Source organism: Treponema sp. OMZ 838, from assembly GCF_000775995.1.
Classification (GTDB): Bacteria; Spirochaetota; Spirochaetia; order Treponematales; family Treponemataceae; genus Treponema.
In genome coordinates this window covers 1,614,279-1,844,964 of sequence record NZ_CP009227.1, presented here as the reverse complement: position 1 = coordinate 1,844,964, position 230,686 = coordinate 1,614,279, and the positions used below count along the sequence as shown (strand labels likewise).

General features: G+C 45.0%; 224 protein-coding genes, 6 tRNA genes and 4 pseudogenes (2 of these 234 only partly in view). 133 read left to right on the top strand and 101 right to left on the bottom strand.

Annotated features, from left to right (window positions below; all coding sequences use genetic code 11):
- The 4 genes from QI63_RS08410 to QI63_RS08395 all read right to left on the bottom strand — a co-directional run.
- A protein-coding gene (locus QI63_RS08410) for a hypothetical protein (protein ID WP_044015497.1) crosses the window boundary here: on the bottom strand, positions 1-1,425 show its 5' portion. It extends 369 nt beyond the left edge of the window; the window shows 1,425 of its 1,794 coding nt (coding positions 1-1,425); it begins with the start codon at positions 1,423-1,425; its stop codon lies off the left edge, out of view.
- Complete coding sequence (locus QI63_RS08405) at positions 1,422-2,306, bottom strand: RsmE family RNA methyltransferase (RefSeq protein WP_052185529.1); 885 nt, start codon at positions 2,304-2,306, stop codon at positions 1,422-1,424. The genes QI63_RS08410 and QI63_RS08405 overlap by 4 nt, the downstream gene beginning before the upstream one ends.
- A gap of 16 nt (positions 2,307-2,322) precedes the next feature.
- Positions 2,323-3,345, bottom strand: a complete 1,023-nt coding sequence (locus QI63_RS08400) for a calcium/sodium antiporter (RefSeq protein ID WP_044015495.1) — start codon at positions 3,343-3,345, stop codon at positions 2,323-2,325.
- Positions 3,346-3,457: 112 nt separating this feature from the next.
- A complete protein-coding gene (locus tag QI63_RS08395) occupies positions 3,458-4,834 on the bottom strand; it encodes an aldehyde dehydrogenase (RefSeq protein ID WP_044015492.1) in 1,377 nt (458 codons plus the stop codon).
- A gap of 217 nt (positions 4,835-5,051) precedes the next feature.
- Here QI63_RS08395 and QI63_RS08390 point away from each other — a divergent pair, with 217 nt between their 5' ends.
- The 3 genes from QI63_RS08390 to acrA are packed head-to-tail and all read left to right on the top strand — an operon-like array spanning position 5,052 to position 8,164.
- Positions 5,052-6,224 carry an acyl-CoA dehydrogenase gene (locus tag QI63_RS08390; RefSeq protein WP_044015490.1) on the top strand — a complete coding sequence of 391 codons (1,173 nt, stop codon included), beginning with the start codon at positions 5,052-5,054 and terminating at the stop codon, positions 6,222-6,224.
- Positions 6,225-6,239: 15 nt separating this feature from the next.
- Positions 6,240-7,040, top strand: a complete 801-nt coding sequence (acrB, locus tag QI63_RS08385) for an acryloyl-CoA reductase electron transfer subunit gamma (protein ID WP_044015488.1) — start codon at positions 6,240-6,242, stop codon at positions 7,038-7,040.
- A 20-nt stretch (positions 7,041-7,060) separates the two neighbouring features.
- On the top strand, positions 7,061-8,164 hold the full coding sequence (gene acrA, locus QI63_RS08380; RefSeq protein ID WP_044015485.1) for an acryloyl-CoA reductase electron transfer subunit beta: 1,104 nt from the start codon (positions 7,061-7,063) through the stop codon (positions 8,162-8,164).
- Positions 8,165-8,291: 127 nt separating this feature from the next.
- Here acrA and QI63_RS08375 read toward each other — a convergent pair whose 3' ends face one another.
- Complete coding sequence (locus QI63_RS08375) at positions 8,292-8,810, bottom strand: hypothetical protein (protein WP_044015483.1); 519 nt, start codon at positions 8,808-8,810, stop codon at positions 8,292-8,294.
- Between the two features lie 252 nt (positions 8,811-9,062).
- Between QI63_RS08375 and QI63_RS08370 the strand changes: the two genes are divergently transcribed.
- Positions 9,063-11,822, top strand: coding sequence for a PD-(D/E)XK nuclease family protein (locus QI63_RS08370; protein ID WP_044015481.1), 2,760 nt, complete (start codon positions 9,063-9,065; stop codon positions 11,820-11,822).
- Between the two features lie 105 nt (positions 11,823-11,927).
- Here the strand turns inward: QI63_RS08370 and QI63_RS08365 are convergent, their stop codons facing one another.
- Complete coding sequence (locus QI63_RS08365; protein ID WP_044015479.1) at positions 11,928-12,422, bottom strand: flavodoxin domain-containing protein; 495 nt, start codon at positions 12,420-12,422, stop codon at positions 11,928-11,930.
- A gap of 103 nt (positions 12,423-12,525) precedes the next feature.
- Positions 12,526-13,350 (bottom strand): SDR family NAD(P)-dependent oxidoreductase, encoded by an 825-nt coding sequence (locus QI63_RS08360; RefSeq protein WP_044015477.1) that lies wholly within the window; start codon positions 13,348-13,350, stop codon positions 12,526-12,528.
- Between the two features lie 353 nt (positions 13,351-13,703).
- On the opposite strand from QI63_RS08360, the gene QI63_RS08355 reads away from it, so the two are divergent.
- Both QI63_RS08355 and QI63_RS08350 read left to right on the top strand, forming a co-directional pair.
- Positions 13,704-14,207 (top strand): OmpA family protein, encoded by a 504-nt coding sequence (locus QI63_RS08355; protein WP_044015476.1) that lies wholly within the window; start codon positions 13,704-13,706, stop codon positions 14,205-14,207.
- Positions 14,208-14,251: 44 nt separating this feature from the next.
- Positions 14,252-15,292 carry an OmpL47-type beta-barrel domain-containing protein gene (locus tag QI63_RS08350; protein WP_044015474.1) on the top strand — a complete coding sequence of 347 codons (1,041 nt, stop codon included), beginning with the start codon at positions 14,252-14,254 and terminating at the stop codon, positions 15,290-15,292.
- A gap of 182 nt (positions 15,293-15,474) precedes the next feature.
- Here the strand turns inward: QI63_RS08350 and rlmN are convergent, their stop codons facing one another.
- The 4 genes from rlmN to QI63_RS08330 form a co-directional block, all read right to left on the bottom strand.
- On the bottom strand, positions 15,475-16,479 hold the full coding sequence (gene rlmN / locus QI63_RS08345) for a dual-specificity RNA methyltransferase RlmN (protein ID WP_144389707.1): 1,005 nt from the start codon (positions 16,477-16,479) through the stop codon (positions 15,475-15,477).
- Positions 16,480-16,537: 58 nt separating this feature from the next.
- Positions 16,538-17,704: a tetratricopeptide repeat protein gene (locus tag QI63_RS08340; RefSeq protein WP_044015470.1), complete on the bottom strand. Its 1,167-nt coding sequence runs from the start codon at positions 17,702-17,704 to the stop codon at positions 16,538-16,540.
- Positions 17,697-18,029 carry a hypothetical protein gene (locus QI63_RS08335; RefSeq protein ID WP_044015468.1) on the bottom strand — a complete coding sequence of 111 codons (333 nt, stop codon included), beginning with the start codon at positions 18,027-18,029 and terminating at the stop codon, positions 17,697-17,699. The genes QI63_RS08340 and QI63_RS08335 overlap by 8 nt, the downstream gene beginning before the upstream one ends.
- Positions 18,030-18,240: 211 nt before the next feature.
- A complete protein-coding gene (locus QI63_RS08330) occupies positions 18,241-20,283 on the bottom strand; it encodes a methyl-accepting chemotaxis protein (RefSeq protein ID WP_235619666.1) in 2,043 nt (680 codons plus the stop codon).
- A 785-nt stretch (positions 20,284-21,068) separates the two neighbouring features.
- On the opposite strand from QI63_RS08330, the gene lepB (QI63_RS08325) reads away from it, so the two are divergent.
- From lepB (QI63_RS08325) to QI63_RS08305, 5 genes are all read left to right on the top strand, one after another.
- Positions 21,069-22,580, top strand: a complete 1,512-nt coding sequence (lepB, locus tag QI63_RS08325; RefSeq protein WP_235619665.1) for a signal peptidase I — start codon at positions 21,069-21,071, stop codon at positions 22,578-22,580.
- The gene (locus QI63_RS08320) at positions 22,581-23,753 is read left to right on the top strand and encodes a thymidine kinase (protein WP_044015461.1); all 1,173 of its coding nucleotides are present in this window, start codon (positions 22,581-22,583) and stop codon (positions 23,751-23,753) included.
- Between the two features lie 94 nt (positions 23,754-23,847).
- On the top strand, positions 23,848-24,126 hold the full coding sequence (locus QI63_RS08315) for a DUF7724 family protein (RefSeq protein ID WP_044015459.1): 279 nt from the start codon (positions 23,848-23,850) through the stop codon (positions 24,124-24,126).
- Positions 24,119-24,340, top strand: coding sequence for a DUF7723 family protein (locus QI63_RS08310; protein ID WP_044015457.1), 222 nt, complete (start codon positions 24,119-24,121; stop codon positions 24,338-24,340). Before QI63_RS08315 ends, QI63_RS08310 begins: the two co-directional genes overlap by 8 nt.
- Before the next feature lies 1 nt (position 24,341).
- Entirely contained in the window at positions 24,342-24,623 is a 282-nt protein-coding gene (locus tag QI63_RS08305) for a DUF4160 domain-containing protein (protein WP_044015455.1), read from the top strand.
- A gap of 225 nt (positions 24,624-24,848) precedes the next feature.
- Here the strand turns inward: QI63_RS08305 and QI63_RS08300 are convergent, their stop codons facing one another.
- The 6 genes and pseudogenes from QI63_RS08300 to QI63_RS08280 all read right to left on the bottom strand — a co-directional run bounded on the left by QI63_RS08300 (position 24,849) and on the right by QI63_RS08280 (position 31,959).
- A complete protein-coding gene (locus QI63_RS08300) occupies positions 24,849-25,457 on the bottom strand; it encodes an ATP-dependent Clp protease proteolytic subunit (RefSeq protein WP_044015453.1) in 609 nt (202 codons plus the stop codon).
- Positions 25,458-25,642: 185 nt separating this feature from the next.
- Complete coding sequence (locus QI63_RS08295) at positions 25,643-28,372, bottom strand: polynucleotide kinase-phosphatase (RefSeq protein WP_044015451.1); 2,730 nt, start codon at positions 28,370-28,372, stop codon at positions 25,643-25,645.
- On the bottom strand, positions 28,362-29,810 hold the full coding sequence (locus QI63_RS08290; protein ID WP_044015449.1) for a 3' terminal RNA ribose 2'-O-methyltransferase Hen1: 1,449 nt from the start codon (positions 29,808-29,810) through the stop codon (positions 28,362-28,364). Before QI63_RS08290 ends, QI63_RS08295 begins: the two co-directional genes overlap by 11 nt.
- A gap of 60 nt (positions 29,811-29,870) precedes the next feature.
- Positions 29,871-29,978 (bottom strand): annotated as a pseudogene (locus QI63_RS12685) (AAA family ATPase); the annotation flags it as partial.
- A gap of 65 nt (positions 29,979-30,043) precedes the next feature.
- Positions 30,044-31,231 carry an exodeoxyribonuclease VII large subunit gene (gene xseA, locus QI63_RS08285; protein WP_044015447.1) on the bottom strand — a complete coding sequence of 396 codons (1,188 nt, stop codon included), beginning with the start codon at positions 31,229-31,231 and terminating at the stop codon, positions 30,044-30,046.
- Positions 31,232-31,278: 47 nt separating this feature from the next.
- Positions 31,279-31,959: a DUF3298 and DUF4163 domain-containing protein gene (locus QI63_RS08280; RefSeq protein ID WP_044015445.1), complete on the bottom strand. Its 681-nt coding sequence runs from the start codon at positions 31,957-31,959 to the stop codon at positions 31,279-31,281.
- Between the two features lie 1,058 nt (positions 31,960-33,017).
- On the opposite strand from QI63_RS08280, the gene QI63_RS12455 reads away from it, so the two are divergent.
- The 4 genes and pseudogenes from QI63_RS12455 to aroC all read left to right on the top strand — a co-directional run bounded on the left by QI63_RS12455 (position 33,018) and on the right by aroC (position 37,814).
- Positions 33,018-35,102 (top strand): leucine-rich repeat protein, encoded by a 2,085-nt coding sequence (locus QI63_RS12455; RefSeq protein ID WP_052185528.1) that lies wholly within the window; start codon positions 33,018-33,020, stop codon positions 35,100-35,102.
- Between the two features lie 174 nt (positions 35,103-35,276).
- Positions 35,277-35,666 (top strand): hypothetical protein, encoded by a 390-nt coding sequence (locus tag QI63_RS08270; RefSeq protein WP_044015443.1) that lies wholly within the window; start codon positions 35,277-35,279, stop codon positions 35,664-35,666.
- A 257-nt stretch (positions 35,667-35,923) separates the two neighbouring features.
- Positions 35,924-36,436 (top strand): annotated as a pseudogene (locus QI63_RS08265) (hypothetical protein); the annotation flags it as partial.
- Positions 36,437-36,698: 262 nt separating this feature from the next.
- Positions 36,699-37,814: a chorismate synthase gene (aroC, locus tag QI63_RS08260; protein ID WP_044015442.1), complete on the top strand. Its 1,116-nt coding sequence runs from the start codon at positions 36,699-36,701 to the stop codon at positions 37,812-37,814.
- Between the two features lie 67 nt (positions 37,815-37,881).
- Here the strand turns inward: aroC and QI63_RS08255 are convergent.
- A tRNA-Val gene (locus tag QI63_RS08255) sits at positions 37,882-37,953 on the bottom strand.
- 186 nt (positions 37,954-38,139) lie between these two features.
- Between QI63_RS08255 and sufC the strand changes: the two genes are divergently transcribed.
- From sufC to QI63_RS08230, 5 genes are read left to right on the top strand one after another with little or no spacing between them, the layout of a single operon-like run.
- Positions 38,140-38,871 (top strand): Fe-S cluster assembly ATPase SufC, encoded by a 732-nt coding sequence (gene sufC, locus QI63_RS08250; protein ID WP_044015440.1) that lies wholly within the window; start codon positions 38,140-38,142, stop codon positions 38,869-38,871.
- Positions 38,872-38,879: 8 nt separating this feature from the next.
- A complete protein-coding gene (gene sufB / locus QI63_RS08245; protein WP_044015438.1) occupies positions 38,880-40,328 on the top strand; it encodes a Fe-S cluster assembly protein SufB in 1,449 nt (482 codons plus the stop codon).
- Positions 40,328-41,566 (top strand): Fe-S cluster assembly protein SufD, encoded by a 1,239-nt coding sequence (sufD, locus tag QI63_RS08240; protein WP_044015436.1) that lies wholly within the window; start codon positions 40,328-40,330, stop codon positions 41,564-41,566. Before sufB ends, sufD begins: the two co-directional genes overlap by 1 nt.
- A complete protein-coding gene (locus tag QI63_RS08235) occupies positions 41,559-42,755 on the top strand; it encodes a SufS family cysteine desulfurase (RefSeq protein WP_044015434.1) in 1,197 nt (398 codons plus the stop codon). The genes sufD and QI63_RS08235 overlap by 8 nt, the downstream gene beginning before the upstream one ends.
- A gap of 8 nt (positions 42,756-42,763) precedes the next feature.
- Positions 42,764-43,549 (top strand): TIGR00282 family metallophosphoesterase, encoded by a 786-nt coding sequence (locus QI63_RS08230; RefSeq protein ID WP_044015432.1) that lies wholly within the window; start codon positions 42,764-42,766, stop codon positions 43,547-43,549.
- A gap of 124 nt (positions 43,550-43,673) precedes the next feature.
- Here the strand turns inward: QI63_RS08230 and trxA are convergent, their stop codons facing one another.
- The 3 genes from trxA to QI63_RS08215 form a co-directional block, all read right to left on the bottom strand.
- Positions 43,674-43,979: a thioredoxin gene (gene trxA / locus QI63_RS08225; RefSeq protein WP_044015431.1), complete on the bottom strand. Its 306-nt coding sequence runs from the start codon at positions 43,977-43,979 to the stop codon at positions 43,674-43,676.
- A gap of 120 nt (positions 43,980-44,099) precedes the next feature.
- A complete protein-coding gene (locus QI63_RS08220; protein WP_235619664.1) occupies positions 44,100-45,926 on the bottom strand; it encodes a hypothetical protein in 1,827 nt (608 codons plus the stop codon).
- A gap of 186 nt (positions 45,927-46,112) precedes the next feature.
- Complete coding sequence (locus QI63_RS08215; protein WP_044015425.1) at positions 46,113-46,922, bottom strand: class I SAM-dependent methyltransferase; 810 nt, start codon at positions 46,920-46,922, stop codon at positions 46,113-46,115.
- A 208-nt stretch (positions 46,923-47,130) separates the two neighbouring features.
- Between QI63_RS08215 and glpK the strand changes: the two genes are divergently transcribed.
- The 13 genes from glpK (at position 47,131) to QI63_RS08150 (ending at position 60,004) form a co-directional block, all read left to right on the top strand.
- Entirely contained in the window at positions 47,131-48,624 is a 1,494-nt protein-coding gene (gene glpK, locus QI63_RS08210) for a glycerol kinase GlpK (protein WP_044015424.1), read from the top strand.
- Positions 48,625-48,627: 3 nt separating this feature from the next.
- Positions 48,628-50,175 (top strand): NAD(P)/FAD-dependent oxidoreductase, encoded by a 1,548-nt coding sequence (locus QI63_RS08205; RefSeq protein WP_044015421.1) that lies wholly within the window; start codon positions 48,628-48,630, stop codon positions 50,173-50,175.
- A 13-nt stretch (positions 50,176-50,188) separates the two neighbouring features.
- Positions 50,189-51,436, top strand: a complete 1,248-nt coding sequence (locus tag QI63_RS08200) for an NAD(P)/FAD-dependent oxidoreductase (protein WP_044017225.1) — start codon at positions 50,189-50,191, stop codon at positions 51,434-51,436.
- Positions 51,437-51,553: 117 nt separating this feature from the next.
- The gene (locus tag QI63_RS08195; protein WP_044015419.1) at positions 51,554-52,144 is read left to right on the top strand and encodes an SAP domain-containing protein; all 591 of its coding nucleotides are present in this window, start codon (positions 51,554-51,556) and stop codon (positions 52,142-52,144) included.
- Between the two features lie 359 nt (positions 52,145-52,503).
- The gene (locus QI63_RS08190; RefSeq protein WP_044015417.1) at positions 52,504-53,379 is read left to right on the top strand and encodes a hypothetical protein; all 876 of its coding nucleotides are present in this window, start codon (positions 52,504-52,506) and stop codon (positions 53,377-53,379) included.
- A 197-nt stretch (positions 53,380-53,576) separates the two neighbouring features.
- Positions 53,577-54,620, top strand: a complete 1,044-nt coding sequence (locus tag QI63_RS08185) for a hypothetical protein (protein WP_044015416.1) — start codon at positions 53,577-53,579, stop codon at positions 54,618-54,620.
- A gap of 228 nt (positions 54,621-54,848) precedes the next feature.
- On the top strand, positions 54,849-55,796 hold the full coding sequence (locus QI63_RS08180; protein WP_235619663.1) for a DNA adenine methylase: 948 nt from the start codon (positions 54,849-54,851) through the stop codon (positions 55,794-55,796).
- 26 nt (positions 55,797-55,822) lie between these two features.
- Positions 55,823-56,008, top strand: a complete 186-nt coding sequence (locus QI63_RS12450; protein WP_052185525.1) for a hypothetical protein — start codon at positions 55,823-55,825, stop codon at positions 56,006-56,008.
- Positions 55,986-56,858, top strand: a complete 873-nt coding sequence (locus QI63_RS08170; protein WP_235619662.1) for a type II restriction endonuclease — start codon at positions 55,986-55,988, stop codon at positions 56,856-56,858. Before QI63_RS12450 ends, QI63_RS08170 begins: the two co-directional genes overlap by 23 nt.
- The gene (locus QI63_RS08165) at positions 56,859-57,740 is read left to right on the top strand and encodes a DNA-methyltransferase (protein ID WP_044015413.1); all 882 of its coding nucleotides are present in this window, start codon (positions 56,859-56,861) and stop codon (positions 57,738-57,740) included.
- Positions 57,741-57,985: 245 nt separating this feature from the next.
- Positions 57,986-58,156 carry a hypothetical protein gene (locus QI63_RS13140; RefSeq protein WP_215904693.1) on the top strand — a complete coding sequence of 57 codons (171 nt, stop codon included), beginning with the start codon at positions 57,986-57,988 and terminating at the stop codon, positions 58,154-58,156.
- 165 nt (positions 58,157-58,321) lie between these two features.
- The gene (locus tag QI63_RS08155; protein ID WP_144389678.1) at positions 58,322-59,332 is read left to right on the top strand and encodes an SH3 domain-containing protein; all 1,011 of its coding nucleotides are present in this window, start codon (positions 58,322-58,324) and stop codon (positions 59,330-59,332) included.
- 81 nt (positions 59,333-59,413) lie between these two features.
- Positions 59,414-60,004, top strand: a complete 591-nt coding sequence (locus tag QI63_RS08150; RefSeq protein WP_215904692.1) for a hypothetical protein — start codon at positions 59,414-59,416, stop codon at positions 60,002-60,004.
- Positions 60,005-60,173: 169 nt separating this feature from the next.
- On the opposite strand, the gene QI63_RS08145 is transcribed toward QI63_RS08150, so the two are convergent.
- A complete protein-coding gene (locus QI63_RS08145; protein WP_044015404.1) occupies positions 60,174-60,515 on the bottom strand; it encodes a winged helix-turn-helix transcriptional regulator in 342 nt (113 codons plus the stop codon).
- Between the two features lie 131 nt (positions 60,516-60,646).
- Between QI63_RS08145 and QI63_RS08140 the strand changes: the two genes are divergently transcribed.
- The gene (locus tag QI63_RS08140) at positions 60,647-61,036 is read left to right on the top strand and encodes a nuclear transport factor 2 family protein (RefSeq protein WP_044015401.1); all 390 of its coding nucleotides are present in this window, start codon (positions 60,647-60,649) and stop codon (positions 61,034-61,036) included.
- Positions 61,037-61,106: 70 nt separating this feature from the next.
- On the opposite strand, the gene QI63_RS08135 is transcribed toward QI63_RS08140, so the two are convergent.
- The 3 genes from QI63_RS08135 to QI63_RS08125 all read right to left on the bottom strand — a co-directional run bounded on the left by QI63_RS08135 (position 61,107) and on the right by QI63_RS08125 (position 64,109).
- Complete coding sequence (locus tag QI63_RS08135) at positions 61,107-62,018, bottom strand: DNA repair protein RecO (protein WP_044015400.1); 912 nt, start codon at positions 62,016-62,018, stop codon at positions 61,107-61,109.
- A gap of 123 nt (positions 62,019-62,141) precedes the next feature.
- Positions 62,142-63,563 (bottom strand): asparagine--tRNA ligase, encoded by a 1,422-nt coding sequence (asnS, locus tag QI63_RS08130; RefSeq protein WP_044015397.1) that lies wholly within the window; start codon positions 63,561-63,563, stop codon positions 62,142-62,144.
- A gap of 15 nt (positions 63,564-63,578) precedes the next feature.
- A complete protein-coding gene (locus QI63_RS08125; protein WP_044015395.1) occupies positions 63,579-64,109 on the bottom strand; it encodes an adenine phosphoribosyltransferase in 531 nt (176 codons plus the stop codon).
- A 166-nt stretch (positions 64,110-64,275) separates the two neighbouring features.
- Between QI63_RS08125 and murD the strand changes: the two genes are divergently transcribed.
- Positions 64,276-65,706: a UDP-N-acetylmuramoyl-L-alanine--D-glutamate ligase gene (gene murD / locus QI63_RS08120; protein WP_044015393.1), complete on the top strand. Its 1,431-nt coding sequence runs from the start codon at positions 64,276-64,278 to the stop codon at positions 65,704-65,706.
- Between the two features lie 79 nt (positions 65,707-65,785).
- Complete coding sequence (locus QI63_RS08115; RefSeq protein ID WP_044015390.1) at positions 65,786-66,424, top strand: hypothetical protein; 639 nt, start codon at positions 65,786-65,788, stop codon at positions 66,422-66,424.
- A gap of 137 nt (positions 66,425-66,561) precedes the next feature.
- Here the strand turns inward: QI63_RS08115 and QI63_RS08110 are convergent, their stop codons facing one another.
- The 7 genes from QI63_RS08110 to argS form a co-directional block, all read right to left on the bottom strand.
- Positions 66,562-67,983 carry a YfcC family protein gene (locus tag QI63_RS08110; RefSeq protein ID WP_044015388.1) on the bottom strand — a complete coding sequence of 474 codons (1,422 nt, stop codon included), beginning with the start codon at positions 67,981-67,983 and terminating at the stop codon, positions 66,562-66,564.
- Between the two features lie 155 nt (positions 67,984-68,138).
- Entirely contained in the window at positions 68,139-69,083 is a 945-nt protein-coding gene (arcC, locus tag QI63_RS08105; RefSeq protein ID WP_044015386.1) for a carbamate kinase, read from the bottom strand.
- A gap of 19 nt (positions 69,084-69,102) precedes the next feature.
- Positions 69,103-70,095, bottom strand: a complete 993-nt coding sequence (gene argF, locus QI63_RS08100) for an ornithine carbamoyltransferase (RefSeq protein ID WP_044015384.1) — start codon at positions 70,093-70,095, stop codon at positions 69,103-69,105.
- A 332-nt stretch (positions 70,096-70,427) separates the two neighbouring features.
- Complete coding sequence (gene arcA / locus QI63_RS08095; RefSeq protein ID WP_044015381.1) at positions 70,428-71,654, bottom strand: arginine deiminase; 1,227 nt, start codon at positions 71,652-71,654, stop codon at positions 70,428-70,430.
- A gap of 189 nt (positions 71,655-71,843) precedes the next feature.
- Positions 71,844-72,872, bottom strand: coding sequence for a hypothetical protein (locus tag QI63_RS08090; RefSeq protein WP_044015379.1), 1,029 nt, complete (start codon positions 72,870-72,872; stop codon positions 71,844-71,846).
- Positions 72,869-73,795: a DUF58 domain-containing protein gene (locus QI63_RS08085; protein ID WP_044015377.1), complete on the bottom strand. Its 927-nt coding sequence runs from the start codon at positions 73,793-73,795 to the stop codon at positions 72,869-72,871. The genes QI63_RS08090 and QI63_RS08085 overlap by 4 nt, the downstream gene beginning before the upstream one ends.
- 93 nt (positions 73,796-73,888) lie before the next feature.
- Positions 73,889-75,652, bottom strand: a complete 1,764-nt coding sequence (gene argS, locus QI63_RS08080) for an arginine--tRNA ligase (RefSeq protein WP_044015376.1) — start codon at positions 75,650-75,652, stop codon at positions 73,889-73,891.
- A 218-nt stretch (positions 75,653-75,870) separates the two neighbouring features.
- Between argS and lepA the strand changes: the two genes are divergently transcribed.
- Positions 75,871-77,676, top strand: coding sequence for a translation elongation factor 4 (gene lepA, locus QI63_RS08075; RefSeq protein WP_044015374.1), 1,806 nt, complete (start codon positions 75,871-75,873; stop codon positions 77,674-77,676).
- A 10-nt stretch (positions 77,677-77,686) separates the two neighbouring features.
- Here lepA and QI63_RS08070 read toward each other — a convergent pair whose 3' ends face one another.
- Positions 77,687-78,361: a B3/B4 domain-containing protein gene (locus tag QI63_RS08070; protein WP_044015372.1), complete on the bottom strand. Its 675-nt coding sequence runs from the start codon at positions 78,359-78,361 to the stop codon at positions 77,687-77,689.
- Positions 78,362-78,455: 94 nt separating this feature from the next.
- Between QI63_RS08070 and QI63_RS08065 the strand changes: the two genes are divergently transcribed.
- The 5 genes from QI63_RS08065 (at position 78,456) to QI63_RS08045 (ending at position 83,936) form a co-directional block, all read left to right on the top strand.
- A complete protein-coding gene (locus QI63_RS08065; protein ID WP_044015370.1) occupies positions 78,456-80,399 on the top strand; it encodes a beta-N-acetylhexosaminidase in 1,944 nt (647 codons plus the stop codon).
- Positions 80,400-80,574: 175 nt separating this feature from the next.
- Positions 80,575-81,504, top strand: a complete 930-nt coding sequence (locus QI63_RS08060) for an alpha/beta hydrolase (RefSeq protein WP_044015368.1) — start codon at positions 80,575-80,577, stop codon at positions 81,502-81,504.
- Between the two features lie 65 nt (positions 81,505-81,569).
- Complete coding sequence (locus QI63_RS08055) at positions 81,570-82,196, top strand: CPBP family intramembrane glutamic endopeptidase (RefSeq protein WP_044015367.1); 627 nt, start codon at positions 81,570-81,572, stop codon at positions 82,194-82,196.
- 160 nt (positions 82,197-82,356) lie between these two features.
- On the top strand, positions 82,357-83,076 hold the full coding sequence (locus tag QI63_RS08050; protein ID WP_044015365.1) for a class I SAM-dependent methyltransferase: 720 nt from the start codon (positions 82,357-82,359) through the stop codon (positions 83,074-83,076).
- A 38-nt stretch (positions 83,077-83,114) separates the two neighbouring features.
- Positions 83,115-83,936, top strand: a complete 822-nt coding sequence (locus QI63_RS08045; protein WP_044015364.1) for a glycoside hydrolase family 191 protein — start codon at positions 83,115-83,117, stop codon at positions 83,934-83,936.
- Positions 83,937-84,097: 161 nt separating this feature from the next.
- On the opposite strand, the gene QI63_RS08040 is transcribed toward QI63_RS08045, so the two are convergent.
- Positions 84,098-85,696: a UDP-N-acetylmuramoyl-L-alanyl-D-glutamate--2,6-diaminopimelate ligase gene (locus tag QI63_RS08040; protein WP_052185524.1), complete on the bottom strand. Its 1,599-nt coding sequence runs from the start codon at positions 85,694-85,696 to the stop codon at positions 84,098-84,100.
- Positions 85,697-85,951: 255 nt separating this feature from the next.
- Between QI63_RS08040 and QI63_RS08035 the strand changes: the two genes are divergently transcribed.
- Positions 85,952-86,371, top strand: coding sequence for a hypothetical protein (locus QI63_RS08035; RefSeq protein WP_044015360.1), 420 nt, complete (start codon positions 85,952-85,954; stop codon positions 86,369-86,371).
- 158 nt (positions 86,372-86,529) lie between these two features.
- Here QI63_RS08035 and clpX read toward each other — a convergent pair whose 3' ends face one another.
- The 6 genes from clpX to QI63_RS08005 form a co-directional block, all read right to left on the bottom strand.
- Positions 86,530-87,774 (bottom strand): ATP-dependent Clp protease ATP-binding subunit ClpX, encoded by a 1,245-nt coding sequence (gene clpX / locus QI63_RS08030; RefSeq protein ID WP_044015358.1) that lies wholly within the window; start codon positions 87,772-87,774, stop codon positions 86,530-86,532.
- Positions 87,767-88,372: an ATP-dependent Clp endopeptidase proteolytic subunit ClpP gene (clpP, locus tag QI63_RS08025; protein ID WP_044015357.1), complete on the bottom strand. Its 606-nt coding sequence runs from the start codon at positions 88,370-88,372 to the stop codon at positions 87,767-87,769. Before clpP ends, clpX begins: the two co-directional genes overlap by 8 nt.
- On the bottom strand, positions 88,353-89,744 hold the full coding sequence (tig, locus tag QI63_RS08020; RefSeq protein ID WP_044015354.1) for a trigger factor: 1,392 nt from the start codon (positions 89,742-89,744) through the stop codon (positions 88,353-88,355). Before tig ends, clpP begins: the two co-directional genes overlap by 20 nt.
- Before the next feature lie 214 nt (positions 89,745-89,958).
- Positions 89,959-90,030 (bottom strand) — tRNA-Gly (locus QI63_RS08015).
- A 36-nt stretch (positions 90,031-90,066) separates the two neighbouring features.
- Positions 90,067-90,146 (bottom strand) — tRNA-Leu (locus QI63_RS08010).
- A gap of 84 nt (positions 90,147-90,230) precedes the next feature.
- A tRNA-Lys gene (locus QI63_RS08005) sits at positions 90,231-90,303 on the bottom strand.
- Positions 90,304-90,752: 449 nt separating this feature from the next.
- Between QI63_RS08005 and QI63_RS08000 the strand changes: the two genes are divergently transcribed.
- The 55 genes from QI63_RS08000 to QI63_RS07740 all read left to right on the top strand — a co-directional run bounded on the left by QI63_RS08000 (position 90,753) and on the right by QI63_RS07740 (position 126,001).
- Positions 90,753-90,935 (top strand): hypothetical protein, encoded by a 183-nt coding sequence (locus QI63_RS08000; protein WP_044015352.1) that lies wholly within the window; start codon positions 90,753-90,755, stop codon positions 90,933-90,935.
- Entirely contained in the window at positions 90,922-91,284 is a 363-nt protein-coding gene (locus tag QI63_RS07995; protein WP_235619661.1) for a VRR-NUC domain-containing protein, read from the top strand. The genes QI63_RS08000 and QI63_RS07995 overlap by 14 nt, the downstream gene beginning before the upstream one ends.
- Before the next feature lie 99 nt (positions 91,285-91,383).
- On the top strand, positions 91,384-91,566 hold the full coding sequence (locus QI63_RS07990; protein ID WP_044015348.1) for a hypothetical protein: 183 nt from the start codon (positions 91,384-91,386) through the stop codon (positions 91,564-91,566).
- Between the two features lie 4 nt (positions 91,567-91,570).
- Positions 91,571-92,176, top strand: a complete 606-nt coding sequence (locus QI63_RS07985; protein ID WP_044015346.1) for a siphovirus Gp157 family protein — start codon at positions 91,571-91,573, stop codon at positions 92,174-92,176.
- Between the two features lie 12 nt (positions 92,177-92,188).
- Positions 92,189-92,590 (top strand): single-stranded DNA-binding protein, encoded by a 402-nt coding sequence (locus QI63_RS07980; protein WP_044015344.1) that lies wholly within the window; start codon positions 92,189-92,191, stop codon positions 92,588-92,590.
- A 9-nt stretch (positions 92,591-92,599) separates the two neighbouring features.
- A complete protein-coding gene (locus QI63_RS12445; protein WP_052185523.1) occupies positions 92,600-93,346 on the top strand; it encodes a hypothetical protein in 747 nt (248 codons plus the stop codon).
- 12 nt (positions 93,347-93,358) lie between these two features.
- A complete protein-coding gene (locus QI63_RS07970) occupies positions 93,359-93,790 on the top strand; it encodes a hypothetical protein (protein WP_044015342.1) in 432 nt (143 codons plus the stop codon).
- 3 nt (positions 93,791-93,793) lie between these two features.
- Positions 93,794-94,096 (top strand): hypothetical protein, encoded by a 303-nt coding sequence (locus QI63_RS07965; RefSeq protein WP_044015340.1) that lies wholly within the window; start codon positions 93,794-93,796, stop codon positions 94,094-94,096.
- Between the two features lie 64 nt (positions 94,097-94,160).
- The gene (locus QI63_RS07960) at positions 94,161-94,469 is read left to right on the top strand and encodes a hypothetical protein (RefSeq protein WP_215904691.1); all 309 of its coding nucleotides are present in this window, start codon (positions 94,161-94,163) and stop codon (positions 94,467-94,469) included.
- Positions 94,470-94,502: 33 nt separating this feature from the next.
- Positions 94,503-94,682: a hypothetical protein gene (locus QI63_RS07955; RefSeq protein WP_044015336.1), complete on the top strand. Its 180-nt coding sequence runs from the start codon at positions 94,503-94,505 to the stop codon at positions 94,680-94,682.
- Positions 94,683-94,746: 64 nt separating this feature from the next.
- A complete protein-coding gene (locus tag QI63_RS07950; RefSeq protein ID WP_016519243.1) occupies positions 94,747-95,079 on the top strand; it encodes a hypothetical protein in 333 nt (110 codons plus the stop codon).
- Positions 95,080-95,083: 4 nt separating this feature from the next.
- Positions 95,084-95,824, top strand: a complete 741-nt coding sequence (locus QI63_RS07945) for a hypothetical protein (protein ID WP_044015334.1) — start codon at positions 95,084-95,086, stop codon at positions 95,822-95,824.
- Between the two features lie 68 nt (positions 95,825-95,892).
- Positions 95,893-96,720: a DNA-methyltransferase gene (locus tag QI63_RS07940; RefSeq protein WP_081984430.1), complete on the top strand. Its 828-nt coding sequence runs from the start codon at positions 95,893-95,895 to the stop codon at positions 96,718-96,720.
- Positions 96,721-96,744: 24 nt separating this feature from the next.
- Positions 96,745-97,599 (top strand): DUF6291 domain-containing protein, encoded by an 855-nt coding sequence (locus QI63_RS07935; RefSeq protein ID WP_044015332.1) that lies wholly within the window; start codon positions 96,745-96,747, stop codon positions 97,597-97,599.
- Between the two features lie 15 nt (positions 97,600-97,614).
- On the top strand, positions 97,615-98,373 hold the full coding sequence (locus QI63_RS07930) for a P-loop NTPase family protein (protein WP_044015329.1): 759 nt from the start codon (positions 97,615-97,617) through the stop codon (positions 98,371-98,373).
- A 20-nt stretch (positions 98,374-98,393) separates the two neighbouring features.
- Entirely contained in the window at positions 98,394-98,720 is a 327-nt protein-coding gene (locus tag QI63_RS07925; RefSeq protein ID WP_044015327.1) for a hypothetical protein, read from the top strand.
- A gap of 207 nt (positions 98,721-98,927) precedes the next feature.
- A complete protein-coding gene (locus tag QI63_RS07920; protein ID WP_044015325.1) occupies positions 98,928-99,212 on the top strand; it encodes a hypothetical protein in 285 nt (94 codons plus the stop codon).
- Between the two features lie 3 nt (positions 99,213-99,215).
- Positions 99,216-99,416 (top strand): hypothetical protein, encoded by a 201-nt coding sequence (locus tag QI63_RS12860; RefSeq protein WP_144389677.1) that lies wholly within the window; start codon positions 99,216-99,218, stop codon positions 99,414-99,416.
- Positions 99,417-99,431: 15 nt separating this feature from the next.
- The gene (locus QI63_RS07915) at positions 99,432-99,737 is read left to right on the top strand and encodes a hypothetical protein (RefSeq protein ID WP_144389676.1); all 306 of its coding nucleotides are present in this window, start codon (positions 99,432-99,434) and stop codon (positions 99,735-99,737) included.
- 3 nt (positions 99,738-99,740) lie between these two features.
- Positions 99,741-100,211: a hypothetical protein gene (locus tag QI63_RS07910; RefSeq protein WP_044015321.1), complete on the top strand. Its 471-nt coding sequence runs from the start codon at positions 99,741-99,743 to the stop codon at positions 100,209-100,211.
- A gap of 3 nt (positions 100,212-100,214) precedes the next feature.
- Positions 100,215-100,484 carry a hypothetical protein gene (locus QI63_RS07905; RefSeq protein ID WP_044015320.1) on the top strand — a complete coding sequence of 90 codons (270 nt, stop codon included), beginning with the start codon at positions 100,215-100,217 and terminating at the stop codon, positions 100,482-100,484.
- 53 nt (positions 100,485-100,537) lie between these two features.
- Entirely contained in the window at positions 100,538-101,950 is a 1,413-nt protein-coding gene (locus tag QI63_RS07900) for a ParB N-terminal domain-containing protein (RefSeq protein ID WP_052185522.1), read from the top strand.
- Positions 101,951-101,974: 24 nt separating this feature from the next.
- The gene (locus QI63_RS07895; RefSeq protein WP_044015318.1) at positions 101,975-102,331 is read left to right on the top strand and encodes a hypothetical protein; all 357 of its coding nucleotides are present in this window, start codon (positions 101,975-101,977) and stop codon (positions 102,329-102,331) included.
- A complete protein-coding gene (locus QI63_RS07890; RefSeq protein WP_044015316.1) occupies positions 102,315-103,619 on the top strand; it encodes a PBSX family phage terminase large subunit in 1,305 nt (434 codons plus the stop codon). Before QI63_RS07895 ends, QI63_RS07890 begins: the two co-directional genes overlap by 17 nt.
- 54 nt (positions 103,620-103,673) lie before the next feature.
- The gene (locus QI63_RS07885; protein WP_235619660.1) at positions 103,674-105,032 is read left to right on the top strand and encodes a phage portal protein; all 1,359 of its coding nucleotides are present in this window, start codon (positions 103,674-103,676) and stop codon (positions 105,030-105,032) included.
- Between the two features lie 16 nt (positions 105,033-105,048).
- Entirely contained in the window at positions 105,049-105,528 is a 480-nt protein-coding gene (locus QI63_RS07880) for a hypothetical protein (protein WP_044015314.1), read from the top strand.
- A 3-nt stretch (positions 105,529-105,531) separates the two neighbouring features.
- Positions 105,532-107,508 (top strand): phage minor capsid protein, encoded by a 1,977-nt coding sequence (locus QI63_RS07875; RefSeq protein ID WP_044015312.1) that lies wholly within the window; start codon positions 105,532-105,534, stop codon positions 107,506-107,508.
- Positions 107,505-107,714, top strand: a complete 210-nt coding sequence (locus QI63_RS07870) for a hypothetical protein (protein ID WP_044015310.1) — start codon at positions 107,505-107,507, stop codon at positions 107,712-107,714. The genes QI63_RS07875 and QI63_RS07870 overlap by 4 nt, the downstream gene beginning before the upstream one ends.
- Positions 107,715-107,822: 108 nt before the next feature.
- On the top strand, positions 107,823-107,984 hold the full coding sequence (locus QI63_RS12965; RefSeq protein WP_158506662.1) for a hypothetical protein: 162 nt from the start codon (positions 107,823-107,825) through the stop codon (positions 107,982-107,984).
- Entirely contained in the window at positions 107,985-108,341 is a 357-nt protein-coding gene (locus QI63_RS07865) for a hypothetical protein (protein WP_044015309.1), read from the top strand. It abuts the gene before it with no gap.
- 28 nt (positions 108,342-108,369) lie between these two features.
- Positions 108,370-109,215 (top strand): hypothetical protein, encoded by an 846-nt coding sequence (locus QI63_RS07860; RefSeq protein ID WP_052185520.1) that lies wholly within the window; start codon positions 108,370-108,372, stop codon positions 109,213-109,215.
- 14 nt (positions 109,216-109,229) lie between these two features.
- Entirely contained in the window at positions 109,230-109,766 is a 537-nt protein-coding gene (locus QI63_RS07855) for a hypothetical protein (protein WP_044015307.1), read from the top strand.
- Positions 109,767-109,769: 3 nt separating this feature from the next.
- Positions 109,770-110,462: a hypothetical protein gene (locus QI63_RS07850; RefSeq protein ID WP_044015305.1), complete on the top strand. Its 693-nt coding sequence runs from the start codon at positions 109,770-109,772 to the stop codon at positions 110,460-110,462.
- Positions 110,463-110,464: 2 nt separating this feature from the next.
- Complete coding sequence (locus QI63_RS07845; protein ID WP_052185519.1) at positions 110,465-110,914, top strand: M15 family metallopeptidase; 450 nt, start codon at positions 110,465-110,467, stop codon at positions 110,912-110,914.
- Between the two features lie 6 nt (positions 110,915-110,920).
- Entirely contained in the window at positions 110,921-111,442 is a 522-nt protein-coding gene (locus QI63_RS07840; RefSeq protein WP_235619659.1) for a DUF5662 family protein, read from the top strand.
- Entirely contained in the window at positions 111,439-111,927 is a 489-nt protein-coding gene (locus QI63_RS07835) for a DinB/UmuC family translesion DNA polymerase (protein WP_044015304.1), read from the top strand. The genes QI63_RS07840 and QI63_RS07835 overlap by 4 nt, the downstream gene beginning before the upstream one ends.
- 137 nt (positions 111,928-112,064) lie before the next feature.
- Positions 112,065-112,619, top strand: a complete 555-nt coding sequence (locus tag QI63_RS07830; protein WP_044015302.1) for a phage scaffolding protein — start codon at positions 112,065-112,067, stop codon at positions 112,617-112,619.
- A gap of 20 nt (positions 112,620-112,639) precedes the next feature.
- A complete protein-coding gene (locus QI63_RS07825) occupies positions 112,640-113,509 on the top strand; it encodes a hypothetical protein (RefSeq protein ID WP_044015300.1) in 870 nt (289 codons plus the stop codon).
- A gap of 65 nt (positions 113,510-113,574) precedes the next feature.
- Positions 113,575-113,862 (top strand): hypothetical protein, encoded by a 288-nt coding sequence (locus QI63_RS07820; protein WP_044015298.1) that lies wholly within the window; start codon positions 113,575-113,577, stop codon positions 113,860-113,862.
- 7 nt (positions 113,863-113,869) lie between these two features.
- Positions 113,870-114,208, top strand: coding sequence for a hypothetical protein (locus tag QI63_RS07815; RefSeq protein WP_044015296.1), 339 nt, complete (start codon positions 113,870-113,872; stop codon positions 114,206-114,208).
- 11 nt (positions 114,209-114,219) lie between these two features.
- Entirely contained in the window at positions 114,220-114,555 is a 336-nt protein-coding gene (locus QI63_RS07810; protein ID WP_044015295.1) for a putative minor capsid protein, read from the top strand.
- Complete coding sequence (locus QI63_RS13060) at positions 114,552-115,043, top strand: hypothetical protein (RefSeq protein ID WP_200877736.1); 492 nt, start codon at positions 114,552-114,554, stop codon at positions 115,041-115,043. Before QI63_RS07810 ends, QI63_RS13060 begins: the two co-directional genes overlap by 4 nt.
- A gap of 183 nt (positions 115,044-115,226) precedes the next feature.
- Positions 115,227-115,565, top strand: coding sequence for a hypothetical protein (locus tag QI63_RS07795; RefSeq protein ID WP_044015294.1), 339 nt, complete (start codon positions 115,227-115,229; stop codon positions 115,563-115,565).
- 11 nt (positions 115,566-115,576) lie between these two features.
- Positions 115,577-115,912: a putative minor capsid protein gene (locus QI63_RS07790; RefSeq protein ID WP_044015292.1), complete on the top strand. Its 336-nt coding sequence runs from the start codon at positions 115,577-115,579 to the stop codon at positions 115,910-115,912.
- Positions 115,909-116,268 carry a minor capsid protein gene (locus tag QI63_RS07785; RefSeq protein WP_052185517.1) on the top strand — a complete coding sequence of 120 codons (360 nt, stop codon included), beginning with the start codon at positions 115,909-115,911 and terminating at the stop codon, positions 116,266-116,268. The genes QI63_RS07790 and QI63_RS07785 overlap by 4 nt, the downstream gene beginning before the upstream one ends.
- On the top strand, positions 116,246-116,419 hold the full coding sequence (locus QI63_RS13325) for a hypothetical protein (protein WP_235619658.1): 174 nt from the start codon (positions 116,246-116,248) through the stop codon (positions 116,417-116,419). The genes QI63_RS07785 and QI63_RS13325 overlap by 23 nt, the downstream gene beginning before the upstream one ends.
- Before the next feature lie 20 nt (positions 116,420-116,439).
- Positions 116,440-116,634 carry a hypothetical protein gene (locus QI63_RS13450; RefSeq protein ID WP_369792413.1) on the top strand — a complete coding sequence of 65 codons (195 nt, stop codon included), beginning with the start codon at positions 116,440-116,442 and terminating at the stop codon, positions 116,632-116,634.
- A gap of 26 nt (positions 116,635-116,660) precedes the next feature.
- Positions 116,661-117,182 carry a hypothetical protein gene (locus tag QI63_RS07775; protein WP_044015290.1) on the top strand — a complete coding sequence of 174 codons (522 nt, stop codon included), beginning with the start codon at positions 116,661-116,663 and terminating at the stop codon, positions 117,180-117,182.
- 9 nt (positions 117,183-117,191) lie between these two features.
- Positions 117,192-117,776, top strand: a complete 585-nt coding sequence (locus tag QI63_RS07770; RefSeq protein WP_044015288.1) for a Gp15 family bacteriophage protein — start codon at positions 117,192-117,194, stop codon at positions 117,774-117,776.
- A gap of 146 nt (positions 117,777-117,922) precedes the next feature.
- Positions 117,923-120,580, top strand: coding sequence for a hypothetical protein (locus QI63_RS07765; RefSeq protein WP_052185516.1), 2,658 nt, complete (start codon positions 117,923-117,925; stop codon positions 120,578-120,580).
- On the top strand, positions 120,577-120,912 hold the full coding sequence (locus QI63_RS07760) for a hypothetical protein (RefSeq protein ID WP_044015283.1): 336 nt from the start codon (positions 120,577-120,579) through the stop codon (positions 120,910-120,912). Before QI63_RS07765 ends, QI63_RS07760 begins: the two co-directional genes overlap by 4 nt.
- Entirely contained in the window at positions 120,909-121,370 is a 462-nt protein-coding gene (locus tag QI63_RS07755) for a hypothetical protein (protein WP_044015280.1), read from the top strand. The genes QI63_RS07760 and QI63_RS07755 overlap by 4 nt, the downstream gene beginning before the upstream one ends.
- Before the next feature lie 18 nt (positions 121,371-121,388).
- Entirely contained in the window at positions 121,389-121,763 is a 375-nt protein-coding gene (locus tag QI63_RS07750) for an NlpC/P60 family protein (protein WP_044015278.1), read from the top strand.
- Entirely contained in the window at positions 121,741-125,457 is a 3,717-nt protein-coding gene (locus QI63_RS07745) for a phage tail protein (protein ID WP_044015276.1), read from the top strand. Before QI63_RS07750 ends, QI63_RS07745 begins: the two co-directional genes overlap by 23 nt.
- 10 nt (positions 125,458-125,467) lie before the next feature.
- Positions 125,468-126,001 carry an NlpC/P60 family protein gene (locus QI63_RS07740; protein WP_052185515.1) on the top strand — a complete coding sequence of 178 codons (534 nt, stop codon included), beginning with the start codon at positions 125,468-125,470 and terminating at the stop codon, positions 125,999-126,001.
- 30 nt (positions 126,002-126,031) lie between these two features.
- Here the strand turns inward: QI63_RS07740 and QI63_RS07735 are convergent, their stop codons facing one another.
- From QI63_RS07735 to QI63_RS07725, 3 genes are read right to left on the bottom strand one after another with little or no spacing between them, the layout of a single operon-like run.
- Complete coding sequence (locus QI63_RS07735; RefSeq protein ID WP_044015274.1) at positions 126,032-126,655, bottom strand: hypothetical protein; 624 nt, start codon at positions 126,653-126,655, stop codon at positions 126,032-126,034.
- 20 nt (positions 126,656-126,675) lie between these two features.
- On the bottom strand, positions 126,676-127,269 hold the full coding sequence (locus QI63_RS07730; protein ID WP_044015271.1) for a hypothetical protein: 594 nt from the start codon (positions 127,267-127,269) through the stop codon (positions 126,676-126,678).
- Positions 127,266-127,754: a hypothetical protein gene (locus QI63_RS07725; protein WP_044015270.1), complete on the bottom strand. Its 489-nt coding sequence runs from the start codon at positions 127,752-127,754 to the stop codon at positions 127,266-127,268. Before QI63_RS07725 ends, QI63_RS07730 begins: the two co-directional genes overlap by 4 nt.
- Positions 127,755-127,894: 140 nt before the next feature.
- Here QI63_RS07725 and QI63_RS07720 point away from each other — a divergent pair, with 140 nt between their 5' ends.
- Positions 127,895-128,272: a YjcQ family protein gene (locus QI63_RS07720; protein ID WP_052185514.1), complete on the top strand. Its 378-nt coding sequence runs from the start codon at positions 127,895-127,897 to the stop codon at positions 128,270-128,272.
- A gap of 66 nt (positions 128,273-128,338) precedes the next feature.
- A complete protein-coding gene (locus tag QI63_RS07715) occupies positions 128,339-129,733 on the top strand; it encodes a tyrosine-type recombinase/integrase (RefSeq protein ID WP_044015267.1) in 1,395 nt (464 codons plus the stop codon).
- Positions 129,734-130,496: 763 nt separating this feature from the next.
- On the opposite strand, the gene QI63_RS07710 is transcribed toward QI63_RS07715, so the two are convergent.
- The 4 genes from QI63_RS07710 to QI63_RS07695 form a co-directional block, all read right to left on the bottom strand.
- Positions 130,497-132,203 carry an AAA family ATPase gene (locus QI63_RS07710; RefSeq protein ID WP_044015265.1) on the bottom strand — a complete coding sequence of 569 codons (1,707 nt, stop codon included), beginning with the start codon at positions 132,201-132,203 and terminating at the stop codon, positions 130,497-130,499.
- A gap of 543 nt (positions 132,204-132,746) precedes the next feature.
- The gene (locus tag QI63_RS07705) at positions 132,747-133,835 is read right to left on the bottom strand and encodes a formylglycine-generating enzyme family protein (protein ID WP_044015263.1); all 1,089 of its coding nucleotides are present in this window, start codon (positions 133,833-133,835) and stop codon (positions 132,747-132,749) included.
- A gap of 549 nt (positions 133,836-134,384) precedes the next feature.
- Positions 134,385-134,792 (bottom strand): hemerythrin domain-containing protein, encoded by a 408-nt coding sequence (locus tag QI63_RS07700; protein ID WP_044015260.1) that lies wholly within the window; start codon positions 134,790-134,792, stop codon positions 134,385-134,387.
- 135 nt (positions 134,793-134,927) lie between these two features.
- Entirely contained in the window at positions 134,928-135,506 is a 579-nt protein-coding gene (locus QI63_RS07695) for a hypothetical protein (protein WP_044015258.1), read from the bottom strand.
- A gap of 24 nt (positions 135,507-135,530) precedes the next feature.
- Here QI63_RS07695 and QI63_RS07690 point away from each other — a divergent pair, with 24 nt between their 5' ends.
- Positions 135,531-136,301: a metallophosphoesterase family protein gene (locus QI63_RS07690; RefSeq protein WP_044015257.1), complete on the top strand. Its 771-nt coding sequence runs from the start codon at positions 135,531-135,533 to the stop codon at positions 136,299-136,301.
- Positions 136,302-136,354: 53 nt separating this feature from the next.
- On the opposite strand, the gene nth is transcribed toward QI63_RS07690, so the two are convergent.
- A complete protein-coding gene (nth, locus tag QI63_RS07685) occupies positions 136,355-136,996 on the bottom strand; it encodes an endonuclease III (protein WP_044017192.1) in 642 nt (213 codons plus the stop codon).
- 165 nt (positions 136,997-137,161) lie between these two features.
- Between nth and QI63_RS07680 the strand changes: the two genes are divergently transcribed.
- Complete coding sequence (locus tag QI63_RS07680) at positions 137,162-137,929, top strand: DUF1295 domain-containing protein (protein ID WP_044015255.1); 768 nt, start codon at positions 137,162-137,164, stop codon at positions 137,927-137,929.
- 44 nt (positions 137,930-137,973) lie between these two features.
- Here QI63_RS07680 and QI63_RS07675 read toward each other — a convergent pair whose 3' ends face one another.
- Positions 137,974-139,533: an NAD-dependent epimerase/dehydratase family protein gene (locus tag QI63_RS07675; RefSeq protein ID WP_044015253.1), complete on the bottom strand. Its 1,560-nt coding sequence runs from the start codon at positions 139,531-139,533 to the stop codon at positions 137,974-137,976.
- A gap of 113 nt (positions 139,534-139,646) precedes the next feature.
- A tRNA-Arg gene (locus tag QI63_RS07670) sits at positions 139,647-139,720 on the bottom strand.
- Between the two features lie 98 nt (positions 139,721-139,818).
- Here QI63_RS07670 and murC point away from each other — a divergent pair.
- The 4 genes from murC (at position 139,819) to QI63_RS07650 (ending at position 143,652) form a co-directional block, all read left to right on the top strand.
- Complete coding sequence (murC, locus tag QI63_RS07665) at positions 139,819-141,270, top strand: UDP-N-acetylmuramate--L-alanine ligase (protein WP_044015251.1); 1,452 nt, start codon at positions 139,819-139,821, stop codon at positions 141,268-141,270.
- On the top strand, positions 141,267-142,133 hold the full coding sequence (locus QI63_RS07660) for a YicC/YloC family endoribonuclease (RefSeq protein ID WP_044015249.1): 867 nt from the start codon (positions 141,267-141,269) through the stop codon (positions 142,131-142,133). Before murC ends, QI63_RS07660 begins: the two co-directional genes overlap by 4 nt.
- Positions 142,134-142,144: 11 nt before the next feature.
- A complete protein-coding gene (gene cmk, locus QI63_RS07655; RefSeq protein WP_044015247.1) occupies positions 142,145-142,720 on the top strand; it encodes a (d)CMP kinase in 576 nt (191 codons plus the stop codon).
- 98 nt (positions 142,721-142,818) lie between these two features.
- Positions 142,819-143,652, top strand: a complete 834-nt coding sequence (locus QI63_RS07650; protein ID WP_044015245.1) for an HhH-GPD family protein — start codon at positions 142,819-142,821, stop codon at positions 143,650-143,652.
- Between the two features lie 64 nt (positions 143,653-143,716).
- On the opposite strand, the gene QI63_RS07645 is transcribed toward QI63_RS07650, so the two are convergent.
- From QI63_RS07645 to QI63_RS07635, 3 genes are all read right to left on the bottom strand, one after another.
- The gene (locus QI63_RS07645; protein ID WP_044015243.1) at positions 143,717-145,084 is read right to left on the bottom strand and encodes a CCA tRNA nucleotidyltransferase; all 1,368 of its coding nucleotides are present in this window, start codon (positions 145,082-145,084) and stop codon (positions 143,717-143,719) included.
- Between the two features lie 27 nt (positions 145,085-145,111).
- Positions 145,112-146,347, bottom strand: a complete 1,236-nt coding sequence (locus QI63_RS07640; protein WP_044015241.1) for a dicarboxylate/amino acid:cation symporter — start codon at positions 146,345-146,347, stop codon at positions 145,112-145,114.
- A gap of 256 nt (positions 146,348-146,603) precedes the next feature.
- Positions 146,604-147,188, bottom strand: coding sequence for a flavin reductase family protein (locus QI63_RS07635; RefSeq protein WP_044015239.1), 585 nt, complete (start codon positions 147,186-147,188; stop codon positions 146,604-146,606).
- A 61-nt stretch (positions 147,189-147,249) separates the two neighbouring features.
- Here QI63_RS07635 and QI63_RS13545 point away from each other — a divergent pair.
- A pseudogene (locus QI63_RS13545) lies at positions 147,250-147,327 on the top strand (flavodoxin family protein); the annotation flags it as partial.
- Positions 147,328-147,364: 37 nt separating this feature from the next.
- Here the strand turns inward: QI63_RS13545 and QI63_RS07630 are convergent.
- The 9 genes from QI63_RS07630 to grpE all read right to left on the bottom strand — a co-directional run bounded on the left by QI63_RS07630 (position 147,365) and on the right by grpE (position 162,041).
- Positions 147,365-150,202, bottom strand: coding sequence for an AAA domain-containing protein (locus QI63_RS07630; protein ID WP_235619657.1), 2,838 nt, complete (start codon positions 150,200-150,202; stop codon positions 147,365-147,367).
- A 389-nt stretch (positions 150,203-150,591) separates the two neighbouring features.
- Positions 150,592-152,832, bottom strand: coding sequence for a DEAD/DEAH box helicase (locus QI63_RS07625; RefSeq protein ID WP_044015235.1), 2,241 nt, complete (start codon positions 152,830-152,832; stop codon positions 150,592-150,594).
- Between the two features lie 20 nt (positions 152,833-152,852).
- Positions 152,853-154,184, bottom strand: a complete 1,332-nt coding sequence (locus tag QI63_RS07620) for an ATP-binding protein (RefSeq protein ID WP_044015233.1) — start codon at positions 154,182-154,184, stop codon at positions 152,853-152,855.
- Entirely contained in the window at positions 154,181-155,863 is a 1,683-nt protein-coding gene (locus QI63_RS07615; RefSeq protein ID WP_052185513.1) for a TerB N-terminal domain-containing protein, read from the bottom strand. Before QI63_RS07615 ends, QI63_RS07620 begins: the two co-directional genes overlap by 4 nt.
- A gap of 24 nt (positions 155,864-155,887) precedes the next feature.
- Complete coding sequence (locus QI63_RS07610) at positions 155,888-156,382, bottom strand: methylated-DNA--[protein]-cysteine S-methyltransferase (protein ID WP_044015231.1); 495 nt, start codon at positions 156,380-156,382, stop codon at positions 155,888-155,890.
- A 37-nt stretch (positions 156,383-156,419) separates the two neighbouring features.
- Complete coding sequence (locus QI63_RS07605) at positions 156,420-157,718, bottom strand: hypothetical protein (RefSeq protein ID WP_044017188.1); 1,299 nt, start codon at positions 157,716-157,718, stop codon at positions 156,420-156,422.
- A gap of 73 nt (positions 157,719-157,791) precedes the next feature.
- On the bottom strand, positions 157,792-158,940 hold the full coding sequence (dnaJ, locus tag QI63_RS07600) for a molecular chaperone DnaJ (protein ID WP_044015229.1): 1,149 nt from the start codon (positions 158,938-158,940) through the stop codon (positions 157,792-157,794).
- Positions 158,941-159,294: 354 nt separating this feature from the next.
- A complete protein-coding gene (dnaK, locus tag QI63_RS07595) occupies positions 159,295-161,211 on the bottom strand; it encodes a molecular chaperone DnaK (RefSeq protein WP_044015227.1) in 1,917 nt (638 codons plus the stop codon).
- A 95-nt stretch (positions 161,212-161,306) separates the two neighbouring features.
- Positions 161,307-162,041, bottom strand: a complete 735-nt coding sequence (gene grpE, locus QI63_RS07590) for a nucleotide exchange factor GrpE (RefSeq protein ID WP_044015225.1) — start codon at positions 162,039-162,041, stop codon at positions 161,307-161,309.
- 304 nt (positions 162,042-162,345) lie between these two features.
- Between grpE and QI63_RS07585 the strand changes: the two genes are divergently transcribed.
- The 3 genes from QI63_RS07585 to QI63_RS07575 all read left to right on the top strand — a co-directional run bounded on the left by QI63_RS07585 (position 162,346) and on the right by QI63_RS07575 (position 169,248).
- Complete coding sequence (locus QI63_RS07585; RefSeq protein WP_044015223.1) at positions 162,346-166,230, top strand: right-handed parallel beta-helix repeat-containing protein; 3,885 nt, start codon at positions 162,346-162,348, stop codon at positions 166,228-166,230.
- 106 nt (positions 166,231-166,336) lie between these two features.
- A complete protein-coding gene (gene trkA / locus QI63_RS07580) occupies positions 166,337-167,809 on the top strand; it encodes a Trk system potassium transporter TrkA (RefSeq protein WP_369792412.1) in 1,473 nt (490 codons plus the stop codon).
- Entirely contained in the window at positions 167,806-169,248 is a 1,443-nt protein-coding gene (locus tag QI63_RS07575) for a TrkH family potassium uptake protein (protein WP_044015219.1), read from the top strand. Before trkA ends, QI63_RS07575 begins: the two co-directional genes overlap by 4 nt.
- Positions 169,249-169,299: 51 nt before the next feature.
- On the opposite strand, the gene QI63_RS07570 is transcribed toward QI63_RS07575, so the two are convergent.
- From QI63_RS07570 to QI63_RS07550, 5 genes are all read right to left on the bottom strand, one after another.
- A tRNA-Asn gene (locus QI63_RS07570) sits at positions 169,300-169,372 on the bottom strand.
- A 96-nt stretch (positions 169,373-169,468) separates the two neighbouring features.
- Complete coding sequence (locus QI63_RS07565) at positions 169,469-171,196, bottom strand: AMP-binding protein (RefSeq protein WP_044015217.1); 1,728 nt, start codon at positions 171,194-171,196, stop codon at positions 169,469-169,471.
- A gap of 63 nt (positions 171,197-171,259) precedes the next feature.
- Complete coding sequence (locus QI63_RS07560; RefSeq protein ID WP_044015215.1) at positions 171,260-173,188, bottom strand: DNA topoisomerase IV subunit A; 1,929 nt, start codon at positions 173,186-173,188, stop codon at positions 171,260-171,262.
- Positions 173,189-173,254: 66 nt separating this feature from the next.
- On the bottom strand, positions 173,255-174,463 hold the full coding sequence (gene pepT, locus QI63_RS07555) for a peptidase T (RefSeq protein ID WP_044015213.1): 1,209 nt from the start codon (positions 174,461-174,463) through the stop codon (positions 173,255-173,257).
- A gap of 27 nt (positions 174,464-174,490) precedes the next feature.
- Positions 174,491-176,278 carry a DEAD/DEAH box helicase gene (locus QI63_RS07550; RefSeq protein ID WP_044017186.1) on the bottom strand — a complete coding sequence of 596 codons (1,788 nt, stop codon included), beginning with the start codon at positions 176,276-176,278 and terminating at the stop codon, positions 174,491-174,493.
- Positions 176,279-176,501: 223 nt separating this feature from the next.
- Between QI63_RS07550 and nifJ the strand changes: the two genes are divergently transcribed.
- Positions 176,502-180,056, top strand: a complete 3,555-nt coding sequence (gene nifJ / locus QI63_RS07545; protein ID WP_044015211.1) for a pyruvate:ferredoxin (flavodoxin) oxidoreductase — start codon at positions 176,502-176,504, stop codon at positions 180,054-180,056.
- Between the two features lie 214 nt (positions 180,057-180,270).
- Here the strand turns inward: nifJ and QI63_RS07540 are convergent, their stop codons facing one another.
- Positions 180,271-181,062, bottom strand: a complete 792-nt coding sequence (locus QI63_RS07540; protein WP_081984427.1) for a TPM domain-containing protein — start codon at positions 181,060-181,062, stop codon at positions 180,271-180,273.
- 207 nt (positions 181,063-181,269) lie between these two features.
- Between QI63_RS07540 and QI63_RS12960 the strand changes: the two genes are divergently transcribed.
- Positions 181,270-181,419 carry a hypothetical protein gene (locus QI63_RS12960; protein ID WP_158506661.1) on the top strand — a complete coding sequence of 50 codons (150 nt, stop codon included), beginning with the start codon at positions 181,270-181,272 and terminating at the stop codon, positions 181,417-181,419.
- Positions 181,420-181,722: 303 nt separating this feature from the next.
- Here the strand turns inward: QI63_RS12960 and QI63_RS07535 are convergent, their stop codons facing one another.
- From QI63_RS07535 to QI63_RS13540, 4 genes are all read right to left on the bottom strand, one after another.
- Positions 181,723-182,631 carry a radical SAM mobile pair protein B gene (locus tag QI63_RS07535; protein ID WP_044015209.1) on the bottom strand — a complete coding sequence of 303 codons (909 nt, stop codon included), beginning with the start codon at positions 182,629-182,631 and terminating at the stop codon, positions 181,723-181,725.
- Positions 182,619-183,308: a radical SAM mobile pair protein A gene (locus tag QI63_RS07530; RefSeq protein WP_044015207.1), complete on the bottom strand. Its 690-nt coding sequence runs from the start codon at positions 183,306-183,308 to the stop codon at positions 182,619-182,621. Before QI63_RS07530 ends, QI63_RS07535 begins: the two co-directional genes overlap by 13 nt.
- Positions 183,305-183,742 carry a radical SAM mobile pair system MarR family transcriptional regulator gene (locus QI63_RS07525; protein ID WP_016518098.1) on the bottom strand — a complete coding sequence of 146 codons (438 nt, stop codon included), beginning with the start codon at positions 183,740-183,742 and terminating at the stop codon, positions 183,305-183,307. The genes QI63_RS07530 and QI63_RS07525 overlap by 4 nt, the downstream gene beginning before the upstream one ends.
- 159 nt (positions 183,743-183,901) lie before the next feature.
- Positions 183,902-184,204: a recombinase zinc ribbon domain-containing protein gene (locus QI63_RS13540; RefSeq protein ID WP_200877784.1), complete on the bottom strand. Its 303-nt coding sequence runs from the start codon at positions 184,202-184,204 to the stop codon at positions 183,902-183,904.
- 140 nt (positions 184,205-184,344) lie between these two features.
- Here QI63_RS13540 and QI63_RS07515 point away from each other — a divergent pair, with 140 nt between their 5' ends.
- Genes QI63_RS07515 through QI63_RS07500 form a run of 4 tightly spaced genes read left to right on the top strand, consistent with a single transcriptional unit; the run spans position 184,345 to position 189,316 of the window.
- Complete coding sequence (locus QI63_RS07515) at positions 184,345-185,460, top strand: hypothetical protein (RefSeq protein ID WP_044015202.1); 1,116 nt, start codon at positions 184,345-184,347, stop codon at positions 185,458-185,460.
- A 24-nt stretch (positions 185,461-185,484) separates the two neighbouring features.
- The gene (locus QI63_RS07510) at positions 185,485-187,314 is read left to right on the top strand and encodes an ABC transporter permease (protein WP_052185511.1); all 1,830 of its coding nucleotides are present in this window, start codon (positions 185,485-185,487) and stop codon (positions 187,312-187,314) included.
- A gap of 1 nt (position 187,315) precedes the next feature.
- The gene (locus tag QI63_RS07505; protein WP_044015199.1) at positions 187,316-188,425 is read left to right on the top strand and encodes an ABC transporter ATP-binding protein; all 1,110 of its coding nucleotides are present in this window, start codon (positions 187,316-187,318) and stop codon (positions 188,423-188,425) included.
- Positions 188,426-188,464: 39 nt separating this feature from the next.
- The gene (locus tag QI63_RS07500) at positions 188,465-189,316 is read left to right on the top strand and encodes an inositol monophosphatase family protein (RefSeq protein WP_044015197.1); all 852 of its coding nucleotides are present in this window, start codon (positions 188,465-188,467) and stop codon (positions 189,314-189,316) included.
- On the opposite strand, the gene QI63_RS07495 is transcribed toward QI63_RS07500, so the two are convergent.
- Positions 189,234-190,109 (bottom strand): ketopantoate reductase family protein, encoded by an 876-nt coding sequence (locus tag QI63_RS07495; RefSeq protein ID WP_044015195.1) that lies wholly within the window; start codon positions 190,107-190,109, stop codon positions 189,234-189,236. The genes QI63_RS07500 and QI63_RS07495 overlap by 83 nt on opposite strands.
- Before the next feature lie 108 nt (positions 190,110-190,217).
- Between QI63_RS07495 and QI63_RS07490 the strand changes: the two genes are divergently transcribed.
- Positions 190,218-190,772 (top strand): NAD(P)H-dependent oxidoreductase, encoded by a 555-nt coding sequence (locus QI63_RS07490; protein ID WP_044015193.1) that lies wholly within the window; start codon positions 190,218-190,220, stop codon positions 190,770-190,772.
- A 169-nt stretch (positions 190,773-190,941) separates the two neighbouring features.
- Here QI63_RS07490 and QI63_RS07485 read toward each other — a convergent pair whose 3' ends face one another.
- From QI63_RS07485 to QI63_RS07470, 4 genes are all read right to left on the bottom strand, one after another.
- Positions 190,942-191,541: a hypothetical protein gene (locus tag QI63_RS07485; protein ID WP_044015191.1), complete on the bottom strand. Its 600-nt coding sequence runs from the start codon at positions 191,539-191,541 to the stop codon at positions 190,942-190,944.
- 330 nt (positions 191,542-191,871) lie between these two features.
- Complete coding sequence (locus QI63_RS07480; RefSeq protein ID WP_044015189.1) at positions 191,872-192,387, bottom strand: hypothetical protein; 516 nt, start codon at positions 192,385-192,387, stop codon at positions 191,872-191,874.
- Positions 192,388-192,399: 12 nt separating this feature from the next.
- Entirely contained in the window at positions 192,400-193,278 is an 879-nt protein-coding gene (locus QI63_RS07475) for a DUF4261 domain-containing protein (protein WP_044015187.1), read from the bottom strand.
- An 18-nt stretch (positions 193,279-193,296) separates the two neighbouring features.
- Positions 193,297-194,040 (bottom strand): hypothetical protein, encoded by a 744-nt coding sequence (locus QI63_RS07470; RefSeq protein WP_044015184.1) that lies wholly within the window; start codon positions 194,038-194,040, stop codon positions 193,297-193,299.
- A gap of 378 nt (positions 194,041-194,418) precedes the next feature.
- Between QI63_RS07470 and QI63_RS07465 the strand changes: the two genes are divergently transcribed.
- Positions 194,419-194,760 (top strand): hypothetical protein, encoded by a 342-nt coding sequence (locus QI63_RS07465; RefSeq protein WP_044015182.1) that lies wholly within the window; start codon positions 194,419-194,421, stop codon positions 194,758-194,760.
- Between the two features lie 13 nt (positions 194,761-194,773).
- Positions 194,774-195,403: a hypothetical protein gene (locus QI63_RS07460; protein WP_044015180.1), complete on the top strand. Its 630-nt coding sequence runs from the start codon at positions 194,774-194,776 to the stop codon at positions 195,401-195,403.
- 33 nt (positions 195,404-195,436) lie between these two features.
- Here QI63_RS07460 and QI63_RS07455 read toward each other — a convergent pair whose 3' ends face one another.
- The 14 genes from QI63_RS07455 to QI63_RS07390 form a co-directional block, all read right to left on the bottom strand.
- On the bottom strand, positions 195,437-196,402 hold the full coding sequence (locus QI63_RS07455) for an alpha/beta hydrolase (protein WP_081984425.1): 966 nt from the start codon (positions 196,400-196,402) through the stop codon (positions 195,437-195,439).
- A gap of 178 nt (positions 196,403-196,580) precedes the next feature.
- On the bottom strand, positions 196,581-197,456 hold the full coding sequence (locus QI63_RS07450) for a CPBP family intramembrane glutamic endopeptidase (protein WP_044015179.1): 876 nt from the start codon (positions 197,454-197,456) through the stop codon (positions 196,581-196,583).
- Positions 197,457-197,472: 16 nt separating this feature from the next.
- Positions 197,473-198,096 carry a PadR family transcriptional regulator gene (locus tag QI63_RS07445; protein WP_044017182.1) on the bottom strand — a complete coding sequence of 208 codons (624 nt, stop codon included), beginning with the start codon at positions 198,094-198,096 and terminating at the stop codon, positions 197,473-197,475.
- Positions 198,097-198,335: 239 nt separating this feature from the next.
- Positions 198,336-198,548 (bottom strand): zinc-binding dehydrogenase, encoded by a 213-nt coding sequence (locus tag QI63_RS07440; RefSeq protein WP_044015176.1) that lies wholly within the window; start codon positions 198,546-198,548, stop codon positions 198,336-198,338.
- 24 nt (positions 198,549-198,572) lie between these two features.
- Positions 198,573-198,974, bottom strand: a complete 402-nt coding sequence (locus tag QI63_RS07435) for a type II toxin-antitoxin system tRNA(fMet)-specific endonuclease VapC (protein ID WP_044015174.1) — start codon at positions 198,972-198,974, stop codon at positions 198,573-198,575.
- Positions 198,974-199,195: a hypothetical protein gene (locus tag QI63_RS07430; protein ID WP_044017181.1), complete on the bottom strand. Its 222-nt coding sequence runs from the start codon at positions 199,193-199,195 to the stop codon at positions 198,974-198,976. The genes QI63_RS07435 and QI63_RS07430 overlap by 1 nt, the downstream gene beginning before the upstream one ends.
- A gap of 163 nt (positions 199,196-199,358) precedes the next feature.
- Positions 199,359-199,583, bottom strand: a complete 225-nt coding sequence (locus tag QI63_RS12440) for a hypothetical protein (RefSeq protein ID WP_200877734.1) — start codon at positions 199,581-199,583, stop codon at positions 199,359-199,361.
- 45 nt (positions 199,584-199,628) lie between these two features.
- Positions 199,629-199,853: a DUF4405 domain-containing protein gene (locus tag QI63_RS12435; RefSeq protein ID WP_052185508.1), complete on the bottom strand. Its 225-nt coding sequence runs from the start codon at positions 199,851-199,853 to the stop codon at positions 199,629-199,631.
- Positions 199,854-199,877: 24 nt separating this feature from the next.
- Entirely contained in the window at positions 199,878-200,591 is a 714-nt protein-coding gene (locus QI63_RS07420) for a zinc-binding dehydrogenase (protein WP_235619654.1), read from the bottom strand.
- Between the two features lie 946 nt (positions 200,592-201,537).
- On the bottom strand, positions 201,538-202,473 hold the full coding sequence (locus QI63_RS07415) for an acyl-CoA thioester hydrolase/BAAT C-terminal domain-containing protein (protein WP_006188636.1): 936 nt from the start codon (positions 202,471-202,473) through the stop codon (positions 201,538-201,540).
- 114 nt (positions 202,474-202,587) lie between these two features.
- The gene (locus QI63_RS07410) at positions 202,588-202,962 is read right to left on the bottom strand and encodes a hypothetical protein (protein WP_044015169.1); all 375 of its coding nucleotides are present in this window, start codon (positions 202,960-202,962) and stop codon (positions 202,588-202,590) included.
- Between the two features lie 182 nt (positions 202,963-203,144).
- Positions 203,145-203,753, bottom strand: coding sequence for a Type 1 glutamine amidotransferase-like domain-containing protein (locus QI63_RS07400; RefSeq protein WP_044015165.1), 609 nt, complete (start codon positions 203,751-203,753; stop codon positions 203,145-203,147).
- Positions 203,754-203,824: 71 nt separating this feature from the next.
- Positions 203,825-204,388, bottom strand: coding sequence for a YbhB/YbcL family Raf kinase inhibitor-like protein (locus QI63_RS07395; RefSeq protein WP_052185507.1), 564 nt, complete (start codon positions 204,386-204,388; stop codon positions 203,825-203,827).
- A 173-nt stretch (positions 204,389-204,561) separates the two neighbouring features.
- A complete protein-coding gene (locus QI63_RS07390; RefSeq protein ID WP_044015163.1) occupies positions 204,562-204,945 on the bottom strand; it encodes a VOC family protein in 384 nt (127 codons plus the stop codon).
- A gap of 605 nt (positions 204,946-205,550) precedes the next feature.
- Between QI63_RS07390 and dxs the strand changes: the two genes are divergently transcribed.
- A complete protein-coding gene (gene dxs / locus QI63_RS07385) occupies positions 205,551-207,422 on the top strand; it encodes a 1-deoxy-D-xylulose-5-phosphate synthase (protein WP_044015161.1) in 1,872 nt (623 codons plus the stop codon).
- 137 nt (positions 207,423-207,559) lie between these two features.
- Here the strand turns inward: dxs and QI63_RS13135 are convergent, their stop codons facing one another.
- The gene (locus tag QI63_RS13135; RefSeq protein WP_044015160.1) at positions 207,560-207,757 is read right to left on the bottom strand and encodes a hypothetical protein; all 198 of its coding nucleotides are present in this window, start codon (positions 207,755-207,757) and stop codon (positions 207,560-207,562) included.
- Positions 207,758-208,095: 338 nt separating this feature from the next.
- On the opposite strand from QI63_RS13135, the gene QI63_RS07375 reads away from it, so the two are divergent.
- The 11 genes from QI63_RS07375 (at position 208,096) to QI63_RS07320 (ending at position 220,083) form a co-directional block, all read left to right on the top strand.
- Positions 208,096-209,151, top strand: a complete 1,056-nt coding sequence (locus QI63_RS07375; RefSeq protein ID WP_044015157.1) for an aldose epimerase family protein — start codon at positions 208,096-208,098, stop codon at positions 209,149-209,151.
- A gap of 170 nt (positions 209,152-209,321) precedes the next feature.
- The gene (locus tag QI63_RS07370) at positions 209,322-209,936 is read left to right on the top strand and encodes an ATP synthase subunit E (RefSeq protein ID WP_044015156.1); all 615 of its coding nucleotides are present in this window, start codon (positions 209,322-209,324) and stop codon (positions 209,934-209,936) included.
- 3 nt (positions 209,937-209,939) lie between these two features.
- Positions 209,940-210,485, top strand: a complete 546-nt coding sequence (locus QI63_RS07365) for a hypothetical protein (protein WP_006187904.1) — start codon at positions 209,940-209,942, stop codon at positions 210,483-210,485.
- Complete coding sequence (locus tag QI63_RS07360; RefSeq protein ID WP_044015152.1) at positions 210,482-212,275, top strand: V-type ATP synthase subunit A; 1,794 nt, start codon at positions 210,482-210,484, stop codon at positions 212,273-212,275. The genes QI63_RS07365 and QI63_RS07360 overlap by 4 nt, the downstream gene beginning before the upstream one ends.
- Positions 212,256-213,575: a V-type ATP synthase subunit B gene (locus tag QI63_RS07355; protein ID WP_016522223.1), complete on the top strand. Its 1,320-nt coding sequence runs from the start codon at positions 212,256-212,258 to the stop codon at positions 213,573-213,575. The genes QI63_RS07360 and QI63_RS07355 overlap by 20 nt, the downstream gene beginning before the upstream one ends.
- 31 nt (positions 213,576-213,606) lie before the next feature.
- Positions 213,607-214,224, top strand: coding sequence for a V-type ATP synthase subunit D (locus QI63_RS07350; protein WP_044015150.1), 618 nt, complete (start codon positions 213,607-213,609; stop codon positions 214,222-214,224).
- Entirely contained in the window at positions 214,221-216,161 is a 1,941-nt protein-coding gene (locus tag QI63_RS07345) for a V-type ATP synthase subunit I (RefSeq protein ID WP_044015148.1), read from the top strand. Before QI63_RS07350 ends, QI63_RS07345 begins: the two co-directional genes overlap by 4 nt.
- A 54-nt stretch (positions 216,162-216,215) precedes the next feature.
- Complete coding sequence (locus tag QI63_RS07340; protein ID WP_044015146.1) at positions 216,216-216,638, top strand: ATP synthase subunit K; 423 nt, start codon at positions 216,216-216,218, stop codon at positions 216,636-216,638.
- Between the two features lie 86 nt (positions 216,639-216,724).
- Positions 216,725-217,279, top strand: coding sequence for a DUF2715 domain-containing protein (locus QI63_RS07335; protein WP_044015144.1), 555 nt, complete (start codon positions 216,725-216,727; stop codon positions 217,277-217,279).
- Between the two features lie 248 nt (positions 217,280-217,527).
- Positions 217,528-219,327 (top strand): hypothetical protein, encoded by a 1,800-nt coding sequence (locus QI63_RS07325; RefSeq protein WP_235619653.1) that lies wholly within the window; start codon positions 217,528-217,530, stop codon positions 219,325-219,327.
- 123 nt (positions 219,328-219,450) lie between these two features.
- The gene (locus QI63_RS07320; protein WP_044015140.1) at positions 219,451-220,083 is read left to right on the top strand and encodes a DUF421 domain-containing protein; all 633 of its coding nucleotides are present in this window, start codon (positions 219,451-219,453) and stop codon (positions 220,081-220,083) included.
- A gap of 77 nt (positions 220,084-220,160) precedes the next feature.
- Here the strand turns inward: QI63_RS07320 and QI63_RS07315 are convergent, their stop codons facing one another.
- The 9 genes and pseudogenes from QI63_RS07315 to smpB form a co-directional block, all read right to left on the bottom strand.
- Positions 220,161-220,793 carry a shikimate kinase gene (locus tag QI63_RS07315; protein WP_044015138.1) on the bottom strand — a complete coding sequence of 211 codons (633 nt, stop codon included), beginning with the start codon at positions 220,791-220,793 and terminating at the stop codon, positions 220,161-220,163.
- A gap of 22 nt (positions 220,794-220,815) precedes the next feature.
- Positions 220,816-221,538: a YkgJ family cysteine cluster protein gene (locus QI63_RS07310; protein WP_044015136.1), complete on the bottom strand. Its 723-nt coding sequence runs from the start codon at positions 221,536-221,538 to the stop codon at positions 220,816-220,818.
- Positions 221,535-223,676, bottom strand: coding sequence for a methyl-accepting chemotaxis protein (locus QI63_RS07305; RefSeq protein WP_052185506.1), 2,142 nt, complete (start codon positions 223,674-223,676; stop codon positions 221,535-221,537). Before QI63_RS07305 ends, QI63_RS07310 begins: the two co-directional genes overlap by 4 nt.
- 44 nt (positions 223,677-223,720) lie before the next feature.
- Positions 223,721-224,374 (bottom strand): hypothetical protein, encoded by a 654-nt coding sequence (locus QI63_RS07300; RefSeq protein WP_044015132.1) that lies wholly within the window; start codon positions 224,372-224,374, stop codon positions 223,721-223,723.
- 65 nt (positions 224,375-224,439) lie between these two features.
- Positions 224,440-225,087 (bottom strand): annotated as a pseudogene (locus tag QI63_RS07295) (DUF2259 domain-containing protein).
- A gap of 161 nt (positions 225,088-225,248) precedes the next feature.
- Complete coding sequence (locus QI63_RS07290; protein WP_044015129.1) at positions 225,249-226,001, bottom strand: lysophospholipid acyltransferase family protein; 753 nt, start codon at positions 225,999-226,001, stop codon at positions 225,249-225,251.
- Positions 226,002-226,011: 10 nt separating this feature from the next.
- Complete coding sequence (locus QI63_RS07285) at positions 226,012-228,141, bottom strand: ATP-dependent DNA helicase (protein WP_044015127.1); 2,130 nt, start codon at positions 228,139-228,141, stop codon at positions 226,012-226,014.
- A 6-nt stretch (positions 228,142-228,147) separates the two neighbouring features.
- A complete protein-coding gene (locus QI63_RS07280; RefSeq protein WP_044015126.1) occupies positions 228,148-228,999 on the bottom strand; it encodes a TP0183 family DNA metabolism protein in 852 nt (283 codons plus the stop codon).
- 8 nt (positions 229,000-229,007) lie between these two features.
- The gene (gene smpB, locus QI63_RS07275; RefSeq protein ID WP_016519060.1) at positions 229,008-229,472 is read right to left on the bottom strand and encodes an SsrA-binding protein SmpB; all 465 of its coding nucleotides are present in this window, start codon (positions 229,470-229,472) and stop codon (positions 229,008-229,010) included.
- Positions 229,473-229,594: 122 nt separating this feature from the next.
- On the opposite strand from smpB, the gene lepB (QI63_RS07270) reads away from it, so the two are divergent.
- Together lepB (QI63_RS07270) and QI63_RS07265 are read left to right on the top strand one after the other, a co-directional pair.
- Complete coding sequence (gene lepB, locus QI63_RS07270; RefSeq protein WP_044015123.1) at positions 229,595-230,308, top strand: signal peptidase I; 714 nt, start codon at positions 229,595-229,597, stop codon at positions 230,306-230,308.
- Between the two features lie 15 nt (positions 230,309-230,323).
- On the top strand, positions 230,324-230,686 hold the 5' portion of the coding sequence (locus tag QI63_RS07265) for a coproporphyrinogen-III oxidase family protein (protein WP_044015121.1). 834 nt of this gene lie beyond the right edge of the window; the window shows 363 of its 1,197 coding nt (coding positions 1-363); its start codon is at positions 230,324-230,326; the stop codon falls past the right edge of the window.

The window sequence follows — 230,686 nt, the reverse complement described above, 5'->3', positions numbered from 1 at the left end:
AAGTGCAGTGGGAGTATTTGCCGTATTGTCTGCGCCGGTATTTCCAGCAGTACCGGCAGCATTGTTTCCATTGGTTTCCGCACCGGTATTTCCGGTTGATGCAGTTGCTTTCTGTACAGCCTGACCGGTTTGTGTATTCTCTTTTTGAGCGGTTTGCGCTTGCAGTTTTTCCAGTTCGCTTAAAATCTTTGTTAAAACGGCGCCGCCCGTATCGGTTTGCAAACCGCTTACATTGCCCAAACCTGTATTGCCGCCTAATCCCGCATCAGTGCCGAGCAAATTATTGAGCAGCGTCAGGTTGCCGCTGTTCTGGCTTAATGCCGCCAGCGTTTTAGCGTTGAGTCCGTTTAGCGCCGTTGATTTTTTTATATCGCTTTTACCGGAATTACCGGAAGCGGCAGCGGCGTTACCTGTCTGTTTGCCTTTCGCCCCTGCTGCGGACGATGGGGTGCGTTTTTGTTGCAAAAACGCCGGAGGCTGAATAACGGGAGGTGCAGGCGGCCGAGTAATACCTCCGCCGATAGTAACTTCAGGAATATCCGGTATCGCAGGTATTTGCATTTGCCCGGCTCCGGTATTATCCGCAGCGAGGGGAGAAAGCAGCCGCAGCAAAAAGAAAAAACAAAAGATAAACGGCGTTACGGGCATCTTTGCAAGCGTGTCTTCCAACTCGCTGAGCCGCGCTTGCAAGCTGACAATCGTGCGCTCAATTCGGCGCTTTTCATTTTCCAACTTACGCCGCGGGTCTTCATCCTGCGGTTTATTTTTTACACTGTCGCGCACAAACGCAGGACTGTGCTTTTGTAAAAAAAGGTCCTCTGCTGCGGCGCGTTTATCGGGGTTTGCAATATTCGCAACCACCTTCATCGCTTCATAGCCGAGTTCCGGCTTTACATCGAACGCATGTATTTTCTCAATCGTCGCAGCGGAAGCGCGCGGCAGGCACAGCACACGGTCGATATAATCTTCGTAGCGGACACCGGCTTGCTTACAGAGTGCCCGCGCCTTGCTCAAAAGCCTGCCGAGTTCCTTCATCAGCTTGCCGTCCTCCGCCATGATGGTCGTCCTGATTGTATCCGTCAGTTCAAGCAGTTCAGGCGATTCTTCCATAGCGATTTTATATAGCCCCTTTTCCTCCGCCTTTTGCAGCAGCCGGTGAAAATAGCTCCAAAACCGCTGCGTATGTACACGGCCGGAACGGGTACCGTCCAGCTCGCAGAGCCGATGATGCGTATATTCGTGAATAGCGGTGTACAGCAGTTCGTTATCGACGGAAAAGTTTTTATTGTGCAGCAGAATCTCATGTGTATCGCTTTTATACAGCCCGTTGACTTTCTTGCTCGCCTTGCCGGTAAATGTTACCGAAAATTCAAGCCCCGACTCTTCAATCTGCAATAATATCTCTTTTACCTGATCCTGATTCATTGCACTCCTCTCGTATCCCATGCGCCCGAGTTTGCAAGACACACTGAAACAGCGGAAGTAACGGCGGTTTCCGTGCGCAAAATTCTCCGTCCCATAGTATAGGCAGTGAACTGCTTTTTTGCAAACAGCAGCCGTTCGTTCAGACTCCAGCCCCGCTCATTCCCGACGGCAAGCCAAAGCGTTTGTTTTCCGTCCCACTGCAGCTGAGGCAGCGGATACATCGTAGGGACGCAGAGTGTGTCGCCTTGTTCACTATGGGCTTGTTCAATACGGTCTTGCCCAATATGACCTTGGTTAATGCGATTTTGTTCAATAGAATATTGGTCAATTTGAAAAGGAACATCGAGCACTGCCCGCAGATGATCCGGACGGATATCATCCTCATACCGGTCGAAAAAATGCCGTACACTATAAGCTCGATACACTTTCGGAATATGAGTATCTCCGGCCTGACTGCATCCGTCAATCAGCAGCCGCTCTATCTCCGTTTCCGCAGCGATATCCGCCTTTAGATAGGATTTTTCCCCCAGCTCGGTACCGGTCAGATACAGAGCCTCAATCCCAAGCCCTGCAACATCACGCAAAATACGGCGCAGCTGAATGGGACGCGGAAACCCGAGTATTAGTCTGATGGGCGGCAACGCGGAAACATCGTCTCCTCCATCCGCCTGCTCCGATACGGTAAACCGTGCAGTCAACAACTCATCGGAAAAGGAAGTAATTTCCGCCGTTCCTTTTTTGCCGTCGATGATCCCCGCCTTGAATACTGAACCCACACCCAGCTTCAGCACTTTTTTGATATGTAAAAAGCGGTCATCAGTTTTGGCAAAAGAAAAATTCCTGTCTGAAAGTTCTTCCTGTCGTAATAAAATGATATTCATGGCAGCCTTGCCGCCCTTAACCCGTGATATGTCTTAATGTAAAATTGAGAACAATGTATGCGGCATAAAAAATAAATAAAAACGCACCTTGCATTCGAGTTATGACGCTGCGCTGGCGCGTTGAACAAAAGCGGAAAATGCCGAGCACCAGCAGCATGGTCGGGAATTGCAGATAGTAAAAATCTACCGGCACACGGATACCGGCGGGGGTTACCGCAGCCGCTACACCCAATACAAAGAGAACGTTCAAGATATCCGCTCCGATGATGTTGCCCGCCGCGAGTTCCCCGTGTCCTTTCCGAACGGCGGTAATTGCAGTTACCAATTCGGGCACACTCGTACCGAACGCAACCAAGGTCGCCGCGATAATACTCTGCGGAATACCGATTTTTATGGCGGAAACTTCTACCGCAGGAATCAGTATTTTAGACGAGAGCACAACCACCGCGATTCCGACAGCCAGCCACACAAGCAGCAGCCACAACGGCTTTTGATTTTCTTCCGCCGTATCCTGTTCGCTCTCTTCCATAGATTCTTTTGCCCAGCGGAACGATATGTACATATAACACGCGAGCAGCACGACAAATATCCAACCCATCCACTGATAGATTTTCCCCTCCCTGCCTGGAGAAAAGAAGGGGAGCGAAACAAGCGTCAACAGCAGCGCTGCCGAAAACTGCACGGTACCCTGCCGATGAATGAGCCGTTTATCTACCGGCACCGTACCAAGCATGGCGGCAAGTCCGATAATGAGGGCAGTATCCGCAATAATCGAGCCGATAGCATTTCCAAGCGCAAGCTCCGCATTGCCTTTAATTGCCGCCAATGTAGACACCGACGCTTCGGGCAGGGTCGTGCCGAGACTGACAATCGTTGCGCCGATCACCATTTTGGGCATTCCCCATTTAAGCGAAAGGGCAACTGCACTGTCTACCAGCCAATCCGCACCCTTACTCAGCGTAGACAAACTTGCGACAAGCACAATCAACGATATCACAACCGATGAATTCATTAAGAAATCATGTAAGAGTGCATCCATAAATAAACCTCGTAAAATATCAGTAACCGGAATATCTGGAAATATACCGGTTTAGGCAAAATCACGCAAGACAGCTTGCGGGGCACAGCCGGATACACTGTCCGGTATGCACCTACATAAACTTTTTAACGAGGTTGAAATTTTTCTCGCTGTAGGGATGATAGCGCATCGGTAAGTCTACCAGCAAGGATTTTTTCATTACGCTCTTTTCGTGGCTGAATGTGTAAAAGCTTTGTTTTCCGTGGTAATTTCCCATACCGCTTGTCCCGACCCCGCCGAAGGGCATGTACGGCGTTGCAAGATGCACGATTGTGTCGTTGATGCACCCGCCGCCGAACGATACTTCCGACAAAATCTTCCGCTCTACGGCGGCATCTTTAGTAAAGAGATAGAGGGCAAGCGGCTTCGGGCGGGCACGGATTTGATCGACAGCCCACTGCAAATCGGTAAACGGGATGAGCGGCAAGATGGGGCCGAAAATTTCTTCCTGCATAACCGGCGATTCAAAACTGATATTATCCAATACCGTCAGCGGTATAAAACGCCCGTGCACATCCTTTTCCCCGCCGATAACAGCCGTTTCTCCTTCCATTAAATGGGAAAGGCGCTCAAAATGTTTGTCGTTGACAATCCTCGTCATATTGCATGAGGCATACGCATCCGTCGGTAAAAATTCATGAAGGACAGCCTTGCACTGTTCGATAAACGCTTCTTTTACCGCTGCGTCAATCAGCACATAGTCGGGAGCGACGCAGGTTTGTCCGCCGTTCAGTATCTTACCGAAAAGGATACGCCGCGCCGCTGCTTTTATATCGGCGGTTTTATCGATGATACAGGGAGACTTGCCGCCGAGTTCGAGCGTTACCGGCGTCAGGTTCCGTGCGGCGGCCTCCATAACAAGCTTACCGACTACCGTACCGCCGGTAAAGAAAATGTAATCGAACTTTTGATCCAAAAGCCCGGCGTTCTCTTCTCGTCCGCCGGTTACAACCGTAACAAAGCCCGGATCAAAGGTTTCCGCAATCAAATCGGCGATTACTTTTGAGGTTTCGGGAGTGTAATTCGACGGCTTTATCACCGCGCAGTTTCCTGCGGCAATCGCACCGGCAAGCGGCGTCAGCGTTAAATTGACCGGATAATTCCACGGCGACATAATCAATACAGTACCGTACGGTTCGTAATAAATCGTACTCGATGCTAAAAAATGACTGAGCGGCGTGCGTACCCGTTTCGGCTTCATCAATTTTTTCAAGTGTTTCGATAGAAAGCGGACTTCTTCCTGCACCATACCGATTTCCGTAAGGTAAGTTTCCATCGGCGCCTTGTGTAAATCCTTATAGAGTGCATCGCTTATCCGCTGCTCATACGCGCGAACAGCGGCTCCCAGCTTACGAAGCTGTTCGGCACGGAATTGGTATGATTTTGTCGCATTTGATGCAAAAAAGGCCGAAGTATTCCGCACCAGCGCGGCTATGGCTATTCTTGTCATATAATCATTCTCCCCCGACGCAAAGGCTCAAGAGAAAAAAAGTATGATAAAACACGATTCTTCCTCTATCCATTTTGCCGGTTTGCTGATATAATCTATCTATAAAAATACTACTATTATGTGCTTGGATACAACAACGAAGATTATTATACTATAGAAAAGCCTCTATATAAAGTAGAGATTTTTAATAAAATTCAATAAACGAAGGAGATTCAACATGGATTTTACGTTGAGCAGAGAACAGCTCATGGCGCAGCAATTGTTTCGTGACTTTGCGCAAAACGAAGTAAAACCGATCGCTGCCGAAGTCGACGAAGAGGAAAAATTTCCTGAAGAGAATGTCAAAAAGATGGCAAAGCTGGGATTCTTCGGTATTCCCGTTCCGAAACAGTACGGCGGACAAGGAGCTGACGTTTTAACCTATGCCATGTGTGTAGAAGAAATGAGCAAGGTATGCGGAACGACCGGTGTTATCATTTCCGCACATACGTCACTTTGTATCGATCCGATTTTACACTTCGGAACGGAAGCACAGAAGATGAAGTATGTTCCGGATCTTGCCTCCGGTAAAAAGATCGGTGCATTCGGTTTAACGGAGCCGGGAGCCGGTACCGATGCTCAAGGACAGCAGACCACTGCAGTACTCGACGGTGACCACTGGGTACTCAACGGCAGTAAAATCTTTATCACCAACGCGGGCTATGCCGACGTCTTTATCGTTATCGCGGTAACCGGCACGGTAAAAGATAAAAAAGGCCGCTCCGTAAAAGAAATCAGCGCATTTATCGTAGAGCGCGGTTTCCCCGGATTCTCCATCGGTAAGCATGAAAAGAAAATGGGTATCCGCGGTTCTTCAACCTGCGAATTGGTCTTTGAAGACTGCATCGTACCGAAAGAAAACCTCCTCGGCGTACAGGGGCGCGGCTTCATTATCGCGATGACAACCCTTGACGGCGGACGTATCGGTATTGCAGCACAGGCGCTCGGTATTGCGGAAGGTGCTATCGAAGAAACCATCAAATATACAAAAGAGCGTGTCCAGTTCGGAAAGCGCATCAGCCAGCAGCAGAACACCCAGTTCCAGATTGCCGATATGGCTGCCCGTACGCAGGGTGCACAGTATCTTGTCTATGCAGCAGCTTGCAAAAAACAAGCGGCCAATGAGAATCCCAATATCCGTTATTCTGTAGAAGCGGCAATGGCAAAGCTCGTCGCTGCGGAAGTTGCAAGCGATGTAACCCGCCGCTGTTTACAGCTCTTCGGCGGATACGGCTATACCCGCGACTACCCGATCGAGCGGATGATGCGCGACGCAAAGATTACGGAAATTTACGAAGGCACGAGCGAAGTTCAGCGCATGGTTATTGCCGCAAACCTCGGCGTCAATTAAGGAGGACAAGAACAGATGAAAGCTATTGTTTGTGTAAAACAAGTTCCCGATACATCCGGAAAAGTTGCCGTCAAAGAAAACGGGCAGCTTGACCGCGCTTCGATGATGACCATCACCAACCCCGATGACTTAAATGCAATCGAAGCGGCGCTGCAGCTGAAAGATCAAACCGGCTGTGAAGTTGTCGCTATTTCGATGGGGCCGCCCCCTGCAGAGAGCATGCTCCGTGAGCTGTTGGCGCGTGGCGTTGACAAGGCGGTACTGGTTTCCAGCCGTGAGTTCGGCGGAAGTGACACGTATGCTACCAGTCAGATCTTGGCAGCAGCTGTACGCCGCGTCGGTGTCGGGCCGGAAGATGTTGTATTCTGCGGACGGCAGGCAATCGATGGGGACACCGCACAGGTAGGCCCGCAGATCGCTGAAAAACTCGAGCTGCCGCAGATCACCTACGCAGCTGATATTAAAAAAGAAGGCAACGCGCTGATAGTAAAGCGTATGCTCGAAGACGGCTACATGATGCTCAAGGTAAAGACACCCTGTCTTATCACCTGTATCAAAGAGCTGAACGAACCGCGCTATATGAGCGTCAGCGGTATTATGGAATGCTACTCAAAGCCGTATGAGGTATACAATTATGAAACCTTAAAGGACGACCCGCTCATCGATAAAGATACGATCGGTTTGGAAGGTTCTCCGACAAACGTATACAAGTCCTTTACCCCGCCGCAAAAAGGCGCCGGTACGATGATGGAAGGCGCCGACAAAGCCGCTTGTGAAAAGCTCGTCGGTATGCTGGCAGAAAAACATATCATTTAATGAAGGAGGAGAATGTACAAATGGCTTACGATAGCAAAGACACTGAAGCCTTCAAAGGCGTGTGGGTATTTTGTGAACAGCGCAACGGAGAAATCCTCAACACCTCGTTTGAATTATTGAGCGAAGGCCGGAAGCTCGCCGATGAATTAAAGGGCGAACTCTGCGGCGTTGTACTTGGAAAAGGTATTAAAGAAGATGCGTTAAAGAATCTCGGCGGTTACGGCGCCGACAAGGTGTACTACTGCGAGCACGATCTTCTTGCCGATTATACAACCGATGCGTATACAAAAGTGATTACCGCATTGGTACGGGATAAAAAACCGGAAGTTTTCTTAATCGGTGCAACAACCATCGGACGCGACTTAGGTCCCCGCTGTGCCGCACGGCTCCATACCGGATTGACCGCCGACACCACGCACCTCGATGTCGATACTGAAAAATACAAGGAATTCCTCCGCACCAGCTCGACGATGGATGTCGAAAAGACACCCTTTAAGGTAAACACAAACTTGAAGATGACCCGTCCGGCGTTCGGCGGTCACTTGATGGCAACGATTGTATGCCCCCGCTTCCGCCCGCAGATTGCAACCGTGCGTCCCGGCGTTATGAAGAAGCAGGACTTTGATTCGGCAAAAGCAGCAAAGACCATAGTTGAAAAACCGAAAGTTGAGCTTTCCAAAGCCGATATCAGCGTTGATATCCTTGAAATTAAGAAAACCGCAAAAAACATTGTAGACTTGATCGGAGCAAATGTGGTTGTTTCCGTCGGCCGCGGTATCGGTAAAGATCCCAAAGCGGGTATCAAACTTGCTGAGGATTTGGCTCAGGCGCTCGGCGGCGTTGTCGGGGCTTCCCGTGCCGTTGTTGACTCCGGCTGGATGGATGCAAACCATCAGGTTGGACAGACCGGTAAAACCGTACATCCGCACATCTATGTGGCAGTCGGTATTTCCGGAGCAATTCAGCACCTTGCCGGTATGCAGGATTCCGAGTACATCATCGCAGTCAACAAGAACGCTGATGCACCGATCTTCGGTGTAGCCGACTACGGTATTGCAGGAGACCTGTTCAAGGTACTTCCGATGCTGACCGAAGCGGTTAAAGCGGCAAAAGGCAGCCTGTAATTTTTAAGCTGTGATGCAAAAAGCCTGTTTTTCCTTTGTGGAAGAACAGGCTTTTTTAGTATTCATGTAGAGAGGTTAAGCCAAGCGTATCCGCTCATAGGCTACTGTGATGACCAGCGGCTGTTGTTTACCGAAAATGCAGCATCACCATTTCTCCCTGCTGCAAGACGAACTGTTTGCCGGTACACATAAACCTTAGTTCATTACTATCCTTATTTTCAACAACGACCGTTAGTTTCTTATGCACCGGTATCGGCGTAGAAAATGATTCACCTTTTTGCAATCTAATCGAAGAAACAGGCTCCATATCATTTTTTTGCTGATTCGCCGTTTCCGCACTGTCCCTCCGCGGTTGTAACTGAATATTTGAAAGATAATCGTATTCGGACGGAGATTCTCTTTGAGTATGCTTCTCTGTTTCATCAAAAGTCAAATCCTTATTCAGCATTCTTGCATTTCTTGCAAAGGCTTCGGTTTTATCACTAGCATCTGCTTGTATTTCTCCATCCGTTGCAACGGTTAAATCGGCAACACCTGCCAATACGGTAATAGGAAAGTAAAGCGCTCCGGTAGTCGGGGTACTTGCGCATGACATCACACTGATACACAATATGCAAAAATATACATAATATCGCAAGTATTTCATATCTCAAACCTCCATTTCTTGATATTTCCCGATAGTCGCGGAAAATGAACCGTTCCTTATACCGTGTCAGTATATCATCAGAAGCGCATACGAACAAGAAACCTGCATTTAGTATAGTTTAAGAGATGCTCAATCCGATTTTTTTGTGTATAATACATTATCGAGCTTTCATCGTTGATAGAAACCAGATCATAGGCATCTCTAAAAAGTCGGCTAGATTTTTAGAGGTTTCACATATTTAAAGAGGTTATTATGCGCATCATATCCGGCTGTTCCACTATAGAAGACTGTATCCACCGCTACGGTACGGACGCCCGCACGTGTTTTGTGTTTCCGTCACGGATTGCGGCTCGGCTTTGGATGCATCGTGCGCTTGCGTTGACCGGCCTTGCAGCAGTTCCTGCTGAACTGTTTATTGCATGGGATGCCTTTAAGGCGGAGTGCTGTATCGCTCAAGCGGAAAATAAAAACCCGGTGTCTCAAATTATCCGCTTGCTCTTTGCGCATCATATTGCAGCCGACAATGCTGCGGCGGAAAAACCGTTTCTACAGAACATCATCCCTGCGGACTACGCAGCCGACGGCGCCATATTTGCACAATGGATTGCCGGTATTTTACCGCAGTTGGATCACTGGGAAAAACGCGCGGTGCAGCATAAAGCCGGTAAAGATGCCGAGTTCTCCGATTTACGGATTTTGAAAAAAGCGTATACGGAATTTTTGGATGCGCACCGGCTCTTTGAACCTTCTTGGGCAGGGGCGGAATTTATCCCGCATGCGCAACAGTACATTTTACTCTATCCCGAATTAATGGAAGATTTTGACGAATACCACGGTTTATTGGAAGAACGGCCAAAACTGTCGATACTCCCCGCCCCTTCCTTTCAAGCGGAAACAACGCCGCTTATCCAATTCGGTACCATGCGGGAAGAAATCCGGTCAACCGCGCTTGCAGTTGAGCAGCTTTTGACAAACGGAGTTCCCGCCGATGATATTGCGCTCAGCATTGCCGGTATTGAAGATACCGTACCGTATCTCAAGCGGGAATTTGCATTGCGGAATATCCCTGCCGAATTTCGGCTCGGGTTTAAACTCGGCGAACAGCAGGCGGGGCAGCTCTTTCCGCTGCTTGAACAGTGCGTACAGGAACACTACTCGTTTGAAAGCCTTAAACCGCTGCTGCTCAATCCTCATATTCCGTGGAAGCATCCCGCGCAGATACAAGCACTCATCAATTTCGGCATAAAAAACAACTGTCTCGTTTCGTGGAAGGATGAAGGGCACTATAAAAACGTCTGGAAGGAGGCGTTTAAACTCCCTATCCCGTATAATCCTCATAGCAGTGTTGAGGAAGAACAAGCCGAAAAAGCACAGGCAAAGGAATGGCTCCTCCCCTTTATGAAAGCTGCGGAGCGGTTCGTGCAGGCTCAAAGCTTTTCCGAAATGCGGCGGCAGTACATTCTCTTTCGAGCGCAGTATCTGAATCCCGACGGCTTTTCAGCCGAAGACAATGCCGTCATCGGCCGCTGTATCACGCTTATGCAGGAATTGATACAGCTTGAAGAAGATTTTGCCGACTGTCTGCCTGCACAGCCCTATCGCTTTTTTACCACTCAACTTTCCCGCGAAATCTATGTACCGCAAAATACCGGAAGAGCGGTCAGTATCTTTCCATTTAGGGTCGCGGCCGCCACGCCCTTTGCTCATCACTTTGTGCTCAACTGCAATCAAAAAGCAAGCAGGGTGATCTATCAAAAACTTCCCTTCTTACGGAAAGACAAACGGGAAGAACTCGGCGTTGTCGAAAAAGATGCAACGCAGGCCTTTTTTGCGGTGTATGCAACATACGGCACAGTGCGCTTTTCCGTTTCCGAACAAACCTTTTCGGGCTTTACCGTCAGCAATGGCATTTTTACCGCCTTTGCGCCCCGTCCCAACCTGAATGACAGCGACTCTCTTTTGCAGGAATATCGCTTCTTTAAACGGGAAGAACCTGCGCCGGAAGCGCTGTATTCCGTACAAAAAGCGGGATTTGAACAATTCGCTAATATTAAACAAGAGCGCGGCTTTTCCTTTTTAACCGAACCTTTTAACGGCAGCCTGCCGGTACTTTCGGAAAAGCTCAAGGCCGGACATTATACGGACGGGGCATTCCGCATCAGTCAAAGCGGCTTACATCTTTTTTCCGGCTGTCCGGTTCAATGGTTTTTGTCGTCGGCACTCTCCATCGACGAAGAAGACACTGATGCGGAACTTTTCAACCCGCGCTATATCGGTATCATTTGCCACCGTATTTTGGAGCGGCTCTATCAGCGTATACGGGAAAACGATAAGGTGTTTATCTCTGCGCATCTCGCCGATTATAGAGCGTGGGCTGAATCGATATTTAATGAGACCGTTCACAGCCAAACCGATTTCCGAGGGCCGCTCGCCGCGCCTTTTATCGAATCGATCAAAAAGCGCAGTTTAAAAAGCGTTGACTTTGTGCTTATGTTCGATGCGGAAAAACTGGACGGCTATGCGCCGTATATGATGGAAGGCGAGCTGCAGTACCGGAGCGGAGACATCCTCTATCACGGGCTCGTAGACCGCATCGCCTATCAGGAAGCTGAAGGCCGCGCCGTCATCCTTGATTATAAAACCGGCAAGGTTCCGTCCGCTACAGACTATACCTCGGAAACTATGCGAGATTTCCAAATGCCGATGTACATCTTCCTTGCAGAAAATAGACTGAAACAGGAAGTGCTCCATGCTTTTTTTCTCGGTATTACGAAAGAAGAGAGAAGGTACATCGTCAACGATAAAGAGGTGATACCTCAGGATAGTTCCCGTTCTTCTAAAACGAGGGAAGAATTTGAACCGTCGATTCAGGCTTTTTTACAAATTGCTCAAGAATACGCGCAACAGGTCGGTATGGAAGACTTTAGAAAACCGGCAGCCGTACAATGGCAAGATTGTATGGGCTGCCCCTTTCACACTATTTGCAGGACGACCTTCACCGTTGAGGAATAAAAAAGCTTCCGGAAATATCTGAGAAACCTCAATGTATATTATTCCGGAAGCTTGTAATAGGCATCTCTATTCCGAAAGATGCGAAACAAATCTTACCAACAAAAGTTATTTTGCAAATACCGGCTGAACGGCTTTTACCCATTCGTCGATTTTTTCGTTCACTTTAGCATCGCCCTTGTCTAAGCACAGACCGAGCATTCTGCCACCTCTCTCCATACGGGAGAATTGGAAGTCATATCCGCAGGGGCATACATCGCCGACAAAGCGGGCGCCGCTGAAGCGGAGCTTATCATAGAAGTCCGCAGCTCCGGAGCAGAAGCTGTCGGGATGGCGTTCCTGGCTTCCGACACCGACAATCGCAACATTTTTTCCGGCAAAATCAACGGTGTGCAGCAGTTTTACTTTACCGCCCCAATCTTCCATTAATGCGCCGAAGAAATAGCTGGAGGACATCAGCACGACATTCTGATAGGCCGCTATCGCATCTACTTTCGTATCTTTCATATTGTGCACATCGGCGCCCAGCTTTTCTGCAATCTGCTTTGCAAAAGCTTCGGTTACGCCGCCTTTACTTGCATAAAAAATTCCTGTTTTGCTCATATAATACTCCTCATTGATGATATATTTATCATTGCTGATACATCAACTGTAGTTATAATATAATCATTCCCATAGAAAAATCAAGAATAATTCTTATTTTTCCTTAGCAGGCATAGAGCTTGCGAACAATAAACAGAGCTAAACGACGCGGCAGTAAACGGTATAGACTTATCAACAGAGCATAGGGTGCGTTATAGGGATGAAAGAAACCAATCCGCTTTTTATCCGCTAACAATGCAATAAAAGCACCGAGTTTATCTACCGGTATGCCGTGCCGTTCATCACGTTCCATCTTTGCAATACTCTTTGTGATCCTTCCGGAATACACATCGTTACCGGTATTCGACTTATTACGGGCATCCGTAAACGGAGTCGCAACATCCCCCGGCATAATAAGCGCACATTGTATACCAAACGGAAAGACTTCGGCGGCAAACGCCTCCAATAATTTTCCAAGTGCTGCTTTGGAAGCGGAATAAAAGGCCTGAAAGGGAATGGCAATTTCTCCCGCAACCGAACTCACCGCAAGAATCTTTCCAAAACCTTGCTTCCTCATGTAGGAAGCTGCGACTTTCATCGTTAAAAAAGCGCCGAAAAAATTTACATCCAGCTGTTTTTTTGCATCTTCAAGCTTCGTAAACTCAACGGCGCCCGAAATACCGAAGCCGGCGGCACAGACACAGACATCCAAGCGAGCTTCCCGTTCCCATATCTCGGCAAAAACCTTGGTCAAAGCACCTTCATCCGTCACATCAGCTGAAAAATGACCACCGCATTTGGGTATATAACTATCGAGAACTCTTCGGCTCACCGTATACACGGCATAGCCCCTATCGTTCAAAGCTTTGACCGTTTCCAAACCGATTCCGCTTGTGCCCCCCGTAACCACTGCAATTCTTTTTACCTTTTTTTCATGTTCCGTCATCATAGTACCTCATATTATCGGGTTTCCCGTGAAATAATACACAAAAAATCTACACGGAGAAACAGCTTTTGCTATAAAAAGGCTTGACAAAAAAGATGAGGATGATAGTATGACACATACGGTGTAGGAGCGCCGATCATAGAGGCTTAATAGCGGATAAAAGAATACTCCGCTCTAATAACATATCCTTTGGCAAGAGTATCGGCCGATATTCTTTGAATCTCAATAAAAAACGTCAATTTAAAATAGAAACGGCATTAGTGAATTTAAGAAGAACCTATAAAAACGATAAGAGACTCTAAAAGCTTCGGTTTTTAAAGATGCTCTTTATACAAGAATTTTGAGGAGGTCAAAATTTGAGCAAGCTAAAAGGTATTCTTCTGTTGCTGATCGCGGCAATTGTGATGGGATGCACCTCACAGCCTAAGCAGCCGAAGGAAGAAAAACCCGCTGCAGAAACACAGCAGGTTGAAAATGCTCCTGCGGAAGACAAAACTGCTGAAGCGCAGCAAAACGGTAAAAATAATACCGATAACGAAACAACGGTTTATTTTGCTCCGAAAGCGTATAAAATTGATACGTTCACTGCGCATAAATTGGACAGTATTGCCGAACTGTTGAAAGCAAAGAATGTAACACAGATAAAAATTGTCGGACATTGTGCAAAATTAGATAGCACAAAAGAAGAAGAAAAACTGTCGTTACAACGCGCAAATGCCGTCGCACGGTATTTTGAATCAACAGGTGCCTTTAAAGCAGGTAATATTACCATATCGGCGGAAGGGGCTGAGCACCCTGCAGGATCTCATACGGAAATTTCCGAACGGAAACACAACCGCAGAGTCGAAATTTATTATTAAAAAGGATGCGGAGTCATCTTTTATAGTATTTGGAGGTAGGATTTATGAAGAAATCACTCTTTGCCGCTGCTTTTGCGGCTCTTTGCTTATCAGTTTGGGCACAAGTGCCTGAAACAATGAACCCTGATTATCAACGCGCGGCAATGCAATACCGCAACGGTGATAAACATTTTGTCAACAGCGATGTGTTCTTTAAGCTCAATTCGGCAGATAAAGAAACGGGTCTCGATTTTGTTGAATTCTCACTGGACGGTTCAAGCTTTATGACTTACCGCAACCCCTTCCAGATTTTGGAAGAAGGTAAACACGATATCTCATATCGCGGTTTTGATAACAGCAAAAACCTTGAAGTTGCAAAAACTCTTTCGGTAATTGTTGATAATACAGCGCCTAAAACAACGCTCAACACAACTGAACCGTTATTCTACAAAGGTTTGGCTGCTTACTGTTCTGCAAATACCAAGTGGTATATTTCGGCAACCGATGATTTAACCGGTTCCGGAACTGCCGGAGCCTATATCGGTACGGATTTGGATTCTTTAGCACTCCATGGTAATGGAAAAGAAGATGAAGATGCTTATTACTCTGTAAACGAAGAAGGTCCTGCAAAGATATATTACACGGCTGTTGATAATGTCGGTAACTTAGCTCCTATTTCGGTAACATCCGTTATCGTTGATACAACCGCTCCGACTGTTTTTATTGAAAACAGCGATCGCCTTATCAATAAAGATGATGCATACATGATTTTCCCGAGCGCTGATGTTGTTGACGAAGACGGACGCATTATCGTTTCTACAAAAGAATCTGTTGCGTTTGGTGCAACCGATGAGCTTTCCGGTGTAGATGCCTTGTATGTCAAAATCAATGATGCGGATTATGTTAAATATATCGAACCGCTTCATTTTTCTACCAACACTGTTTACAATATCGATGTAAAAGCAATCGATAACGTTGGTAACGTATCGGAGCCTGTATCCTACAAATTCTATGTAGACAAGATTACTCCTGCATCAGATATAGAGGTTATAGACAGAGAGGGAAACGAACCCGCGACCTGGAGCGTTCCCGCGGATGGTCAATAAATCGGATATACTAAAAATTTAACGAGGGGCTGTCCAAAAAGCAACCAACTTTTGAGACAGTCCCGTTGCTGTTAAATGTTTAGTTAATTAAAGCGCCGGTTAATCTTGCAGATTAGCCGGCGCTTTTTTTATATACTAAAGATATTGTGCTGAAAACATAGTTAGAGTTGCTCTATAGCAGGCTATGTCAATTTTGAAGAGCCTTTTTTACCTAATTGACCGCAAGCGCCGCCGATTGTTCTGCCGCGCTTTTGCCGAACCGTTACATTTAAGTTTTCTACCGTTAAGTAATTGTAAAAAGCGCGTATTTCCGAATCAGAAGGAGTGCTGTATGGTAATTGCTGCACGGGATTCCACGGGATAAGATTGATATGCACATTGAGGTCTTCGGCAAAAGCACGTACCTGCTGCGCTGCCTTATAGGAAGTATTTACATTTTTAAGCAGAGCAAGTTCTAGGGTTACCCGCTTATCGGTTTTATCATTAAAATAGCGGATTGCCTTTTTTAATTCACTGAGCGGATTAGCCTTTGTAACGGGCATCAACGTTGTCCGGAGCGCTTCGTCCGCAGTAGTCAGAGAAACGGCAAGACGGATATCAAGTTGTCTATCCGCAAGTTCATAAATACCCTTGCAAATACCGGAGGTGGAAAGTGTTATCCGCCGGTGTGAAAGATTTCTGCCTTTTGGGTGCGTAAGAACGGCAATGGTTTTTGCAATACTGTCGAGATTCAACAACGGTTCACCCATTCCCATAAACACGATATTATCAAGTTTACCGCAGATATTTTCCAGATGTAAAAACTGTTCCACAATTTCGTTGGGAGCAAGATTACGCAAGCAGCCGAGCTGTCCTGTTTGGCAGAAAGTACAGCCCATCGGACAACCGACTTGACAGGAAACGCAGGCGGTTTTCCGCGCGGCTTTATCAAACAACAGTACCGTCTCAATACTGCTGCCGTCATACAAGCCTATGCCGAGTTTAACCGTACCGTCAGGATCTTTCAACACGGTTTCACATACGGTATTGCGCGGTGTATATTCACCGGCAAGCCGCTCCCGCTCTTTAAGCGGAAGGTTTGTCATGTCTTCAAAAGATGAACACCCGCGCGCAATCCATTGGAAAATCTGCATAGGCTGAAACCGTTGCGGTAAATTACAGACCGCGCCAATTTCTTCCGGCAACATCCCTGAAATGGCTATTTTTTCCGCAACGGTGTTATCGTTCTGTCCCAATCAATACGCCTTAATTTTGTAATGAAAAAAGAGTGTCGCTTACCGCTTGGTTTTTAATACCATACTGCTGGAACGCTTGCAGCACTTCAATCGCTTTTGATTTTTCGTTTGTATGGATGTAACAATCTGCAAGCTCAAGATAGATACGGTAATTTTTCCGGTCTGCCTGCAACAAATGCGTTAAGCTGGTTATCGCTTCATCATATTTTCCCTGTATCTTGCACAAAATCGCAAGACCGAGTATCGCATAGGAATCATAATCGATATCAAGCGCACGCTGATAAATCTGTTCGGCTTTGTCATAATCACCGATATGTCGATACGCATCGCCCATACGGGTAAGAATAACCTTATTATTCGGATCTTTGTTAAGAATAGCTTCCCAATATTTTATTGAATGCTGCTGCTGCTTCATACCACGGTAGCAGTCCGCAAGACCGAACAGACCGTAAAAATTATCGGGATCTTTCTCAAGCGCTTTCTCAAAATAATAGACGCCCTGATCAAATTGTTTCATCTTTCGATAACAGTTGCCAATCGATGTTAGGATTCGGATATCAACATTGTCGGGGTTTTGATCAAAAATCTTTTGCCAATAGACAAGTGCTTCGCGGTATTTTTTAAAATCATAATGAAGATGCCCCAAACCGATAAGTGCATAGGGATTATTCTCTTCAATCTCAAGTACTTTTAAATAGAGCTTTTTTGAATTTTGAAAATCATGTATCTTTCGGTATGCGTCGGCAACGCGGGTAAAGACGGTGATATTTGCGTTATCATGTTCAAGATATTGTTCCCAAATTTCTATTGCCTTCGCATATAAATTCATATTCTTATAGCAATCGGCTAATCCGAATAACGCATAATTATTCCCCGGATGGTGCCGTAAACATTCGCTGTAATATTCTGCGGCTTCTTTGCATTTATTCCGCTTCCGCGCAGCGTCCCCAAGTCCGACAAGGGCATAGTTATTATTTTCATCAAGCTCCAACATTTTTTTAAATTCAGCTTCCGCCCGATCAATTTCATTTGCTTTCAAGAAAAGATATCCCTCACGTGAAAGTTTTGTAAGTTCATCGGTTCCTTCCGCATGAGGAAGTTCTTGAGCGGGATCTAATGATGCAGGAAATAACGAGTCGGTCTGCTCGGAATAACCATTTTCAACACTTTCAAACATTTTCTACTCCTTTGGATTCAGTATCTATTAACACTCTAATGAGCCGAACAAGCGAATCAATGATCGGTTCTGATTTGCGTTTATTTTTTGCAAGGCAATACATACGAAGTGCTTCCAACGTATTTTTTTGTGCGGCGTAATAATCACCGACCCTTGTAAGACCATCCGAATAGCCGGTAGTAATAAAAATACGTTGAGCTTCGTTTATAAAGCCTTCGTTAAAGAGCTGGTTACCGCGCCGATTTAATACTACCTTTTGTTCAGAACTGAGAGGAGTGAGTGCGTTTTCAGTTACTTTAATAAAATGCTTATTATCCGATCCCATTTTACTTCGTCTTTAATAAATATTTAATACTGACGCATCCATTTTATAAAATAGATACATTTATGACAAGCCCCCGCATTGCATCACGTTAAATCTAATTAAAGTTTTTAGAGATACCTATAGCTGCTAAGAAGAAAATAAAATATGTAAAATACATCAAGAGGCAGACAACAAATTCGCCTCCCTTTTGATGTATTTGTAAAACAGTCGGTTAAACTTTAAATTTATTAACCTCGGCTACTAAACCTTCAATATTCTGTTTATTCTTTTGCGTAATTTCGTTTACTTCCTGTACGGCATTGCTGATTTGCACTGCCCCTGCTGCTATTTCATTCATACTGTCGGTAATAATCCGGGTAAGATCGTTCAGTTTTTGCATTTCTTCAGCAACGCCTTCACCACCTTTGAGCATTTCGGTAGACCCCTCGCTTACTTCAACCGTTACCATGTTGATATTTTTAATTGCAGTAAGAACTTCTTTACTACCGTTTTCTTGTTCATGCATGGCTTCGGTTAAACGGTCGCTCATCGATTTTACCTGTTCCGACAAGTTAAATATGGTACTGAATTTTTCTTCAGCGGTTCTGGAAGAATCCGAAAGCGTTTCGATTTCCCCGCTTAATATTTTCAGTGTTGCAGTTATTGCCTTGCCTTGCGTTGCGGAATCTTCCGCCAGTTTTCGGATTTCGTCGGCAACAACCGCAAACCCCTTACCGGCTTCCCCTGCGTGTGCGGCTTCTATTGCAGCGTTCATTGCAAGCAGGTTTGTCTGCGAAGCAATATGCTGAATAACGCTCGACGCTTCTAACAAGCCTCCCGATTCCTCTGCAATTTTCTGCGTTACGGTATTGGCGGTTACGACTGTTTCTTTGCCGTCACCGGTTGCGGAAGCCAACTTTTTAATAACGCCGTCGGTACTTTCAAGCGTCTTGGTAATTGAAGCGATATTTGCAACCATCTGTTCTATAGAAGAAGATGATTGTGCAACACTTTCCGCCTGCATTTCGATACTGCTATTAAGCTGTTTAATTGTTCTGACAATTTCTTCGATAGTAGCTGCCGTTTCTGTTACACTTGCAGCCTGTGTTAAAGCCTGCTGTTTTACACCTTCAATATTAGCGCTAATTTCGTGAATAGCGCTTGCCGTTTCCGTCATATTGGAAGCGAGTTCACTTCCGATTTCTTCCATCGATTCGCTGTTAGCACTGACTGCACGTACCGACACGGCAATCTTTTCTATTGTTTCATTGAAGTATGCGGATAAGTTTGTTATTTCGTCGTTTCCGAAAACAGGCAAACGAACGGTTAAATCTCCTTCACCGTGAGCGATATCCTGCAATGCAGCGACAACCGCCTGAATAGGATGTATCATTTTATAGGCGATAATGTACACGATGATAAGACTTGCCAGGAAAATAATAATTCCGATAAGACGAATCCCGTTTTGCAATGCATTGACGGTACCCATAAATTCATTGACCGGAGCTTTTATAATAACGGTCCACCCTGTTAACGGTATTGTCGCATAAGAGGCTATATTATTGACACCGTTATACTCATAGTATCCTACGGAAGAAACTTGCGATGCCAGAGCCTGTTTTTCAAACGCAGCAAGAGACGTAAGCGATGCGTTCGTTTTCGCCATTTCTTGTGAATTAGCATAGTTTTGAACCAACGAGAAATCTCTATGCGCGACAACAGTACCCGACGAATCTATAATATAACAATATCCTTTTTGACCGACTACAATATCTTTGATGTCATCGGACAGCTGTTTTGCCGGTACCGCCGCATTTAATACGCCGATAACAGTATTAGCATTATCATAGATCGGAACGGCAAAAAGTATTTGCATATTATTTGTTATATGTGAAAGCGCAGGCTCCGCAATATAAGTTTTTCCCTGCACAGCGGCACGGAACCACTCCCGATCATTTACAATCGTAGGAGTGTCACGTGTATCATAGCGATTGCCGTGCAGATCGCATACTCCGAAGTAATCTATTTTTGCATTACGTTCCGCTTCTACAGACAGCATTTGAACTTTTTGATACAGCGTAAGAGTTTCGTCACGTAAGAACGGCATACGGGCAAGGCCTTCAATAAATTGCATAACAGCGGACATTCTCCCGTCTGCAATAGTCGCGATATCAGTTGCTTTATCGGTAAGGTGAACGGTAATTTTTTCTATTACCGCTTTACGAGCAGTTCTTACAGCTAAGACAGCCAGCACAATACCGGCAACTAAAATCAATGCACCGAAAAGTAAAACAAGCTTATATCGTAGCGAGAAAATTCTTTTTCGGGGGGGGGGGGTATTATACTTTTTTCATCCATTTTGTCAAGCATCTCCTTTAGACAATAAAATTACATCAAACTACTGCATTAGAAAGTGTTTTAAAAAAACAGAAATTTTTAAAACTCCTCTCAATCAATGCCGTGGAGAACTATCCCTGTAGCAGTGAATAGCTAATATAAAATTCGCTGTTATAGTGAAGAGTTTCATGTTGTAGGATGCATAGCCAGCAGTTGCCGATGCTATAGAGAAATGCTGATATGTTTGTGCTCCCTTTTTATCAACTTTCTCTAATAACTTTATGCCGAAATACTATCACTTTACCAACAACTGTTCAAGGCATGGTGTATAAAAGTGCAGCAAGACGATGGATACAGCACAAACCGAAAAATTGACATTCTAAATAATAACCGCTACAATAAGCCGCTTACAGTAATGAAGTATCTTGTGTGTAAAAATTGTTGAAGGGGTTATTCATGGCACTATTTTTCCGCGTTTGTACAGGACTGTCTTTTGTTTTTTCTCTGCTATTAGTTGTCAAGAATATGCACGGCTTAGCCTTCGCGGGGAGCATTGCCGGCATCATTTTTTCTTCAGTGCTTGTATATTCGCAATTAAGGTTAAACCGAAAGAGAACCTATATCTCACTTGTTTTTACAAGAAAGCTCTTCGATTATTGGCCGTTTGTTATGATTGCCTGCTTTGTGTGTTCCCGCGCACTTGTAGAACATTCGCCTTATATAATGGATACCGTACTTGCATTGCTGTGGTTCGGCATCGTTGTTCTGAAAGCGGTAACGGTTCATTATCTGAAAAATAAAAATTTACAAAAATATTTTCCGGATATTCAACCCATTCAAAAGAAAAAAATTCCTTCGAGCAAGGGAACGTCAATTGGCGAAATAATAAAAATCATTTTAACAGGACACCGTGGGAAAAAACCGGTTAGAGAAATAATAAAACGAGTTTTAATTGAACTGTTGGAATGGGTCGATGCTGCTTTTTACGCGATCTTTTTTGTGTTACTCATCAATATCTTTATCTTTCAAGTATACCGTATCCCAACGGAATCTATGGTGCCGCAATTTATGATCGGTGATACGGTTGTCGGCCTTAAAACTCCTTCGGGGCCCGCTTTTCCGCTTTCTTCTTTTAGACTGCCGCGATGGAAAACATATAAACGCGGCGATATTGTTATTTTCAGCAACCCGAATTACCCCGACACGCCCAAGGCACAGCTTAAAACCTTTATGTCGCAGCTAGTCTATATGCTCACGCTTGCACAGGTGAATATAAACACTGATGAGAACGGCAAACCGAAACCGGATCCGTTGGTTAAGCGGGTTACCGGACTACCCGGAGAAAAACTCATGCTGGTTGATGGAGTATTGTATGTTAAGCACCGCGGCGACACGGAATTTTTACCGGTAGAAGAAGATCGGCTCTATGCCAACTGGGATTTAGCGAGTCTTCCTGAATCGGAACGCCGTTTAATCAAAGATATACTCATCAGTGCCGCAGATTTGCGTGTGCTGGAATCGGTCGAAGCTCAGCGGAAAGAACTCAACTTAACCGATGCGGTAAAGCAAACAGAATCGATTGTCAATCGGCTTTCGCTTTTAAAGCATAATAAGGATACGGCAGTAGCGGCGGATTTCTTGCAGGAATCGGGATATGAGATACTCACCCTCTTCCGTGCCAATGACACGATAAGCCGCGAAATTTTAACGACCAACGGCGGGCTTGCATGGTTCCGCAGCTTTATGACGGGATGGATTCCCTACTGGCAAAGCAGCGAAGCACAGCATGCGTCATTATATGAAAAACGGTTTGCGCAGTTAAATGCGCTTATCAAACTCTGCTTCGGTAAAATCGTTATCCGTAATATCGAACTTTTCCGTGCAAACGCTACGGCAGAGCAATTCATCAACGACGAAGTGCGGAATAGACTTTTGGAAGAAGCGCAAAATTACGTCTTTTATCTTGCATGGACTAATCAGCGCAACATGAATGTCTTTCCTGCGGGAAAGGATGAGTACATTCCCGAAAACGCATATTTTATGATGGGCGACAACCGGTTTAATTCAACCGATATGCGCCATACCACTGGTTTTAAACTGACTTCCGTTGATAAGAACGATGCACAATCCATTCGGTTTTACAGTAATGTCGAACCGAAATATGTCCCTGCAGAAAAGATACTCGGCACCACAATACTGCGGGTATTCCCCTTCTCACGATTTGGAGCTTTATAAATGCAATTGGAACCGGCGCAAGAACAGATTAATGCATGGTTTAAAAACCTTGGTTTTCCTTCTTTATTGATGCATGAGCCGAAAGCTCATTTTGACTTTACTACCGCTTCCCGCCGTATTCTGGTAGTCGGGCCGATGGGGTCGGGGAAAACGGAATATGCGGGACACGTATGGCGGGATGCGCAAGTAGCCCGTACCAAAAGCGGCGCCGTACAAAAACTGACCAGCGGAGCAAACTCTCAAAAAGACTTGTTTGACCCTGCAAGCGGTATCGGCTCGGCGGATAGGCGATATACCTTTTTTGCACGCTACAGCTTAGATAAAGAGCGGTTCCCCGATTATCCCGATGATGCTCTCGCCTACCGCGGCGGCTATCAACGATGCGGAGGAAATATTGCAACGGTCGGCAATTCATTTTCGCTTGAAAAACTATTGCAAGAAAATCCGCATATCGGTACATGGATTATCGATGAAGCAGCCTTCTACGACGAACGGCTCGCGTATGTGATTAAAAAAGAAAGCGATCGGCGCGGGCTTGTATTTGTTATGCCGACCTTGCTGTTAAACTTTCGCGGTGAAATTTTTAATGCGACGGCACGGCTGCTGGTAGAAACGGCAACGGAAATATATCCGTTCTCCGCCTATTGCGAACATCCTGACTGTCTGCAAAACGGCTACAACACCTATCGGTACTACATTGTAAACGGCGTTGAATGCCCAGCCCTTTATTTTGATCCGCTGATTATCATCGGCGGAGACCGCAAAAAAGAAGACCCCTTTGAACCGAATTACTGTACCCGCTGTGACCAGCACCACTTTTTGCCGGGCAAGCAATACACATTCTTTACGCTAAAGCCGCTCGGAATAGAAGCAAGCAGAGGAAATATGCAGCCGCTTATGCAAGAGCTGGCAGCGATTCAAGATGATATGGAGCATTCCGTATTGTTTAATACGTTTAAGACCGAATATCTCGATTGTGCCAATCCTTCTCCGGAACGGATGAATGCGCTCCGTGTTCCCTGCATTGCGGAACGGGCGCTCATCTTCCTGTTTGCCGAACAGAATTTGCTCTCCGCCGATCAAATGCGCACATTAGTAAAAGAGCTGCACCTAAATAAGGAATATCTTGATAAGCGGCTGTCCGATAACAAACGGCCGCTTGTGTGGAACTGAGAGTGCATCAGGCCTATGTTAGAACTACTGTAATTTTAAGTATTTATGGTTTTATAAGTAGTTTATGTTATAATTTTTATGCTATAATTGAAACATGAGTAGATTTGACACAGCTTATTTAAGCAATGATGGTTCCTACACATTATTTTCTTTTAATAAGACTCGATTAAAATTTGTAGCACCGTATTCGCTGGAAAAATATGAAAAGGTTCTCCATTGGGATAGTGGTTATCTTGAAGTATTAGCTAAATATACTCATAATTCTGAACCGGAAGAAGAATATATTGATTTAATCCCAATATTAAAAAATTTATATATTGAGGCAGAAGATTTTTTATCTGCAATCAAAAAAGTTGAGGTACGATATGCCTGATTTATATAAAATTGCTCATGAAGCAGATGTCATTGATAATGGTTTTGCATTTAAAAAAATTCCCGAAGGAATAAGCGTTTTTAATCTGAATAATGGTTACGGTGCCGCAGTTTTTAAACCTGATGGGACTTTGATAGAAACAAATATGGATGATATAGAAATAGTAGCTTCAAAAAAACATTTACAAAGCTGTTTAAAATATATGGAAGATTAATATGCCGAAATATTTTTCATTTAAGGTTGCCGGGTATTATTTATATTTTACATCAAAATGCATTATTGAGGCATTTCATGTATATGCAAGTGATTCTAAATTAACCGAAGAAAGTTCTGCTAAGTTTTTCGTAAAAGATAATGGAGATACTGTAATTCAAAATAGAGGTATCTTGACGGATAGAGAATTAAGAAAGATACAGGAATTTATCAAAGAAAAATATATTCAGATGTATGAAAAATGGTGTGAATACAGTCATGAAAGTTTTTATATTGGAAAATAAGTTCTAACACCCGCTTCAACGCCGCTGTCCGTGGTGCTGTTGGCAAGTATACATCCATGTACACTTTTTCCCGACATACGTCTGTGTATGTCGGGAAAAGGCGAGTTTTGTCCAAAACTCACCCCTGATTAATACCCCGCCCATCCTTGGGCGTTTTGACGATAAGTTTTTCTGACGAAAAACTTACTTCTGTATAGAACCACCGCCATCCGTGGCGGTTTTGATTTATTTTTTGGGAAGATCGCTGCGGGTTTTAATGACCTGTAAGATGAGCCCGTAAGCGGCGGCTTCGTCTGCCGAAAGCCAGTAGTCGCGGTCGGTATCTTTAGCAACGTCCGCTACATCCTTACCGGTTTCTTCGGCGATAAGCGCATTGATTTTTACGCGGATTTTTTCAATTTCTTTTGCATGGATTTCAATATCCGTCGCAACCCCTTTGATACCGGATAACGGCTGATGGATAAGGTAGTGACTATTCGGAAGCCCAAGCCGGTAGTTCTTCGGTGCCGCTAAAAGAATAAGAGCACCTGCACTGGCTACCAATCCCATACCAATCGTATAAACCGGCGGCTTAATAAACCGGATCATATCAAAAATCGCAAAACCGGCATCAACATCTCCGCCGGGAGAATCGATATACACATAAATCGGTTTTGAAGCGGAATCGGCTTCAAGGATCAAAAGCTGACGGATAACCTTTTCCGCCAGTTCTTTATTCACTTCGCCCGACAGAATAATCTGACGGGTATTCAAGAATTTTTGCATCAGCTGCTCATTCGCACTATCGTTTGTTTTTTCTTTTGACGTTTCTTCCGTGTTATAAAAAATATTCATTCATCCGCCCTTTATAAGTTTACAGCATTTCTCAAAATTTGATTCGATTTTCAGAAATGCCCTAGTAATGAAAATACGGTTGCCATAAAAACCGTTGACGTACTAAGATACTAAAAAAACTCGCTTTAGTACAGCGTCAACTGCATAAGTGAACTGCACCAGCTGTCAACCGCACCTGATTATTTTTACAGCCGCGGGTCGGTCGGCTCACTTTCCATAGCAAGTACGCCGAATACGCTTTCGTGAATGCGCCGAAGCGGTTCCTTCCGTACAAAGCGTTCGAGCGCTTCGATACCGAGGGAAAACTCCTGGAGCGCAAGGCTCCGCTTTTTTGCAAGTCCCCGTTTTTTAAGCCGGGTAAGGTTTTCCTGCTTGCAATATTCCGGCCCATAGATAATCCGGAGATATTCTTTCCCGCGGCATTTTACGGCAGGCTGCAAAAGCGTACCGTCCGTACCATAAGCGGTAAATTGATACGGCTTTACCACCATTCCTTCGCCGCCCTTACCTGTAAGCTCAAGCCACCACGCTACCGTATCGGCAATTTCCGCCTCATTGTCCAAATGCACCATTTTATACGGCGTTAGTTTAAAAAGCGTGGAATCCGCACGGCAGATCTCGGCGATCTGTTCCATGTGCCATTGGTGGGTTTTATCGGCATGAACAGCACCCTCCGTTGCTAAAATATGGAACGGTGCAAGTTTGTAATCATCGATGCCGGTAACCTCCCAGCAATAGGCGCGGTATGCGGAAACAAATTTTTCCGCTGCATGCTTTTTTTCTGCAAAGGTATGCAGCATCTCGTGAGCGCCTTCTATACCGCGCTGTGCCGTTACACGCAGCACGGCTTCCGCTTCCGCAAGTGCATTGAGTGCCGCAGATCCCGTTGCTGCATATTGCGCCTGAATAAGGCTCTGCGCCTTTACCGACCACGGCATCAGTTCTGCATCCAGACACACCCAATCGGTCTGATGCTTTTCCCAAAAGCCTGAACGGGTAAGCCCATCCCGCACTTTGGTTAGAAACGCTTGTTCGGTTTCAGGCTCATTAAAAAAGTTCCGCCCCGTGCGGGTATAACAGATACCAAAGCCTTCCCCGGTAATACCGAAGCGGTGCGCTGCGGTCTGTTCATCTTTGCAGATAACGAGTACCGCGCGGGACCCCATGTGCTTTTCTTCGCAAACCACCGCTTGAACCCCGCGGTTTTTGTAATAGCCGATTGCTTCGGCGGGATATTCCAAGAAGCCGTCGAGTGCGCTTGTTTCGCAGGGAGACATGGTAGGCGGCAGGTAGATAAGCCACTTAGGGTTTACCGCAAACCGGCTCATCGCTTCAAGGGCGGCAATGGAGTTTTCTTGCCGAATCAAAATGTTGTTTTTCAGCCGTGTTTGAACAATCCGCCGCCCCGTTACGTCTTCTATATCGAGCACATCATCATCTTGCTGCTGCAATGACATGATTGTATTGTGTGCAGTGTTGCTGCTATCCGCTTGCAGGTTTTTCAGCGCGTTGGATGCACCGTACACTGCCGCTATATTGACCGACGGCTGTACAGCTTCGTTGCTTGCCGGAACTTCTGCGATAGCGGCTTCGTGTATCAGTGCACTTCCGGTTCTGCAGCATTCAGCCTCAAGCGGCTTCACCGGTTTGCAATACATTGTGTGCGCCGGTACCGAAACGAGTTCCTCTTCGGGGTAACGCAGCGCGGTGAGGGAGCCGCCGAAAACACAGCCTGTGTCAATATCGATGGTGTTGTTCAGCCATTGTGCGGATGGTACAGGGGTATGCCCGTACACAACCTTTGCACGTCCACGGTATTCCGCTGCCCAGTTGTACCGCACCGGTAAGCCGAACTCATCCGTTTCTCCGGTGGTTTCTCCATACAAACAGAACGAGCGTACCGCTCCCGAACCGCGTCCCTGCATCTCTTCTTTGAGCCCCGCATGGGCAACCACGAGCTTTCCTGCATCCAACACATAGTGACTGACAAGCCCGTACAAAAATTCTTTTACATCGTTCTTGAATGCATCGGTTTCACCTTCAAGCTGCCGGAGTGTTTCAGCCAAGCCGTGTTTTTCCTGCACTGCCTTTCCGGTGAGTTTTTTGTGGAGCTTCATATCATGGTTGCCTGGAACACAGAGCGCTGTACCGCTTCTGACCATGCTCATAACCAGTTTGAGTACGGCGGGCGATGCGGGGCCTCGGTCAATCAAATCACCTAAAAAAATGACCGTGCGGTTTTCAGGATGACTGACTTTTAACCCGTAGTTGGTGCCGTCATCTGCTGTTTTTTCTAGTATATACCTGAGTTTTTGCAGCAACTCAATCAACTCTTCGTAACAGCCGTGTACATCCCCGATAATATCGAAGGGGCCATGCAGCTCAGCCTTATCGTTATAGAGCTTCTCCCGCACAATTGCGGGCACGTTATCGGCCTCTTCTCCCGACCGGAATGTGTAGAGTTTTTTAAAGCCTTCTTTTTTTATACTTTTGAGGGAACGCTTTAAATCCTGCAGCTGCCGCCGGATAACATGGGGCAGAACGTTCCGGTCTGTGCGTTGCTGATTTCTCCTTTCGCATAACTCCTGCGGCATATCAAAGACGATAGCAACAGGCAGTACGTGAAAGGAACGGGCAATGCTGATGAGTTTTTTCCGTGCATCAGGCTGAATATTCGTCGCATCTGCAACCGTGAGTAATCCTTTTTTCAACCGCATTGAAATAATATAGTAGAACAGTTCAAAGGCATCGTTTGAGGCTGCCTGATTATTTTCATCATTGGAAACAATACCGCGGCACGCATCCGACGAAACGATTTCATACTGAGCGAAATGTTTTTTAGCAAAGCTGCTCTTTCCTGAGCCGGAAGCGCCCACGAGCAGGACTAAGGCTGTTTTTGGTATTCTAATTTCCATACGTAAATACCGCCATCTGAGACGGCGCTCCTATGTTTTCTTCTTCTTCACCGACTGGGAAAAATGCAACCGTATAATTGTTTTCATGCGCAACCCGTTCCGCCCATGCTGCAAATTCCGAGCGTGTCCATTCAAACCGGTGATCGCTGTGCCGCACTTTTCCTGCTGAAAGATTTTCGTACCGTACATTGTATTCCCGGTTCGGCGTAGTCAGCACAATGGTCTGAGGCTTTGCGTAGGTAAATAGAGATTTTTCCAACGCAGGCAAGCGGTTGGGATCGAGGTGTTCTATTACCTCAACAACGGCTGCAGCATCAAACCCGCTGAACCGTTTATCCCGATAGGTCAGTGAACTTTGAAAGAGCGAAAGCCGCTCGCGCTGCTTTTCAGGCATTTCGTTCCAGTGGAGTTTGTCTTGGCTTTTTTCTAATTCCGAATAAGAAACATCAGTACCGGCAATCCGGGTAAACTGCTTTTCTTTTAAGAGTAGTCTGAGCAGATTGCCGTCGCCGCAGCCTAAATCAATAACGCTTGCAGCCCCGCTCTGCTTCAATTTTTCTGCGACAAGTTTGAGCCGTATGTCATGGAGCCGCTCTTTTTTTGCTTTTTGCAGCTGAGTGTGAGCGGCAGCAGTATCTTCTATTTTCGTAAGTTCATCTTGCTCATTCTCATTATCAGTGTCGGGTATGATACCTTCTTCCGCTGCCTGCAGTACTTCAAAGGCGGAACGCACCAGCGATTTTAGGTTGATTAAATACCGCGAAACAATGATTTCCCGTTCAGGGTGCTGCTCAAGCCAGCCCTTACCCTTTTGCAACAATTTTTCAACTTCATTCTGTGTGATAAAATAGTGTTTTTCGGTATCCAAAACAGGAATGAGTACATAGAGGTGGGAAAGCAATTCTTTCAGCGTCAGCGTATTTTTAAGCGTCAGGGTAAAATACTTTCCGTAGCCCCACGCGGGAAACTGCGTGTCGAGCAGGTGCCGTTCCGCTTCAACCGTGTACCCGAGCGGTTCAAAGAGCCGTTTAATCAACAGTTCACCGCCCCGCGGCGCCGGCAGCACGGAGATTTTGGCGGTTAAGGCAAGCGGCAGCTCAGTATAGTCGGGATGCTCTTTACAGCTGCCGTTCATCGCACTCGAAAACGCCTTTGAAATTGCGCTGCTCATAAAAGAAGACGCAACATACGGCCGGTCGTTGACATACTGCCCCAGTAAAAAATCTTTCCCGGCAAAATTCTTTGCGTTACGTACCATACCGATCGGATCAATATCCAAAAGGAGCGCCGCTGTCACTTTTTCTTTTCCGCACTCCGGATAAAATATATAGGCAGCCCCGACTGACAGCTCAACCTGCTGTAATTTATCGGGATGCTTGTGCAGCAAAAAGCTTAAAGCTGCGGCATTCTCTCCTTCCGCCGTTATGGTTAATAACATAGATACTCCGTTTTCCAGTCTCTTATCGTTCGCGTTTGCTCATCAAATCCCGCACCAATCAGCACAATCTTCTTCCAGTTTTTCAAGATATAATCCCTTGAACAGCTCTTTTTTTCCGAGAAAATAGGCTTCCAATGTTGAGAGAAATAAGCTCTTGCCAAACCGCCGTTTCAGATTACCTCAAAAGTATCTCCCCACGGCCATTCGCTTAACGCCTGCCATTCGATTGATGCTTACTCCTCGGTAGAGGCGGCAATTTCTCCGTCGGCGAGTCTAATGCGGAGTTCGCGAGCAGCTGCTGCATCCTGCGCACGGCGGAGTACAAGTCCCGTCTGCCGGTTGTAGACGATAGAATACCCTCTGTTGAGAATTTCTTGCGGGTTTGCCCCTTCAATGGTACGGGTCAGCAAGGCGAGCCGGTGCTTTGTATTAGTCAGCCGCGCCTGCATTGTGTACAGCAGATTTTCTTTCGCATCGTCAAGGCGCATCAAAAGCGGCTGCTCGATACGGCGGAATTTCATCTCAAGCGACTCCGGTGTAAACCCTTTAATCGTAAGCCGTATTCTTTCCAAAGCGCTGCCGATACTACGCAGCATATCGGATTGTATTTGAGTAATGGTATCGGTAATTTCATCCAAGACCGGTACGGCAAGTTCGGCGGCGGCAGACGGCGTAGGCGCGCGTACATCCGCTGCAAAATCAGTAAGCGCCCAGTCGATTTCGTGCCCGACTGCGCTGATAACAGGAATATCCGAAGCGGCTACAGCACGGACAACAGCCTCATCGGAGAAGGGCAACAGGTCTTCCAAGGAGCCGCCGCCTCTTCCGATAATGATAAGCTCTCCAAGCTTATACCGATTGGCGGTTTCCAGCTGACGAGCTAACACAGGAGCCGCCTCCGCTCCCTGCACGGGAGCGGGAAGCACGGTAACACTTACCGTGCGGTTCCTGCGCGAAAGCACAGTGAGTATATCGCGCAGGGCGGCGCCCGTTGGGCTGGTAATCACGGCGATACGGAGCGGGAAAAACGGCAACGGGCGCTTCCTGTCTCGGTCAAAAAGGCCTTCGCGCGCAAGTTTCTGCTTCCGCTCTTCCAGCATTTTTAGGATAGCGCCTTCTCCCGCAAGCTCCATCGTTTCGACGATTATCTGGTACGAACCACGCTGCTCATATACCGACAGCGAACCTGATACAATAACCTTGAGTCCGTCTTTCGGCTCAAAGCCGAGCGTCCATGTACGGCCTTTAAACATAACCGCTTGCAATGCGGCTTTTTCATCTTTTAGGGTAAAATAGAGGTGCCCGGTGCTTGAAGGGCGGCAGTTGGAAATCTCCCCCGCAATACGGAGGGAGGAAAAATTTTGCTCAAAAAGCGATTTGATAATGCCGGTAATCTCTTGTATCGAATATACGTGATCCATACCGGCATCATATCATAATATTATAAAAAATCTACGCTGTAAAAAACCTACTTAAACAACGAGCGGGGAACAACAATTTCCGGCATACCGGAAGCATACGGCCCGACTTGGTATTGACTAAAGACAATGCGGACGGAATTTTTTTCAAGCTTAAAGACCGCAAAATTTTCTTTTGTAGGTTCCGTACCTCTGTTAATCCAATCTTCGTCGGAGCTAAAGGTCTTCTTTTGAACTTGAGCATTCAGCTGTTTACGCGCCTCAGTTGAAAGAACTGCAAGCCAGTCTTTTTTTGCCGGTTGCAAAGCTTCTTCCAATGAAAGCAGCTTCTTTGTTTGCTTGCTGTAGGTTATCGGAATAAGGGTGGTGCTGCCATGTGCTGCGCCGCCGGCATATTGATAGACAGTTAAGAGAAAACTGATATGCTTCGAATCCTCGTATACCGAGCTGCTGTCGATATCGAATTGAAAACCTTGCGGATAGGCGGGAGCTTCCGCAGAAAAGAATTCGCTGTTAAAGGCTTCAAGTGCCTTCTGAACAACATCGGAAACTTGGGCATTGAGAAGGGGTTCTTTTTCAAAAACGGGATAGTCGATGTCGGCTTCATAGCTGATTCCCTGCTTCTTGTTTTTATCTTTATCCTTCGCATAGACAGCAAACGCCAAGCAGCATAGCACCAAAATAAAACCGACTGTTGCACTTATACGTAAAGTGCGGCTAAAATTCTTCATATTATTCTCCTGTAAGGTTGTTAATCGTGTGTACCGTACTCATAGGGAGTCCTTACGGCTTTCTCTCCTTTTCATGCATATTGTACACATGATATCTAAAACATCTGTAAGATATAAAAGGTTACCACATAACAAACCTCGCACCGTATATTTTCAAAAGAACCTCATCTATGTTATAGTATTAACCACCGAGCGAGTATGAACATAATTAATGATGTTTCCTGCCTTGTAGATAATACAATCATCGTTCTTGCCGAACATCAGTCAACCATAAATGAAAATATTCCTTGACGGCGAGTTTTGAGCAGGAGGCTCAAAACGGCGCTGCTGCGTGGAACCACCACCGTCCGTGGCGGTTCTGATACGTTGAGGACACTTTTTTGCCGTACGACGCAGTAGATGCGTCGTCCTCAACCAGCGCTTTTGAAAATAGCCTGTCGAGAAGCGCACCTCCTTGTACGCTTCTCAACGACGAGATTTGTGCATAACACAAATCTCGCTGCTGCTTATCACCACGGACATCCTTGTCCGTTCTGAAACTACGAGGAGCGTACAAAAAACACCCGCAGGCACGGCAAAAAATGTACATCCCTGTACATTCTTTACCTACACGTTTGCAATGCAAACGTGCTACTGAATAGAATCACCGCCATCCGTGGCGGTTCTGATACGTCGAGGACTGTTTTTTGTTAAGCGACAACGCAGATGCGCCGTATATTTTCAAAAGAACCTTGACTTTTGCCACCTTCCACTATACCATATCCCCTATGCAGATAAAGAAGTCGCACAGATCATTAGTTTTTCTGACCGTTAACAGAAGGGCGTTTTCCCTCTTCAACGATAAAAGGATGAGGCGGGCAACTCATTATCTGTTAAAGACTTACCCCCCCCCTCATTAAAATAACTCTTTATACTGCAATAATTTATACATTTTTAACCTTTTTTCTTTTACCGCAAACCGTACCGGCTGCTTTGTATGCCTTCAGTACGGTTTTTGCATTTATACCGGTTTCCTGTTTTTCCATTCAATTACATCAACATACAAAAGGAGGTGTACTATGCGTACACAAAAAAAGGGAACACAAATGAAAAGAGCAGCTGTTTTAAACCTCTTGTTATTTGTGTTTGTATACGCAGGCTGTAAGCAGCCATCCATTACGGTTAATTCATATCCGGTTAGCTTTAGCGCTATCGGGGGAACCGTTACCGCCAGTGTAGACGGAAAGGCAATTACAAACGGGGAATTCGTTGGAGTCGGAAAGACCGTAACCTTTATCGCTCATCCGCAAAGCGGTATGAAGGTTGCACGCTGGACGGGAATAGACAAATCCGAAGACAAAGTTACCATAACACTGACCGTAAAAGCAGGCGTTTCGGTAACCGCAGAATGCACGGCAATTATGCATATGGTTACATTTACGCAACCCGAACACGGAAATCTTACGGCAAGTATTGACGGAAAAGACTTTACGGGTGGAACTGTAGCGGAAGGAAAGACGGTGCTTTTTAAGGCGGAACCGAATAAGGGCTACACCGTTAAGCAATGGACGGGTGCGGGAAAAGAAGGCTGTACCGACACCACGGTTGGCTTAATAGTAGAAAAAACGAGCGCCGTAGCCGTTGAGTTTATTGATATAGAAAGCCTTGTGGAAAAATATACGGTGAGCTTTACCGGAACACCGGAGAACGGTACGCTGAGTGCTAAGGTGGACGGAGAAGCCTTTACCGGCGGCACCGTGCAAAAAGGGAAAACTGTTGTTTTTACCGCAGCCCCTGCTGCCGGATACCGTGTAAAGAAATGGACGGGAACGGATAATCCTGCAAGTACTGATAAAACGGCTGTACTAACGGTAAAAGAAAACGTAACCGTTTCGGTGGAATTTGAAAGCGCTGTTATTCCGGTGCAGAAGTTTAATGTTACCTTTACCCAGCCAAAGCTGGGGAGTTTAAAGGCGCAGCTCGACGGCATCCCCTTTACCGGAGGCGAAGTAGAACAGGGTAAGGTTATTGTGTTTTCTACTGACATTCCCAGCTGCTGCCGTATTAAGCAGTGGAACGGCACCGACACACCGGCGCATACAAATCCTCTTGCGACGCTGACGGTCTCTGCTCCCGTAACGGTTTCCGTTGACCTTGAATATAACAGTATCGTTGATTCTTCATTGCTAACGATTAATGGTAACGTGTTGGAAAAATGCGATCCTGCTGCAGAAGGCGTAGTGGAAATCCCTGCCGGTGTTACGACTATTAAGGAGCAGGCATTTAAAAGTTGTCCATATATTACCGGTGTGCTTATCCCAAATTCCGTTACCGAAATTGGCAAAGAAGCATTTTATGAATGCGAAAGGCTTACAGCAATCAGCATATCTAAGGGTGTTACATCTATCGGCAAGTCAGCATTTTATAACTGCAAAAGACTGACGGCTGTAGATATACCGAACAGTGTTACAACTATCGGTGAGTCCGCATTTCAGTACTGTTCACAATTAAGAAGCATCACCTTACCGAAAGATTTAACGGCAATAAGTGGTGGCATGTTTTCACAATGCGACGCTCTTGAAACTATTCACTTGCCGAAAAGTATTACAAATATTGGTGCTGGGGCTTTTAGTGGGTGTAGAAATTTAGAGACAATAACACTTCCAAAGAGGATAACCGAGATAAAGGCCTATACTTTTTCAGATTGTAGAAGTCTCCGTACTTTCAATTGGGGGGAAGCACAGGTACAGACAATAGGTGCTAAAGCATTTAAAAACTGCGCTTTCACTGAGATTGTATTGCCTAAAACGGTTAAACGGATTGATGAAAAGGCTTTTGAATCAAGCCGTATAGAAAGCCTTAAAATAACGGGTGAATCTATTACAATGAAAAAACTCATTTTCCTCAGTTGCCAGCGATTAAAGAATTTAGTAATTTTATCACAAAGCTGCCGTTTCGAATTTGAACATTCCGAATTTGAACAATATCCTAAGTTGTTTTCCTATAAGCGGCCGAGACCAAACTCATTTAGCGGTCTTGATACCTATGGGAGTGTTCCAGCCGATTTAAGAGTTACCGTAAAATTTGAAGGGGTAAGAAGTACTTTAGCCAGCCAAAGCGATATTCCTTATAATAAGATCATGGTTGAGCCGGCTTTAGAGTAACTGAAGGTTTTTCAGGCGGTGCTATACCGTCTGAAAAAGTAAGTCCCCGTTTAACGGAAGAAATGGTAGACAAAGGCTTGTCCCGAAAGGGGGCAAGCCGCCAGATGAACGAGAGCGAATACATGAATACAAGACAAGGCTTCGCGTATAAAACATATAAGAAGGAGATTAAGTATGCCGACAAAAGATGATTTTAAGAGAAATTGCTGTATCAGCGATAATTTTATTAATATAATAGATAAAATAACGCAATTCACGCAATTCACACAATGGGTGCCTTCCGGTCATTGTAAAGAAATAAATTTAACTCCTGGTAATACGACTACACCTTTGTTAGCCAATGTCGATTGCCGATTTTTTGGTAGATATTACAAAATTACCAACGATTTTTATTTTTGGATAGGGTATGACTTTAGGAAAAATGAAAATCAAAGGTTTTATATTTCATACTATGGCGGGAGTGAGCAACAAGCAGACAAAATCAAAAAAACGTTAGAAAGTTTACACGAAACTTATGAAGCCGAGTATTGCGGATATGATGAACACTATTGGTACAATGTCTAGATATACATTTATTATATTTGTAATCCAATGACGAAAGTGTTAATGAAGTTCAAGATAGAGTCACTGCGATAATTAACAAACTGAGTAGTGTATAAAATAATAGCTGCTTGCACGAGCGGATGGGGTCTTGTCCCGAAAGGGGGCAAGACCAGCTGAATAACAGCGGAACCGTGAATACACAAAAAGAGTTTCGCGTATAACAGAGCGTAGGGAGAAGATTAAGCATACCCACAGAATCCCGCATATTTGCAAAAGAACCGGAGTTTTATGTCTTTTACAATGGGCAAGAAGAATACCCTACCGAAACAGTATTGCATCTTTCCGATGCTTTTATGACAAAGCCGGAGCATATATCATTAGAATTAGAAGTAAAAGTTCTCAATATCAATGAACATAAAGGTAATAAGATATTGCAAAGCTGCAAACCGTTAGCAGAATACAGTCTATTTGTTGAAACGGTACGGCGGAATATTGAGCGGGATAAAGAATACGGCTTTGAAAAGGCGATAAAAGACTGTATACAGAATGGTATATTGAAAGAATACCTGCAGCGTAAGTCAAAGGAGGTCATAAATATGCTAATAGCAGAATATGATTATGCAACCGATATAGCGGTACAACGAGCAGAAGAGCGGAAGGTTGCATATGCCGAAGGCTCCCGGCAAAAAGCCTTCGAAACAGCACGCATATTAAAACAATTCGGCGATTCTATCCAGAAGATCGTGCAAGTAACCGGCTTAACCATACAGGAAGTGGAGGCTCTCTCTTAATAATAAGAACTCTTGAGATAACCTGAATATTCACCACAGTGTTACCGCTCAACGACACATTATTCTACTGAAAAACTTGCCGTCAAAAGCGTACAAGAAAGTACGCTTTTGACAGTGTAACACAGCAGATGCCTACATATTTGTAAAAGGCGTCTTATGCGGATGCCCTTACAAAAAGGTAAATCCGGTTTCTTCAATGTTTCCCCCCATTCTGCCCTCCGGCGATCTTGTGCTCTGCTGGTATTTAGAATAAACTACCGCCATGGCAGGAAATACATTCGGAACGATCTTTACAGTTACTACCTTTGGCGAAAGCCACGGAGCCGCAATCGGCGTTGTCGTTGACGGCTGCCCCGCCGGTATTCCGCTGGAGCTTGAAGATTTTACCGCTGCGTTTAATACGGCACGGCCTTCGGGTACTTTTGAAACCGCGCGGCGGGAACCGAATATACCCGAAATCCTTTCCGGCGTATTTGAAGGCAAAACCCTCGGAACGCCGATTGCGGTGCTTTTGCGCAACGCCGATGCGCGTCCGCATGACTACGAAGCACTAAAAGACATATACCGTCCCGGTCATGCGGATTTTGCCTACGAGGCAAAATACCGCCGCCGCGACTGGCGCGGCGGCGGACGCGCATCGGGACGTGAAGCCGCTGCACGAATTGCTGCAGGCGTTATCGCAAAGAAAGTGCTGGCACACTATCCGGTACCGCATCCCGCACAGTATACGGCGTGTACAGCTGACGGTAAGCCGCTGGACGGCACATCCGCTGTCGGAGAACACCGCCCGCAGCATGGTTCTATCCTCCCGATCACCATTGAAACCTCAGCAATAGAAATTGTAGGCATCCCCTGCGCCCCGATCTCTGCAACGGATGAACTCCCTTCGGAAATAAATAGTAAACTCGCTTCGATTAAACAGGCAGGCGATTCCGCCGGAGCTATTGTACAATGTATGGTGCAGAATGTTCCTGCCGGTCTCGGTGAACCGGTCTTTGATAAGCTCGAAGCGGAACTCGCAAAGGCGGTGCTCTCCATCGGCAGCGTTAAGGGTATTGCATTCGGGGCGGGCTTTCAGCTGGCACGTATGTCCGGTTCGGAAGCAAACGCTCTCGATAAAAATCATCACGGGGGAATTAGCGGCGGCATATCCGACGGAAAAGACATTGTGTTTCAGGCAGTCATAAAGCCGGTGCCTTCAATCGCTCAAGAACAGATAATGGAAACCGCAAGCGGAGACCGCATGAGTCATGCTATTACGGGACGGCATGATGTCTGCCTCTATCGGCGGATCATGCCTGTTATCGATGCGATGGTTGCCATTGTGCTTGCGGATATGATGCTTCGGCAAGGAGCAGCTCAAATCTTAAAAGTTTAATTAAATCGATATCGGATTGTAGCACTATTGAATTGTAGTGTCGTAGTAAATAATGAGAAAGATAAAATGGACGATACTGGGTTTGAACCAGTGACTTCTACCGTGTGAAGGTAGCACTCTACCACTGAGTTAATCGTCCTTTACGAAACAACGGAGCGAATGTAGCATATTTTCGGTGTTTAGGCAAGCGTTTAAAATATTCCTGTTGCGGTTGCCCTTTCCTATCAATGTGCCCGTATAATGCTCGTATATTGCGAAGCCTTGTAATGCATTTTGCAACTTGTTATAATATTGAACTAACAAATTTCACACGAAGGAGTTGCGAATGAAACCGCTATTACATATAGAAAATTTACATCTATCGGTGAATGAAAAGCCGATTTTGCATAATTTGAACTTGACCATCAACGCAGGCGAGGTACACGTGGTTATGGGGCCGAACGGCGCCGGAAAATCCACGCTTGCCGCAGCGATTGTCGGGAATCCCGTCTTTCAGGTAAATCAGGGTTCAATTTTCTTTAATGGAGAATTACTCAATGATCTGCCCGTTTTTGAGCGGGCGCGGAAAGGTATCTTTCTTTCTTTTCAAAATCCCGAAGAAATTCCGGGCTTAAAAGTAGAAGAATTTCTCCGCGCTGCAAAGGAAGCCGTCACCGGTAAAAAAATCCCGGCGCTCACCTTTCATAAAGAACTGATGCGTTTAATGCAAACGCTCAGCATCAATCCCGAGTATGCAGACCGCAGTTTGAATGTGGGCTTCTCCGGAGGCGAAAAAAAGAAGAACGAAATATTACAGCTCGCGGTGCTCCAACCCAAGCTCGCTATTCTGGACGAAACGGATTCAGGTTTGGATATCGATGCCACCAGAATTGTATTTGAGGGCGTTGCAAAACTGAAAACGCCGGATATGGGTATTTTAATCATCACTCACCACAGCAAGGTGCTCGATTACTTAAAGCCCGATTATGTCCACGTGTTGATTAACGGATCACTGGTAAAGACTGGTGGCATCGAGCTGGTAGAGCATATTCAAAAGCACGGATACGCAGGGATGTAGGAGCGGCTATGAGTAATGATTTTAGAGATTCTCGCTCGCCCCTGTTCCAAACGCGGAAGCGCACCTTCATCTCCGATATTGAGCGGGGTATTTACGATATAAAGGATAAAATCGATTATCAGTATTCCACCGGTGTCGGTTTGAACGAAGATGTGGTGCGAAAGATTTCCGCCCGCAAGCTCGAACCCAAGTGGATGCTTGACCTCAGACTGCAATCTTTGCAGTATTTTTTTGAACGGCCGATGCCGGACTGGGGTGCCGATATTTCCGACCTCAATATTCAAGAGATTATCCATTATATAGTTTCGGACGAAAAGCCGATGGCAACCGACTGGGATCAGGTACCGGAGGAGATTAAACAGACCTTTGACCGGCTCGGTATTCCCAAAGCGGAACAAACCTCGCTGGCAGGCGTCGGCGCTCAGTATGATTCGGAAGTAGTGTATCACAGCTTGCAGAAAAATCTGGCAGACCAAGGGGTTGTGTACCTCGATATGGAATCGGCGGTGCTGCGGTACGGTGATCTTGTCCGCGAGCATTTTATGAAGCTGATAAAGCCCAACGATCATAAGTTTGCCGCGCTGCACGGTGCGGTATGGTCGGGAGGCTCGTTTGTGTATGTACCCAAGGGCGTCAAGGTCGAACTCCCGCTGCAATCTTATTTCAGACTGAACGCGAACCAATCAGGGCAGTTTGAACACACGCTGATTATCGTCGATGAAGGCGCTTATCTGCACTTTATCGAAGGATGCAGCGCACCTAAGTACTATAAAAATGCGCTCCACGCGGGCGCCGTCGAGCTGTATGTCGGCAAAAAGGCGACCATGCGCTATTCCACTATTGAAAACTGGTCGCGCAACCTCTACAACCTGAACACCAAACGGGCAATCGTAGAAGAAGACGGCGCTATCGAATGGGTGTCCGGCTCGTTCGGCTCGCGCGTAACAATGCTCTATCCTATGAGTATTTTGAAGGGAGACCGCTCGCGCTCCGAGTTTACCGGCGTTACCTTCGCTTCCGCGGGGCAGTGTCTCGACACCGGTACTAAAACCGTCCATATCGGTAAGAACACCGTGTCCGAAATGCACTCGCGCTCCATTGCGAAAAACGGCGGCGAATCAAACTACCGCGGTTTGCTGGTTATCGGTAAAGAAGCAACCGGCGCGAAAGCGCTCGCCGAATGCGAATCCCTGATGCTGGATAACGAGTCCCGCACCGACACCATCCCGATTATCGAAAACCATACCGACGATGCCGACATCGGACACGAAGCGAAGATCGGACGCATTAGCGATTCGATGATTCTGTACCTAATGCAGCGCGGCCTCGACGAAGCGACGGCTAAATCCTTGATTATCAAAGGCTTTGTCGAACCGATCTCCAAAGAGCTTCCGCTCGAATATGCCGTCGAGCTGAATAACCTTATTTCCATTGAGCTGGAGGGGACGATAGGCTGATGAGAAACGACAACTATTTTAAACGGCTCGATTACCATATACAGGATGTACCGGCGGCTCCTTTTTCCGGTATCTTTTTTCATACGGAATCTAAAACCGCGCAGTATCTGCCGATTGAAGACTTCCTCAAAACATGCAGTGCGGAGCAGGTTGCAAAAATATTCAACACCGAAAAGTCTCCGCGCGAAAAAAACTGCGGACTGGGGAAACGTTTTACCGATGAGGTGCAGGCAAAGCGGAACAGCGGTTTTTACCTCAAAATTGAAGCTGATAAAGCTGAATACGCTAAGAACAGACCCGAAGCGATGCAGGACTTTTTCGTACGCTTCACCGTTGACGCGGCTCATTCCGTGTTGTTTGACCGGAGCTATATCGACATAGCGGATAACGCTGCGGCGCGGCTCATCCTCTACTTCGATACCGACGAAAAATCCCCCGCGCTGCAATCGTATCGGAACGGACTTATCAGTATCCGTGTCGGGAAACATGCCGCAGTCGAGATTATCAAAATTCAAAACTTTGCAGACACCGCGCTCAACTTTGAAACGGTGCGGATGGATGTCGGCGAAAGAGCACGGGTAACCGTTCACGACATACAGCTCGGTTCGCAAAAAAGCGGTGTGTCCTATTCTTCCTATATGCAGGAAGATTGGGCGGAAGTGTATATCTTCCCGCTGTACTTTGTCGATAAAACGCGCCGGATGGATCTTGAACATAATCTGATTATCAACGGCAAGAGCACGCTGTCGGAGATAAAAGCCCGCGGCGCGCTGAAAAACGAGGCTCATAAGGTTTTCCGCGGCAATATTTTCTTGAATAAGGGCTGCTCAGCCTCTGTCGCCCGCTTTGCGGATAACAGTATCATGCTTGATAAAAATGCCGCCGGTACGAGTATCCCGACCATCTTCTGCGATGAGGATGACGTTATCGGAGAGCATGCCGCGAGCTTTGCCGCCATCGATAAAGAAAAACTCTACTATTTAATGAGCCGCGGCTTCGACGAACTCAGCGCAAAAAAACTGATTATCGACGCTGCATTCCGCCCCGTTTTTAACAGTATTCCTGATGAGGCAATACGGAACCGGCTGAACGAGGAATTTGATGCACGCCTATCAACGCAGATTCAGGCGCAAGCGGATAAAACGGCTGCAGCATCAAAAACCGGAACAGCAATATCCGGCACCGAAACAGCGGCGTCAGACAGTGCTCAAGGCAAAATGGGAGCGGCACATGTATAAGCAATACTTCCCGTTGCTACAAAATCGGAATATTCACTATTTGGATGCTGCCGCAACTGCGCAGCGTCCGCAGGCAGTGCTCGACGGCGTACAGGCGTACTACACCCGCAGCAACGGAAATGCAGGACGCGGCTCCCATACCCTTGCGATGGAATCTTCCGCGTTGATTGAAGCCGCCCGCACTGCGGTAAGCGATTTTATCGGCGCCGACGATTCCGGCGAGGTCATTTTTACCAAGAATGCGACTGAATCGCTCAATATCATTGCATACTGCTACGGATTAGAGCAGCTTCACGCCGGCGATGAAATAATCATTGCAATTGCCAACCATCACGCAAACCTTATTCCGTGGCAGTTCGTTGCGCGGAAAACCGGCGCCGCGCTGCGGTATGTTTACCTTGATGAGCACGGCAACTTCGACATGGCGGGTTTTAAAACCCTGCTCGGCAGCCGCACCAAGATTGTAGCGGTAACCGCCGCCGTCAATACCACCGGCGTTGTCTTTCCGGTACAAGAGATTATCACGGAAGCGCATAAGCACGGCGCCGTCGCCGTTATCGATGCGGCTCAGTCCATCGCGCACTTTCCGCATGATGTTGCGGCATGGGATTGCGACTTTCTCGCGTTTTCGGGGCACAAGCTCTATGCAGAGTTCGGCGCCGGAGTGCTGTATGCCAAGCGCACACTGATCGAAAAAATGCCGCCCTTCCTTTACGGCGGCAGCATGATTGATTATGTCGGCGAGCAAACCAGCGAATTTAAAGCGGGCGGTGCAAAGTACGAAGGCGGTACCTTAGATGCCGCTGCAATTCATTCTTTACAGTTGAGTATCGACTTTTTGAAAAAGCTCGGACTTGAAGAATTGCATAGCTATGTGGAAGGATTGCACCGCTCACTCTTAACCGCCTTAAAAAGCCTCGACTTTGTAGAAGCGTACTATACGGATGCGCAGCGGCGGGTACCAACCGTCGCCTTTAACGTCAAAGACGTCCATTCGCACGACACTGCGTATATTCTGGATGAGCAAGGCGTTATGGTCAGAAGCGGACACCACTGCACGCAGCCGCTAATGGACTACATGGGTATCAACTCCTGCTGCCGCGCAAGCCTCGGCATCTACAACACGCAGGAAGACATCGACGCCCTCGCCGCCGCCCTCAAAAAAGTGTACGATGTGTTTAAGCGGTAGATTGCGTAATGGGTGATGAACTGACTCTTTTTTTCGGCGGAGATATTTGCGGAACACTCGGTGTCGATATTGCAGTACGAGTGATACCGGAGCTGCTCAAAGCTGAAAAACTTGATTTTATAATCGTAAACGGAGAAAATGCGGCGAAAGGCTCCGGCATAGAATTGGAACAAGCCGAGCGGTTATTTGCTGCCGGAGTTGATGTGATTACCGGCGGGAATCACAGTATGGAGCGGTTTGATTTGCGAGCCGGTTTCGGACAGGAACCACGGATACTGCGCCCTGCAAACTACCCGCTTGCGCCGGGTAGCGGCATCATCGCCGTGCGTAAACCTCAAGGGACGTTGACGGTACTGAATATCCAAGGAAGGGAAAATATGCGCCCAATCGATTGTCCCTTCCAAACGGCTGACCGTTTATTAGCGGAACAGGCTGGCGGCATAGTTATGGTGGATTTCCATGCGGAATCGGTACAGGAAAAAGAGGCGCTCGCGTATTATCTTGACGGGCGTGTTTCCTGTGTGTTCGGCTCTCATACCCATACGCAAACCGCCGATGAACGTATCCTCACAGGCGGTACCGGTTACATTACCGATGCAGGTATGATAGGGGCATTCCATTCGATCATCGGCAGCTCTATTGAAGCTGCTGTAGCCCGAAGCCTCACACTTACCCCGCAAACCTTCAACATACCGGAAACCGGAGAAGCACTATTCTGCGGTATTATTGCAAGGGTATCATTGGAAACAAAAAAAACGCTTTCGTTAAAACGGGTATATAAGGCGGGTATCTAAAGACCGGCGTTCCGTAAGATGAAACCGCTCGACCGGTCAGCAGTTCCTAAAATATGTTCTTATTGATGCGGAGGGGAAAATACCCCGACTTTGCATCCATCGGGGTATGTTGATTGCCTGCTTGTTAGAGCAACGCCAGTATTTTTGCTTTATCAATAAATCCGAGAGAGCGTTTAACTTCTTTTCCATTTTTAAAAAGGATAAGCGTCGGAATACTGGTAACGCCGAATCTTACTGCAAGGTCTTGCTGTTCGTCTACATTGACCTTCGCAAGAACGGCTTTTCCGTTAACTTCCTTCTCCGCTTCTTCAAAAACGGGACCAAGCATCTTACAAGGCCCGCACCACGGTGCCCAAAAATCTACCAATGCCGTTTCAGCATCATTGATTGTCTTATCAAAATTTTCCTGATTTAAATGTAGTACAGCCATACCAATTTCCTCCATAAAATATGAACTGAGCTATTTACCGGTTAACCGGTATTTATCAGTTCAGACATTGTTAAGATACAAAAAAAGAACGCTATCGAATAGAGGATATGCATTCTTTTCTTATACAGAATGCAGCACAAGCCATAAGATATAATATTCCGTATAAAGTCTTAGTGCCCCTTTATTTTTTACTTTTGCCAAACCGGGCGTACTGACAATTGCATCCGCCAGATTACGAATACGATCGGAAGTTAATTTTAAAAAAGACTGCGTCTTATGCGCTATCTTTACTTGATCTCTGATAAAAGAGTTCACATCCTCGGTATTTTGCTTTCTAATTACCGGATCGATAATCGTATTCCACAAATCGAGCTGTTCAATAATGCAATCCTGTAGACTTTTATTTTCAGGAATAAATTCAGCCTGCAGTTCGCTCGCAATTTCCCGCGGTGAAACTTTTTTATTCGTGGTTCCCGGCTGCTGCGGTAAAGATCCTGACTTAGAATTTCCCGACCGAGCAGTGTGACGAGACTTCTTGGGGCGCATAAAAAAAGCGATGATAGAAGATAAAATAGGAATCGTATACCAGAAAGGCAAAAGAATTTTTGCATCGGTTAAAAGTTCTTGCCTGTTCATCATAAATAAGTCGGTATAGGACAATAACCGGTCACGGGAAAATATTCTCCGAATTTCTGCAGCCTGATGTTCCGTAATACGTTTGTCGGCTGAAAGCATAGGAATAAACGGGGCCCCTAGTAATGCATACAATACCGGTACGTATTCCGCACATAAGGTCTTTAATAACTGATTAAACGCCGAATCGGTGTGCATCGCATCGGATTGTTCAAACCGTATCAGTTGTTGATACCATTTCTTTAAGCAAACATCCCGTAATTTTTTCCGGTTATCGTTTACCAGTGAGATAATCAATGGCACCGTTTTATCCAACATGATATAATACCGCTCGCCATCAGGAGTTTTGAAGCTAAGAAGGTCGGGTAAATTAGTATCGCCGTCAGCAGCAGTTTTTTCCTGTATATATTCTTCAAGATCCTCTTGACTATATTGCCCGAGCAGCGGTACCCCGCGGGAATCTTTAAAATTAACAATGGCAGCCTTATTAAAATAATATGGAGGCTTTTGAAGTGCCAAATCAAGATTCTTTAGTGCAGTTTCCCGTTGAAGCGACTGCTGCGTCTTATTCCGGTAATAGTTATTCAGGTATTCAATAATAAAGATAGCCTGCAAAATGGTGATTTCATCGCTCATTTTTTCGGTTTTCTTCGAAAATTCCTGTTTTACAACCGAGCAAAGATAGCTCCAATACAAATATACATCGCCTGATTTTTTCAACGTATACATGGCTTCGGAAGAATGGGCTTGAATCGTAAGAATAAACTTTCTAATGGAATATTCTTTTCCGGGGTTTGCTGTTATCAACTTCTTTTGAATAAAATCCCGTAATTCATCCTTCTGAAAAAAGAAGCGTAATTTTGCAATCGCAAGATCAAGCATCTGATCGGTAGAAAAATTCCCCGGGAAGATAAGCGGAGGTGTGTCATCCGGAAACATAAGTTGATACAGAAAGGTATTGTTTTCAGCTTCCGGCTGCAGTTCGGTAAAATCGGTATTAATCCTGATATAACGAAGAAACCGTTTGGAAAAATTCTGCGGTATCGCGCTGGCAAGCGGAAAAGGCAATTCCGGCTTTTCCCGAATCGTCTCGTATTGACGGGTTACCTTATCGAGGAAATAGAACGGAACAAAGACAACTTTACCCTTCCGTTTATCGTCAATAAGCTCTACTTTTCCTTCCGATTCAAGAGCTTCCAGTTCCGTTACCAATCTTGTTTCCGATATATCAATGAAAGAAGCAAGATCCGGCTTTTCAGCTATATTTCTTTGAGCATACTTTCGTAAATAATCGGTTAATTCGCTAATCCCCACAAATGGACTATTAAAACGCAAAGCATAAGTGCGCAAAATATCCGGGAGTCTTACACTAACAGCCATTTGCTTTTTATTATCGCATACTTTTTCTAATTGAACAAGAGGAAAGCTTAAAGTTTGTGGATACCCATAAACCGGCAAGTCTATCGGTTTATTTTATAAGGAAGTCATTACCGTATCCGCTTAATTCAGTTTTAAATGCAGAATAATGGTTCTGCCCCCATCGTCACACACTTTCATCGCGATACGGGTATACAGCTTTAATTTACGCTTTAACATCTTCCGTGCGGTAGTATAAAAGGAACGCTGTTCTATGAGTTCCATGCCGCATTTTTGTGCAAAGGCAGAACCGTCATCTACATAAAAATACATCTGCGCCGAAGTGTTACCTGTTTTTTGTACATACTTATTGGCATACTTTATACCGATTGCATTTGTCGCATCAAAAATTACTTCCCCCTTCGGGAAGCGCTCCTTAATCGCGGATAAAAAAGCCAGCACTTTTTCTTCGCGGAAATACTGAAAGACGCCGGATACAATCAACAAGGACGGGATAGAAGTGTCAATACCATCCGTCCACTCCAGCTTAAAAATATCCGCATCGATCAGCATTTCGTTTTCTCTCGTATTCAAAATATTTTTACGCAACGCTATCACTTCGGGTAAGTCAATTTCGTAAAACGGAGCTTTGATTTCAGGTAATCTAAACGCGGCAGTTTCCAATCCGGCTCCAAGATTAATGATATTACATTTTTCATGCTTGGCATAAAAATTTTTTATCATCTCGTCAAAATTATAATAGCGAGCGACCGAAGCCAGCATCGTATATTGAGACGATGATTTCCAAATCCGCTCAAATGTTCCCGCCGGAATTTTTGATTCCAACGACAAAGCCGTTTCATCATAAAAATATTCAGGAAAATGTTTAGACGCATAGATCCGCGCAGCCATCGGTATCAGCATCGTATCGGCCACGCCGTTAAATTCATTCATAATTACCTCCGCTCAGACTCTGACAGGAAATGCTGAAAAATCTAAGATCTCTGTTTTTTAACACTCTAAATGCTCCATTCCTGTTTATTACATATACAAATTCAATTGAGATTTTAAGTCAAGAGGGGGCAACATTTTTATCCGGTAAGGCTGGTATGCATCCTTGAACTTGCATAATTGCCTGAACCGCTTTATAGTATATCATAGCATGAAAAAATATATTTTATCGTTTGATCAGGGAACAACGAGTTCCCGTGCTATTTTATTTGATAAAGCCGGTACGATTATCGCTACTGCACAACAAGAGTTTACTCAGATTTTTCCTAAGTCCGGATGGGTGGAACACGATGCCATGGAAATTTGGGGAACTCAGAGCGGTGTTGCCCGGCAAGTATTGGAAGAAACCGGAACGCGCCCCGATGAGGTTGCGGCAATCGGCATTACCAATCAACGCGAAACCACCGTCGTGTGGGATAAGAATACCGGAAAGCCCGTATACAATGCGATTGTGTGGCAGTGCCGCCGTACCGCTTCAATCTGCGACGAACTCAAAGCAAAGGGATGGACGGATACGATACGGAAAAAGACAGGGCTAATTGTCGACGCCTATTTTTCCGGCACGAAAATAAAATGGATACTTGATAATGTAGCGGGAGCACGCGAGCGGGCGGAACGGGGAGAACTGTTATTCGGGAATATCGACACGTGGCTCATCTGGAATTTAACCCGCAGCAAGGTACACGTTACCGACTACAGCAACGCATCCCGCACCATGCTGTTCAATATCAACACCCTGCAATGGGATGATGAAATTCTGACGGAACTGAATATTCCGCGTTCAATGCTGCCGGAGGTAAAACCGTCAAGCTGCGTGTATGGCAAAACCGATGAACGCACCTTCGGCGGCGCCGACATCCCCATTGCAGGAGCCGCGGGAGATCAGCAGGCGGCGCTGTTCGGACAAGCATGCTTCGAAGCAGGCATGGCGAAGAACACTTACGGCACCGGGTGCTTTATGCTGATGAACACCGGCACTGCGCCGATTATCTCGCAGAACGGGTTGTTAACGACCATTGCGTGGGGCATCGAAGACACGGTAACTTACGCGCTTGAAGGAAGTATCTTCGTAGCGGGAGCAGCCGTGCAATGGCTGCGGGATCAGTTAAGACTGGTGTACGACGCCGCCGAAACGGAGTATTACGCAGAGCGGGTAGAAGATACCAACGGCGTATACGTTGTGCCCGCCTTTACCGGTCTCGGCGCTCCGTATTGGGATATGTATGCGCGGGGTGCGATTGTGGGCTTAAGCCGCGGCGCTAAGCGTGAACACATTGTCCGCGCCACCCTTGAGTCGATTGCCTACGGGACACGGGATGTCCTTTCCGCAATGGAAAAAGATTCCGGCATTATGCTCAAGGCGCTGAAAGTAGACGGAGGCGCGGCGGTCAATAATTTTTTGATGCAGTTCCAAGCCGATATTTTGAACGTACCGGTGCACCGTCCGCAGGTGCTGGAAACAACCGCACTCGGCGCTGCGTACTTGGCGGGACTGGCAGTCGGCTTCTGGAAAGATATGGAAGAAATTAAACGCAACTGGGCAGTAGGCCGCGCATTCACCGTTCAAATGGACGAAGCGGCGCGGACACAGCGCTATGCCGGTTGGCAAAAGGCGATAAGACGTGCCATGAACTGGGAAAACTAACTCATGTATGATGTGATTATAATCGGCGGGGGTGTTGTCGGGTGTGCTATTGCACGCGAGTTGTCGCAGTACCGGCTGAGCATTGCTCTGCTCGAAAAACATTCGGAAGTTTGCGAAGGTTCCTCCAAGGCAAACAGCGCTATTGTGCACGGAGGCTTTGACGCAAAACCGGGCACATTAAAAGCCCGCCTCAATGTACGCGGAAATGAATTGATCCGCCGCCTTGCGCCGCAGCTGCAATTTCATTTTAAGCAGATAGGTTCGTTAGTTGTTGCTTTCTCCGATGAAGATATGGAGGAAGTTAAAAAGCTCTATGAACGGGGCATTGCAAACGGTGTGCCGGAGCTTGAGATCTGGGATAGGGAAAAGACTTTAGCGGAAGAGCCGAACCTTTCGCCCGAGACGAAGGGAGCACTATTTTGCGGGACTGCCGGTATCGTGTGTCCCTTTGGGATGACGTATGCCTTTATCGAAAATGCGGTAGAAAACGGCGTTGAGCTGATATGCAATGCCGAGGTAACCGGCATACAAAAAATAGATGAGGATATTCAACATGCGCCAACACAGGATACCGCCGTTCACGCTGTAACTGCACAAACGTTGGTGCAAGAACATACTTTTTCCGTAACGACATCGCAGGGAGTTTTTACCGCGCGGTATGTTATCAATGCCGCAGGACTCTACGCGGATAAGATTGCCGCGATGATCGGCGATTGCGATTACACTATCAATCCCCGCAAAGGTGAGTACCGTGTGTTGGATAAGGTATGCGGCGATCTGGTGCATCACGTTATCTTTCAGGCGCCGACCAAAATGGGCAAGGGTGTTCTGGTAACTCCCACCTATGATAACAACCTTTTGGCAGGACCGACGGCACAGGACGTTGACGACCGCGAGGATACTTCGACAACGCTTGCCGGTCTGAACAAGATTGACAGTTCCGCAAAAAAATCGGTACCGGCGCTCGACTTCCGAAAAACCATACGCACCTTTACCGGTGTGCGCGCCCGTCCAAGTACCGGCGACTTTATGATCTATGCTTCAAAGCATGCAAAGGGATTTATTCACGCCGGAGGTATCGAATCTCCCGGATTGAGCTCGGCGCCGGCAATTGCCGAATACGTTGTGGAGCTTTTGCAATATGCAGGAGCGGAGCTGATAAAAAAGCCGCAGGTTGTTACTGCACGGAAAGGTATCAGTCAGTTTTCCGCCCTTTCCAACGAAGAGCGGGCAGCCCTGATTGCGGAAAATCCGCTCTACGGACGGATCATCTGCCGCTGCGAAACGGTAACGGAGGCGGAAATCATCGAAGCAATCCGCCGTCCTGCCGGAGCGCGTACCGTTGACGGTGTTAAGCGGCGGGTACGTCCCGGAACCGGACGCTGTCAAGGAGGCTTTTGTACGCCGCGCGTTTTGGAAATCCTCAGCAGGGAATTACAGCTGCCGATGGAAAACATCGCCAAATCGGACAAGGGTACGGAGATCGTATTGGGAAGGTTAAAGAACACCGCAGAGAGTGAAATCCGCAGCGGTAATTCCTCAAAATCTTAAATGGAAAAAGAGCATGATGAAATATGATGTTGTAGTGATCGGGGGCGGCCCCGCAGGTTTGGCAGCAGCCCTCGCCGCGCGGGAAACCGGCGTAAAAAAAATTTTGATTATCGAACGCGACCGCGAATTGGGCGGCATCCTCAATCAATGTATCCACGCCGGCTTCGGCTTGCATGAATTTAAAGAAGAACTGACCGGGCCGGAATATGCGCAGCGCTTTATTATGCAGACTGCACAAACGGATATTCAGGTAATGCTGAATACAATGGTACTCGATATTTCGCCGGAGCGGCTTATCACTGCGGCAGGGATGGACGGGCTTAAAACCATACAGGCCGGAGCCGTTGTGCTTGCGATGGGTTGCCGCGAACGCACTGCGGGCGCGATTGCCGTAAAAGGGTACCGTCCGGCGGGTGTATATACTGCGGGCATGGCACAGCGGATGATGAACATGGAAGGCTGCCGCATGGGGCGCGAGGTTGTCATTTACGGCTCCGGCGACATCGGATTGATTATGGCGCGGCGCATGACACTCGAAGGTGCAAAGGTAAAAGCCGTCGTAGAGATTATGCCTTTTTCGAGCGGACTCAACCGGAATATCGCCCAATGTTTGGAGGATTACGGTATACCGCTTTTGTTAAGCCATAATATCAGCTTTATCCACGGAAAGAACCGGTTGGCAGGCGTTACCGTTTCGCAAATCGATTCGCATTTTAACGAAATTGAAGGCACACAAACATATTATCCCTGCGACACACTCCTCCTTTCGGTAGGTCTGATCCCTGAAAACGAACTTTCGGTAAAAGCCGGTGTCACACTCGACCCGATTACCAACGGACCGATGGTTGACAGCGCGATGCAAACAGAGATACCGGGAATATTCGCCTGCGGTAATGTGCTGCATGTACACGACATCGTCGATTTTGTAACACGGGAAAGCAGAATCGCCGGTAAACACGCAGGACTGTACGCGCTCGGCGCGCTGACCGATTCGGCTTCCGTTCCCTGTACGCTCGGCAAAGGTATCCGCTATGTGATGCCGCGCAAGGTGTTGACGCACATGCCCGACGGGGTGAACCTGTCCATGCGGGTGGATGCCATCTACCAAAACTCAATCGTATCGGTAAAATCGGGCAACACGGTGCTTGCAACAAAACGGATTGCCCGCATGATTCCCTCCGAAATGATCAACATACCGTTGAGCACCGAAAAAATACGTTCCTTGACGGAACCAATCACCGCAGAAGTTACGGTGCAGTAATGGGGTGTTAGCCGGACGCGGCGTGCACAGAAATCAGGATATCAGTATTGATGATAGTATGATAACTGTTAATGCATACAGTTATACAATAATCACGGTACATAAGAAAAAAGCTCTATGACAATACAAGCATTTGAGAATAAATATTGGTACATGAGTGAACTCAAAGCATTAGCAAAATCGCTTGAAATTCCTTTTGATTCAAAAATACGAAAGGATCAGCTTGAAGAGATGATTATTCAGTTTTTGGAAACCGGAACGGTGAATAAAAAGAATTGTTATCGGAGTAAAAGCCGGAATAGAGACATATTGAATAGTCATACTTATGTTGAAAATTTTAGCAACAAAAAAGAAACATGGGAATTCATACATAGTGAAATGGATAAACGAGTTCGAGGATTAAAACCGAAATCAGGGGCAAAATATTGGCTTAATCGATGGATTGAAGTCAAACTTTCTCATGGTGAAAAAATAACGTATAATGATGTCATTTGTGAATACATTCGGTTAAACAAAACGGAAGGAAAGCTTCCTCAAATTCCATCCTGTAAATTTAATAACTTCATCAGTGATTATCTGGCAAATGAAAAAAATGCAACAAGAGAAGATGCTTTAGAGGCATGGAATAAGCTAAAAGATATGAAAGTCAAAAAAGATTATATAACGTGGAAAAAAATCAACACCCCTGACGCAGAGATAAATATATAGAGAAACTTTAATCTTCCCTCTGCCCTTGCAAAAAAATATCCCGCTGCAGGTAAAGCGTGGGCATGGCAATGGGTGTTTCCTCAAGTACACCGATTCGCCTTTATCCCATTTAGCGAAGATAGGCCTAATCTGGTTGTTGATGATGTGTTCCGGTGTTTATTATGGAAGAAAAATTTAATTTCTTATCTTGTAACAGTTTAGCTTACAGATGGGGCGTTCGTATGATATTATGAGGAAGGGCCGAAAAGATGTTAGATTGACCTGCCTAGAGGCAAGCGAGCACAGAATCAATCGAAACAGGCATTCGACTGAGAAATAGAACTCGCAATGGAAAAAGACATTGCGAAAGGAAGGTTGACATGAAACAGAGGAAAGTAGTTTCAATAATTGGCGCATTAGTTTTAATAATTAGTGCAGTACTTGTGATAACAGGATGTCAAAATCCCGCTGGTTCAGGCAATTCAAGCAATCCGAATACTATAGTAATAAAATTTGACAAAACAAAGATAAAGTGTTTTGATGGCAGTAATAATGCAGAGATACCAAGTGATATGATGGTTGCTGAAGGTGCTGTGGTGTGGTTTACTGCAATAAATATTCCCACTGGGAAGATCGTTGATAAATGGATGATTGGTAAGAAAATAGAAAATGCCACATCTTCCGGTATATGGTATAAGATTTCAAAAAATGATGCAGAAGGAAATACCATCAATGTAAGTTATACTCTGAAAATCCCAGCAAAGTTAAAAATAGTTTTTGATGATACAAAAGTTATATGTAAAAAGGATGATAGCGAGATAGAAAAAAACTCTGAAGTTCTTGAACAGGACGGGTTGGAGTTCACTCCTAAAAATATTCCCTCTGATAAAGTTGCTGTATGGAAAATAAAAAATATTGAGCAATTATATGAATTTAATTATTTGTGGTATAATGTTAAAGTTTCCGATGCAAATAATTTAAATGAAATTAAATTAGATTATTCTGAGAAGGATAAAAAAGAAATAACGATTCAATTTAATGCAAGTAAAGTGAAATGTACTAATCAAACAACTAATATAAGTGTAACATCTGGTAGTAAAATTTTAGAAGGAGTAGAACTGAAAGTTGAAACAGTTGATGGTAGTGCAGTTGAATGGGAAATTGGCTCATCTGCCTATTTCGGATTAAAAAAAGAGATACTGTACACTGTATATGAAGGGGATGCAGAAGACGACACCATAGTGGTTGGATTTTAATATTTAAAAATAAAAATCTAACACCCGCTCAACCTCATTTGTTTTGGCACGAAAGTTGCTTTGGCGGTCGCTGCTGTTGCAGCTCCCTTTTTTATGCAACTTTTGCGCCAACTTTGCCGCCGCTTTACGCGCCGGCAAAGCCACAAATGCAGGTTAAGCGAATGTTAGCTGAATACTTTCGAGGTAGAGGATAAATTATGAAAAAAGAAGAAATTGAGAAATACGAGAAACTAATGAAAAATAGACCTCATATAGTAATTCTTGGAGCTGGTGCATCAGTAGCCACAATTCCAAATGGTGATTTAAACAACAATAAAATCAGTGTTATGAATGGATTTCTAAAGAAGCTTTGCCTCGAAAAATTAATAAAAGGAGTAGATTTAAAGACAAAATCAGACAATATTGAAGATATATATACTGAATTATATGATAGACCTGAATTGAGTGATGTCAAGTTAGAAGTTGAAAGCACAATATATGAATACTTTAGTAATTTAAAAATACCGAATGAGCCGACTATATATGATTTATTATTACTTTCACTTAGATCGAAAGATTTAGTTGCAACATTTAATTGGGATCCATTACTTTTGCAAGCATACCAAAGAGCATTACGATTCACGGATAATCTACCTGAACTATCATTCTTACATGGCAATGTTGCAGTTGGTTTATGTGAAGAGCATAAGCGTGGTGGATTAATTACAAATTTATGTAGTGTATGTGGTCAGCCATTGAAACCAATAAAATTACTTTATCCTATCAAGCAAAAAAATTATAATAGTGATTTGTATACTCGTGATTCTTGGAATGTATTAAAACATTATTTAAGGAAAGCGTATATTGTTACGATATTTGGATACAGTGCCCCACTATCAGACATTGAAGCAATAGGAATGCTTAAAGAAGCATGGGGAAATAGTGAAGAAAGAAATTTGGAACAAATAGAAATAATAGATATCAAAAAAGAAGATGAACTTAGAAAAACATGGCAGCCATTTATACATACTCATCATTATCAAACAACCGATACGTTCTATAACTCATTATTAAGTAATTTCCCAAGGCGGACATGTGAATGTGTTTTTGATAATCTTATGAATTGTATGTGGTTAAATCCAGATGGTGCTATCAGACAAAATATGACATGGGATGATATTCATAATTATTATGATAAATTGTTTATTGATGAAAGGCAGAATTCGAATCATACCCTTAATAGTTTTTGGACAGTTAAGTAGCCATCAGCTAACATCTGCTTCAACCTGACATTTGTTTTGGCACGGAAGTTGCTTGGACGGTCGCCTACGGCTCCCTTTTTTTATGCAACTTTCGTGCCAACTTTGCCGCCGCTAAGCGCGTCGGCAAAGGTACAAATGCAGGTTAAGCGAATGTTACTGTGATACTGCTATGCAGTGAACCGCCGAGAGAGACATGACTATTATGGGAGAAAGTGAGGTAACCTCCTCTTGAAAAGAGAAAACAAAGAAGCTATAGAAAAACATCCAAAAATTTGCTATATTAAAGAAATGAGAAGTACGATTACAGATGTAAAGCCTTTTCTGAAATGGGCAGGTGGAAAAAGTCAGCTGCTTTCCGAAATAGGGAATTTTTATCCTCAAAAGATTGAAAAATATTGTGAACCTTTTGTTGGTGGCGGGGCAGTTTTATTTGATGTACTTTTAAAATTTCGCCCAAAAGAAATTTTAATAAATGACATAAATCCTGAACTGACAAACTGTTATCATCAAATAAAAAATGCTCCAGAGGACTTAATTAATTTGCTTTCAAATTGGCAAAACCAATATCAGAAACAGACTCAAGAAGAAAGAAAAACAACTTATTTTAAAAAACGAGAAAGATTTAACGATTTAATAAAAGCTAAAGAAAATTCCTTAGAAAAAGCCGCTTTGATGATTTACTTAAACAAAACCTGTTTTAACGGACTTTACAGAGTAAATTCGAAAGGTTTATTCAATGTCCCGAGCGGCGTTTATAAAAATCCGGCAATCTGCAATGAAGATAATTTGATTGCCATAAGCGACGTTCTTCAGAATATAGAAATAAGAACCGGCGACTACAAGCAAACTAAAAATTTTATTGATTCAAATACCTTTGTTTACATTGATCCTCCCTATCGTCCGCTCACAGAATCTTCATTTTTTACAGCATATTCAGAAAAAAAATTCGGTGATAAAGAACAGATTGAACTTGGAAACTTTGTAAACGAAATTCATGCGAAAGGTGCAAAAATTTTGCTTAGTAATTCAGATCCCAAAAATGTAAATTCTCAAGATAATTTTTTTGACGATTTATATAGACCGTATCAGATTCATAGAGTAAATGCTTCACGCATGATAAACAGCAAGGCAAGCGAACGTGGTAAAATTACGGAATTAATAGTTGCTTGCTTATAATTTTTTATTTGGAGGTACTATAAAAAATGCCATACGGAAAAGATGATTATGCAAAATGCCCTAATTGTGAAAAAATAGCGATAGGTAAAGCTCAGATTGAAGAACTTTTTGGTTATCGGAATATGGGGAATGGTAAAATCATACCTCAATCCTACTGTAGAGATTGTCGTTTTCCTATAAACAATGAGAATGAAACTTCAAATGAAGCGTAATTTTAATCTATGGTTTCGTACTTTTAGGGAAAGTATTGCAACTTATTCATATTACATAGACTTTGAAAAAGTTTTCGTAAATGTGGATTCTATAAAAATTGAACTTAGTATTTTAAATTCTCTTATCGGTTCCAAAAATATAAAATCAGATTTCGAAGCAATTCTTACAAAATATCCTGAAACTTTAAAATGTATTCCGATTTTGCTTGCTGTAAGAACTTCAAAAATTCCTGTAATAGACATAAACGGAAGTTTTTCATTCAATTTTGTAAAAGCAAATTACACAGCAAAAGAATATGTAAATTTTATGGAAAAATCAGGATTGTTTGACTTGCTTGCCAACCATTTAATAAGCAATCTGTTTGATTATGTTACAGGTGTTGAAATTGGGCTAGATTCAAATGGCCGCAAAAATCGTGGCGGTCATTTGATGGAAGACTTGATTGAAAGTTACATTCAAAGAGCAGGTTTTATTAAAGATAAAAATTACTTCAAAGAAATGTACATCCATGAAATTACAGAAAAGTGGAATACTGATTTATCTGCAATTTCAAATCAAGGAAAAATGGAAAAACGCTTTGATTATGTTGTAAAGACTAACAAGCAAATTTATGTAATCGAAACAAACTTTTATGGTTCAGGAGGTTCGAAACTTAATGAAACTTCAAGAAGCTATAAGACACTCGCCCATGAAGTTGCAACAATTAAAGGCGTAACTTTTGTTTGGTTCACAGATGGTTCAGGCTGGAAAAGTGCCCGCCATAATTTAGAAGAAACATTTGATGTATTAGATACAATTTACAACATTGCCGATATCGAAAATGGTGTAATGAAAGAAATTTTCAAATAAATGCTTCAATCATATTTTAAATCAGAAAATCATGATTTCACATTGGTACAAGCCGATTGTACAGAAATATTGCCTCAATTCGATTTTAAATTTGATATGATTTTTGCAGATCCGCCTTATTTTTTAAGTAATGATGGCGTTTCTGTTAAATCTGGAAAACAAGTTTCTGTAAACAAAGGTATCTGGGACAAATCAAAAGGATTTGAAGCAGATAACGAATTCAACAAAAAATGGCTTTCCTTGTGCAGAGAAAAATTATCAGATTCTGGAACAATTTGGGTTTCAGGAACATTTCACAACATTTTTTCAATCGCTCAGTCTATGAAAGAAATCGGCTATAAAATTCTAAACTGTATAACTTGGCAAAAAACAAATCCGCCACCCAATTTGAGTTGTCGTTATTTTACACATTCTACAGAATTTATTTTATGGGCAAGGAAATCTGAGAAATCAAAACATTACTTCAATTACGAACTTATGAAAGAAATCAATGGCGGAACACAAATGAGGGATATTTGGACTTTACCGGCAATCGCAAGATGGGAAAAAGCATTTGGCAAACATCCAACTCAAAAACCTTTACCTTTACTTGCAAGAATAATTCTTGCTTCCACAAAAGAAAATGCATGGATTCTAGACCCTTTTACGGGAAGTTCAACAACTGGAATCGCTGCCAATCTTTTAGAAAGAAATTTTTTAGGAATAGATAAAGACATAGGCTTTCTTGATTTGTCTGTTAAAAGAAGAAAAGAAATAGAGGATATAAAAATAAAATCTCAATATAGAGAAAAAATTTTGAAGTATTCAGATCGGAAAATAAATGATATTATTCAAATACGAGAAACGAAAATCTATTACGGTATTGATTTACTGATAGAATAATAACACAATAACACCTGCTTCAACCTGACATTGCAGACAAACCGCAAATACAGATTAAACGAGAAGTTATATGTAGACGCCCACACTGGGGCGATTGGGTAAAAGAAAAGAATGAAGAAAGTTGAAATTAGTATCATAATATTTCTATTAGTACAATTTACAGCATCTCAACTAATATGGATTGATAAAGAAAAAATATTATTTCCGCTAATGATATGCATCTTTGTATTATACATAAATGCAAAATGGAAAAACATAATATACCAATCTTATACGGACTTATAAAATTCCTTGATCTTGATTATGTAGAAAATATTAGGGAAAATCATTTTCCAAATTGTAATGATATTATACTTGGAGGTTGTGTAGTTAAAGAGAAAAGATATGAAAAAAATATATATGTAAAGAATGCATAAAAGCAAGAGATGAATGGATATTGAAAAATAGATATTCAGATTATGTTTTCTATAACTATAAAGAATAAAATACACCTGTTTCAACCCGATATTTTCTTTGCAGCAAATGCAGGCTAAGCAGTAGTTATGTGTACATTACACGGCGTAATTTTGGAGAAAAAAAATATGAAACAATTTTTTTTAACTTTATTAGTATTGATTTTAATAATTACATCGGTTTTTGCGGACAAAAATAATTTTTATGAAAACGGCAAAGTGATTGATACAATGTATGTTAATTCAAAAGAAGGATTAAAAGTGAGAGGCTATCCGTCTTTAAAATCAAATCGTCTTTGCGGATTACCGCACAGATTACCTGTAAAAATTATTGCTATTGGGAAAGAAGAAACAATCGACGAAATTATGGCCCCATGGCTTGAAATTTTAATTTCGCCTTATGAATGGAAAGACGATAAAGCTGAATACGGTTGGGTGTTCGGCGGTTACTTATCGCATTTTCAACTTGAATTTATTAAACCAAAAACGGCAAATCAATTAAAAGAATATTTAAAATGCGGAAACTGGTCTCTTCCGGATAAGAACACATATTCCAGTGAAGGTTATAGAGAAGATAATCACTTTAATTTTTATACAAAGTATACCTACACCTATTCAAGATCAAGAGAGCCGGATTTAAAGGACAAAGAAGTTGTTGACTCCGATAAAGCTTGGTTTTTCCAAAACTATGGCGATGACGACAACCAAAGCACATGGAAAGTGTTGAATAATCATCAGGTAGAAATTCATTGGTATATTCCGAAATCAATTGATGAAATAGAAATTTTGGAAATTGAGCCTATTGATGAGGCTCAGTGTTATATTAACGGTAAACGATATTTAAACAAGCCTTTTGTACATAGATATCATTGGCATTATTCAGATGTAGTTAAAATGCCTTTAATATATAAAATCGCATATTCGGATGATAATTTACCGCTAAACATAATTAAAGGAGTCAGCACATCTGTTTTTAGCTATTGGAAAGAAACACAAAGTCTTTTTGAATTAAGATATTGTCTAATTTCAAAACTGATTGCGTATGGGATTTCTGCAAAAAACACACAATACGAACAGGAATATCGTGATTATTGGGATCCGATTATGGAAGAACATCAGAAAAAAGTTGATTCACTGTAATTGAAAAAACACATAACACCATATCAAAAGCCGATATTGCGGTCAATCTGCAATGTCGTTTAAAACAATGTTATGTGCACAATGCAAAGTATTGAGAAAGGATTAAAAATGTTATTAACTTATGGAAATATAAAAAAATCAAAATTCTTAAAATATATTTATTTATCTGATTACAATGATGATGAGTATCGAAAAGCATTACGTGAATATAATAAGAGTATAATAAAAAATTTTGAGAAATCTGATTTCATAAAAATATATAAATATTTGCATGATACAAAAATCCATCTGAAACAAACTAATGGAAACGTTGTAATAAAAGTTAAGACTTATGATTCAGAAGAAAAGAAGTTAGTTTATTTTGATATTATTTTTGAAAAAGCTAAGATTTTATCTTGGAACACTGTAAATGAAACCGGTCATATTTCCAGATTAAATAAAAAATATAAACCTCGAGAGTATGGATACGAAGAATTTTACGAAGATAATGGAAAAAAATATGTAACTTTGATTTTATTTGGAAATAAGGTTAGAAAAGGTTTGTATTATCCAATGGTAACTTTTAATTATGAAAATCTTAGGATTAATAGATATAAGAGAGAAATACATTGTTTTGATAAAACAACTGGAAATCTGATATGTACAGAAGATACTGAAATTGATTTTTTTTAAATTAGAATTTATTTTTTCAGATGTAATAAAAGATGATCCTGATTTAATTTATGAATATAAAATAACCAAAGAAAATATGAATAAATTGAAAACGGCGACAATTTTTGAATTTGATAAATTTAATTATTTTTTATCATATATTAGTATAATATAGTAAAACACACATAATCTACTCGCTTTTTCCTTTTTGTATTTTATTTAATTCGGCGATATAATTCAGACCAAAAACCTCAATCTCGTCTAATACTTTTTGAAACTGAGCTCCCAATTTACTCAAAGAGTATTCAACATGAGGCGGGACTTCGGCAAAGACTTTGCGGTCGATTAGTTTATCTCTTTCAAGCTGGCGGAGCTGTCTTGTTAAAACAGTTCGAGTTGTTGTGGGCATTAATCTTTCGAGTTCATTAAACCTTTTTGTACCCGTACTCAGGTGATATAAAATTATAATCGCCCATTTTCCTTGCAATACTCTTTGAGTAGTAGCGAAAGGACACTTATCATAAATCGACATTGTAAAAAACCTCTCAAGTATTATATTTGATACTATGTATTATAAATGTTCGTACTTACAAAATCAAGACTAAAGGCTATAATAATACTTAGAGAAGTGAGAAACTTCTAAATATTTACTGGAGGAATGTTATGAAACATGAAGTAATGAAGGTCTTTGATGCTTATCGAGATGCACTGGAAAAGGGCGATTTTGCGGGAGCTTTTGCAACAATGTCCGATACTGTTGTATGGCACATGGGAGGCGAAAGTTCGCTTTCAGGTACGATTATAGGGAAACAGGCGTTGGGTGAGCGTCTAGGAGAATTCGCAAAAAGGAGCGGCGGCACATTTAAAGTTATTACCAATTGGGCTGCAAGTAACGAGTGTTTTGTTGCTGCAAGTGTTGTTTCCGTAGCGGAGAAAGGTGCGGATAAGCTCAATGATCCGGGGATCGATTTATTCAAAATAGAAAATGGCAAGATACAAGAAGTATGGACTTTTGCCGAACAACAATCGGCAGAAGACAAATTTTGGGGCTAAGATAACATTTTTCTGTGTGATAGATCATGTATCATAGTAACGTACCGGCAAATCAAGCGAGTGTTTATGATTACACATACCCCATCTGAAAGGTTTTGAGCGGTGCCCCTGCCATCTTTTCGGTTAAGAAGAAGAGGAACCGCTTGAGCTCCCCATAGGCCGCGGGGCTGAGCGGCAAGTGCCGTGAATAGCCGGGAGCTTTTTCCGTTACGGCATACAGATACCTGAAAGCCTCTGCAGAAAGCGGAAACGTATAGGCATCGAACCGGCGGCAGGCACTACAAAAGCATTCATCCTCTGCGGGGCTATACACGGCACAACACGTTTCCGCCGGGCAGGACGCGGCGTTTGCCGCAATTTCAGCGTCGACTGCAATCTCGACGCCGCATGTGCCGCTGTTCCTCCACCCCGTAGCATTGGTTACACTCCTGCCGCCGCTCCCCGCACCGACGCTTACAATTTCCGCACTGCCGGTTACAACCCCGGCGCTACGTGCAATCTCGATACCGCACGTGCCGCAGTGGAATATATCGGGGGCAACGCCTGCGGTCTGCAACAGCCGCCATAAAAAGCGCAGGAGCCCGCGCTCGCATCCTTCATCGTCGGAAACGCACAGCCCATCCAAAAAAGCGTTTACCAGCTGCCAATTCACCGTACCGCAGGTCTTTATCGTGATTTCGCTGCACACGGCAGCGCACCAGCTGCGGGCTAAACTTTCGCGCAGCTCCATCCGGTAGGCGCTCACTGAAAAATCGGTAATTTTGTTTGAATTTTTTATTGGGTTTGAATAGAGCCAGACTTGCCCGCTCTGATAGGTAGAAACCATCCCCCGCAGTTTACTCCGCGCGCCGCCGAACAGGGTTGCCGGTACAATGGTACACCCGTGCTCCTGCGGCACAAGGAGCAACACGTTCCGGTGGTCGCTGCTAAAAGAAGAAACCGACAGCACAAGCGCCTCGGTATTCCAAGAACGATTACTCATACTACCGGTTTTACGGTCGGAACGTGTAAGTACGGTACATACAAACGCATCATGTACCGGTACGCTGCATACCGGTACATCCCGTATAAGTACGCAGCGTTGCGGTACACCACGCTACCGGGGTTAAAATTCCGCAGATTTCGGAGTCCGCGGATACGGAATAACATCGCGGATATTCGCCATACCGGTAACATAGAGGAGCAGCCGGTCAAATCCAAGCCCAAATCCCGAATGCGGTACGGTTCCGTAGCGGCGCAAATCCAAATACCACCAGTAGTTTTTGACATCAAGGCCGAGATCGGTCATACGGGTTTCCAGCGCGGCAAGGTTGTCTTCCCGTTCGGAACCGCCGATAATCTCGCCGAGTCCCGGCACCAGCACATCCATCGCCCGCACCGTTTTACCGTCATCGTTTTGCTTCATATAGAAGGCTTTTATTTCCTTGGGATAATCCGTTACGATAACGGGGCCTTGAAAGACCTGCTCGGTCAAATATTTTTCGTGCTCGCTTTGAAGATCGCAACCCCAGAACGGTTTAAACTCAAACTCGGAAGCATGCTTTTCAAGTTCCTTCACCGCATCGGTATAGGTGATGCGGGTAAACTTGGACTCCACCACGTGTTCCAGCGTTTCGATAAGACCCGGTTTAATCTGTGCATTAAAAAACTCAAGGTCGGCTCTGCAATGAGTTAACGCCCATTTAAGGAGATAGACAACAAATTTCTCCGCTAAATCCATGTTGTCCTCAAGCCGGAAAAACGACATCTCCGGTTCTATCATCCAAAATTCGGAGAGGTGCCGCGTCGTGTTTGAGTTTTCCGCACGGAAGGTCGGGCCAAAGGTATAGACCCGTGAAAGAGCGGTTGCATACGTTTCTATTTCCAGCTGACCGGAAACTGTCAAATAGGCCTCGCGTTCAAAGAAGTCCTGTTTGTAATCAACTGCAAAGGTGGCAGGATCAACTTTATCTTTTAAGGCCTTGCGGATAATCTCCTGCATATTAAGCGTAGTTACCTGAAACATCTCGCCGGCGCCTTCGCAATCGGAGGCGGTAATCAGCGGCGTATGCACGTACTGGAACCCATGTTCTTGAAAGAAGTTATGCACGGCAAAAGCCATTTGATTCCGTACACGGGCAACCGCTCCGAACGTATTGGTACGGGCGCGTAAGTGAGCTATGTCGCGTAAAAACTCAAACGTATGCCGTTTTTTTTGCAACGGATAGGTTTCTCCGGAAGCCTCGCCGTACACAAAAATCGTTTTTGCGGCGACCTCTACTGCCTGTCCCGATGCGGGAGATTCAATCAATGCTCCGATCGCTTTAATGGAAGCGCCGGTCGTAATCCTGCTTAATTCTTTTTCGGTTTGCGCATCGATCCCCTTATCGCGGTCAAAGGTGAGCTGAATCGACGCAAAGCATGAACCGTCGTTTACCTGAATAAAAATGAGGTTCTTTGTCTCACGTTTGGTACGCACCCATCCGTAGACGGCAACCTCCTGCCCGTCCGGTTTCTGCGTCAGTATATCTTTAATTAATGTAATCATTTTAAAATCTCATCCCTATTCGCTGTCGTATTCGATCAGTGTTTTAATCGGTAAATCACCGATAATCTTGTCATAGTGCAAAAACGGCAATCCGATAACGCCGCAAAAACCGACCACCTCGGCGCCGCCCTGATTCAGCATTTTCCGCGCCGCATTCAGCGTGCCGCCGGTTGCAATCAGATCATCGAGCAGCAATATCCGCTGCCCCTTTTGTATATCGGAGGTGTGCACTTCGATCGTTGCTTGCCCGTATTCGAGGTCGTATGAGCAGGAATAGGTATCGCCCGGCAACTTTCCCTTCTTTCTGATAAGAATCAACGGGATACCGAGTCTATCTGCAAAGGGAGCCGCAAAAATAAAACCGCGCGATTCGATCGCTGCAACCGCATCGATTTTTTCATCCTTATAAAAGCCCGTAAGCTTATCCAAACAATAGTGAAACGCTTCAGGATTTATCAGAAGCCCCGTAATATCATAAAACAAAATTCCCTTCTTAGGAAAATCAGGAATCTTGCGAACGGCACTATCTATCAATGTATCTCTCATATTAACATTTTAACTTTACAGGGTATAATAGTCAAGGCAAGGAGAAGCACGGCAATTGCAGCTGAGGACAATTTAAGAACACATTTTTTCCAAAAGATACATTTGGCAGATGCTAATCAAAAATACGCATTCTTTTCTAAATACTTTTTTTTGATATTATTGCCGAATGATGATACGGAATTTGAACGATATTGCAGGGCTTTCGGTAACGATTATGGGACTTGGATTAAACGGTGGAGGACTTGCTTCCGCGCGTTTTTTTGCAGAACACGGTGCAAAAGAGGTGATCGTAACCGACATGAAAACCGAAGAGGAGCTTGCACCTTCTGTTGAAGAATTGCAGCAATATCCTAATGTGCGTTTTGCTCTCGGCGGCCACAATATTGAAGATTTCCGTACGGCTGATATGGTGATTAAAAATCCCGGCGTAAAATTGGAGGGGAATCCCTACCTTGCTGCAGCACACTGCATCGAAACGGATATCTCGATTTTTTTACAGCTGAGTGATGCGCCGGTGCTTGCCGTAACCGGCAGTAAAGGAAAATCGTCAACCGTCAGCGCGCTGTACTACGGACTGCAGCAATGCGGCATACGGGCATTTCTCGGCGGTAACATCACGGTAAGCCCACTCACCTTCTTAACAGAAACACACGCCGACACGCCGGTTGTGTTGGAGCTTTCCAGCTGGCAGCTCGGCGACCTTGCGCACCGTCCGCAGCTAAAACCGAAAATAGCACTTATCACTCATATTATGCCCGATCATCAAAACTGGTACGGTTCGATGGAACGCTATGTAGCCGACAAAAAAATTATCTACCACAACCAAGATAAGACCGATTACACAATCTGCAACTACGATGACGGCTGGGGAAAGGTTTTTGCGCAGGAAACAGCCGGACAGGTTTTTTGGTACAGTACACATCCGTTGCCGCCGAACCTCACCGGTGCATGGATAGCTTCCGACGGTTCAGCTCGCATACGGCTGACACCGGGCGATGACCGCCTGCTGCTGCCCTCCCGAATTACAGTGCCCGGCGCAGCACTCAAGCAAAATGTCATGGCAGCCTCGCTTGCCCTTGCGTTATACGGCGCCGATCTGCAACAGATTCCATCCGTTATGAAAAGCTACGGTGGTATTCCCCACCGGCTTGAATTTTTTTACGAAACGGAACACTTCAAATTCTATAATGATTCTGCAGCAACGATTCCCGAAGCGGCGGCGGCAGCGGTGAATGCCTTTGAAAAGCCGGTTATTCTCATCACCGGGGGTACCGACAAAAAACTTGACTTTACCGCACTTGCACCGGAACTTAAAAAGGCAAAAGCATTGTTTTTACTTGCCGGCACAGGTACCGATAAATTAATACCGCTACTACAAGCGCAACGCACCCCGTACTTCGGTCCCTTTCAAGATCTTTCTACACTGCTCGAAGCAGTCCGCAGAGAATGCGAACCGGCACTGCAAAATAACAATGCTGCAGCAAAAGAAATCGTTGTATTTTCCCCAGGCGCTACGAGCTTCGGTATGTTCAAAAACGAGTTCGACCGCGGTCTCCGCTTTAAAGAAGCAGTGCGGCAATGCTGGCCCAACGTCTAATGCGGATGCACTGCTCCACCCTATTTTTTTGATTGACATACCCTCCAGCTCCTTATAGAATTAAGAGAAGGAGTTCTCTATGAAAAAAATAACACTATTAATTTGTATCGGGTTATGTTGTCTCAGCTTGACAGGCTGTATCGATATCGTGCAGCATATTACCCGTAAAAGCGACGGGACGGAGCAGAACACCATCAGCATCACTGCCACAAAGGCAGTTATTGAGATGTTGGCATCGATGCAGGGGAATCCATCCGTCAATTACGATGATCTTTTTGCTGAGTTCAACACATCGGACATGGAAGAATACGAACAATTCGGTGCAAAAATGACAAAAATAAACGATCAAGTCAATGCCGGATACCTAATCGACATGAATATCAACTACAAAGATAAAGACATACTCAAAGCAATCAATGCAGAGGATATTGACCTTATCCCAAAATATGGGAAAAAGAAAATGACGATTTATGTCGGTTCGCTGCAAGATGATGATTATTCAAAAACCGACAACGAAATGCTGCAATTATTTTTAGCAAGCAGTAAATACCGATTATTGATAAGCAAGACATGTATGCCGTCCATCAAAAGAGTTCTTCTGAAAACGGCAAAAAAATCAACCGAAGTAGGTTATCTGGATTTATACGATGAATATATGATCGATATACCGATTATACTTCTTTTGACGGATAAAGCTACCATCGAGATTTATCAATAACGGCAGGTATAAATACAAAACGGCCTATTAATCCGAACGGGTTAATAGGCCGTTTTTGTTATTAAATATGATAGGCACGGAAAAATCTAAATTTTTAGGTGCCTACTGTCTCAGACTTTTACGCCCAAAGCTTATTTTTAAAGAACCATCATTCCCACAGTCAGAACGACGAGGTTGACGATAAACAGTACGGCAAGCACTTTACCGACAAACTTGAGCCATGTGCTGTATTCGATACGTGCGCTCGCGAGACCGCCCATAACAACACCGCTCGTGGGGGTAAAGAGGTTCAGGATACCGGATGCTGCAGAGAAAATCATAACCATAACAGCGGGGTTGTAGCCTAAGTTCTGTGCAAGCGGTCCCATAATCGGCATTGATACGGTTGCCAAACCTGAGGTTGACGGGATAACGAATGACAGCAAGGCATACAAGATGTATGAAAGCGGTGCAAATGCAAATGCCGGCAAACCTTCCAATGCTTTTGAAGCATGTTCAAGAACGTACTTATCCAAACCGGTTTCACCCATTAATACGGAAGCACCGCGTGCAACAGCGATAACGAGAACAACGCTCATGATATCCTTTGCGCCTTCCATAAATGCGGAAACGATTTCATTTTCGGTAAACCTATTGATAAATGCAATGATCAAACCGATGATGAAGAACCACATACCCAATTCACCGAACCACCATTCACCGATTGCAGCACCGGTTAAGAATGACGACCAGCCCTGGAATATGGTAACATTGAATTTATCCCACGGAATGACGGAAATAATCATCACGAAGAAACCGAATGCGAAGATGCCCATTGTAAGCTTCATTTTTCCGGTATATTCAACTGCAACGTCCGTATCTTTCTTTGTGAATTCCGCATTCATGATTTCTTGTTCTTGCAAGGAAAGGATGGTGGAACCCTTATCTCTCTTTACTTTCTTTGCATAGGACATTACAAATGCACATGCAATGATGAGAGATGAAAGCCATAGAACAATACCCAATGCAATAACAATACCGTTATTTACGCTGCTCTGAATACCGAGTTCTTCAAAACTTTTGTTGATACTGTCAATAGCGATACCGGTTGCAAAGGGGTTTACCGTTGAACCGAGAACGCCGACACCCGCACCGAGCAATACCGTAGCGGCACCGACAACCGAATCAAAACCGGCTGCAACCATCGTTGCTGCCAACAGTCCGTAGAAAGCAACCGTCTCTTCAGCCATACCATACGTTGTACCGCCGATTGAGAACAGTGTCATCAGAATCGGAATAAGGATAAGCTCATTGCCCTTTAATTTTTTTACAAGGTGAGTAATACCTGCGTTAAGAGCACCGGTTTTTGTTACAATACCCAAGAAACCGCCGAGTACCAATACGAAGAAACAAACGTCAAGCGCATTGGAAAATCCATTGTAGGATGCCATAACGATGGTTCCGAGTGTTGCACTTTTAACATCGGGGATAATCCATGTGATTATCGCCAATACAAACAAAATGATATACAAAATCGAGAATGCGGAGAGAGATGACCTCTTTTTTTTATCTTTTCCCATTTTTTTTCCTCCAATTTATTTAAAAGCCGGTTTGCATGATTATACAGTTTTTATACAATATATGATGCAAGCTCCGGTTAGAAGACAACGTCATACTAACCGGAATACCGGCAGTGCTGCGGTAAATAACGTGTATTTATCCGCAGCACCGTAAATTAGTTAGCGGTAATAACCGTACTGTTACCGCCTTTCAGCGCATTGCCTGCATTAGCCAATGAGGTAATAACAGCCTGTCCTTCTTTGTGATTGCGGACAAACTGTAAACATGCTTCCACCTTGGGGAGCATACTGCCTTTTGCAAAATGCCCTTCGGCAATGTATTTTTCTGCCTCGGCAATGTTCAGTTTGCTTAAAGCCTGCTGATTGGGTTTGTTAAAATTGATACAAACCTGATCAACCGCCGTTAAGATAACCAGTTTATCAGCCTTAACATCCGCTGCGAGTTTTGCACAGGATTTATCCTTGTCGATAACTGCATCAACGCCGTGTAAGCCGTCTGCTTTTTGCAGAACCGGAATACCGCCGCCTCCGACAGTAATAACGATATGCCCTGCGGCAACCAACTCTTCGATAACGGGGCGTTCGACAATTGCGACCGGCTGCGGTGACGGAACAACACGGCGGTAGCCTCTGCCTGCATCCTCAACAAATGTCTGATCCGGTTTTTCAGCCTTAATTTTATCAGCCTGTTCTTTTGTATAGAACATACCGATAGGCTTACTGGGGTTTGTGAACGCGGGATCGTTTTCCGATACCAAAACCTGCGTGATAACGCATACGACTTCGCGTTTAACATTCCGTCGTTTCAGTTCGTCGCCGATTGCCTGCTGCAAGTGATAGCCGATATATCCTTGGCTCATGGCGCCGCATTCAGCAAACGGCATTGCAGGAGTTCCCGCACTTCCATTTGCAGCATAGTCCATTGCCAAATTAATCATACCGACCTGCGGCCCATTACCGTGTCCGATAACGATTTCATAGCCGCTTTCTGCCAATGCAACAATCGATTTTGCCGTTTCTTTTACTAAAGCGAGCTGCTCCTGCGGATTATTCCCAAGTGCATTTCCGCCAAGCGCTACAACAATTCTTTCTTTTTTCATATTCGTAGTAACGCTCGCTTTATTTTAAGGTTGCATACATAACTGCTTTAATAGTATGCATGCGGTTTTCAGCCTGATCGAACACTTTTGACTGTGCAGATTCAAAGACTTCGTTGCTTACTTCCATTTCAGGAATACCGAATTTCTCGTTCACTTCGCGTCCGACTTTCGTATTCAAGTCGTGGAATGAAGGCAAGCAGTGCAAGAAGATAGCATTGTGGTTGGCAAGAGCCATCATCTTCTTGTTCACCTGATACTTGCTCAACAGCTTAATGCGGGATTCCCATACGCTGTCGGGTTCACCCATCGATACCCAAATGTCGGTGTACAATACGTCTGCGTTTTTACAGCCTTTTTCTACATCATCGGTAAGCGTAATGGTTGCACCGGTTTCCTTTGCAATCGCTTCAGCAGTCTTTACAAGGTCGGCTGCGGGGAACAGCTCCTTGGGGCCGCATGCGGTAAAGTGCATACCCATCTTTGCGCATACAATCATCAGCGAATTAGCAACGTTGTTGCGTGCATCGCCGACAAACGTCAGTTTGATACCCTTCAAATGGCCGAAGTGCTCTTCAACGGTGAGCACGTCTGCAAGCATCTGAGTGGGATGGAATTCATTGGTTAAACCGTTCCAAACCGGTACGCCTGCATATTTTGCCAGTTTTTCAACGATTTCTTGGCTAAATCCGCGGTATTCGATACCGTCGTACATACGACCCAAAACCCGTGCGGTGTCTTCGATGCTTTCCTTATGCCCCATCTGAGAGCTTGCAGGATCAAGGAAGGTTGAACCCATACCTAAATCCATAGCGGCAACTTCAAAAGAACAACGTGTGCGTGTTGAAGTTTTTTCAAACAATAATACGATGTTTTTTCCTTTTAAGTGATCGTGCGGGGTATGTGTCATCTTCAATTTTTTTAATTCTTTTGAAAGATCCAACAAATACCTGATTTCTGCTGAGCTGAAATCCAACAACTTTAAGAAGCTGCGTCCTAAAAGATTCACACCCATAAAAACTCCTTGCTATTATTTAATAGCGTTTAAAAAATTAAGGAAACCGTTCAAAAAATTCAGTTTTTTGACAGTCCCAGTAATGAAATAATATGGGAAACGCCTTCAATACTTATCTGTATGCAGACGCTTCCCATGCAAAAATTGTACCACAGCCTTTTTAATTTGACAAGCAACACAACACTGACAAGATATCAGCCGTTCCAAGCAGCAATGCGGTAATCCGCAGTCTACATGGAGTACCGTGGTACAAAAATAGCAGAGACCGACACCTGTCTGTTTATCCGATCTAACGGGAAAGAACGTGTCGGCACTCTATGGCAATGTACGGCTTAGTTGTCGCGTACAAGCGGCATACTCATACAGCGGGGACCGCCGCGTCCGCGTGAAAGCTCCGCGCTCGGCATTGTCAGAACCTTCAGTCCGTGCTTTGTGAGAAGCTCATTGGTAACATCGTTTCTTTCGTATACAACGATTGTTCCGGGGCTGATACACAGCGTATTCGAACCGTCGTTCCACTGCTCGCGTGCTGCTGCAATCCTGTCGCCGCCTGCACACTGAATAAGCTCTGCATGGCCGGTACCGGTGTACTGTGCAAGTGTTTTTTCGAGCGTCGTATCATTTTGTACAATCTTCAACTCGCCTTTTGCAGCACCTTTGGTGATGGTGAATACGCGGAGCGGGCCGAGAATACCGGGATGGATTGTGAACTTGTCGTGATCGATCTGGGTAAATACCGTATCCAAGTGCATGAATGCGCGGCTTACCGGAATATCAAACGCAAGGATTGTTTCGATCTTTGATTCGCTGTTAAAGAAGATCTTCTTTGCGATAACATCGATAGCGTTTGCGCTGGTTCGCTGAGAAATACCGATAGCCAAAACTTTTTCATTTATATTGAGGATATCACCGCCTTCAATGTGGGGCGGATCATAGCGATCATAGAACTTGGGTACTTTACCGGCATAATCGGGATGATGATTAAAAATGTATTCGGCATAGATCGTTTCACGGTTACGGGTAACGGAGAACATTCTATTTAAGCTTATGCCGTTTCCAATTGTAGCAAAAGGATCGCGGGTAAAATACAGGTTCGGCATAGGGTTGACAACCATTGACGAATCGGAATCGGCAACGAAGTCTACCAATGAAGCATTGCCTTTGACATTAAGTTCTTTAATATCAATGCCTTCCATCGTTTTTAAAATCAGCTGTTTATTATCTTTGATGTTGTTCAACAGTTCGCGGATGCTTTCTTTGTGTTTTTCGGAATAAACATCGCTTTCGTTAATAAACTGTTCAATAAACTTTGTTCTAATTTCCGGTTTTTTAATTGCTTCAGCAGCAAGGTCTTCGAGGTACAGAACTTCAGCTCCGTTATCTCTCAAAATCTTGGCAAAGGCGTCATGTTCTGCTTGAGCGACTTTAAGGAACGGAATGTCGTCAAACAGCAGTTCGCCTAAGGTGTCGGGAGTTAAATGAAGTAGTTCGGCACCAGGCCTATGAAGCAATACTTTACGCAGTGTTTTAATTTCACTGGTAACACTTAATACGGACATATAAGCCTCCTATAACTTATAGTGCAGGATACGGTAAAAAAACCGTCAAAAGGCTGCTTCGCGTAGAAAAACACTATCAGCCGAGTCTCCCTGCAAAAGATAGGAATAATTATAGCACAGTTTTTTTTAAATGCAAGCAAAATTTACAATAAAATTAGAGCAAATTCATAATTCAAAATGATGAATTATTTAGGTGAGTAAGGCGTATTCGGCTTCTGCTTTTTCGGCAATACGCGGAACTTGTTTAAGCATATCCTGCGAAACGGCAGTATAGTTGCGGATTAAATCGGAAAGAGTGCTTGCAAAGCGCTGTTGTTCCAACATAGCATAAAAGATGCAAAACAGATCGGCTATATTCCGTTTCGGAGCAAACAATTCTGTAAGGGTCTCCGTCAACTCTGCGTATGTCGCACTTAAAAAATATGCTTCATCCTTTGTTAAGGCTTCAAGGGTGTTGTCCATATACAAAGCCCGTATATATTCGCGGAGACAGCGGTCAATGCCCGCATACCAGCTTTCTATGGTATTTTTCGTATTCCTTGAGATTTCATCCGTAAGGCTTGAAGCTTTCCTGTTGTCCGTATTTTCTTGAATTTCTCCGGCGGCGATCGCGTTCGTATCCGCAGAAATCGGATTTGTAGCGAAAGCCGCACCGGGCGGAGGTAAGTCTTTTTGAATTTTCTTTGCTGCTTTGTAAAGCCGTTTTAACTGTTTACGAAGTGCGGTAAGCCGCTTTCTTGCCGTTCCAAGCGTTCTTCTCCGCAGCTTTCTCAAAAGCAGCCGCACTCCGACAGCTAACACTCCCAACAACCCAACACCTAAAACTGCTGCGCCGTATAATAGAAAGTCAGTTCCCGGCGGCAACAGCGGCGGCTTCGGCGGCTGGAGGCTTACCCGTTCACCGGTTCCCAAGAGCGAATCAACGGGAATCGCCGGAAGTTTAGTGTGTAGCTGTAAGAAAGTAAGAGACGGAAACTCAATTTCGCCTGTTTCCCATGGGACAAATGTAATAGCGAGGTAATACCGTGATTCCCGTGTAACAATCTTGATTTCGTTGATTGTCATCACATCGTTTTGTGTCATGTTTTTAAGCGGAATAGGGACGGCAACGGTAAAGCCGCTGCCGGTTAATGTTTTGTATTCTTTTTCGGATAGCGGAAAAAGAAACTGTGCCGTATCGCCGACAAAGATACGCTGAGGAATGAGAACCCCGTTCATAATACCGTATCCGCCTGAGGCCGGTATCGGCTAAAGGGTTGAATACCGTATTTGCCGGTCAAAAAAAACTGGTTTAAGAGCTTTACCGTATTACCGTCGTAGGGCAATACAAGCGGATATACTCCGCAGCGTATACAGGTATTTTCCCATTGTTGGGTATCTTCGGTTATACGACGGATACGATCTTGCCGGAACTGATGCGAATTGGTCGGCAAGAGCCGCTCCAGTCCCGTTTCGGGGTCGGTAAAGCGCAATATCCCTGCGGCGGGAAGCGCTTCATCATAAGGCGCGGTAATGCGGATAGCTGCAACGTCATGACGGCGTGCTAATACCCCCAACTCTTTTTCAAAATTTTCTACTTTAAAATCGGATAGAATAATGACGAGCGCCCGCTGCCGCAACAGTTTTCCCGCCGCTTCAAGCGCAGGCGCCAATGCGGTTCCTTTGCTTTTGCTGCCCGAAACGGTAATCCGTTCCAGAGCGCTCAGAATATGCAGACTTGGTTCTCTGCCGCGCCGGAGCTGGAATACCCGCGCGACCTTTCCGTCAAAAGCGAGGAGCCCCGTATAACTGTGTAAATGTTCCGCAGCAAAAGTGATCAGCGCTGCCGCTTCCAAAGCTTTTTCTTGCGGTGCATTAACGGTACTGCCTGCTTCCATCGAAGCCGACACATCGACAATCAAAAAAAGCCGCAGGTCGCGTTCTTCACGGTACAGTTTCACAAAGGTTTTGCCGCTTCGTGCCATCAAGTTCCAGTCAATACTGCGGATATCATCCCCCGCTTCGTATTCCCGCAGCGAATCAAACTCAATGCCCCTGCCCCGGAAATGACTCCGGAAGCTTCCGGCTTGCATTCCCTGCGCAATGGAGAGCGCCGCCAGCTGTAACTGTTTTGACCGTTCCGCTAAATAACCGGTTTTCATCTGCCTCGTATCCGGGTATCAGGAATCGGCCGCTGCTTTGCAAATACCTATGCAGACGTCCGATTCTCATACAGCCGTTAAAAGGTTGCGCTCTTACATAACCTCAAGGAAAGGAACAATCACCAGTCCTGTTGCGTTTTTCAGTACGATGTATACTGCTTTCGCAAGCGCAAGCCGGGTCGCGGCAACATCGGCGTTTTCCGCACCGAGGATGGGACAGTCATGATAGAAACGACTGAACAGCTTACAAAGATCGTACAGATAGCTGGTTATCAGCATCGGTGCATACTGAGCGGCGGCCTTATCTACTTGAGCGGGGAATTCTTCGAGTTTTTTCAGTAATTCCCATTCTATATCGGAGTTAAGCAGCTCGGGCTTGCAAACACCTGTCTTTGCTTTTTTGCCTTCTTCCGTATCAGCCTTGCGTAAAATAGAAGAAATACGCGCACCCATGTATTGGATATAGGGGCCGGTATTGCCGTTGAACGAAAGAGACTCGGAAGCGTTGAACAGCATATCTTTTATCGTGTCTACTTGGAGCAAGAAGTAGTGCAATGCACCGAGCGCGACCTTTTCCGCAACTTCTTCGGGATTTCCTACCGCATCTTCGCGGCCTTTGGAGGCAATCTCTTTTAATGCACTATTCTTGAGCTCTGTAATCAGATCGTCCGCATCGACAACGGTGCCCTCGCGGCTTTTCATTTTGCCTTCCGGCAAGTTCACCATACCATAAGCGAGGTGATACAAACCGGTGTACCAATCATAGCCGAGCAGCTTCATAATATAGAAGAGCACTTTAAAATGATAAATTTGTTCGTTACCGACTACGTAGATAAGCTTGTCAAACGGCCACTCACCATGGCGGGTTATCGCAAGTCCGATATCCTGTGTGATGTATACCGACGTTCCGTCTCCACGCAGCAGCAGTTTCTTTTCAAATCCGATCGATTTAAGGTCAACCCAAATGGAACCGTCCTCGTCTTTATAAAAGATACCTTTTTTTAAGCCTTCCATAATTTCGTCGCGACCCTTGCGGAACACATCGCTTTCAAAGAAAAGCTTATCGAATGAAACTCCTGTGCGGCTATATGTTTGCTGAATACCTTGCAGCGCCCAGCCGTTCATTGTCTTCCACAGCTGCATCGTTTCAGGATCACCCGCTTCCCATTTCCGCAGCATTTCCTGCGCGTCATCTTCCGCTTCAGGATGATCTTTGCTGTATTTATGGAACTGAACATACATATCACCGACAAACTTATCGGGTTTTATACCTTCTTTTACGGGATCGATACCGTTTCCGAAGAGCTTATATGCAAGCATCGATTTACAGATGTGTACACCGCGGTCGTTGATGATGTTGGTTTTATAGACATCCGCTCCGCTGAACTGGAGAATACGAGAGAGGCTCTCTCCGATAGCGTCATTGCGCAAGTGTCCGAGGTGCAGCGGTTTATTGGTATTGGGGCTTGAAAACTCAACCATGATTTTCTTACCGGCAAGGGTAGTTGTTTTTCCGTAGTTTTCATTTCCGCTAATAATTGCATTGAGGATTTGCGCAGCTGTTTCACCCTTGGGTAAAAAGACGTTGATATACGGACCTACCGCTTTCACCTCACCTTTTCCCTTGAGTGCAGAATCAGCTTGCAGCTTAGGTAACAGTTCCGTCGCAATTTTAGCAGGGGCAGAGCGTAATACCTTTGCAAAACTGAAAAGCGGAAAACCTAAATCACCCAGAGTCGGATCGGGCGGTGTTTCCATTGCAATCCGTTCTGCAGTAACGGCCTCAGCTCCTTCAGGCTGCATCGATGTGAGTGCGCGTGCAATACTTTCTTTCCATAATAACCGTATATCGTTCATAATTACCTCACTTATAGGAACCGCTAAAACTTTCGGTTTTAGAGATGCCTTTGTGTTTCTGATTTAGGAAGAACCTCCGGAACTATCGATTTTTAAGAGGCTCTTGTTAGTATAGAAAATTCCGCCGCTTAGTGCAAGAGACCGCATTGCATCACGTTAAATCTAACCGAAAAAACGCTCTGGACAGCCGCCCGTATTTCCAATAGTATAGAGAACCTATGTATTCAATTGACCATATCCGCAATTTTTGTATTGTTGCTCATATCGATCACGGGAAGTCAACGCTTGCCGACCGTCTTATTGAAAAAGCCAAGGTTATCGACGAACGCTATTATCGGGCGCAGATGACCGATAACATGGATATTGAACGGGAACGCGGCATCACCATTAAAAGCCAAGCGGTTACCATTCCGTACCACGCCGCCGACGGGCAGGATTATCTTTTAAACTTTGTTGACACACCCGGACACGTAGACTTTACGTATGAGGTGTCCCGCGCCATTGCTTCCTGCGAGGGGGCAATTTTGATTGTGGACGCAACGCAGGGGGTGGAATCTCAGACGCTTTCCAATATGTACCTTGCGCTTGAGCACAACCTCGAAATTTTACCGGTCATCAATAAGATTGACTTACCGGCGGCGGATATTCCGGCGGTGTCTGCTCAAATTGACCACGATTTAGGGCTTGATTCCGATATTGCCGTTGCGGTTTCGGCAAAAACCGGCAAAAACATCGATGCGCTTTTTGAAGCCATTGTGAAGCACTTCCCGCCGCCGACCGGTTCTGCCGAAGCCCCCTTGCAGGCGCTCATCTTCGACTGCCACTACGACGCATACCGCGGGGTTATCATCCACCTGCGGGTGTTTGAAGGGACGATAAAGCCCGGCATGACCATCCGCTTTATGCACAGCAATGCGGAATACCGCGTAGAAGAGACAGGCGTGTTTATTCTCGACCTTGTGCAGCGGGATTCTCTCCGTGCAGGAGAGGTCGGCTACATCATTGCGGGTATTAAAACCGTGTCTGATGTGCAAGTCGGCGACACCCTCACCGATGCGGATCGTCCCTGTGCGGAACCCCGTGCCGGGTTCAAGGCTGTAAAGCCCGTGGTGTTTTCTTCCGTGTACCCGGTAGATACCAACGACTACGAGCAGCTGCGCGATGCCTTTGAAAAACTCAAGCTCAATGACGCAAGCCTCACCTACGAAAAAGATTCTTCGGTTGCGCTTGGACACGGGTTCCGCTGCGGCTTTTTGGGGCTGCTCCATTTGGAGATTGTGCAGGAACGGCTCGAACGGGAGTTTGACCAGGCGGTTATCTTTACGGCACCGTCTGTGCGGTACCGTCTCCATCTGCGGAGCGGTGAAACCATGATCTGCGACAACCCTGCCGAATACCCGGAGGAAGGCAAGATTGCCTCTGCTGATGAACCGTATATCAGAGCGAATATCATCACCCCGACGGAATACCTCGGTAATATCATCTCCCTCTGCATCGAAAAACGCGGCGTGCAAACCAATATGAACTACCTCGACCAAAAGCGGGTGGAGGTTACCTACGAAATGCCGCTTGCGGAAGTACTGTTTGAGTTTTACGACCGGCTCAAAAGCATCAGCCGCGGCTATGCGTCGTTTGAATACGAAGTAATCGAAATGCGTCCAACCGAGCTGGTAAAAATCGATATTCTGCTGAACGGCAAGCCGGTGGATGCCCTTGCGCAGCTTTCGTATAAGCCTAACGCCTATAACAAGGCGCGCCACGTGTGCGAGCAGTTAAAAGAAGAAATTACGCGGCAGCAGTTTAAAATCGCCATTCAGGGGGCAATCGGCAGCCAAGTCATTGCACGGGAAACGGTTAATCCGGTGCGCAAAGACGTGTTGGCGAAGTGCTACGGCGGCGACATTACCCGCAAACGCAAGCTCCTTGAAAAGCAGAAAGAGGGAAAGAAGCGCATGAAGATGGTTGGCGATGTTGAGTTACCGCAGTCAGCCTTCTTGTCGGTGCTTAAAACCAAAAGCGAATAGCGGTTGAGCGCTACCCCTCGATAACCTGTATTTCAAACTCCAACTGGGGCATACACTCCGCTAAATCGCTTTGAATCCGCTTGAGCGCTTCTACACGTATTTCAACAGAGGTATTGGCATTCCCTTGGATAATAAAGATTGCATTTTTTGTTCCGTCATCAAATTTATAATTTTCACCGTCGCGGACACCAAGCCATGCGATAATACCTTTAGGGTCGCGGTATACATAATCGGTTTCGGCAACATGCTTTTCCGTCGATGAAATCGGAAGAAAAACTCCCGCTTCTTTATTGACGGTAAACTCTATCTGCCCGTCTATTTTATCAAGATCATGCCCGCCAATCGCTAAAAGCGAATGTAATGACTCAACATTATAGATATCGATAACACTATTGATGTGCGGCATAGAACCGCGGCGCTGAATATTCCGAATAAATGCGGGAACGGTCGGCGGATACTTTTTGATACTGCGCCCGACATTTTGCAACAAATCGGCGTAACCTTGAGTAATCGGATTATTCAAAACTTCATCAACATCGCACTGCAATGCCCAATCTTCCATCTTTTTTTGCTTCTTTAAAAATGAATCGGATAATTTTGCGTGCGGATCTATATTTTTCGCAACACCAATTACAACGCTTGTAATCCCAAGCTCAACGATACTTTTATCGATAATACATTTCATAGCAGCCTGCCCCCATATATTGGAAATTTATACTACCATTTCAGTATAACTGTGGTATAATGAAACTTATTATATCACAATTAATGGAAAAGGTATGTGTACGGCAAAAAAACCATTGAAACCTTTAAAACTCGATCTATCCGATCTTGACAAGAAAATGACGCTCGCAGTTGCAGAGCTGCGGAAAAGCTATCCGCTCAGAATTAGCGAAGATGGTATCCCCATTACGTTCAAAAAAGTGAAGAGTTCCGAAATTTCCGCAACCTTTAGAAACGGTGTATGCGAAATTGAAGCGGATTCTGCACCGCATTTTTATTTTGCGCTGTCGATGCTGTTGCTTAAAAGTCAAACAATCGAAGATTCAAAAATCTATACAAGGCGGGATGCGCAGCGTTTATTGGAATTCCGCATGGATCATGTTTTTGAAAAGAACGGCTTAATGCTCGATCTTTCCCGTAATGCGGTTGCACATATCGATATGCTGAAGCAGTTTATTCGCGAAATGGCATTTATGGGACATTCGTGGTTTATGCTCTACATGGAAGATGTGTACGAAGTCGAAGGAGCTCCCTATTTCGGTGCATTACGCGGACGGTACTCTATAAAAGATTTACAGGAAGTTGACCGCTATGCCAAGATTTTCGGCATACAGTTGGTACCGTGTATTCAGACCCTTGCTCACATGGATCAGTATTTTATGTGGGAAGCCATAGAATACAAGTATAAGGATATTGATAACATCTTTAATGTCGGCAATGCTGAAGTACGAACCCTGCTCACCCGGATGATTGCATCGTTACGTAAAGCATTTTCTTCGGATATTATCCATATCGGAATGGACGAAGCGCATAACCTAGGCCGCGGGCGTTATTTGGATGAAAACGGACTCAAAGAAAAGAGGGAAATTATGCAAGATCACCTTACTTTTATGAAAACCCTCTGTACAACATACGGCTTTAAACCCATCGTTTGGGATGATATGTTCTTCGGCCGCTATTCCAATAACAAAGAAGATGTTGAGCCGGTTATTCCCAATCAGGTAGGATTGATGTATTGGGATTACTATAGCTGCTTGACCAACCATTACCGCGACCACCTGCAAGCATGCCGAGCGCTCACAAAAAAGACCATGTTTGCCGGCGGTGCATGGCGCTGGACGGGATATATACCGCATCATAAGAAAACACTTGAAGCAACGCTTGCCGCTATTGAGGCTTGCCGAAAGGAAAAAGTCAAAGAAGTTATCGTTACTTCATGGAGTGATGACGGCAGCGAAGCTCCGCTTTATACCTGTATGTTCGGCTTGGTACTTTTTGCCTACCTTGACTGCCATATCAAATATCAAGAGGAAGAATTTGCGCAGTATCTAAAACTCTATACCGGCATGGGGCTTGATGAATGGATGCGGCAGGGTGAACCGGATTTGTTTGAAGGAACAACCGGTAACAATTATGATATAACGCCGTCAAAGTATCTGTTATATCAAGACCCGCTCGGTTCAAAATTTCTGTATTACATACGGACGCTGACAACCGATATGAATGCCGTCTATAAGAAACTGGAGCAAGCCTTTATCGAGGATGCAGCCAACACGGCTAATCCCTTGCAGCGCAGCATTGCCGAATTTTATGCATTGATGATGAAAACGCTTTACTATAAGTGGCGGCTCCCCTTGGATATTTGGGAGGCGTATAAGGGAACGGATAAAAAAGCATTGCAGGCATTAATCGAAAATAAGATAAAGCCGCTAAAAACGGTGTTAGCCGAAACAGCGAAGGCGCGTCGGCGAGTATGGACGGAAGAATGCCGCGGATTCGGTTCAGAGGTGTTGGATCACCGCTTCGGCGCAATGCTGATACGGCTGGAAGTTACACAGGAAGTGCTAACCGATTACATACAGGGTAAGATTACACAAATCGATGAGCTTGAAGAAGAACGGCTTGATCCATGCCCTGAATCGGATAAAATGCTCGAACCGCAAGCAGTGCGCTATAACCGTGCCTTACGTATTATGACCGCCTGCCGAGAAACGTGGTAAGGTAAAAAGGAGTGTAAAATAAAAGCCGTACAAATGGCACGGCTTTTATTTACTCAAGTTTGCTCAAACGCAAACTTGTATATCATCTGCACGTTCTCACTTCGTTGTGAACGTGCGTAAAAAGTCAATCGAAAGTTGATACTTTCTTCTTGACTTTTTATGGGGGACAAAGACAATGCAAACTGTATATCAGACAATGAGCGACGGTGCTTCTCTCGCCGTTTATACATGGCTCCCGGAACAACAACCGAAAGCAGTGCTGCATATCGTGCACGGAATGGCGGAACACGCCCTCCGGTATGATGATTTTGCAAAAACGGCATGTAAAAAAGGCTTTGCCGTAGTTGCCTCCGACCACCGCGGTCACGGAAAGACCGGTTCAAAAAGCGGCTTAATGGGATACCTTGCCGATGGAGACGGATTCAGACGTGTTGTCGAAGATCAAAAAGAAATCAATGAGGAAATACAAAAACACTATCCTACTCTTCCGGTTATTATCGTCGGGCATTCGTTCGGTTCTTTTGTAACGCAGGAATACATCGAACGGTTCGGTACAACGGTAAAAGCGGCAGTTCTCATCGGTTCGGCAGGCCCCAACCTAAGCGTATCCGTTGCCTCGCTGCTAGCAAGCCTTAACTGCACATTTAAAGGAAGGAAATCCGTTGCCAAGTTTATGAATGCATTGGTGTTCGGCTCATATAACAACAAAATCAAAAATCCTCACACAGCCTTTGATTGGCTTTCGAGGGATGAAAACGAAGTAAAAAAATATATCGACGATGAATACTGCGGATTTGTCTGCACCGCAGGCTTTTTTCAGGATTTTATACGCGGGCTTAAAAGACTGCATACGCAGGAGGCTTTAAAAGGTATACCGGCCGATCTTCCTGTTTTAATTACCGCCGGTTCGGAAGATCCCGTTTCAAACGGAGGCAAAACGCTAAAAAACCTTTACCGTATCTATCAGGACATCGGAATGCAGGACGTAACGTTAAAACTATACGAGAACGGCCGGCACGAAATTTTGAATGAAACAAATAAAGAGGAAGTAAAAGCCGATATCTTGGGATGGATAGAGAATAGAGCATCGCTCAAAACTCGATGAGGTTTTAGAGGTTCACGAGAAGCGGTAACCTCGTTTTAAAGAAAAAATGACGATAAAATAACGGGATGAAATGGAACGGCTTTAATAAAAACGATGCACTCCTCTTTATTGAATTTGCAGCGGTATTTGCTTTTTTATTGCTTCCTCCACTGTTTTCAGCGGTGCCGTTTACCCTTCCGCCCAAGCCGATCGGATTGTATGCGCAGTGTGTTTTCTACTTTTATACAGTGTTTGCAGCCGCGTATGAAGAAATACTATACCGGCTCTATACTCCGAATCGGCTGCACTGCATTTATACCGGTTATATCGAACCACGGCTGCAGGAAAATTGGGAGACATCGGAAAGCAATTCGGAAAACGCCGTAGATTTGCCGCAGTCGTCTAAAGCGCATCAGCAATGTCGATATAAAAAATCCGCTGCATTTCACACTGCTGCATTTAACACTACTGCAGCTTTTGAGTTGCTCCTGACCGAATTTCCCGCCCACCTCCTCTTCACACTGGCGCACCGTTACCTCGGACTTTCTTCCATGATATTCGCCGCAGGAGCAGGAATCGTATTCCGCATTGCCTATCTCAAGCTCAAACAGGTGTTTCATCCGGCTGTAAGTATTGCATTGGTAGCCGTAGCACACGGTCTTTGGAACATCGGAGTGTATTATTATTTGTGGGGAAACAGCATTGCAGCTTAACTTTCCGCAGTAGCTTTATTCCTTACAATCACCCCATATCTGTTATCTATCATAGCTGCAAATTAGGTTATAAGCCGTTTCGTCATTTTGATCATACCGTTCTCCCATAGCATATTATATCGATATAGTATACCATAATCACAGCGATGGAGAAAAGCGAATGAACGTATACGATTTGATTGCAGAACATTACAGCGAACTTTTCCCGCTTGAGGCGGAAAAGCTTGATTTTATCGGACGCCTTTGTCCGTTGCCGGGCAGATTGTGTGATGCAGGCTGCGCAACCGGCGACCTTGCGGTGGGGTTGTACAAAGAAGGATACGATATATACGGGCTCGACTTAAATGCAAAAATGATTGGGATCGCAGAACAGAAAGCTTCGGGTATCCGCACATCCGGAGAATTGGCATTTCATCAAGCGAACATCGCCGATATTCTGCAATTCGGTACCTGTAACGGCGTACTGTGTTTCGGCAATACGCTCCCGCATTTGCCTGATGAAACAGCACTCCGCCGTTTTTTTAGCTCCGTGTATCAGGCTTTACAAGAGCACGGTGTTTTTATTGTTGAAGTCCTCAATTACGACCGCATCCTTGCCGAGAAAAAAATGGACTTTAAAGATAAAGAAACGGACGTCTTTATTTTTAAACGGCGCTATGATTTTTTACCGGATGGGAATATCAAGTTTACCATAGAGTTTACCGACAAGCAGCGCAATACCGTAAGTTCGGACTTTACGGTGTTGCATCCGTTACAGCACCAAACACTGTTAGCTTTATTTGAACAAGCAGGATTCCAATCCGTTGCCGCTTATTCGGATTACAACTTTACTAAAAGCAGTGCAGAGGATTACGCTGTAGTGTATACAGCGAAGAAATAAGCGGAATAATTCCGTAATTCTCAATATAAGGTTTATTTATGAGAAATCAAAAGCTCGCTTGCTTGTTTGTAATTTTTTTTGCAGTTGTTGTAATAAACGGTATATCCGCAGAAAGCACCAAAGATTATAAAGTGCTGATTGGTATGGATCATGAAAAAGTGATGCAGCTTAAAGAAATTAAAACACTGGTAATCGATGCGGAATTTTTTTCTCAAGAAGATATCGCGCAGCTTCACAAAAACGGAAACGTCCATATATTTTCTTATTTAAACATCGGCTCTATCGAAACATTCCGCGATGACTATGCAGCATTTGCGGATATTGCTTTAGGACACTATGAAAATTGGGACGAAGAACAATGGGTAAATGTTGCGGATAAAAGATGGCAAAAAAGGATAAAACACAAAGCGCAGCTTTTGTCTCAAAAAGGCATAGACGGTTTTTTTCTTGATAACGCTGACGTTTATTATCATTATCACACATCCGAAATATATCAAGGACTGATGGCTCTCTTACGCGAAATACATACGGAGAATAAACCCATTATCATTAACGGCGGAGATACGTTTATCACCGAAGCGATGCAGCAAAATTCCATTAAAGGAATGGTACACGGGGTCAATCAAGAAAGCGTATTTACCGAAATACATTTTAAGAATAATACGTTTGGAGCAAAACCTGTAGACGACAGAGCATATTTTATGGAATATCTGGCTCAATGTAAAACGTATGGACTCACCGTCTATTTACTCGAATACGGCGCAACGAAAAAACTGACAAAAGAAATAAAAGCATATTGCAAGCGCAACGGATTTATCTACGACATATCCCCTTCAGTGGAGCTGGATAAGCTGTTTTGAGTTTAAGGGGAAGTGCTCCCTCCCCCGTTCAGAGTGGTGTTTTTTCCATTCCCTTACAACCCTATCCTTTTTCCGCGCATTTCCAAAAGGTATTCCCTTTGGAAACCCCAACAAAAAATCAACAGCTCTCGGCACTCTGCATCAGAATTATTGATGGTTTTCTATCGTGTCCTCCGCAATTCCCGCAGGGCATTTTGCGCTTCGGTGTACTCGTCATAGGGTACGGCGCCGTTCTTTCCGATAATCGAATTTTCGTGCCCTTTCCCCAGCAACAATACCGTATCATTCGGTTGCGCAAGGGAAAAAGCTTTACGGACGGCAGCCGGCCGGTCGGGAATGATAAACAGTTCTTCGCCGCGCTTCTTGTTAGAACAACCTGCGGCAATCATCTCCAAAAGCTCGACAGGGTCTTCGCCGCGGGGGTCTTCGTCGGTGAGGATGATCGTATCGCAGTATTCTCCGGCAATTCTTCCCTGCTCCGGTCGCTTAACGGTATCGCGCTCTCCGCCCGAACCGAATACGGCAATCACACGACCGCCTTTCGCTTTAACACGGTCTCGGACAGACGGCATAATTACTTGGAATGATGACGGCGTATGCGCATAGTCGATAAGCACCTCAAAGCCCTGCCCCGCTTCGACACGGCACATTCTCCCCCTTACCGGCATAAGCCGATTGAGCAACGGCACCAGCATATCAAACGGCAGTCCCGTTAAATTATGAACGGCGATCAGAGCAGCAAGGATATTGTACACATTAAAAAAGCCGGTTACCGGAGCGGCGGCCTTATACGTTTTCTGCACTCCGTTAAACGCTGCGTGAATGGTAAAGGTTAAACCGTTTGCCCCTTCATGCACGTTATCGGCAGATAAGCCGCCTGCAAAGTTTGAGAACGAAACAGCCCCAGCAGCACCGGTATGCTTCTGTACGGAAAATCCGAATACGGGCTGCTTTGTCGCCTGTGCAAAATAAGCGGCAGATGGGTCTTCAAGATTGACAATGCCGAAGGCCGCAACCGTTCCGTTTTTTTTCTTATGATCATGGCTATCTAATGAGCGGAATAAATTCGCTTTATCGTAGCGGTATTGTTCAAAGGTACCGTGAAATTCCAAATGTTCCTGCGTCACATTCATAAATACGCCTGCATCGAACTGAACATGCAATAACCGTGCCGTTCGGGGAGAAAGCCCGTGAGAAGATGCTTCCACCACTGCATATTCACAGCCGTTATCCCGCATACGGGCAAGCCGTTCCTGCACTGTAACCGATTCGGGCGTTGTCTGATGCGCCGGATTGGCGACCGGCTCATCTCCAAATGAAAAAGATACGGTCGAAGAAAAGCCCGCTTTTTTCCCTGCAAGCCGCAGCAGCTGCCAGATAAAATCAACGGTACTGGTTTTTCCTTCCGTACCGGTTACTCCGATTGTTGCCAAGTCTTTGGAAGGTTCCTCAAAAAAAACGGCAGCAGCAGCGGCCATTGCGGCACGAACATCCGGCACTTGAACGTAACAAATATGCTCTTGATATAATGGTAGTGTTGTTTCATGAATAACCGCAACGGCGCCCTTCGCAATAGCTGCATCGATAAACTTTGAACCATCGGTATGCACGCCGGGCAAGGCAAAAAAAGCGGCGCCTGTCCGTACCTCACGCGAATCATACGAAAGCGAATGCACCGTAACATCTGCCCCGCGCACTTCTATCGGCTCTATAGAAAAAAGACATTGAAGAATTGATTTTGCATAGCGGTTATTACACATGTGAACCTCTAAAAACCTCAGCCTTTAGAGGTTTTTCTTAGATTTGATTTTGGGAAGTATAAACGGCGGGACATATTCAGGCAAGAGGGAGAAATAATTCATAAATGATTTAGAATCCGAATTGCGCAAACAATTTCCACCATTTTCAATTACCAATACCGTAAAAGTCTGACGCTATCCGCCGATATTATACAAGACATCTTTAGAAAACCGAAGTTTTAGGATGTCGCTTACAGAAGATACTTGGAGGTTCTTATGAGACGAAGTATGGGTATCACCATCTTACAAATTGCACTTGTTTTTTTCTTACTGGTCAGCGGAGTAACAGGTCTTATGCAATCCAGCGCCGGTAATTTAAATCCGGTGGTTACCTTTCTTACACAGCTGGTAAAAAGTTCAACAATAAGCACAATCATCATCATCGCGATTGCCGTATGTGAACTTATCGCCGGTTTTTTCCTGCTGATGGGGCTCTTTACGTTCTCCCCTCAAATTTTAAATGTAATCTTAATTATTTTTATCGTTTTATGGATCATCAATATTATTTTGATTGATTTTATCGGAACATTTAACAGCGGCATACATGGTGTGCACGGTTTACTAACCTACCTGCAGCAGCTCTCCGCTCACCTGATGGTACTGGGTGCCCTCATCTGCGTACAATATCGCAACTAAACCGCAACTCATTTTTTTTAATTAAAGCGGCACGAATATAAAAAGAGCCGGCGCTAACGGTTGAAGTTTTAGCTTCCGCCCGTTTAATGCACCGGCTCTTTTTTTATGGTATTTGATGTTATCTAAAGAATAAGTCAAACAAAATACAATTCGACAAACTATGCCGTTTTTTCCGAAATCAGCTTTAACTCAGGCTTCTCTGTTTCTTCAATAACCTTCTTTGTGATATGCAAGGCCTTTTGACCTTTCATCGACGGAGCCTCGAACATCGCATCAAGCATCAGCTTCTCTACGATAGAACGAAGGCCTCGTGCACCGGTATTTTGATCCAGCGCTTGCTGAGAAATAGCGTCAAGGGCGGCATCATCAAAAGTCAGCTTAACGTTATCTAGCTTAAACGATTCTTGGAACTGTTTGATAATCGCGTTCTTAGGTTCAACAAGAATACGGCGCAAGTCTGCAAGCTTTAAATCGCTGAGCGAAACACTGATAGGAAGCCGCCCGATCAATTCGGGGATAATACCGAATTTTACTAAATCATCGGGGATAAGCTTGTCGTACAACTCCTGCAAATCCTTTTCTTTTGAAGACCGTACATCGGCTCCGAACCCCATCGGATTTTCTGCAACCCGTGTCTGAATGATCGTATCAAGCCCGACAAAGGCACCACCGCAGATAAACAGAATATTGGACGTATCGATCTTCAACATATCCTGATTCGGGTGTTTGCGTCCTCCCTGCGGAGGCACCGAAGCAACGGTTCCTTCAACAATTTTTAACAGAGCCTGTTGCACACCTTCACCCGAAACATCGCGGGTAATCGACACGTTTTCACTTTTCCGCGCAATCTTATCAATTTCATCAATAAAAATAATACCGCGTTCCGCACGGGCAATATCGCCGTCTGCATTCTGGATAAGTTTTAACAGGATATTTTCAACATCCTCACCGACATAACCTGCTTCGGTTAAAGTAGTCGCATCCGCAATAGCGAAGGGAACCTTCATCTTTTGTGCAAGCGTCCGTGCTAACAGCGTTTTTCCCGAACCGGTCGGGCCTATCAGTAAGACATTGGATTTTTCAATAACAACGGCATTTCGGTCAGCCGGCGGATGCATAATCCGCTTGTAATGATTATAGACGGCAACCGATAATACCCGTTTTGCTTTCTCTTGCCCGATAACATATTCGTCAAGGTAGGTCTTTAATTCCATCGGTGTCGGAATATCCCCTGAAAGCTGTAAAGGCGTAGCCATCTTATAAGCGGTCAAATATTCTTTACAAAGCTGGATACAATGATCGCAGATAGCGACTCCCGGTCCCGGTACTATTTTTCGGCCTGCATCTTCCCGCTTACCGCAGAAAGAGCAGATTAAAGAAGAATCACTTCTTAATTTAGGCATTTTTTCTCCTATCCATGACCATATCGACGATGCCGTATTCGCAGGCCTCTTGCGCAGACATAAAGAAATCCCGTTCCATGTCTTCGGCAACCGCCTTTTCCGTTTTTCCGGTGTGATGGGCGCAATATTGGATAATCAATTTTTTTAACCGGAGTATTTCCCGTGCCTGTATGGTAATATCGCTGGCTTGTCCCTGTGCGCCGCCCCACGGCTGATGAATCATCACACGGGAAGAAGGCAGTGCAAAGCGTTTTCCTTTGCTTCCCCCTGCCAACAGAACAGCAGCCATACTGGCCGCCTGTCCCAGACAGATGGTTTGTACATGAGGATGAATATGCTGCATCGTATCGTAAACGGCAAGCCCAGCCGTTACCGAACCGCCGGGGCTGTTAATATAAAGGCTGATATCTTTATCGGGGTTCTGTGATTCCAGAAAAAGCAACTGTGCAACAACCAAATCGGCGGTTGCATCGGTTATTTCACCATCAACAAAGATAATACGGTCTTTTAACAGGCGCGAAAAAATATCGTAGCTGCGTTCCCCGTTTCCCGTCTGCTCAATAACATAAGGAACAAGGCTATGCATCTGTTCCGACATCAGCAGCTCCCTCTCCAAGCAATTGTTCTACCGTCAGTTTTTCACCCGGTTTTACCGTTGATTTTTCAAAAAGCTGAGTATAGAGTTTCTTTTCCTTAATATCGTCGATCACATACTCTTTTTCACGAGGATTCCCGTCATAATGCTTTTTAACTTCTTCTGCGGATGCTCCCGTGCGCTCTGCTATTGAGGCGTATTCCGCTTCAACATCTTCCGGAGACGCGGTAATGCCCCGCTCTTCCATCAGTTTTTCAACGATGATACGAGTCTTAAGCCGGAGTTCAGCCTCTGCCCGCCATTCAGTCATCGCGGATGCTTTTGATAATTTACCGTTTATATCGATTGTCAATTTTTCCAAACTTTCGGGAGACATTCCCAAGCGCTGTGCCAACATAGCCCACCGGCCTTCGAGTTCTGCCTTAACCATAGACTCAGGCAGCTCAATGGGATTGGCTTCTGCCATTTGCTTCAGCAGGTTGTCGGTCTTTTTCCGATTCAGAACATCTTCTACCTGGCGTGTAAGATTTTTTGAGATGTCAGCTTTTAAATCGGCAAGTGTCTTGTATTTTTCGCTTACGTCCTGCGCGAGATCATCATCGATAGCAGGCAAATCTTTACGTTTTAATGCAGTTACGCTAACCTTTAGCTTGATTGTTTTTCCGGCCAACTGTTTGTCGATATGTTCGGCAGGATATGTCTTGGAGATAACCTTTTCTTCGCCTTTCTTCATACCGATAAGCTCATCATCTACACCGTAATGGAACTGTCCCTTACCGACGGTAAATACAAAATCGTTGCGTTTTGAACTTTCGATTTCCGCATCGGCATCATCAAGCTGCACATAGTTAATGGTTACGATATTATCATTTTTTACAGTATCGCCCTCACCGCAATCGATGACAAGCGCGTTGCGTTCCTGTATCAACGCCAATTCTTTTTCGATATCAGTATCGGTAACGGATACTTCGGGTACGGATACCGTAAAACCTTCCGTCTTTGCTATTTCTACTTTGGGAAGTACATCATAGAGAACAGTAAACACCAAGTCGGAGTCAAGTTTGAAATCGGGCGTACCGTCAAGTTCAGGCTGTGAATACGGTAACGGCCGCGAATATTTATCCGCAGATTCAAATACTTCTTCCAATACATTCTGAATTACTTCGTCATACGTTTCAGCGCGCAATGTATCACCGAATTTCTGTTCAAGGACTTTTACCGGTACTTTGCCTTTACGAAAGCCCGGTATTTGGAGCTGTTTCGCATATTTTTTCGTTAAAAGCGCATATCGGTTTTGCACCTCATCCTGCTTAACGGTAATCGAAAGTTTCATCCGAGACTTTTCGATAGGGGTAAATTCTTTCGTAAAATTCATTGGCATATCCTTATGGTACTAAAAGGGTTTCTCGCAAGAGAACTTTATTCGTGCGGAGGCTTTAATACCTAGTCGTAACAAGGGTATTAAAGCCGACTGCAACCACCTTATGAGAACAACATACCCCGACGCTCGCGTCGGGGTTGTTGATTCTTCACCGGCAACTTCCGGTTAAAAAAAAAGCGATTCGGGTGTACCGAATCGCTTCTGTAAGAGCGGGAAACGGGGATTGAACCCGCGACATCCACCTTGGCAAGGTGGCGCTCTACCACTGAGCTATTCCCGCAAAATATATCGCTCGGTATGTACTGTTGTGGAATCCTGCGAGAGGAGGGACTTGAACCCTCACGCCGAGGCACCAGATCCTAAGTCTGGCGTGTCTGCCAATTCCACCACTCTCGCTCACAAAGTGAGTCGAAACAATATACCGATGATTCTTAGGAATGTCAAGTCCTAGCCTTTAGGCTACTTAACCTCCTATTCATCTGAGCCATGCAGGCTTCGAACCTGCGACCCACAGATTAAGAGTCTGTTGCTCTACCAGCTGAGCTAATGGCCCGTTACATAACCGTCTTAGCAAGACTGAACGAGTATTCCATAATTTCAAAAGAAAGTCAAGCCCCGTGCAAACGCATCAGGTTGTTTCTTAGCATCCCCGCAGAATAATTGTGTGCCAAAATTTCAAAAAAATGCACTAGATAGCCTCCAGTACATACCTTAACAGATTATCACAGCACCACATTACGAATCAATAACCTCTAACTGTAAGAGTAAAGGTAAGACGCGCAAGACCATGTTACGGCTGGCTTGCAAACGGCTTGCCTTGCCATCAATCAGAAAAGCCGATTACATCGGTTGTTTTTGAGCGGTTAAACAGGTTATTGCGGTTGTCTGTTTAATCGCTTAAAACGCGAGACGGATAGCCATAAGCACTCCGGAAGCACGTAGGGAAACCGCAAGTCAACCTTACGTGCTTTTTTTTTGCGCTAAACAGCGGGAGGTAAAAGAATGAACTATAAGGCTGTAGAAGTCTATTTTGATGATAAAGGGACTAGGCGGGAACACTTATGCGCCTTTGGATTCTGCGACACACTCGAAGATCAAAAGCGTCGGTTTATGCCGGATGTTCAGCTTTTTGAGATTTCAGATGCAGAACTTGAGAGTCTAAAGACAGCGTATGAAAAAGAATAGTTCTATGCTCAACAAAGCAATTACAGAAGATGCGGTAATCCGCGAGGTAAAAGCCGTAATCGAATTAACCGGTCTTGCAATCCAGCGAATAAACACCGGTGCTTTTGCAATCGGCACCGGCAAAGCCCGCCGCTTTATCCGCACAGCAAATAAAGGAACGCTCGATTTTGAAGGTTACGATAACCGCGGACGGTTCGTCGGTATCGAGTGCAAGCGTCCGGTTGGCGGACGTTTATCGGCAGAGCAAAAGCACAGAATTAACGACATAAACAAAAAAGGCGGCGTTGCATTCGTGGTAACGAGTGGAGAAGCCGCATTACAGCAGCTGAAAAACGCGGGCTGTATATAAAGAGATGCACCGGAAGGGAATTGAACGGGTGCAAGCCCCGCGCATCTTATAAGCTAAAAGACGGCCGTCTAAAGAGCTTAAAAACTTTATACGAGGAGTATGGCTATAAATGAATTTTTCGAGATTGCGTCAAGATTTGCGTATGCAGGCGGCGATGTATCGTTCGATGTTGTTGAGGCACGAAAAGAAATCGGTACAGACGGCGTGTCGTATTGGACATTGAAAATTGCAGTGCAAAAAACACCGGAGCAGTTAGAAGCAGAAAATGGAGAGGAGGAATAACAGTATGTCAACATTGTATGAAATAACCGGAGACTTAAAAAGTCTTTATACCCTGATGGAAAGTATTGTAGACGAAAACGGAGATCCGCGAGAACCGACAGCTGAAGAGTTTGAAGCTATGAAAGCATGGTTTACTGAAAGTGAAGAGGCTTTCAAAAAGAAGTTTGATAGCTACTGCCGGTTTATCAAAAATTTGCGGTTATCTGCTGAAAATGCGGAGGCAGAAAAAAAGAATTTTAAAGCAGAATCCGACCGGTTGACTAAGCGGTCAAAAGCATTTACCAACCGTGCGAAATGTGTAACGGAACTTTTGCGCTGGGGTATGGAGCGTCTTGAGTTGAAAAAATACAAGACTGATTTCTTCAGCGCTGGGATTCAAAATGTCGGCGGTAAGACAATCGACTTTGAAAGTGGAGCGGATTTTTCAAAGCTGCCGGAAGAATTTTTAATGCCGAGAGAACCAAATAAAAAGGCGATCCTTGACGCATTAAAAGACGGCATCCTTGAGGAACGTCCCGGAGCGGAAAATATTACCAAGCTGTTTTTTAAGGGTGGCGATCGATTGCCTTTTGTTCATGTGCATCAACCCGATGCACTTGTTATTCGGTAAAAGGAGCGCGCTATGAACGATGTTAATTCTGTTGCGCTTGTCGGGCGTCTTGCGAAAGATGCCGACATCAAATATTTGCAAAGCGGTACAGCGGTTGTGAATTTTAACCTTGCGGTAAATGAAAGTGTCAAAAACGGTAACTCATGGAGCGAAAGAGCGAGCTTTTTTGACATATTATTTTATGGACGACAGGGAGAGGGTTTGTGTCGGTATCTGTATAAGGGTAAGCAGGTTGCTATTACCGGTACACTACAACAACAGCGCTGGCAAAAAGACGGGCAGACAAAAAGCAAGATTGTTATCATTGCAAAGACAATCCAGCTTCTTGGAAGCGCCCGCGATGGCAATATGGGCGGTATGGTAAGCACGCCGCCCGCTGCCGGTGAAGATGATTACGAGTGCATACCGTTTTAGGAGGTGGTAATGATGGACGCAATGGAAATCTATAACAAGCTATCACGCCCGCCTGCGAATATGTTGCGAAAAATCACCGGCGGCAAATTATCCGGTAAAACAGATATAAATCCGCAATGGCGATATAAGGCAATGAGTGAAACATTCGGACTTGTCGGTATCGGTTGGAAGTACGAAATCATGCGGCTTTGGACGGAAGCCGGAGCGGGCGGCGAAGTATTAGGTTTTGCGCAAGTTGCCGTATACGTTAAAACCGGCGATACATGGGGCGATCCTATTATCGGTGTTGGCGGTTCAAAGCTCGTTCAGCTTGAGAAAGGGCAGCTCGTGAGCAATGATGAAGGGTTTAAAATGGCGATAACGGATGCCTTTAGTACCAGCCTTAAAATGCTCGGTGTTGCAGCGGCAATCTATGAGGGCAGATGGGATGGAACAAGGTATACCGACTCGCCGGAGCCGTCAAATAGCAAGTCGCAAGCACAACGCCAATCGAATACACCACAAAAGCAGCAAGCCGCCCCGCAAGGTTTTACTCTGAAAGGTGGGGAAGCAACTGCCGCCGAACGTGAGCAACTGGACGAGCTATTTCATAGCAAGCATGCAGACGGTACACCGGTTTTTACACTGCAAGATATTAAAGATTTTAGTGCAATGCGGGATCGGTACACCGCAAAGGAGTTGATCGATATTCTTTATGCTGGTTATGAACAGAGGCTTGCAGAAGGTCAAAAGGGTGTGCCTGAGGAGCTTTTTTAAGAGAATGTAGGCATGAAAAGCATCACGGTAACGCTGCATAGAGTTTTTAATAAAGGGCATCTTTGTTTTGAGCTTCCCAACAACCTCGCAGACAAGGAAGGAATACGGCAAATCCTTTCTTATTGCCGCGATAAGAAAAACGATTATGTCAGCGTTACCCTGACGCCTCCGCGTCGGCCGCGCAGTACGGGAGAGCACTCGCAAAACCATCACTTAAACGGGCATATCATGCAGATATGCGCGGACACCGGCAACGATTACGAAACGGTAAAAACAGCAGTTAAAATGATAGCCTGCGAAAGTTTCGGCTATCCGTATACCGAGTTTCAAGGCGTGATTGTTCCGCAAGGTGAATCGAAAGCGAGTACAGAGGAATGTGCGTATCTAATAGAAGCAGCACATTTATTAGCCGCTGATTTAGGCATTATCCTAAAAGAGGAATAACAGATGACAGAGCAGCAAGAAAAACAGCGCCGCTATGCACTGGCAAAAAGCGGCGGGGTATGTGAAGTATGCTGGCAGCGTCCTTTGTGTGGAGCGTTGCAAGGGGCGCACCGGATTGGCAACACAAAATCAAACCGTGCAAAATACGGCGATTTTATTATCGACCATATTTTAAATATCGGCATGACGTGTAGCTTGCGGTGCAACGGTGCGCTTGACATTAGCCGAAACGAGGGCGCTTGTATTGCGCTTTGTAAAGCGATTTACGAGCGGGAGGCGCTCAAATATCAAACGGATAGACAGTAGGCAGCTTCCGTTATTGTTCGATATTCCGTACTACAGCGAAGCGCAAACAGACAATCAAAGATTTATGAATATGCAAAAACGCTACATCATAGATAACGATACAAAAGCGCTTGCCGATATGTACCGGCTCGGGGTGAGAGTTGCGCTTAAAATGATTAACAAGTTCGCGGGATCGAACCGGCACCTTCAAAGCCTTGCGCGGATGGAGCGGAGCGAGAAAGCGCATAGCGCCTCAAGCTACATTATCGAACAATACTTAAAGCGGCCGACGTTCTATATAAAAAAAGCTACACGGCATACCTTTATAAACGGGTGCAGTATGAACTTTTTTATCATCGGAAAATCGACGCAGCGATTATCTACTGCGATATGACAAACGCGCTTTATTCATAGCGAGGAGAAATGTATGACACAGGCTTATTTAATTGCATATCGTGATAATGCGATACGGCAAATGAATTACTTCCATGAAGATGAGAATATGTACATCTTTTGGCGGAATGTGTATCGGCACTATCAGAACAAAATCGCAGAAATGCGCCATGTTGCATTCCTTGCGCGTAATGAAGAAAGCGGAAGGATTTAACGACTCCGTAAGCGGGTTATAAAACAAATAGTACACGCCGGATGAGACGGCGAGGGGGTGTGTTATGGAAAAGGTCGCATTGCAAACACTTAATGGCGGTGCGGTGATCGACTTGTTCAATGCAGAGTATGAAAAACTACTTGCAAACGTGAACGATGAGAATACCAAGCCGGAAGCAGCGCGAAGTATCAAAATTGAGTTGAAAGTAAAACCGGAAAAGACGCGGCGAGTAGCAACCGTACATATATCGGTTACGTCTAGTCTCGCTCCGATTAAACCGGCGGAAACGGTCATCTTCTTTGATACCGACAATGGGGAGCTTGCCGCTTTTGAAGATGATCCGAAGCAGCAATCGCTCGATTTTAAAGCTGGCACAGTAGCTGCCATAGGAGGTTAAACGTATGGATTTTGGAAAAGAAGCAATCGAAAAGATTGAACAGCTGGTAAAAGACAGCTATGCCGTACAGGTAGATGGTAAAACATACAGTGCGCAGGATTTAGAACCCGTACTGTATGAGCCTAAGGCGTCTGCTATCGAGATTTCAACACTTACAGGGTTTGTTGATTTTATCGAGAGGAATATTGATGATCTCGATTTTGAAAATTATTACACTGCTGTTGTTGACGATCCCGAAAGAGTTATGTTGTGCTCTGCTCTTTCGGGAGAAGAGAGAGCTCGAGAGGTGCTTGTAAACGCGAGGCTTGATAATTACATGCAGACTTTCCCATTTGGACAGTTTATGCCGCAAGAAGAATTTATCATCAAATTACATTCTCTTTTTGAAAAGAAAGAGGGCGATGATTTTAATTATGTTGCGCTGATGGTTTCAAAAATAGTGCAAGCTGACACGGCCGATACGGATGATGACGGTATTACGCAGCATGTAACCGTCAAAAGAGGCATGAGCGGTGCCTTGAAAGAAAAGGGAGAGATAAAGCCGATTGTTCGTCTTTCTCCGTATCGAACATTCAGAGAAATTGCGCAGCCTGAAAGTCAATTTTTATTGCGTATCAGAACTGGTGATAACGGAGCGGTACAAGCTGCGTTGTTCGAAGCTGATGGCGGAGCATGGCGCAATGAAGCGCGCTTACGGATTGCTGCATACTTGAAAGAACATATCAAAGTATCGGTGATTGCTTAACACCTTTACTCCCTGCTGCTTTTATATCGGCGGGGAGTATTTCAAAATAAGTGAATGGATACGAATAAATGGAACGGATACAACTCTATCATGATTCATTTCAAAATTGGAAAGCGCATTATATAGAAAAAGCACAGCTCGTATTATCCGATTTACCGTATCAGCTTGGAGCGAACGCATACGGTTCTAATCCAAGTTGGTACATCGGCGGGGACAATAAAAACGGAGAAAGTAAAAACGCGCGTTCTTCATTTTTTGACACCGATAGCAAGGCGGGTTTTAGAATTGCTGAATTTTTCCACTTTTGCAACAATCTTTTAATCAAAGAGCCGAAAGCAAAAGGAAAAGCCCCGTGTATGATGTTATTTTGCGCGTTTGAACAGCAATTTGAATTGATTGAAGCGGCAAAGCAGTACGGGTTTAACAATTATATCAATCTGGTATTTCGGAAGAATTTTTCCGCGCAAGTATTAAAAGCGAATATGCGTATTGTCGGTAATTGTGAATATGGGCTCATTTTTTATCGGGATAAACTGCCTAAATTCAACAATAACGGCAAGATGATTTTTAATTGCATGGACTTTGAGCGCGATACAGCAACGCCGAAAATTCACCCGACGCAAAAACCGCTTAAATTACTGGAACATTTAATCCGCACCTTTACCGACATAAACGATGTCGTAATCGATCCGTGCGCCGGAAGCGGCACAACATTACTCGCCTGTAAAAACCTCGGCCGGAAAGGATACGGCTTTGAAATAAAACGAGAGTATGTAAAAGGCTTTTATGAAAAGCTCTTGCCGCTTGCGCAAGGCGACCTCTTTATTCAAGCAGAATTAGAGGCGCAAGAAAAAGAAAGGCAAGCACGACGCGCAGCAGCGTTAATCAATGCGTAAACAATAAAATAATGGAGTTTCAATATGGCGGAAAGTTTTATCTTTTATGAAACATTTGCAAAACAATTAAAACTATTAGACAAAGAATTGCGCTATCAGTTTTATGAAGCAATTATTGAATACGGGCTTTACGGTACGGAACCTGATTTTACAGGGCTTGAGGCGTGCGCATGGCTTCCAATACAAGAAGCTATAGACAATGCCAAAGCCCGCCGCATAAAAAACACCGAAGACGGGAAAAGAGGCGGACGGCCTGAAATACCGCAAGAAGTACAAGATAGTATTTGTGATGACTTAAAAAATGGACTAACGCAAAAAGAAACCGCTGAAAAACATGGAGTATCACAACAAGTTGTATCAAAAATTAAAAAAGAGGTTTATGGTACCACGTACTATAAACCCTCATCGAATACCACAAACCTTGATGTAGATGTAGATGTTAATGATAATGGTGATGTTAATGAAATAGTATCCCCGCCGGAAGAACCGGACGGGGATGTAAACCCTTCGCCTGTTAAAAAAACACAAACAATTCCGGAACAAGCGGAGCATTTAGCGCACCTACTCTATGACCTACACCGGCAGTCAGACCCTCATTTCACTACCAGTCAAAAGCATATTACGCAATGGGCGAAAGACATAGAAAAACTCAGCCGTATTGATAAACGCAGCTATGAAGACATTGAAAAAGTAATCCGCTGGGCAAAAACGGCGGATAATTTCTGGTGCCCAAATATCATATCCGGCTCAAAATTGCGAAAAAAATACCCGCAGGTATTTTTACAAATGCAACAGCAATACGCACGATCCCCGCCGGAAGGAAAAAATAAGCGGTTTGACTACAACGTAACCGGCTCTCAAGAAGAGATGCCGTTTTAAGCTCAAGGAGGAATTATGCGTACATGTGAAATAAAGCAAGCAAAAAACTATACGCCGCTCTTTCACGGCAAAGAGGGAGTCTTTCACTGCGAAAAGCACGGGAATGTGAAGGTAATGCACCTAGACGGGGCGACCAAGCCGCCAGAATGCCCTTTGTGTATGCAAGAGCGGGAAGAACAAAAAAAACGAGAAAAGTTTGAGGAACAGCGAATAAAGCACCTGCTGAAAATCGGGATTCGAGACAAATATTTTAACGAGAGCTTTAGCAGCTACGAGCCAGTAAATGAAAAAGCGGCGCAATATCTTCATGACCTTTATGAACTTGCCAAAAATCCGCGCGATACGTTTGTTTTGATGTATGGGAACGGCGGAACCGGTAAAAGTCATCTTGCAAGTTCGGCGGCGATACTCAACAACGGAATATATACAACATGGGAACTTTTAGACCTAAGGCTTCGATCAACGTATAACAGCTATGCAGCAAAGAAAACAGAATATCAGATGACGATGTATTTCTGTACCATTCCGTTTCTTGTTATCGACGAAATCGATAAGGGTAAAAACGAAGATGCAAAGATGCGCTGTTTATCGCTTATTTGCCGCGAACGGTATGAGCGCAATCGCCCGCTCTGGCTTGCGGGTAATTGTAATTACGAGTGGGTAAAAACAATGCTTGACAGTTCTGTTATTGATCGACTGAAAGAAAAGGGTAAATCGTTCAATTTCTTCTGGGAAAGCTACCGGCCGAAGCTGCGGGAAGCGGAAGCGATTTAGAGAGGAGGAGAAAAAATAAAATGCTAACTTTTCCACTGAAAAAAGAATGGTATGAAAAAATCAAAAGCGGCGAGAAGACGGTAGAGTATCGGGAAATAAAACCGTATTGGACGCAAAGGATTTCCCTCACTGTTTTAAAATATGGGGAACATCATTGGGATTTTGATAAGAAGCCACATATCTTTGATAATTTTCCTGCCCCCTGCATTTTTCGCTTAGGCTATACAAAAGAAATACTAAAGGCATGGATTACAAAGATTGAAATTGTAGACGGTAAAGATACGGATTTACATATCGATAAACCGGTGTATGCCATACATATCACTAATGTTACGGAGGTAAAGTAAAAATGATGAAACAACGATATTGCACAATCTGTGGCAGCCCTATTCCGAAAGGAAAGCAAGAAAGCGGCGAATGGGTATCAGCTGATGGGAAACTGCGTATTCCACTGTACTATTGCAGTTCTGAATGTATGCTTCAACATGTATTTTTACCAACGGCATATCTGCACCAAATAAGAAACAGAATAAAACAATAGGAGAAAAAACAAAATGACAATCGAAGAAATGAAAGCAAAAGGGTTTAAGCGGTATTCGGCGTATATCCAAAAAACGATCACTACCAAAGAAGTAGAAGTTTGGGCAAAGAAAAAGAATGATGTCTTCGATATTCTTTTGGAAGCTACTAAAGACTTATCAAATATGGAATTTGAGAATTTGAGAAGCACAGAGGCTGTATATTTAGGACTATGCGAAAAAGAGATTGAATCTATTGCGGAAGCACAATCAACGGTAACAAGGCATAATGAAGATTTTTACAAAAGCGAGGAGGAATAAATCATGGAGATTAAAATAAAAATAGAAGGGAAAAGAGTTATTTGTGATGTGTCTGACAAGGAATGTGTAAAGCGTCCATGTTTTGCTCCGCACCGCTATACCCATTACGGTCGCAGTATTGCTGGTGAAGATTGCAGTTATCAAGACAAAAAATATTCTTGCAGTACGAGAAATTATCATGGATGTCCTGACAAAGCGCTTTAAAGAGGGATGAAGGAAATGGTGAACAAACAAAAATACAATGAAATTTTTAAGCTAAAAGATATGCTTGAAAAAGCAAAGATACCTTTTGATTTTAGCGAACTGCACGGCGGTTTTCATATCGTGTATCCATGCTCTGATGGCGCGGTCTGCTCTGTCATTGAGCATGACTTTAGCTATGGTCGTCGGAAGGATTTACTTGAAATACAAGGTCTTATGACTGAAAAGGAAAGACTTGACACAGACGATGATGTGCTTGGTTTTTTAACTGCGCAAGATGTATTTAACCGTATTGAAAAGCACTATAAAAATGAGGAGGCATAAATCATGGAATTTGACAAATCGAGAGTATACACCGCGGTTAATGCGGATGAATTGAAGGTGGGGAGTAAATGTATTTTTGCGAATACGGTGCAAGATTTGAAAGCATTTGTTAAAACGAAGAGCCCAGCAACATTGACCAGCATAGGAGATGAAAGTTCACCCAAACGCTTTATGGGTTCATATGGATATGCTGACGTAGCTTACTTATTTGCCTATCTTATCAAACCGCCCGCCGAACCGAAATACAAGCCGTTTGAAAGCAATAAAAAAGTGCTGGAAGCAATTAAAAAACACGGCGGATGGGTACAACATAAAGAAGATGGTTCTTTCTTTTTTATTTGCGGTATAGATATAGATGGAGGAGAGGAAGAGACTATACAGATGGGAATCGTTTGGTATGAAGTAGGTGAGCTCTTTAGCAACTATGTCTTTGCCGACGACGGCAGCCCCTGCGGGGAATTGGTGGAGGAATGAAAAATGATTAAAACAGAAACAAGAATGATGCCCATAGAAGAGCAAATATATTACTGCGATTCCTGCGGTGATAAGATAGGCTCTAGCGCAGATCTAAAAATAAAACGCTGCCAAGAATTAAAAACAACATACAGGTATCGGGATTTTTTAGGTGATACCTGGGGAGAAAGAGATATATCTTACTATCTCTGCTGTTGTTGCTTTGATGCGTTGCAAAAACATCTTGTCAAAAAACCAAACAGTAAGAAAGGATTGAAGGATATTTTAAAATGAACAAATAAATCTAAAAACATCCTAAAAATCGCCTTGAGCATGACTATAAGGGTATGATACGCATTACATGTGAAACGCTTCATACTCTCGCGCTTGAAGAATTGACCGAATTTCAAGGCGGATTAAAAATCAGAGACGAAAGCGATATAGAAAAGATACGGAAAAGTATTGCCGATTACGGATTTGCAACGCCGTTTTTTATCTGGCGGAACGGTGCTACTAACTACGTTCTTGACGGACACGGCAGAGTAAAGGCGTTGAAGGCAATGCAGCATGCCGGAGAAATCATTCCACCCCTGCCGGTTGTATATGTTGATTGTAAAGACGAAAGCGCGGCGCGCAATTTACTACTTCGTATAAACAGTACATACGGGTCAATGACTGCCGATACTGTCCGCGATTTTATCAAAGATTTAAACATTGCGATTGAAGATATTCGACTTCCTAGCGGAACTATCGACCTCGCCCCGCTTGAGAAAAAAACACAAGATATTACAAAGCGAACGCTCCGAGAACAATTCCTCGTTCCACCTTTTTCCGTATTAGATACCCGCCAAGGATATTGGCAGGATAGAAAAAAGCAATGGAAAAGCATTGGCATAAAAAGCGAAGAGGGGCGCGATAATAAAATGTTGTCCCATCTAAAGAAAAATGCAGAAAAAGTGAACGGCACCGCAAACACCTTAACAGAACTTAGTATCTTTGATCCTGTATTATGCGAGACTATGTATACATGGTTTTGCACACCGGATGGGAAGGTTTTAGATCCATTCGCAGGCGGAAGCGTACGCGGTATCGTTGCAAGTTATAAGCAGATGGACTATACCGGTTTTGATATACGCCCCGAGCAAATAGCAGCAAATGAAAAGCAGCTCTATATCTGTAATGGCAATAAGCATGCGCCTCGATGGATATGCTGCGACAGTTTGAAAATGGACACACAGCTTAACGAATTTGATCGTTATGATTTCCTCTTTAGCTGCCCCCCGTATGCAGATTTAGAAACATATAGCGATATTGAAGGGGATATATCCAATATGGACTATCCACGCTTTATGCAAACATATCGCGAAATTATTCGGAAAGCATGCACCTATCTAAACGATAATCGCTTTGTTGTTTTTGTCGTTGGCGAGGTGCGCAATAAAAAGACCGGCGCATATTACAATTTTGTTCCAGACACTATAAAGGCGTTCGAGGATGCCGGTTTGACGTACTATAATGAAATTATCTTGTTAAATGTAGCAGGCAACAAGGCGTACACCGCCGGACACGATGCGAAACAATCGAGAAAAATAGCAAAAGTACATCAAAATATCCTCGCCTTCGTAAAAGGTGATGCAGATAAGGCGGCAAAAATTCACGAAAATGTATTAGTGTTTCTCAAAGGCAATAGCAAGCAGGCTAACGCCGATTTAGGAGATTTCGTGGCCGATAATTGCATACTCCCCGATCTTTATTCATAAATCCGAAATTCCGAAGGGGTAGGCATGGGCGGCAGAAAGAAAAAGCACTACAAAAGACAAGAACTGCTTGAAGCGATAAAAAATTCAGGAGGCATAATTACAACAATAGCTCTTGCTCTTGGCTGCGATTGGCATACGGCAAAGGCGAATATAGACCGGCACGAAGAAACACGGGAAGCGTATAGAGACGAGCTTGAAACAGGGCTTGACCTCGTAGAGGGTAAGGCGTTCGAGCAAGCGCGGGGTGGAGACGGAGCAATGATCCGCTTTATTCTTGCAACCAAAGGACGGGCGCGGGGGTATGGAGACGCCCCGCCGCCTGAAAGCACTGCTCCAGAAGATAACATGTTGAGGATAGAGATAGATGACACTACAGAGTAGTACCCTTTTTGCAAAAGCATACAATAGCGCATTCAGGGCAATTATGGCGCATAAAAAAGAGCGGTATACGTTTACCGGCGGGCGGGCAAGCTGTAAATCGTCGTTTATCTCGATTTGCATTGTCCTATTGATTGTTATGTTTCCAGATTATAACGCGCTCGTTATCCGAAAGACCGCTAAAACCTTGCGCCGTTCCGTGTTTGAACAGATCGTATGGGCAATAAGGCTTTTAGGTCTTGAGCGCCGTTTCCAGATACCGCGCAGTCAAACTGCTGCCTTGCCGATTATCTACAACCGCGGAGGTGGCATACAGCAGCGGATATTATTTGCAGGCTGCGATGATCCGGAGAAAATCAAATCACTGAAAACAGCATCGGGGTATTTTGCTATTTTGTGGGTAGAGGAAAAGACCGAATTTTCAGCAAATGAATTGCAGAATATCCGTATATCGGCATTACGCGGCGGCAAGACATTTTATATCTTTGAAAGCTATAACCCACCGAGTGCTACACGGCATTGGTGTAATATCGAAGCGCGCACCTCCGATAGCAACCGCATGGTAATACACACCACCTATCTCGACATACCGGCGGCGTGGCTGGGAGAAGCAATCCTACACGATATAGCGCATACAAAAGAGACGAACGAGCGGGCATACAAGAATATCTACCTTGGAGAAGCAACCGGCACCGGCTTAAACGTCTTTGAAAATGTCAAGCTGCAACCGATTACCGATGACCAGATAAAAACATTCGATTACCTATACCGCGGCGTTGACTGGGGCTATTACCCCGATCCGTTCCAGTATGTAGCAGTCGCATACCAAAAAGCAACGCTTTATGTTTTTGATGAGTTAAGACTTTATAAGCACGGAAACATAGAAGCGTTCGATGTCTTAAAAGACCACATGAATAACCAGTATGACAGGTACCGGTTCGATACACGGCAAAAGGATGAGCAAGACAGAATAGCAATAGAGCGCATTACCGCCGATAGTGAAGAGCCGAAAAGTATCGCAGACTTTCGGGCGTTTGGAGCGAATATGCACAAGGCTTTAAAAGGAGCAGGTAGCAAGGCTGCTGGTTATAAATGGCTGCAAGGCTTAGACGCTATCATCATCGATCCGGTACGGTGTCCACACGCCGCCGATGAGTTTACCCTCTATGAGTACGAAATAGACAAGCGGAGCGGAGACGTAATGACGGGCTATCCTGATGGGCAGCCTGATCACTGTATGGACGCGGTGCGGTATGCAATGGAAAAAGTGTACCGGCGGGCGGGGGCGTAAGATGACTATAGGGAGTGTAGACGCACAATGTTTGAAGCAATAAAAGGATTTTTTATGAACATACTGAACCTCTTTAAAAGTTATACCATCAAAGAAGTAACCGGTATCGATACGCATATTTCAAGCGTGATGTATGAGCGTATCAGGCTATGGGCTGACATGGCCGCGGGACAGGCTCCATGGAACGAGAAAGCTCCACCATGCGGCGTGCTTGACCAGATAGCGGGACGGCTTGCCATGATGGTATTACGTGAAATTGCCATCGAAGTGCGAAGCGAGGCTATCAAACCGGTATTGGAGCATTTAGATGCAAACATAGATAAAATCGTTGAGTATATCACGCTTTTAGGCAGCGCCCTGATACGCCCGATTTACAGTGCAGGCAAGCTCCAATATGAAGCACTGCCATTAGGGAACTACTTACCGACAAGCTATGATTTTGACGGCACCCTAACCGGCGCGCTCATTTTCAAGCAGATTGTAGACGGCAAAAAGCTCTATCTACTGGTAGAGCAGCACACCTACAAAGACGGCGCTCATTCGGTTGAATGCACCTTATACCGTAACGACCTCGGAAGTATGCATAAGGTCAATCTAACCGATTGCCAGCAAACCGCCGATATAACGCCTTCCTATACATGGCAGCACGTTAAGCAGCCGATGATTATTGAGTTTCGCAATCACAGCACCAATAAAATTGACGGCTCAAATGTACCGGTTGCAATTATTGCCGGTGCTGAAAATCTGATACGAGATGCAGACGAACAGTATGAGCGGATGAACTGGGAGCAGGAAGGCGGAGAGCTTCGGGTATTTGCCGACCGCGACATGTTTGAAAAGCGGGTGATAAGGGACGGCGGTACGGTTGGGGTGAAAATGACAAGAAGCCTTAACCGTCTTGTTACGATGATAGACGGGGACGGAAGCCCTGACGGCAAGAAGATTACCGAACACGCCCCCGACCTCCGCACCACTTCACAGAATGAAATGTTCCAACAGATATTGCGCCGCATTGAACTTACCTGCAATATCGGCAAGGGGACGATTTCCGATATGGAAAGTGTTCAGCAAACCGCGACGCAGTATTCAGGCGGCAGGCAGGAACTCTACGCAATCATTGACCGCATAGAAGACGAAATAGAAGTAAAGTATCAGCAGTGCGCCGATGTCTTTGCGTATATGGCAGCCGCATACGGCTTGGGGAGCAATGATAGCCATATTACCGTTACATGGAACGATGATGCTACGCGGAAAGATATTGAGCGAGCAAAGATAACTAAAATCAACGAAATAAACGCCGGCATTTGCGATAAATGGGAGTATCGGCGAGACTTTTTCGGAGAAGATGAACTAACGGCTAAAGCGAATGTACCGATTGAACCGGTGCAATCCAGTTCGTTTGATTTAGCGTAAAGGAAGGAGGTATAAAATGGAAATTACAAAAGATAATATTGATGATGTTATTTTTGAATTATGTAATCGCGCGGCACTGCATCTTATTTATGATGATTCTCAATATGCCGCTAAAACATCAGAGTTATGTCATGATGTTGCAATATATCTTAATAAGATTGAAAAGCAAGAAAAAGATTGTACGAAGAAACTGCATAAGGTTTTTCAAGAACTTAGAAAAGATGGCATTCTTGAAAAACTTGAAGCATATTGTACAGATGTTATTATGGATATAACCCGATTTAAGCAGTCCTGCTTTAGAGAAAAGAATGCCGACAGATTGCTATGCTTTGTATCAAAATTATCATTAGCAGTAGATTTATTTGCATTTTCTTTTTCAGGGAAATATGCACGCACATTAGAGACAATGAGGAAACAGCGGCAAAACATGCTAGACGATCTTGTAAAGGATCCTTTTTCTCCAATACAACATCCGGATATGGTTGGGAAAGAATAACCCATGCTTTCTCCCCGCTACCTTGCCGGTCTTTCGGATGACCTCATAGAAATTTATTCACAACTTGAAATTGACATACTCCGCGATATGGCGCGGCGTCTTGCGCGGGTAGGTAAAATCACCGAGGCAACCAAATGGCAAGCGCAAGTATTAACCGAGGCGGGCGGATTAAAACAGGATATTGCGCGGATATTGCATAAATACGATAAGCGCATTGTTCAAGAGATACAGGAAATCTTTAACGATGCCCTGATAAAAAACGCCCGCGCCGATAACCGCATTTTTGCTGAAGCGACCGGTCGCACCATAAGCGATAATAACGCGCAAATGATGCTTGCGACAATAAAAAAAACGCATGAAGATTTATCACGTCTTACCCTTACCAGCGCCGAGGTAACGAATAAAACCTTTCTCAAACAGGCAAACGCCGCCTATATGCAAGTAACAAGCGGCGCATTCGATTACGATACGGCAATGAAGATGGCGGCAAACGAGATAGCAAAGAGCGGCGTTACCACGATGATAACCTACAACCGTGATGCAAGACCGGTAAGGCGCAGCCTTGAAAGCGCCGTTCGTATGAATATCCTAACCGGTGTCAATCAAACCGCTTCACAGCAAACGATGGATAACTGCGAGGCGCTCGATTGCGATTTAGTAGAGGTTACCGCGCATATAGGAGCAAGACCTGAACATGAAGAATGGCAGGGTAAGGTATACAGCGTAAGCGGCAAAAGCGAAAAATACCTGCCGTTTAGTGTATGCGGTTACGGAGAGGCGGATGGTATCTGCGGTATCAACTGCCGACATTCCTTTTATCCGTATTTTGAAGGGATGGAAAAACACTACAGCCAAGACGATTTAGACGAAATGAGCAAGGAGACGGTAGACTACAACGGCAAAAGCTACAGCCGTTATGAGGGCGAGCAAGAATTAAGGCGCATTGAACGGACGATACGGCACTACAAAAAAGAAGCCGCGGTAAAGGAAGCCACCGGAGTTGACAACACCGCCGCCCGCTGCAAAATCGGCGAATGGCAGGCAAAGGCGCGAGACTTTACCGAGCAAACCGGTATCAGGCGCGATCGTGCAAGAGAGTATATCGGTATGCCGAACGGAGAAAAACAGCCGAAGGCGTTGAAGCCGCAAGTAGTGCACGCATTTACACAATCGCAGCCGGTCAATCAAACGGTTGTACAAAAGATAGCCGATATGAACGCCAAAGCGGATACCTTCTATGTTGCAAGCAGCAGTTTAGATACCCTTGTTACAAAAGCGCAACACACGCAAACGATGACAACGTTGCAAAGAGCACAACTAGTAGAAGGAAAGGATTTAGCAGGGAGATTATTTGTTAAACGAGACCTCAAAGATATAAACGAGGTATTAAAAGCGCAAGGATTTGACGGCAAGCCAACCGTACTTAACAAAACCGAATTTTTAAAGGCAGTAAAAGATGATACCTTTATAGCGCAACGGACATACACGGCACCAAGCAAAGAGAAACTCGATGAGTATATCAATATGTTGCGAAGCGGCGATTTTTATGTCGATTGTAGAACAGGCGGCAGGGCGCATGGAAAAGGGATGTATGCAGCGGCGGATTATACAAAAGGTAAAGATTTGCGCCGTGTTATTGACGAGATGATGCATTACCAAAACATTGGAGCAAGTCAACGCGGGGAGCATTACACCATGACCGAAACACTAACAATAGATCCGAGCGCACGGATCATTGATGAAGCGAATGTCGTAAATGAATTTATTTACCGATATACGCAAGAGCTAAAGGCTCAAGGCTATTCAACAAGAGAAATAAACGATAAAATCATCAGTAACGGCTGGAGGAATCGTGATAAAGGCGTTCTTGCCTCACTTATGGGATATGACGTAATACGAGCAATCCCAAGTCCGTTCCGTGCTGATTACATGGTTATATTAAACCGTACAAAACTCATTTTACTAGGAGGAAACGAATGAGCAAAGAAAATCATATAGGCATAAGATATTCAAAAGACGGCGACATTGAAACATACGACACACGGACGGGGAAAACAACGGGACATATCTCAACAATGGGAAATATGATAGAGGAAACGCAGGAAGATAGAGAGCGCTACGAAAAAGAATGGGAAGAGGCAATGAAAAAGCACGGCTATGTATACCACCGTCGACGGACAAAATAGCAAAGCTCAAAAACAACTTTAAATATTTATAACAAAAAAAATAAAACATTTCTCTTAAAAACCCGCATCTTTTTGCGGGTTTTTTCATTTCAGCCTGACTATAAGGGTATGAGAATAATCACAGATGAATTATACGCCGCACTTATTGCGCATTTTGTAAAAGACGAAAAGGTATCGCTTTTTCAAAAGCTCTTGTTGAGTAAGCCGATGGAGCAAGGCGATACGCCGCCTAGTGGAACGCCTGGAAGTGATGATGAGGGGGAGGCTTAAATGAAATATACAAAAGGGTTTCCCCGCGGTAATATCGGTGCAAGCGGCTGGCATATCGATGAAGATGTTGCAGCAGGTCAAGGTATATTCGCTATGCCGCCGGACAGGGTTTCAACGGTTACGGTTGATATTACTATCCCCGAGGGGAAAGGACATGCCCGCTTTACTATCGAAAGAACATATAACAGCCCCGCAAGGGTAGGTCAAGACGGCACCGGCGGGTTTTGGAAGCCGGCAGTGGATGACAAGCTTGAATTTAATGATGATACAACTGTTACCATTATTGGCACGGTATCGGGTGTACGGGTTGCCTGTTTAGAAGCAGACCGTGTGATAAACGTCTGCTTTGCGGGGTAATGCTATGCAATACGGATGCCTCATACCAATGATATACCCGACAGGCATATTTATCCAGAGTATCGAACAGACTAAAACAAGCGACGAATCCGGCGGAGAGAATGTCTTTACGGCAACGCTTACCAATCATACGCAGCAGCATTTTGTAGTAAAAAACGGAAAGACGGGATCTGGCTGTGAAGGCATAAACGAGATACGGGCAAGTGTTGATAGTAATGTTGGAACGCCGAGCGTAGAAGTAGTCGAAACGGATGCAGGCGCTAAAAAAAATGTCAACTTTATTTTTAAAAATCTGAAAGGTGAAACGGGCAATATCGCACTTACTGAAGAAGTAAAACAGCATATAAGCCAATCTGTTGCATCAGCGAATCAGTATACCAATAATTTGTTAATCAAAATCTTTCAAAACGGCTATATCCAAGGGCCGGGGATGAAAAGCCCGCTGGAAGATACCGCCCTTCATTTTGAGGGCTATAGTTGGTACGAGGTCAACTATGACGGTAACTTTTTTAGAGCGAAAGGGCGAAATGCGAAGCCGTTTAGTTCCAAAAAATTGACTAAAGAACAAATCAAGAATGGTGATTATATCTTTCAAGATGATGAGCAAGAGGATGCTATCAGGAATATAAAGGGCAGTTTTAAAAAAGGACAAGGAGGATATGAGAGTTTTGATTATACCGGCTGTTCTGGTGTTTTTCAAGCGAGCGATACCCATAGAACAAATGACACAGCCACTGGTGTGACAGTGTCGCAGTATGATAATACCAAGCAAATCATTTTTGACACATCAAAAGATTCAAACCTAAAAACAGCCGAAGAAAATCGATCTCGAAACTTGACTTTTATAGTCTGGGTATTGGTAAAAGACGAATAAAAGGAGGTTATGCTATGGAATTTGTAGAAAGACTTGAAATTGAAAATAATATCATTACAAGTCACGTTATCGGCGAGAAGCCGAAGAAAGAAAAAGAGGGAATTACGTACCTTTACGGAAAGAATATACAAGCCAATATCGGCGATGATATCCGTATGTACACTGACTTACAGACAGGGACTAAAAAGCCGTTTACGCAGCTGGTTGAAGAAGGGCTCGTCCCGGTGCCCGAAGGCAAGAAGCTCAATGAAGCCGGTACGGATTTTGTCGATATGACGGACGCCGAAAAGGTTTCCGCCGGTCTTATTCAGCTCAAGGCCGATGAAAAAATTGAAGGTGATTATATTGTAAAAAAATCAAAAAAAGAGCTTTACGATGAAGGTAAGCTATCAAAAGAAGAATACAATCTTTATATCGACAATCTAAGGCAAGCCGCCTATCGACAAGAAGCGGATCCGCTGGGTATGCAGGTAATGCGCGGAGACATAGATAAAGCCGTATGGCTTGCGAAGATAGCAGAAATAAAACAGCGCTATCCGAAGGTAGAATAACTAATGACGATAGAAACATTGCCACATGGCGAATTTATTATAGTGGGTGTTATTGTGCTGGCCTTTATTCTCATGATGAAGAAGGGAGGAAAATTCTCTCTTTTCGGGCAGACGGTAGAGGTGCCGGTCGGTGGTAAAAAGCAAAAAATTGACACTATCGGTTTGATGTATCTCATGAAAGACGCCTGCGAGCGGATAGAGCTACTCCGTAAAGAACGAGCAGAAGATATATTGCCGGACATATCGTATTTATTAACCGGCATCAGCCGCCTTTCCTGTTGTATGTACCGAGCAGAGGCGATCCTTAATAAACGGTTGTACAAAAACGGATTTGAAGATTTAACCGTTCAGACGGTTAACGGCTATATCGAACAACTGAACGAGGAACTCTATAGCCACCTACAGCGCGAAATACACAACGCGGGACGATGCACCGCGCACCCGCCTGAACCGATAGAAAAAAGTAAGACATACGCAATTGCGAAGGAGTTCACCCGCAGGGCGGCAGCAATTTACCTCCGTGAGGTGAAGGGCAAAGCAATGATGTATGAGTCCTACCAGCCGCTTTTTGAAAAACTGGGAGATGCTATCCGTGTTGAATTTTGCAAAGAAAAGCGAGAAAAGAAAATAAAGCAGGCGGATGCGCTGCTTGAAGTGCTCCATAAACTGGAAGCTAAAAAAATTGAGGAGGTTTAACGATGGGAGTGATACGGGATATTGATCGGCTTAAGCCGGAACTGGCAAAGCGAACGCGGTTTTTTTTAGCCGAGCTAAAAAAGCGCGGCATAGAAGTCATCGTGCTTGAAACCGATCGAACAGTCGACACACAGCTTGCCTATTATGCGCAAGGGCGTAAACCGCTTGAAGAGGTAAACGCACTCCGCAAAAAAGCGGGCTTATATCTTTTAACGGAAGATGAGAATAAGCACATTGTAACAAAGACGACGCAATCCCGGCATTTTGGCGGCAATGCTGTTGATATTGCACCGGTAAAAGACGGCCGCGTCTGGTGGAATGCACCGGAGCAAGTCTGGAAAGAAATCGGCACTATCGGTGAAGAATGCGGGCTTGATTGGTGCGCAGGCGGATATGGACAGGTGTGGGGTAAGGGTTGGGACAATCCCCACTTTGAACTTATGAAGGGATAGGTACAAATGAGAATCACCAAGGAGCGGTTGATGAATGAGCAGCGATACGATTCTGCTAAAGACACATTGCTACACATAAAGCGTGTTAATGCCTTACTCTTGCAATTCTTGCAAGAGCTGATAAACAGGGCTGTAACACACGATGAATCGAAATTGCATGAACCGGAAAAAATGTTTTTTGATAAAATGACACCGCGGTTAAAAGCTTTAACGTATGGTAGTGAAGAGTATAAACAAGCATTGGCAGAATTAAAACCGGCTCTTGATCACCATTATTCTCATAACAGCCATCACCCTGAGCATTATGACAATGGAATAGATGACTTTACGCTTGCCGATTTAGTTGAAATGTTTTTTGACTGGAAGGCTGCGAGTGAACGGCATAATGATGGCGATGTTTTAAAATCTATCGAAATCAACAAGCAACGCTTCGGCTTGTCGGATCAGCTGTGTAAGATTTTCGAGAACACAGAACGGTGGTTGTGTATAAAAAAATACGATAAATCAAAAGGAGCGGTGAATGAATGAAAAGAATGTTTTTATTGTTTGCCTTATCTGCCTTGTGCTGTTTATGCTTGCCGCTTGCTGTACAGGGGCAGGAGTACGTGATAACGGAAGCGGAGCTTATCAGGTTAGAGAGCATATCGCAGAGCTTAGCAATAAGCAGACAGAATCTGCAATCTCAAGCGAGCGACTTAGCGGAGCGATTGAGGGCGCAAGAGAGCAAAGCGAAAACCTTAGCGGTGAGCTTGCAGCAAGCAGAGAAAACAGCGAACACCTTAAACAATCAATTACAGACGGAGCGGGATACCTTGAAGAATTTGCGGACATCCTACAACAAATCCGAGCAAGAGGCAGCCGAAACAATAGCGGAAAAGCAAGCCCTAATTGACGAAAAAAAAGACACGATCCACCGGCTGACAATTACCGTTATAATGCTTTCAACAGCTCTTGTTGGAGCTATCGTTTTTGCAATCGTAAAATTAAAAAGATTTTTTCCGTTTTTACCGTAAAAACACACCGGAAGCCTAACTATAAAGGTGTAATGCGCAGAAGCTGACAGGCGCGTAATAAAAAAGATCAGCACTCACGATCGGCGGGCAACGCCGTAAAACGATGCGTAACGTGAAGAATATAAAAGAGGAGATGTATGAAGCGAGAATTTTTGGAAGGGCTTAACCTTGAAGCCGCCGTTATCGACCAGATTATGGCAGAGAACGGCAAGGATATAGAGCGCGAAAAACAAAAGACGCTCGCCGCTCAAGAAGAGGCTAAGGAAACTAAAGCGCAGCTTGAAAAAGCGAATAAAACGCTTGAAGGCTTTGCAGACCATGAGCAAATAAAGGCCGATGTTGAAAAGTACAAAGCGGAAGCGGAGGCGGCAAAAAAAGAAGCGGCAGCGAAGATTGCAAGCCTTGAGAGAACCGCCCAAGTAAAGGATTTTTTAAGCGGCAAAAAGTTTGTCAACGATATTACCCGTGATGCCCTCGCGGCAAAGCTCACCGAACAGCTCGGCAGTGAAGAGGCAAAGGGCAAATCGCTTGATGATTTATTTGCCGCCCTTACGAAGGATCAAAAAAACATCCTTGCCGACGATACCGCTCCCGCACCACCGGTACAAGGCAGCATGAAAGGCGGCTCGCACGCAGCCGATGAGCGGGCGGCAGCACGGGCGGTAATGGGCTTGCCGCCTGAAAAAGACTAATACAAGGAGAATAAAAGAACATGGCGAATAACATTCTTACCTTTAAGAAGTACATCGATCAGCTTGACGATGTATACAAATACTCGTCCAAAACGGCCGTTTTGGAAACAAACCCCGCGCTGATAACGCAAGGGGCAAACGCCGGAGAGTTTGTCATCCCAAAGTTGGACATGGACGGCCTCGGCGACTATAGCCGTAATGATGGGTATGTATCCGGCGGTGTTGACCTTAAAAACGAAACGGTCAAATGCGACTTTGACCGCGGGCGGCGTTTTACCGTTGACGCAATGGATAACGAGGAAACGGCAGGGGTTGCATTTGGCCGCCTTGCCGCCGAGTTTATCCGTACCAAGGTTACCCCTGAACTCGATGCGTATCGGTTCGCTAAATACGCATTAAAAGCCGGAACAAAGAAAGCGGCCACGCTCGCCGATGGTGGGGCTGTTATGCAAGCGATTACCGCGGCGATCGGTACGCTCGATGATGCGGAAGTGCCGGAGGAAGGGCGCTACCTTTTCCTTACCCCCGCGCATTTCAACGCTATTCATTCGCTTGATACCACCAAGTCAAGAGAGCTGTTAGCGACATTTGAAAGCCGCATTGTCAAAACTCCGCAATCGCGGTTCTACACTGCTATTGACCAGCTGAACGGCAAGGGCAGCGGAGAGGAAAAAGGCGGGTACAAAAAGAACGCAAGTGCGAAGGATGTCAACTTTATGATTATTCATAAAAGCGCTCTTATCCAGTTTTCAAAGCATGTCGTTGTAAGCATTTTCAGACCGGAAGAAAATCAGCTTGCCGACGGCTGGGCGTTCAATTACCGTTCGTACGGTATTGCCGACGTGTACGAAAACAAGAAGAACGGTATCTACCTGCATACGGCAGCATAATGGAAAAGAGGCGGGCGGTAAACCGTCCGCTTATTTACACTCTATAAATTAAGGAGGCGATAAAGATGCGCACAGTAGGATATATCCCCGAAGAGGGCGCGGAGCAGAAAAAAGAGCCGGTAACGGAACAGGGCGGAACGCCGGCAACGCCCGAACCGCCGGAGCCGAAAGACGACGGAACCGGAACACCGACGCCGCCCGAACCGCCGGCTGATACCAGCAACACGACACCGCCCGAACCGCCGGCTGATACCAGCAACACGACACCGCCCGAACCGCCGGCTGATACCAGCAACACGACACCGCCGGAGCCGAAAGACGATCCCGGCAAAAAGGGCGGGAAGAAGGAATAAGCAATCAATGACACTCTTTGACAAAGTAACCTACGATTTTTACTCTCACACATTAGGACGAGCGGTTATTCCAACCGAGGCGGAGTTTAACACATACCGCCTTAAAAATGTTCTCTTTGTCAAAGGGTTGTATGATGATGGGCTTGTTGTGGAGCGCGAGGCGGACGGCATCGTAAAGGCTACCTGTATGATGATTGAAATAGATTATCAGGAAGGGGGTAGCGACACCGTAACGACGAGCGAAAGCATCGGCGGGTATTCATGGAGCGGCACAAAAAAGAGCGGTGAGGCAAAAAAATACGAATGCTTGAAGCTCTTTTGTCATATCACCGGCGGAGTGCGATAGGAGGTAAGGCGATGATCGGTAGACACCTTTTAATCCATTCCTGTACCGTGCAAGAGGTAAGCGGGTTAAACCGCGACGGCGGCGCGGAGTATGGAGAAAGCATCCTTCTTGAACACGTGCGGATAGTGCCGGCATACAGCGTAAGACGCGGAACCGTCGGTGAAGAAAAGGACGACAAATTACTTCTTTTTATCGACGGGGTAAACAGTACACCGCGCGGGTTTATACCCAAAACCGACAGCGCGGTATTTTGGCAAGGGCAACAATACACCGTCCGCGCCGTAACTCCATGCTACACCGCTGGCAGAGGTTCGCTGGTGCATCATTGGGAGCTGTCGCTTGTATGATTGTTGAATTTCTTGTGTGTAAAGTTGCACAACATCTGGACAGTAAGCGGCTGGAAAATATCGTAAAACAAAAGATAGAAAGCGTACAGCCTTATCTTGACAGTATGGTATTGCAAGACAGTAATTATTTTTGCCCGTTGAAAGATAGCCACCTGCAAAAGTCCTCTATCACCAATACAAAGATTGGAAAAAAACGCATTATCAAAGTTCCGCAAGCGCGGTTCTACACTGCTATTGACCAGCTGAACGGCAAGGGCAGCGGAGAGGAAAAAGGCGGGTACAAAAAGAACGCAAGCGCGAAGGACGTCAACTTTATGATTATTCATAAAAGCGCTCTTATCCAGTTTTCAAAGCATGTCGTTGTAAGCATTTTCAGACCGGAAGAAAATCAGCTTGCCGACGGTTGGGCGTTCAATTACCGTTCATACGGTATTGCCGACGTGTACGAAAACAAGAAGAACGGTATCTACCTGCATACGGCAGCGTAATAGGAAAACAGGCGGGCGGTAAACCGTCCGCTCATTCGCCCTATGACAAGATTTAAAAGGAGGCAATAAGAATGCGTACAGTAGGATATATCCCCGAAGAGGGCGGAACACCGACACCGCCGGAACCGCCGGAGCCGAAAGACGATCCCGTCAAAAAGGGCGGGAAAAAGGAATAAGCAATCAATGACCCCCTTTGATAAAGTAACCTACGATTTTTACTCGGACGAATTAGGGCGAGCGGTTATCCCATCAGCGGCGGAGTTTAACACATACCGCCTAAAAAACGTTCTCTTTGTCAAAGGGTTATACGACGACGGTCTTATTGTAGAGCGCGAAGCGGACGGCATCGTAAAGGCTATCTGTATGATGATTGAAATAGATTATCAGGCAGGCGGCAATGACACCGTAACGACGAGCGAAAGTATCGGCGGCTATTCGTGGAGCGGCACAAAAAAGAGCCTTGAGGCAAAAAAATACGAATGGCTTAAGCTCTTTTGTTATATCACCGGCGGAGTGCGATAGGAGGTAATGCGATGATCGGTAGACACCTTTTAATCCATTCCTGCACCGTGCAAGAGGTAAGCGGGTTAAACCGCGACGGCGGCGCGGAGTATGCGGAAAGTATCTTACTCGAACACGTGCGGATAGTGCCGGCATACAGCGTAAGGCGCGGAACCGTCGGTGAAGAAAAGGACGACAAATTACTTCTTTTTATCGACGGGGTAAACAGCGCCCCGCGCGGATTTATACCCAAAACCGACAGCGCGGTATTTTGGCAAGGACAACAATACACCGTCCGCGCCGTAACTCCATGCTACACCGCTGGCAGAGGTTCGCTGGTGCATCATTGGGAGCTGTCGCTTGTATGACAATCGAATTTAAAGTAAAGCGGCTTGCCGAAGACGGTAAGATTATAAAAGCGAATGTCGTACAACGCATTGAAAGTGTGCAAGGCTATCTTGATTACCTTGTTGTCAAAGACAGTAACTACTTTTGCCCGCTTGAAACAAGCGTCCTGCAAAAGTCGGCTATCATCAATACAACGATGGGGAGCGGGCTTTTAATCTGGCAGACACCGTATGCACGGGCGCAGTATTACGGGGAGCAATTCGACCACAGCAAGCAACGTAACCCGAATGCGTGCGCGAAATGGTTCGAGGCGGCAAAGGCGCGATGGCATTCAAAATGGGTGAGGTTTGTTAATGAAATGCTTAAAAATAGCTGAACGGGTTAATCAGTGGGTTGAAAAAAAAGGCTCATTCCTTTTACCGTCTATAACGACCTTATCCCTTACGCCGACAAAGACGGAGCGGCGCTCCGGCACGATCCAGCCCCCGCAGCACAGCAACGCTATACCGACGGCTCACGCTTCGTAAAATGGAATCTTACCTACTATATCCGCTGTAAGGACGCCGAGAAAGCCCGCGAGTATGCATATACCATTACCAGCGCTTTAGACGGAGTGGAGATAGAAGGGGAAGATGTAGACATTACATGCGAAGCGCTCACCTTGCCGCAATTTATCGGCAAGGATGATAAAGACTTTACCACCTACAGCGCAGCGATTGCCTGTAGTTATCTGGAAGAATAATGCCAAAGAGGAGGAAGAAAAAGACTATGGCAAAAAAGAAATTGGTACGCAAAACGCACGTTGTGCCGTTTGTCAACGTAGGAACCGACAGCGCACCCGATTGGCGGCGTATTGAAAAATCAAAGACGTTCACCCTTTCGACCAATCCGCAGGTAAAAACCTACGATTACATTTCAAGTGATATACCGGAAGAAGAAATCACCGGATATCAACCGAGCCTTGCGCAGAGTATCACCATGTGGAAAAACTCCGATGACTATGAAGAGTTTTTCGGTATGCTCTTTAAGTTGCCGACGGGTGAAAATGCACACCGCGATGTAATGGTTGCTTTTTACCAAGAAAAGGGAAAGAATGGCAGCGATGATGTGTACAAGGCATGGAAGGTTGACGCCTTGGTAAAAATCAGCCAGATGGATACGGTAGACGAAAGCATCAATTTTGACCTTTCGTTCAATAAAATCGTTATCGGCGCTCTTTCCTTTGCAAGCGGCAAGCCCGAATTTATTAAGGGAGAGTGGACAGGCGATACGTTCACCCCTGCAACATAAGGGCGTTTAGTGATCGATTTAACCAAAGCAAAGCTCCCCGAAGCGATAGAAGTTTCGGGGGCTTTTTACCGCATTCATACCGATTTCCGCTATTTTATCCGTTTGGAACAGGTGCTTAACGAAAAAGGCACAAAGCCGAGCGACTGCGATTTTATGTTTATTCAAGAGTTGCCCCCCGATAAAATAGCCGGCATAAAGGCGCTCGTTGCTTTTATGAACCCGCCGCACACTTTACCCCGCAAGAGTAAGCGCGAGGATGCAGGCGCGCCGGTACTCGACTACACCCTTGACGCCGATTTAATTTATGCCGCCTTTATGCAGCAGTATCATATCGATTTAAGTACCGCGATTCTCCATTGGCACTGTTTCAGCGCACTGCTCGCAGGTTTGCGAGACACCAAGTTAAATGATGTTATCGGTTTTAGACTCTGGGAAAACACGAGCGGTAAAAAAGACGAATACACCCGCGCAATGCAAAAGCTCCACGACGCATGGGAAATTGAAGTAAAAGATGAAGCAGAAGATGCCGCCCTTGCCGAGTTTGAAGCAAGGCTGAACGGCTTGCGGAAAAAGAAAAAAGGAACTATTAAATGAAGCCACTCAAATGGTGTGTCTTCATTTAATTGTCGAGTTTGCCATTCGGCAAACGTCGCAGATTATATGTGCGCTTTTCGCGCACTAATTGAACACCTTCCAAAGTTTACACTTTGTTCAGTTGTTCAATTTTAAGGAAAAAGATAATGCCCGATAACAGCGTAGAAATTGATGGTAAAATGACAACCGAAGGCGTTGAAAAAGGCGTCAAAAAAATCAATCAAGAAATAAGAAGTATTGAAAAAGAAGCGGAAAAGACGACGAAAAAAACGGCGGGAAACTTTAAAAAACTTGATGCCGTTATGCAGGAAGCGTCAAGCACCGCTTCTAGTTTCGCTAACAAAATAAAAGACACGGCGTCATCTAACGGGCTATACGTCGCCGCGGCCGTCGGGGCAATCGCCGCAACAAAGAAAATCGGCGAGGTGATGCGGGAATGTACCGACGCATTCCATGTACAAGAAGATGCCGAAAACGCCTTAGCGATTGCCGCACGGAATAACCCGTATTTAGACGGGCAAGCAGTCGCAGGATTAAAAGCATTCGCAAGCGAATTGCAATCGGTGAGCGAAATTGGAGACGAGGTAAGCCTTAAGCTGATGGCACAGCTCGCGGCAACAGGGCGCACGGAATCGCAAATCCGCGACATTATGAAGGCCGCCGCAGACTACGCAGCAGGAACCGGCACTGATATACAAAGCGCGGTACAAACCTTAAATGCCACTTTTTCAGGGCAGGCCGGAGCCCTTGGAAGACAGATTGAAGGTATAAAAAATCTTACAGACGAACAACTTAAAAACGGAGACGCGGTAAAACTCATCTCCAAACATTATAACGGACTCGCCTCTGAACTTGCCAATGTAAAAGAACAGGCAGAAAATGCAAAGGGCGATTTTAAAGAGATGATAGGTGCCCTTATCGCTCCAGCCGTTGATTTATGGGATCGATTCTGGAAAGGGTTTTATGAAAAAGGCACCGCCGCGATGAAGTGGCTTAAAAAACGGCTTGACTTTATCAATACTGATAACGATGCTTTTTTGCATAATATGCTTGAGCGGATGGACTATGACCCTGTAAAGGAAGCAGAAAAGCAACGAAAGCGGGATATGTACAAACCAGATCCCAATGATGCGCTTGACAGCGGAGCGGCGGCATATAAAGCGGTTGAAAAATGGTATGAAAAAGCGACACCGACAAAAAGGCTCGAAGATTCTTCTATTGAAGAGCTTGAAAAAATAATCGAGCAGCTACAGTTAAAAATAGAGCTTGCGGGGAAGTTGGGAGAAAAAGAGGAAGAACTTTTAGAAAAATCGACGGCACTTTTAGCACAAAAAGAAAAAGCCGAAAAAGACAGAATTGCAACCGAAAACGCCGCGGCAAAAGCAGCAGAAGATCAAGCGAAAGCACAAAAGACCGCCGACGATTACGCAGCGGCAAGCAATAAGCAGCTTGAAAATAACATTAAAGCCCTTGAGCTTGAAGCAAAGGCAAAGGGTGAGAACGTCAAGGCGCAAGACCTTTTCAATGTCTATCTGAAATCCTATATCGACTTACTCACAAACACGGAAGGGAAAATCAAAGAGAGTTATCCTGTTGCACAAAAGCGATTAGAGCAGGTAAAAAAGGCGAAGGCTGCTGTTGATGCGCAAACGGATGCAGAGAAAAAATTAAAGGCTGCGATTGAAGCAACCCATGCGGTAATGAACACCCTCAAAGACATGAAAATAGCACCGACGCCGCTAGAGGGGTTCGACGAGCAGCTTGCGCAATATAAAAAGTTGCAAGATAAAATAAAGGGCTTAGATGATGCGACCATAGAAAAAGCGCAGGAAGGAAACGATACAAAATATACGAAGGAACAGCTATTAGAGCAGTTGAAAGAAAAAGAGATTGCCCTTGAAAAAGAAAAGATACGGACAATCGCTGGGATAAGAAAAAGTGAGTTTGATGAGTATAAAGCACAGCAAGAGCAGCGGCTAAAATTGAAAGAAGCAATCGATGCAAGCGAGGTTTTAAGCAAAGAGGAAAAGGAAAAAGCCAAGGACGAGATAGACGAAAAGTATGCGCAAGCAAAAATAGAGCGCGCCCGCACCGTTATGGAGCAAGTCAATCAGTACACACTGCAAGCCCTGCAGGTTGCGCAAGATGCCGCAAAGCTGATGCTTGAATCCATTCAGAATGAGCAAAAGCTAGAACTTGCAGCCCTCGACGAAAAGTATGAAAAAGGCGAAATGTCCGAAACCGAGTACACCGCGAAGATGAAAGAGATAAAAAAGAAAGCGGCACAAGAAGAATACAAAGTTAAGATGTTTCAATGGACGGCTTCTATGCTTGCCGCCGTCGCAAATATTGCCGAGGGGGTAAGTAAAACCATTGCGCTCGGCTTTCCTATCGGGCTTGCCACCGCTCCGATTGTTGCAGCGGCCGGCGCGGTACAAATTGCTTCTATCGTCGCAAGTAAGCCGATACCTCCGAATTTTGCACACGGCGGTATAGTGGGAGGCTCGAGCTATTACGGAGACAACGTCAACGCGAATGTTAATTCAGGCGAGATGATTACAAACTTTCCGCAGCAGAAACGATTATGGGCAATGCTCAACGGAGAGAGGCAATATAAACCCTCTTTCCCTATCACCGTCAACAATACGCAGTCAAACCGTGTCAGCGCGTATGCTCAAGAGCGTAATGGCGAAGTGTTTATAGAAATTATCGATAAGCATATCAATAAAGGCTTTGCAGACGGCACGTATGATAAAGGCTTTGCCGGTATGCAAGGACGAAACGCGGGGGTAAATATCCAATGATAACCTTTCCCTTTTCCATTACGAAACTATACGGCGTTCAAACCGGATACGTCGATAATGCCGTAAAGCAGCAATATGATTCAGGGCGCGTTGTCGCATGGCAAAAAAATACAGTGGTAAAGCGCAAGTATGCAGTATCCTGCTCCGTAACACGGGCGCAGGCTCAAATTTTTGACGAATGGTACACCAAAACCCTCAGGGGTAACGGCCAACCCTTTAGCGCCCCAAATCTCGAAGGATCGGGAGTGCAAACAGTATACCGGATGGATAGCCCGCCGACGATTGAGGGGCAAGCGTATAAAACAATATCGATGGAATGGATAGAAGTATGACAAAGGCTGAACTTTTTCAATCACTCTCCTCCGGCGGTGCGTATGCCCTGCCGTATTTAATTACAATCCACCATCCGAACGTCGGGACGGCGCACTATATCAATAATAACGAGGACGTAACCTATCACGGGATAACGTATGAAGCAAGCGCCTTTAAATATACCCGCCCTAAAACAGTCGGCGGCGTCCTGCAGAACGGAACCCTTGAAATTACCGGCGTTAAAACGTGTGCCCTCGATATGGTAGAAGCAAGCGATGAGCTTTTCACCGTTGACGTTATCGGTGTGCTCGACGCCGCAGGGGATATAACGCCGATCCGGTATTTTCACCATCAATACGGAACGGTTACCACCGACAACGGTTTAAAAGTTGTTATCTCGTTTACTAATGATGATAGGCTTGAAATGAATTTCCCGCCGTTTATATTTGACGCCGATAATAACCGCGGAAACGCGTAAGAGAATGACTATATCAGTATGATAGAAGTAAACGATTTAATCGGCGCATCGTATAAAGACCACGGGAGGGATAAATCAGGGTATGACTGTTACGGTCTTTGTATCGAAGTCGCCCGCCGCGCGGGGTATCGCTTAGACGACGTGTACTATGAAGATCACCATGTACGTTTAAGCGCTATTCATGCGCCGACACTTAACGTGCATAAAATCGACACACCAAAAGAGGGCGCGCTTTTAGAGATGGAAACACACACGGCGGCGGGGGCGGAATTACATCTCGGCGTCTGTTTAAACGAAACCGAATTTATTCACATGACGCGGCTCGGCTGTCGGGTTAATCGCATCGGAACTTTTAAAATAAGGGGCATCTATGGCATTGATACACGTTTATAATAGCATCGGGCAGGACGTAACAACGTATGAAACAAGCGGCGTTTTAAAAGATGCGCTCCCCGCTATCGATTGGAACCACGCGCTTATTTTGAAAGCAGGCAAGGCTATTCCCTGCGATTATCAATTACAAGATGATGACATAATTTTTATCCGTATCCTCCCCGCAGCAGCAACAAGTATACTCATTGCAACAACTGTTCTTCTTGCCGTCGCCGGTATTGCGGCCGGTGTCGTTGTCGGTGTTAAGATGTACGAGCAACGACAGCAGCTTGAGGCATTGCAAAAAGCGCAGAAAAATGCAAAAGCAAAGAATGCTATAGAACGTCTCCCTTTTGTTAAAGGCGCACAAAACAGAGCCGCAACCGGTCAATATTTCCCGTACACTATCGGCGAATCGTTATTCACTCCCTACCTGTTATGCCCGCCGCATTACACCATTGAAGGGGCGCGCGGAGAGGATCAGTATTTAAATCTTGTCTTAGAATGCGGCTTTAATGATATTCTTATTAAAAAGCTTCAAATGAAAAACACGTCCGTTAAAACATGGAATACCGAAACCCCGCAAAACGGCGTATTCAATTTTGATGCCGGTACCTATTACGATAGCCGCAACCGTATCGAAATTAGGCAAGCCGGAGATTTTACCATCGATGCCTTTAATAAAAAGATTATCGGCGTAAGCGTCAATAAGCAGATACCGCACGAACACGCAGGGGAGGATGCGGAAGAGAACACGCGTATTGAAAAAGAATGGAAAGCGGGCGTCGTTCAGGAATTAGCATCAAACCCGATGGCGGTTGAAGTTATCGTCCTTTTTGACGGACTCCGTAAGTTTAAGGATGATATGTGGGAAGCGCAAAGCGTAACCCTACAGGTAGAATGGACAAACAACCCCGAAGACTCCGAGCCGACATGGAACACTTTTGATTCAGGCTTTATCCAGAATGGCACCGTCTCGAATACATTTGAGTATAATACGAAAAAGCAGATGCGCTATTGCGCAACGCAAACCTTTACCGCTTCCCAAAGTTATGGCAAGAAAATCAGCGTAAGAGTTAAGCGCGTTACACCAAAGGCAAAGAGTAACAGTCAAGAAAATGTTATTCTTTTGGCCGTGCAGACCACCTGCTACGATGCGAAAAAGTCAAGCGCATCAGCATTAGTCGCCGCGCAACTGTTAGAAGCCGATAAACGCGACAAGTGTACAAGGATCGGTATCCGTGTTGTCGCGAATGAAAATACCGCCGATATGCTCGATAGCTTTTCCGTTATTCAATCCGGCCTCGCCCGCGTATGGAATAAAACCGCAAAGAGCTGGAGCGCTTCAAAAGTGCCGACACGGAACCTCGCTTCATGGGTACTTGAAATCCTTACAAGCCCACACCATAAGCCGAGCCAATACGCCGATGATGAACTTGATCTAGCTTCTTTCGGCGCATGGTATGAGTATTGCGAAAAAGAAGGATTTTATGCCGATGGCGTTATCACCCGCGGTGAGAAAAAGAAAAACACGATCGATACCCTCTGCCAAAACGGAAACGCCGCCTTAGTCTATAATGAATTTACCGGCAAGATTGAAGCGGTAATCGACAACGGCCGCCCGTATTCGGTTGCACTTCTTAACAGTGAAAACATTATCAGTATCCAGACAAGCAAGGACTTTAAACGAAAAACCGACGGTAAAAAAGTTACCTACATAAACCGAGACGCAGGATACGACGCCGATAGTGTCGTTTTTATGCGAAGCGGTAAAGAGTACAACCCCGAAACCGACACCATCAGCATAACCGCTTTAAAGTATATCACCGATTATAAGATGGCATATAAATACGTCTGGCGGCAGATGGCGGAAGAAGCAGCGCACCCCCGTACCGTCGTCGTGAGGGTTGGAGCAGAGGGCGCATACTATCCGCTTTTTAGCCGCGTTGAAGTACAGCATAGAGCCTTGCCCGTCGGTCTTTCTCATTCAACCGTTAAAGAGGTTAAATGGTGGGGCGGCTTATTAAAAACAATCACCCTTGACGGATATGTCGATTTTCCGCAAGGGAAACGGTGCGGCGTTCTTATTCATTGCATCGATAACAAAGGGCATGGTATTTGTGCTGTTGAAGTTGCAGGCGTCGGAAAAACCGACACACTCAAGGTCGTTTCAAAAGTGCGGCAGTCTGCCGATAGTATTCCGCATTCAGGCGATGTGTTAAGTTTCGGTATCCTCGACACGGACGGTGGATTTCAGGCGGTTACCCGTACAATGAAAATCGTAAACATAGAACCGGCAGACCACGGCTATAGCTTAACCTTAAAAGACTACAACCCCGCTCTTTACGAATACGGGACGCTGCCGGAGTATAAAAGCAATATTACCTATATACCAGACAGCAACCCGAAGCCGCACACTTCCGATAAGGGATACGTAACCCGCGACGAATTAAAAAAGGTAAACGAGCAAGCGGTAAAACAAGCAGCCCTCGAAGCGGCCGCAAAAGCCGCGCAAGCAGCGATTGACGTAATAGCCCGCGGCGATACTTTTTCAGATGCCTTTCAACTAAACGGATATGGGACCTCTCTTGAAGATTTAATTGATAAGATGGACGAGGACGCCCGCAACGCCAAAGACGGATTGAGTATTACCAAAGACGAAATCCTTTTGAAGGTATCGGACACGGAAGAGGGATTACAATCCTATATCGGCATTACCAAGGAACAAATCCTTGCAAAAGCCGACGATATGCGCCGCGAGCTTACCGCCCTTTTAAACGTACAGGCAGGGGCAATCCATGCCCTCGTAAAAGGCGGCGGAGCAACCGGTCAAATGGCATTAACCCTCAACCTCCCTGTTATGATTGACGAGGCAACCCGCGAAAAACTCATAAACGCAAGCACCCTAGAAAAAGTCAACGCCGTATACGCCAAGGTAAAAGACACCGACTATTACGGTATTAAAGGGAATGCCGGAGCTGCGATAAAACCCCTCTGGGAAGATGCCCGCCGCGCCGCATTACTGGCAAGCCAAATAAGCCTCGAAGCAGATCAGATACAATTCAAGAGCGATAATATTTTTGTAAATGGTAAGCTTAAAGCAGACTATATAGATGTCCTTGAATTAGCGGTAAAAAAGACATTCACCGAAAAGCTGATTGCTAATAACAGTTTTATTAAAATGCTAGCAACTCAAGATGCATTTTTAGAAAATCTTGTCGCTAAAAAATTTAAAATAGATAGTGACGAACAAAATCCTAACGATTTTGAGGTTGCAATTAATAATGAGATAGGTATTTCAGCAAAAAACAATGGGCACGAAATCTTTAGAATAAAGAAATCTGGAGAAGCGTTTCTTAATGATGCAGAACTAAAAAACGTTACCGTGACAGGAAAGATCACACCAAACAAAGGCTTGTTAAACACATGGTATTGGGGTAAAATGGTAAACACTAATCAATACGAGTGGTTCAATGTTTTTAAAGATAGAATAGATATAGGTGAGCGGTTAAATATCTTTGGCGGGGGATGCTTTTATAATGACATGAAAGGAGGCTGGCAATATGCTATAGTCGTTTTTATTGAGCGATTGAGTGAGGATAAATTTGAATTAAATGGTTATCCTATAAATAATCAATGGGGTTATTTGACACGGGCGACCTTTCATAAGAATTCTGATAAAGCGTTTGCCTCATCATTCTATATAGGATGGTAACAGAGGATTTATGAAAAAGAAAATATTATTATTCATATTTATTTATATAATTACATCTTGTCAGCTGCCGTTTTTTATTTCAAATGAAATTGGTTCTAAGGTCGTTTTATATGCTTATAAATATGCCAATGCAAATACTAAATATGTATGGGGAAAAAGAGAACCTTTGCACACAGGGGTGATAAGCATTGATTGTTCTGGATTTGTTGTGCAGTGTTACCGATACGCTGTTGCAGATAGTGTAAAGTATGATTTGTTATTTTGCGATGCAAATGTTCGAGATCTATTTAAGTATTATTCGGTATTCACTGACACGCTTTCAGAAGGTGATATAATTTTTATGGGCGAAGAAGATAATAATGATATGCCTACTCACATAGGCATTTATATTAAGACCATCGACAATAATATTTATTTTATTGATGCTACACAAAAAAAAGATGAACATGGTAATATTATAATCAATGGTGTCTCTGAAAGGTTTTATAGTAAATATGACAAACGATTTAAACGTTTTGCAAAAATGAAATTAAAAAAGAAATAGCCCAGAGCAAGCAAAAGACCTACTGGTTATTCAATTAGAAATAATTATATCATCAGTAGATACGTTAATACGTATTTCATGTGTTACCGTGGGTTTTGATGATTCGGTGCTTTTCAAAAAATACCAACCTGCAATTCCTTGAATAGAGTATGTAAAGCTGTCTTTGGTTAGATTTTCAACGGGTTGTAAAACAATATCATCAGATTTAATTTTTCTGAAAAAGTAACATTCAGAATTTCCGCTGGGAATAGAAACTTTATCAGTTATTTTTTTTGTATCCTTATCTGCAAGAATGTTTTTGCCATTGTCAAGGAATGTTATTTCTATAGGCAGCAGATTGTGTATATTATATTTTGTAGGCTCCAAATTCGTTATAATGTACTTTGACTTCGATATTTTTTCCAGTACATTATAATTCTTGCTTGTCAGCCGTACGTTGTCTCCATCGTAGTAAAAAGCAACAGTTCTTTTTTCTGTCGGTCGTAAAGTAAAAGTATCGTCATTGGTATTGGGGGCTTTTTTATGCTGGAACAATAAGATGTCTGCCGGATAATCGCTATTATTCTCAATAACACAATCAAATGTCGGCGGAGGGCAAGCCGTACAGATTAGCAAAAAGGAAAACAGAGTAAAATATAAAAATAGTTTTTTCATAGTTTGATACCCTCTTTAAATTATTTATAGATAACGATAAGATTGTTTCCAATCGTTATGTTGATTTTTGATGTTTTTATTTTTCCAGCATTATTTTCATTTAAATAGTAATCGTTTCCTATCTTTTCAATTGGAGTATATTCCTTACTATCTATAGTAAATGGCGTACCTTTATCCAGAACGATGAACTGATTCGTCATAGGTCTGAAGCATTCTATTTCCGATTCCCCTTCTGGAACAGAAATAGTGTCAACCTTGAGTTTGTTTATGCATAGAATATTTTGATTGTTATCAAGAATGGTAATAGGCATAACAGAATTGCGAACTTTATATTTATAAATATTCGTATTGTTTGTTATGACGACTTTATTAGAGCTTTGATTCCAAGTGATAACACCGCCGGGACTAACGGGATAAAAAAGTATATATTGTTTCCAAGGGATATTTTTAGACATTGCGCTTTCAATGGAATATCTTTCGACTTTATAATCTTGTCCAATTTCGAATGTTACCGTATAACTCGAATCATTTTGAACGGTAAATATACCGCTTTCTTTTTTTCCGCACCCCGCCAGAGCTAACACCAGCAGCAATAAAACAGCAATCTTTTTCATTCTTGACCTTCCTTCAATATAGTATGTAAGTTCGTTAAATCAATCGTTCCGAGCTTAAATTTATAATCCATATAATCTATTTCAATAACAACTCTTATTGAATTTTCATGCAAAAGTAAAGCTCTAAATTCTTCCTGTTCTTTATCGCTTATATAGAACTGGCTAGAATGATTTTTTACAGAAAAAGATTTTGTCTCACCATTGTTTAATTTTACATAAACGGTTCCATCACCGGAATATTTGTCACCATTGAGCCTTTTTACTATAAAAAATACGTCCTCTTCATCTACACATAGATTAGCCCTAAATTCTGTTACACCGCCAAATGTATTGGGAGACGTTCCAAAAATCGGTTCAGAACAGAGATACCATTCATTGGTTTTATCATCAAACTTATCGATATAATACAGTTTTTTAAATTCAGTAGCAGCGAGGGATGTATAAAACATACAAAAGACAATGATTAAACTGTAAATCTTTTTCATACAACGCACCTCATTTGATAGTATAGCGCGAGAAAGGCGGGAGCGCAAGGGCTTATTTTGCGCTTATTGGACCGGTTATCTTGCCCCAACCTGACTATAAGGGTATGAACGAAGAACTTGCATAACTGTCGGAGGTCTTTATGAAAAACACTGCAAAAAATACGATTGTGTGTTACAATGTCAGTATGACAAAGGCATTTAAAACAATTTATACCCTTCTCAACCGGCTTGAAAAAGGCCTTGACTATGAAGATTTTGACGCTGAAAAAGAAATTAGCCCCAAAGCGCTCAAAATCACCGAAAACCGATGGAACGCTTATATCAAAATGCTTAACGATGCCGGTTATATTACCGGCGTAAGAATTGACGATTATATAAACGGCGAGGTTGATATTGATATATCGGAAATCAGCTTGACGCTTCAGGGATTACAGTATTTAGCGGAAAATACCATGATGGTGCGGATGTGGAACGCATTCAAAACGGTTAAAGAAGTGAAAGATGCTATAGTTCCATAAAGAATATCACACCTTATGCCGATATGCGCATCGGGAGGGGATGTCTACTTTTAGGAGGTATCCCTTATGCGTAAACCGTGGAGTATGCACAAAAGAAACGGCATTTATCAGACGCAGCTGTATGACTACAGCAACAAGCGGTATTGTACCGCCAAAAGCACCGGTACAAAAGACCTGAACGAAGCGACGCTTATAGCCTATCGGCGGGCGATGGAGTTTGATAGCGGCATTGCGACAGAGTACACCGAATGGGTTAAGAATGTTTCAATGATAACGCTTTCCAATGAAAAGCGTCCGCTTAATACTGAAATAGCGGCGCTGGTACAGGCAGCCTGTCAAGACGCTATCGCTCAAGCGTTGCAGGGTACCCAATGTAGTAAAAACACACAGCGGCCATATTCCGTATCGGCAGCAGAGTACGAAGATGCCCCGGAAGAAGTCAAGCCGTTATTAGATCGGCTTTCAACCCTCACTTTTTATGATTATATCCTTCTTTATTGGAATTACAGCGAAAGTCCGTACATAAAAGGGCTTATCCGCAAAGGCGAAACCCCGCCAAACCCCGAACGATTTCACCAGTACCTCTGTATTATGAAAAAATATGCGCGGCATTTTCCGCAATGCCTTTTAACCGAGATAAGTGGAGCAAAAATTGACACGATGCTCGGGTTGATAAAAAATGCCGGAAATCTCAAAGTGGAGACCGTGAAAGGCATCCGTTCTAGCTTTATTCAAGCGCTACGATTTGCCTATCGGAACAACCTTCTTGTTCGGGATGTTACACCACAGATAACAAGGGATTCAAAGGCTTCCCAAAAGAAAGCAAAGAAAGAAGCAGAAAAAGCGATATTTACAAAAGAAGAGCTTAAACGTCTTTTTATGAGCGATGATAATCCTTTCCGTTCGGATCTCTATCGGCTGATTAACGAATTACTTTTTAAGACCGGCTGCCGCATCGGAGAGTTGCAAGCCCTTCAGATACAAGATTTTATCAAAGACGCAGACGGATACGCTCTCAGGATTAGTAAAAACTACTGCCGCGCCGGGAATCGGCTTAAATGTACTAAAACGGAGCGGGTGGATATTGTTCCAATATCAGCTGACCTTGCAGCGAGACTTATAGCGCACATTGAAAAGCACCCCGCAAAGGATAGCGGGCAAGCATTTATTTTTAGCTCCGTTACGGATGTTTATAAACCGCTTCGCTATGAAAGTATCAATAAAGATTTTAACAAGACAATGAAAAAACTTGGCTTCAAAAGGCCAAACCTAACCCTTCACAGCTACCGCCATACATTTGCGACGTGCTTGAGTATGGCGGGGCATTCGGAAGGACACATGCTCTACATAACCCGTCACGAAAGCACCGAAGAATTGCATCGTTACACTAATCACTATACGCCGGACATAGAACGAATAAAACACCAGGCGACGATCGATATAGAAAAGCTGTTTACCTAGGGGCTATCGAACGTGAGCAATAAAACGCTTTTTTCACACCACGAAAGGCATTACGATACGCCTTGCAGGAATAGTATATGCAAGTAATTTGTAAAAACCGGCTAAAAAGCCTCAAAAATCGATAAAAATCACTAAAAATATGCGAAATTGTAAAAACAATACTTGACAAGAAAATATTCATGTCATAATATAAAGACAGTTAGAGACACAATGTTTTTGTAAGACAGAGTGTAAGATAACTGATTAAAAAATGTACTGGAAACGCCCAAAAATGGAGCGTTTCACCCTATCTTTTAGCATTTTCCTTGAGTACACAATAGCAGAATAATTGAGGTCGTTCAACCAGAACTGCCAAGGATGGCAGTGGTTCCAATACAGCAGCGATGTTTTGTGCGTGCACAAAACTCGCCTTCAACTGTTGTACACGGATGTACAACAGTTGAAGATGGTTCAAATGGTCTCACGGCCTCAATTATTCTGCGATTTTATCTACTCTACCTGGTGCGTTTGCACTCCTGCCAAATCAACATACCGCAGTACCGCCACGGATGGCGGTGGTTTTATGCAGCAGCGAGTTCGCATTGCGAACTCGTAGCCCAAGAATGTGCAAGGACGCACATTCTTGGGCGGGGCTCTGCCCTAAGAACCGGCCTTGGTTCAAAGCATAGTTCTGAAAATAAAAGCTAAACAGTGATGATTTTCACGCTAACTCGTTTCAGTACCGCCACGGACGGTGGCGGATTGGTGCGGGATTTATATTGAACTAAAACTTCTCTACCTTCCAGTCTCTTATCGTTCGTTTTTCTTCATCAAATCCCGCACCGATAAGCACTATCTTCTGCCCACTTCCCTTGTACGGCGCCGCATACTCCTGCGTTTTTATCTGGTTGAGAGCCTCTTCCGCACTACCGTTATCGGAGAGCTTAAACTCGAAGATATACACAGCATCAGCGGTTTTGAGTACACAATCTGCACGTCTGTCAAAACTATACATCCATGTATAGTTTTGACTACGAGTTTCGGCACCGCCGAAACATCGCTGCTGCATGGAACCACCGCCCTCCATGGCGGTACTGTGGCAGTGTACTTCCGTTTGCACAAACTGTCCCATCAGCGCAAAGACGAGATACACTGCCGTTTGGTAATTCTGCTCCCGCAGTTTCAAGTTTTCTGCGGTGAAGTTGTCGTATACAATACTGGAAATAATCGACTTAAGCCGCTCCATAAACTCGTCCACATTCCCCTTGCGGATGTCCTGTACAAACCGTCCTATCCATACCCCGCTTTGACTCAATGTTAAACCGGAATACGCAGGCAAGAGATTCTCCAAAAAGCCGTACCGAACTTCATCATTCGGAAAACCCAGCTGATACAGCCGCAGATCTTTTATATACTTCTTGATGGTAAGGTACCCTGCTTGAAACAGAATGGGCAATGCATCCTGTGCCACCGCCCGGTACGTTTCCAATCCTGTTTGATTCAACTCAACATTGCCATCGAGGTCGGGGATATAATAGTGTGCTTCTTTTAAGAAGTTAACTAAAAAAGTCGGTGTTCCCGTGCCGAACCAGTAACTGCTAATCTCTTTTTTGGCTAAGGCGCTCAACACACTAAAGGGGTTGTACATCCCTTCCCCGGCAGGATGGAACAAATAGCCGTCATACCACTGCTTTAAAGCCGCCAAAGCCTCTTGATACGTGAGGTCTTGTTCATCGGCAAGCACCTGTATGTCCTGTTGGAAAGTTTCTTCAAGCTCTGTTTGTGAGAGACCGCAGATACCGGCATACTGTTTTTCCATCGATATGTCACGGAGGTTATTTAAATCGCTAAAAATACTAATCTTGCTGAATTTAGTAACGCCGGTTAAAAACGCAAAGCGAATATATTGATCACAGGTTTTTATAACAGAGTAAAATGCTTTGAGTGTATTACGGTAGTGTTCGTTCAGTTCTTCGTTCACACCCATTGTTTGCAGGAGGGGTTTATCATATTCGTCTACAAGGATGACCACTTGCTTACCCGTTTGCTGATAGGCAGCCTTTATCAGGGATGTAAACCGTTTAGCATGAGAGAGCCCGCTCTTTTGCAGATTGTATCTCGGCTCTTCGGTATCTAAAAAATAGCTAAGCGTTTCATCTAAAGCGCCGCTCAGTTCATATTGCCCGGTATTAAAATCCAAATAGAGCACAGGGTATTCCAGCCATGCCAATCGCTGTTCTCGTACAGCCTGTTCTTCTTCCGCTTGTTCAATATACAAATCCTTGAACAGCTCTTTTTGACCGAGAAAATAGGCAGCGAGGGTTGAAAGAAACAAGCTCTTACCAAATCTGCGCGGACGGCTTAAGAAATACACCTTACTATTATTGACTAATCGCGAAAGATACACCGTTTTATCAACATAGAGAAATTTTTTTTCCCTCAAATCTTTAAAACTTTGGATGCCGATCGGTAGTTTGCGTGGTGCGTTCATACCTGCAGTATAGCAAGATTATTGCAGTAAGCCTATCCTTGCGCTTCCGTCTTCCAGTTTCTTATCGTTCCTTAAAATTCGGCAACCGCAGCCTTTATCAGACCTGTCGGCTTGTTCTGTAAGGAAACGGTTTATCTTATCCGCTAAAGCGGATTGCGAATCAAAAGGCGAGGATTGGCGAATTGCCACACTTTTGCAACGAAATGAAAAAGTGCAATCAATAGGCGATGTTTGCGATAAGCAAACTCGCAGCGTTTTTAGACAATGCCAACAGCATTGTCTAAAATAAGCCTTCGTTTTTCTTCATCAAATCCTGTTTAATACCCCCGCCCTCCTTGGCGGATATGCACACGCTCTACAGCAAAACACGTGCACCTCTACACATTTTGCCTGTTCGGTTTCGCCGCATACCGCCACGGATGGCGGTGGTTCCAAACAGCAGTAAGTTTTTCGATAGAAAAACTTATCGTTGAGCAGTGTACACGGACGTACACTGCTCAACAGCCCGCTGCTGCTCTACCTCTCCGGCAAAATGTGTGAACTCTAGGGGCGACAACCCACACGAAAGCCAAGAATGCCGATGCTGCTGCCGGGGACGACGAAGAACCGAAAACCGACGACGCAGTCCTTCGCGCTAACGTTCCAGCTACCGCCGCGCATGACGCGGAAATTACCGGAAGCAGCACCCTGCGGGTCGGTTACAAATCCGCCGGATTCGTAAGCGCCGTCGTTTGCTGTAGGATTATTATCATACCGGTCAAAACACCATTCCCAGACGTTCCCACTCATATCGTGTAAGCCAAGTGCATTTGACCGCTTTTCTCCTACAGGATGGGTTTCATTGTCTGCATTACCGCTATACCATGCAACTTCTCCCGTTTCGGCTGTATCCCACTTGTCTTTCGCTCCACTCGCACTGTTTAGTTTGGTCAGCCATACATTGCCGTATTTTTCAGCATTCGTACTTTCGTTTTGCCACCGGGCTGCATATTCCCATTCGGCTTCTGTAGGAAGTCTAAAACCTTTTTTACTCATATCGGCATAGGCAGCATCGCAAGCAGCTGTATCAGTCGCGTCTTTTAATACCGTAGTATCGGTCTTGCTTTTGCGGTAGACGCATTCGCTCTCAGCATTGTTCGTTTTCTGGGTATACGCATTGCACCATACAATACAGTCTCGCCAACTTACCTTCGTTACCGGCTCTTCTTCGCTCCCACTTCCGTCTTTGCCTTTTACTCCTACATTGGCAAACGTATACCCGTTTTCAGCTTTTACCGCCCAGTCGTATACTTCTTTCCACAGCTTATACGTCACTTCCATTTTGCCCAGCTTATAAGGACTCAATTTTACCTTACGCCCTTCGCGAAATACGCCTTTCCATTCATCTCCCAATCCGGGCAAAGGATCTGTCGGATCCATACCGGTAATTCCTACTGCAGGTGGGGTTATTTTTATAAAGCCGTCGCCTGTATCTTCAAAACTACCTACATTGCCGGAAGGTGGTGTAATTTCTCCATTTCCCGAACCGCTACTTCCTACAGTACCCGGGCAGCCGGTACACACTAACAGTGCAGCTAGCAGCAGCACTATCGAAAAACCTAAGACTTCTGTCTTTCTATCCTTTCCTTTCATAACATTTCTCCTCTATATATTATTTTATCTCAAAGCGCCAAAGGTTTCGCTTATGGCTTTCATCCATTACTTCATTACAAATTACCAATTACCGCTCCGTTTACCCTGAATCAAACCACACTGCCGGACGGCTTCGACGATAAAAAACTGTGTTGATAATATGTTTATAATGAAGACGTTTTTGCATATCTAACGCACAAAATATGCCCAAGGCAGCAAAGTATCGTCTGTGTGTAAAAGGAAAAACACTAACACTGCTTGTGCCGTCTGCAAAAATTGATGAGAAAAAATAATGATGTTGTTGTCTGAATGAAAAGGCTACCCATTTTTCAAGGCGCAGTCTAGTTGCTGAGTCGCTGAGTCATTATGCCGACGAAGCTATGTATGTCAACTACCTTTTGAAAATATGCCGCTACTGAAAATAGCAACTGCACTTTGGAAAGAGGCGGTTGGTGCTGCAAAAATCCGATGCGTTGGCTCAGCATATTCGCAATTATAGGAGCAAAAAGAGGAAATTGCAAGTCCACGTATTACCTTTTCAGGAAACTTTTAAACAGTAAGCGTATACAGTTCTTTTTCTTCGCGTTCCATACGCCTCAATAATGCATCCCGAACTTTTTTGAAAGTCCGCTTAAATTCATCGATATCCGCAAGTATTTTTGACGGCGTGTTGAATTTTTTATGAAAGGCGAGATACGAATCCGCTATGCCGGCCATTTCATTCATATATGATCGGGTAATCGATCGAATTTTCTCATCGCTGCTCTCCAATAATTTCGGATAAACAAAATGATCCTCGGAGGCAAGGTGCATATTCAATACACCCGTTGTTTTATTAATAAGCTCTGCAATTAATGGAGCATTTGCCTTGTCTATAGTACCGTTTACAAGGTTGGTTAGCTGGCGAAGGTAATCTTGCATGACCCGATGCTTTGTTATGTATAAATCCATGTCCATATCATATCTCCTAACGGTTTATAAATGAAGTATCTATCTGTACGGAAAACTCAATTCCCCTGTACTCCTTATCAAAGTATGTTAATTACGGATGAAGGTACTAAAATAACAGCGAAAAGACAAGTAAGACTGATCCTACAACGCTTTAAGATAGCGCAATACTTTTTGCGGGTTTGCCTGTACGCGCGTTTGTAGGCGCTCAAAAGCTTCTTTTGTTTCGGTTGCGGAACCGCTTAACAGCAAAGCATTCCGCTTCCACAGAAACCAAAGATAATGCATTTCAGGATGAACATACAGCCGCTTACGTTCCAACTCGGCCTGTAGATCACTGCCAAGTTCAAGATGATTAGCTTCCCCCGACAGCCAAAACAGCCCCGCATCACAAAAGCAGATCACAACCCGCCGGAAACCGCGAGCCGCCGCATCATCGTTCACAAAATCTTTTACAATAAGCTGAATTGCTCCAAGAGACAAATCATACCCTTCCAAACGCAGCGCCTTCCTCAATGCGATAAGATCTTCCCGTACCGATGCACGTACCGCATCATTTTTCCCTGTTTGCAGCCGTTTACGCCATACGGCAAATTGCTGCTCATAGTTCTGCTGCAAAGGGGTAGACGCAAGAAAATGCTCCGTTTCGGAAAGCAATTTCCAATCGGATTGAAAGCTATCCCGGAGGTTATTCAAAAGTCTTGTTGTAAGTTTTTCCGGCATACGGTATGATATATTCCTCTCAATATGAAAATAGTGGTAACGGCAGATATCCATGCAAACATGGAAGCACTCAACGCTGTACTGGATTCCGTCAATGGACAGTACGACGGCTTTATCTCGCTTGGCGATATGGTCGGCTACGGTCCCGATCCTGAGGCCTGCATTCAGCGAGTAAAAAGATTAAAAAAACATATCCGTCCGTGCATTCTTCTGACAGGTAATCACGAAGAAGGATTGCTTAAAAGGCTTCCGTCCGGCTGGTTCGGCGAGAACGCCCGCCGCTCTCTAAAAAAAACCGCACAGCTTATTTCATGGAAAAGCCGATTCTTTTTGGCAGGCTTGCGTCCTCTCTATTTTTTATCCGAAAAGACACTGCTTGTACACGGCTCTCCGTTGGAACCCGTCACCGAATATCTGCACGGCGGGCAAGAAACAGCCGTATCGCTCCGGTACCTGTGTGCAGAAGGTTTTAAACTCTGCTTTTGCGGACACACGCACCAAGCTGCCGTTTTCTACATCGATCGGGGATGCTACGATGCGTTATACCCCGAACCGGAGCAAACGGTAACACTCGATAAAGATTGCTGTATCATCAATCCGGGCAGCGTAGGCTTTCCGCGCGTATTAGACGCAGCAGCGGGCAGGGCGGCGGAGCTTGCCGATAAAACGCATTTCCCTGCATATTTCGCACTGTGGGATACTACAGCCCGCACAATCACCTTTAAAGCGGTATATTATGATGTCCGACCTACCAATGAAAAAATAAGCCAACGGCTGGGAACGGCTCTATTGTAAATGCGATCGTAAAATTGATCAGGCTGTTATCTTTTTCCCCCTTTTGTATGGTTCTAGTCCCCTACCCCATTTTTTAAGCATATATCATTAAGATTACATCCGGCACAATCAGGATTTCGCGCTTTACAGACATATCTGCCGTGCAACAGTATCCAATGATGAGCGTCCAGCAAAAATTCTTCGGGCGTTACGCGCAGTAAATCCTGCTCAACTTCAAGCGGAGTTGTCCCCTGCGACAGCCCAATACGCGGAGCTGTACGCAGAATATGTGTATCGACCGCTATTGCAGGCTCGCCGAATCCTACATTCAGCACAACATTAGCTGTTTTCCGCCCGACCCCCGGAAGGCTTTCCAATGCGGTACGGTCATGCGGTACCTCCGAATGATATTGGTCTATCAAAATCTTACTGAGCGCGATAATCCGCTTTGCCTTTGTCGGGTATAAATTGATGGAATTGATATAGCTTTTCAGTCCCTCTTCGCCAAGTTCAAGCATTTGCTCCGGCGTATCAACCTTTTCAAAAAGAGGTGCGGTTGCCTTATTTACCCCAACATCGGTTGCCTGCGCCGAAAGCACCACGGCAACCAGCAATGTATAGACATTTTTCCAATGCAGCTCGCTCCGCGGGTTGGGATTTTCCTGCCGCAGCCGTTCATACACCGTGTACACTGCATCGGCGGGAAGCAATCGTATCGTAGGATCCATAATCTCATTCAGCCTTTTTAAGTAAGCTACGAGTATTTATGCAGCCTGTCAACCCTTCATACCGGCGCTTGATTCGTGCGGAAAGTTGCATTCCCCAACACCCCGCATCGAGGGATAGTTGATTAAAAGAGGAAAAGCGGTGATACTGTGGCAATGTTGTATTCTGTATATTGTACTGTTGAAATTGTCCTGCTTGTTTTGGGATTGATATGTTTTATCGCCTTGTATTTTATCCCGGCTGGGTATGGTAAGCTGATCAATAAAAAATGGGGCTTCAGTTTTAACAATAAAGCTGCATGGATGCTGATGGAGTGTCCCACCCTTATCGTTATGATTTCTTTACTGTGCATACTCGACTATGCACACAAACCGGTACGGATAGTGCTTGTGTCTTTCTTCCTTGCACACTACATTCAGCGCACGCTGATTTTCCCGATGCTGCTCAAAGGAAACAGTAAAATGCCGCTCAGCATAGTATCTATGGGGATGCTCTTTAATACGATCAATGCGTTTTTAATCGGTTTATGGATTTTTTATTTTTCTCCCGCAGAAATGTATAGCGTGCGCTGGTTTGCCGATCCCCGTTTTATCGTTGGTGCTGCATTATTTTGTGCCGGTATGTTTATCAATATACAATCCGATTCCTATATCCGTTCGCTGAGATCAAATGGAGACAGCAAGCATTACTATCCGTGTAAGGGGGTGTACCGCTACGTTACCAGCGCAAACTACTTCGGTGAATTGGTGGAATGGCTCGGCTTTGCGGTTTTAACATGGTCATCCGCCGGTTTCCTGTTTTTATTTTGGACGGCTTGCAACTTGGTACCGCGCTCTCATGCCTTGTATAAAAAATATGCACAAGACTTCCCTGAGGAATTTGCACGCTATAAACCAAAGCGCATTATCCCCTTTGTGTATTAGAGGAACCTGCTAAACGACCCAGCTTCGGAAAGCGTCACTGAGCTTCATTTTTCGTAGGCGGATATATCGCGGGCATCCTCTGCCGAATATGATTCCGTTTCATCACTCGTGTGGTCGTCGTACCATACCTGTGCATAAAACGGAATGTGTTTTGCAAGCTCTCCGAAATTCCACGGCGGTACGCTGCAGCATTCCGGACACCAATGCCCGGTTTTAAGCACCAAATACGGAGTCGCCGAAAAATGATGACCATTGTGGCACTGCCATTGCAGCGGACGGTACAGAGCGCCGCGGGTCATCGTTGTACTGGTGCACTTGCCGCCCCGGAAAGCCGCCGCCTGCTGCATATCTTCAATATCAAGGTCTTCCGGCTTCTTTGTTTCATCATAACCGTGATTTAAAAGCATATTGTTTGCTGCAAGCAATGCTTCGTCTTTTAACGCCGCGTAATCTAACTCAGCACCGGTTTCAGGGTTTTGATTTTTGCACAATAACGGAAATTTTTTCCAGCTGCGCGGGATTGCATTATATGCATCCAGCGATCCGAAAAAGGCATCAACTCTTTTTTTGAGGTTGTGCGTAACCCAAAAGACCGGAGCGTTATTTGTGTTCAGCAGCGGCATAATCGAAAAACGCTGAACCAGACGCGGGAACGGTTTTCCCAATTTAAAATACCACAATTTTTGTTCAAGCTTTGAGAAAAACGCTTCAAACCCTTCATGCTGGAAATCAAGATAGCTGTTTAATATATGAGAATCGGCAAACCACATACAGTGGAAATTGCGGCTTGCATTCCATTCGGGGCGGAAAATTTCCTCGGCACTCCGCCCCATCATTTTAAAACCGCGGTCAAGTGTTTCAAAGCCGGTAACACGGGCATCCTTTCCGTTTCCGATATTGTATACCTTTTTCCAAAAATCAGGACTGAGCGTTCCGTTTGTATCTTTTTGAACGAGATTTTTCAAAAGCAGACCGGAGGTACGCGCCGTCGCCCATTCTATCGGCGTATTCCAGCACGTATGAAACATCAACCCGTCATTCATGTTATTGAAAAGCACTTCGTCATATAAGATACCGCTTTGCCGAAGCGACACCCAACATAAAGGCGATTCAATAACCGCACGCTCAGCCTTTACTTTGCTTGCCGCATACATATCAAAGGCACTCGGTAAAAGCGGATCGCCGACCCTTCCCCACGGGTGTTTGAATGTTCTGTTGCCGTATTCCGCAACAGTGCCTATGTAAACGAATTTGGTCTTTTCGATTTGCCTGCTTTCTACCACAGCATTCAGCAGATTTTGAGTTCCCAGCCAATTTGTACGGAATGCTTCATCATGATTGTGGTCGGCTGCCGGAGGAATAATTGCCGCACAGTGAAGCACATAGTCTGCATCTTTTACACCGGCAAGGCAGTCTTCGTAGTTTTGTATATCACCGAACAACACTTCAATGTTTTCGTTTTTCTGAAGCTTTTTTGCCAGCTTTATATTCGCCTTTTTAGGCCGTAATAGAACACGGCACCGGAATGCTCCCGTCTGAGCAATCTGTTTTAATGCTTCGGATCCCATTGTTCCGGACACACCGGTAATAAAAACAATTTTCATATAGCTCCTAAATATTTTTCACCCGTATTTAAGTATATCAAGCAAAACAGTGTTTAAATCAGGTGGGCAAGAACAAAGAAAAGAAATCGGAAATTAGATATATTTTAAAAGAATGAGACTAGGCGGATTCGAACCGCCGGCCTTCAGATCCGGAATCTGACGCTCTATCCAGCTGAGCTATAGTCCCAAAGGCTGTTTTATACTACACAAGACGGTATTGGGTGTCAAGCCCTGAACAACTTCTTCTTGTGTAAAACACGCTTTTTCATTATTATGTGCTCATCTATGATTGTAACACGTTTACCTGAAAACCTCTCCGGCTATCACATACACATGATTGGTATTAAAGGCACCGGTATGGCAGCCTTAGCGGAGCTGCTCGTTTCGCGAGGCGCAAAGCTAACCGGCAGCGATGTCAGCGATGAATTTTATACCGATGCACTTTTACGCAAGCTGAACATACCGGTAAGCAGTCCTTTTGCACCTTCAAATATTCCCGCCTCTACAAAGCTTATCATATATTCAACGGCTTACACGCCCGATAAAAATCCGGAGCTGCACGCCGCTGTAGAACAAAATATCCCGCGCATGAGCTATCCCGAAGCACTCGGCGCTTTTTCTCAACACAGTTATTCGGCAGGTATTGCAGGCGTACACGGCAAAACAACGACCACCGGTATCGCAGGCACACTTTTAAAAGACCTACATTTAAGCGCCTCCGTATTGGCAGGCAGTGCGGTGTCCAACTTCGGCGGCGGATGCACAGTTATCAACGGTTCAAAATATTTTGTCGCCGAAACCTGTGAGTATAAACGTAACTTTTTATTTTTCCATCCGCAAAAAATCGTACTTACCAGTATCGAAAGCGACCATCAAGATTACTATCCGCAATACGAAGACATATTAACCGCCTTTTTACAATACATCGACCGCCTGCCCCAGTTCACGGAACTGATCTATTGTTCCGACGATGCAGGAGCGCGGGAGGCGGCAAAATTGACATTTTCTTCCCGTCCCGATCTTGTCTTAACACCTTATGGAAAAACAGCACACGGCGATTACGGGATTAAAACCCTCGGTATCCAAAACGGACAGTCCGTTTTTTCCCTCCGCGGTTTTGACGGAGAATTCCGTATCGGTATTCCGGGAGAGCACAGTGTTCTCAACGCCGCTGCCGCCATCGCACTGGTAATCGGACTTATCAAGCAGGAGCGGAAAGAAGTTACCGCTGCCGACCTCACCGCAATCAGGAACAGCCTCGCCTCGTTTAAGGGAGCAAAGCGGCGCAGCGAAATTTTGGGCGAAGTCAACGGCATCCTCTTCATGGACGATTACGGGCATCATCCCACCGCAATTTATAAAACCCTCAAGGGTATACACGAGTTTTATCCCAAACGGCGTATTATCGCAGACTTTATGTCGCATACCTATTCACGCACTGCAGCGCTGCTCCCCGAATTTGCCAAGGCGTTTTCATACGCCGATACGGTTATCCTGCATAAGATTTATGCTTCCGCACGGGAAAAATACAGCGGTTCAACAAACGGCAAAACCTTGTATGAACAAATGAAGAAGCGGCACAAACGAGTTCATTATTTTGAAGAGATTATGGACGCAAAGGATTTTGTAGAGCGTGAGCTGCGTCCAAACGATTTATTCATCACCGTCGGTGCAGGCGACAATTGGAAGCTCGGCCGCGCCGTTTATAACGACTTACGCGGAAAGGCACACGTATGAAAAGCATGACGAGCTATGCCTATCTTGACGGCATTGTGAACGGTACCGATATTTTCTGCGAATTAAAGAGCTATAACGCCCGATTTTTGGATCTCAACATCAATATTCCCTCTACGATTACTCAACTTGAACCGTTTTTACGCAAATATTTTTCCAAGCGTATCATACGGGGCAAGGTCGATTTTTATTTGCGTTTAAAAAAAATCCATAATGATCAGCCCATCCTGCCCAATATACCTCTCGCACAGTCCTACTACAAATCCATCGCCGACATTGCTCATGCGCTCGGAATGGAAAATCAAATCACACTCGACCTGATTTTACGGCAAGAGGGAGTGTTACAAATCGATAAAAATTTTGATGAGGAACTTTGGCAAAAAGCTCTTACTCCCCTTCTCGATGAGCTGACTGAAAAATTCAATGCGTGCAGGATTGAAGAAGGAAAGGCATTGTCCGCAGACATACGGAAAATGCTTGCCGTACTTTCCAACTCCGTTGCGGAGATTGAGCGGCACGCTGCGAGAATGGAACAACTTTTTTCTGCAATGCTGAAAAAGAAATTTTCCGACCTTATGGAGCGTGAGCCGGATCCGCAACGTGTTATGCAGGAGACTGCGGTGCTGCTCGTTAAGTATACGATCAATGAAGAAATTATACGGGCAAAAGCTCATATCGCCGCTTTAGAAAAAGAAATTACAGAGAACGAAACTCCCGGCCGGAGAATTGATTTTTTATGTCAAGAAATCAATCGGGAAATTAACACCATCGGCTCCAAAAATCAGCTGACGGAAATCGGACAGGCAGTAATCTCAGCTAAAGATGCTCTGGAAAACATCCGCGAGCAAGCTCACAATATCGAATGAGGGATACACTGATGAAACACAAGTACGCTATTCCCGCAAAAAAAGAGCTGCGCATTGCAATCTCAGGCGCTTCCGGCTGCGGCAACACGACAGTTTCTACCTTGCTGGCTGACACGTTGGGTATTCCGTGCATCAATTATACCTTTAGGAATCTTGCAAAAGAATTGGATATGCCGTTAAAGAAAGTCATTGAGCAAGCGAAGACCGATTTCAGTTTTGACCGTATTGTCGATAGCCGCCAAGTTGAGCAGGCGCTGAAATCATCGTGTGTACTGGGTTCCCGCCTTGCAATTTGGATGCTGAAAGAGGCGGATTTAAAAGTGTATCTCTATGCTTCTGATGAAGTGCGTGCCGGGCGTATCTTTCAACGAGAGGGCGGAAGCCTTGAACATATCAAAGAGTTTACCGCGATGCGGGACAGCGACGACACCCGCCGGTACAAAGAACTGTACAATATCGATAACACCGATTATGCCTTTGCCGATATGCTGATCGATACGGAGCATTATACCCCCGATCTCATTGTAGAGCTTATCATAGACGAACTTTTACGGCGTTCGCTCATTGTTCCGAAATTGGATGTATAACAAAAGCATATCATAAACTGAGCATTAGTGAGCAAGATGAATGGATATCCATCCTATAACCGTAAGTTTATGCACATTATTCCTGTAATAGAAAACCTATGAACACTTTTGAATCTATACACACACCCGACTACTCCGATTTTCAAAAAGCGATTTTAGATTACTATACTGCACATGGGCGATCTTTTCCGTGGCGCACGACAAATGATCCGTATTCTATTCTTGTGTCTGAATTTATGCTGCAGCAAACGCAGACCGAGCGGGTGGTAGAAAAATACAACCGCTGGCTTGAAGTATTCCCCACGGTGCAAGACCTTGCGGAAGCCTCCCTCGTGCAGGTGCTTGAGCAGTGGGTAGGTCTCGGATACAACCGCCGCGCGCGTTTTTTACACCAGTGTGCACAGACCATTGTGAGCGAATACGGCGGCGTTGTTCCCGATGCTCCTGAAAAGCTTCAAACACTTTCGGGTATCGGCCCCTACACGGCTGCCGCGATTTCGACATTCGCCTACAATAAACCCAATGCATTTATCGAAACAAATATCCGCGCGGTGTTTATCTTTTTCTTTTTTAAGGACAAAACCGATATCAGCGATAAAGAATTATTCCCTCATATCGAAGCCTCGCTGTATAAAGAAAATCCGCGGCTTTGGTACTACGCGCTGATGGATTACGGCGCAGAATTAAAAAAGAAGACCGTCAATCCGAACAGAAAAAGCAGGCATTATACCAAACAGTCCAAGTTTGAAGGGTCGGTACGGCAAGCGCGCGGCGCAGTAATCAGAACACTGACGGCACACAATAACCAAGGATATGCAGAGCTGTACAACAATACTCAGACGGAAAAGCTCCTCTTCGATAAAGCGCTCGAAGGTCTCATCCGCGAAGGTTTTGTTGCAGAAGAGGGCGGCTGTTATTCCATTAAGCAGTAGCAAAATTGAAAACCCTAACGGCTACATCCAATCCATGCAATGTAAAAACTAAAAACGTCATCGCCTATTGAAACCGTTGTATCCGCTCATAGAGCGCTGCGGCAATGGGTAAGAGCGCCTCTTTAGTGTTTTGCGCAGGATCATCCAATACCGTTTCCAAAAGATCATGCAAAACCAGACCGAGGTATTTTCCCGCGGGAATACCGATCGCCATTAAATCTTTTCCGTTAACCGCTAAATCTTTAAGGCTGTATGCTCCATCCTCTTTGAGGAGCGTATCAATCCGGGCCGTAAATTCTACAAGAAAGTTCGGCTCTGCATACGTACCGGTGAGCCCGAAAACATCCGCTTTTCGTAACGCAAATAAATCATCGATATTTTCTTTCCCAACGCGGACGATAAAACGGCGAACGGCGGCGTCAGTCCATGAAGGGTCATAATGAAACATGTGTTCGGCAACTAAATGAGCAGTCTTTTCTATTTCGGCATTGGAATATTTCAGACGCCGCATAATGCTGCGGGTCATTTTTTCGGAGACAGCCTCGTGGCGGTAAAAGGTACAGCTGCCGTCCGCCGCTTCCTTGCGGGCAGCGGGCTTCCCGATATCGTGGAAAAGCCCCGCGAGCCGGATATGGATATGTTCCATTCCGGCAGGGCAGGCATTGCACACCAGAAAGCTATGGTCGAGTACATCAAAGTGATGATAGCTTCCCTGCCCGATGCCGCGGCATTCCATCAGTTCCGGAATAAAGAGATTCAGCAGCCCTGTGCTTTCCATTAGCCGCAAGCCGGTAAGCGGAATTTGACAGCTGAGCATTTTTGTAAACTCTTCGCGGAATCGTTCAATCGAGATTTTTTTGGTGATATGCAGCGCCTGCGGGATTGCTTGCAATGTTCCCGTATCGACGGTAAAGCCGAGCTGCGCTGCAAAGCGAACCGCACGGACGGGGCGCAAACCATCTTCTAAAAATCGGTCGAGCGGATTCCCAACTGTTTGAATCCGCCCTGCACGGATATCCGCTCCGCCGTTAAAGGGATCAACGATTTCTCCGTCAGGAAGAGAAACTGCAATGGCATTCATCGTAAAATCGCGGCGGGCAAGGTCTGCTTCTATGCTTGCCGTATATGCAACCGCTGCAGGGTGCCGTCCGTCGATATAATCTGTTTCGGTACGGAAGGTTGTACATTCGATATGCTTATTTTTATAGATGATGGTAACGGTACCGTGTTCTATTCCGGTGGGAATTGTCCGCCGGAATAAGCGCATTACTTCCTGCGGTTGCGCATCGGTTGCAATATCCCAATCACTTGCTTTTTTCTTTAAGAAAAAATCGCGGACAGCCCCGCCTACGAGATATGCGGAAAAGCCCGCTTCATGGAAATATCCGCTGATTTCTTTGAGTAGAGAAGGAACGGGAAATTTTTGTTCCATAATTTTACACTTCAATACCGGCTTCGGTTAAATAAAGAATCGTAAATCTTTTCTGCCGGTCATGTTGAATCGATACGCTGTTATATAGGTTCCCGTTATTGCAGTTAACGCGTTAATTGCTGCCGCGATGGAGCTGATAAAAAAGGCAGCCGGACGTAAAATCAAATACCCCGATTCAAAGCCTCGTCCGTAAAGCATACACAAGGAGGTCAGCGCAATATATGTTCCCCCGATAGAAAACCGTCCGAGCAAACATGAAAAGAGAGAGGCATATCCCACAAGCCAAAATATATCGCTAAAAGCTATCCTAAATACATTAATCGAATAAGATTTTAAAATCACAACAAAACTGACGGTAATGACTAAAGCCGAACCCGCTCTCCCGAAAATGGAGAAAACAGGAAGGGCAACGGAGGAAATGCGCCGGCGTACACCGAGGCTTTCGTTGGAGTGACGCAGCAATACACTGAGCGCGACATGGGTATCCTGTGAAAAAAAAGCTGCCATCATGGGTGCGAGGCTTGCATAGAGAACGCGATACGGATTGATATCGCGGCAAAAGATTTTCAATAATGCGGGATAAATAACAAGTGCGATAATCAATAGATCGACAATAAGCAGAATTGCAAAATCGGCAAAAACCGCAGTCAAGAGCATTTCGTGAAATTTAATTACCCAGTAGGACGAAACGGCTACCATACCGAATACCAGCATATCCACAAAAAAGACCAGTACCGCATAAGAAATCCGCGCCAAGGAATCGATAAGCGTGATGGTCGGCTTCGCAATATTTCTATCAACGGCGCAGCCGGCTCCTGCAAATCCGCCGAAAATGCAAAGCGGTAGGATATAGGTTCCATTTATCAGTGCTTCGAACGAGCTGGAAGGAAGTAATTGTAATAGCGATTCTTTCACACCAAGAACTTGCACATCGGATATGCCTTCTACAAAAATAGGTATACGAGCGGGTGTATGAATAAGTACGGATATTAATCCGATACAGGACAATAATAATGCGGTACCGCAGATAATGAGGCTTGTAATAATCGCAACTTTGAGCAGACTTCTATTTTCACGTAATTCAAAGATACTGAGCGTAAATCCGAAAAAAACTGCCGGATAGAGGGCATACCTTCCGAACTGTATCGCTGCTTTTGATAAAAAGTCTACAGCCTGTACAAATAGCGTATTTTCGGCACCGGCGACAAGAGCAAAGGTTACCCCCAGCACAATACCGATAAAATATTTCAACCAAATTTTCATAACGACTGAGTGTAACCCAAAGATTGTACTGCGTCAACGCCGCACGCTATGGGCAAACGCATCAGGCAGTTGTGACAGCCCTGCAAAATATATAGGCTGTTCAACCAGAGTTTCGCTGCTACGCAGCTCAAATGGTCTCCCAGCCTATATATTTTGCAGAATTGGAGCTATTTCCCTGATGCGTTTACCCGTCTACTGGAAAAATGTGCGAAATTTTGGATAAAATTTCGCACAAAAGGGAGGTAAACGCATCAGGCTATTTTTTCATCAAATCTACGCCTGACTTCCATGCTTGGCCGACTTTTTCTCCGATGGCATAATAGCCGTTTTGGAATTGATCAAAAATGAATGCATTGAGCTTTGACGGTTCAACTTTGCCCTTTTCGTTTAAAACAGCCTCATCTGCAAGAACTCCGACGATTTCCCCGACAACGTAAAAGCCGAACACTGCATTTTTTATCTCTACTACTTTGCACTCAAGCGTAAGGGGAAACTCTTGGATAATCGGTGCGTCCACCTTGGCGCTCTTAACCGCCGTTAAGCCGCTGCGTTCAAATTTATCCGGCATCGTATTTCCGCTTGCAATACCAAAGAAATCCGCTTCCTCGATATGAGGGATATCCGCAACACTGAGGGTGAACGCTTTTTTGTACTTGAGATTCGCCGCAGTCTTATGTTTTTCATCAAGATTCATCAAAACCATATTTTCTGCACAGATACTGCCCCATGCCATATTCATTACATCAACTTTTCCATCCTCACCGTAAGTCGCTATCATGAGTACGGGCATCGGGAATAAAAACGGATGAACTCCCAGCTCTTTTTTTGTATGGCTCTGCATTGTGTCCTCCTATACGCTGTCTTGTTTTTTTAACAGCATGTTCGCATAGAGATTATAAATAAATGGCTGGGCATACGGATCAAAAGGCAAAGCTCTGACAGAAAGAAAAATCGCACTTGCCGTCTCACTCGGTGCACCAACCGATGGACTAATTATATACACCATTAACAATCTGTCTACTTATATGAATCGGGCGCCTGACCAAAATATCCGGCTAATATATCTTTGATATAGTTGTACCGCCGAGCATAAGAATTTTCTACAGGAATAAGGGTAAATCCTTGCTCTTTGCAAATATCTTTTTTCTTCGTGTCATTATCTTTTATGGTCGCATTATTATAATGCTCTCGTCCGTTTAATTCAATCGCAAGGATTGGTTCTTTCTTATTTCTATAGCCGATTTTATAAATCACAAAATCAAAACTGCATCGAAAAAAATAGTCCCGATGAACCGTCCCCGGTTTAAAAATATGCGAAGCTTGTACTTCTGTTTCGACGCAGTATTTTTTATTTTTTAAAGAAATAATTGAAAGTGCATGGTTCAATGTTTCCAAAAAAGCGTCTTCTGTTTCCGTTTTATACGGTTTTGTACCAAGTGCTCGCGAATCATTTGTACAGTTTGTTATCTTGTATGAGCCCTTTGCTTTTACATATTCCGCAAGTTCATAGATATCGTCTGATTTTGTCTTCTCTGCATTCCGGTGCAGCTGATTAAGAACAGTATTATTTGAAAATATCACAAGGCGATCTTTTGCACGGGATGTTGCAACATTGATAAGCTCACCATTATTTTTTAACCACTCGTAAGTTTTATTATTAGTGGTATCGGTCAATGCGAGTGAGAATAGAATAACATCCTTTTCGTCGCCTTGGAATGCATGAACCGTTCCGCAACTGTATTTTTTGGGATTGATACCAGCTTCCTTTATTGAAAATTCTATCTGTTCCTTTTGACTTCTAAACGGAGTAATAATCCCGATACTTTTATCAGGATTATTTTTTATATAATGTACAATCGCTTCCGCTTCTTGTTCGGAAGTATTTTTAAAATTAGTTCTTGTACTATCAACGTTATAAAATACCAATGGTTCCGAAACCGTAGACTCTGATACTATATTTAACCGGTTGTTATAATATTTTTCATTATTGAATTGGATGATTTTTTTATTACAACGATAATGATTATGAAGTAAGATTTCTTCACTGATTGAATCGTTTGCTAAAAAAGTTTTATAGATTGAATTTGTAATATAATCGTAATCGTCAGGAATACTGTATTTTGTTCTTAATGCTTTGTTGATGTTCTCATCCAAGGTAATTACCGGATTAAGCTGCTGCGGATCACCAACCAGCATAAGCGTTTTACCGCGTATAATCGGGATAAGCGATAGAGCTGTATTACACTGACTGGCTTCATCAATTATAGTACAATCAAAACAAAGTTTGCCACTGCCGATTTTATGCGCCGAAATACAAGTAGTTGCAATAATCGGAAAAATCTTTTGCAGTTTGCAAATATTATCATCGACGGATGTATATTTATTAAAAGCCGTAATGCGCTCTTCCTCTTTTTCAAGTTTTAAAATAAGACGAAGATCATCATACTCCGGTTCTGAGAGCTGTTGGATATATCTTGCTGATATATAATAAAGATATTTTAGAAATTCATTTTCATCATTTTCCAAAAGATTAAGAGCATCCTGATCGGAAACCTTGGGGATTTCATTAAGTTTCTTTCTGATTGCATTAAGCTGCTGTCCTTCCAAAACAAGCCGCATTTCCATACTTGTGTTTTTTTCAAGCATTGCTTCAAGTGTATCTTTTCGTTCGGCAAGTTCTACCGTTTCTTGATGATTTTTTAACAATGTCGATAGTTTTTTTGTTCGCTCTATCGTATCGTATTTATTTCGTTCAAGTGTTGTACTATATATTGTAATGTTTGAACATTTTTGATACAGCGTTTCTATATAGTTTAATGCTTCTTTGACTTTCTCATTACTGCCAAGGCGGAGAACAGGAAATGGTATAGTATCGATACTTCCGGAGTGTCTTTTATATTGCAGTGAACTTAAAGTCTGAAACACAGTATCGATTGGATGGTTGTTATACGAAGAAAATAGAACCGTTTTATTGTTAAAGAATGCGGTGATAATAGTGTTTATTATTGTATTGGTTTTGCCCGTTCCGGGCGGTCCTTGCGTATATGATACAGGACTATGCATTGCATTGTGTATGGAAAGCAGCTGATCAAGATTTATTTTTTTATTCAGTAATGTTATAGGTATATCATTTTCATTTTTTTCAATACTATGCAGTTCTCCGAAGAATGCACGTATTGGAATGGAGACCTTACCGGTTTCATACATAGTCAGAATCGATTCATATTCTTTTTCAAGATTGACTTTGACATTTCGTTGTAAATATAAAAAATACGGACGATCATCTATTTTTTCTTTTGAAATTTTTTCCTGAATAATGTTTTCAATTTTTTGCAAGTTTTTATCAAAATCTTTGAGTAGATATAATTCACATGGTTCAAGAAAGCGACGAATACTTTCAATCTTACCGTCGTCCGAATCGGCATTCATATAGAATTCTTTATTAAAAGAAATTTCGTTTGATATTTCTAATGTATGTTTCTCGACATTTAAAAATATTTCACGATACGCAAGTACATATAGCCCTTTCCGGGTATAAAGGCTTAGTTTATTTAGACACAGCTGTCCCTCCATTTGATGTTTTTTCTGCTTTATATTCAGTTTTTTATTAAACGCATCAACAATTTCTCGATACTGCGTATCAGATAAGCGATATTCTTGTGAATTACTGCGGAGGACATTGTCATCTAAATTTTCTATGAGGCAAAAATCATTGTTTAATGACGGAATACTTTCAAATTTATTGCAATCCGCAAGGTAATTGAGAATTTTGAAGTTTGCAGAGCCATCAAATAGTAATTCATACTTTGCAGGATTACAATCAATATCGTCAACAAGATGTTGATTTATCGGCATATATGTACCATTTACAATACTTGCCGATAGTATACGTTCTACAGAAAGCAACATATTATCTGCAAGTGTATACGTATGAAGATGGAGGCCACTGCATTGTAAAGTGTACAATGTTCCGTCCTTATTTTTGAGAATGTCTTTTATTCCTATCCAGAATCGAGAAACTTGCTCACTTTTTTTATTACAGTACTCAACATAGAGCCACTTCCCTTCATATACTGCACGAAAAATTTGTCTTGTAATGTTATTCATAAGAGTATCCGATATTGTTTTTGCTTAGAAGTATAGACATATTAGACCTGTTCGGCAACTGCGTTGCGGAACAGGTAGACGAGTTCTAAATCGCACAAATAGCACGATTTAGAACATCGCACTTCAAGGTAACCTGTTCAGAAACGGAAGTTTTCCTTCCATCCCAGCACCCGCTGCTTCATGCCGGCGATATCCAGTACACCTAAGGCAAATCCTCTGCGTACCAGCTCAGAGGGAACATACTCGTCGTATTTGTCAAAGATGGGAACTTCCCTTTCGTAGACAAGCTCGAGCGGGTCAAAGTTTTGTGCGGCTTCTTCGGCAATAATGCGATAGAATTCTTGTGCGCTTACCTGCATGGTAAACTGTAGGTAGTACGGTCTGGACGGACTCAAGCCTTTGAGCCCAAGCCGTGCACCGCAGCGGAGTTTGAGAAAACGTTCCAACGCGAGAAAGGCATAGCTGCCCAGCTGAGGAAAGAGCGCCCACATAGAGCCTCCGAGGGAAATGAGCGGGTGAGTGTCCATCCCTGCCTTGCTGAACGTATTCCGCGCTTCCTGCAATCGGCACACGGCATGGCGCATCAGGTACGGGTAGCTTTTCCGTTCGGCAAGGACAGTATGCATCCGTTCCAAGATACGGGTATGTATATCGCCTGCCACATCACCGAAATACGCAGGGATATTCCCCTTTACCAGCGTACAGTATACCTCGCGCCGCTGGTGATCCACCTCGTCCACTGCCCACACTCTGCCTGCAATGGCTATCTTCTCGCCCGCAGGCGGCGGCTTGACGATTGTTCCCAGCTCTTCGGAACCGGAACGCACCGTGTATTCGATATTTTCTTGGAACACTGCGTAAAACTTATAATTGTTGACAACCCGCTCCCCGGTAATCCCGACAATCAGCCCGCCGTTTTCCGTGCGGTTGATATGATCAATAGTGATAAGGTGCCGGAGCAAGGTGCGGAAGTCCTCCTGACTGATGCGGCGGAATACCGACAGGGTCAGTACTCTGGAGGCAAGCTCCGCCGGTGTCATCTCACCTGAGGAGGCAAGCGTACTCATGGTCTGGTGATAGAGCAGGGAGAAGGGCAGCTTTTCCGTGCGCGGCGGTTCCACAAAGCGCTCTTCGATATAAAGCTGAATAAGTGCAATCCCTTGAATGAGATACCACGGAATCATCTCCGGCAGCATTGCCCGCGCTTCGGGATGATCTTCCCGCATAACAAACCACATTTCCGAAGGAGTGCCGCGCCGTCCGGTACGACCCATACGCTGTAAAAAACCGGAAACGGTAAAGGGGGCGTCAATCTGGAATGCCCGCTCCAGCCTTCCGATATCAATCCCCAGCTCCAGTGTAGCGGTAGCGCACACACTGATGAGCGAGTCGTCATCCTTCATTTCTTCTTCCGCACTTTCGCGGTACGAAGCGGAAAGGTTGCCGTGGTGAATTAAAAAGCGGTCGGGTTCGTGGTTGACTTCACAGTATTGCCGGAGGTGCTGGCATACGGATTCGCACTCCTCGCGGGAATTGGTAAACACGAGGCATTTTTTACCGCGGGTATGCTCAAAGATATAACCCATCCCCGGATCGGCTGCCTTGGGTGCAGTGTCTGCGGCGGGTTCTACCGTAAGCGCTTCGATGGTAATAGGCCTGCCTTCGTCAGCTTGCGGCTCCGTATTGAAGAAGTGTTCCATCGAAAGCCGCCACACTTCTTTGCCGCCGCCGCATTTGGGGATAACTGTTTCTCTCCCGCTGCCTGCAGCAAGAAAGGCTCCCGCTTCTTCAGGGTTACCGAGTGTGGCGGAAAGCCCAACCCGCCGGGGATTGCAGCCCGCAGTCCGGCAGAGCCGCTCGATCAGGCAAAAGGTTTGCCCGCCGCGGTCGACACGCAGCAGGGAGTGGACTTCATCAATGACGATAAAGCGTAGGTCATGGAACAAAGAGGGTATTTCGCTCTGCTTGGTGATCATCAGCGCTTCAAGGGATTCCGGGGTGATCTGCAAAATCCCCGCCGGTTTACGGAGCAGCTTCCGCTTTTGACTCTGCGGCGCATCACCATGCCATCGCGTTACGGCGATTCCTGCTTCCTCGCAAAGTTCGTTCAACCTCCCGAACTGATCATTGATGAGCGCCTTGAGCGGAGCGATGTACAACACTCCCACCGAGGTAGCAGGCTCTTCGTATAAGAGGCTCAAGATTGGAAAAAACGCCGCTTCGGTTTTGCCGGAGGCTGTGGATGCCGTCAGCAGCACATTGTTATCGGTATTGAAAAGAGCGTCGCCCGCCGCATTCTGCACCGCGCGAAGCGCCTGCCAGCCGGAGCGGTAAATATAATCCTGTATAAAAGGGGCGTATTGATTAAAAATGTCCATCGCTCTTCTACGCACTCACCTTAAATCGTAAACTCGGCATAGTTTTCATCGGTAGTGTCCGATACCGCATCAGACTTTGCGTACGAAAATGTATCGGAGTTTAGTAACTCGATAATGCTCATTTCCGGATTTTGGTACAAAATATCCAGCAACTCGATAAAATCCCGGATTACTTCGCGCGGGGTGATATGCACATCGGCACCGATCCGCTCATATTCAATTCTGATAAATGCTGCCAAGTCGTCCGTGGTGATTTTCTGCTCATAGCCGTAGAGACCGGCGTGCATCGCAGCGAGCTTTTCACAGAGGATCAGCATTTCTTCCGCAGTAATCGGGTCAAGCCGGATTACCGGCGCAAGTAAGTCCCGTGCACCGGGTTTAGAAAACTTCCCCTCTGCAAGACGGGAGCGGAGCGCCTCGTAGCTGTACACACCGCGCCGCTTATCCTCTATCGCCTGCGGTGTTGCCCCCATGATAATACCGAGGTATTTTGCCTTTCCCTGTAAGGTGTCGTTGTACATGGTGAGGAGTTTTTCGTAATTGTACTGGCGCGTGATGGAGTTGGGAACTTTATAAATATTGACGAGTTCGTCGATCATAATCATCATGCCGGAATAGCCCGCCAGCCGGAAAAATGTTGCAAAGAGCTTGAGATACTCGTACCAGTCATCATCCGTAATAATGATATTGACACCGAGTTCTTCCTTTGCTTCACGCTTGAGGGCATATTCGCCCCGGAACCACCGCACTACTTTTGCTTTCGTTTCATCATCGCTCTTGAGGTACGCATGATAATAGGCTGAAAGTAATTGAGCAAACTCAAAACCGTGTACCAGCTCGCTCACCGAAGCGGTTACCGCGTAAATCTTTTGATCGACACGCTCAGTCAGTGCCGGGTCTCCGGGTTGAAGCCCGCTTTCTTGCAAGGCTTCACTTTGCACGCTGCTGATCCACCGCTCCAATATCAGCGTGAGTGCACCGCCCTCCGGTTTTGTCTTTGTGGAAAGATTCCCGATCAGCTCGCGATAAGTTGCAAGCCCCTGTCCCCGCGTTCCTTGCAGCCTCCGTTCCGGAGACAGGTCTGCATCCGCAACAATGAACCCGCGATCCATCACATAATTTCGGATAGCTTGCAGTAAAAAACTCTTCCCCGCGCCATACCGCCCGACAATAAAGCGGAACGAAGCGCCGCCTTCGGAGATAATATCAACATCATGCAGCAAGGCTTGGATTTCATTTTTTCTTCCGACGGTGATATAAGGCAGTCCAATTCTCGGAACAACACCGCCTTTTAAAGACTGCAATACTGTCTGCGCAATCCGCTTAGGAACTTTTCTTTCAGCTTCGTTCATGCTATATCTTCTCCAAATATTCCGATAATATCATCACGATAATCTTCCACAAGGGTAATCGTTTCTCCGTCACATTCCACCGCAGTGTCTCCGATATAATCGAACAGAGCCTCGTTGATAGCATCGGCGATAACGCTCGGCATTCCATGCTGTGCTGCAATCAATTCCTGCACCGGCTCTCCGCGGAGCAGCATTTGCAACACCTGCATTTGCATACCGTCTAACAAACCATCGAATGGAACGGACACTTCGGATGGTTTTGATGCAGCCTCCGGCGTACACTGTGTTTCTTCCTCGGTTAACAGGTTGTCTTGAGTTTCAAGCGCATCCTTTCTGATTTTATCCAGGCCTGAAAAGTTAATCGAGACCTTAGGACGCGCCGCTTCGATTTTTGCTTTCCGATCCGCCTCAATAACCGCTTCTATATAAGGTGCCGCCCACGCCGCTTCTTTTCGCTCTTTTAGCGGATGGCCTGTTTTCAGGTATAAGCGCAGTCTCCGGTCTATTTCATGTAAAAAGTCAGCAATTATCTTTCTATTAAAATAGTAGCTTTGATACGTTATCACATACCATGCTCCCTCTTTAAAGAGATATGATCGAGAAGGATTCAGCTCATATGCGACGGATTTTCTTTTCTTACTATTATCATAGTAAAGTGTGTACTCAAGAGGGTGCCAGTCCTGTGCTCTTCGGCACCCAAAACAAAGTTGAAAAAGTTGTTTTCCATCTTCTTGATATTGAACGGAAGCAAGCCGCCATACGGCTGCAAAGAGGGTGATAGCTTCCATCCCGCGCTCTTGTATCAGCTTCGATTCGGCAGTCTTCTTCCCACCGAACACACAGAGCGCATTAAACACTTCCTGAGCATTGAATTTTTCCGGATAGTGAAGAATTTCAACTGCGGCGTCTTTTTCCAGCATGTCGCTGTCCGCATATTTACGGGTAATATCCGGGGCAAGTCCCTTCAATACAGCGAATTCCAGCATCCAGCGATGAAGCATATCTCGCAGATATTTGTCGCCAAATCCTGAATCGATATACCCTGTTTCAAATTCTTCCATTTTCCTAAGACTGTCTTCCACCGATTTCGTTCCTATCCCATTGAGCAGCTCATACAGATACATCGATACAAACGTTTCGCAGTGCTTCCGATAGTTTCCCTTCCGCAATTCAGTCCGCCATGTAAAATACCCACGCAGCTGAGCTAAAGATAAATTATGATAGGTCGACCAATAATAAGTGCTGATTTCTCCTTTCCAAGGAACATTATCTTCATAGTCCTCCATGAATTTTCCCTGCACATAGAAATTTTTGCATATCTGCTTAAAAGAACCATTCCCATATTGATAGAGATTCTTCATTCTGCGAATTTGCTCCGGAACATACTTTTTCGCTTTTGGTGTTGCGCTGTTTGAAGCTCTATCCGGTGCTGTTTTTTGCGTTGGCTTGGGATTATTACCGAATGATGTGGTTTGTTGTGCTGTTGTATTATCATTCGGTGGTTTTATCGCGAGTGTCTGACCATAGAAAAGCGGCGCGTCCCGATACTGAGCCTGCTCCGTATTGCTGTTATCGAGAATCACCGTGAAGCCGTTTTCTCCATTGAAGCCGCCCGCTTTGTGTATCATCTGCTGCGGTGCCGATTCCAAGTCTTTCGCAAATTTTAATATATCTATCATACCCACACTGTATTTGCCTGCATCTTAAAGAATTTTCTCCAGCGTCAGTAATGCTATTTTTTTATCAAGGCCGCCTGCATAGCCGGTTAAGTTACCGTTCGCTCCGATAACACGATGACAGGGTACGATAATGGAAATGCCATTATGACCGACTGCACCGCCCACCGCCTGTGCGGACATACGGGATAGACCTCGTTGACGGGCAATTTGCTTGGCTATTTCACCGTAGGTAGTTGTATGCCCGTATGGAATAGTACAGAGGATATTCCACACTGCATTTTGGAAATCCGTTCCGTTAAAATGGAACGGCACGGTAAAATCAGGTTCTTTTCCGGAAAAATAGACATCAAGCCATCGCTTTGTTTGCTGTAAAAACGGGGTTTCTTTTTCTTCATGCTGTTCTTCAAGATACTGAGCAAAAAACTTTTCGCCGTTGAACCACACGCCGGTCAAACCTGCGTTGTCTGCTGCCAGTAAAATGTTCCCCAGCGGAGAATCATACCATTGGGTATATGTCATACGTATCCTCGGTTATCACATTTCAAGGCAACCTGTTTTAAAACTCATACGCGAGGGTGAGCCTGATAAAGCTATTGCGGGAAAATTGTCCGAAGTTTCCGGTCTTTTTACCGCCGAAGATACCGACATTACAGTCGATAAGCAAGGTTGCGAGCTGCCAGTGGATACCGGGCATAATGCAAAAGTCTGCGTCCTCAAGCCCGACAATGGCGCCGAGCTTCCATTCCAAGGAATTACGCAAGAGCGTTTGCGATACGGAAAATGCGAGCTTAGTATCCGTTGCTTTTTTGCCGTATTCCACATCGTTGATTTGAGCAACGCTTCTGTTATGATGAAGCCGAATATTTTCCGTTGCGGTCAAACTCACGGTAAAGCCGAGGGGTGCGGAATAGACCGCTCCGATGTTCCACGCAAGCGACGGGTTATATATGGAAGGATTATTGCCTGATAAATCCGAGGTGATATTTGCGGCAAATTCCGCACTGAGCGATACGGGGCCGAGTCCGACACCGTAGTCGATACCGATGTGGTGATAGGGATTATAGAGACCGGCAAAGGTTGTAGGGGTAAGGGTTTCAAACGCAAGCTCCGGCAGCCGACCGTAAAAATACTGAATACCGAAGTCGTGCTTGCCTCCTACGGCAGCCGTAAGCCGCCCGCCGCCCTGCGAATATACGAGGGTATTGGTTTTAACTGTGCTAACCGCACGGGTAAAAAACGACGGGTCGGTTTGCACAATCCGGTCAAACTGCTGCGAATACCAGCGGTCGGTTTTTCCGGTAACAATGCGGTTCCCTTCAAATACCGGCAAATATACGCCTTCCAGTTTGAGATCATACGGAAGGTACACGACTGCGGATATGAGCGGGCGGGCAATTTTCATCTCCTGCGGGGCATACATCAGCGTAAGGTCGGTTTTGTCGCGAGGATTGACGATATCAAGCACGCTCAAATCTTCCGCCCGCCCCCAGTTCATCTTTTGGATGCCGCCGGTAATAACTACCGAACCAAAGAGCATTTTGAGATATGCTTCGTCAATCCACGGAGCAATCTGGGGGCTTTTGGGAAAAACGTCCTGCTCTTTGCCGAGCAAGGGAGCGAGGGTTTTACCGTTAAGCTTAACGCCGAAATAGGCTTCCGTCATCGGCGCGGTTGCGTGAACGTGCAGCTTTCCCTCAACCAGCGAACCGGGCTGCACATCCTTAAAAGTCTTAAAATCATTAAAATAAAACGAGCCGCCGAGGGAAAGCTTTCCGCCGATATCAATCGAAAAAGCACTGCCCGATTCCATCTCGCTGTCAAAGCCGAAGTCATCGGCCGCCTCTTCCGCATTCAACGCTGCCGCACAGCACAAAAAAACAAAATGCTTATTACTATGGAATTTTTTTTCATTTAAGTCGCTCCAGTGATTACAACTTAGACAGCGGCACCATCTCCGGCGCCGTATTTTCCCCTTCCATTGCAGAAAATTCGCTGAGCAGTTTCTTACCGCCGGAAGATATCCTCGTCGGTATTTTTATGATGACCTTGAGGTAGAGGTCGCCGGTTCTGCCGCTTGCAGCGGGGACACCTTCTCCGCGCACCTTGAGCGCATCGCCGTGCTGCGTACCGGCGGGAATTTTTACCGTCAGGCGCTTATCGTTCAGCGATTTTACGGATATCTCTCCTCCGAGCGCGGCTTGCGTCATCGAGATGGGAATTACACAGTACAGGTCGTTCCCGTGCCGTTCAAATAAGTGATGAGGCTTAATAAAGATGAATACGTAGAGGTCGCCGTAATCGCCACCGCCTGAACCTGCGTTTCCTTGTTTGGGAATGGTGATACGCTTTCCTTCTTCGACACCGGCGGGAATCGTGATGATAATTTTTTGCTTTTTCCGCTCTAAGCCGGAGCCGCCGCATTTTTTACACGGGTTTTCGATAATAGTTCCCGAGCCGCCGCATCGCCGGCAGGTGCTCGCAATGGAGAAAAAGCCGGTGTTCTGCCGTACCTGTCCGGTACCCTTACAGTCGGGGCACATCTTTCTGCCGCCCCCGCCGGCGCTTCCCGATCCTTTGCACTCCGTACAATGCTCATCACGTGAATACTGTATTTCAATCTTCTTGCCGTATACGGCATCGGTAAAATCGATCTGCAAGTCATACCGGAGGTTTGCACCCCGTGCGGGGCCGCTGCTCCGTGAAGAACCGCGGCTCGATGAACCGAACCCGCCGAATCCTCCGAACCCGCCTCCGCCGAATAAGCTTTCGAACAAGTCGGAAAGCCCGCCTCCGCCGCCGAAGATGTCTTCAAAACCTTGGAATGCAGACGGATCAAAACCGCCGCCCATATTTTTAACACCGTCAAAACCGTATTGGTCATAGACGCTGCGTTTTTTGTCGTCAATAAGCACTTCGTAGGCTTCAGTCGCCTCTTTAAATTTTTCTTCCGCTTCTTTATTTCCGGGGTTTTTATCGGGGTGATATTGAATTGCCAATTTACGGTAGGCTTTTTTTATTTCATCGGCGGTAGCGGTCTTTGCTACGCCCAATACCTCATAATAATCTCGTTGTGCCAAAATAAGCTCCGTCTAGGGTAAACGCAGCAAACGATTTTTTAGTATATCCCGCAGAATCTATGGGCTGTTCAACCAGAATTTCGCCGCTTCGCGGCTCAAATGGTCTCACAGCCCATAGATTCTGCGATTTATTTTTATCTGTTTGCTGCATTTACCCTTATCTTAAAAAAATATGCTGGCATCTGCCTCGCCTATTTCTAAAAGGCTAACGGAAAGTCTATTCTTAACAACAATAGTCTCTCCGTCTGCGCTTTGTTTCTATTTATTTGTTACGCTTACCCTTATTGTAAAAAAAATATGCGAAATTTTCAAGAAAAATTCAAGAAAATTTCGCATAGAAGAAAAACCGTGGGGTTATTTATCTTCGTCTTTTACGACTTCGTAGTCAACGTCGTCGGCGGTTCCCTTGGTGGGGCCGCTTTCGGCAGCGCCGCCTGCTGCACCTGCTCCGGCAGCTCCCGCTGCACCGGCGCCCTGCTGCTTGTACATTTCTTCTGCAATCTTGTACGCAGCCTGCTGGAGTGCTTCGGTCTTGGACTTGATGTCGGCAGTATCTCCGCCTTCAATCGCCTTCTTTAAAGCGGCAACAGCTTCTTCGATGCGCTGCTTGTCGGCGGCGTTCACCTTATCGCCCATTTCCTTCAAAGTCTTTTCAGTCTGGTAGATCATCGAGTCGGCCTCGTTGCGTACCTCAACCTTTTCGCGCTCTTTCTTGTCGTTTTCGGCGTTGGCTTCCGCTTCCTTCACCATGCGGTCGATTTCGCTTTCGCTCAAGCCGCTGGAGCTTTCGATGCGGATGTGCTGCTCTTTACCGGTTCCAAGGTCTTTTGCGGAAACGTGCACGATACCGTTCGCGTCGATGTCAAAGGTAACTTCAATCTGCGGAACACCGCGGGGAGCCGGAGGAATACCGACCAAGTCGAAGTTGCCGAGCGTCCGGTTCTGGCTTGCCATACCGCGCTCACCCTGCAACACATGGATGGAAACCGCGGTCTGTCCGTCAGCCGCAGTCGAGAACACCTGACTCTTGCGGGTAGGAATGGTGGTGTTGCGGTTAATCAACGGAGTGAATACGCCGCCCATCGTTTCGATACCGAGCGAAAGCGGGGTAACGTCCAAGAGCAGCACGTCTTTGACATCGCCGCCCAAGATACCGCCCTGGATAGCAGCGCCGACCGCAACCGCTTCATCGGGGTTTACACCTTTTGAACCTTCCTTGCCGAAAATCTCTTTGATAATCTGAGCAACCTTCGGCATACGGGTGGAACCGCCGACCAGCAGGATTTCGTCAATCTGGCTTGCTTCAAGGCCTGCATCCTTTAAGGCTTTGCGGCACGGTTCTTTGGTGCGTTCAAACAGGTCATCGGTCATCTGCTCGAACTTTGCGCGGGTCAGTGTTTTCTGCAAGTGCTTGGGGCCGTTCGCATCGGCGGTGATGAACGGAAGGTTGATTTCCGTTTCCGCACGGCTGGAAAGCTCTATCTTTGCTTTTTCCGCCGCTTCGCGGAGCCGCTGCAATGCCATACGATCCTTTGAAAGATCGATGCCCTGTTCTGCCTTGAACTCTTTTTCGAGCCATTCGACAATGCGGTTATCAAAGTCGTCGCCGCCCAAGTGGGTGTCGCCGTTGGTCGATTTAACCTCGAATACACCGTCGCCCAATTCCAAAATCGAAATATCGAAGGTACCGCCGCCAAGGTCGTATACCGCAATAACCTTCTCTTTCTTTGAATCCTTGTTAAAGCCGAATGCAAGTGAAGCTGCCGTCGGTTCGTTGATAATACGCTTTACATCCAACCCTGCGATTTTACCGGCATCCTTTGTAGCCTGGCGCTGTGCGTCGTTAAAGTACGCAGGTACCGTGATAACCGCTTCGGTTACCGGTTCGCCTAAGTAGTCTTCTGCCGTTTTCTTCATCTTCTGCAGGATAAACGCTGAAATTTCCTGCGTGGAATATTTTTTGCCGTCCACTTCGATACGGACATCATCTCCCTGCGGTACGATTTTATATGGAACACGCTTTAATTCGTCGGTTAATTCACTGTACCGATGGCCGATAAAGCGCTTTACCGAATAGATGGTACCTTCGGGATTGGTAATCATCTGGTTTTTAGCAGGCTGACCGACAATCCGTTCGTCTTTTTTGAATGCGACGATAGAGGGTGTGGTGCGTCCTCCTTCGGCATTTGGGATAACGACGGGTTCTCCGCCTTCCATAATTGCAACACAAGAGTTGGTTGTTCCTAAGTCAATTCCGATAATTTTTCCCATAATAAAAACTCCTTCTTATATATCCCGTGCGGGATACTATCTTATAGTCTTATAGACGGCTCCGAAAAGCGCATTTGAGCGTACTCGGAAGCCTGTTATTTTTTCTCTGCCGGTGCAGGCATCAATACCATTACCTTTGCCGGACGGAGAATCCGTTCCTTCAATTTATAGCCCTTTTGCAATTCCGCGCCGACGGTCGGTTCCGTAACCTCCGCCGAGGGATTTGTCGCAACGGCTTCGTGAATGTCGGGGTTAAAGGGCTTCCCCTGCGCTTCGTAATACTGCAGCCCGTACTTTGATTCCAGCAGCGAGGATAAGCCGCTCCGGATCATCATAACACCCTGCATAAAAGCAGCGGCGCTTTCTTCCCCTGCCTTTTTACCGGCCTCGATAGCGCGGTCAAAGTCATCCAATATCAGCAAGAGGTCGGAAATCAAATTCGTGTTTGCGTAGTCGATTGCCTCCTGTTTTTCCTTTATCATGCGCTTACGGTAGTTATCGAAATCCGCCGCTTTGCGCAGATATTGATCCTGCAATTCCCTGCATTTTGCTTCCAGAGATGCGAGCTTGTCGGCATCGGACGGCTCCGGCTTTGCTTCCTTTGACGCTTCCGTATCCGGAGCGGTTCGTCCGGCAGCCTCTTTTCCATGCTCCCGATTGCCGGTTTGCTGTTCCGGCGCCGCATACTGTCCGGCATTTTCCGTGCTGTTACCGTGCGGATTCGCACCGGCAGCTTTTTTACCGGCTTCGGAGTCCGTGTTCATACCGTTCTGCTCTACCGGTTGGGCTTCGCACTCCTGCGCATGCTTTTTTTCATGTTTTTTTGTCATTCCCTTCCTCAAATTATCCGGCGCTTTATCTGCCTGTCGGCCGAATTGCCGTTTTATTCCTTATTTGACAGATAGAAAATACTAACGGAATCGCAAATGGTCAAGAAAAAAATCAATGTTAAAATCGACGTTAATAAGCAATGAATCCATACAATTTACCTTTAATCGGTATTATGATAGTATCCGGCTGAGGCGGATAGAGCAGTGTAAGCACCGCATTAGTAAATCTCACCGGAACTTGTAAAACAGGAACTGTGGATACAATACCTACTGAACTTAATATGAAAAGAAGGAGGCTTCTCCTATGCGTAAACTTCTTATTTTTTTGGCAGCCATCGTTTTATGTGCCGGATGTGAAAATTATCAAGCCGATATTGACACCTATTTAAGTTATTGGGCAACAGAGGCTGCAATTGTCCGGTCTGGCTTTGATCCTGCAATCACCGTACAAACCGATACAGACACAATACAGAGTATTCCTTCATCAAGCGATGTAACGGTAACATTTACCGTTCGTAATCCCAAAAACTTCACCTTTCAGCTGCCCGGAGATGCAGGCGCCCCTACCGATATTATCGTTTTTCCCACAGACGTTGCCGGCACAACGACAAGCAGCCCAAAACAACCCGATGATTATGAACTGACACAGGATTCATACAGTCAATTAACGCTCACATATAAAAAGGAATTTTTACAAAAACATGAATACGGCAAAAAGAATATCGGGCCGACGATTACGCTGTATGCCAAAGACGGCAGAAAATTTTCAGAAACATTTAAGATCAATGTAAAAGCAAATACCCCGCCGCCCAATCTTACCTATCGGGCAATCGGCAAGACTGCTGTCCCTGATGGAAGCGGCCAGCATTACTATGTGTTGTTCCTTCAAGCACAGGGTATGGATACGGAGATAAACGGCTCGGCACTTCTGCATAAGGATATTGCACAGGTTTCTATTGCTGAAGGAGACGGTTCATACGTGCAAGTACCGCTAACGGTAAAAGAAGATAAAAGCGGGTTCGACATCAGCGGCGCAGGCGGGCGCTTGTTAGAAGCCGGCGCAACGGCTCAATTAGCGCTTACAGATGTTGAGTCTGGTGTAACGCCCGATACATTGCCGCCTTCAACTGAAAAATGGATTATCAGAATAAAAACGGATGTCGAGGTTCGCGGCGCGGTAAAGCAGTACCGGTTTCGGCTGCAAGATGAAGCCGGACTGTTTTCCGAAGATGAACTTGTCGCTTCTACCAGTACCAATAAAGTTAGTCCGGTACTTATAGCCGTTCAGACCGGCAATTGGACAACAACAACGAAGAGCGGAAGTGAAACCGATCCGCATGAAATAGTCTATGACCCGCGTGTACAAAAAGTAGTACTGCAAGCGTCAACAGCTACAACCGGAGCTACGGTAGAATATAAATTGGAACGCAACAGTTCGGTTGTAAGCAAAAGCTCCGGACAAACACCTCAAACGATAGAATTACCTGCTGTTCCGGATGCTGTGTATAAGCTTACGGTATGGGCGGAAAAAGAGGGCTATGATAAGAGTTCGGATGTAGTCGTATACTATAAAACAAAACGCAATAACACACTGGAAATAAGCGCGGGACAGAACGCTTGGAAACAGCTTAAAGCTGCCGTTGCAGCGGTTGAAGATGGAGATGTTATCTCTATAAACGGTACAATTAAAGCAACCAATGCTGACGGCAACAACGGTGCAATCGAAATAACCAAGAAGGTTACGATAAAAGGCAATGATGCAACTATCGATATGCTCGATGCAAATAAAGATGAGCTCAGTACGAGTGCCCATCGTATTTTCACTATCAAAAATGGCGGTGAACTGATACTTGAAAAACTTACCCTCAAAAACGGTAAAGCGGCAGGTACAGGCAACCAAGGCCGCGGCGGCGCAATGCTGATAGAAAGCGGCGGAACCTTGACAATGACAGATTGTATCGTGCAGGAGTGCATCGCAGCAAATAGCGGCGGCGGTATCGACAATAAAGGCATCTTAACAATAAATGGCGGAATGGTTGGAAGTATTACTGCAGGAAGCGGAAACCACGCAAGCATGGGTGGGGGAATATTCCTAGACCAAGGTAGCTGTACACTCAACGGAGTTGCAGTGCAAAAAAATACAATTGGTACGGGAATCATCAATAGAGGTCCTGGAATATACCTGAGTAAGCCCTCTTCCGGTAGCGCTGCACTTACTATAACAGGTAGGACACAGATTGGAGACAATACGACAGGGTCAAATACTTTGTGTCTAGGAGCTCGCTCCGCTTCTCAAAGCGCTTTTGTAACGGCAAAAGACTTGGCGATAGGTTCCTATATCAATATTGAGCCGCAGAACTATGGTGCTCAAAAGAATACAACCTTGGTAAAGCTACCTAATGGGTATGCTGCTGCATATAATTATTATTTCCATTTAACAGAGGCGGGCTCACAGGCGGAGGACTGGGTATTAATTTCGAACGACGATGATAAGGAGCTTGTATTGAAAAAAGGAACGGCGATAGCAGGAGGCGGTTCCGGTGCTTGGAAGCATCTCAAAGATGCAATAACTGAGGCAGAGGTAGGTGATACGATTGTTGTAGATGGTGAAATTACAGCTAGTACTCTTTCCGGTAACTATGGCGAGATTTCTGTAACCAAGAGCATCACCATACGCGGTAATAAAGGCCGTGCCTACGATATTCTCGACGCAAATAAGGGAGAACTCGGTGCAAATGCACACCGTATCTTTAATGTAACGGGTTCCGGTACAAAGCTTACGCTCGAAAACATCACTCTTCAAAACGGCAAGGCTGCGGGGGGAGGCGACAATGGTATGGGCGGCGGTATCTTCTGTAAGAATATTAAAGAGCTAACGATAAAGGGCTGCGTTATTATGGACTGCGAGGCAGATATAGAAGGCGGTGGAATATGTGTAGCTGCATCGGGCGGTGTCAACACGAAAGCTGTTATAACTGAGACAATTATTTCGCGTAATACGGCAGGTTTGCGAGGCGGCGGTATTGCATTCAACCCTTCTAATGTAACATCACATATAACGGGAGTTTTGGATAACATTACCGTAGAAAGTAATAGCCTTACAAGTATGGCTCCTAATACTAACAACGGCGGTGCGGGGATATATTTTGGCGGAGGTTATAACGATAACTCAGAGTATACCGTCAAGGGCGGCAGTGTTGAAGACAATAATGCAGGCATTTTCAGCGGCGGCGGTGCTTACATAAAAACAAATACAAGCGGTTCTGTAAACGGTACGCTGACTTTAACAGACGGCGCGCGTATTTCGAAGAATAGCGCCGAAAACGGTGGCGGCATCGCGGTACGTAGCGCAAAGCTTATTATAGAGCCAGGCTGTACTATCGGCGGCGAACAGGACTATAACGGAACGGATCCCAGTAAAGCAAAAGGCAATACGGCAAAAACTTCAGGCGGCGGTATCTCCGTGGGAGAAAAAGGCGTATGCACAATTAAAGAAGGTGTTACTATCCGGCATAATAGAGTGACTCAAGGGGCATCAACTGTGAACGGCGGCGGCGGCTTACATATCTACGGTACCAGTAGCCCAGCTGATAGCGGTACGGTTACCATAACAGGTACGCAGGAGAAACCGGTTCGTATTGCAGACAATGAGGCTCGCGGATCAACCGGTGTCGGCGGAGGCATCGCAAACAACGGAACGATAACACTTACCCATGTGCATATCAGCGGTTGTAAAGCGCCCGACTCTGGAGGTCTCGGCGGGGGCATTTATGTCCGGCGCGGAGCGTGTACGCTTATCGATAGTAATGTGAACGGCTGTGAGGCATCGGTCGCAGGCGGCGGTATGTACGTATATAAAGGCGCGGATGGAGCGGGAGAATTTACAATGCAAAGAAGTACTCGCATTGTTCCTTCCGACGATAATATAAAGGGGAAAAATGATATATTTTTGAAAAATGATTATGACGATGTTTATATTAAGCTTTCCGGCAAATTGACCGGTGCAAGACCTGTCGGACGCATTACGGTACCGGATACAAAGTACAACGCTTCAACCAAAGTCCTTCACAGCGATATTACCGTTGACGAAAACTATAAAAAGTTCACGGTAACGCCGGGGGGCTCTCCCAGTCAAAATTGGTATGTCGGCTCGGACGGTAAACTGACCACGACAGAACCTTCTCCCTAACCGTGCCTACGCACTAGCAAGAAAGAGACGAGTAGGATAAAAACTATACCTGAGTTTTTAGAAATGCCCAAATAGGAATTCCCATTGATAATCTTCATTAAGAATTATCAATGGGAACGTTTTCCATGGCTTCCAAGCCCCTGTCCATGCCGATGCTTTTGTGTTAGTATCATTACAAATGACTGTCATTATTATTGGCGCAGGCGTAACAGGGGTTGAGCTTGCCCGAAGATTAATCGCAAAAAAGCATAATGTGGTTCTTATCGAACAAAATCAAGAAACCGCCCGCCATGCAGCCAACCGCTTGGACTGTATCGTAACGGAGGCGAGCGGTAACGATCCGAAAGTTTTAACCGAGGCCGGTATCCAACGGGCAGACGCGCTGGTTACCCTTACCGACAGTGACGAACTGAATATGATTATCTGCGGTGTTGCCGAATCTCTTGCTCCCAAGGTACTGAAGATTGCCCGCGTAAGAAATGAAAATTACGTTGCATCGCTGAACACTGGAAAAGACCGTACGTTGGGTATCGATTTTTTGGTGCATCCCGACCAAGAAGCAGCACTCGCCATCATTAATGCCGTTGAGCACGGGGCTGTCAGTGATATTATCGCCTTCGAAGATTCTCCGTATCAGCTCACCTGTTTTACTATCGGTGCAAACAGTAAGCTGGATGGAGTTATATTACAAAACATCCGCAGTATTATCGATGATCCCTTTGTTGTCGTCGCTGTAGAAGATGAGAATAAAACCGCTATTCCTTCGGGAGGAACCGTGCTCCATGCCGGTATGCGGATTTCGATTCTGACACTGCCGAACTATATCGAGCGGTTCTATGCGCTTGCCGGGTTCACGGTTAAACCCATCAAAAAGATTGCCCTAGTCGGAATTGGGAAGGTCGGTAAACGGGTCGCAGCAAGCCTTATCGAAAAACATTCGTTCGGTATGTTTAAACGCTTATTCGGTCTGCGTACCAAATCCCGTTGGGAAGTTGCCATTATCGATAAAGACAGCAGCCTTGCAAAGCATGCAGCAGAGGAATATCCGGACGCGCGTATCTATAGCGGCGACGTTACCGACGAATCATTTATAGAAGAAATTGCGCTTAATTCCTTCGATCTCGTTATCAATGCAACACAAAACTACGAACTGAACATGATTACCTCTGCGTATCTGAAAACGCTTGGGATCCCCAAAACCATTGCGTTGGTGCAAAGCTCCGTGATGTCGAACGTAGCATATAAGATCGGTGTGGACGTGGCGATTCCGCTCAAAGACGTTACGGTTGACGTTATTATGAGCCATCTGGGCGGTAAGCACCTTACCCGTATTCATACCATGGGTGCAGGTGAACTTGAGATAGTCGAAGTTATTATTTCCGAGCACTCGGAAGCGGTAGAGAAAAGCCTGAAAGACATTGCAATGCCCGGAGTGTTCCTCATACTGCTCATTACGAACGAAACAGGCTGCCGTATCCCCGGCGGAAATACCGTCCTTGAAGCGGATGACAAACTCGCTATTATCGTACAAGTCGCAAAAAGCGACGAAGTGATTAAATATTTCGCCGGTAAAAAATGAAATTTCTCCAATGTTTAACCATCATTTTTATGATTCTTTCGATTGTTGCCGGAAGTTTTTTGATTCCGGTTGCAGTTGCCGTATTTTTGCATGAATGGAATATGCTGCCGGCGTTTTTTATACCGATGGCTGTGTTATGGGTAATAACAATTCTCTTATTTATAAGAACAAAGCGGCAGCCGATTCGGCTTACCGTGCGCGAAGGAATCCTTTTGGTAAGCGCCGCATGGCTCGGCGCGGGCTTATTGGGTGCGGTTCCGTTCATGCTGTCGGGATTTGTGCCGCACTTTAGCGATGCGTTTTTTGAATCGGTTTCGGGTTTTACGACCACCGGCGCGAGCGTCTTACAGAACATCGAAAGCTACCCGATGGCGCTGCGGGTATGGCGTACGCAAATGCACTGGCTCGGCGGTATGGGGATTGTTGCCTTAACCGTGGCCTTGTTCCCGCTGCTCGGTGTCGGCGGTTTTCAGCTGATAAAAAGTGAGACAAGCGGCCCCGATAAGGGAAAGGTAACGGCAAAAATTACGCATACGGCAAAAGCACTCTGGTTTATTTACTTGGGAATGACGGTCTTGCAAATTATCCTTTTGTGTATTGCGGGGATGCCATTCTTAGAAGCAATGTGTCACAGCTTTTCCACGCTCGGAACCGGCGGGTTTTCAACGCAAAATACCAGCGTCGGATACTATAACTCGGCAGCCATCGAGATTATCTGTACGGTGTTTATGTTTTTAGCGGGTGTGAATTTCAGCCTCTACTTCCACCTTTTTACCGGAAAGCCGGAAGAATTTTTTAGGAATTCCGAATTACGGGCGTATATCCGTATCGCGCTTTTTACAGGAATCGGCATTGCATTAGTGCTTGTACCGGTTTACGGATTGTCGGCAGCATTTCGCCACAGTTTTTTCCATGTCGCATCGATTATGACAACCACCGGATTTTCTACGGTAAACTACTGTGCATGGCCTGCCTTTGCACAAGCGCTTCTCTTTTTACTGATGTTTACCGGCGGGTGTTCCGGTTCGACAGCGGGCGGCATCAAAGTGATCCGCTGGGTTATTTTACGCAAGCAAGCCTTAAACGAAATGCAGCGTCTTTTGCATCCACATGGCGTGTTCAGTATCCAACTGAACCGCCGCCCGGGACGGAAAGACGTTGTATACAGCGTTGCCGGTTTTATGTTCGTCTATTTTGTATGTCTATTGGTAACGTTTTTGACGGCTGCCTTAACCGGCGCGGATCTCCTTACCGACATAACGGCAGCACTTACATTGGTCGGTAATATCGGCGCTGCATTCGGCAGAGTCGGCAGCGGCGGAGACTTTTCGTTCTTTCCGCATTGGGCAAAGGTTGTGTTCTCTTTTTCTATGCTGGCAGGCCGTTTGGAACTGTACACCATCGTTATCTTATGCGTACCTGCCTTTTGGCGCCGATAAGCGGATAAAAACAAAAAAGCTCAAACAGTCATACTGTTTGAGCTTCGGAAGCTCCCCCGCGCGGGTTCGAACCACGGACCCAGTGGTTAACAGCCACTTGCTCTGCCTACTGAGCTACAGGGGAAAGTGATAAATAACTATGGACAAATTTATACCGAAAATAGAAAAAAATGTCAAGCATATCGGATAAAATTATCACACTGGAGCTTCGGCTGGTGTATTATTCTCCTGCCGAAACCTCGGTATCCTTTTTCCCGCGGTTCGTAAAATGATACAGGTATCGTTTTATCTTTTGACTGGCCGTTTTTTCAAATGCTTCAACCTGTTCAATTTTATCGATCCGTGACATCTTATTCACACTGGAATTAACAAAAAATTTAATCTCGTTTAAGATTTCCGCCCGTTTATAAGCCATCGCATCCGTCAAGCCGGAAACAGCGCCCGCTACGGCGGATTGCAAATTCTGAATGGCAGAGCCTTCTTTGTTTTGACTTTGCTCTTTTTGCACGGCAGCAGCAAGTTTTTCTTCATCAAGCTGTACGTAGGCGACAAGTGAAGATTTTTCCCCTTCAACCACGAGCGATTCCGTTACAAGCGGATGCTGATTGAGCACAAACTCAATATCTTCGGGGTAGATATTTTCGCCGCTGGCTCCGAGGATCATGTTTTTTGAGCGGCCTTTAATAGCGAGATGACCTTTTTCGTCCATCACAAAAAGATCGCCGGTTTTAAACCAGCCGTCTTCGGTAAACGAATTTTTTGTGAGTTCAGGGTCGCGATAATAGCCTTTCATCACATTCGGGCCTTTTACCAGCAGTTCGCCGATGCCGGTTTTAGGATCAGGGTTATCGATTTTAATCTCAACATCGGGGATCGCGTAACCGATCCAGCCCGGAACACTTTGGCGAACGGTTGAACCGGCAATGAGTGGCGCCGTTTCCGTCAAACCGTAGCCGATAACATAGGGAAATTTAGCATCTCTCAAAAATTCTTCAACGATTGTATCGGTTTTTGAACCGCCCAAGCCGAAAAACTTCAGGTGTCCGCCGAATGTTTTTTTCAGCTGTTTTCCCGCAAGGCGGTTTAATATTTTTTTACCGAGCTTAGTATGATACAGCCATGCCCGGAACGGGGAGGAGGTCAAAGCCGGAAGTATCTTGTTCCGGTATATTTTTTCCATAACGATCGGAACGCTCAGCATCATTGTCGGGCGCACCTGTAACAGAGCGGGCAGGAGTATCCGCGGGGTTGGAATACCTTCGAGATAGTACACGCAGGCGCCGTTTAAGAAAAACATCAAAAAGCCGATCGTAAATTCATATACATGCGAAAGCGGCAGAATAGAAAGAGCCCGGTCATACTCGTTAATGCGTTGGCAGGATTGCCCCGCGATTGCATTGCAGACAAGGTTTTTATGTGAAAGCTCCACACCCTTGGAACGCCCCGTCGTACCGGACGTATAAATAACGGAAGCGGTGTCGTCTTCTTTACAGGTATGAGGCGGAGGGGTGCCGTCTCTTATCTCCGTACCTTTTTTAACCGAAAAGTCCTGAATATCGATAAGTACCGAAACGGTTTCGGGTACTCGGCTCATCAGTTTGTCCGAAACAATGATTATGTTTGTTTCGGAATGTTCAAGACAGGTTTTAACTTCTTTGTCGGTAAAATCAGGTAGCAGCGGAACGGCAACGGCGCCCATCGTAACAATAGCAAAATAGGCGATTCCCCAATGAGGAACGCTGTGGCTATAGATTGACACCTTATCGCCCGGGTTGACGCCGAGGCGGTACAAACGCTGCTGCAGCTGTTTTATCTGCTTATCGGCTTCTTTGTATGAAATCGGCGCTCCCGACACAAATGAAAGCGCAGGGCGTTCTCCAAACCGCTTGATGCTATTCTCCAGCATCGCTTGAAAGGTATAAGTTCCCAGTTCATTGATTGTTTGCATAGGTAGTTTTCCCCCTACAAGGTACTAGACATCTCTAAAAACTCACGTTTCTAGAGGTTTTCCTCACTTTTTACTATTTTTTTTCGTTACCGGAGCCGCAGCTTCTGCTTCCCGTTCTGCAAGCCGTACCCCCTGCGCTTTTAATCCCTTTTCCGGATAATCCGCGGTTTTAAAGCGTGCTTCGGTTTTCTTTGTTCGAGGCTTGGGCGTATATTGCACCGTAAACTCAAAATTTTCAACCGTACTTGCGTAGAGCACAGTTGCCGTATCAGGTACAAACAGGTAATCACGGTTCAATATATAAGATTCAACCCGTGCCCGTTTGATATACGGATACTGTGTTTTCTCATCTTTATAAATAACCGTAAAGAGGATTTGTGACAATAATTCTTTTTCCGCAAAGCCGCAATACCACATACCGGTATCGACAAAGAGCCGGTCGGGTACATCCATAACGGTGTACACCCCGCTTTTGCGCAGGATAAAAACGCGGTCATACGGCGAAACTTTGAGTATTTCTTTTCCGGTAGTCACGGCGGTGCCGAGGTAGCCGGTTGCTTCGTCATAGCGGAGCGATACATCGCGGTTAACGGCTTCTTTTACATCTACTTTGGTAAAGCCGGTAATCTCCGTTTTGCGCGCCGTGATTTCAGGCGGTAGTTTTGCGAGGATTCCGTCAAGGACGCTGAGCGCATATTTTTTGAGGTTCTTTAAAAGACGGACAATCTCTTTGAGCCGGGCGGAAATTTCCTGTACCTCGGCACGGTTTTTTTGAATGTCGTAGAGCGAAATACGCCGAATGGGGATTTTGAGGAGCCGGTCTACATCGTCTTCCGTTACTTCCCGTATCAGCTCTGCTTTGAACGGTTCAAAACCTTTGATAACCGCCTTAATGACCGACTCGGCGGTTTTCATCGTTTCAATCTTTTTATAAATCCGCTCTTCGATAAATATCCGCTCAAGTGTTCTGAGGTGCAGCCGGTCGGTCAGCATCTCCTGCTCATATAAAAGTTCATCTTTCAGCAAAGCGGTCAGCTGTTTTGCGTGGGTTTTAATAACCTCGGTAACAGTCGTTTGAACCGGCAGATTGTCTTGAATGACCAGCAAATTACAGGAGATCGATTGCTCACAATCGGTAAAGGCATAGAGCGCATCGACAACATCCGCTGCGTACACGCCGCGCGGCAGCTTGAGTTCTATTTCTACTTGTTCCGCCGTATAGTCGTTAATTTCCGAAATTTTTACCTTTCCCGACTTCGACGCCGATTCTATCGAAGCGATGAGGCTTTCGGTAGTGCTGCCGAAGGGGAGTTCACGGATAACAATTCGTTTATCGTCGGAGGTGTCCAACTTTGCCCGCACCAGCACCTTGCCCTTGCCGTCCTGATAGTCTGACACGTCGATAAGCCCGCCGGTCTGAAAGTCGGGATAGAGCGTAAAGGATTTGCCGGAAAGGCAGGCTTTTTCCGCCTCGATGATTTCGCGGATATTATGCGGAAGTATCTTGGTAGACATACCGACGGCAATCCCTTCCGCCCCAATGAGCAGTACGACAGGCAGTTTGGCGCGGAATACGACCGGCTCTTTGTTTCTGCCGTCATAAGAAGGAACATACCGCGTAATATGGGGATTAAACAGGATATCTTTTGCAAATTCGGTGATGCGGCATTCGATATACCGCGGGGCGGAGGCTTCGTCCCCCGTAAAGAGGTTGCCGAAATTCCCCTGCTTGTCGATAAAGAGGCTTTTATTGGCGAGTACCGTCAATGCGTTTCCGATGGAAGCGTCCCCGTGCGGGTGATACTTCATACAGTAGCCGACGACATTGGCAACCTTATGGAACTTTCCGTCATCCATCTCAAAAAGAGAATGTAGGATACGCCGCTGTACCGGCTTGAGGCCGTCCTCTACATCGGGAATTGCGCGGTCACGGATAACATAACTGGCATACTCTAAAAAATTCGTGTTAAATAAACTTTCTACATAATCCATACAAGGTTATTGAGCATAGCGGAAAAACCCGAACGTGTCCAGATTTAGAAAAATCGGAAAGCCTATTTACTCTACGGCATTTTCGATAATACGGATGAGTAAATCGATTCCTTTATAGATGGAGCTTACGGGGATGCACTCAAAACGGCCGTGGAAGTTAAAGCCGCCGGCAAAGATGTTCGGACAAGGGAGTCCCATAAAGGAAAGCCGTGCGCCGTCCGTCCCGCCGCGGATGGGGTGGATAATCGGCGTAATACCGATCTCTTCCATAGACTTCTTCGCAAGGTCGATAATTTCCATATGCGGTTCAATTTGTCCGCGCATATTATAGTAGCTGTCTGTAATGGAAAGCGTGATGATGGCGCCGTATTTTGTGTTCAAAAAAGCAACGGCATTCCGCAGCAGCGTTTTCTTTTGCTCGAATTTGTCGGTAGAATGGTCGCGGATGATATACGACATGGACGTGTGATCCACTGCGCCGTTGAGGTGAGTAAGCAAAAAGAAGCCTTCGTACCCTTCCGTATATTCGGGCTTTTGTTCCACGGGCAGCATAGCGTCCAACTCGCCCGCGACCCGCAGCGAATTGATCATGATATTTTTTGCCGTGCCCGGATGGACATTTTTCCCTTGGATTTCGATTTTCGCACTTGCGGCGTTAAAGTTTTCGTACTCCAGCTCGCCGATTTCTCCGCCGTCAATGGTATACGCAAAATCCGCTCCGAATTTTTTTACATCGAAGAGGTCTGCACCTCTGCCGATTTCCTCATCGGGGGTAAAGCCGATTTTAATCGTACCGTGCTGCACCTGCGGGTTGTCGCGGAGGTATTCAACCATTCCCATGATGATGGTGATGCCCGATTTATCATCAGCGCCCAAAAGCGTGGTACCGTCAGTGGTAATAATGTCTTCGCCGATAAGCTTGTTGAGGAACGGAAATTCCTTTACTGTCAGCGAATAGGTTTCGTTCAGTTTAATATCGCTGCCTGTGTAGTGCACAATCTGCGGGTTGACGCATTTTCCGTCCAAGTCGGGCGCGGTATCCATGTGTGCAATAAATCCGATGACCGGCGCTTTTTTATCGGTGTTGGCAGGGATTGTTCCGTAGACATATCCGTGCGCATCCTGTTCGGCATCGGCTACGCCCAGCTCGTGCAATTCCTGTACCAACATCTTTCCAAGCTCAAGCTGTCCCTTGGTGCTGGGACAGTCGGAATTATCTTCATTCGATTTGGTATCGACTGCAATGTATTTAAAAAAGCGTTTTACTGCATCCATAACGTATTCCTCCTTATTCCTTGCCGCTTACTTTCCGGTAAACAGTTTTTTCAGCATAGCGAATATGCCCGTTTTTTGTTTGACCGGCTGAGTTTGTGCCGAAGACTGTACCGGCGCCTTTCCGGTTCGACTCCGCTGTTCCGGCATTCGGTCTTGGTTCTGCCGTCTCTTTTGCTTTGCCCCCTGCCGTGTATCGCCTGTTTGGGACGGAACGTATTTATCGCCCTTGCGCCGCTTTTTCTCAGGCTGTCCCTGCCGGTTTTTAGCGCGGGTTGCCGGTGCTCCCGCCTTTCCTTTCTTGTCGGCAGCAGGCTGAGCATTGCGGCTTTCTTTGGCGTTTCCCGTACCCTCGTTGGTATCCGCAAGGGCGGCGCTATCCTGTGAGGCAAGTTTTTTTCCGTACTGTTTTTTGTAGTATGCCATCCGCTCTTCAAAGCTCAAGCCGCCGAGTGAGTCGGCAGATTTTCTATCGGTTTTGTCTTCTCCCTGCGCGCATTTCTTTTTACGCTTTGAATCGGCAAGCCGGGATGCAGGTTTCGTTGTTTTAGCGCCGCGCCGTGAGTCTTTCTCATCCCGCCTCAATTTTTCACCGGGTCGCGGCTTGCGTCCGAACCGTCCACCGGATCGTTCTTCGTCAAAGGAGTCGCGGTCAAGCCGTATATACTGATCGGCGCTGCGGTCTTTTTCAAAATCCTCTTCGCCGGGGATAACAACCGGTATCTTTGCTTCTATATACTTTTCGATATCAGGGAGGTTGTACACATCCTGTTCCGAGCAGAGGCTGTACGCAGCGCCGGTCTTTCCCGCCCGCGCCGTTCTGCCGATTCGGTGTACATAGTTCTCCGCCTCATTCGGAAGGTCGTAGTTGATAACCATTGCGAGGTCGTTGATATCGATTCCCCGCGCCGCGACATCGGTTGCAACCAAACAGCTGAGTTTCCCCGCCTTAAACGAATCGATAATATGCAGCCGCTTCGGTTGGGGCAAATCGCCGATGAGAAATTCCGTCGCATAGCCGTTAATGCGCAGCCGCTTTGCAACAATCTCCGTTGTCTTTTTGGTATTGCAGAAGATGATAGCATTTTCCGGTTTTTCGTTACGCAAGATACCGAGCAGCAAAGACATCTTTTGCTCCGCAGCCACGTGGAACAGCTTTTGATTGATTTCATCAACCGTCACATTATCCGCATCGATGGTGATCTCTTTTGCATCGATGGTGTATTCCCATGCGAGGTTCTTTACCCACGTATTTAAGGTCGCGCTGAACAGCATCGTTTGGCGGTCTTCCGCCTTGGACAATACTGAAAGGAGGCTGCGCAGATCAGGATAAAAGCCCATATCGAACATACGGTCTGCTTCATCAACGACTAAAAAGCCGACATTTTTCAGCTTCATGGTTTTTGATTTTTCAAGATCGATAACGCGACCGGGGGTACCGATGATAAGGTCTACTCCGTTTTTAAGCGCTGCTTCCTGCTGCTGATACCCGACGCCGCCGTAAAAGCTTGCGGCACGGATCCCCGTATGTTTACCTAATTTAAGCGCTTCTTCTTCGACCTGTACGGCAAGTTCCCGCGTGGGAACAAGAATCAAAGCGGGGCGGCGGTCTTCGGTTCCTGCAGCAAGCATCCGCTGCATCAGCGTTACCAGATACGCAGCTGTTTTTCCCGTACCTGTTTGAGATTGTACATAAAGATCGGAACCGTCCATTCCTGCGGAAAACACCTGCTCTTGAACCGGAGTGCATTCAATGTAACCGGCTTCTTCAAGCCCCTGTAAAAGAGTGGAATCAAGATTACAATTAGAAAAATTCATTTGTGTATAAGTATAGCACACGGGGGCCGTTATGAATAGCAGATTAAAAGATTTTTACCTTGATAAAACTCTGTTCAAAATGCATTTAAACGGCAAAAAGAAACTATCATCCAAGTCTTGCACTTTTTGCATTAAAAGACTATGCTGTTTGCAAATCGGATATATTATATTGAATAATATAGTATACACACCTATTCACACCATACTTTAGAAGGACGATACTATGCCTGAAAAAAACCTCGTAATGATTGACGGTAATACTGCCGCCGGTCACGTTGCGCATGCGCTCAGCGAAGTTATCGCAATTTATCCTATCACGCCGTCAAGCCCGATGGGGGAAGTTGCTGATGAGTATTCCGCCCACGGAAAAACCAATATCTGGGGAACCGTGCCGCAAGTTGTCGAATTGCAATCCGAAGGAGGAGCTTCCGGCGCTGTTCACGGTGCATTAACCACGGGAGCGCTCTCTTCAACCTTTACCGCATCACAGGGTCTCTTACTGATGATCCCCAATATGTACAAAATTGCCGGTGAGCTTACCAGCACGGTGTTCCACGTTGCAGCCCGAGCCTTGGCAACCAGCGCTCTTTCCATCTTCGGCGACCATCAGGACGTTATGGCATGCCGCCAAACCGGTTGGGCAATGCTTGCTTCCAATTCCGTACAGGAAGTTATGGATCTCGCGATTATCGCTCATACTGCGACGCTCGAAGCGCGCGTTCCGTTCCTCCACTTCTTCGACGGTTTTAGAACCTCCCACGAAATTCAGAAGATTGAAGAAGTTTCGCAGGATGTGATGCGTCAGATGATCAATGATGATCTGGTACGCGCACACCGTCTCCGCGGCTTAACACCCGAAAAACCGATGATCCGCGGAACTGCTCAGAACCCTGACGTATACTTCCAAGCGCGCGAAGCAGTCAATAAATACTATCTGGCAACCCCCGAAATCGTGCAGCGGGTTATGGATAAATATGCAGCCTTGACCGGACGCGCTTATCACCTGTTCGACTATTACGGCGATCCCAATGCTGAATCGGTCATCATTCTGATGGGTTCCGGTGCTGACACGGTAGAAGAGACCGTAGACTATCTGAATAGTCAAGGTAAAAAGTACGGCTTACTGAAAGTACGCTTATACCGCCCCTTCAGCGCGGAGGCCTTTGTAAAAGCATTGCCCGCCTCCGTACAAAACATCACGGTACTTGACCGCTCGAAAGAACCCGGCTCGCTCGGTGAAGCGCTCTACGAAGATGTACGTACCGCTATCGGCGAAATGCAATCCGCAAAGAAATGCCCCTTTACTCACTATCCCGTTATCCTCGGCGGCCGCTACGGTATGGGTTCAAAAGAATTCACCCCGGCAATGGTGAAAGCCGTATTCGATAATATGGAAGGAGAAAAGAAGAGCAACTTTGCCGTCGGTATCGAAGACGACGTAACCCATGTAAGCCTTGCCTACGACCATCACTTCCATGTTGATGATTCCGGTATGCATCAGGCTATGTTCTACGGACTCGGCTCGGACGGTACGGTCGGTGCCAACAAGAACTCCATCAAAATTATCGGTGAAGCGACCGACAACAACGCACAAGCCTATTTTGTGTACGACTCCAAGAAGTCCGGATCGATTACTACCTCGCACTTGCGCTTCGGAAAGAAAAAGATCCGCAAGCCTTACCTCGTCGGGCAGGCAGACTTTATTGCGTGCCATAAATTCACCTTCCTCGAAACGTATGATATGCTCAAGAGCCTTAAAAAAGGCGGAACCTTCCTTTTGAACAGCCACTGGAATAAGGATGAGGTATGGGAGCACCTGCCGATAGAAGTGCAGAAAGATCTTATCGCGAAAGAAGCGAAGTTCTATGTTATCGACGGTGTAAAGATTGCGGAAAAAGCAGGCATGGGCAACCGTATCAACGTTGTTATGCAAACCGCATTCTTTAAAATTTCCGGTATTTTGCCCGAAGCCGAAGCGGTAGCGCTGATTAAGAAATTTATCGAAAAATCCTACGGCAAGAAAGGGCCGGAAATTGTTCAGAAGAACATCAAGACCATCGATATGGCGCTTGAAGGCGTTGAACAGGTTACCTACCCCAAAGAAGCAAACAGCAAACTTTCGCGCCATGCCGCAATGAGTTCCGATGCGCCGGAATTTGTCCGCAAAATACTGGGCAAAATCGCTATCAATGAAGGCGATGCGGTAAAGGTAAGCGAAATTCCGGCAGACGGTACCTTCCCGACTGCAACGACTCAGTATGAAAAACGCGCAATCGCAGAACGCATCCCGATTTGGAAGAGCGAACTCTGTATCCAGTGCGGTCAGTGTACGGTTGTGTGTCCTCATGCCGTTATCCGAATGAAGGCATTCGACAAATCCAATGCCGACCGTGCGCCTTCGACATTCCGTTCCATTCCGTATAAGGGCAAGGAATTCGACAACTCGCTGTTTACTATTCAGGTTTCTCCCGAAGATTGTACGGGATGCGGTATCTGTGTCGAGCAGTGTCCTGCGAAGTCCAAGGAAAATCCCGCAGTTAAAGCAATCAATATGGAAAGCTTTGTTGAACACCGCGCCGTTGAATCGGAAAACTGGAAGTTCTTTATGAGTCTCCCCGACCCCGATACGCGCAAGGTCAACTTGAGCCAGCCGAAAGGTCTCGGTATGCGCCGTCCGCTCTTTGAGTTCTCCGGCGCCTGCGCAGGCTGCGGTGAAACGCCCTATATCGGCGTCTTATCGCAACTCTTCGGCGACCGTGCCGTTATTGCGAACGCAACCGGTTGTTCTTCCATTTACGGCGGTAACCTCCCCACAACTCCGTATGCAAAACGCGCGGACGGACGAGGCCCGGTATGGTCGAACTCCCTCTTTGAAGATGCGGCTGAATTCGGTTACGGTATGCGCTTAACCAGCGATAAACTTGCAGAATACGCACGCGAAGTTGCCGGAAAGCTCAAGGCAAAAGGTGTTGCCGTTGCCGCTATTGATAAGGTACTGGGCAATACGCAGGCTGATGATGCTGCAATCGACGAGCAGCGCGGCTTTGTCGATGAGCTGAAAAAAGAATTGGAAAAATCTTCCGACCCGCTCGCAAAAGAGCTGCTGTCCTTAACCGATCACTTTATTAAGCGTTCCGTATGGATACTCGGCGGTGACGGCTGGGCATACGATATCGGCTACGGCGGTTTGGATCATGTTCTTGCTTCCGGCAGAAACATCAATGTACTGGTTATGGATACGGAAGTATATTCCAATACCGGCGGTCAGATGTCAAAGGCTACTCAGATCGGCGCTATCGCAAAGTTTGCCGCATCCGGTAAAGAGACCAGCAAAAAAGACCTCGGTATGATGGCGATGAGCTACGGTTATGTGTATGTTGCACAGGTTTCCATGGGTGCAAATATGTCGCAGGTTATTAAAGCATTCCGTGAAGCGGAAAGCTATGACGGACCTTCGATCATCATCGCATACAGCCATTGTATCAACCACGGTATCAACATGACGAAGGGTATGTTGAACCAGAAAGAAGCTGTTGCCTGCGGTCTGTGGCCGTTGTACCGCTACGACCCGCGCTTAACCGATCAAGGTAAGAACCCCTTCCAGCTTGACAGCAAAGAGCCGGACTTTAACCTTGCAGACTTTATGTATAAAGAAGTACGCTTCAAGTCGTTAAAGAATGCAAACCCCGAACGCGCTCAAATGCTGCTTGATAAAGCGGTTGCGAAGGCGAAGCGGCGCTGGCAGGAGTATAAATATCTTGCCGATCGCCCGTTCTAAGCGGATACGGTAGAGGGTGCGGGGCTGTCGAAAAAGTAACCACCTTTTGAGACATCCCCGTACTCGGTAATATAACGCTAAAAACAAGCCGCTTACTTCCGGTTGGAGGCAAGCGGCTTTGTTATGAAAGGCACTGTAAAAGTTTTGCAGCGCCTTTTTTATTCGTGGAGAAGGACTCATCTCCGATATGCCACGCCGAAAAACACGGCGTTTCCTACCAGCCTCCCGAAGCTCCGCCACCCCCGAAACTTCCGCCGCGGCCTGCATAACCGCTGCCGCTTGAATAGCTTCTGTTTGAACCCAGACTATAACCCCTTCCGGAACCTGAAGTATAGTTTCTATTCGAACCTGAAAAATAACTTGTATAAGGACCTCTGAAACGCAACTTAATGATTAAACAAACCAACACTATCGGACTGGCAAATATCAAGACCAGCAGCGCAAATGCCAGTATTCCCGGAAGAGAGGTATTTTCATCGGTACTGTTATGCTTCATGAGGGTTTCATCTTGAAGCACGTATCCGGCGATAGTTTTTACGCCTTGAAGAATTCCGCTTCCATAATTGCCGTTTCTGAATTCGGGGCCGATGATATTGCGTATAATCCGGCCGGCATCAGCATCCGTAAGAGTTGATTCAAGCCCGTAGCCTACTTCAATATGCATTTTCCGGTCATGAGCCGCCACCAGCAATAAAACACCTGAATCATGTTCTTTAGAACCTAACTGCCAGGCCTCAGCCACACGCATCGAGTAATCTTCAAGATTTTCTCCCTCAAGTGAGGGGATCGTTAGAACGGCAATTTGGAGGTCTGATCTTTTTTCAACTTCAAAAAGGAATTCTTCTATTTTCTTTTCCTCATCGGCAAAAATAATACCGGCTAAGTCATTTACCCGTCCTTTAAGAGAGGGCACATTAAGGCCGAAAGCTTTAAACAAGATCAAAAATAAAAAACACAAGATAAATAGGCTTTTACTATTTTTTTTCAAGTCCCTTACCTCTTGCATACGCGGTTGTATTTTATTATATAAGGCAACAGGCCAAGCCGCAAGAGTATTGAGAAACCATCACCTTTCATATTTTTTTCGTTGACAAGTTTTTGAAAGCAGCGGTATAATCAACCTCATCCGGGCGCTTGAAAAACCGTTTTGAGGCTCTTAGGATGCTATAGTGTTTTTCAAAAATTTATAGGAGCTAAAAAGAAGTCTTCTAACATGAAAAAATTTGGAATTGTAGCGGTTTGTTTGTTGTTAACCGGGCTTATTGCCGGATTCGGACAGCAAAAGAAAGCGGACGATGTGCTGAGTGTTATCAATAATGCGAAAGACACAAGCATTGAACAGTTAATCGAGCGTGCAAACTGATAATAAAAAACTACAGGAAAGATACTTCAAGCCTTTTTATGTGACTTTTCGGGGCGAAAATCGGGGAAAATCCCCGTTCTAAGCCTTTCAAAAAATCACACAAGGGTTTGTACTAACCTGTGGTCATGTATGAAATCGTAGGTTTTAAGCAACAAAAAACACCGTATTGCTACGATGTTTTTCGTTGTCCATATTCTGTTCAAGATACTGGCAAATTGGAATTGTTCTAAGTCTTCTCGGTTGCACCTTCTTGCCCTTCGGACAAGGAGTCTCCCTCGTTCAAAGAGCTCGGTCAATTTCTGTTTAACGATTTCTTTTTCCGGTATTTTCTGTCCCTCGGATTTCCTCATGATAGAAATAATCCACGATCACCGGATGTCCCTGCGGGACTCTGCCATAAGGCATTTCATTATCCACAAAGGGACAATCATACTTTTTAGCCATTTCCTCAGCTTTTACTTCAAGTGCTTCAAAGTAGCTGCGGTTATGCTTGTTATAGATCTCATCGTAAAGCGGTACAAGATCAGGATATTTTCCAGCGATATAATCCATAATCGTCTTCTTGAAACCGCCCCGAAGATTGAGATTTTCGAGCCAGAACAGATCGCACTGACCCTTTACCCGCTCAAAGATCGCTTCAAAATCCGTGATACCGGGGAATACCGGGGATACGAAACAGACTGTACGGATACCTGCATCATATACCTGCTTCATAGAAGCGATACGACGCTCAATGCTCGAAGCAGAGTCCATATCGTTCTTGAAATTTTCATCCAGTGTGTTGATCGACCATGAAACGGTTACTCGTCCAAGCTTCTTCAGCAGATCAATATCCCGTACCACAAGATCAGACTTTGTGCAGATTAGAATATCTGCGTCACTGCCGATCAGCTGCTCCAGAAGTTTTCTGGTATTCCCGAATTGCTCCTCCTGTGGATTGTAGCCATCCGTCACAGAACCGATGACCACACGCTGTCCGGCATATTTCTTCGGATTTTTAATTTCCGGCCAATGCTTCACATCAAGGAAAGTGCCCCATTCCTCCTTGTGTCCGGTAAAGCGCTTCATAAAAGAAGCATAGCAATACTTGCAGGCATGTGTACAGCCTACATAGGGATTGACCGAGTAACCGCCTACCGGCAGACTGGACTTGGTCATGATGTTCTTTGTTTCCACCTCACTAATGAGGATTCCATCGATTACTTCTGCCATGATCTCTGTGCCACCAACACTTTATTGAATTCTTCCGGCATTTCCTGAATCATATTTTCATCCCCTATGATAGAGACAAGGTCTTCCTTCATAAACACCGGAATGCCGAGCGCGTGTGCCTGATCCGTCAGAGACCATGCCCACTCCGGCTCCGTATGAACCTTCCTGCTCTGAGCTCCAGTCATGGTGCCGACAACGATCCAGTTGATTCCGGAAAGACCAACTGTACCGGGATCGTCGAATAACGGCTCAAAGGTAACATGGTAGTGTTTTGCTCTGACGTTTTTCCGAAGGGCGTCAATACGCCACAGTTCTGCTTTCCTCGTTACCGTAACGCCAAACCATGCGTTTTCCAGATCGGTATCAAAATCCAGCAGATCGGGGCGCTTGGTAAGAAACAGGAACTGGTGCTGTGGATTTTCACGGATCTTTGCAAATACCTCGTCTCTCCATTCCGACTTCCATCCGGAGAGATCGCTCATGCCGGTAAGAAGAAAGTTCTGCGGACGTTTCTTTTTCATCATCTTGAGCTTACCCGGGAAGAACTCAGGAACAGCGAAATCATCAATCATATGCCAGCGCCTCACATTGTTGCGGGCATAGCAATATGCACACCCCACTGTGCAGCCGATGACGATATTCATGTTCTGAATCTGATTTTTGATACAAATACTCATGACTCCTGCCAATCCTCAAGATTCTTTCTGATGCGGTCGAGGCATTCCTCAAACCGGGTAATTTCTTCCTCCGAAAAACCTTTGTAGTAAATGCTGCCCATATCATCAGATACAGAATCGTACTCGCCCTTTAAGGCATGTGCTTTCTCAGTCAGAAACAGGAGTGTTTTCCTTTTGTCCGTTTCAGACTGAACGCGGCTTATCAGCCCTTGATTTTCCATTCTTTCCAGCATCGTCGTAAGAGAAGTTATCGCTAATCCACATTTGATCGAGAGTGACCCAATCGGGATTCCATCCTCCTGCCACAGCACATAAAGAATACGCCCCTGGGCTCCATTGAACGCATCAATATTCTTTTCACTGAGAATCTTCTCAAAGATCCGGTCTCCAAGCTGTTTTATTTTGGTAACAAGGAATCCTCCATTCATTTCCATACAAAAGATCCTATATAGTAGTTTATCAAATCATACTATATAGGAGTTTTATTGTCAACAGTTTGTATGTCTAAATAGAGGTAAATTCCGATTTGTCGTTCTTAATCAAAAGTATTATACCACTTCTTTGTAAACTTTTCCGCCCCTTCGACTATACTCTCAACTTAATGACTTCTTGAATACTTGCCGAAAAAGAAAACTGCCAGCAATTAGACAGAACTCCGATTGATTGTACTTCGGCTTTTCCTCTTGCTTGTCTTTCCAAAGGGATTGCAGTTCCAAAGCAAAGGCTTTTTCGTCATTTAGAACGAATTTTGAAAAGCGTTTAACTGCCGATAATATCAAGGCTTCAACAGTATCAGCACTAATTGTATGGGAAGTACAAGAATTAACCCTGCTTGCATACCCGCCGCAACGGTAAGAATACTGGATAGAACCATCTTTCTTCTTTGTCCAGCGTATTTTATATTTCTCGTTGACAAGTTTTTGAAAGCAGCGGTATAATTAACCCCATCCGGGCTCTTGAAAAACCGTTTTGAATCTTTCAAGGTGCCCGCTTATTTTTTCAAAAATTTGTAGGAACGAAAAAGGAGTTTTCTAACATGAAAAAATTTGGAATTGTAGCAGTTTGTTTGTTACTAATCGGGCTTATTGCCGGATGCGGACAGCAAAAAAAAGCGGACGATGTGCTGAGCGTTATCAATAATGCGAAAGACACAAGCATTGAACAGTTAATCGAGCGTGCAAAGGCGGAAACCGGTGATTTTACCGTGTACTCCACATCATCAAAAACCGATAAAACGGTCAAGGCGTTCTTTGCTAAATACGGACTGCAAGGAACCGGTTCCGGCGTAAAGCAGAGTGAAAAAGATTTCTATTCTGCTATTGAAAAGCTGATTGACGGCGGTTCGGCAGAAATTGATGCAGTCGTTACCCAGAACGGAGCTTCTTTGAGTGTTGAATTAGGCGCTGGAAATCTTATCAATTATAATCCCGTTGTACCCGGTGCAGCGAAGAGCGATATGTACGCGTTTATGTACTATTTTAAAGAATTTGCAATGGATAAAAAGTTCGATGAACAGATTACCAATGTGTGGGATTTAATCGACACCTCATCGGCAGTCTATTACCGAAAAGCGGGAGAGCCGATTAACCAGCTGTTTATGGCCGCGTTGACATCCGATGCATGGGCGCAAAAATTGTCTGCTGCCTATGACGAAAAATACGGCGCAGGAACATGTGATTCCGCTGTTGCTGCCGGAGGCTTTAAGAATGCTGGCTATTTATTTATAGACGGTTTTTTGAAAAAAGCAACCGATTACGAAAGCGAAGGTAAGATAGCATCCAAGATTGTTGTCGATGCGGAAAAGCCCGTTATCGGATTTTCTCCGGTAACAAAGTATTCAACCGGTGCAGAAGGAACATACAACAAAGTAAAATTTTTCAATAAAATGAAAGGCTTTAACGGTTATGCGTATAAATTTTATACGCAGATTGCAAAAACAACCGACCGTCCGTATACGGCGATGCTCTTTATTAACTATCTGTCAACGGCAGAAGGCATTGCGAACTATCAGGAAGGGAATGGGGTGTATTCTACAAATAACACGGTACAGCAGGATATAGATTCGTTACTCGACGGATTTGTACTGGAAAATTATGCCGATATAAAATCCGATTGGGCATCGATTGTCAAACTTCTTGAAGGGTATAATTGATCCGGTTTGTATCTTGTATAATATATGAAACCTATGACACTTACCGGGAAGAGGGCCGGCAACAAATTAAAAGCGTTTTTCGCACAGCCCTCAAATATCATTCTTACCGTTGCGCTCATTTTACTCGGTGTAACGACTATCTTCCCGCTCATTTCGATGATTATCGAAAGTTTTACCGTACATTTACGGGAGGCGCTGTTTCATGGAGAGCCGGCGGGAAGCATATCGCTCAGCGGATGGAAATCGCTTTTACTCACGTCGGAGTATAACTACAGTAAAAATTACTTTTACGTTCCGCTGTTTAACTCAATCTCCATGGCGTTGATTGCTTCCGCTGTTGCCATTGTTATCGGCGGAGTATTTGCATGGTTTATCAACCGGACGAACATCCCGCTGAAAAAACCGATATCGGCGCTGCTTTTATTTCCGTACATTATGCCGTCGTGGACGATTGCGCTTTTTTGGCACAATATGTTTGCTAACGTAACAGTACATGGATGCAGTGCAAACGGCATTATCGCTTCGTTGTTCCATATCTATGCACCGGAGTGGTTTGTTTACGGACGGTTCCCTATCGGAATGACACTCGGTATTCACTATGCGCCGTTTGCCTATATTCTGATCGGCGGTATTCTGAAAAACATGGATGCCAATCTTGAAGAAGCGGCAACCATTCTAAAAACGCCGCGCTGGAGAATCCTTACAAAGATTACCTTACCGATTGTAGCTCCCGCGATGATGAATACGTTTTTGCTGGTGTTCGCCAGTTCCGTAAGCGCGTATGCCGTACCCGTTTTTCTCGGTACTCCTATCGGCTTTATGACGTTAACCACCTCGATGACCTATTTTAATCAGGCATATCCGGCGCAAGGCTATGCAGTCGGTATCGTGCTGGTAGTATTAGGGCTATTCGTACTGGGCATCAACAACCTATTTACCGGAAAACGGAAGTCATACACAACAGTAACCGGCAAGAGTTCGCAAGTATCATTCATCAATTTGAAAGCAGCGCGGCGTCCGCTTGCAGCAGCAGGTCTTCTTATCGTCTTCGCTATCTCCATTCTGCCGATGATCACCTTTGCACTGGAATCGGTACTGAAAAGCGCCGGTAATTATACACTCGGCAATATGTCGTTTAATTTCTGGATCGGAGACCCCAATTCTCAAGCTCTGCAAGCGCAATACTATAACTGGGAAGGCGGTATTCTGGTCAATGCACATGTATGGAGTGCGCTGGGGCATAGCTTACTGCTCTCACTTGCCTGCGCACTGATTGCCGGCACGTGCGGACTGTTGGTCGGCTATGCGGTTGTAAACAAACGGCATTCCAAGCTATCAAAAATCGTGAGCACACTCGCGTTTATTCCATATCTTATTCCTTCGATGGCGTTCGGTATGGCGTACCTTGCGCTGTCGGTTAACTGGTCGTTTTTATACGGATCGTTTTTTCTGCTCGTGTTGGTCGGCGCTATTAAATATATGCCTTTTGCAACAAAGTCCGCTACAGGCGCGATGCTGCAGCTGTCAGGCGAAATAGAAGAAGCTGCAATTTTAACCAATACGCCGTGGTGGAAACGGATGCTGAAAATTATCTTTCCGATTCAAAAGCCGAGTTTCTTGTCGGGATATCTTTTGCCGTTTATCTCGTGTATGCGCGAACTATCGTTGTTCGTGCTTTTGATTGTGGATAGTAATTTCATTACAACGACCCTACTGATGTATTACAACGAAAAAGGATATTCTCAGTACGGCAATGCGTTAAACTTATTGATTGTCATTATCGTGCTGCTTATCAACTGGGTGGTGAATAAATTGACAGGCGCAAGCGTTACGAAAGGCGTAGGAGGAAAATAAGATGTCTGAGATTATATTGGAACAGGTGACAAAGCAATGGGGAAAATTTGTCGGCGTTGATAACCTCAATATGACAATAGATGACCGTGCATTTGTAACGCTGCTTGGTCCTTCCGGCTGCGGAAAAACGACAACGCTCCGGATGATTGCGGGACTGGAAACGCCTACATCGGGAAAGATTATTATCGACGGCACGCCCGTCTTCGATTCGGAGAAAGGAATCAATGTGCCGCCGTCAAAACGGAATGTCGGCTTTTTGTTTCAAAACTATGCGTTGTGGCCGCACATGACGGTGTATCAAAATATTGCATTCGGCTTGCAAAACTTAAAGTGGGATAGCCGGCGCATCAGAGAACGGGTGGCGGAGCTGCTTGCCTTGCTGAAAATCGAGCAATTTGAAAAAAGATATCCGAGTGAGCTTTCAGGCGGACAACAGCAGCGGGTTGCTATTGCGCGCACGCTTGCTCCCAACCCCAAAATTTTATTTATGGATGAGCCGCTGTCCAACCTTGATGCAAAGCTGAGGACGGAAATACGAGTCGAACTGAAACGGCTGCACAGTACCACCGATTCCACATTTGTGTATGTTACGCATGATCAGTTGGAAGCAATGACGCTTTCTACGAAGGTCTGCATTATGGAAAAGGGACTGTTAAAGCAATACGCCGCTCCGCTTGAGATGTACAATAAGCCGTCATGTGTATTTGTCGGCGACTTTATCGGTAATCCTACTATGAATTTTATCGAGGCGGAATACCGTAAGGGTACCATTCAATTTTGCGGATTGCAGGCGGAATTTGTCAGCGATACCCCACTCCCGTTTGAAGAAAAAAGTGTTATTCTCGGCATCCGCCCTGAATATGTACAGATAAGCGAACATGGAAGTGCAGAGGGAACCGTCTTTTCAACCTTACCTGCGGGCATGGAAACAACCGTTAAAATCAATTCACACGGCACCATTCTTACTTCCGTTGTGTTCGGCAGTGTCGATTATGACATTGATAAAAAAGTCTCATTCGATTTTTCCGGTAACTCCATCATCCTCTTCGATAAAGAAACCGAAGCAAATATTGCAATGGGACACTTGGGCATCTCTAAAACTCAAGGTTAGTTTTTAGAAGTTCACACTTGCAGTTTAATGGATAGTAGCATGACGTCAGAAACATTACATCAACTCTACGATTATTTAGTTCCGCTGGTAACGGGAGCCTATCGGGAAGCATCACGGTATAGTGTTCAGGGAATTGAAAAAAAAGAATTGAACGATATTGCCACGTTTACCGACCGGTTTATGGAACAAGCAATTGTAGAAGGCATCCGGCAGCGCTTTCCCGATCATACGTTTATCGGAGAAGAATACGGCGAAAACCGCGGGGAAAGTCCGTACGAATGGCTTATCGATCCGATTGACGGTACGGTGAATTTTGCTGCCGGTATTCCAATGTTCGGCACAACGCTCGCCTTGCGGAAAAATAAAGAAACGATTTTCGGTATCATATTCGATTGGCCGAATAACGCTATTTATTACGCAATCAAAGGCGAGGGAGCGTACTGCGGCACTGTGAAACTGCAGGTGTCGCAGCGTTCGCGGCTTGACGAATCGATTGTCAGTATTTGTTTAACATCGAGTTATAATGCCGAATACAGCGGAAAAGTGCTCGACCTTATACAAAAATTACAGCCGCATGTACGCGGCATACGGATAATTGTTTGTACGGTCTATGAGCTTATCTGGCTTGCCACTGGCAAAAGCGAAGCGATGATCAACGTCAAGCCGTCAATGGGCTTAAGTTCCTGCGCCGGTAAGTTGATTGTCAGCGAAGCGGGCGGTAAGGTAACCAATCTATCGAATAAGCCGCGACAAGAAATCGATGATTTATTAATCACCAACTCGGTTATCCATGATGCAGTGTATAACATTATCGCGCAGAAAGATACCGATAAAATTGTACATGCAACCGATTCATTTCATCGGGAGCTTTCATCGAATGCCGGTACATAAACATATATCCGAAATGGCTTTTGAAAATGAGTGTAAAAATGTGCTGTAATATCCGAATGGGCAAACGCCTTAACAAATGCATCTTCGGCGGTGAAAGTTTTACGTCGGAATGGTACAGCATAGTAACATTCTTTTTGATTTGCCGTACGGTTTCATTCATAATGCTCGATTCTTTCCAAACCGTTTCCGGATTTTTTGCTTTGTAATACGCATCGGCAATCGGAACAACCAGCGCCAGATGACAGAGTTGCCAGCAGTGCATATCTTTTACAATCCCGTGCGGTATGTTCGATGCGGTAAAAAGAGCGGCTAATTTTTTCAAACGTTCGGATTTATTTCCATTGATTTCGGCAAAGGTCGTAAGTTGAATAATACGCGGCGTAAAGTCCGCGTTAAGGATGCCCTTTTCATAACTGCCGCCTGCACCCGGAAATGCCGGTATAATACGTCCTGTTCCGCAAATACGTTCCCAATTACCGTACGGTTCAAGCGTGTTGACCATTGTAACAATATTCGGACTGATATTGTGCTTCAACTCTTGTAACGCCGTATGTACTTGATTTTCCTTTACCGTTAGAAAAATAAAATCATACCAGTCATCTTTTTCCAATGTACCGATAACGGTAACATTTGCTCTGTGGATGTTGCCCTTTTTCTCATACTGTAGACCGAGGGTTTGCAGTGCTTTAAGCCTTTCCCCTCGTGCGTACACCGTGGTGTTATATCCTGCTTCAGCAAACGCAGCGGCATACAAACTGCCGATTACACCTGCACCGTAGATTAAGATTTTCATTTTACTACCTGTCTAATAGCCGCACAGTTTTCAGTTTTCTATCATCAGTATAGAACATTTTTATCTTTGATGGTATGCTCTCGACACAACTCATTAAAGGATATTGTTATGCCTAAAACTCTGATTATTCTTGCTCACCCTACTATTTCTCAATCTATCGTTCATAAACACTGGGCGGCTAGAGTGCGGCACCATACCGATCGCTTTACTGTTCACGAACTATACACTGCCTATCCTCAAGGTAAACTTGATGTAGCGGCTGAACAAAAATTGATAGAAACTCACGATGCAATGGTGTGGCAATTTCCCGTATACTGGTTTAATTGTCCGCCATTACTGAAACAGTGGTTCGATGAAGTGCTGACTCATGGCTGGGCTTATGGCTCGAAAGGCAAAGCACTTACGGGCAGAAAAATTGCACTTGCCGTCTCGCTCGGTGCGCCGGCCATAGACTACCGCGCAGACGGTGCTGTCGGGTGCAGCGTTGCCGAAGTACTGCGTCCGTTTGAACTGACAGCGAAATACTGCAATGCAGACTACCGCCCGCCGTTCATCTTCCACACGATAGACAGCAACGCAGGATATAGCGAAGCTGCACAGAAAGAGGTAGAGCAGAGCGCAAGGGACTATTTAGCTTGGTTGGATGCACTGCAACAAACATAAGGCATAATCGACAGAGAAGAACGTTTGAATTATTGCATACTCTTTTACTTTTTCAGCAAGGCTCTCGTCGTAACAAAGGGTATTAAAGCAAAAACAACAACACCGTTCTTTATCGGGCACGGGGAAAGTGCAAGGATTGCCTTTTCGGATTCAGCTATACTTTATATATTTAAAGTCCCTTTAAGTAACAATTGAAATAATCTTTTTCCCTATAGATTTTTGTACCCGAAAAATTTTTTAATCCGGCCTTTCGGTAATTTTGTATTTTGCCGCTACTATCTATGTAGCTGTGATTTATCACTTCGGTAATATCGGAAAAATTATAATTTTCGGGAAGATCAAAAAAAGAGAATGAGAAGGCTGTGCCGAAATTAAAATAATTTCCGTCACGCATTTTCACAACAAATCCCGTCCAGCTCATTAACGTTTCGCCTCTTATTTGCTTTAATATTTCTATCGGAAAAGAATACCGGCTTCTCTCTATTCTTACTATTTTTTTAGAGTCTATGATGTTATGTTCTATACAAAAATGACTTACGATTTGCCTGTAAGGATTCTCCTCATTATTGAGAAAAATTTTATTTTCTTTTTCTTCTTCGAATCTTCTTATCGCTAAATCTATATATGTATCCGCACATGAAAATTTTACGCATGGAATAATCACATCGTCTCTTAAAACTACAGACGCTCGATATATACATCCATATATATCATCCACTATCGGTTCGATATTCATTTTTAAAAATGTAATTATTTCTTTTTCATTCATATTCGACTTCTTTATTCGTACAGAAAGTTTAACGCCCCTCCGCATGAATCACAATAGTTGCTCTTTGCGTTTTATTATATTGCACCTATATCATTTGTAGATTTTGTGTACTTCAAATATATAAAATAATTTATTCCGCTTTGTTTGGCATATTTTTGTTTTAGTCGATCATACTCCTTAAAACCTATTCTTTTATATGCCGTAATTGCAGGGATATTAGTATCCGTTGTTTCCAGAATAACTTCTTGATATTCCTAATATCGTTGACACAATCACTTGCCCTTTTGATTTCGATCATAAGTAAATCAGCTCTTTTCACAATATATTATATTATCGCATTAACCGCATAATGGCAAAAAGTGTACCGGATACTATAAAAGCTGTAAGCGTCATTGCAACAATCCCTTTTAGAAATCCGATAAAATGGAATAGATAATCTTTATTGCCTACGCAGTTTTCGGTTCCCGGAAAAATAAATAGTTTTGAAGTGAGTACACATATCATGAACCAGTCTACAATGATTAAATCAACTACATTCCACGTCATCGACATAATCCACAGATGGAAAAAGACTGTAATGAACGAGACACTTTTGGCACCATAGGTATAAAGCACCGACAAAACAGCCGTACCGATAATTACTAAAAAACTGCAAACAAAAAAGACAATGCTCTGCAGTTTTTGCTTTTTATCCGGTTGCGGTATATTGGCACATTGTACTACGTCTTTCGGATAGTCATGCGCTATCGTCCATGGGAATTTACGAACTGAAACCGATACTATTATCATCCACACTACCGACCAGACAAAACCGTGAATAATTGCTGTGTTTATTTGTAAAACCATAATATACCTTCCTTATTCGTACTGTCTGTTACCCGCAGCATAGGCGCCGGTATCTATATCGAGAACTTCGCGCACAGGTTGGATAAGCGATTCTTCGTAGCGGCATATCCATCGTTCAGGCGGTGCAGAATCGTCCGGTATGCCGTCAATGGTGTCGCCGGTTTCTATGGGGTTATCATTTATTAAAAGATACAACGCGGTGTTGTATGCATGATTTACCATCAGATTCGGATCAAGTCCGTGAAAATGATATTGTAAGTCGGGTAAGAACAACAAGCCCATACCGAGCGTATCGACAAGCATATCTTCACCGCCTTGAATAGTAAAAAAGCGGACATTCACGGCGAATTGAATAAAACGGTTTTCACGGGGAAGCGTATGGTTGCGAATAGTTTCTGCGGTAAAAAGTTTCCCCGAATTTTCAAAATAAACGGCAGTACAGTCAGGGAAAAGCTCGACCAGCGCCTCTGTAAAATCCATATCGAGTTCTGCACGCTCTGATGCGGGAAGCGCCGCCGCCAGCATATCGGTACCGATGAGTGCATACCGGCATTCGGACAAAATAGCATCTTTATCTTCTCCGCAGTCCCACATCTGGCTTTTGGTAAAATCGTCAATGGTGCTTCCGTCAAAGGCGGCGGGAGCAATCATCAGCATAGGCGGATACGCCCCATCCTTAAATTCCGCCCGATATCGAGTGGCGGCAAACTGCGCTACGGCAGTGTCGGAATCGTACGAAAAACATTCGGCATCTCCCAAGCGCTTTTGCATCACCGCTTCCATCTGCTCTCGAGCCGGCATTGTTACCGGCGCTTTGAATAAGAGCTTTACAATAAAAATGCTGCCAACCTTTTCTTCTTTGGTTAAATCCTGTTGAAAAATCTTATCCATATTTTGCCTACCCTTCTCTTATTTATACAGCGCAATTTCTTTTTCTATAATCTCTTGCTTTACGGATTTTATCAATGTTTTTACATTCGTCTTGCAATCGTAAACAAAATACGATTGTATCGTTCCGTCATATTCTGAATACAGAATTTCTTCGCCGCCGAGAAAGCGAAACGTAATTATTGAAGACGAAATCTCTTTCACATGCGTACCGTCGTAATCGGAAACATAAAGCGCAATATCATCCTCGCTATTCAAAATCTTATCATTCGTTGTATCGTTTTTAACGACGGCATACACATTACACTCTTGAGGATATCTCGGCGGCTGATCTTTCTCAACCTCTGTTAAGCAATATTTATAGATAAAAACATTTGCCGGAAACAACTTGTATTCTTCCCGCCCGTTATTTTTCACAAAAACAAGGTTTGTGATACCATCTCCACCAAAACCTTTTCCCAACACATTCGAAAATCCATTTCCCGACCACTTGGATTTTTCCGTACCGTATGCTTCATCCGCCTTAATCGTCGAGCTTTTCACGCTAAAAATATATACATCTTTTATTTTTCTCTCAAATTCCAGATGTTCTTTAATTTCTATGTGTGCCTCCTCGACAACTGCAATCTGCTGCGCCCGCGTTCGATGAAACGGTAACAAATCATTAATGAGTGCCGCAGTCAGAGCTATAATCCCCAAAAGAGCAAAAACAAACACCAACACAAAATCCGCTTTTTTGATAAACTCAAAAATCTTCTTTTTCATTTTTTCTCCACAATCATTTTACCAATTTTCTTTGAGATTATTGTAGTTTGTATTTTCTCAAATCTAGTACATAACCGATTTAACCAAAATAAAAAGTATTAGATTCCTTTGATTACAGCAAGCACGATTATCAAAAAATACTGATAACAGTTTTTGATTTTAGCACATACCACCTCACTTCTCAATGATGATGCACGATATTTTAACCGATCTTACATAAACCGTCTATTCACCGCGGATTGATACGATAAAATAGATACCAGCACGAGAGGGTTTTAATTGAAAGTGCAGCATTCCTATGATATAATCTAATCAATTTATAAAAGAAATCTAATATGTCCATTCAACGGATAGCTTACTGAACCGCTTGGAGATAAAATGAAAAAATCACTTTTAATCATAGCACTTCTGTTCGCCTCGCTCGCGGCATTTACTGACGACAGCGGCTCATACAAGCCGGAGGACTGGACTTACGGGAACATCTATGTCAAGGAGCCGAACGACAAAATCGCACTGGAGCGAGAGCTTCTGGTTGTAGAGCATACGGCTATCGGTGAATATGACAGAAAGAGCGACACGTTTGATAAAACCAGCGGGCGCGAAGTAACCGTACGCTTTGATTTTCTGAACACCACGCGGGAGCGCGTCACCGTGCCGTGTGCATTCCCTGTGGTGGTAAAGACACAAGTCAGCGTAAAAAAAGATGGGGAAATAAGATGAGTGAGGTAGAAGCATGATAAAATGCAAAACATTTATTTTCGTATTAATGACTTGTTGGTTCTTATTAAATTCTTGTAATAAATCAAAAACAATAGCTCACAACGATACAAATATAATACGAGAAAATAGGTATGCTGCTACTACATTATCAGCAGTTATAATAGGTTCCAGTATTTTAGAAATAAAAGATAAGAATGGACATTTGGTATTAAGATATTCTTGGGATGAAGCACAATCCCGATACCCGAATGCAGATACAATTTATGATCTCGGATGGGATGATAGCAATAAAAATTATTGGTTTTGGTCTATAACCCCTACTCATATTTCATATATCGCAAAATATAATGTCGATAAAAAAGAACTGTGCTATTTTGATGCTCCCGATGATATTTGTGGTTACAATGAATATTGTTTTGACACGAATAAAGCTATTTTAATTTATTCAAATTGGGTCAATCCTCAATCTCCGGAAGATGAAAAGGAGATATTGAGCTCGCAAATTATTTTAAAAAAATACAATGTTGAACAAAAAAAGATATCAATTATTGAAACTAATATTGGAAATGAATATTCTCCGGTACTAGAAAATGGATTAATTAAATATCATGTTAGAGAAGAAGTAAAGATATTATCTGATTAAGAAAAGAATGCCTATCTCCGAAAGCGAGCCCCATTAACTTTGCACTGTAATGAGCAAAAACTGCAAACATGACCATGATTGCAGTATAATCGGTAAAGAATATGGCATAGCCTTTTTCCATATCGAGAAAAAAGAACTGCTGCTGCAAAACGAGATAGCACTTTTCTCATCGATTATGTTTTGCACAAATTGCACTGCATAGTCCGCCGCTTTCCGCCTCGCGTTTCCATAAAAAACGTGCTTTTCTCTGTCAAGCTTTATGAGCTTGGCATTAGGGAAGGTCTTAATCGCACGCTCCGAATACGACAGCGGTACAATCGAGTCGTCTGTTCCATGAATGATGAGCGTTCTGCCGGAATACTGCGGCATCAACGTATAAATATCAAAGGATAGTGCATCCTTGTTATAAATGTGCCCGATGGTTTTTCCCAGCAGCTTCATTTCAGCAGGAATCCGTTCGGGATCGGGGGTGCGCCGCCGAGCATCATCCTGCAGAACAAATGCGGGATATAATAAAACTAGACCGGCAACATCGGCGGGACATTTTGCCGCGACATAGGTTGAAACGAATCCGCCTTGGCTTTCTCCGAATAAAAAGATTTGCGCACGCTTAAAACGCGGGTCGGCTTTTAAGTTGTCGAGAATGACTGTCAAATCTTCAGCCTCGGTAAGCACCGACATTTCCGTCATTTTCCCGGCGCTTTTGATATGATTGCCACCGCCGATAAAATCGAAAATATATGCGGCAATCCCCTGTTCCGCAAAAGCCGCTGCATAGTCTTTAACACCTCCATGATTTCCGCCGAATCCGTGCGAAAGGATGACTAAGGGCATCTGAGAGGTTCTATCGGGGATAAAAAGCTTTCCGTATATTTTCATGCCGTTCCTTTGAAAGCATTGTTCCTCAACTTTAAAGGCGGACGGCATTGCATTTGTTTGTGCCGCGGCAATTGTTCCGATATACAAGATAGCTGCCGATAAAAGCATACATTTTTTCATATAAATTAATTCAGGTTTTAGATACATGGAGATAGTATAGCATAAAAATATGAAAAAGAGAGAGGGAAACTACAGACCTCCTTAGCATGTTTGGTTGTTTACAGATCATAAGCACAACTTTTTACCGGTAAAACAATACATTAAATTATACTTGCTTTTTCAAGTTTTATATTCATATCTATCTCTGCGTCTCTTGATTTTCTGTTTCTCTGCGGATATTTCTCAGCCAAAATCCTATGCCAAGATACATGAACATAGATAGCACTCCGGCAGATAACGAGAAAACGAGCGCTGTTTGCGAGTGTATAACTACCGCACCCGATAGCAACAAAGGATTGATGTAGGCATCTTCCATTGTGTGCATAATAACCGCAGGCCATACACTTTTGGTGATTCTAAACATTTCAACATACATCACAATCCAACTCAGACAAACCAGAAATCCCCAAACAAAAAAGAAGGGTCTGCTTACCGAGAATCCCATGTAGTCGTTTATTTCTTTTTGAGTAAGAAAGTACAAAACATACGGCAAATGCCACATCCACCAAATAATGCCGCTCACAATATAGAGTGTGCAATCTTTCAGTTTTAGTTTTAAGAGCTGATTTGTCAAATACGCACGCCATAAAGATTCTTCAAAAAAGTTTTTAATAAACTGAATGATTATTTGGCTGCCAAGAGTAGTCAATAAAACAGCACCATTCATCTTGCCGAGACCTATACCGTTAAAGAGTAAGCCGGTCAATATTATCAACGTTGCTACTACCGGATATATCAAAAATGAGACAAGATACATTGTTCGATGTTTTTTTATGTTCAGATGATAACCGTGTTCCTTCCATGTATCACCGCAAAATGACCGTAAAATAATCACTAAAAATAAGGGACTGATAAGCCATATTCCCATTCCTGCCGTACCGGTATCGCCCATACCTGCATTCGTATAATCGGCATGTCCCGTCATCCTGTCAATAAAATATCCTACAAAGCCTATTACTGATATAAAGACAATAAATATCAAAAGATTTCTTTTTATTGTACGTGTATTTTCCATTAGATCATCTCCTATCTTAAAATAAACCTGCATTTATTTTCTTTTGCAATTCTTTGAACCATTTAATATGAAACTGTACTAAATCCGCCCCATGTTGTGCCGTCAACATTTCGTACTTATGTATGTCGGAAAAACTTTGGGCGATATTTTTGCTTTTTCCCGCGCGCAACAACGCTGCGGCATAATCAGGATTATCGGCATAGTAATCAAGCAATTCTTTTTTGTTTGCTTCAACATCCTTGTTTACTTCCAGTATTTGTTTTAGATATGTAAGTTCGCTTTCTAAATTTTTTATGACAGCGGAAATGAGTTCAACACGTTTATCGTTCGGTAAGACACCCATAAACAAAAGCTTCCCGAGTTCGGTATTTTTTCCTTGCGACATATCCATCGGGTTTTGCAGCCACAGTAAAAATTCCTTCCTGCCGTTTTCTTTTATACGGTAATATTTTTTTTCCACATTCTTTTCTTTTACGGCAGAGCACGTAATAAGTCCGTTTGACAGCAGGTTTTTCAGAGCTGCTTGAATGCTCCCCATACTATCGCTGCACATAGCGGTGAAGTTTTCGGCTATCATCGCTTTTAATTGATAAACCGTCATTTCTTTTAACATCAATAAACCGAGCAAAAAATATTTCATATACTTCATCTTCCCTGTTTATAACATTACTATTAGACATATCTAATAGTAATAGTTTGGATAATAAATGTCAATAGACGAAATAGTAATTTTGTTTTTCCTAAAGTTGAATACTATTGAATTGAATTATTCACAACAGGAATTGATTGATTTCGATTTGCACTCCATATACAGCAAGCGAAAGATTTCTGAGGTAATAAGAGGACTACTCAGAGGACTTTTCTCATGCCTCACGCGCCTTACAGCTCCACGACAATTTTCCCGTTTACCTTACCGCCGTCGCATGCTGCACAGGCTTGGGCAATATCGCGGAACGCAAAGTGTGCACCGATAAGCGGCTGTAAGGTATGCTCGGTTAAAAAGCTGAAAATTGAATCGATGTCGGCTTGCGTAGAAAAATTACTGTGAAAGCCGGAAACTTCCGTTTTGGAGCGTGTCGGAGAATCGTTCAAGGATGGGGTAAAGATCTAATATGTTCAATCTACTACCCAATCTTCAATTTTCAAGCCGTTTACTCTTGAAAATTCGTTCGCATTATGAGTAATAAGAGTCCCTTTTTCATGAAGAACAGTGGCAGCAATCAGTAAATCATTTGCGCCTATCGGTGTACCTGCAAGCTCCAAATCTTTTCGGATTTCTGCGTAGGAGTAAGCCATTTTATCTGTAAAATTCACAATTTCAAACGGCTTCAAAAATTTTTCCACTTTCTCTGTAGTCTTTTCTCTTGTCTGGCTTTTAAAAGCGCCAAGCAAAAGTTCGCCTTTTACTACTGAAGAAATTTTTATCTCTTTTGGCGAAACTGATAAGAATTTTTCGCGGACAGATGGAAACTTTCCATTCATAAAGTAAATGCACGTATTTGAGTCTATAAAATACATTAAAAAGCCACTCGCGTTTCAAGTTTCGGCTGCTCAGGTCTCGTAAATGCCGGGTCAGCAACAGAGCCGAATAGATCAGCCCAGCCCTCCGGATAATGAGGCTCTATTCTTTCCATGATTTTGCTCACGACCCACTTTGAAAGCGACATATTTTCCGCATGAGCTTCGTTTTCAATTTTGAGAAGCTGCTCTTGCGTAACATATAATGATAACTGCGGCATATTCGTACCTCTTTTTATCCAAGTGTAAAACAGTTTATTATAAAAATCAAGTATATTTGCACGTATATTATAAAACAGCGGAAATAGCCTGCCATTTTGCTTTGTCACAAAAACTACAGGTAACTGTCGACTACAAACCCCCGATACTTTACATCACGGGTATTCATTTTTTCTCCCCCGTTAATTTTGCACCGTAATGTGCACAAGCTGCAAACAGGACGATAATTGCACTATAATCGGTAAAGAATATGGCATAACCTTTTTCCATATCGAGAAAAAAGAACTGCTGCTGCAAAACGAGATAACGCCATACGCCGCGCGAAATAAATGCATACAAACCATAGGTGCAAATACCGGCAAGCAGCGTATACAACATAATCGTTTTCAATCGTACCGGCTGTACAGACGCTCCCGTTTTTGTTTCTGCCGTCCGCTAATGCTTTGCCGCAATGTGGCGGGAAATCATCCCTGCGTGCAGCCCGATATGCAGCGACATAAATAAAAAGTACCAATGGCTTGCGAGCATGTGTGCTATCCGTACAAAGTTCGCACCGGAGCTGATCCCCAGAAATGCAAAAACATGCTGCGAAAGCACAATGCCGCTTATCATCAAAAATGCTGCACACACAAGAATACCGCAGTTTATTATTGTCTGCATAATGCGGAACGGACGGCACGCGCCTTACAGCTCCACAACGATTTTCCCGTTTACCTTACCGCCGTCGCATGCAGCGCAGGCTTGGGCAATATCGTGGAACGCAAAGTGTGCACCGATGAGCGGCTGTAAGGTATGCTCGGTTAAAAAGCTGAAAATTGAATCGATGTCGGCTTGCGTAGGAAAATTGCTGTGAAAGCCGGTAAGATACACACCGCTCGGAATTTCTTGGATGGGGGCGAAATGCTCAAGTGCGAACACACCGCCGAGTACGCCCGTATTGCACACAATGCCGCCCGCCGCCATGCACCACAGCGTATCACGTAAGGTTTTGCAGCCAACCAGTTCCAGCGCTTTGGTAAAGCGGGCATTATATGTTTCAGATAAATTGCCGGTATCTAAGATGCATTCATCGGCACCAGCCCCTTTCAGTAGGTTCAGTTTGCTTTCACTATGTGTTGTGGCAGCAACGCGGCAGCCGATCGCTTTTGCAATCTGCATAGCAGCGTAACCGAGAGCGCAGGTGCCGCCCCGGACAAGCAGCGTGTCGTCTTTTTGTAAACGCAGGCATTGGAACAGAGAACCCCATGCGGTAAAATAGGTTTCGGGAACGGCGGCAATGTCAGCCCATGTCATATCGGACTGTATTGCAAAAACGTGGTGAGCAGGCAGCAGGGCGTATTCGGCATAGCTGCCATTGAAGCTGCGTCCCATGCCCCAACGCCAAGGTCTGACAAGCAAATTTCTGATGATAAGGGCACCTCTAAAAAACGAAGTTTTTAGAAGTTCCCACTATTTTGAATCGAGATTTTATGAGAGATAGGAGGATATGAATATGGACGCAAAAGACAAACACCGGCAGCATCATATACAGGTATGAAATGCCGTTATCCAAAAACATATTCCGACAATAAGTGAAAGCGGAGTCATAACATATTTTTCTTTCCTACTTTTTGAAATCATGTTCATAATAGTATTCAAAGATAGGTAAGCGGCAAAGAAGAAACAAATGGGAACCTCTAAAAACCTCAGTTTTTAGAGGTTTTCCTTAGATTTAAGTTGCGATGTTTTAATTTAAGTCATTGCGATATAAAGACTTAAATTAAAACTCGTCGGGCATCTCTAAAAATCTAACCGAGTTTTTAGAGATGCCCAAATATATTTAGTAACCTTAAAAGACAACCACAAGGAGATAAAACCTCCTGCTTACAAAATAATTATCATTGCAAAAATTTGGATAGCCACCGAAATGACTGCCGCAACTCTCAACTTCTTAGGTAAGATTTTATGTTGCCCGCCCATTGTAAATTCGCCCAGAGGCAAGCCGCATTTTGTTATACGGTGGCCGGCTTTGACACAAACTCCTTACCGAACTTTTTGTTCGAAGAAAAACACTGCCTTCCACCGGCTCCCCAGTCCCGTCAAACTAGGGTATCACTTTTCACTCGTATTTTCTAATCGTAACAACTCCTTTACAAGGGTCATGCCCTTACTAAAAATGGCGAACTTATGCCCGGGTTCCGCTGAATCACTTCAGTCCATCACATTACCGCTTGTTCGTTTAGTTTTTATCATGCCTCCTTTCCATTTTTTGAATTTTTGACAACAAAAAAGGAAGTATCGGCAATTTGCTTTTGCTTCCTCTTGGTAATATCCTATTTGATTTTTTACTTCGACAAACCGGGATTTATGAAGCTGAATTTATCCACTGCTTTAGTTCCTCCGATAAGCGCTCATCAACATCAATCCTCGTCTGCTTACACTCTTTCGGATACTGCTTTGCCTCCTTAAAAGCCATGCTGATAAACAGCCCGGAACCCACGGGAAGAATGCCTGTTAACATGGTCTGCGGAAATATAAAATGCGTTCCATGTTCATAGGTCATGAGAACTACACTGTTATCCGCGTCCCTTTCTTTCAGCCTGTTTTCCATTCTACGAATGTATTTGCAGGTATCCCAAAGTACATCATCCTCCGCACCAATCAGCAGAATGCGGCCCTTTATATTCTCCACCTTTATTTTCTCGGCTTCCTGCACGGGATGCCTTTTCTCCGATTCATCGAACAAATCGCGACTGGCAACCATCGCGCCGCGCCGTTTGGATTCCTCAGATATTTTCTGCCAGTATTCCGGATGGCGATACGCATAGGGCAGATAAGGAAGCGGCTTACCGTGATACGAAACAGATGACTCTCCGTCTCCCGGACGTTCGTGAGCCCCGTCTTTCCCATCCTGATAAAAACCTTCCATCACAAAATCAGAAGGAGAAATGGCTATCGTAAGCGTTATTTCCGAAAAGCATGACGCTGCGACAAGCGCAAGCATACCAGTTGTCGAGGCACCCATAATACCGATTTTTTCATTACCCATCGTCTTCAGAAATGCAAGTGCCTTCTCAAAACGTTCGAGTGGATAGTTATGGTGACCGTAATCTTTTGGGGCCGGTGACATTGTGAGGACGTTCAGACCTTTCTTTTGAAGCCATTTGACGCCACCCTTTGCCATCATGTCTTTTGTATCATCACCAAGCATGGCAATCATGCAATATTTACTGCCGTTCGGATTCGGCCAGTATACGCCGTTATATCCATCTTTCTCTATTGTTTTGATTTCTTTCTTCATGGGAAAGTTTCTCCTCTTCAAATTCAAATTTGTCAATTTCTCGTCCATCCTACTATATCACTTTTCTCATATTTTTCCAATTTGACGCACTGTAGATTATCCTCATTTTACATACTACATCTGAAATGCCGTTATCCAAAAACATATTCCGGCTATAAGTGAAAGCGGAGTCATAACATATTTTTCTTTCCTACTTTTTGAAATCATGTTCATAATAGTATTCAAAGATAGGTAAGCGGCAAAGAAGAAACAAATATATTTAGTAACCTTAAAAGACAACCACAAGGAAATAAAACCTCCGGCTTGCAAAATAATTATCATTGCAAAAATTTGGATAGCCACTGAAATGACTGCCGCAACTCTCAATTTCTTAGGTAAGATTTTATGTTGTCCTCCCATTGTAAATTCGCCCAAAGGCAAACCGCAAGCAACAAGAACTGTCATAATCGCTATAACTCCAAATAATACTGCACCTAATATTGAAAGCATAAATCAATATTCTCCCTTCGCATAAAAGACGCATAACAATATTTACACGCATGTATACATCCGGTGTATGGATTAACGGAATAGTCCGCTACGGGTAAATTTGATTTCGTTATAACGCTGCGCACCGCACTGTGTTTGATAATAGTGGCGGCGTTCATCGCATCAAATGCCATACTTGTATTTTACTCTTTCTCTACACTCACCAGCTTCCGTACTCCGTCTTTAACACTAAGAGCTTGTGCATTATTGATAGCGCATAGTTCGATCTTTGAGAATGACTGCATAATGTCTGCGGTAACTTTTTTGAATGGTGCGGTAAGATAGTGCGGTAGCACATAAAAATTGATGAGTCCTAATCCGGCATAATCACTCTGAGAATAATTTTCCGGAATAGGATCCATTTTTTCAATATAAGAAAGCTCCGGAGCACATACAATAGCGCCTGCTGATTCCCCAATAAATAATTTCCCTTTTTCCAGCTGTTGCTTTAGCAACGTATCCGTACCGGTTTTCCTCAATTGATCAATAAGGAAAAATGCATTACCGCCGGTAAAATAAATAATATCTGCTGCATCAAACACCTGCGTAATATCGGAAGCGTTTGCAGTTGAAATCTCAATTTCAGTCAGCTCGGCTCCTAATTTTTTGAATAATGTACGGGCTGACCCTACATAGCCTGTGTACCCTTCGTGTATCGATGCAGTGGGAATGAAAGCAACTCTTTTCCCCGCAATGAGATCTTTAAGAAGAGCGCCTACTTTCGAAAAGTGTGAGCACAAAAATAAATTCATTTCTCTACACCCCCTCGGTGAATGATGGGTTTAGATCATTATAATATACGGATAATTTTTCACTGCTTTGGTCAGGGGTTATCCTTAGCACCGAACATACCCGTAAGTGAAGCAGCTTCGATTGCGTGCCCCTTAATCGCGGCTTTAAGCTCTTTTACGCTGCTGCCCGCCGGAAGACTCAGATTCATATCGAGCGCATAGAGATAAAAAATATAGCGGTGCGTCCCAAACGGCGGTTGAGGCCCGTTGTAGCCGCTCGTACCCCAGCTTGTTTCGCCTTCGACGGCATCCGATGGCACATTACCTTCTCCGATCGACGTTGTTTGCGGCGGAATGTTCCACAGCGTCCAATGATAAAATCCGCCGGGAAGCGGCGCATCCGGATCGTGCACGATAATCGCAAGACTCTTTGTACCCTCCGGTACACCGTCGATTTCGAGCGGAGGAATGTGATTCGCTCCGAGTTTTGCAAATTCTTGGGGCATTTTTTCGCCGTCGGCAAAAGCCGTGCTTGTCAACTTCATAGAACCTCCTTCAGTAAGCGGCTTGATTTCGTCTTTACTTGAGCAGCTTCCGCAGGAAATAACAATCAGCGCCGCCATAAATGGCAGCATTTTCGTATAGATATGTTTCATACCAATATTTTATGACAAAGGCATTTTAAGTCAAGATGCCAAACGGTTGCTTCGGGTACACACATCAGGCTGTTTTAATAGTCTTACACAGTGATGATTGAGGATTGATGATAAAATACTCATGGATTATGCTACCGTAATCTTGATATTCAATGCCGTTAGCATATACCAGGTTACACCGTTATTTCAATTTGATTATCTTCAAATGCGACAATACAACTTTCATAATATCCGTCTCCGGTTGTCCGCGGCCCGCTTACAACTTCGTATCCGGCGTTTTTAAGCCTTTCAGTTAAGGCATCAACCGCATCTTTGCTTCCGACGGAAAATGCAATATGGATATAGCCTGTACGCGCAAGTGTTTTCTCACAATCAGCTACATGCGGCTTTTTCATAATTTCCAGCCGTGCACCTTCATCAAAGGTGATAAAATATGAGCGGAAATCGGTCGTTTTATTATGGTATCCGGTATTGGGATGTCCGCCAAAATAGTCAACAAAAAAGTCTTTTGCTTTTTCCAAATCATTGACATACATGGCAATATGTTCAATTTTCATTTTCGGCTTCCGTAATTGTCATCGGGGTAATTATTTTTACCTCCTTATTATGCGGATTTTATGCATTTCTTCAATATTTATTCAGCACTATTTGTGCATTTCTTCATTATTTTAAGATATGCCATGGTAATTTCAATCTATTCAATCTTTATTTTTTTCCTCCATCTGAGAGAGTCGCGGCTCTGTTCCTCCCCTACTCTGGTATAAAAAAACAAGAAAAAACGGCTGCCTTGACTTTTTACTGCTGTTCGGCTATTATCTGCTATCTTTATAAATAAGGAGTGTGTTCACGTGCCCTGCGGAAAAAAACGGAAGCGACAGAAAATAGCAACGCATAAACGAAAGAAGAAGCTTCGAAAGAATAGACATAAGAACAAGTAACCTCTAAAAATATCATTACGCTTTTTAGAGGTTTTCAATAATCTTGTATCCTTCTCGATTATACCGGCATACCGGTGTATAAAGTATATAAGAGGGATGTTTTGTGATTTTGCAAGATTATTACAGGCGTATTGTTCTATCGCTTTTATTACGGTGAGAAAGGGCTTTGTTGAGTATCTTCACAGCCCTTTTTTTATGTACCCGGCAGTTCACTGAACATATACATGGATAAAAACGTACTCTTATCAATACGAGAACCGAAAGACCTGCAATCTCTTTCAAGAGAGGAACTTCGTATATTAGCGCATGAGATGCGCAGCATTATTTTGGAAACGGTAGGCGCAAACGGTGGACATCTTGCCAGTAACCTCGGAGTTATTGAATTAACCATTGCGCTGCATCGGGTATTTTCAAGTCCCAATGATGCAATCATCTGGGATGTGGGGCATCAATCCTATCCTCATAAGCTCCTAACCGGAAGGTATGATAATTTTTCGACACTCCGCTTAAAGGACGGTCTCGCAGGATTCCCAAAACGGGAAGAAAGCCCCCATGATGCATTTAATACGGGACATGCCTCCACCTCAATTTCGGCCGCCGAGGGGATTCTTATCGGGCGAAAGCTGCAGCACCAAAACGGAAAGGTTATCGCTGTTATCGGTGATGGGGCTTTAAGCGGCGGCATGGCCTTTGAAGCACTCCTAAATGTTACCCCGTATACAAAGAATCTGGTTGTTATCCTTAACGATAATAAGATGTCCATTTCTCCGAATATACGAGCCGTTTCAGAATACCTCAGCCGTTTAACCGTGCGGAAAGGATACCAGCAGTTTAAGTACATCTTTGATACCGCTGTCGGCAAAATTCCGTTTTTAGGCAGGCGTATTAACTTTTTGATTCACCGGTTAAAGCGGGGCGCCAAGGGGATTTTTTACAGGAACAATCTTTTTACCGATCTCGGATTTGAATATGTCGGGCCGCTGAACGGGCATAACGAAAAAGAACTTGAAAAAGTATTCCGTAATGTCAAAAATATTGATGCACCGGTGCTTATTCATATTGAAACAAAGAAAGGGAAAGGCTACCCGCTCGCAGAAGACGATCCTTCCGCTTTCCACGGTATCGGACCGTTTAATATTGCCGATGGGAAAATTGAAAAAGCGAGTAGCAACTCTTTTACCGAAGCATTTTCTCATATTATCACTGACGAGGCGGCAAAACGGGACGATATTGCCGCAATTACCGCTGCAATGGCGCAGGGGACAGGACTCCAGCAGTTCCAGCAGCAGTTTCCCGATCGTTTTTTTGATGTCGGCATTGCCGAACAGCATGCGGTAACTTTTGCCGCCGGACTTGCTGCAGCCGGTTTACGGCCTATCGCAGCCATTTACAGTACGTTTTTGCAGCGGGCAATCGACCAAATCATCCATGACGTTGCATTGCAAAAACTGCCGGTTATCTTTGCGATAGACCGTGCGGGAGCGGTTCCCTATGACGGCGAAACCCATCAAGGTCTCTATGACATCTGCTTTTTACGCAGTATTCCCAATATGACGGTGCTTGCTCCCGCCTCGGCAGCGGAAATGCGGGCGATGTTTGAATGGGCATTGCAGTTGGATGCACCGGTTGCAATACGGTACCCTAAAAATACATGCGCAGCGGAATGCCCTGCATTTTCGCTTCCGATGGAAACCGGCCGCGGCGTGTTCACCGTAACGGCGGAACACAGCGATGTACTGCTGGTATGTACCGGCGGTATATACCCGGAAACAGCCGAAGCGGCAGCACTCCTTAGACAAAAAGGGATATCCGCTGATATATACAATCTCCGCTTCTTAAAACCCATCGACGAAGCTTTTTTCTTGGAAAAAACCCAAAAATACCCAGCCGTACTCTTTATCGAAGACGGCGCATATATCGGCGGCGTCGGGCATTATCTGGAAGGTCTGGTTCAAAAACAACTTTCAGACATAAAAACCGCAGTATGCGCTTTTCCCGACATGGTCTTTATGCAGGGCTCGCGGCAGGATGTCCTTGAATGCGCCGGACTAACCGGTGAGCAGCTTGCCAAAACGGCAGCGAGTCTCTGCCGTTAAGATACGAAACAGCAATCGCACAGCCCTCCTTTTAAAACGCAGATGCGCCGCCCCCAGCGCTTTTGCAAATAGCCTGTCCGGCAGTGTACATCCGTGTACACTGCTGGACGCGAGTTTTTGCTCACGCAAAAACATCGCTACTGCTTAGCTACCCCGCCATCCATGGCGGTAATGATACGTTGAGCGGCGGCACGGATGCCGCTCACCTTAACCGTCAAGTTTTCTTTCGAAAACTTGCGTATTGATGTGTGCGCTTTTCGCGCACGAATGCAACAGTTTCCAAAATTCATATTTTGTTCAACTGTTGCATTTTGAGGAAATAAAATTTCGCACATTTTTCCAGCAAAGGGGGAAACACATCAGGCAAAATAGATAAAAATCGCGGAAAAATTGAGACTGTGAGACCATTTGAACCATCTTCAACTGTTGTACATCCGTGTACAACAGTTGAAGGCGAGTTTTGTGTACGCACAAAACATCGCTGCTGTATGGAACTACTGCCATCCTTGGCAGTTCTGGTCGAATAGTCTCAATTTTTCCGCGGGGGTGTTAAAAAAACGGCCTGATGCGTTTCCCCTGCATATTTTCAAAAGCATCCTTGTAAATTTGTGGAAATGCTTGTACAATAAATACAAGCATTTGCTTTTTTTGCAGGTAACTTTGGGCAGGTATTATGGAAGTAAAGAAAGAGCGGTTCGGGATGCTGTCATCGGGAGATGCGGTATCGATTTTTACGGTTTCTAATGGCACAATGTCGTTTTCGGCAATCGATTACGGCTGCTGTATTACCGCGATTTTATTACCCGCAGCAAAGGGCGGATATGACGATATCGTGCTCGGTTATTCAACGCTCGAAGGATATATCCGCAATAAACCTCATTTCGGTTCTATTGTCGGACGATGTGCAGGCAGGATTTCAAATGCCCGCTTTTCTATAGAAGAAAAATGCTATACACTGACCCGTAATTCAGGCGGAAAACACTGTCTGCACGGCGGCTATCCTGCGTATGACCGGCAGCTGTGGCAAGCGGAACCTATTTCCGGCAACGATGAGGCGGGCATCCGTTTTTCCAGAATAAGCCCCGACGGAGAGCAAGGCTTTCCCGGTGAAGTTCGGCTGACCGTTTCGTATACCCTCAACAAAAACAATACTATCACGCTTCGGTACGAAGCTCATACAACAAAGACAACACCAATCAATCTGACAAACCATACCTATTTTAATCTCAATCCTGCCGGAATGGAGGCGGACGGCGGCTATATTTCGGCTTTGAATCATCAAGTACAGCTTTTTGCAAGCTGTTATGCAGAGGTTGACGCTTTGCTTATACCGACCGGTAAGTTGGTGCCGGTAGCAGGGACGCCGTTCGATTTCCGTACGCCGAAGCTGTTATCGCAGGATTTTGCTCAATTGAAAAACGGCTATGATGACACATGGCTGCTTGATGCAGACAGCACGGACAACGTTCCGCTTGCTGCGGTTGTAACGGAGCCGGCGACAGGCAGGGCGCTGCGTATTTATTCAACACAGCCGGCAATTACGATGTACACCGGAAATTTTTTAAACGGAGAGCAGGGAAAGAACGGCGATGTGTACAATAAACATTCTGCTGTGTGCCTTGAAACACAGCATATACCGGATTCGCCCAATCGTCCTGAATTCCCTTCCGTATGGGTGCATCCCGGCGAAGTATATCGGCACGAAACGCAGTGGCGCTTTACCGTTTAGCGGTAAGGAGTAAACAGCGCACAATTGGGAATAGATACTATCGGGGTTATAACGATACCGGATAAATGCTATACTTATAGTTGAGATTGATATAATAGAAACTGATTGAGCCTGTTATAGAATCGATACAAACAATATGACGATACATACATAAGAGAGGTGAGTTGATTATGGAAGTTCAGTTACAGGATCTTGTTGAAAAGATCAAGCAGGACGGTATTGCTTCTGCTGAACAGCAAGCTGCGGGTATCATTGCCGAAGCGAAGAAAAAGGCAAAGGCTATCGTTGCGGATGCGGAAAAAGAGGCTGAAACCTTGTTGAAGAAGACTGAAGTCGAATCCCAACGGTTTACAAACGCTTCGGAGGCTGCCGTTAAACAGGCTTGCCGCAATGCGCTCATCGCCTTTAGAGAAGGAGTTACCGCTTCTCTCGATGCCCTCATCAAAGCGGAAACCGCAGCGGCATATAACAGCGATGTACTCAAGGCGCTGATTCCCGAAGCGGTCAAGGGCTGGATTAAAACAAACGAAGCCGATATTTCCGTTGTTCTTTCTCCCGAAGATGCGCAAAAGCTGGAAAGCGCTTTGCTTGCTGCGTTTAAGAAAGAAGTTGAAAAAGGCATCGAGGTTAAATCCGATGCACAGCTTGCAGGCGGCTTTAGAATCGGGGTAAAGGACGGTTCGGCATACTATGATTTCTCTGCGGAATCAGTCGCCGATTTGTTCTCCGCCTATATCAGCTCACGCGCTGCACGCCTGTTGAAGGATGCGGTAAAGGAGTTATAAGGAGTGGCTTCATACTATTATTTGATGGCTCAGCTGCCGTCAATTATGCCGCACACCGATCCGCCGCTTTCTTACGCGCAATTTAAAGAGCTTGCCCTGCGGTTTTTAACTGAAAAAGATGCCGCCGTGCTGGAATCTTTAACACTTGTTCCGCCCCGCGAAGCTGTCCATACGGCTTCTGCTGTGGTGAACGAATGGTATGCGTTTGAACAAGAGCTGCGGTTTGCGCTTGAACAAATGCGCGCTGCAAAGCTGAAACGGGATGAGCGGATTGCTCCGGCAGAAACACCCGCTTCCGCCTTTGATATCGGCGCTATTGTGCGCGGGGTTTCCAACATCGATGATCCCTTAGCGGCGGAACGGTATTTGCTGAATGCGCGGCTTGCGGCGGCAGATCAGCTGCGGAAACTGCATTTCTTTGATAGCGAAGCGGTTTTCGGCTATGGAATTGTATTACTGTTGAGCGAACGGGCTTCAAAATTTAAGATGGAAACCGGCCGCACAGAATATCACTCAATTTATACACAAATTCTCGGAGAAAAGATATGAGAGGAACGAAAGGAAAGGTAGTCGGTATTAACGGGAATATGGTCAGCGTTGAGTTTGACGGTCTGGTTACGTTAAACGAAGTTGGCTACGTCCATATCGGCGACACCAAATTGAAGAGCGAGATCATCCGTATACGCGGCTCCGTTGCTCAGATGCAGGTATTCGAAATTACCAAGGGTATCCGCGTCGGTGATGAAGTTGAGTTTACCGGCGATCTCTTGTCGGTTGAACTTGGGCCGGGGCTGCTCGGCAGAGTGTATGACGGTTTGCAGAACCCGCTCCCCGACCTTGCAGAAAAGGCGGGCTACTTTTTGGAGCGCGGTATCTATTTGAATGCGCTTTCTACCGAAGCAAAATGGGATTTTACACCGGTTGCACAGGTCGGCGATACACTCGTGCGCGGCGATGTGCTGGGAACGGTGCCGGAGGGGAATTTTACCCACCGGATTATGCTTCCCTTCGGTATGTACGGCACATACACGCTTTCTTCCATTAAACCGGCAGGACAGTACACCGTACACGAAACCATTGCGGAAGTAACCGACGAACGCGGAAAAAAGTATCCGCTTACAATGAGCTTCCGCTGGCCGGTAAAGCGTGCAATCGACTGCTATGCCGAACGGCTCAAGCCTTCCGAAACGCTTGTTACCAAAATCCGCACCGTAGATACCTTCTTCCCGGTAGCAAAGGGCGGAACCTACTGTATTCCGGGGCCGTTCGGCGCCGGTAAAACCGTTTTACAGCACGCAACCAGCCGTAACGCAGAGGTTGATATCGTAATCATCGCCGCCTGCGGTGAGCGCGCCGGTGAAGTTGTAGAAACCTTAAAAGAATTCCCTGAATTGATCGACCCCCGCACGGGACGCACCCTGATGGAGCGGACGGTTATCATCTGTAATACATCGTCGATGCCGGTTGCGGCGCGCGAAGCTTCGGTTTATACCGGCGTAACCCTTGCCGAATACTACCGCCAGATGGGGCTTGACGTTCTGCTCCTTGCAGACTCCACCAGCCGCTGGGCGCAGGCCTTGCGCGAAATGTCCGGACGCTTGGAAGAAATCCCCGGTGAAGAAGCCTTCCCCGCCTACTTGGAATCCTACATTGCAGCGTTCTATGAGCGCGCCGGTATTGTCCGCTTAAAGGACGGCAGCAAAGGCTCTGTAACGATCGGCGGTACGGTTTCCCCCGCAGGCGGTAACTTTGAAGAGCCGGTTACGCAGGCAACGCTGAAAGTTGTCGGTGCCTTCCACGGACTTTCCCGCGAACGCTCCGATGCCCGTAAATATCCCGCCATCCACCCGCTCGATTCATGGTCAAAATACCCGAGCGTACTCGGCACAGCGCAGGTGGAATACGGCAGAGGAATGCTCCGCCGCGGTACCGAGGTCGAACAGATGATGAAGGTTGTCGGTGAAGAAGGTACCAGTATGGAAGACTTTATCGTCTACTTGAAGGGCGACTTCCTCGACGCGGTTTATTTACAGCAAAACTCCTTCGATAAGGTTGACGATGCCGTTTCCGTAGAGCGTCAGCGTTATATTTACAAACTGATCCTGCGCATATTGGGCTCTCAGTTCTCCTTTAATACCAAGGATGAAGCCCGCGCATACTTTAACAAGCTGCGCCAGTCCTTTATCGACTATAACTATTCGCCGTGGGAATCGCCGGAATTTAAGCAGCACGAAGCAGCTATTACCGGGGCGCTTTCCGATAAGGCAACTGGGCTGGATGAAAAAGCGGCAAAACTCATAAAAGAAGCGGAGGCACATCATGAAGAAAGTGTACAGTAAGATTGAATCCATTAACGGTTCGGTTATAACCGTCAAGGCTGAAGATGTGTCCTACGGTGAGCTTGCGCAGGTTCAGACAAGCTTTGGCACCTCGCTCGCGCAGGTCAATAAGCTGGATAGAGGGCTTGTTTCGTTGCAGGTATTTGCAGGCGGACGCGGTGTTTCCACCGGTGATGAAGTACGCTTCCTCGGCAGGGAAATGCAGGTAAGCTTTTCCGATGACTTACTCGGACGTATCTTTAACGGTTCGGGAGAGCCGCGCGACCAAGGCCCGATGCTCAAAGATAATATGGTAGAAATCGGCGGTCCGTCCGTAAACCCGTCCAAGCGTATTATGGCAAAGCGGATGATCAGAACCGGTATTCCGATGATCGACGTATTCAACACCCTCGTGGTTTCCCAGAAGCTGCCGATTTTCTCAAGCTCCGGTGAACCCTACAACGAACTGCTCGCACGTATCGCAATGCAGGCTGAGGTTGATGTCATCGTACTCGGCGGTATGGGACTGAAATACGACGACTACCTCTATTTTAAGGACACGCTGGAAGAAGCAGGCGCGCTGAGCCGCACGGTGATGTTCGTACACACCGCCGCCGACCCGACGGTAGAATGTTTGATGATCCCCGATATGTGTCTTGCAGTCGGTGAACAATTTGCACTCAAAGGCAAGGATGTCCTCGTCCTTTTAACCGATATGACCAACTTCGCCGATGCGATGAAGGAAATCGCCATTATACAGGAGCAGGTTCCGTCAAACCGCGGTTATCCCGGCGACCTTTACAGCCAGCTTGCCGCCCGCTACGAAAAGGCGGTTGACTTTGACGATGCAGGTTCGGTTACCGTTCTTGCCGTTACCACCATGCCCGGCGACGACGTAACGCACCCCGTTCCCGATAACACCGGATATATCACCGAAGGTCAGTTCTACCTTAAACACGGACGCATCGAACCGTTTGGAAGTCTTTCCCGTCTCAAGCAGAACGTCAACGGCAAGACCCGTGAAGATCACCGTGCGCTCATGGATAATATGATCAAGCTCTATGCTTCCTACAAGGACACGCTTGAGAAAAAGTCTATGGGCTTTATGATGAGCGAATGGGACGGCAAGCTGCTGAAATACGGTGAGCTTTTTGAATCCCGCATGATGGATTTGTCGGTAAACATTCCGCTTGAGGAAGCGCTCGATAACGGATGGAAGATTCTTTCGTCCTGCTTTACTCCTGAGGAAACCGGTATTAAGTCCGATTTGATCAAAACCTTCTGGCCCAAGGATGCGCAGAACAATCCCTCCGCGGATTAATGCGTTTCCTTCTATATTATAAGGAATAGCGATGGCTATTAAACTGACGAAAAACGAGCTGAAAAATCAAAAAGAATCGCTTAAGATGTTCCAGCGGTACTTGCCGACGCTTCAGCTTAAAAAACAGCAGCTGCAAACCGAAATCCGCACGATTGAGATGCATGCAAAAGAGGTTCGGCTGAACCGAGACGCGCTGCACAAGGAGTTTGAGCAGTGGATTGCCGTCTTCGGTGAAGCGGGAGTCTTTACGCCTGAAATCCTCAAAGTGAAAGAAGTGCGTACTTCGACGGGAAATATTGCCGGTGTTTCGATACCGGTATTTTCCGGGGCGGACTTTGAACGCAGCAGCTACGATCTTTTTACAACGCCGCTCTGGCTCGATATTGCTTGCGACCGGATGGAGCGGGTTTTATCGCTCGATCTTGAAGCCCAAATCCTCGACGAACAGGTTGCACGGCTCAACAACGAACTGCGTACCACAACGCAGCGGGTCAACTTGTTTGAAAAGGTAAAGATACCGGAAACAAAGCGGAACATCAAAAAAATTTCCGTGTATCTGGGAGATCAGCAGGTAGCGGCGGTTGTGCGCGGGAAGATTTCCAAGAAAAACTTGGAAAAGAACGCTTCGGATGAGGAGGAGACAGCATGATTTTACCGATGAAAAAACTGACGCTCCTTGTGCTGGATTCTCAGAAAAAGGCGGCGTTAAAAACACTGCGGAACTTCGGTGCGGTGCATATTGAGAAGGAAGCCGCTTCAAGCGATACCTTGACGGAATTGCAGAACACGTATGCGAGAGTTCAGCAAGCGGAAGCGTTGATTACCGAATCGCAGCCGAAAAAAGCTGAAAAAACAAAGACTGGACCGCTCACATTGAACCGAAATGACTTATTGCAGGCAGTTGACGAAATTCTTGAGCTTAAAGACCAAGAATCAAATACACGGGCTGCAATCAATAAGCTAACCGGCGACATCGAAGCATACAGTTCTTGGGGTGATTTTGATCCCGAAGATATACGCAGCTTTGAAGAAAATGGCATCTATTTGACGATGGGCGAACTTTCGGAAAAATCCTACGCAGCCTTGCCCGAAACGGTTAAAACGGTGAGACTTGTAGGCGGCAAAAAAACGGTACGCTTTGCGATTGTTTCCGAAACTGCTGACGTGCCTACAGACCTGCCGTCCGATTTTACTCCGCTTATTTTACCGGAGATGCGGCTTTCTGCAATGAAGGCTGAAAAAGAACGCTTACAAAAGCGGCTCCCTTCATTCAAGGCTCGGATTGGGGCGCGGACGGACTTGCTTGCACCGTTAAAGGCAGAGGCAAAAAAGCTTGCAAAAGAGATTGAGTTTGAAACCGTCCATGCCGGTATGGAAGTAATCCCGCTTGAGGAAGATACGGCGGCTGCTTCCGGTACCGATAGCTCGGTAACGCTTGCCGCATCCGGCAATACTGCAAATGCTGCAGCCGGAAATGCTGAAAAAGAGCCGATCCGGCTTGCGCGGCTTTCCGGTTATATCCTTGCTGAAAAACAAGCGGATTTTGCAGGGCTTGCAAAGGCAAATGGCTGGGCGTTTATTGCAGATGATCCTGCTGAAGAAGATGCCGTCCCGACTGCAATGCGGCATAACCGGTTTGTGCAGCTGCTTACCCCGCTGACGGACTTCCTCGGTACCGTGCCGGGCTACCGCGAACCCGATATTTCGCTCTGGTTCCTGCTCTTTTTCGGTATCTTCTTTGCGATGATTTTTGGGGATGCAGGCTACGGCGGCATCCTCGTGATCTTGTCGCTGATCGGAATCGTCAAAGCAAAAGCGAAGGAGCAGCCCGCTCCGCTCGCCATGCAGATGTTCCTCTACCTCGGTGTCCTCACCGTTATCTGGGGAACGGCAACCTGCAACTGGTTCGGCATCTCGGTGGAGTACATCCCCGCATGGCTGAAAAACCTATCCATACCGGCTATCTCGAACGCGACTGAGGCGACTGTCAGGAATGCCAACTTGATGCAGTTCTGCTTTACACTCGGTCTTATTCAGCTGACAATCGGACATCTTATTTCGATTGTGCGGAATATCCGTTCCCCGCAAATACTGGGGCACATTGGTTCGATTGCAATGCTGTGCGGTATGTATGTCGTGGTGTTAAGCCTTGTTGTCAGTCGTGAGCGGTATCAGATTAATCAGCCGGTACTTATTGCGATCGGCTGCGGATTTGCGCTCAACTTTATTTTTTCAAATTATCAAACCGGTATCGGGCAGAGTATTGTTGACAGCCTTAAAAATATCATCACGATGTTCTTAGGGGTGGTAAACGTCTTTGCCGATATTATGAGCTATATCCGCCTTTGGGCAGTCGGGCTTGCAGGTTCTGCAATCAGCGCGACAGTCAACCAGATGGCGGGGCCGGCACTCGGCAGCTTCCTCATCTTTTTGGGTGTGCTGCTGTTATTCTTCGGACACGGTTTAAACTATATTATGAACGTACTTTCGGTCATCGTACACGGAGTGCGGCTTAATACATTAGAGTTTTCAAACCATGTCGGGCTAACGTGGGCAGGGTTCAAATACGAACCTTTTGCAGAATAATTAAATAAGAAGAACAACTTCTTATCGTGTAGATTATCAATTTGGAGGATTTCAATGAGTTTTGGTATGTTTGGTGCAGCAGCTGCACTCGGTATTTCGGCATTCGGATCGGCATTAGGGCTTGCTATCGCAGGACAGGGCACAATCGGAGCATGGAAGCGGTGTTATTTGAATAATAAACCGGCTCCCTTCATCCTCCTCGCATTTGCAGGCGCCCCGCTCACGCAGACTATTTACGGTTTCTTGCTGATGAACACAATGCTTACTTCAAAAGCGGATCCGTGGTTCCTGTTAGGTGTCGGTGTTGCGTGCGGTCTCGGTATTGCAGCTTCCGCTATTGCCCAGGGCAAGGCTTCCGCAGCAGGTTCTGATGCGCTTGCGGAAACCGGTAAGGGCTTCGGTCAGTACATTACCGTTGTCGGTCTTTGCGAAACCGTCGCGTTGTTCGTTATGGTTTTCGGACTGATTAACTGCTAAGCCGTAGCTATTAATTACTTAAAGCAGCACTGACTATTCCGTGTCGGAATTAGTCAGCGCTGCATTTCCCCTAAGGAAAAATGCACATGAAAAAAAATATAGTATTCTGTTTTTTTGCTGTCGCTATTCTTTCAAGCTTGTTTGCAGGTCATGATATAATTTTGGCACCCTCCGTGGGATATACATATACCAATGCCTTTACAGTGAAAAATCCTATCGATCCTTCATCGGAGAATATCAATTATTTTAAGGCTCACAACGGTTACCTTGAATTTACGGTTGGACTTATTTTGAACAACGGCTTTACCTATATTGAAGATGCCGGATTCGCAGCCGGTCCTGCGTATGTTACAGATGACCAAATACGTGTTCCTTCTTTCTTTTTTATATCCCGCTCTCTGCTAGGGTATACTTTCAAGCCTACACAGAACTTGTACATTAATCTTTTAACAGGGATCGGATTAACCTGGGGATATCCGCAGGTGTTGCAAGTGGGTATGCCGATTAATATAGGCTTTTTTTGTTTTTTTAATAAAAAAAGCGGCTTAAACATAACAGCAACAGATATGGTTGGAATCGGGTTTCCGTCTTTTTTAACAAATGCCTTTACCGTCAAAATAGGGCCTATTTTTAGACTGTAGTATTATCAACTATGCTGATGAAGCAGCATTTTTGTTCACCGAACCCTATGCTCCTGCCTTTTTTAACTGTCCAAAGTTTTCAAAGTTCTTCAGTCATGGCTTTTTCGACCGTGCAGAGAATATTTTCGTAGTCGGTACAGTCCACGAGCTCTGGAACATCGCCATCTTTTCACATATTTTTTTTCACTTTTTTTCCAAAAACATAAAAATTATTAGCCGAAACGCCGTTGATGTCGCATAAAAGGGGCATGAATCTTATAAAATTTTATCACGGCATCAAGCGTATGCCGACCCTATTGTGTATGTTTGTTACCCTCTTCGGATGCGTTTCTACGCAAGTCCACGGGCAACAATCGCTTTTTGACCGGCTAACCAATGACCGTTTTATATTCGGTCTACAAAACGGCGAGGAATACGATATCGATGAATACTCCAATGAAGATTCCGATGAGGATTCCGGCGCCGAGACGGATGAACACAATTTCGATAAAGCTTCCGAAACCGGATCGGAAACAGGCGGCGGACAACAGACGGGCGAATCAACTGAGCAGCAACCGGATAAAGCGCTTACCCAACAAACGGACGAATCGGTCAAACAACAAATAGACAAAGCAGATTCCTCATTGGACGTACAACAGAATGATAAGGCTGATGCAAAACACACAGCCCCGGAACGCGACTATTTTTTCCGATATGTACACAGTGTTCATAAAGGCGCCCGGATTTCTGCCGGACTCAGCGGACGCGGCTACATCGGTTATTTACAGCTTGAATCACCGATGCCCGTACCCTACTTTGAACTGTCGGTGAGGAATTTCGGTGTCGGGCTGTATCCGCTTGCAGCACTGCAATCTTCTTTTCCTAAAAAAAATATCCCGGCGCTTTTCCTCGGTGCAGGAAGCCTCACCTTTGACAGTTTCTTAAAAGCAGCACATTTTACCGGCTTTTCAAAAACAAAAGCAAACTACGGCGGAGTCAAATTTCCGCGGGAACAGTTTATCGGTATCGGGAGCGGGCAAAAGGCTGTTCAATATGGGGTTGAAGTATACGGCAGCGGATGGAACGGAGTTTTTTTTGCAAGCCCCGAACCAAAGAAGCAGCGTATGCGGTACGGTCTTATAGGCGGCTGGCGTATGAATCAGAAAAAAGCTGATATCAACTTTGCCGTTCAATATCTTACCGCTTTTATGCCGGAATTGGTTAGGGAGGTAAAACCATCTTCCGCAGAGTCCTCAGGCATATATGGTGAAGATATCCGGCAGCGTTACCACACGCTTTTCGGTCTTAATGCTGTTTTTACTCATCCGATTGTCTCATTTTCGACAACCGGTTTTTGCAGCTATGCGGCAGACAAAACCGTTTCCGGCGCGGTACAAGCCGAAATCGATGCTTGGTATCGGTATGCGGGTATACGAACCGGCGGCAGCTATACCGGAGCGCGCGCCGTCAACTGGGATGGGAAGCAGCAAAACGAACAGATTACCGCTTTTATTCAGCCGCACTTTAAGGTCGGTCTTTTCTCGCTGTCCGCGCTCTATGGGTTCAGTATGGAAGATAGAACAATGCTGCATAACGGCGGACTTATTACACAGGTAAAACATGAAGTAATCCGTTGGAAGGCAAGCTGGGATTACCGCAATGAACTGCATACTATTAAAACGGAACTGATATGCATAAGCAAACCGAAATGGTTTAACGGCGTTCAATGGTTCCAAAAAGCAGCTGTCGGAGCTTCCGTTGAATTACAGGACAAAACCGCCAATCCGTTTATCTTAAAAAAGTATGCTATCCATATAAACGGTCATTTCTGCATTACCGACGGTGTTTTTTGCGGTATCGCCGGTTCGTTTTCGCAAGCAGTACGGAAGGAAGAAACCGAAAATGAGCGCCTTATATACCTGCAAAGTCCCGTGTACGGCGGCGGCGTATATGTCAGTTTTAAGCGAGACGGTATCGGAAAGGTACACTCCGGCAAATTGGAAGTTTCGGTAAGAAATGAAAAGCCGTATTACGATGTTAAGCTTGTGTATCAGATTCGCGGAAAGTGAAAAGCCCTTGATACACGTATTACTGAGTTTTGCTGTATACATTTAAAAAGAAAATGATATAATAGCTCAATTTATGAAGGAAGCGTACCATATAATTTTTCTAAATAATAGAGGAGCACATATATGGGGGTATTTTTACTAGTAACGATAAAGCTGCTCATCGGCTTCTTTGCAATGGTAGTAATCATAAACATATCAGGAAAAGGAAATTTAGCGCCATCATCAGCCAGTGACCAAATTATAAACTATGTGTTCGGTGGAGTTATGGGAGGCGCTATTTACAACAGTAGTGTTCGAATACCTGATTTTATTGTTGTTTTGTGCATTTGGTGCGTCTTTGTTCTATCGATGAAATGGGTAAAGAAACGTAATCTAAAGGCTAAGCAGCTTATAGACGGCAAGGCGTTAATTATAATCGATGACGGCAAAATAGATATCACAAATTGCAAGAAGGCTCGGTTATCGGCTCACGATGTAGCTTTTAAACTTCGTACAAATGGCATTTACTCATCAAAGGCTGTAAAGAGAGCTTTAGTCGAACAAAACGGGCAGTTCATTATCATACAGGCTGGTGAAGAAAATCCCAAGTTTCCCATTATTACGGATGGTCAGGTACAAAGTGATATTCTTAAAGTAATCGGGAAGGATGAAGAATGGCTTCTTGATGAACTAAAAAAGCAAGGTATAGGTGCATATAGCGACGTATTTTTAGGAGAATACGTGGACAAAACTTTGATAGTAACTCCGTATCAATAACGACAAGCTATGCCCTTAAAGAAATAAGAATTTTACCGTTTGCCGTATCTCACAAAAGATATATTAATTTACGATAATCAGCATTGCTCCGCTATCTTCTGAGCGGCGGCAGCGCAATCCAAGCCGGTCGTATCGATGATAAGGTTGCAGCTCCTGTGGTACAGTTCGGTGCGGCGCGTATACAATTCGGTAAACAGATGCCGAGCTTCCGCTTTTTGATCGGCAGGTAGAAAGCGTAAGAAAGCCGGATAATACCCTGTTTGCAGTGCATCGCGCGTCAGGCGTTCAAAAAGTACCGCTTCCGTTGCATAGAGGAATACCCGCAGCGGTATCGCCGCAACGATGGCAGACGCTTCGACATTATCGCAGATGCCGCCGCCCGCTGCAATGACAGCACAGTTTTCTACGGTTGCCCCCTGCCGTTTCTCAGCGGAGCCGTCGGTTGGCAGGGGCAAAGGTGTAGAGTGCCGCAACGGCTCGTCTGCAAAGGCACCCCAACCGCAGTCATGTAGAGCGCAGCATTCACGCAGGGCAACAGCTTCCGCAGCATGTAATGCGGATACCCCTCCTTGACGGCAAAGCTCCCGCGGCGTTAAACCGGTACGAACGCGGATAACTTCATCGGTGTCGTAAAAAGAGCAGCCGAGCTGTTCGGCAAGGAGTCTCCCTACGGAAGTCTTTCCTGAACGGCTCAAGCCTAAAAGTATCATGAAGTTCACGATAGCGGCAGTGCTAGGCACTTAACGGATGCGGTGAAGGACAATCGGGTTCGGGCGGTGTGATAAAGTGCAACAGCATTTTCAGCTTTTTAATCGCAGCGGGGAGCGCAATCCGCAGCGGACGGGGATGCGTATCATCAGGGTTCAGCGCCAAAAGACTTGACGAAGCGGCGCCCATATACGGCGGAACAGCACCGAATAATCGCATCATCTCCTCTTCTCCATATTGCCGTCCCGTTTGAACATCTTGCACCGTACCTGTCCCGTTGACAGGGGTACCGGAAATTCTGCCTGCTGCGTTACCGGCAACTACGGAAGGCTCCATATACCGGCACGGCTTCCAGCGGATACACCTGTCTTTACCGTGATCACCGGAAAAACCGAATAACCGGCATATCAGACACCGTCCGCCGTACACCGTGCAGTGATACGGGCTTTCGGGGTCAAACAGAACGCAGCCGTCGCCTCCGATAGAAGCATCACTGTCAGCTTCGGCGATGCGGTCTGCCCGCTCGCTCTGATTTTCCAGCATCCATGCTGCGAGATACAGCGCTTCAGCCTCATATACTTCAGGTTCAAAATGAACACAACAACTACCGCAGCCGTCAGGGCATTGCATGGGGCTCTTTGCCTTCCATATTTTTTGATCTGCGTCTATATCATTATACAACGAATCAACTGCCGTCAAAATATCATAGATCATAGTACCCGCAAATTTTTCCGCTTCTTTTATCATATCGTAAATTCTTTTACCTTATTCGCCAATATTTCGATACTTTCTTTATTTTTTTGCACCAGATCATTTACTTCTACAACGGCATTATTTATTTGAATAGCACCGGCAGACATCTCATCCATGCTGTTGGTAATAACCTGAGTCAATCCATCCAGTTTATTCATCTCCCGTGCAACTTCTCCGCTGCCCGAAAGCATTTCCGATGAACCGGCTTGTACCGTATTCGTAGTAATATTGATATCTTTAATCGCTGCCAATACTTCTTTATTCGCATTCATCTGATCTTGCATGGAACGCGTAATAAAGTCTTCCTGATCGGAAATTCTGGTCGCAAGTTCATATACCTTATCAAAGGTCTGTTCGGCACCGTTACCGGCAGCTATCAGCGTACGAATAATTTCAATAGATTCTTTCAGAACACCGCCGATTTGCTTTCCCTGTGCATTTGATTCTTCCGCAAGTTTACGGATTTCATCGGCAACAACCGCAAAACCTTTTCCGGTTTCTCCCGCATGGGCGGCTTCGATAGCGGCATTCATTGCAAGCAGGTTTGTCTGGCTTGCAATATTCTGAATGATCACACTTGCCTCCAAAAGCGAATCGGAGCGCTCCGCTATTTGCTGAACTACCGAGTTTGCCGTCTTAGCGCCGTTCTTCCCATCAAGAGTCATCGAATACATCTCTTTTATCAAATCATTATTTTTTTCAAGCGTTTGCGTAATAGTAACAATATTTGCAGCCATTTCTTCAACTGCAGAAGAAGAGTGCGCAACTGAATTTGCTTGTACTGTAATCTCTTTATCCAGTTCTTGAATTTGTGCAATAATATTTTCAACTACATTGCCGGTTTTTTGAACACTTGAAGCCTGGGTTTTTGCTTGCCGCTTAATACTTTCCACATTTGCGCTGATTTCGTTTATTGCACTTGCCGTTTCGGACATATTATTGTAGAGATCATCTCCCACATGCTGCATTGCCTTCGATTCATGGATAAGCGAATTAATCATACCGGCAACCTTATCCATTGTCGTATTAAAATCGATCATCAGACGGCCGATTTCATCATTTTTCTTAATGTAAAACCGTCCGGTCAGATCGCCGGATGCCATTTTTGCAAAGATAAGCTGCAGCTTTCGGAAATATCCTTTTACACGTTTTGAGAACCAGAAAATAAGCCAGAAAAATATAATCAGCATCCCCGTTCCCACTGCGGCCATACTGATAACGATTCGGTAAAAACTTTCCAATATCTCACTATTTTGCATCAATATCGCTATTTTCCATCCCAATTCATCAATAGCAAAAACCCGTACCCGCCACTGAATATTATCGATCGTAACAACTTTCGTTTCGATGCCGATATCTTGAAAATGTTTAAGGTATTGATTAACGGTACTATCCAGCTTTGTAAACACTAAATCCCGATGCATCGGATCGGCTAAAATAGTCCCGTCATTTTGGAACAACATTACATATCCTGTCTTGCCGACTTTTATCGAATCGATAAATGAAGTAAGCTGCTCAAGTTTTACCTCAAGCCCCAGATTTCCGATAAAACGTCCTTCCGGCGATAATACTTGTCTGGAAAAACAGATAACAGGTGCACCTATCGTTGACATATATGCAGGCGTCACAATCGTATCACCACCAGCAGCTTCCGCTTGTTGATACCATATACGCTTTCGCGGATCAAACCCCGCGCTAACGGTATCATCCCACGAACTGGCAAACCCGCCCCATTTTGACCCGAAAAAGACTTCCGCGATATCGGAATATCCGTTATAGATGCGCTTAAATAGCGTTACCATCTCTTGCTCTATTTCTCCTTTCGATACATTTTTCAGTATCATATTCTGCTTTGTAACCGTATAATTATTGAGGCTGGTATCGGCAACTTGCACGGTAGGATGCTCTGCAAGCATTTTTGCCGTATTTTTATTGTTTTCCATAAACAGCATGATTGTTTGCTCTATAAGAGAAAACTGCTGAGATGAAGTTCGATCGTATTGTTTTATATTAACCTGATATAGTTGGAAACCGATTATGGCACAGGCGCATATTATTAAAATACACAGCGTAATGACACCGCTCAGCAAAATTTTAGTACGCAGAGACATATTCTTTTTTTTAGTATCCATTATTTCTCTCCTCAAATAATTAAAGAATGCTTACAGGAAGAAGCCTATTTGCCAAATAATCCGCGCTGTCCTGCTTTAATCCATTTGCCGGGCATACGCGACAACGCAGGCTGGTTTATTTGTGCAGCCAGCCATTCGGTATAAAGCGCATTATCTTCTCCCTCAAGGCGAACAAGCATTGTTTGCAAAAGAGCATTTTCTTCCTGTGCAAGTGTTGCTACACTTGCCTCCGCCATCCTCACAAATGCTCCGGACGCAGCGGCAACCGGTATATTCCCGCATGAAGGAGAGACATCTCGATGTACAAATATTAATTTCCCGGATTTTTTATGAATAAAATACCGCATAAAAGTGTAGGCCAACTGTATATTTGCAGTAATCAATTCGGTAACGATCTTGTCGGCATGCAATACACCGGTATTGGAATATAATTCGGTATATGCGGGTGCATCAAAGATCAGCAGTGCAGTTTCAATATTTAACTGTAACGTTTTAAATTGGAGCGGTAAAGATTGAAGCGAAAATACGGATTGGCGGTTCCATAATAACACAGGACCTATCGCATTCTCCGTTTTTTTATCTTTTGTTCGTTCGGCATCGGAAATAACGATTACACGCTGCCCCTGTACCCGTAAAAAATCAGCTAAGCTTAACGAAAAATTTAAGCGATCGTCTGTTATCAGTATATCAGTACTCATAGCTACCAGTATATACCGAATAAATAAAAATTAAAATAGCGGAACCGCCTTTTTACCCGCACCCTCTATTCGATTAAGGTTGCCTCCACCATATAGCGGAAAGAATCACCTTCAGCAGAATATTCTTTTTTTTCAATAATAAAAATGAGAGACCGGGAGGTGTCATCCATCAATATCTTCTTAACAGCATAATTTTTAACACCGCTTCTGACATAATCGGGACGGCCAACCTCTTTTTTACCTTAGTTCCGTTCGGTTTTGTTTTTTCTACCGTTAAATAAAATGAGCTTTCTGTTTTTGATTTTTTGCGTTGTATTCAGCACAACCGTATATTCATCACTTGTTTGGAAGTCGCGGAAAAATAGAGTCTGATTCCCTTCCGTCGATTCTGTCTGCGCATAAAGAACCCGTCCCTGCCGGATTTCGGAAATACCCCATTTACTCAAGGAAACTTGCGCTCTATTCTGTAATGCAAGAAAAGTCGCTTTACTCTCTTTGCCTTCCGTTTGCTTTGAGGGAGATGTCCTAAAAATACCGTTAGGGAGAAAGGTATTGGCACCTACATCGACAGCATAAATTTCAGCATACGCACGGTAGGTCTTATCCTGTAAACCGTGCTGACCGAATGCAAACTTTGTTCCATCAGCTGAAAAACCTAAATTAACAAAGTTTGCAATATCTCCTGCATAAACGGCAGCAGAAAAGACTGCCATGATCATTATCATATAAAGTTTCCGCATAACAACTCCTGTGCATGAAGAATCCGTAAATTACGTTTCTATACCTTTATCGGAATATAAAATGCAAACTTTAAAGAGGGAAAGCCAAAACAGGGAACCTCTAAAAAATTCGTTCTTTCAGTGTTAATTATGCATTACCTACTCTGATTTCGCCAGACTTTAAGCTGCTCCTGTATCAACTCTTTACTTTCTTCCAAAACTTTCAGCTGGGCTTCCTTTGTAGTAGGCGTCGGATATATTTTTAAGATTTTAACGCGATACGAACCGCCGCGCAGGTTGGTTGCAAGCCGTGTTATCGAAGAGATATTCCATCCGCCGTCAACGGCAGCAACAACCACCGGCATCGGCGCCTTGGATAAAAACCGCCGGAATCCCGCCGAATGAAAGGTTCCGACTGTACCATCCTTCGAGCGGGTTCCTTCCGGAAATAAAATCGGTATCCAATTGTTGCGCACCACCCGTTGTGCAAATGAATCCATTGCCTGCATCGCTTGGCTGGGACTACCGGTACGCCGTACCAGACAATGCTCGTCGCTTTTCAGCATAACGGAAACCAATGGGACATGGTCTGCAAGTTCTTTCTTTGCGACAAAGCGAACCCGCTTTCCGCCGAGATAGTTCATATACACAACAATATCCAAAATGCTTTGATGGTTGGAAATCAATAAATACTGTTCCGGCAGCTGCGGCACAAGCGCATAGTCGCCCTTAAAGCGGAAGTTTAGATAAGTAGAAAAAATTGAAAAAATACGGTGAGCAACAACGGTTGAAATATGCGCATTGATTTTTTTACACCACGGCCGATATACGGCATAAGCAATACGGTTTAATAACGCCCATCCTGCTATTGTGTTGATACAGCATACTATGCAAAAAATTCCAAGCATGGGAACTCCGTCAATACAAAAAATTTTCAATAGTATATACTATTTCTTGCAAAGATGCAAAGCATTGTTTTGTCGGAGGAATACTATCGATAAAGATCCTTCCGTACTGTTTAACGAGTGCACGTTTATCAAGCAGCGTTACAATACCGCGGTCGGTCTGTGAGCGCATCAGGCGGCCAAAGCCTTGCCGGAACTGCACGACTGCTTCGGGGACGCTTAACTGCATAAACGAACTGCCTCCCCTTTTTTCGATGGCATCCGCACGGGCGCGGAAAAGCGGCGCACTCGGCACGGCAAAGGGCAGTTTTACCAAAATGACATGGCTAAGCGCCTCCCCCGGTACGTCGATGCCTGCCCAAAATGAGGCCGTTGCGAATAAGCTGCTGTCGATATGTTCTTTAAAAGTTTGCAAGAGGCGGCTGCGATCATCTTCACCCTGCTGCAATAGCTCCATGTCAGGCAGTTCCTTGCGGGCGTATGCGCACGTTTGTTTTAACGACTCATAAGAGGTAAACAGGACAAGCGTTTTTCCTCCGGTCATTTCAATCAATTTAGTAACGGCGGTATTCACGAATTGCTGAAACTGCTCATCATCAGGGGCAGGTGCATCCGTCGGGATATTCAAAAGAACGTTTTTATCGTACGGGAAAGGCGATTCAAAGGTACCGGTGCGCACCGGTTTGTCGGAAAAAGGATGCAGACCGACCCTGCCCAGCCAATACGAAAAGCTCGTGCCGATTTTCAGCGTTGCGGAAAGCGCAATGACGGTGTCGAAGGGCGTGAACACCGCCTGCCTCAACAAACCCGACATATCCACCGGCGTCTGATTAAAGTAGGGAACCTCCCCCGCGGGGCTTTGGTATTTTTCTATCCAAAAGACGTAATCGGGCAGTTCCTTCCAGCGGAAAAAGTTTTCGAGGGTTTCGGAAATATCTTGCAACCGGTGCAGCGCGAGTGAACCTTCCCGCACCGCCTCTTCATACGGGGAGCCTTCGTCCGGTTCGGCATTGGTAATCAGCACCGCAAGCTTCAGGTTGAGTATATTCAGCTCTGCATAAAAATCCTTGCACGCGGCAAGCAGCGCCGCCGTCTTCGATGCCGGTACCTGTGTAAAACTGAGACTGCTTACGGCGCCGCAAAACGAGAGAGCCTGTGCTTCCAGTGCGGAATAGGCGGCTTGCGTTTTTGCAAGCGCACCGATGATCGCCGGCATCAGTTCGGCTTTAGTCGAAACCGCGGTGATTTTTTCGATACAGCCCGCGGCTTTTCCTTTTTTAGTCCGAGAAAGCGTTGTAATACAGCGGGTTAAATCATAGCGGGAAAAGGTACGGGAAAAAAATCCGCTTGCCGCCTCTTCAATCGTATGCGCTTCGTCAAAGATGATTGCGTTAAAGGACGGCAGAACCGCGGTTGAGGCATACCCCGCTCCTTCTTTCCTGCTGGCAAGATCGGCAAAGAGCAGATGGTGATTGACAATTAAGAGAGCAGCCTTTTCCGCCTTTTTGCGCAGCTTCATCACAAAACAGTCGGTGTAAAAAGGACAACGCTGCCCGAGGCAGTTATCCGATTCGGAGCAAATCTTTGACCATAACCCAGCGGCGGGCATAAACGGGAGTTCGGAGCGGGCGCCGTCTTTGCTTGTTTGCGCCCATTTTTGGATAGCAGCCAGCTCTTCCGCTTCCTGACTAAAGAGATCAGGTTCCTGTATTGTCTGCATAAGCCGCCGCAAACAGAGGTAATTCTGCCGTCCTTTAATAAGCACCGCCTGAGGCTGTTCCGATTGCTCGCCGCATACACCGAGTATTTTTAAGGCGTCGGGAACATCCTTATCGATGAGCTGATGTTGTAAATTGATGGTACCGGTGGAGATGACAATACGGACTTTATTAGCAAGCGCCCATTCAAAGGCAGGCAGCAAGTATGCCAAACTCTTGCCGACACCGGTTCCCGCTTCAAAAACGCCGATTGTACTGTCGTTAAAACAATGGGTTATTGCGCGGGTCAGATCAAGTTGCGGAGGGCGCTCTTCATAGTGATCAAAAAAAGAAGCAAAGCTGCCGGTTTCTTCAAGATAGCCTGCTATTTTATCGGCATTCAGGCGGCGGTATACTCGTTCCTCCGCTTCATCTTCGTAATGCATGAGGGCTTAATCGCGCAGCCATTCAACTGCTGCAGTACCGTAGTTCACACTGATAATGGCCGTTTCATTATATTGTATCTGCGCATCGACCTTTGTGCCTGAAAGAATTTTTTTATCGGAGGATACCAAAAAGCGCCATTGGGGCGGATTGGTTTTTTGCACTGCCTGACGGGCAATTTCATCGGGTAAATTGAGAAACTGGCGGGGCTGCAGGCTGCCTTTTTGGGTTACCAGCAGGTATCCGTTATCTATTTTTAAATCGAGCGAAACAGACACGCCGCTTGAAAACACCGCCATACCGCGGCCGCCGCGTAATATCATCACACGGTCAAGACCGGGTTCTCCTTTCCATGAACCGGCAAGCGAATCGACGGTCTCGATGTATCCGAATTCCGTGTCTTGTTCATTTTGCGGCGTCGAAATTGCAAGGCTGTCCAAGGGTATCGAAAAATCAAAGAGATTGAACACCAACAGCCGTGAATCAAGCAGGATTTTATTGATATTACCGTATACTTTCGAAATGATACGGGTAAATTGATCTTTTCGTCCCTTCAACACGAGCTCAAGCTTGATTCCTTCAGGAACTTCTTCCAATACCCCGAAGAAAATATATTCAATAGCCGGATTTTTAGGAAAATCAACCGGTACGGACTCATTACGCACATCAAAGATAGTATATGTTTTAAGTTCTTTAATAAAAGAAAAGACAAGATTATCGACCGTCTGAGCCGTTTGCTCAGGCATTTCAGGCGCTTGTAATTGATACACTGCAACACCCGGCAACGCAGAAAGCGCCGGCGGCAGACTGATGAGCAGCAGGAGGGCTATGTATAGAGTTTTTTTTCTTCTGTGTTTCATGCTTGTCATCACCTGTTTTTTAGGTGCAGTTCCCGTTGCATATCCCGCTTAATATCCCGCTCCTTTATGTCTGCCCGTTTATCAAACTGCTTTTTACCCTTACAGATGCCGAGCATGACCTTAATCCGTCCCCGCTTTAAGTAAAACTCAAGAGGAATAAGCGTATAGCCCTTTTCCTCCGTTTTTCGGGTTAGTCGTTTAATTTCATCTTTATGCAGCAGCAGTTTCTTAGGACGGTCGGGATCATGGTTAAAGATTGAAGAATACACATATTCCGAAATATGAAAATTTTTCAACCACACCTCATTCCGTATAATTTCGGCAAACGAATCGGGGAATGAAATACGCCCGTCCCTTACCGATTTTATTTCGGTACCTTGCAGCGCAATCCCGCATTCTATTGTTTCTTCGATAGAATAGTCAAAATGCGCTTTTTTATTCTTTGCGATAATTTTTATCGGCTCTCCGTCCATTAAACTCATTATATTCATCTTAAAATACTTGTCAACGTAGAGACAAAATGGTACTGTAGTTACAAAAGATATTCCGATATCATTATTCAAATACATGGCATCACCGGTAGAATAGGTTTTTTATGTTTTTTCAACGGTACAAATTTACTTCATATACTGAACAGCGGGAAAAGCGGTTTAAAATTATCCGTGTCGCTTTTATTGTTTTCTTACTTTTTATACTGTATCAGCTTATCAACTCGTATATTATCGCCGCGTACCGAATTCAAGCGGATACAATGCAGCCGACTTTTTCCTCCGGGGATATGATTATTACCGCTCCTTTTTATTCCTCCCAAAAAGATATTGAACGGGGTACACTCGTAACGGTCGAACCGATTGAACGGCCTCATCAAAATTTTTTTGAAAAAACGGTACAAAAAATCGTTGCCTTTTTTACCTTCCAGCTGGTCAATCCCTTTGCAGCTAATCAGCCGTCGCAAGCAAAACCTTTTATCCGGCGCGTTGTCGGCATCCCCGGCGATACAATATATATGGAAGATTTTGTACTGCATATTAAAACAAAGAACGGCGGACATTTCTTAACCGAGTTTGAAGTAACGGAAAACGACTATAACGTCAAAAGCGAAAATCTACCGGAGAACTGGGATACGTCACTGCCGTTCTCAGGCGCTTATCCCGAAATTACGCTCAAGGAAGGGGAATACTTTGTATTGTGCGACAACCGAATTGCCTCAAGCGATTCCCGCCTCTGGGGGCCGTTACAGGCGGCAACACAGATTAAGGGACGCATCCTAATGCGGTATTGGCCGTTTTCCCGTATCGCTTTTTTTTAAGCCGAAACCGTACCCGTGAAGCCTGCCGGTCTTTACATTCATATTCCATTCTGCACACAAAAATGCCGCTATTGCGATTTTTACTCGATAACGCAAAAGGCGGGCTTTGCCCCTTATCATCCCAATCCTCAATTTATCGAGCGGCTCCTGCACGATGTCCGTTTTTTTAAAGAGCGCTCTGCTATTGAAGCATGGAAAACCGTCTATATCGGCGGCGGCACGCCTTCGCTGCTGCACCCTGATGATATTAGCACCCTCGCGGCCGGTATCCGTAAAGAGCAGCATCTGCCGGTTCAAGAATTTACGATAGAAGCAAATCCCGAAGATATTCACCCCGAATGGCTTGCAGCTTGCAGCGAAGGCGGCATCAACCGGCTT

What these genes read in the sequence shown, in the direction of transcription:
- QI63_RS07350 (WP_044015150.1), top strand. Translation starts at nt 213,607, where the DNA reads ATGGCTATTAAACTGACGAAAAACGAGCTGAAAAATCAAAAAGAATCG.
- QI63_RS07845 (WP_052185519.1), top strand. Translation starts at nt 110,465, where the DNA reads ATGGGAGTGATACGGGATATTGATCGGCTTAAGCCGGAACTGGCAAAG.
- QI63_RS08185 (WP_044015416.1), top strand. Translation starts at nt 53,577, where the DNA reads ATGAAAAAAGAAGAAATTGAGAAATACGAGAAACTAATGAAAAATAGA.
- QI63_RS07645 (WP_044015243.1), bottom strand. Translation starts at nt 145,084, where the DNA reads ATGGAACAAAAATTTCCCGTTCCTTCTCTACTCAAAGAAATCAGCGGA.
- QI63_RS07525 (WP_016518098.1), bottom strand. Translation starts at nt 183,742, where the DNA reads ATGGAAATGAATGGAGGATTCCTTGTTACCAAAATAAAACAGCTTGGA.
- murD (WP_044015393.1), top strand. Translation starts at nt 64,276, where the DNA reads ATGATGATACGGAATTTGAACGATATTGCAGGGCTTTCGGTAACGATT.
- QI63_RS07650 (WP_044015245.1), top strand. Translation starts at nt 142,819, where the DNA reads ATGAACACTTTTGAATCTATACACACACCCGACTACTCCGATTTTCAA.
- QI63_RS07375 (WP_044015157.1), top strand. Translation starts at nt 208,096, where the DNA reads ATGGAAGTAAAGAAAGAGCGGTTCGGGATGCTGTCATCGGGAGATGCG.
- QI63_RS07970 (WP_044015342.1), top strand. Translation starts at nt 93,359, where the DNA reads ATGAAAAGCATCACGGTAACGCTGCATAGAGTTTTTAATAAAGGGCAT.
- QI63_RS07725 (WP_044015270.1), bottom strand. Translation starts at nt 127,754, where the DNA reads ATGAAAAAGATTTACAGTTTAATCATTGTCTTTTGTATGTTTTATACA.
- QI63_RS08300 (WP_044015453.1), bottom strand. Translation starts at nt 25,457, where the DNA reads ATGAATATTTTTTATAACACGGAAGAAACGTCAAAAGAAAAAACAAAC.
- xseA (WP_044015447.1), bottom strand. Translation starts at nt 31,231, where the DNA reads ATGGATCACGTATATTCGATACAAGAGATTACCGGCATTATCAAATCG.
- QI63_RS07470 (WP_044015184.1), bottom strand. Translation starts at nt 194,040, where the DNA reads ATGAAAAAGAAGATTTTTGAGTTTATCAAAAAAGCGGATTTTGTGTTG.
- QI63_RS07995 (WP_235619661.1), top strand. Translation starts at nt 90,922, where the DNA reads ATGAAAAAGAATAGTTCTATGCTCAACAAAGCAATTACAGAAGATGCG.
- QI63_RS08195 (WP_044015419.1), top strand. Translation starts at nt 51,554, where the DNA reads ATGACAATACAAGCATTTGAGAATAAATATTGGTACATGAGTGAACTC.
- QI63_RS07370 (WP_044015156.1), top strand. Translation starts at nt 209,322, where the DNA reads ATGGAAGTTCAGTTACAGGATCTTGTTGAAAAGATCAAGCAGGACGGT.
- QI63_RS08230 (WP_044015432.1), top strand. Translation starts at nt 42,764, where the DNA reads ATGGGTGATGAACTGACTCTTTTTTTCGGCGGAGATATTTGCGGAACA.
- QI63_RS08070 (WP_044015372.1), bottom strand. Translation starts at nt 78,361, where the DNA reads ATGAAATGTATTATCGATAAAAGTATCGTTGAGCTTGGGATTACAAGC.
- QI63_RS08365 (WP_044015479.1), bottom strand. Translation starts at nt 12,422, where the DNA reads ATGAGCAAAACAGGAATTTTTTATGCAAGTAAAGGCGGCGTAACCGAA.
- QI63_RS07415 (WP_006188636.1), bottom strand. Translation starts at nt 202,473, where the DNA reads ATGAAGAAAGAAATCAAAACAATAGAGAAAGATGGATATAACGGCGTA.
- QI63_RS07280 (WP_044015126.1), bottom strand. Translation starts at nt 228,999, where the DNA reads ATGAAACACAGAAGAAAAAAAACTCTATACATAGCCCTCCTGCTGCTC.
- QI63_RS07870 (WP_044015310.1), top strand. Translation starts at nt 107,505, where the DNA reads ATGAGCAAAGAAAATCATATAGGCATAAGATATTCAAAAGACGGCGAC.
- QI63_RS07465 (WP_044015182.1), top strand. Translation starts at nt 194,419, where the DNA reads ATGAAAAAATCACTTTTAATCATAGCACTTCTGTTCGCCTCGCTCGCG.
- QI63_RS07980 (WP_044015344.1), top strand. Translation starts at nt 92,189, where the DNA reads ATGAACGATGTTAATTCTGTTGCGCTTGTCGGGCGTCTTGCGAAAGAT.
- lepB (WP_044015123.1), top strand. Translation starts at nt 229,595, where the DNA reads ATGTTTTTTCAACGGTACAAATTTACTTCATATACTGAACAGCGGGAA.
- QI63_RS07925 (WP_044015327.1), top strand. Translation starts at nt 98,394, where the DNA reads ATGCTAACTTTTCCACTGAAAAAAGAATGGTATGAAAAAATCAAAAGC.
- QI63_RS07755 (WP_044015280.1), top strand. Translation starts at nt 120,909, where the DNA reads ATGACAAAGGCTGAACTTTTTCAATCACTCTCCTCCGGCGGTGCGTAT.
- murC (WP_044015251.1), top strand. Translation starts at nt 139,819, where the DNA reads ATGATTGTAACACGTTTACCTGAAAACCTCTCCGGCTATCACATACAC.
- QI63_RS08065 (WP_044015370.1), top strand. Translation starts at nt 78,456, where the DNA reads ATGTGTACGGCAAAAAAACCATTGAAACCTTTAAAACTCGATCTATCC.
- QI63_RS07720 (WP_052185514.1), top strand. Translation starts at nt 127,895, where the DNA reads ATGAAAAACACTGCAAAAAATACGATTGTGTGTTACAATGTCAGTATG.
- QI63_RS07300 (WP_044015132.1), bottom strand. Translation starts at nt 224,374, where the DNA reads ATGAGTACTGATATACTGATAACAGACGATCGCTTAAATTTTTCGTTA.
- QI63_RS07680 (WP_044015255.1), top strand. Translation starts at nt 137,162, where the DNA reads ATGTTGTATTCTGTATATTGTACTGTTGAAATTGTCCTGCTTGTTTTG.
- acrA (WP_044015485.1), top strand. Translation starts at nt 7,061, where the DNA reads ATGGCTTACGATAGCAAAGACACTGAAGCCTTCAAAGGCGTGTGGGTA.
- QI63_RS07740 (WP_052185515.1), top strand. Translation starts at nt 125,468, where the DNA reads ATGAAAAAGAAAATATTATTATTCATATTTATTTATATAATTACATCT.
- QI63_RS07475 (WP_044015187.1), bottom strand. Translation starts at nt 193,278, where the DNA reads ATGGATAAGATTTTTCAACAGGATTTAACCAAAGAAGAAAAGGTTGGC.
- QI63_RS07930 (WP_044015329.1), top strand. Translation starts at nt 97,615, where the DNA reads ATGCGTACATGTGAAATAAAGCAAGCAAAAAACTATACGCCGCTCTTT.
- QI63_RS08375 (WP_044015483.1), bottom strand. Translation starts at nt 8,810, where the DNA reads ATGAAATACTTGCGATATTATGTATATTTTTGCATATTGTGTATCAGT.
- lepA (WP_044015374.1), top strand. Translation starts at nt 75,871, where the DNA reads ATGTATTCAATTGACCATATCCGCAATTTTTGTATTGTTGCTCATATC.
- QI63_RS08165 (WP_044015413.1), top strand. Translation starts at nt 56,859, where the DNA reads ATGCTTCAATCATATTTTAAATCAGAAAATCATGATTTCACATTGGTA.
- QI63_RS07750 (WP_044015278.1), top strand. Translation starts at nt 121,389, where the DNA reads ATGATAGAAGTAAACGATTTAATCGGCGCATCGTATAAAGACCACGGG.
- QI63_RS08315 (WP_044015459.1), top strand. Translation starts at nt 23,848, where the DNA reads ATGAGTAGATTTGACACAGCTTATTTAAGCAATGATGGTTCCTACACA.
- QI63_RS08215 (WP_044015425.1), bottom strand. Translation starts at nt 46,922, where the DNA reads ATGAATGAATTTAACGGCGTGGCCGATACGATGCTGATACCGATGGCT.
- QI63_RS07850 (WP_044015305.1), top strand. Translation starts at nt 109,770, where the DNA reads ATGACGATAGAAACATTGCCACATGGCGAATTTATTATAGTGGGTGTT.
- QI63_RS07730 (WP_044015271.1), bottom strand. Translation starts at nt 127,269, where the DNA reads ATGAAAAAGATTGCTGTTTTATTGCTGCTGGTGTTAGCTCTGGCGGGG.
- QI63_RS07920 (WP_044015325.1), top strand. Translation starts at nt 98,928, where the DNA reads ATGACAATCGAAGAAATGAAAGCAAAAGGGTTTAAGCGGTATTCGGCG.
- QI63_RS08290 (WP_044015449.1), bottom strand. Translation starts at nt 29,810, where the DNA reads ATGTTATTAACCATAACGGCGGAAGGAGAGAATGCCGCAGCTTTAAGC.
- acrB (WP_044015488.1), top strand. Translation starts at nt 6,240, where the DNA reads ATGAAAGCTATTGTTTGTGTAAAACAAGTTCCCGATACATCCGGAAAA.
- QI63_RS07815 (WP_044015296.1), top strand. Translation starts at nt 113,870, where the DNA reads ATGACACTCTTTGACAAAGTAACCTACGATTTTTACTCTCACACATTA.
- QI63_RS07450 (WP_044015179.1), bottom strand. Translation starts at nt 197,456, where the DNA reads ATGGAAAATACACGTACAATAAAAAGAAATCTTTTGATATTTATTGTC.
- QI63_RS07575 (WP_044015219.1), top strand. Translation starts at nt 167,806, where the DNA reads ATGAAATTTCTCCAATGTTTAACCATCATTTTTATGATTCTTTCGATT.
- QI63_RS07705 (WP_044015263.1), bottom strand. Translation starts at nt 133,835, where the DNA reads ATGAAAGGAAAGGATAGAAAGACAGAAGTCTTAGGTTTTTCGATAGTG.
- argF (WP_044015384.1), bottom strand. Translation starts at nt 70,095, where the DNA reads ATGGGTGTGAATCTTTTAGGACGCAGCTTCTTAAAGTTGTTGGATTTC.
- dnaK (WP_044015227.1), bottom strand. Translation starts at nt 161,211, where the DNA reads ATGGGAAAAATTATCGGAATTGACTTAGGAACAACCAACTCTTGTGTT.
- QI63_RS07660 (WP_044015249.1), top strand. Translation starts at nt 141,267, where the DNA reads ATGAAAAGCATGACGAGCTATGCCTATCTTGACGGCATTGTGAACGGT.
- QI63_RS13135 (WP_044015160.1), bottom strand. Translation starts at nt 207,757, where the DNA reads ATGTGCGAAATTTTATTTCCTCAAAATGCAACAGTTGAACAAAATATG.
- asnS (WP_044015397.1), bottom strand. Translation starts at nt 63,563, where the DNA reads ATGATTACATTAATTAAAGATATACTGACGCAGAAACCGGACGGGCAG.
- QI63_RS07495 (WP_044015195.1), bottom strand. Translation starts at nt 190,109, where the DNA reads ATGAAAATCTTAATCTACGGTGCAGGTGTAATCGGCAGTTTGTATGCC.
- QI63_RS07355 (WP_016522223.1), top strand. Translation starts at nt 212,256, where the DNA reads ATGAAGAAAGTGTACAGTAAGATTGAATCCATTAACGGTTCGGTTATA.
- QI63_RS07635 (WP_044015239.1), bottom strand. Translation starts at nt 147,188, where the DNA reads ATGCAGAGCCATACAAAAAAAGAGCTGGGAGTTCATCCGTTTTTATTC.
- QI63_RS07940 (WP_081984430.1), top strand. Translation starts at nt 95,893, where the DNA reads ATGGAACGGATACAACTCTATCATGATTCATTTCAAAATTGGAAAGCG.
- QI63_RS07965 (WP_044015340.1), top strand. Translation starts at nt 93,794, where the DNA reads ATGACAGAGCAGCAAGAAAAACAGCGCCGCTATGCACTGGCAAAAAGC.
- QI63_RS07640 (WP_044015241.1), bottom strand. Translation starts at nt 146,347, where the DNA reads ATGAAAATTTGGTTGAAATATTTTATCGGTATTGTGCTGGGGGTAACC.
- QI63_RS07760 (WP_044015283.1), top strand. Translation starts at nt 120,577, where the DNA reads ATGATAACCTTTCCCTTTTCCATTACGAAACTATACGGCGTTCAAACC.
- QI63_RS07290 (WP_044015129.1), bottom strand. Translation starts at nt 226,001, where the DNA reads ATGCTTGGAATTTTTTGCATAGTATGCTGTATCAACACAATAGCAGGA.
- QI63_RS08140 (WP_044015401.1), top strand. Translation starts at nt 60,647, where the DNA reads ATGAAACATGAAGTAATGAAGGTCTTTGATGCTTATCGAGATGCACTG.
- QI63_RS12450 (WP_052185525.1), top strand. Translation starts at nt 55,823, where the DNA reads ATGCCATACGGAAAAGATGATTATGCAAAATGCCCTAATTGTGAAAAA.
- QI63_RS07910 (WP_044015321.1), top strand. Translation starts at nt 99,741, where the DNA reads ATGGAATTTGACAAATCGAGAGTATACACCGCGGTTAATGCGGATGAA.
- QI63_RS07500 (WP_044015197.1), top strand. Translation starts at nt 188,465, where the DNA reads ATGACGTCAGAAACATTACATCAACTCTACGATTATTTAGTTCCGCTG.
- QI63_RS07700 (WP_044015260.1), bottom strand. Translation starts at nt 134,792, where the DNA reads ATGGACATGGATTTATACATAACAAAGCATCGGGTCATGCAAGATTAC.
- QI63_RS12960 (WP_158506661.1), top strand. Translation starts at nt 181,270, where the DNA reads ATGAAAAAATTTGGAATTGTAGCGGTTTGTTTGTTGTTAACCGGGCTT.
- QI63_RS07955 (WP_044015336.1), top strand. Translation starts at nt 94,503, where the DNA reads ATGACACAGGCTTATTTAATTGCATATCGTGATAATGCGATACGGCAA.
- QI63_RS07985 (WP_044015346.1), top strand. Translation starts at nt 91,571, where the DNA reads ATGTCAACATTGTATGAAATAACCGGAGACTTAAAAAGTCTTTATACC.
- QI63_RS07395 (WP_052185507.1), bottom strand. Translation starts at nt 204,388, where the DNA reads ATGAAACATATCTATACGAAAATGCTGCCATTTATGGCGGCGCTGATT.
- QI63_RS07810 (WP_044015295.1), top strand. Translation starts at nt 114,220, where the DNA reads ATGATCGGTAGACACCTTTTAATCCATTCCTGTACCGTGCAAGAGGTA.
- QI63_RS07865 (WP_044015309.1), top strand. Translation starts at nt 107,985, where the DNA reads ATGAAATATACAAAAGGGTTTCCCCGCGGTAATATCGGTGCAAGCGGC.
- QI63_RS07690 (WP_044015257.1), top strand. Translation starts at nt 135,531, where the DNA reads ATGAAAATAGTGGTAACGGCAGATATCCATGCAAACATGGAAGCACTC.
- QI63_RS07890 (WP_044015316.1), top strand. Translation starts at nt 102,315, where the DNA reads ATGACACTACAGAGTAGTACCCTTTTTGCAAAAGCATACAATAGCGCA.
- QI63_RS07445 (WP_044017182.1), bottom strand. Translation starts at nt 198,096, where the DNA reads ATGAAATATTTTTTGCTCGGTTTATTGATGTTAAAAGAAATGACGGTT.
- glpK (WP_044015424.1), top strand. Translation starts at nt 47,131, where the DNA reads ATGAAAAAATATATTTTATCGTTTGATCAGGGAACAACGAGTTCCCGT.
- QI63_RS08125 (WP_044015395.1), bottom strand. Translation starts at nt 64,109, where the DNA reads ATGAGAGATACATTGATAGATAGTGCCGTTCGCAAGATTCCTGATTTT.
- QI63_RS07610 (WP_044015231.1), bottom strand. Translation starts at nt 156,382, where the DNA reads ATGACATATACCCAATGGTATGATTCTCCGCTGGGGAACATTTTACTG.
- QI63_RS07710 (WP_044015265.1), bottom strand. Translation starts at nt 132,203, where the DNA reads ATGAACGCACCACGCAAACTACCGATCGGCATCCAAAGTTTTAAAGAT.
- QI63_RS07945 (WP_044015334.1), top strand. Translation starts at nt 95,084, where the DNA reads ATGGATTTTGGAAAAGAAGCAATCGAAAAGATTGAACAGCTGGTAAAA.
- QI63_RS07960 (WP_215904691.1), top strand. Translation starts at nt 94,161, where the DNA reads ATGAATATGCAAAAACGCTACATCATAGATAACGATACAAAAGCGCTT.
- QI63_RS07735 (WP_044015274.1), bottom strand. Translation starts at nt 126,655, where the DNA reads ATGAAAAAACTATTTTTATATTTTACTCTGTTTTCCTTTTTGCTAATC.
- QI63_RS08305 (WP_044015455.1), top strand. Translation starts at nt 24,342, where the DNA reads ATGCCGAAATATTTTTCATTTAAGGTTGCCGGGTATTATTTATATTTT.
- QI63_RS07340 (WP_044015146.1), top strand. Translation starts at nt 216,216, where the DNA reads ATGAGTTTTGGTATGTTTGGTGCAGCAGCTGCACTCGGTATTTCGGCA.
- QI63_RS13140 (WP_215904693.1), top strand. Translation starts at nt 57,986, where the DNA reads ATGGAAAAACATAATATACCAATCTTATACGGACTTATAAAATTCCTT.
- QI63_RS08145 (WP_044015404.1), bottom strand. Translation starts at nt 60,515, where the DNA reads ATGTCGATTTATGATAAGTGTCCTTTCGCTACTACTCAAAGAGTATTG.
- QI63_RS07880 (WP_044015314.1), top strand. Translation starts at nt 105,049, where the DNA reads ATGGAAATTACAAAAGATAATATTGATGATGTTATTTTTGAATTATGT.
- QI63_RS08370 (WP_044015481.1), top strand. Translation starts at nt 9,063, where the DNA reads ATGCGCATCATATCCGGCTGTTCCACTATAGAAGACTGTATCCACCGC.
- QI63_RS07840 (WP_235619659.1), top strand. Translation starts at nt 110,921, where the DNA reads ATGAGAATCACCAAGGAGCGGTTGATGAATGAGCAGCGATACGATTCT.
- QI63_RS08040 (WP_052185524.1), bottom strand. Translation starts at nt 85,696, where the DNA reads ATGTGTAATAACCGCTATGCAAAATCAATTCTTCAATGTCTTTTTTCT.
- QI63_RS07460 (WP_044015180.1), top strand. Translation starts at nt 194,774, where the DNA reads ATGATAAAATGCAAAACATTTATTTTCGTATTAATGACTTGTTGGTTC.
- QI63_RS07285 (WP_044015127.1), bottom strand. Translation starts at nt 228,141, where the DNA reads ATGCATTACGAAGATGAAGCGGAGGAACGAGTATACCGCCGCCTGAAT.
- QI63_RS07565 (WP_044015217.1), bottom strand. Translation starts at nt 171,196, where the DNA reads ATGCAAACAATCAATGAACTGGGAACTTATACCTTTCAAGCGATGCTG.
- QI63_RS08310 (WP_044015457.1), top strand. Translation starts at nt 24,119, where the DNA reads ATGCCTGATTTATATAAAATTGCTCATGAAGCAGATGTCATTGATAAT.
- QI63_RS08000 (WP_044015352.1), top strand. Translation starts at nt 90,753, where the DNA reads ATGAACTATAAGGCTGTAGAAGTCTATTTTGATGATAAAGGGACTAGG.
- QI63_RS07625 (WP_044015235.1), bottom strand. Translation starts at nt 152,832, where the DNA reads ATGGACATTTTTAATCAATACGCCCCTTTTATACAGGATTATATTTAC.
- QI63_RS07535 (WP_044015209.1), bottom strand. Translation starts at nt 182,631, where the DNA reads ATGGCAGAAGTAATCGATGGAATCCTCATTAGTGAGGTGGAAACAAAG.
- QI63_RS07895 (WP_044015318.1), top strand. Translation starts at nt 101,975, where the DNA reads ATGGGCGGCAGAAAGAAAAAGCACTACAAAAGACAAGAACTGCTTGAA.
- QI63_RS12455 (WP_052185528.1), top strand. Translation starts at nt 33,018, where the DNA reads ATGCGTACACAAAAAAAGGGAACACAAATGAAAAGAGCAGCTGTTTTA.
- QI63_RS08190 (WP_044015417.1), top strand. Translation starts at nt 52,504, where the DNA reads ATGAAACAGAGGAAAGTAGTTTCAATAATTGGCGCATTAGTTTTAATA.
- rlmN (WP_144389707.1), bottom strand. Translation starts at nt 16,479, where the DNA reads ATGTTGCCGGAAGAAATTGGCGCGGTCTGTAATTTACCGCAACGGTTT.
- QI63_RS07675 (WP_044015253.1), bottom strand. Translation starts at nt 139,533, where the DNA reads ATGAAAATTGTTTTTATTACCGGTGTGTCCGGAACAATGGGATCCGAA.
- QI63_RS13060 (WP_200877736.1), top strand. Translation starts at nt 114,552, where the DNA reads ATGATTGTTGAATTTCTTGTGTGTAAAGTTGCACAACATCTGGACAGT.
- QI63_RS07900 (WP_052185522.1), top strand. Translation starts at nt 100,538, where the DNA reads ATGATACGCATTACATGTGAAACGCTTCATACTCTCGCGCTTGAAGAA.
- trxA (WP_044015431.1), bottom strand. Translation starts at nt 43,979, where the DNA reads ATGGCTGTACTACATTTAAATCAGGAAAATTTTGATAAGACAATCAAT.
- QI63_RS07915 (WP_144389676.1), top strand. Translation starts at nt 99,432, where the DNA reads ATGGTGAACAAACAAAAATACAATGAAATTTTTAAGCTAAAAGATATG.
- lepB (WP_235619665.1), top strand. Translation starts at nt 21,069, where the DNA reads ATGGATACCGTACTTGCATTGCTGTGGTTCGGCATCGTTGTTCTGAAA.
- QI63_RS07585 (WP_044015223.1), top strand. Translation starts at nt 162,346, where the DNA reads ATGCGTAAACTTCTTATTTTTTTGGCAGCCATCGTTTTATGTGCCGGA.
- QI63_RS07455 (WP_081984425.1), bottom strand. Translation starts at nt 196,402, where the DNA reads ATGAAAAAATGTATGCTTTTATCGGCAGCTATCTTGTATATCGGAACA.
- QI63_RS07885 (WP_235619660.1), top strand. Translation starts at nt 103,674, where the DNA reads ATGAACATACTGAACCTCTTTAAAAGTTATACCATCAAAGAAGTAACC.
- QI63_RS07540 (WP_081984427.1), bottom strand. Translation starts at nt 181,062, where the DNA reads ATGCAAGAGGTAAGGGACTTGAAAAAAAATAGTAAAAGCCTATTTATC.
- QI63_RS07950 (WP_016519243.1), top strand. Translation starts at nt 94,747, where the DNA reads ATGGAAAAGGTCGCATTGCAAACACTTAATGGCGGTGCGGTGATCGAC.
- QI63_RS07515 (WP_044015202.1), top strand. Translation starts at nt 184,345, where the DNA reads ATGAAAAAATTTGGAATTGTAGCAGTTTGTTTGTTACTAATCGGGCTT.
- QI63_RS08320 (WP_044015461.1), top strand. Translation starts at nt 22,581, where the DNA reads ATGCAATTGGAACCGGCGCAAGAACAGATTAATGCATGGTTTAAAAAC.
- QI63_RS07860 (WP_052185520.1), top strand. Translation starts at nt 108,370, where the DNA reads ATGATATACCCGACAGGCATATTTATCCAGAGTATCGAACAGACTAAA.
- grpE (WP_044015225.1), bottom strand. Translation starts at nt 162,041, where the DNA reads ATGACAAAAAAACATGAAAAAAAGCATGCGCAGGAGTGCGAAGCCCAA.
- QI63_RS08200 (WP_044017225.1), top strand. Translation starts at nt 50,189, where the DNA reads ATGATGAAATATGATGTTGTAGTGATCGGGGGCGGCCCCGCAGGTTTG.
- cmk (WP_044015247.1), top strand. Translation starts at nt 142,145, where the DNA reads ATGAAACACAAGTACGCTATTCCCGCAAAAAAAGAGCTGCGCATTGCA.
- QI63_RS07765 (WP_052185516.1), top strand. Translation starts at nt 117,923, where the DNA reads ATGCCCGATAACAGCGTAGAAATTGATGGTAAAATGACAACCGAAGGC.
- QI63_RS08395 (WP_044015492.1), bottom strand. Translation starts at nt 4,834, where the DNA reads ATGACAAGAATAGCCATAGCCGCGCTGGTGCGGAATACTTCGGCCTTT.
- QI63_RS07360 (WP_044015152.1), top strand. Translation starts at nt 210,482, where the DNA reads ATGAGAGGAACGAAAGGAAAGGTAGTCGGTATTAACGGGAATATGGTC.
- QI63_RS07345 (WP_044015148.1), top strand. Translation starts at nt 214,221, where the DNA reads ATGATTTTACCGATGAAAAAACTGACGCTCCTTGTGCTGGATTCTCAG.
- QI63_RS08150 (WP_215904692.1), top strand. Translation starts at nt 59,414, where the DNA reads ATGCAAAGTATTGAGAAAGGATTAAAAATGTTATTAACTTATGGAAAT.
- QI63_RS12860 (WP_144389677.1), top strand. Translation starts at nt 99,216, where the DNA reads ATGGAGATTAAAATAAAAATAGAAGGGAAAAGAGTTATTTGTGATGTG.
- QI63_RS08055 (WP_044015367.1), top strand. Translation starts at nt 81,570, where the DNA reads ATGAAATGGAACGGCTTTAATAAAAACGATGCACTCCTCTTTATTGAA.
- QI63_RS07790 (WP_044015292.1), top strand. Translation starts at nt 115,577, where the DNA reads ATGATCGGTAGACACCTTTTAATCCATTCCTGCACCGTGCAAGAGGTA.
- QI63_RS07390 (WP_044015163.1), bottom strand. Translation starts at nt 204,945, where the DNA reads ATGAAAATTGAACATATTGCCATGTATGTCAATGATTTGGAAAAAGCA.
- QI63_RS08045 (WP_044015364.1), top strand. Translation starts at nt 83,115, where the DNA reads ATGAGAAATCAAAAGCTCGCTTGCTTGTTTGTAATTTTTTTTGCAGTT.
- QI63_RS08060 (WP_044015368.1), top strand. Translation starts at nt 80,575, where the DNA reads ATGCAAACTGTATATCAGACAATGAGCGACGGTGCTTCTCTCGCCGTT.
- QI63_RS07505 (WP_044015199.1), top strand. Translation starts at nt 187,316, where the DNA reads ATGTCTGAGATTATATTGGAACAGGTGACAAAGCAATGGGGAAAATTT.
- QI63_RS07435 (WP_044015174.1), bottom strand. Translation starts at nt 198,974, where the DNA reads ATGTATTTTATAGACTCAAATACGTGCATTTACTTTATGAATGGAAAG.
- QI63_RS08295 (WP_044015451.1), bottom strand. Translation starts at nt 28,372, where the DNA reads ATGGAAATTAGAATACCAAAAACAGCCTTAGTCCTGCTCGTGGGCGCT.
- QI63_RS12965 (WP_158506662.1), top strand. Translation starts at nt 107,823, where the DNA reads ATGAGAATAATCACAGATGAATTATACGCCGCACTTATTGCGCATTTT.
- QI63_RS07325 (WP_235619653.1), top strand. Translation starts at nt 217,528, where the DNA reads ATGAATCTTATAAAATTTTATCACGGCATCAAGCGTATGCCGACCCTA.
- QI63_RS13325 (WP_235619658.1), top strand. Translation starts at nt 116,246, where the DNA reads ATGAAATGCTTAAAAATAGCTGAACGGGTTAATCAGTGGGTTGAAAAA.
- QI63_RS07510 (WP_052185511.1), top strand. Translation starts at nt 185,485, where the DNA reads ATGAAACCTATGACACTTACCGGGAAGAGGGCCGGCAACAAATTAAAA.
- QI63_RS08085 (WP_044015377.1), bottom strand. Translation starts at nt 73,795, where the DNA reads ATGAAAACCGGTTATTTAGCGGAACGGTCAAAACAGTTACAGCTGGCG.
- QI63_RS07400 (WP_044015165.1), bottom strand. Translation starts at nt 203,753, where the DNA reads ATGAATTTATTTTTGTGCTCACACTTTTCGAAAGTAGGCGCTCTTCTT.
- QI63_RS07775 (WP_044015290.1), top strand. Translation starts at nt 116,661, where the DNA reads ATGGCAAAAAAGAAATTGGTACGCAAAACGCACGTTGTGCCGTTTGTC.
- arcC (WP_044015386.1), bottom strand. Translation starts at nt 69,083, where the DNA reads ATGAAAAAAGAAAGAATTGTTGTAGCGCTTGGCGGAAATGCACTTGGG.
- QI63_RS08270 (WP_044015443.1), top strand. Translation starts at nt 35,277, where the DNA reads ATGCCGACAAAAGATGATTTTAAGAGAAATTGCTGTATCAGCGATAAT.
- argS (WP_044015376.1), bottom strand. Translation starts at nt 75,652, where the DNA reads ATGAACGATATACGGTTATTATGGAAAGAAAGTATTGCACGCGCACTC.
- QI63_RS07745 (WP_044015276.1), top strand. Translation starts at nt 121,741, where the DNA reads ATGGCATTGATACACGTTTATAATAGCATCGGGCAGGACGTAACAACG.
- QI63_RS07715 (WP_044015267.1), top strand. Translation starts at nt 128,339, where the DNA reads ATGCGTAAACCGTGGAGTATGCACAAAAGAAACGGCATTTATCAGACG.
- QI63_RS08405 (WP_052185529.1), bottom strand. Translation starts at nt 2,306, where the DNA reads ATGAATATCATTTTATTACGACAGGAAGAACTTTCAGACAGGAATTTT.
- QI63_RS08360 (WP_044015477.1), bottom strand. Translation starts at nt 13,350, where the DNA reads ATGATGACGGAACATGAAAAAAAGGTAAAAAGAATTGCAGTGGTTACG.
- QI63_RS07485 (WP_044015191.1), bottom strand. Translation starts at nt 191,541, where the DNA reads ATGAATGAAAAAGAAATAATTACATTTTTAAAAATGAATATCGAACCG.
- sufD (WP_044015436.1), top strand. Translation starts at nt 40,328, where the DNA reads ATGAGAAACGACAACTATTTTAAACGGCTCGATTACCATATACAGGAT.
- QI63_RS07560 (WP_044015215.1), bottom strand. Translation starts at nt 173,188, where the DNA reads ATGGATTATGTAGAAAGTTTATTTAACACGAATTTTTTAGAGTATGCC.
- smpB (WP_016519060.1), bottom strand. Translation starts at nt 229,472, where the DNA reads ATGGACGGAGAGCCGATAAAAATTATCGCAAAGAATAAAAAAGCGCAT.
- QI63_RS08155 (WP_144389678.1), top strand. Translation starts at nt 58,322, where the DNA reads ATGAAACAATTTTTTTTAACTTTATTAGTATTGATTTTAATAATTACA.
- tig (WP_044015354.1), bottom strand. Translation starts at nt 89,744, where the DNA reads ATGAATTTTACGAAAGAATTTACCCCTATCGAAAAGTCTCGGATGAAA.
- clpP (WP_044015357.1), bottom strand. Translation starts at nt 88,372, where the DNA reads ATGTCGGAACAGATGCATAGCCTTGTTCCTTATGTTATTGAGCAGACG.
- QI63_RS08235 (WP_044015434.1), top strand. Translation starts at nt 41,559, where the DNA reads ATGTATAAGCAATACTTCCCGTTGCTACAAAATCGGAATATTCACTAT.
- QI63_RS07615 (WP_052185513.1), bottom strand. Translation starts at nt 155,863, where the DNA reads ATGATAGATATATTAAAATTTGCGAAAGACTTGGAATCGGCACCGCAG.
- QI63_RS07830 (WP_044015302.1), top strand. Translation starts at nt 112,065, where the DNA reads ATGAAGCGAGAATTTTTGGAAGGGCTTAACCTTGAAGCCGCCGTTATC.
- sufB (WP_044015438.1), top strand. Translation starts at nt 38,880, where the DNA reads ATGAGTAATGATTTTAGAGATTCTCGCTCGCCCCTGTTCCAAACGCGG.
- QI63_RS07630 (WP_235619657.1), bottom strand. Translation starts at nt 150,202, where the DNA reads ATGCCGATAAATCAACATCTTGTTGACGATATTGATTGTAATCCTGCA.
- QI63_RS07990 (WP_044015348.1), top strand. Translation starts at nt 91,384, where the DNA reads ATGGCTATAAATGAATTTTTCGAGATTGCGTCAAGATTTGCGTATGCA.
- QI63_RS07480 (WP_044015189.1), bottom strand. Translation starts at nt 192,387, where the DNA reads ATGGTTTTACAAATAAACACAGCAATTATTCACGGTTTTGTCTGGTCG.
- QI63_RS08115 (WP_044015390.1), top strand. Translation starts at nt 65,786, where the DNA reads ATGAAAAAAATAACACTATTAATTTGTATCGGGTTATGTTGTCTCAGC.
- QI63_RS08170 (WP_235619662.1), top strand. Translation starts at nt 55,986, where the DNA reads ATGAAACTTCAAATGAAGCGTAATTTTAATCTATGGTTTCGTACTTTT.
- QI63_RS07875 (WP_044015312.1), top strand. Translation starts at nt 105,532, where the DNA reads ATGCTTTCTCCCCGCTACCTTGCCGGTCTTTCGGATGACCTCATAGAA.
- QI63_RS08390 (WP_044015490.1), top strand. Translation starts at nt 5,052, where the DNA reads ATGGATTTTACGTTGAGCAGAGAACAGCTCATGGCGCAGCAATTGTTT.
- QI63_RS07785 (WP_052185517.1), top strand. Translation starts at nt 115,909, where the DNA reads ATGACAATCGAATTTAAAGTAAAGCGGCTTGCCGAAGACGGTAAGATT.
- QI63_RS08350 (WP_044015474.1), top strand. Translation starts at nt 14,252, where the DNA reads ATGAAGAAATCACTCTTTGCCGCTGCTTTTGCGGCTCTTTGCTTATCA.
- QI63_RS07905 (WP_044015320.1), top strand. Translation starts at nt 100,215, where the DNA reads ATGATTAAAACAGAAACAAGAATGATGCCCATAGAAGAGCAAATATAT.
- QI63_RS08090 (WP_044015379.1), bottom strand. Translation starts at nt 72,872, where the DNA reads ATGAACGGGGTTCTCATTCCTCAGCGTATCTTTGTCGGCGATACGGCA.
- QI63_RS07310 (WP_044015136.1), bottom strand. Translation starts at nt 221,538, where the DNA reads ATGATAAAAGAAGCGGAAAAATTTGCGGGTACTATGATCTATGATATT.
- QI63_RS08205 (WP_044015421.1), top strand. Translation starts at nt 48,628, where the DNA reads ATGTATGATGTGATTATAATCGGCGGGGGTGTTGTCGGGTGTGCTATT.
- dxs (WP_044015161.1), top strand. Translation starts at nt 205,551, where the DNA reads ATGGATAAAAACGTACTCTTATCAATACGAGAACCGAAAGACCTGCAA.
- arcA (WP_044015381.1), bottom strand. Translation starts at nt 71,654, where the DNA reads ATGTCCGTATTAAGTGTTACCAGTGAAATTAAAACACTGCGTAAAGTA.
- QI63_RS07855 (WP_044015307.1), top strand. Translation starts at nt 109,230, where the DNA reads ATGGAATTTGTAGAAAGACTTGAAATTGAAAATAATATCATTACAAGT.
- QI63_RS12445 (WP_052185523.1), top strand. Translation starts at nt 92,600, where the DNA reads ATGATGGACGCAATGGAAATCTATAACAAGCTATCACGCCCGCCTGCG.
- QI63_RS07335 (WP_044015144.1), top strand. Translation starts at nt 216,725, where the DNA reads ATGAAAAAAAATATAGTATTCTGTTTTTTTGCTGTCGCTATTCTTTCA.
- QI63_RS07935 (WP_044015332.1), top strand. Translation starts at nt 96,745, where the DNA reads ATGGCGGAAAGTTTTATCTTTTATGAAACATTTGCAAAACAATTAAAA.
- sufC (WP_044015440.1), top strand. Translation starts at nt 38,140, where the DNA reads ATGAAACCGCTATTACATATAGAAAATTTACATCTATCGGTGAATGAA.
- QI63_RS07315 (WP_044015138.1), bottom strand. Translation starts at nt 220,793, where the DNA reads ATGATACTTTTAGGCTTGAGCCGTTCAGGAAAGACTTCCGTAGGGAGA.
- QI63_RS07410 (WP_044015169.1), bottom strand. Translation starts at nt 202,962, where the DNA reads ATGCTTTCAATATTAGGTGCAGTATTATTTGGAGTTATAGCGATTATG.
- QI63_RS07820 (WP_044015298.1), top strand. Translation starts at nt 113,575, where the DNA reads ATGCGCACAGTAGGATATATCCCCGAAGAGGGCGCGGAGCAGAAAAAA.
- QI63_RS07620 (WP_044015233.1), bottom strand. Translation starts at nt 154,184, where the DNA reads ATGAACGAAGCTGAAAGAAAAGTTCCTAAGCGGATTGCGCAGACAGTA.
- QI63_RS07550 (WP_044017186.1), bottom strand. Translation starts at nt 176,278, where the DNA reads ATGAATTTTTCTAATTGTAATCTTGATTCCACTCTTTTACAGGGGCTT.
- nifJ (WP_044015211.1), top strand. Translation starts at nt 176,502, where the DNA reads ATGCCTGAAAAAAACCTCGTAATGATTGACGGTAATACTGCCGCCGGT.
- QI63_RS07430 (WP_044017181.1), bottom strand. Translation starts at nt 199,195, where the DNA reads ATGCCGCAGTTATCATTATATGTTACGCAAGAGCAGCTTCTCAAAATT.
- clpX (WP_044015358.1), bottom strand. Translation starts at nt 87,774, where the DNA reads ATGCCTAAATTAAGAAGTGATTCTTCTTTAATCTGCTCTTTCTGCGGT.
- QI63_RS07305 (WP_052185506.1), bottom strand. Translation starts at nt 223,676, where the DNA reads ATGGATACTAAAAAAAAGAATATGTCTCTGCGTACTAAAATTTTGCTG.
- QI63_RS08280 (WP_044015445.1), bottom strand. Translation starts at nt 31,959, where the DNA reads ATGAAGAATTTTAGCCGCACTTTACGTATAAGTGCAACAGTCGGTTTT.
- pepT (WP_044015213.1), bottom strand. Translation starts at nt 174,463, where the DNA reads ATGGATGCAGTAAAACGCTTTTTTAAATACATTGCAGTCGATACCAAA.
- QI63_RS08050 (WP_044015365.1), top strand. Translation starts at nt 82,357, where the DNA reads ATGAACGTATACGATTTGATTGCAGAACATTACAGCGAACTTTTCCCG.
- QI63_RS12435 (WP_052185508.1), bottom strand. Translation starts at nt 199,853, where the DNA reads ATGCAGACAATAATAAACTGCGGTATTCTTGTGTGTGCAGCATTTTTG.
- QI63_RS07530 (WP_044015207.1), bottom strand. Translation starts at nt 183,308, where the DNA reads ATGAGTATTTGTATCAAAAATCAGATTCAGAACATGAATATCGTCATC.
- QI63_RS07695 (WP_044015258.1), bottom strand. Translation starts at nt 135,506, where the DNA reads ATGCCGGAAAAACTTACAACAAGACTTTTGAATAACCTCCGGGATAGC.
- QI63_RS07795 (WP_044015294.1), top strand. Translation starts at nt 115,227, where the DNA reads ATGACCCCCTTTGATAAAGTAACCTACGATTTTTACTCGGACGAATTA.
- QI63_RS08400 (WP_044015495.1), bottom strand. Translation starts at nt 3,345, where the DNA reads ATGGATGCACTCTTACATGATTTCTTAATGAATTCATCGGTTGTGATA.
- QI63_RS07320 (WP_044015140.1), top strand. Translation starts at nt 219,451, where the DNA reads ATGGGGGTATTTTTACTAGTAACGATAAAGCTGCTCATCGGCTTCTTT.
- QI63_RS07835 (WP_044015304.1), top strand. Translation starts at nt 111,439, where the DNA reads ATGAAAAGAATGTTTTTATTGTTTGCCTTATCTGCCTTGTGCTGTTTA.
- QI63_RS08340 (WP_044015470.1), bottom strand. Translation starts at nt 17,704, where the DNA reads ATGTTTGAAAGTGTTGAAAATGGTTATTCCGAGCAGACCGACTCGTTA.
- aroC (WP_044015442.1), top strand. Translation starts at nt 36,699, where the DNA reads ATGGCAGGAAATACATTCGGAACGATCTTTACAGTTACTACCTTTGGC.
- QI63_RS07490 (WP_044015193.1), top strand. Translation starts at nt 190,218, where the DNA reads ATGCCTAAAACTCTGATTATTCTTGCTCACCCTACTATTTCTCAATCT.
- QI63_RS08035 (WP_044015360.1), top strand. Translation starts at nt 85,952, where the DNA reads ATGAGACGAAGTATGGGTATCACCATCTTACAAATTGCACTTGTTTTT.
- QI63_RS07825 (WP_044015300.1), top strand. Translation starts at nt 112,640, where the DNA reads ATGGCGAATAACATTCTTACCTTTAAGAAGTACATCGATCAGCTTGAC.
- QI63_RS08135 (WP_044015400.1), bottom strand. Translation starts at nt 62,018, where the DNA reads ATGAGTAATCGTTCTTGGAATACCGAGGCGCTTGTGCTGTCGGTTTCT.
- QI63_RS08335 (WP_044015468.1), bottom strand. Translation starts at nt 18,029, where the DNA reads ATGGGATCGGATAATAAGCATTTTATTAAAGTAACTGAAAACGCACTC.
- QI63_RS08110 (WP_044015388.1), bottom strand. Translation starts at nt 67,983, where the DNA reads ATGGGAAAAGATAAAAAAAAGAGGTCATCTCTCTCCGCATTCTCGATT.